This is a genomic window from Pontibacter flavimaris (assembly GCF_001907195.1).
Classification (GTDB): Bacteria; Bacteroidota; Bacteroidia; order Cytophagales; family Hymenobacteraceae; genus Pontibacter; species Pontibacter flavimaris.
On the sequence record NZ_LVWA01000009.1, the window covers coordinates 1 to 230,686 of the forward strand.

At 54.0% G+C, this 230,686-nt stretch carries 194 protein-coding genes, 2 tRNA genes and 4 pseudogenes; 122 read left to right on the forward strand and 78 right to left on the reverse strand.

What is annotated here, in order from left to right; translation table 11 throughout:
- Both A3841_RS14120 and A3841_RS14125 read left to right on the forward strand, forming a co-directional pair.
- Nucleotides 1–224, forward strand: a 224-nt coding sequence (locus A3841_RS14120) for a helix-turn-helix domain-containing protein (RefSeq protein ID WP_317042494.1), incomplete at its 5' end; no start/stop codon positions are given.
- Between the two features lie 73 nt (nucleotides 225–297).
- On the forward strand, nucleotides 298–1,104 hold the full coding sequence (locus A3841_RS14125; RefSeq protein WP_073852998.1) for a sulfotransferase domain-containing protein: 807 nt from the start codon (nucleotides 298–300) through the stop codon (nucleotides 1,102–1,104).
- Between the two features lie 43 nt (nucleotides 1,105–1,147).
- Here the strand turns inward: A3841_RS14125 and A3841_RS20850 are convergent.
- Nucleotides 1,148–1,351 (reverse strand): annotated as a pseudogene (locus tag A3841_RS20850) (IS1 family transposase); the annotation flags it as partial.
- Between A3841_RS20850 and A3841_RS14135 the strand changes: the two are divergent.
- A pseudogene (locus A3841_RS14135) lies at nucleotides 1,342–1,686 on the forward strand (helix-turn-helix domain-containing protein); the annotation flags it as partial. The pseudogenes A3841_RS20850 and A3841_RS14135 sit on opposite strands and share 10 nt — an antisense overlap.
- A gap of 93 nt (nucleotides 1,687–1,779) precedes the next feature.
- Here the strand turns inward: A3841_RS14135 and A3841_RS14140 are convergent.
- Together A3841_RS14140 and A3841_RS14145 are read right to left on the reverse strand one after the other, a co-directional pair.
- Nucleotides 1,780–2,289, reverse strand: coding sequence for a hypothetical protein (locus A3841_RS14140; RefSeq protein WP_073853002.1), 510 nt, complete (start codon nucleotides 2,287–2,289; stop codon nucleotides 1,780–1,782).
- A 60-nt stretch (nucleotides 2,290–2,349) separates the two neighbouring features.
- A complete protein-coding gene (locus A3841_RS14145; protein WP_073853004.1) occupies nucleotides 2,350–2,784 on the reverse strand; it encodes an OsmC family peroxiredoxin in 435 nt (144 codons plus the stop codon).
- Nucleotides 2,785–2,947: 163 nt separating this feature from the next.
- On the opposite strand from A3841_RS14145, the gene A3841_RS14150 reads away from it, so the two are divergent.
- The gene (locus A3841_RS14150) at nucleotides 2,948–4,450 is read left to right on the forward strand and encodes a GH3 auxin-responsive promoter family protein (protein WP_073853005.1); all 1,503 of its coding nucleotides are present in this window, start codon (nucleotides 2,948–2,950) and stop codon (nucleotides 4,448–4,450) included.
- A gap of 378 nt (nucleotides 4,451–4,828) precedes the next feature.
- Here the strand turns inward: A3841_RS14150 and A3841_RS20080 are convergent, their stop codons facing one another.
- On the reverse strand, nucleotides 4,829–5,008 hold the full coding sequence (locus A3841_RS20080; protein ID WP_139307972.1) for a hypothetical protein: 180 nt from the start codon (nucleotides 5,006–5,008) through the stop codon (nucleotides 4,829–4,831).
- A 44-nt stretch (nucleotides 5,009–5,052) separates the two neighbouring features.
- On the opposite strand from A3841_RS20080, the gene A3841_RS14155 reads away from it, so the two are divergent.
- Genes A3841_RS14155 through A3841_RS14165 form a run of 3 tightly spaced genes read left to right on the forward strand, consistent with a single transcriptional unit; the run spans nucleotide 5,053 to nucleotide 8,758 of the window.
- A complete protein-coding gene (locus A3841_RS14155) occupies nucleotides 5,053–6,204 on the forward strand; it encodes a 1-deoxy-D-xylulose-5-phosphate reductoisomerase (RefSeq protein ID WP_073853007.1) in 1,152 nt (383 codons plus the stop codon).
- A 51-nt stretch (nucleotides 6,205–6,255) separates the two neighbouring features.
- Complete coding sequence (gene rseP, locus A3841_RS14160) at nucleotides 6,256–7,569, forward strand: RIP metalloprotease RseP (RefSeq protein ID WP_073853010.1); 1,314 nt, start codon at nucleotides 6,256–6,258, stop codon at nucleotides 7,567–7,569.
- 13 nt (nucleotides 7,570–7,582) lie between these two features.
- Nucleotides 7,583–8,758 carry a LysM peptidoglycan-binding domain-containing protein gene (locus tag A3841_RS14165; protein WP_073853012.1) on the forward strand — a complete coding sequence of 392 codons (1,176 nt, stop codon included), beginning with the start codon at nucleotides 7,583–7,585 and terminating at the stop codon, nucleotides 8,756–8,758.
- Nucleotides 8,759–8,811: 53 nt separating this feature from the next.
- Here the strand turns inward: A3841_RS14165 and A3841_RS14170 are convergent, their stop codons facing one another.
- The 3 genes from A3841_RS14170 to A3841_RS14180 all read right to left on the reverse strand — a co-directional run bounded on the left by A3841_RS14170 (nucleotide 8,812) and on the right by A3841_RS14180 (nucleotide 11,908).
- A complete protein-coding gene (locus A3841_RS14170; protein ID WP_073853014.1) occupies nucleotides 8,812–9,573 on the reverse strand; it encodes a DUF4184 family protein in 762 nt (253 codons plus the stop codon).
- A gap of 63 nt (nucleotides 9,574–9,636) precedes the next feature.
- The gene (locus tag A3841_RS14175) at nucleotides 9,637–9,888 is read right to left on the reverse strand and encodes a hypothetical protein (protein WP_073853016.1); all 252 of its coding nucleotides are present in this window, start codon (nucleotides 9,886–9,888) and stop codon (nucleotides 9,637–9,639) included.
- Nucleotides 9,889–9,934: 46 nt separating this feature from the next.
- Nucleotides 9,935–11,908 (reverse strand): OmpA family protein, encoded by a 1,974-nt coding sequence (locus A3841_RS14180; protein WP_073853441.1) that lies wholly within the window; start codon nucleotides 11,906–11,908, stop codon nucleotides 9,935–9,937.
- A 225-nt stretch (nucleotides 11,909–12,133) separates the two neighbouring features.
- On the opposite strand from A3841_RS14180, the gene lon reads away from it, so the two are divergent.
- The 21 genes from lon to A3841_RS14280 all read left to right on the forward strand — a co-directional run bounded on the left by lon (nucleotide 12,134) and on the right by A3841_RS14280 (nucleotide 39,609).
- A complete protein-coding gene (gene lon / locus A3841_RS14185) occupies nucleotides 12,134–14,620 on the forward strand; it encodes an endopeptidase La (RefSeq protein ID WP_073853018.1) in 2,487 nt (828 codons plus the stop codon).
- Between the two features lie 177 nt (nucleotides 14,621–14,797).
- Nucleotides 14,798–15,841, forward strand: a complete 1,044-nt coding sequence (gene porQ, locus A3841_RS14190) for a type IX secretion system protein PorQ (RefSeq protein WP_073853020.1) — start codon at nucleotides 14,798–14,800, stop codon at nucleotides 15,839–15,841.
- Nucleotides 15,842–15,908: 67 nt separating this feature from the next.
- Entirely contained in the window at nucleotides 15,909–17,303 is a 1,395-nt protein-coding gene (gene hslU / locus A3841_RS14195; RefSeq protein WP_073853022.1) for an ATP-dependent protease ATPase subunit HslU, read from the forward strand.
- Between the two features lie 349 nt (nucleotides 17,304–17,652).
- A complete protein-coding gene (locus A3841_RS14200; RefSeq protein ID WP_073853024.1) occupies nucleotides 17,653–18,093 on the forward strand; it encodes a hypothetical protein in 441 nt (146 codons plus the stop codon).
- Between the two features lie 75 nt (nucleotides 18,094–18,168).
- Nucleotides 18,169–18,897, forward strand: coding sequence for an SDR family NAD(P)-dependent oxidoreductase (locus A3841_RS14205; RefSeq protein ID WP_073853026.1), 729 nt, complete (start codon nucleotides 18,169–18,171; stop codon nucleotides 18,895–18,897).
- Between the two features lie 300 nt (nucleotides 18,898–19,197).
- Nucleotides 19,198–19,461: a DUF4212 domain-containing protein gene (locus A3841_RS14210; protein WP_073853028.1), complete on the forward strand. Its 264-nt coding sequence runs from the start codon at nucleotides 19,198–19,200 to the stop codon at nucleotides 19,459–19,461.
- Nucleotides 19,462–19,488: 27 nt separating this feature from the next.
- Nucleotides 19,489–21,180, forward strand: a complete 1,692-nt coding sequence (locus A3841_RS14215; RefSeq protein WP_073853030.1) for a sodium:solute symporter family protein — start codon at nucleotides 19,489–19,491, stop codon at nucleotides 21,178–21,180.
- Between the two features lie 394 nt (nucleotides 21,181–21,574).
- Entirely contained in the window at nucleotides 21,575–23,473 is a 1,899-nt protein-coding gene (acs, locus tag A3841_RS14220; protein WP_073853032.1) for an acetate--CoA ligase, read from the forward strand.
- A gap of 546 nt (nucleotides 23,474–24,019) precedes the next feature.
- Nucleotides 24,020–24,157 carry a hypothetical protein gene (locus A3841_RS20355; RefSeq protein ID WP_170866207.1) on the forward strand — a complete coding sequence of 46 codons (138 nt, stop codon included), beginning with the start codon at nucleotides 24,020–24,022 and terminating at the stop codon, nucleotides 24,155–24,157.
- Nucleotides 24,158–24,363: 206 nt separating this feature from the next.
- Nucleotides 24,364–24,744, forward strand: coding sequence for a RidA family protein (locus A3841_RS14225; RefSeq protein WP_073853443.1), 381 nt, complete (start codon nucleotides 24,364–24,366; stop codon nucleotides 24,742–24,744).
- 139 nt (nucleotides 24,745–24,883) lie between these two features.
- Nucleotides 24,884–25,447: an NUDIX domain-containing protein gene (locus A3841_RS14230; protein WP_073853035.1), complete on the forward strand. Its 564-nt coding sequence runs from the start codon at nucleotides 24,884–24,886 to the stop codon at nucleotides 25,445–25,447.
- A gap of 85 nt (nucleotides 25,448–25,532) precedes the next feature.
- On the forward strand, nucleotides 25,533–26,417 hold the full coding sequence (locus A3841_RS14235; RefSeq protein WP_235861422.1) for a lysophospholipid acyltransferase family protein: 885 nt from the start codon (nucleotides 25,533–25,535) through the stop codon (nucleotides 26,415–26,417).
- On the forward strand, nucleotides 26,359–26,646 hold the full coding sequence (gene gatC / locus A3841_RS14240; protein WP_073853037.1) for an Asp-tRNA(Asn)/Glu-tRNA(Gln) amidotransferase subunit GatC: 288 nt from the start codon (nucleotides 26,359–26,361) through the stop codon (nucleotides 26,644–26,646). Before A3841_RS14235 ends, gatC begins: the two co-directional genes overlap by 59 nt.
- A 135-nt stretch (nucleotides 26,647–26,781) precedes the next feature.
- Entirely contained in the window at nucleotides 26,782–29,817 is a 3,036-nt protein-coding gene (locus A3841_RS14245) for a tetratricopeptide repeat protein (RefSeq protein ID WP_073853039.1), read from the forward strand.
- A 10-nt stretch (nucleotides 29,818–29,827) separates the two neighbouring features.
- Complete coding sequence (locus A3841_RS14250) at nucleotides 29,828–30,553, forward strand: ABC transporter ATP-binding protein (RefSeq protein WP_073853041.1); 726 nt, start codon at nucleotides 29,828–29,830, stop codon at nucleotides 30,551–30,553.
- Nucleotides 30,554–30,722: 169 nt separating this feature from the next.
- On the forward strand, nucleotides 30,723–31,274 hold the full coding sequence (locus A3841_RS14255) for a cob(I)yrinic acid a,c-diamide adenosyltransferase (RefSeq protein ID WP_073853043.1): 552 nt from the start codon (nucleotides 30,723–30,725) through the stop codon (nucleotides 31,272–31,274).
- A 46-nt stretch (nucleotides 31,275–31,320) separates the two neighbouring features.
- Nucleotides 31,321–32,394, forward strand: a complete 1,074-nt coding sequence (locus tag A3841_RS14260; RefSeq protein WP_073853045.1) for a branched-chain amino acid aminotransferase — start codon at nucleotides 31,321–31,323, stop codon at nucleotides 32,392–32,394.
- A gap of 95 nt (nucleotides 32,395–32,489) precedes the next feature.
- Nucleotides 32,490–33,567 (forward strand): peptide chain release factor 2 gene (gene prfB, locus A3841_RS14265; RefSeq protein WP_139307973.1). Its coding sequence is split into 2 segments (ribosomal slippage): nucleotides 32,490–32,549 and nucleotides 32,551–33,567, totalling 1,077 coding nucleotides; the frame shifts between segments, so codons are not numbered across the junction.
- 627 nt (nucleotides 33,568–34,194) lie between these two features.
- The gene (locus A3841_RS14270) at nucleotides 34,195–37,299 is read left to right on the forward strand and encodes a SusC/RagA family TonB-linked outer membrane protein (protein ID WP_235861423.1); all 3,105 of its coding nucleotides are present in this window, start codon (nucleotides 34,195–34,197) and stop codon (nucleotides 37,297–37,299) included.
- 94 nt (nucleotides 37,300–37,393) lie between these two features.
- On the forward strand, nucleotides 37,394–38,929 hold the full coding sequence (locus tag A3841_RS14275) for a RagB/SusD family nutrient uptake outer membrane protein (protein ID WP_083610385.1): 1,536 nt from the start codon (nucleotides 37,394–37,396) through the stop codon (nucleotides 38,927–38,929).
- 83 nt (nucleotides 38,930–39,012) lie between these two features.
- Entirely contained in the window at nucleotides 39,013–39,609 is a 597-nt protein-coding gene (locus A3841_RS14280) for a ribonuclease HII (RefSeq protein WP_073853051.1), read from the forward strand.
- Nucleotides 39,610–39,926: 317 nt separating this feature from the next.
- On the opposite strand, the gene A3841_RS14285 is transcribed toward A3841_RS14280, so the two are convergent.
- From A3841_RS14285 to A3841_RS20360, 3 genes are all read right to left on the reverse strand, one after another.
- On the reverse strand, nucleotides 39,927–40,364 hold the full coding sequence (locus A3841_RS14285; protein WP_073853053.1) for a response regulator: 438 nt from the start codon (nucleotides 40,362–40,364) through the stop codon (nucleotides 39,927–39,929).
- Between the two features lie 33 nt (nucleotides 40,365–40,397).
- Nucleotides 40,398–41,891 carry a sensor histidine kinase gene (locus A3841_RS14290; protein ID WP_073853055.1) on the reverse strand — a complete coding sequence of 498 codons (1,494 nt, stop codon included), beginning with the start codon at nucleotides 41,889–41,891 and terminating at the stop codon, nucleotides 40,398–40,400.
- Nucleotides 41,892–41,954: 63 nt separating this feature from the next.
- Nucleotides 41,955–42,095: a hypothetical protein gene (locus tag A3841_RS20360; protein WP_170866208.1), complete on the reverse strand. Its 141-nt coding sequence runs from the start codon at nucleotides 42,093–42,095 to the stop codon at nucleotides 41,955–41,957.
- Nucleotides 42,096–42,229: 134 nt separating this feature from the next.
- Here A3841_RS20360 and gcvT point away from each other — a divergent pair, with 134 nt between their 5' ends.
- Both gcvT and A3841_RS14305 read left to right on the forward strand, forming a co-directional pair.
- Complete coding sequence (gcvT, locus tag A3841_RS14300; RefSeq protein WP_073853059.1) at nucleotides 42,230–43,318, forward strand: glycine cleavage system aminomethyltransferase GcvT; 1,089 nt, start codon at nucleotides 42,230–42,232, stop codon at nucleotides 43,316–43,318.
- A 77-nt stretch (nucleotides 43,319–43,395) separates the two neighbouring features.
- On the forward strand, nucleotides 43,396–44,124 hold the full coding sequence (locus A3841_RS14305) for a 2-phosphosulfolactate phosphatase (RefSeq protein WP_073853061.1): 729 nt from the start codon (nucleotides 43,396–43,398) through the stop codon (nucleotides 44,122–44,124).
- Nucleotides 44,125–44,660: 536 nt separating this feature from the next.
- On the opposite strand, the gene A3841_RS14310 is transcribed toward A3841_RS14305, so the two are convergent.
- The 3 genes from A3841_RS14310 to A3841_RS14320 form a co-directional block, all read right to left on the reverse strand.
- Complete coding sequence (locus A3841_RS14310) at nucleotides 44,661–44,987, reverse strand: nucleotide pyrophosphohydrolase (RefSeq protein ID WP_073853063.1); 327 nt, start codon at nucleotides 44,985–44,987, stop codon at nucleotides 44,661–44,663.
- Nucleotides 44,988–44,989: 2 nt separating this feature from the next.
- Nucleotides 44,990–45,448 (reverse strand): D-aminoacyl-tRNA deacylase, encoded by a 459-nt coding sequence (gene dtd, locus A3841_RS14315; RefSeq protein ID WP_073853066.1) that lies wholly within the window; start codon nucleotides 45,446–45,448, stop codon nucleotides 44,990–44,992.
- A gap of 153 nt (nucleotides 45,449–45,601) precedes the next feature.
- On the reverse strand, nucleotides 45,602–46,240 hold the full coding sequence (locus A3841_RS14320) for a hypothetical protein (protein WP_073853068.1): 639 nt from the start codon (nucleotides 46,238–46,240) through the stop codon (nucleotides 45,602–45,604).
- Between the two features lie 146 nt (nucleotides 46,241–46,386).
- Here A3841_RS14320 and A3841_RS14325 point away from each other — a divergent pair, with 146 nt between their 5' ends.
- Nucleotides 46,387–47,283 (forward strand): ATP-grasp domain-containing protein, encoded by an 897-nt coding sequence (locus A3841_RS14325; RefSeq protein ID WP_073853070.1) that lies wholly within the window; start codon nucleotides 46,387–46,389, stop codon nucleotides 47,281–47,283.
- A 1-nt stretch (nucleotide 47,284) separates the two neighbouring features.
- Here A3841_RS14325 and A3841_RS14330 read toward each other — a convergent pair whose 3' ends face one another.
- Nucleotides 47,285–48,190: a universal stress protein gene (locus tag A3841_RS14330; protein WP_073853072.1), complete on the reverse strand. Its 906-nt coding sequence runs from the start codon at nucleotides 48,188–48,190 to the stop codon at nucleotides 47,285–47,287.
- Between the two features lie 149 nt (nucleotides 48,191–48,339).
- Here A3841_RS14330 and A3841_RS14335 point away from each other — a divergent pair, with 149 nt between their 5' ends.
- Entirely contained in the window at nucleotides 48,340–51,060 is a 2,721-nt protein-coding gene (locus A3841_RS14335; RefSeq protein ID WP_073853074.1) for a hypothetical protein, read from the forward strand.
- 190 nt (nucleotides 51,061–51,250) lie between these two features.
- Here A3841_RS14335 and corA read toward each other — a convergent pair whose 3' ends face one another.
- Both corA and A3841_RS14345 read right to left on the reverse strand, forming a co-directional pair.
- On the reverse strand, nucleotides 51,251–52,381 hold the full coding sequence (corA, locus tag A3841_RS14340; protein ID WP_073853076.1) for a magnesium/cobalt transporter CorA: 1,131 nt from the start codon (nucleotides 52,379–52,381) through the stop codon (nucleotides 51,251–51,253).
- 40 nt (nucleotides 52,382–52,421) lie between these two features.
- Nucleotides 52,422–53,036, reverse strand: coding sequence for an IMPACT family protein (locus tag A3841_RS14345; RefSeq protein ID WP_073853078.1), 615 nt, complete (start codon nucleotides 53,034–53,036; stop codon nucleotides 52,422–52,424).
- A gap of 112 nt (nucleotides 53,037–53,148) precedes the next feature.
- On the opposite strand from A3841_RS14345, the gene A3841_RS14350 reads away from it, so the two are divergent.
- The 6 genes from A3841_RS14350 to A3841_RS14375 all read left to right on the forward strand — a co-directional run bounded on the left by A3841_RS14350 (nucleotide 53,149) and on the right by A3841_RS14375 (nucleotide 60,848).
- Nucleotides 53,149–53,562 (forward strand): sugar 3,4-ketoisomerase, encoded by a 414-nt coding sequence (locus A3841_RS14350; RefSeq protein WP_073853080.1) that lies wholly within the window; start codon nucleotides 53,149–53,151, stop codon nucleotides 53,560–53,562.
- A 171-nt stretch (nucleotides 53,563–53,733) separates the two neighbouring features.
- Nucleotides 53,734–54,843 (forward strand): DegT/DnrJ/EryC1/StrS family aminotransferase, encoded by a 1,110-nt coding sequence (locus tag A3841_RS14355; RefSeq protein ID WP_073853082.1) that lies wholly within the window; start codon nucleotides 53,734–53,736, stop codon nucleotides 54,841–54,843.
- Nucleotides 54,844–55,636: 793 nt separating this feature from the next.
- A complete protein-coding gene (locus A3841_RS14360) occupies nucleotides 55,637–56,578 on the forward strand; it encodes a glycosyltransferase (RefSeq protein ID WP_073853084.1) in 942 nt (313 codons plus the stop codon).
- 191 nt (nucleotides 56,579–56,769) lie between these two features.
- Nucleotides 56,770–57,750, forward strand: a complete 981-nt coding sequence (locus tag A3841_RS14365) for an acyl-ACP desaturase (RefSeq protein WP_073853086.1) — start codon at nucleotides 56,770–56,772, stop codon at nucleotides 57,748–57,750.
- A 168-nt stretch (nucleotides 57,751–57,918) separates the two neighbouring features.
- Nucleotides 57,919–59,019 carry a vWA domain-containing protein gene (locus A3841_RS14370; protein ID WP_073853088.1) on the forward strand — a complete coding sequence of 367 codons (1,101 nt, stop codon included), beginning with the start codon at nucleotides 57,919–57,921 and terminating at the stop codon, nucleotides 59,017–59,019.
- A gap of 308 nt (nucleotides 59,020–59,327) precedes the next feature.
- Nucleotides 59,328–60,848: a sigma 54-interacting transcriptional regulator gene (locus A3841_RS14375; protein ID WP_073853090.1), complete on the forward strand. Its 1,521-nt coding sequence runs from the start codon at nucleotides 59,328–59,330 to the stop codon at nucleotides 60,846–60,848.
- Between the two features lie 101 nt (nucleotides 60,849–60,949).
- Here the strand turns inward: A3841_RS14375 and A3841_RS14380 are convergent, their stop codons facing one another.
- Nucleotides 60,950–61,243 (reverse strand): hypothetical protein, encoded by a 294-nt coding sequence (locus tag A3841_RS14380; protein WP_073853092.1) that lies wholly within the window; start codon nucleotides 61,241–61,243, stop codon nucleotides 60,950–60,952.
- An 81-nt stretch (nucleotides 61,244–61,324) separates the two neighbouring features.
- Nucleotides 61,325–61,936 carry a hypothetical protein gene (locus A3841_RS14385; RefSeq protein WP_139307974.1) on the reverse strand — a complete coding sequence of 204 codons (612 nt, stop codon included), beginning with the start codon at nucleotides 61,934–61,936 and terminating at the stop codon, nucleotides 61,325–61,327.
- A gap of 243 nt (nucleotides 61,937–62,179) precedes the next feature.
- Here A3841_RS14385 and A3841_RS14390 point away from each other — a divergent pair, with 243 nt between their 5' ends.
- Entirely contained in the window at nucleotides 62,180–62,914 is a 735-nt protein-coding gene (locus A3841_RS14390) for a hypothetical protein (RefSeq protein WP_073853447.1), read from the forward strand.
- Here A3841_RS14390 and A3841_RS14395 read toward each other — a convergent pair.
- Together A3841_RS14395 and A3841_RS14400 are read right to left on the reverse strand one after the other, a co-directional pair.
- Nucleotides 62,892–64,196 (reverse strand): dicarboxylate/amino acid:cation symporter, encoded by a 1,305-nt coding sequence (locus A3841_RS14395; protein ID WP_073853096.1) that lies wholly within the window; start codon nucleotides 64,194–64,196, stop codon nucleotides 62,892–62,894. The two genes, A3841_RS14390 and A3841_RS14395, sit on opposite strands and share 23 nt — an antisense overlap.
- A 316-nt stretch (nucleotides 64,197–64,512) precedes the next feature.
- Nucleotides 64,513–64,971 carry a peptidylprolyl isomerase gene (locus A3841_RS14400; protein ID WP_073853098.1) on the reverse strand — a complete coding sequence of 153 codons (459 nt, stop codon included), beginning with the start codon at nucleotides 64,969–64,971 and terminating at the stop codon, nucleotides 64,513–64,515.
- 139 nt (nucleotides 64,972–65,110) lie between these two features.
- On the opposite strand from A3841_RS14400, the gene A3841_RS14405 reads away from it, so the two are divergent.
- Nucleotides 65,111–65,770: a fasciclin domain-containing protein gene (locus A3841_RS14405; protein ID WP_073853100.1), complete on the forward strand. Its 660-nt coding sequence runs from the start codon at nucleotides 65,111–65,113 to the stop codon at nucleotides 65,768–65,770.
- A gap of 69 nt (nucleotides 65,771–65,839) precedes the next feature.
- On the opposite strand, the gene A3841_RS14410 is transcribed toward A3841_RS14405, so the two are convergent.
- From A3841_RS14410 to A3841_RS14420, 3 genes are all read right to left on the reverse strand, one after another.
- The gene (locus tag A3841_RS14410; protein ID WP_073853102.1) at nucleotides 65,840–66,541 is read right to left on the reverse strand and encodes an SDR family oxidoreductase; all 702 of its coding nucleotides are present in this window, start codon (nucleotides 66,539–66,541) and stop codon (nucleotides 65,840–65,842) included.
- A 221-nt stretch (nucleotides 66,542–66,762) separates the two neighbouring features.
- Nucleotides 66,763–67,686, reverse strand: a complete 924-nt coding sequence (rsgA, locus tag A3841_RS14415) for a ribosome small subunit-dependent GTPase A (RefSeq protein WP_073853104.1) — start codon at nucleotides 67,684–67,686, stop codon at nucleotides 66,763–66,765.
- A complete protein-coding gene (locus A3841_RS14420) occupies nucleotides 67,683–68,933 on the reverse strand; it encodes a 3-deoxy-D-manno-octulosonic acid transferase (RefSeq protein ID WP_073853106.1) in 1,251 nt (416 codons plus the stop codon). Before A3841_RS14420 ends, rsgA begins: the two co-directional genes overlap by 4 nt.
- A 205-nt stretch (nucleotides 68,934–69,138) precedes the next feature.
- Here A3841_RS14420 and A3841_RS14425 point away from each other — a divergent pair, with 205 nt between their 5' ends.
- The 6 genes from A3841_RS14425 to crcB all read left to right on the forward strand — a co-directional run bounded on the left by A3841_RS14425 (nucleotide 69,139) and on the right by crcB (nucleotide 72,753).
- Nucleotides 69,139–69,753, forward strand: a complete 615-nt coding sequence (locus A3841_RS14425) for a hypothetical protein (RefSeq protein WP_073853108.1) — start codon at nucleotides 69,139–69,141, stop codon at nucleotides 69,751–69,753.
- 92 nt (nucleotides 69,754–69,845) lie between these two features.
- On the forward strand, nucleotides 69,846–70,517 hold the full coding sequence (locus A3841_RS14430; RefSeq protein WP_073853110.1) for a hypothetical protein: 672 nt from the start codon (nucleotides 69,846–69,848) through the stop codon (nucleotides 70,515–70,517).
- An 88-nt stretch (nucleotides 70,518–70,605) separates the two neighbouring features.
- Nucleotides 70,606–70,938, forward strand: a complete 333-nt coding sequence (locus A3841_RS14435; protein ID WP_235861424.1) for a GNAT family N-acetyltransferase — start codon at nucleotides 70,606–70,608, stop codon at nucleotides 70,936–70,938.
- 146 nt (nucleotides 70,939–71,084) lie between these two features.
- A complete protein-coding gene (locus A3841_RS14440; RefSeq protein ID WP_073853112.1) occupies nucleotides 71,085–71,711 on the forward strand; it encodes a class I SAM-dependent methyltransferase in 627 nt (208 codons plus the stop codon).
- A 213-nt stretch (nucleotides 71,712–71,924) separates the two neighbouring features.
- Nucleotides 71,925–72,356, forward strand: coding sequence for a VOC family protein (locus A3841_RS14445; protein WP_073853114.1), 432 nt, complete (start codon nucleotides 71,925–71,927; stop codon nucleotides 72,354–72,356).
- Nucleotides 72,357–72,381: 25 nt separating this feature from the next.
- Complete coding sequence (crcB, locus tag A3841_RS14450; RefSeq protein WP_073853116.1) at nucleotides 72,382–72,753, forward strand: fluoride efflux transporter CrcB; 372 nt, start codon at nucleotides 72,382–72,384, stop codon at nucleotides 72,751–72,753.
- Nucleotides 72,754–72,756: 3 nt separating this feature from the next.
- On the opposite strand, the gene A3841_RS14455 is transcribed toward crcB, so the two are convergent.
- Nucleotides 72,757–73,071, reverse strand: coding sequence for a winged helix-turn-helix transcriptional regulator (locus A3841_RS14455; protein WP_073853118.1), 315 nt, complete (start codon nucleotides 73,069–73,071; stop codon nucleotides 72,757–72,759).
- Between the two features lie 123 nt (nucleotides 73,072–73,194).
- Between A3841_RS14455 and A3841_RS14460 the strand changes: the two genes are divergently transcribed.
- The gene (locus tag A3841_RS14460) at nucleotides 73,195–74,109 is read left to right on the forward strand and encodes a ClpXP adapter SpxH family protein (RefSeq protein ID WP_073853120.1); all 915 of its coding nucleotides are present in this window, start codon (nucleotides 73,195–73,197) and stop codon (nucleotides 74,107–74,109) included.
- Nucleotides 74,110–74,640: 531 nt separating this feature from the next.
- On the opposite strand, the gene A3841_RS14465 is transcribed toward A3841_RS14460, so the two are convergent.
- The 4 genes from A3841_RS14465 to A3841_RS14480 all read right to left on the reverse strand — a co-directional run bounded on the left by A3841_RS14465 (nucleotide 74,641) and on the right by A3841_RS14480 (nucleotide 78,549).
- Nucleotides 74,641–75,270, reverse strand: coding sequence for a peroxiredoxin (locus A3841_RS14465; RefSeq protein ID WP_073853123.1), 630 nt, complete (start codon nucleotides 75,268–75,270; stop codon nucleotides 74,641–74,643).
- Nucleotides 75,271–75,301: 31 nt separating this feature from the next.
- Nucleotides 75,302–75,769: a Fur family transcriptional regulator gene (locus tag A3841_RS14470; RefSeq protein ID WP_073853126.1), complete on the reverse strand. Its 468-nt coding sequence runs from the start codon at nucleotides 75,767–75,769 to the stop codon at nucleotides 75,302–75,304.
- A 663-nt stretch (nucleotides 75,770–76,432) separates the two neighbouring features.
- Nucleotides 76,433–77,206 carry an enoyl-CoA hydratase-related protein gene (locus A3841_RS14475; protein ID WP_073853128.1) on the reverse strand — a complete coding sequence of 258 codons (774 nt, stop codon included), beginning with the start codon at nucleotides 77,204–77,206 and terminating at the stop codon, nucleotides 76,433–76,435.
- A gap of 68 nt (nucleotides 77,207–77,274) precedes the next feature.
- The gene (locus A3841_RS14480; protein WP_235861425.1) at nucleotides 77,275–78,549 is read right to left on the reverse strand and encodes an aspartate kinase; all 1,275 of its coding nucleotides are present in this window, start codon (nucleotides 78,547–78,549) and stop codon (nucleotides 77,275–77,277) included.
- Nucleotides 78,550–78,636: 87 nt separating this feature from the next.
- On the opposite strand from A3841_RS14480, the gene fbp reads away from it, so the two are divergent.
- Complete coding sequence (fbp, locus tag A3841_RS14485) at nucleotides 78,637–79,644, forward strand: class 1 fructose-bisphosphatase (protein ID WP_073853131.1); 1,008 nt, start codon at nucleotides 78,637–78,639, stop codon at nucleotides 79,642–79,644.
- Between the two features lie 77 nt (nucleotides 79,645–79,721).
- On the opposite strand, the gene A3841_RS14490 is transcribed toward fbp, so the two are convergent.
- The 4 genes from A3841_RS14490 to yihA all read right to left on the reverse strand — a co-directional run bounded on the left by A3841_RS14490 (nucleotide 79,722) and on the right by yihA (nucleotide 82,324).
- Complete coding sequence (locus A3841_RS14490) at nucleotides 79,722–80,093, reverse strand: hypothetical protein (protein ID WP_073853133.1); 372 nt, start codon at nucleotides 80,091–80,093, stop codon at nucleotides 79,722–79,724.
- 621 nt (nucleotides 80,094–80,714) lie between these two features.
- Complete coding sequence (locus A3841_RS14495; RefSeq protein ID WP_083610374.1) at nucleotides 80,715–81,215, reverse strand: DUF5606 family protein; 501 nt, start codon at nucleotides 81,213–81,215, stop codon at nucleotides 80,715–80,717.
- 20 nt (nucleotides 81,216–81,235) lie between these two features.
- Nucleotides 81,236–81,643, reverse strand: coding sequence for an energy transducer TonB (locus A3841_RS14500; protein ID WP_073853453.1), 408 nt, complete (start codon nucleotides 81,641–81,643; stop codon nucleotides 81,236–81,238).
- A gap of 72 nt (nucleotides 81,644–81,715) precedes the next feature.
- Nucleotides 81,716–82,324, reverse strand: a complete 609-nt coding sequence (gene yihA, locus A3841_RS14505; RefSeq protein ID WP_073853135.1) for a ribosome biogenesis GTP-binding protein YihA/YsxC — start codon at nucleotides 82,322–82,324, stop codon at nucleotides 81,716–81,718.
- Between the two features lie 563 nt (nucleotides 82,325–82,887).
- On the opposite strand from yihA, the gene A3841_RS14515 reads away from it, so the two are divergent.
- The 4 genes from A3841_RS14515 to A3841_RS14530 all read left to right on the forward strand — a co-directional run bounded on the left by A3841_RS14515 (nucleotide 82,888) and on the right by A3841_RS14530 (nucleotide 87,224).
- Nucleotides 82,888–84,879 carry an OmpA family protein gene (locus A3841_RS14515; RefSeq protein ID WP_073853139.1) on the forward strand — a complete coding sequence of 664 codons (1,992 nt, stop codon included), beginning with the start codon at nucleotides 82,888–82,890 and terminating at the stop codon, nucleotides 84,877–84,879.
- Nucleotides 84,880–85,032: 153 nt separating this feature from the next.
- Nucleotides 85,033–85,755, forward strand: a complete 723-nt coding sequence (ubiE, locus tag A3841_RS14520) for a bifunctional demethylmenaquinone methyltransferase/2-methoxy-6-polyprenyl-1,4-benzoquinol methylase UbiE (protein ID WP_073853142.1) — start codon at nucleotides 85,033–85,035, stop codon at nucleotides 85,753–85,755.
- Complete coding sequence (gene porT, locus A3841_RS14525; RefSeq protein ID WP_073853144.1) at nucleotides 85,704–86,468, forward strand: type IX secretion/gliding motility protein PorT/SprT; 765 nt, start codon at nucleotides 85,704–85,706, stop codon at nucleotides 86,466–86,468. The genes ubiE and porT overlap by 52 nt, the downstream gene beginning before the upstream one ends.
- Nucleotides 86,469–86,471: 3 nt before the next feature.
- Nucleotides 86,472–87,224, forward strand: a complete 753-nt coding sequence (locus A3841_RS14530; protein ID WP_073853146.1) for an SDR family NAD(P)-dependent oxidoreductase — start codon at nucleotides 86,472–86,474, stop codon at nucleotides 87,222–87,224.
- 160 nt (nucleotides 87,225–87,384) lie between these two features.
- Here the strand turns inward: A3841_RS14530 and A3841_RS14535 are convergent, their stop codons facing one another.
- On the reverse strand, nucleotides 87,385–88,977 hold the full coding sequence (locus A3841_RS14535; RefSeq protein ID WP_073853148.1) for a HipA domain-containing protein: 1,593 nt from the start codon (nucleotides 88,975–88,977) through the stop codon (nucleotides 87,385–87,387).
- Between the two features lie 286 nt (nucleotides 88,978–89,263).
- Here A3841_RS14535 and A3841_RS14540 point away from each other — a divergent pair, with 286 nt between their 5' ends.
- The gene (locus tag A3841_RS14540; protein WP_170866210.1) at nucleotides 89,264–91,750 is read left to right on the forward strand and encodes a DUF5686 and carboxypeptidase-like regulatory domain-containing protein; all 2,487 of its coding nucleotides are present in this window, start codon (nucleotides 89,264–89,266) and stop codon (nucleotides 91,748–91,750) included.
- Between the two features lie 258 nt (nucleotides 91,751–92,008).
- Here the strand turns inward: A3841_RS14540 and A3841_RS14545 are convergent, their stop codons facing one another.
- The 6 genes from A3841_RS14545 to typA form a co-directional block, all read right to left on the reverse strand.
- Nucleotides 92,009–93,112, reverse strand: coding sequence for a PepSY-associated TM helix domain-containing protein (locus A3841_RS14545; protein ID WP_073853152.1), 1,104 nt, complete (start codon nucleotides 93,110–93,112; stop codon nucleotides 92,009–92,011).
- A 4-nt stretch (nucleotides 93,113–93,116) separates the two neighbouring features.
- Complete coding sequence (locus A3841_RS14550) at nucleotides 93,117–95,459, reverse strand: TonB-dependent receptor (protein ID WP_073853154.1); 2,343 nt, start codon at nucleotides 95,457–95,459, stop codon at nucleotides 93,117–93,119.
- 245 nt (nucleotides 95,460–95,704) lie between these two features.
- Complete coding sequence (locus A3841_RS20085) at nucleotides 95,705–95,929, reverse strand: hypothetical protein (protein ID WP_139307975.1); 225 nt, start codon at nucleotides 95,927–95,929, stop codon at nucleotides 95,705–95,707.
- A 184-nt stretch (nucleotides 95,930–96,113) separates the two neighbouring features.
- Complete coding sequence (locus A3841_RS14560; protein ID WP_073853455.1) at nucleotides 96,114–97,076, reverse strand: aldo/keto reductase; 963 nt, start codon at nucleotides 97,074–97,076, stop codon at nucleotides 96,114–96,116.
- A 533-nt stretch (nucleotides 97,077–97,609) separates the two neighbouring features.
- Complete coding sequence (locus tag A3841_RS20735) at nucleotides 97,610–97,738, reverse strand: hypothetical protein (RefSeq protein ID WP_262502602.1); 129 nt, start codon at nucleotides 97,736–97,738, stop codon at nucleotides 97,610–97,612.
- A gap of 283 nt (nucleotides 97,739–98,021) precedes the next feature.
- The gene (typA, locus tag A3841_RS14565; protein WP_073853158.1) at nucleotides 98,022–99,827 is read right to left on the reverse strand and encodes a translational GTPase TypA; all 1,806 of its coding nucleotides are present in this window, start codon (nucleotides 99,825–99,827) and stop codon (nucleotides 98,022–98,024) included.
- Nucleotides 99,828–100,049: 222 nt separating this feature from the next.
- Here typA and msrB point away from each other — a divergent pair, with 222 nt between their 5' ends.
- From msrB to A3841_RS14580, 3 genes are all read left to right on the forward strand, one after another.
- On the forward strand, nucleotides 100,050–100,592 hold the full coding sequence (gene msrB / locus A3841_RS14570; RefSeq protein WP_073853160.1) for a peptide-methionine (R)-S-oxide reductase MsrB: 543 nt from the start codon (nucleotides 100,050–100,052) through the stop codon (nucleotides 100,590–100,592).
- A gap of 198 nt (nucleotides 100,593–100,790) precedes the next feature.
- Nucleotides 100,791–101,060 carry a hypothetical protein gene (locus tag A3841_RS14575; RefSeq protein ID WP_235861426.1) on the forward strand — a complete coding sequence of 90 codons (270 nt, stop codon included), beginning with the start codon at nucleotides 100,791–100,793 and terminating at the stop codon, nucleotides 101,058–101,060.
- Nucleotides 101,061–101,256: 196 nt separating this feature from the next.
- Nucleotides 101,257–101,598 carry a hypothetical protein gene (locus tag A3841_RS14580; protein WP_139307976.1) on the forward strand — a complete coding sequence of 114 codons (342 nt, stop codon included), beginning with the start codon at nucleotides 101,257–101,259 and terminating at the stop codon, nucleotides 101,596–101,598.
- A gap of 56 nt (nucleotides 101,599–101,654) precedes the next feature.
- Here A3841_RS14580 and A3841_RS14585 read toward each other — a convergent pair whose 3' ends face one another.
- Nucleotides 101,655–101,882, reverse strand: coding sequence for a hypothetical protein (locus tag A3841_RS14585; RefSeq protein WP_073853167.1), 228 nt, complete (start codon nucleotides 101,880–101,882; stop codon nucleotides 101,655–101,657).
- A 141-nt stretch (nucleotides 101,883–102,023) separates the two neighbouring features.
- On the opposite strand from A3841_RS14585, the gene metG reads away from it, so the two are divergent.
- The gene (gene metG / locus A3841_RS14590; RefSeq protein WP_073853169.1) at nucleotides 102,024–104,066 is read left to right on the forward strand and encodes a methionine--tRNA ligase; all 2,043 of its coding nucleotides are present in this window, start codon (nucleotides 102,024–102,026) and stop codon (nucleotides 104,064–104,066) included.
- Between the two features lie 136 nt (nucleotides 104,067–104,202).
- On the opposite strand, the gene A3841_RS14595 is transcribed toward metG, so the two are convergent.
- A complete protein-coding gene (locus A3841_RS14595) occupies nucleotides 104,203–105,387 on the reverse strand; it encodes a Pycsar system effector family protein (protein ID WP_073853171.1) in 1,185 nt (394 codons plus the stop codon).
- 413 nt (nucleotides 105,388–105,800) lie between these two features.
- On the opposite strand from A3841_RS14595, the gene A3841_RS14600 reads away from it, so the two are divergent.
- Nucleotides 105,801–107,789 (forward strand): adenylate/guanylate cyclase domain-containing protein, encoded by a 1,989-nt coding sequence (locus A3841_RS14600; protein WP_083610376.1) that lies wholly within the window; start codon nucleotides 105,801–105,803, stop codon nucleotides 107,787–107,789.
- Nucleotides 107,790–107,836: 47 nt separating this feature from the next.
- On the opposite strand, the gene A3841_RS14605 is transcribed toward A3841_RS14600, so the two are convergent.
- From A3841_RS14605 to purL, 6 genes are all read right to left on the reverse strand, one after another.
- Nucleotides 107,837–109,102, reverse strand: a complete 1,266-nt coding sequence (locus tag A3841_RS14605) for an MFS transporter (RefSeq protein ID WP_073853175.1) — start codon at nucleotides 109,100–109,102, stop codon at nucleotides 107,837–107,839.
- A 143-nt stretch (nucleotides 109,103–109,245) separates the two neighbouring features.
- Nucleotides 109,246–109,809 carry an aminoacyl-tRNA hydrolase gene (gene pth, locus A3841_RS14610; protein ID WP_073853459.1) on the reverse strand — a complete coding sequence of 188 codons (564 nt, stop codon included), beginning with the start codon at nucleotides 109,807–109,809 and terminating at the stop codon, nucleotides 109,246–109,248.
- A gap of 301 nt (nucleotides 109,810–110,110) precedes the next feature.
- Nucleotides 110,111–110,695, reverse strand: a complete 585-nt coding sequence (locus A3841_RS14615; protein ID WP_073853177.1) for a 50S ribosomal protein L25/general stress protein Ctc — start codon at nucleotides 110,693–110,695, stop codon at nucleotides 110,111–110,113.
- 108 nt (nucleotides 110,696–110,803) lie between these two features.
- Nucleotides 110,804–111,733, reverse strand: coding sequence for a ribose-phosphate pyrophosphokinase (locus A3841_RS14620; protein WP_073853179.1), 930 nt, complete (start codon nucleotides 111,731–111,733; stop codon nucleotides 110,804–110,806).
- A 168-nt stretch (nucleotides 111,734–111,901) separates the two neighbouring features.
- Nucleotides 111,902–111,974: transfer RNA gene (locus A3841_RS14625), tRNA-Gln, on the reverse strand.
- A 108-nt stretch (nucleotides 111,975–112,082) separates the two neighbouring features.
- Nucleotides 112,083–114,299, reverse strand: a complete 2,217-nt coding sequence (purL, locus tag A3841_RS14630; RefSeq protein WP_073853181.1) for a phosphoribosylformylglycinamidine synthase subunit PurL — start codon at nucleotides 114,297–114,299, stop codon at nucleotides 112,083–112,085.
- Nucleotides 114,300–114,545: 246 nt separating this feature from the next.
- On the opposite strand from purL, the gene A3841_RS14635 reads away from it, so the two are divergent.
- From A3841_RS14635 to atpC, 4 genes are all read left to right on the forward strand, one after another.
- On the forward strand, nucleotides 114,546–114,782 hold the full coding sequence (locus A3841_RS14635) for a hypothetical protein (protein WP_073853183.1): 237 nt from the start codon (nucleotides 114,546–114,548) through the stop codon (nucleotides 114,780–114,782).
- Nucleotides 114,783–114,863: 81 nt separating this feature from the next.
- Nucleotides 114,864–115,364 (forward strand): hypothetical protein, encoded by a 501-nt coding sequence (locus A3841_RS14640; RefSeq protein WP_139307977.1) that lies wholly within the window; start codon nucleotides 114,864–114,866, stop codon nucleotides 115,362–115,364.
- A 222-nt stretch (nucleotides 115,365–115,586) separates the two neighbouring features.
- Nucleotides 115,587–117,098 (forward strand): F0F1 ATP synthase subunit beta, encoded by a 1,512-nt coding sequence (gene atpD, locus A3841_RS14645; RefSeq protein ID WP_073853188.1) that lies wholly within the window; start codon nucleotides 115,587–115,589, stop codon nucleotides 117,096–117,098.
- A gap of 92 nt (nucleotides 117,099–117,190) precedes the next feature.
- On the forward strand, nucleotides 117,191–117,436 hold the full coding sequence (atpC, locus tag A3841_RS14650) for an ATP synthase F1 subunit epsilon (RefSeq protein ID WP_073853191.1): 246 nt from the start codon (nucleotides 117,191–117,193) through the stop codon (nucleotides 117,434–117,436).
- Between the two features lie 225 nt (nucleotides 117,437–117,661).
- On the opposite strand, the gene A3841_RS14655 is transcribed toward atpC, so the two are convergent.
- On the reverse strand, nucleotides 117,662–119,185 hold the full coding sequence (locus A3841_RS14655; protein ID WP_073853193.1) for a potassium/proton antiporter: 1,524 nt from the start codon (nucleotides 119,183–119,185) through the stop codon (nucleotides 117,662–117,664).
- A 176-nt stretch (nucleotides 119,186–119,361) separates the two neighbouring features.
- Here A3841_RS14655 and A3841_RS14660 point away from each other — a divergent pair, with 176 nt between their 5' ends.
- Nucleotides 119,362–120,492: a trans-sulfuration enzyme family protein gene (locus A3841_RS14660; RefSeq protein ID WP_073853195.1), complete on the forward strand. Its 1,131-nt coding sequence runs from the start codon at nucleotides 119,362–119,364 to the stop codon at nucleotides 120,490–120,492.
- A gap of 908 nt (nucleotides 120,493–121,400) precedes the next feature.
- Here the strand turns inward: A3841_RS14660 and A3841_RS14665 are convergent.
- The gene (locus A3841_RS14665; RefSeq protein WP_073853198.1) at nucleotides 121,401–122,534 is read right to left on the reverse strand and encodes an aminotransferase class V-fold PLP-dependent enzyme; all 1,134 of its coding nucleotides are present in this window, start codon (nucleotides 122,532–122,534) and stop codon (nucleotides 121,401–121,403) included.
- Nucleotides 122,535–122,779: 245 nt separating this feature from the next.
- On the opposite strand from A3841_RS14665, the gene ispE reads away from it, so the two are divergent.
- Complete coding sequence (ispE, locus tag A3841_RS14670; RefSeq protein ID WP_073853200.1) at nucleotides 122,780–123,586, forward strand: 4-(cytidine 5'-diphospho)-2-C-methyl-D-erythritol kinase; 807 nt, start codon at nucleotides 122,780–122,782, stop codon at nucleotides 123,584–123,586.
- Here ispE and A3841_RS14675 read toward each other — a convergent pair.
- The 3 genes from A3841_RS14675 to tgt form a co-directional block, all read right to left on the reverse strand.
- A complete protein-coding gene (locus tag A3841_RS14675; RefSeq protein WP_073853202.1) occupies nucleotides 123,542–124,483 on the reverse strand; it encodes a DMT family transporter in 942 nt (313 codons plus the stop codon). The genes ispE and A3841_RS14675 overlap by 45 nt on opposite strands.
- Nucleotides 124,484–125,560, reverse strand: a complete 1,077-nt coding sequence (locus A3841_RS14680; RefSeq protein ID WP_073853204.1) for an LptF/LptG family permease — start codon at nucleotides 125,558–125,560, stop codon at nucleotides 124,484–124,486.
- Between the two features lie 90 nt (nucleotides 125,561–125,650).
- Nucleotides 125,651–126,781 carry a tRNA guanosine(34) transglycosylase Tgt gene (gene tgt / locus A3841_RS14685; RefSeq protein ID WP_073853207.1) on the reverse strand — a complete coding sequence of 377 codons (1,131 nt, stop codon included), beginning with the start codon at nucleotides 126,779–126,781 and terminating at the stop codon, nucleotides 125,651–125,653.
- 358 nt (nucleotides 126,782–127,139) lie between these two features.
- Between tgt and A3841_RS14690 the strand changes: the two genes are divergently transcribed.
- The 4 genes from A3841_RS14690 (at nucleotide 127,140) to rsmG (ending at nucleotide 130,035) form a co-directional block, all read left to right on the forward strand.
- Nucleotides 127,140–128,240, forward strand: a complete 1,101-nt coding sequence (locus tag A3841_RS14690; protein ID WP_073853461.1) for a glycosyltransferase — start codon at nucleotides 127,140–127,142, stop codon at nucleotides 128,238–128,240.
- Nucleotides 128,231–128,839: an RNA polymerase sigma factor gene (locus A3841_RS14695; protein WP_073853209.1), complete on the forward strand. Its 609-nt coding sequence runs from the start codon at nucleotides 128,231–128,233 to the stop codon at nucleotides 128,837–128,839. Before A3841_RS14690 ends, A3841_RS14695 begins: the two co-directional genes overlap by 10 nt.
- Nucleotides 128,840–129,058: 219 nt before the next feature.
- Nucleotides 129,059–129,283: a hypothetical protein gene (locus tag A3841_RS14700; protein ID WP_073853211.1), complete on the forward strand. Its 225-nt coding sequence runs from the start codon at nucleotides 129,059–129,061 to the stop codon at nucleotides 129,281–129,283.
- Nucleotides 129,284–129,393: 110 nt separating this feature from the next.
- Entirely contained in the window at nucleotides 129,394–130,035 is a 642-nt protein-coding gene (rsmG, locus tag A3841_RS14705) for a 16S rRNA (guanine(527)-N(7))-methyltransferase RsmG (RefSeq protein ID WP_073853214.1), read from the forward strand.
- Nucleotides 130,036–130,100: 65 nt separating this feature from the next.
- On the opposite strand, the gene A3841_RS14710 is transcribed toward rsmG, so the two are convergent.
- Nucleotides 130,101–131,054, reverse strand: coding sequence for a YheT family hydrolase (locus A3841_RS14710; RefSeq protein WP_073853217.1), 954 nt, complete (start codon nucleotides 131,052–131,054; stop codon nucleotides 130,101–130,103).
- A 133-nt stretch (nucleotides 131,055–131,187) separates the two neighbouring features.
- On the opposite strand from A3841_RS14710, the gene A3841_RS14715 reads away from it, so the two are divergent.
- Nucleotides 131,188–131,607 (forward strand): hypothetical protein, encoded by a 420-nt coding sequence (locus A3841_RS14715; protein ID WP_073853219.1) that lies wholly within the window; start codon nucleotides 131,188–131,190, stop codon nucleotides 131,605–131,607.
- A gap of 393 nt (nucleotides 131,608–132,000) precedes the next feature.
- On the forward strand, nucleotides 132,001–132,258 hold the full coding sequence (gene rpsT, locus A3841_RS14720; RefSeq protein ID WP_046310636.1) for a 30S ribosomal protein S20: 258 nt from the start codon (nucleotides 132,001–132,003) through the stop codon (nucleotides 132,256–132,258).
- Nucleotides 132,259–132,562: 304 nt separating this feature from the next.
- Here the strand turns inward: rpsT and pyk are convergent, their stop codons facing one another.
- Together pyk and A3841_RS14730 are read right to left on the reverse strand one after the other, a co-directional pair.
- Complete coding sequence (pyk, locus tag A3841_RS14725) at nucleotides 132,563–133,990, reverse strand: pyruvate kinase (protein ID WP_073853222.1); 1,428 nt, start codon at nucleotides 133,988–133,990, stop codon at nucleotides 132,563–132,565.
- 2 nt (nucleotides 133,991–133,992) lie between these two features.
- Nucleotides 133,993–134,421: an IPExxxVDY family protein gene (locus A3841_RS14730; protein WP_073853225.1), complete on the reverse strand. Its 429-nt coding sequence runs from the start codon at nucleotides 134,419–134,421 to the stop codon at nucleotides 133,993–133,995.
- 154 nt (nucleotides 134,422–134,575) lie between these two features.
- On the opposite strand from A3841_RS14730, the gene A3841_RS14735 reads away from it, so the two are divergent.
- The 5 genes from A3841_RS14735 to lgt all read left to right on the forward strand — a co-directional run bounded on the left by A3841_RS14735 (nucleotide 134,576) and on the right by lgt (nucleotide 139,914).
- Nucleotides 134,576–134,812: an acyl carrier protein gene (locus A3841_RS14735; protein WP_018477241.1), complete on the forward strand. Its 237-nt coding sequence runs from the start codon at nucleotides 134,576–134,578 to the stop codon at nucleotides 134,810–134,812.
- A gap of 57 nt (nucleotides 134,813–134,869) precedes the next feature.
- Nucleotides 134,870–136,123: a beta-ketoacyl-ACP synthase II gene (gene fabF / locus A3841_RS14740; RefSeq protein WP_073853228.1), complete on the forward strand. Its 1,254-nt coding sequence runs from the start codon at nucleotides 134,870–134,872 to the stop codon at nucleotides 136,121–136,123.
- Nucleotides 136,123–136,863 carry a ribonuclease III gene (gene rnc, locus A3841_RS14745; RefSeq protein ID WP_073853231.1) on the forward strand — a complete coding sequence of 247 codons (741 nt, stop codon included), beginning with the start codon at nucleotides 136,123–136,125 and terminating at the stop codon, nucleotides 136,861–136,863. Before fabF ends, rnc begins: the two co-directional genes overlap by 1 nt.
- Before the next feature lie 162 nt (nucleotides 136,864–137,025).
- Nucleotides 137,026–138,912 (forward strand): NAD(+) synthase, encoded by a 1,887-nt coding sequence (gene nadE / locus A3841_RS14750; protein ID WP_073853233.1) that lies wholly within the window; start codon nucleotides 137,026–137,028, stop codon nucleotides 138,910–138,912.
- A 162-nt stretch (nucleotides 138,913–139,074) separates the two neighbouring features.
- Complete coding sequence (gene lgt / locus A3841_RS14755; RefSeq protein WP_073853236.1) at nucleotides 139,075–139,914, forward strand: prolipoprotein diacylglyceryl transferase; 840 nt, start codon at nucleotides 139,075–139,077, stop codon at nucleotides 139,912–139,914.
- Nucleotides 139,915–139,988: 74 nt separating this feature from the next.
- Here the strand turns inward: lgt and A3841_RS14760 are convergent, their stop codons facing one another.
- On the reverse strand, nucleotides 139,989–140,831 hold the full coding sequence (locus tag A3841_RS14760; RefSeq protein WP_073853238.1) for a hypothetical protein: 843 nt from the start codon (nucleotides 140,829–140,831) through the stop codon (nucleotides 139,989–139,991).
- 121 nt (nucleotides 140,832–140,952) lie between these two features.
- Between A3841_RS14760 and A3841_RS14765 the strand changes: the two genes are divergently transcribed.
- Together A3841_RS14765 and A3841_RS14770 are read left to right on the forward strand one after the other, a co-directional pair.
- Complete coding sequence (locus A3841_RS14765; protein WP_073853240.1) at nucleotides 140,953–141,351, forward strand: VOC family protein; 399 nt, start codon at nucleotides 140,953–140,955, stop codon at nucleotides 141,349–141,351.
- Between the two features lie 113 nt (nucleotides 141,352–141,464).
- Entirely contained in the window at nucleotides 141,465–142,679 is a 1,215-nt protein-coding gene (locus tag A3841_RS14770) for a sensor histidine kinase (RefSeq protein WP_073853243.1), read from the forward strand.
- An 8-nt stretch (nucleotides 142,680–142,687) separates the two neighbouring features.
- Here the strand turns inward: A3841_RS14770 and A3841_RS14775 are convergent, their stop codons facing one another.
- Together A3841_RS14775 and cdd are read right to left on the reverse strand one after the other, a co-directional pair.
- Nucleotides 142,688–143,335, reverse strand: coding sequence for an alpha/beta hydrolase (locus A3841_RS14775; RefSeq protein WP_073853245.1), 648 nt, complete (start codon nucleotides 143,333–143,335; stop codon nucleotides 142,688–142,690).
- Between the two features lie 210 nt (nucleotides 143,336–143,545).
- Nucleotides 143,546–144,028, reverse strand: a complete 483-nt coding sequence (gene cdd, locus A3841_RS14780; RefSeq protein WP_073853248.1) for a cytidine deaminase — start codon at nucleotides 144,026–144,028, stop codon at nucleotides 143,546–143,548.
- 129 nt (nucleotides 144,029–144,157) lie between these two features.
- Between cdd and A3841_RS14785 the strand changes: the two genes are divergently transcribed.
- The gene (locus tag A3841_RS14785) at nucleotides 144,158–145,510 is read left to right on the forward strand and encodes a saccharopine dehydrogenase C-terminal domain-containing protein (RefSeq protein WP_073853463.1); all 1,353 of its coding nucleotides are present in this window, start codon (nucleotides 144,158–144,160) and stop codon (nucleotides 145,508–145,510) included.
- A gap of 66 nt (nucleotides 145,511–145,576) precedes the next feature.
- Nucleotides 145,577–145,957, forward strand: a complete 381-nt coding sequence (locus A3841_RS14790) for a nuclear transport factor 2 family protein (protein WP_083610386.1) — start codon at nucleotides 145,577–145,579, stop codon at nucleotides 145,955–145,957.
- Between the two features lie 17 nt (nucleotides 145,958–145,974).
- On the opposite strand, the gene A3841_RS14795 is transcribed toward A3841_RS14790, so the two are convergent.
- The 5 genes from A3841_RS14795 to aroQ all read right to left on the reverse strand — a co-directional run bounded on the left by A3841_RS14795 (nucleotide 145,975) and on the right by aroQ (nucleotide 149,671).
- Nucleotides 145,975–146,691: a tRNA1(Val) (adenine(37)-N6)-methyltransferase gene (locus tag A3841_RS14795; RefSeq protein ID WP_073853252.1), complete on the reverse strand. Its 717-nt coding sequence runs from the start codon at nucleotides 146,689–146,691 to the stop codon at nucleotides 145,975–145,977.
- A 165-nt stretch (nucleotides 146,692–146,856) separates the two neighbouring features.
- Entirely contained in the window at nucleotides 146,857–147,321 is a 465-nt protein-coding gene (gene rnhA / locus A3841_RS14800; RefSeq protein ID WP_073853255.1) for a ribonuclease HI, read from the reverse strand.
- A gap of 81 nt (nucleotides 147,322–147,402) precedes the next feature.
- Entirely contained in the window at nucleotides 147,403–147,963 is a 561-nt protein-coding gene (locus A3841_RS14805) for a MarC family protein (RefSeq protein ID WP_073853258.1), read from the reverse strand.
- A 119-nt stretch (nucleotides 147,964–148,082) separates the two neighbouring features.
- Nucleotides 148,083–149,144 (reverse strand): aminotransferase class V-fold PLP-dependent enzyme, encoded by a 1,062-nt coding sequence (locus A3841_RS14810; RefSeq protein WP_073853260.1) that lies wholly within the window; start codon nucleotides 149,142–149,144, stop codon nucleotides 148,083–148,085.
- Nucleotides 149,145–149,224: 80 nt separating this feature from the next.
- On the reverse strand, nucleotides 149,225–149,671 hold the full coding sequence (gene aroQ, locus A3841_RS14815; protein ID WP_073853262.1) for a type II 3-dehydroquinate dehydratase: 447 nt from the start codon (nucleotides 149,669–149,671) through the stop codon (nucleotides 149,225–149,227).
- A gap of 174 nt (nucleotides 149,672–149,845) precedes the next feature.
- Here aroQ and xerD point away from each other — a divergent pair, with 174 nt between their 5' ends.
- From xerD to A3841_RS14845, 6 genes are all read left to right on the forward strand, one after another.
- Complete coding sequence (gene xerD, locus A3841_RS14820; RefSeq protein ID WP_073853264.1) at nucleotides 149,846–150,745, forward strand: site-specific tyrosine recombinase XerD; 900 nt, start codon at nucleotides 149,846–149,848, stop codon at nucleotides 150,743–150,745.
- A 30-nt stretch (nucleotides 150,746–150,775) separates the two neighbouring features.
- Nucleotides 150,776–151,489, forward strand: a complete 714-nt coding sequence (locus A3841_RS14825) for a VIT1/CCC1 transporter family protein (protein ID WP_139307978.1) — start codon at nucleotides 150,776–150,778, stop codon at nucleotides 151,487–151,489.
- Between the two features lie 247 nt (nucleotides 151,490–151,736).
- Nucleotides 151,737–153,284, forward strand: coding sequence for a beta-N-acetylhexosaminidase (locus tag A3841_RS14830; RefSeq protein WP_235861428.1), 1,548 nt, complete (start codon nucleotides 151,737–151,739; stop codon nucleotides 153,282–153,284).
- Between the two features lie 210 nt (nucleotides 153,285–153,494).
- Nucleotides 153,495–154,526, forward strand: a complete 1,032-nt coding sequence (locus A3841_RS14835) for a quinone-dependent dihydroorotate dehydrogenase (protein WP_073853268.1) — start codon at nucleotides 153,495–153,497, stop codon at nucleotides 154,524–154,526.
- 75 nt (nucleotides 154,527–154,601) lie between these two features.
- Nucleotides 154,602–157,211, forward strand: a complete 2,610-nt coding sequence (locus A3841_RS14840; protein WP_073853270.1) for an FtsK/SpoIIIE family DNA translocase — start codon at nucleotides 154,602–154,604, stop codon at nucleotides 157,209–157,211.
- A 27-nt stretch (nucleotides 157,212–157,238) separates the two neighbouring features.
- Complete coding sequence (locus tag A3841_RS14845) at nucleotides 157,239–157,883, forward strand: LolA family protein (RefSeq protein ID WP_073853272.1); 645 nt, start codon at nucleotides 157,239–157,241, stop codon at nucleotides 157,881–157,883.
- Nucleotides 157,884–158,328: 445 nt separating this feature from the next.
- On the opposite strand, the gene A3841_RS14850 is transcribed toward A3841_RS14845, so the two are convergent.
- Nucleotides 158,329–158,847, reverse strand: coding sequence for a hypothetical protein (locus tag A3841_RS14850; RefSeq protein WP_073853274.1), 519 nt, complete (start codon nucleotides 158,845–158,847; stop codon nucleotides 158,329–158,331).
- A gap of 127 nt (nucleotides 158,848–158,974) precedes the next feature.
- Here A3841_RS14850 and pyrF point away from each other — a divergent pair, with 127 nt between their 5' ends.
- The 11 genes from pyrF (at nucleotide 158,975) to A3841_RS14905 (ending at nucleotide 168,254) form a co-directional block, all read left to right on the forward strand.
- Complete coding sequence (pyrF, locus tag A3841_RS14855) at nucleotides 158,975–159,802, forward strand: orotidine-5'-phosphate decarboxylase (protein WP_073853276.1); 828 nt, start codon at nucleotides 158,975–158,977, stop codon at nucleotides 159,800–159,802.
- A gap of 129 nt (nucleotides 159,803–159,931) precedes the next feature.
- Entirely contained in the window at nucleotides 159,932–160,381 is a 450-nt protein-coding gene (locus A3841_RS14860) for a hypothetical protein (RefSeq protein WP_073853278.1), read from the forward strand.
- A gap of 92 nt (nucleotides 160,382–160,473) precedes the next feature.
- Nucleotides 160,474–161,154 (forward strand): tetratricopeptide repeat protein, encoded by a 681-nt coding sequence (locus A3841_RS14865; RefSeq protein WP_073853280.1) that lies wholly within the window; start codon nucleotides 160,474–160,476, stop codon nucleotides 161,152–161,154.
- A gap of 114 nt (nucleotides 161,155–161,268) precedes the next feature.
- Nucleotides 161,269–161,610, forward strand: coding sequence for a zinc ribbon domain-containing protein YjdM (locus tag A3841_RS14870; RefSeq protein WP_073853282.1), 342 nt, complete (start codon nucleotides 161,269–161,271; stop codon nucleotides 161,608–161,610).
- Nucleotides 161,611–161,644: 34 nt separating this feature from the next.
- Complete coding sequence (locus tag A3841_RS14875; protein WP_073853284.1) at nucleotides 161,645–162,055, forward strand: VOC family protein; 411 nt, start codon at nucleotides 161,645–161,647, stop codon at nucleotides 162,053–162,055.
- 44 nt (nucleotides 162,056–162,099) lie between these two features.
- Nucleotides 162,100–162,567, forward strand: coding sequence for a YehS family protein (locus A3841_RS14880; RefSeq protein ID WP_073853286.1), 468 nt, complete (start codon nucleotides 162,100–162,102; stop codon nucleotides 162,565–162,567).
- Between the two features lie 108 nt (nucleotides 162,568–162,675).
- Entirely contained in the window at nucleotides 162,676–163,959 is a 1,284-nt protein-coding gene (locus A3841_RS14885; protein ID WP_073853288.1) for a DUF2851 family protein, read from the forward strand.
- Nucleotides 163,956–165,251: a hypothetical protein gene (locus A3841_RS14890; RefSeq protein WP_073853290.1), complete on the forward strand. Its 1,296-nt coding sequence runs from the start codon at nucleotides 163,956–163,958 to the stop codon at nucleotides 165,249–165,251. Before A3841_RS14885 ends, A3841_RS14890 begins: the two co-directional genes overlap by 4 nt.
- Nucleotides 165,252–165,312: 61 nt before the next feature.
- A complete protein-coding gene (locus A3841_RS14895; protein ID WP_073853292.1) occupies nucleotides 165,313–165,948 on the forward strand; it encodes a NeuD/PglB/VioB family sugar acetyltransferase in 636 nt (211 codons plus the stop codon).
- Nucleotides 165,949–166,203: 255 nt separating this feature from the next.
- Complete coding sequence (gene trhO, locus A3841_RS14900; protein WP_073853294.1) at nucleotides 166,204–167,172, forward strand: oxygen-dependent tRNA uridine(34) hydroxylase TrhO; 969 nt, start codon at nucleotides 166,204–166,206, stop codon at nucleotides 167,170–167,172.
- Nucleotides 167,173–167,396: 224 nt separating this feature from the next.
- Nucleotides 167,397–168,254, forward strand: coding sequence for a nucleoside phosphorylase (locus A3841_RS14905; protein ID WP_073853465.1), 858 nt, complete (start codon nucleotides 167,397–167,399; stop codon nucleotides 168,252–168,254).
- A gap of 108 nt (nucleotides 168,255–168,362) precedes the next feature.
- On the opposite strand, the gene A3841_RS14910 is transcribed toward A3841_RS14905, so the two are convergent.
- The 3 genes from A3841_RS14910 to A3841_RS14920 form a co-directional block, all read right to left on the reverse strand.
- Nucleotides 168,363–168,662 (reverse strand): hypothetical protein, encoded by a 300-nt coding sequence (locus A3841_RS14910; RefSeq protein WP_073853296.1) that lies wholly within the window; start codon nucleotides 168,660–168,662, stop codon nucleotides 168,363–168,365.
- A 132-nt stretch (nucleotides 168,663–168,794) separates the two neighbouring features.
- Nucleotides 168,795–169,094 (reverse strand): hypothetical protein, encoded by a 300-nt coding sequence (locus A3841_RS14915; protein ID WP_073853298.1) that lies wholly within the window; start codon nucleotides 169,092–169,094, stop codon nucleotides 168,795–168,797.
- An 82-nt stretch (nucleotides 169,095–169,176) separates the two neighbouring features.
- A complete protein-coding gene (locus A3841_RS14920) occupies nucleotides 169,177–170,187 on the reverse strand; it encodes an acyl-CoA reductase (protein ID WP_073853300.1) in 1,011 nt (336 codons plus the stop codon).
- A gap of 115 nt (nucleotides 170,188–170,302) precedes the next feature.
- Here A3841_RS14920 and A3841_RS14925 point away from each other — a divergent pair, with 115 nt between their 5' ends.
- The 3 genes from A3841_RS14925 to A3841_RS14935 all read left to right on the forward strand — a co-directional run bounded on the left by A3841_RS14925 (nucleotide 170,303) and on the right by A3841_RS14935 (nucleotide 174,074).
- Nucleotides 170,303–170,653 carry a 4Fe-4S dicluster domain-containing protein gene (locus A3841_RS14925; protein WP_073853302.1) on the forward strand — a complete coding sequence of 117 codons (351 nt, stop codon included), beginning with the start codon at nucleotides 170,303–170,305 and terminating at the stop codon, nucleotides 170,651–170,653.
- A gap of 80 nt (nucleotides 170,654–170,733) precedes the next feature.
- Nucleotides 170,734–171,306 carry a pentapeptide repeat-containing protein gene (locus A3841_RS14930; protein ID WP_073853304.1) on the forward strand — a complete coding sequence of 191 codons (573 nt, stop codon included), beginning with the start codon at nucleotides 170,734–170,736 and terminating at the stop codon, nucleotides 171,304–171,306.
- Nucleotides 171,307–171,443: 137 nt separating this feature from the next.
- Entirely contained in the window at nucleotides 171,444–174,074 is a 2,631-nt protein-coding gene (locus tag A3841_RS14935; RefSeq protein ID WP_073853306.1) for a valine--tRNA ligase, read from the forward strand.
- 77 nt (nucleotides 174,075–174,151) lie between these two features.
- Here the strand turns inward: A3841_RS14935 and A3841_RS14940 are convergent, their stop codons facing one another.
- Both A3841_RS14940 and A3841_RS14945 read right to left on the reverse strand, forming a co-directional pair.
- On the reverse strand, nucleotides 174,152–174,817 hold the full coding sequence (locus A3841_RS14940) for a hypothetical protein (protein WP_073853308.1): 666 nt from the start codon (nucleotides 174,815–174,817) through the stop codon (nucleotides 174,152–174,154).
- 240 nt (nucleotides 174,818–175,057) lie between these two features.
- Entirely contained in the window at nucleotides 175,058–177,790 is a 2,733-nt protein-coding gene (locus A3841_RS14945) for a S8 family serine peptidase (RefSeq protein WP_073853310.1), read from the reverse strand.
- A 442-nt stretch (nucleotides 177,791–178,232) separates the two neighbouring features.
- On the opposite strand from A3841_RS14945, the gene A3841_RS14950 reads away from it, so the two are divergent.
- From A3841_RS14950 to A3841_RS14990, 9 genes are all read left to right on the forward strand, one after another.
- Nucleotides 178,233–178,991 carry a ThuA domain-containing protein gene (locus A3841_RS14950; RefSeq protein WP_073853312.1) on the forward strand — a complete coding sequence of 253 codons (759 nt, stop codon included), beginning with the start codon at nucleotides 178,233–178,235 and terminating at the stop codon, nucleotides 178,989–178,991.
- Nucleotides 178,992–179,166: 175 nt separating this feature from the next.
- Entirely contained in the window at nucleotides 179,167–179,616 is a 450-nt protein-coding gene (locus tag A3841_RS14955; RefSeq protein WP_073853314.1) for a hypothetical protein, read from the forward strand.
- A gap of 575 nt (nucleotides 179,617–180,191) precedes the next feature.
- Nucleotides 180,192–181,016, forward strand: coding sequence for a carboxypeptidase-like regulatory domain-containing protein (locus A3841_RS14960; protein ID WP_139307979.1), 825 nt, complete (start codon nucleotides 180,192–180,194; stop codon nucleotides 181,014–181,016).
- Nucleotides 181,017–181,162: 146 nt separating this feature from the next.
- Nucleotides 181,163–181,244 (forward strand) — tRNA-Leu (locus tag A3841_RS14965).
- A 246-nt stretch (nucleotides 181,245–181,490) separates the two neighbouring features.
- Nucleotides 181,491–182,480, forward strand: coding sequence for an enolase C-terminal domain-like protein (locus A3841_RS14970; RefSeq protein WP_073853318.1), 990 nt, complete (start codon nucleotides 181,491–181,493; stop codon nucleotides 182,478–182,480).
- A 150-nt stretch (nucleotides 182,481–182,630) separates the two neighbouring features.
- Complete coding sequence (locus A3841_RS14975; protein WP_073853467.1) at nucleotides 182,631–183,080, forward strand: MarR family winged helix-turn-helix transcriptional regulator; 450 nt, start codon at nucleotides 182,631–182,633, stop codon at nucleotides 183,078–183,080.
- A gap of 28 nt (nucleotides 183,081–183,108) precedes the next feature.
- Entirely contained in the window at nucleotides 183,109–183,759 is a 651-nt protein-coding gene (locus tag A3841_RS14980) for a YceI family protein (protein ID WP_073853320.1), read from the forward strand.
- A gap of 51 nt (nucleotides 183,760–183,810) precedes the next feature.
- Complete coding sequence (locus A3841_RS14985) at nucleotides 183,811–184,479, forward strand: YceI family protein (protein ID WP_073853322.1); 669 nt, start codon at nucleotides 183,811–183,813, stop codon at nucleotides 184,477–184,479.
- Nucleotides 184,480–184,597: 118 nt separating this feature from the next.
- A complete protein-coding gene (locus tag A3841_RS14990) occupies nucleotides 184,598–185,359 on the forward strand; it encodes a DUF6503 family protein (protein ID WP_073853469.1) in 762 nt (253 codons plus the stop codon).
- A gap of 297 nt (nucleotides 185,360–185,656) precedes the next feature.
- On the opposite strand, the gene A3841_RS14995 is transcribed toward A3841_RS14990, so the two are convergent.
- Together A3841_RS14995 and A3841_RS15000 are read right to left on the reverse strand one after the other, a co-directional pair.
- Nucleotides 185,657–186,202: a hypothetical protein gene (locus tag A3841_RS14995; RefSeq protein ID WP_073853324.1), complete on the reverse strand. Its 546-nt coding sequence runs from the start codon at nucleotides 186,200–186,202 to the stop codon at nucleotides 185,657–185,659.
- A 329-nt stretch (nucleotides 186,203–186,531) separates the two neighbouring features.
- On the reverse strand, nucleotides 186,532–188,697 hold the full coding sequence (locus tag A3841_RS15000) for a S9 family peptidase (protein ID WP_206073107.1): 2,166 nt from the start codon (nucleotides 188,695–188,697) through the stop codon (nucleotides 186,532–186,534).
- 228 nt (nucleotides 188,698–188,925) lie between these two features.
- On the opposite strand from A3841_RS15000, the gene A3841_RS15005 reads away from it, so the two are divergent.
- From A3841_RS15005 to A3841_RS15040, 8 genes are all read left to right on the forward strand, one after another.
- Nucleotides 188,926–189,213 (forward strand): ATP-dependent Clp protease adaptor ClpS, encoded by a 288-nt coding sequence (locus A3841_RS15005; RefSeq protein WP_073853326.1) that lies wholly within the window; start codon nucleotides 188,926–188,928, stop codon nucleotides 189,211–189,213.
- Between the two features lie 18 nt (nucleotides 189,214–189,231).
- On the forward strand, nucleotides 189,232–189,840 hold the full coding sequence (gene recR, locus A3841_RS15010) for a recombination mediator RecR (RefSeq protein ID WP_073853328.1): 609 nt from the start codon (nucleotides 189,232–189,234) through the stop codon (nucleotides 189,838–189,840).
- A gap of 214 nt (nucleotides 189,841–190,054) precedes the next feature.
- Nucleotides 190,055–192,145: an Ig-like domain-containing protein gene (locus A3841_RS15015; RefSeq protein WP_083610379.1), complete on the forward strand. Its 2,091-nt coding sequence runs from the start codon at nucleotides 190,055–190,057 to the stop codon at nucleotides 192,143–192,145.
- A gap of 18 nt (nucleotides 192,146–192,163) precedes the next feature.
- Nucleotides 192,164–193,165, forward strand: coding sequence for a PorP/SprF family type IX secretion system membrane protein (locus tag A3841_RS15020; RefSeq protein ID WP_073853332.1), 1,002 nt, complete (start codon nucleotides 192,164–192,166; stop codon nucleotides 193,163–193,165).
- Nucleotides 193,166–193,315: 150 nt separating this feature from the next.
- A complete protein-coding gene (locus A3841_RS15025; protein WP_073853333.1) occupies nucleotides 193,316–194,530 on the forward strand; it encodes a pyridoxal phosphate-dependent aminotransferase in 1,215 nt (404 codons plus the stop codon).
- A complete protein-coding gene (locus A3841_RS15030) occupies nucleotides 194,530–195,549 on the forward strand; it encodes a bifunctional heptose 7-phosphate kinase/heptose 1-phosphate adenyltransferase (RefSeq protein ID WP_073853335.1) in 1,020 nt (339 codons plus the stop codon). Before A3841_RS15025 ends, A3841_RS15030 begins: the two co-directional genes overlap by 1 nt.
- Nucleotides 195,530–197,329 (forward strand): TrkH family potassium uptake protein, encoded by a 1,800-nt coding sequence (locus A3841_RS15035; protein ID WP_073853337.1) that lies wholly within the window; start codon nucleotides 195,530–195,532, stop codon nucleotides 197,327–197,329. The genes A3841_RS15030 and A3841_RS15035 overlap by 20 nt, the downstream gene beginning before the upstream one ends.
- Before the next feature lie 215 nt (nucleotides 197,330–197,544).
- A complete protein-coding gene (locus A3841_RS15040; protein WP_235861429.1) occupies nucleotides 197,545–199,284 on the forward strand; it encodes a TrkH family potassium uptake protein in 1,740 nt (579 codons plus the stop codon).
- A gap of 176 nt (nucleotides 199,285–199,460) precedes the next feature.
- Here A3841_RS15040 and hemE read toward each other — a convergent pair whose 3' ends face one another.
- The 3 genes from hemE to A3841_RS15055 form a co-directional block, all read right to left on the reverse strand.
- Nucleotides 199,461–200,501, reverse strand: a complete 1,041-nt coding sequence (gene hemE, locus A3841_RS15045; protein ID WP_073853341.1) for a uroporphyrinogen decarboxylase — start codon at nucleotides 200,499–200,501, stop codon at nucleotides 199,461–199,463.
- A 57-nt stretch (nucleotides 200,502–200,558) separates the two neighbouring features.
- Nucleotides 200,559–201,179, reverse strand: a complete 621-nt coding sequence (locus A3841_RS15050; protein ID WP_073853343.1) for a MarC family protein — start codon at nucleotides 201,177–201,179, stop codon at nucleotides 200,559–200,561.
- A 145-nt stretch (nucleotides 201,180–201,324) separates the two neighbouring features.
- On the reverse strand, nucleotides 201,325–202,128 hold the full coding sequence (locus A3841_RS15055; protein ID WP_073853345.1) for an NYN domain-containing protein: 804 nt from the start codon (nucleotides 202,126–202,128) through the stop codon (nucleotides 201,325–201,327).
- A 262-nt stretch (nucleotides 202,129–202,390) separates the two neighbouring features.
- Here A3841_RS15055 and A3841_RS15060 point away from each other — a divergent pair, with 262 nt between their 5' ends.
- The 3 genes from A3841_RS15060 to A3841_RS15070 all read left to right on the forward strand — a co-directional run bounded on the left by A3841_RS15060 (nucleotide 202,391) and on the right by A3841_RS15070 (nucleotide 205,931).
- Nucleotides 202,391–203,389 carry a DUF1028 domain-containing protein gene (locus A3841_RS15060; protein ID WP_073853347.1) on the forward strand — a complete coding sequence of 333 codons (999 nt, stop codon included), beginning with the start codon at nucleotides 202,391–202,393 and terminating at the stop codon, nucleotides 203,387–203,389.
- Nucleotides 203,390–203,417: 28 nt separating this feature from the next.
- Nucleotides 203,418–203,927: a hypothetical protein gene (locus A3841_RS15065; protein ID WP_139307980.1), complete on the forward strand. Its 510-nt coding sequence runs from the start codon at nucleotides 203,418–203,420 to the stop codon at nucleotides 203,925–203,927.
- Nucleotides 203,928–204,503: 576 nt separating this feature from the next.
- The gene (locus A3841_RS15070) at nucleotides 204,504–205,931 is read left to right on the forward strand and encodes a M20/M25/M40 family metallo-hydrolase (RefSeq protein WP_083610380.1); all 1,428 of its coding nucleotides are present in this window, start codon (nucleotides 204,504–204,506) and stop codon (nucleotides 205,929–205,931) included.
- Between the two features lie 914 nt (nucleotides 205,932–206,845).
- Here A3841_RS15070 and A3841_RS15075 read toward each other — a convergent pair.
- The 3 genes and pseudogenes from A3841_RS15075 to A3841_RS15085 form a co-directional block, all read right to left on the reverse strand.
- Nucleotides 206,846–208,057 carry an S-adenosylmethionine:tRNA ribosyltransferase-isomerase gene (locus A3841_RS15075; protein ID WP_073853351.1) on the reverse strand — a complete coding sequence of 404 codons (1,212 nt, stop codon included), beginning with the start codon at nucleotides 208,055–208,057 and terminating at the stop codon, nucleotides 206,846–206,848.
- Nucleotides 208,058–208,263: 206 nt separating this feature from the next.
- Nucleotides 208,264–208,663 (reverse strand): annotated as a pseudogene (locus A3841_RS20855) (DUF2721 domain-containing protein).
- 14 nt (nucleotides 208,664–208,677) lie between these two features.
- Nucleotides 208,678–209,220 carry a hypothetical protein gene (locus A3841_RS15085; protein WP_073853353.1) on the reverse strand — a complete coding sequence of 181 codons (543 nt, stop codon included), beginning with the start codon at nucleotides 209,218–209,220 and terminating at the stop codon, nucleotides 208,678–208,680.
- A gap of 819 nt (nucleotides 209,221–210,039) precedes the next feature.
- On the opposite strand from A3841_RS15085, the gene A3841_RS15090 reads away from it, so the two are divergent.
- Complete coding sequence (locus A3841_RS15090) at nucleotides 210,040–220,134, forward strand: gliding motility-associated C-terminal domain-containing protein (RefSeq protein ID WP_083610381.1); 10,095 nt, start codon at nucleotides 210,040–210,042, stop codon at nucleotides 220,132–220,134.
- Between the two features lie 27 nt (nucleotides 220,135–220,161).
- The gene (locus A3841_RS15095) at nucleotides 220,162–221,106 is read left to right on the forward strand and encodes a PorP/SprF family type IX secretion system membrane protein (protein WP_073853357.1); all 945 of its coding nucleotides are present in this window, start codon (nucleotides 220,162–220,164) and stop codon (nucleotides 221,104–221,106) included.
- Nucleotides 221,107–221,986: 880 nt separating this feature from the next.
- On the opposite strand, the gene A3841_RS15100 is transcribed toward A3841_RS15095, so the two are convergent.
- Complete coding sequence (locus A3841_RS15100) at nucleotides 221,987–224,575, reverse strand: M14 metallopeptidase family protein (RefSeq protein ID WP_073853359.1); 2,589 nt, start codon at nucleotides 224,573–224,575, stop codon at nucleotides 221,987–221,989.
- 999 nt (nucleotides 224,576–225,574) lie between these two features.
- On the opposite strand from A3841_RS15100, the pseudogene A3841_RS20860 reads away from it, so the two are divergent.
- A pseudogene (locus A3841_RS20860) lies at nucleotides 225,575–229,186 on the forward strand (immunoglobulin domain-containing protein); the annotation flags it as partial.
- Nucleotides 229,187–230,686: the final 1,500 nt, after the last annotated feature.

The following is a 230,686-nucleotide window of genomic DNA, read 5'->3' on the forward strand; positions in this document are numbered from 1 at the left end:
AAACGCGTAAGAAGGAGATCGTGACGGCGCGCCAGGTGGCCATGTACTTTGCCAAGGAGTTCACCAGCCACTCGCTCAAATCCATCGGCTACCACTTCGGCGGCCGCGACCACAGCACCGTGATCCACTCCGTGCAAACCGTGTCCGACCTGATCGACACCGATAAGAAATTCAAGGCCAGTATACAGGAACTTCAGAAGAAGTTTAAGTCCAAGGCTGGTTAAATTAAGTCTTTTATCTGTTAAACTGTGGAATGAAATAATCCTGCAAAAGGTTCTAAAATAGAAATTTTAATATATGATTAAAAATATAATCATTATTGGTGCTATGAAATGTGGAACTACATCACTGTATGACTATCTAATCAAGCATCCAGAGATATGTCCTTGTGTGATAAAAGAACCAGAGTATTTTTCAATTAGCATGGGGCACAAGAAATTTAAAAAAGGTCAATATTTAGAACTCTTTAATATTGATCAAGTGTCGCATAAATTTACTTTGGATGCATCCACAGGTTACACTAAATTTCCAACTGAAAACGGGGTGCCAAGGAGAATCAAAGAATATGGTTTGAGTCCCAAATTTATATATGTTATAAGAAATCCTTACGAGAGAATTCGATCACATTACAATTTTATGCGGAAAGACCTCTCATGGGAAGCTAAAATTGACTCCCCCCACCTAATAAACGTTTCAAAATACTATACACAATTACAAGAGTTCAGAAAATACTTTCCTTTAGAAAACTTTTTTATAGTAGATTTTGATGATTTAAAGAATAAACCTAATAAAGTGTGTAAAGATATTTTTAGATTTATTAGTGCTTCTAATTTCAATCCGGAAATAACTTATGAAGTAAAAAATAAAACAAAAGGTGTTAATAGAAACTTTTTAAAGTTAAAGCGTTATTTGAGTCCATTTGTAACGATGACGCCGAGTTATTTTAAAGACTATGTTAAAACTTTAGTAGCCGATTTATTTCCGCAGCCTGATCAAGTGCAGTTGACCGAAGAACAGAAAGAGAAAATATATGAATTATTGAAAGAGGACATGGTTAGCTTAAACCTTACTTATAATATAGATGTATCAAAGTGGGGGTTTTAAATAACTTTGGAAAACTAAAACCTTAAATATTTAGGATTGTGGTCTACAATGTATGATGGTTTCTGTAAAAGAATATTAGTTTCATTGCATAGTATTGGTTTTGATCTTTTTTAGAGAGGTAGGCTGTTTTTCGGTTAAGCCTTCTGTTCCTTGTTCTCAGGCACAGGTTCGCTCCTTCAATATGTTTGATGTAGGTTTTGCCAATGTTATTCCTTTCCGGAGGCAGCACTTTAGTGAAAGCTTGCCAAGCAGGCCCTGAAGCACATCATTGAGGACGTGGAGACGGAGGTGAACCTCGACTTCATCCAGAAAACCGTGGCGGAGTATTTCCAGGTAAGCCTGGACTCGCTGAAGGCCAAAACGCGTAAGAAGGAGATCGTGACGGCGCGCCAGGTGGCCATGTACTTTGCCAAGGAGTTCACCAGCCACTCGCTCAAATCCATCGGCTACCACTTCGGCGGCCGCGACCACAGCACCGTAATCCACTCCGTGCAAACCGTGTCCGACCTGATCGACACCGATAAGAAATTCAAGGCCAGCATACAGGAGCTTCAGAAGAAGTTCAAGTCCAAAGCCGGTTAAGAAGTATAAACCAGGCATAAAAATAGCGGCGGCCATACTTTGCAAAGTATGGCCGCCGCTATTTTTATACTTTAAAACTGCTAATGCGGTCGTTTACGCGTTGTTGCCCACGTTATCCGTCAGCTCAAACTGGTGCACTTCCGACAGGTCGCGGATGGTGTGCTTGATGCGGTTGAGGTCGCGCTTCTTGCGCACCTGCTTCAGGTCCAGGTATACTTGCTCGCCATCCTTCAGTGTCACGCGCAGCGCCAGGGGCGTAATGTGCACGGCGGCAATATCCGGGATCAGGATGATGTGCTTGGTGCGGAAAACCCCGAACTTCTGAACAATGTACTCCGGCGTAACCTCGATGTAAGACTGCACCCCGAAAATAGAGGTATTCTGCAGGATCACATAGAAAAAGAAAATGACCGCCAGCCCGAAGAAGGCGTAGTACAGGTAGCTCTGCTCATACGTGCGGTCGGCAGAGAAAAGGAGCATAACGGCCCAGGCCAACCAGAACAGTGTCAGTATAAGTTGCACTGTAAAAGAGAGTTTTGCGTTACGCGTGGGGCTTAGCTGCACAATCAACGTCGATCGGGCGCTACTACCAGATACTGCCATTCTTTAATTATTTCGTGAAACATCGTTGGCCAGGCACGGCCTCACCGCAATATAGCAAATTTATTCTTTAAGCGTGGCCTGCAGCGTTATTTCCGGCACCGCCTTTAGCGCCTTGGATACCGGGCAGCCTTCCTTGGCGTCCTGTGCTAGCCGCTGCAACTTCTCGTCGTCCAGGCCGTTGGCCTTGGCCTCGGTGGTCAGCTCTATTTTCAGGATGGTCGGCGCGCCGTCCTGTTCGCCCAGCGTTACCACGGCTTTTGTCTCGACATACTCCGGCGACAGGTTTTCTTTTTCCATCAGGGCACTCAGGAACATGGAGTAACAGCCGGCGTGGGCGGCCCCGATCAGCTCCTCCGGGGAGGTGCCGCTGTTGCTGTCGCCGAAGCGGGAGGCGAAGCTATACTTTGACTGAAAGGCCCCGGTAGCCGATTTTACTTCACCCTCGCCGTTTTTCAGGCCTTTGTTCCAGCGGGCTTCTGCTCTGTGTTTTCTCATAGTCGGTGTTTTTATAGTTTCAAAAGGTTATCTATAACTAATACTGTGTCCGTAGGTTTAGGTTGATGTTTGCTAAATTTAAACGGTTTTGCGCCTAACTTGCCTCCAGGTGTGGCATTGCGCCATTATCTGGTTATCTTTACTTGTTACTAGAACTGACTGTATGGGTGTAAGAGCGTTGTTGAGCAAGCCCTTTGCGGCCTATGTGCATCAGAAAAACCAGGGTTGGATAGAGCATCCGGCGGAGGCGCAGCAAGCTGTATTTAAAGAAATTATAGACAGGGCGGAGCACACCAGTTTTGGGCGCGACCACGGCTTTGGAAGTATAAAAACGCATGCAGATTACGTGCAGGCCGTGCCCGTGCGCGACTACGAGGCGCTGGCTCCATACTTTAACCGGGTAAAAGAGGGCGAGAAAGATGTGCTGTGGCCCGGAAAGCCGCTTTATTTGGCTAAAACCTCCGGCACCACCTCCGGCACGAAGTATATCCCCATCTCCTCCGATTCCATCTCCAACCACATCAACGGCGCCCGCGATGCGCTTTTGGCCTATGTGCACGAAACCGGCAAGTCCGCTTTCCTGGACGGCAAGATGATCTTCCTGTCGGGCAGCCCGGAGCTGGAGGAAGTGGGCGGGATCAAGACAGGAAGACTTTCCGGCATCGCCAACCACCACGTGCCGGGCTACCTGCGTACCAACCAGCTGCCCAGCTACCGCACCAACTGCATCGAGGACTGGGAAACCAAGCTCGACCAGATCATCGAGGAGACCATCGACCAGAACATGACGCTGATCTCGGGCATTCCACCCTGGGTGCAGATGTACTTCGACAAGCTGATACGGCAGACGGGCAAGCAGATACAGGACATCTTCCCGAATTTTGGCTTGTTTGTGTATGGTGGCGTGAATTTTGAGCCTTACCGCAAAAAACTGTTCGAGTCTGTTGGCCGGCAGGTGGATTCCATTGAGACGTTTCCGGCCTCGGAGGGATTTTTTGCCTACCAGAACAGCCAGAGCGACCCGGGGCTGCTCCTGCTCCTGAACTCGGGTATTTTCTACGAGTTTATACCTACGGAGGAGTACTTTAGCGAAAACCCGACCCGCCTCACCATCGGCCAGGTGGAGCCGGGGGTAAACTACGCCCTGGTGGTCAGCAGCAACGCCGGCCTCTGGAGTTATTCGATTGGCGATACCGTAAAGTTTGTGTCGGTGAAGCCTTACAAGCTGGTGGTGAGCGGGCGCATCAAGCACTTTATCTCAGCCTTTGGCGAGCACGTGATAGGCGAGGAGGTGGAGAAGGCCATGAAGCAGGCCATGCAGAAGTTTAAGGAAGTGGAACTGGTGGAGTTTACCGTGGCGCCTTTCGTGAGCCAGGACCAGGGATCTTCGTACCACGAGTGGCTGGTGGAGTTCTCAAAGAAGCCGCACAGCCCGGATGCCTTTGCCGAGGAACTGGACAAGCAGCTGCGCCAGCTAAACGCCTACTACGATGACCTGATCTCTGGTAACATTCTGCAGAAGCTGAAACTGACGCCACTGCCAAAAAGCGCTTTCCAAAAGTACATGAAGTCGCAGGGCAAGCTGGGCGGCCAGAATAAGGTGCCAAGGCTGAGCAATGACAGGAAGCTGGCGGATGGTTTGCTGGAGGTGAGCAAGCAGGGGTAAGGGCTTGGAATTAGGGGTACAGTACCGGGTATAGCCACCCCTGTCCCTCCTTATCTAAGGGAGCTCTTAGGAACGATTAACCCACCCCTAGCCCCTCCGAGGAGGGGAATTCTATACTTGTTCCATAGCAAAGGCCGAAGCTATCGAATCTGATCCCAGCCTTTGGGTTGAGCGCCTTGTGAGATCCGGTGCCACGATAGTGGCAGCGCCCTGGCGCAGGAGGGAACACAGCGCGATGCCCGAAGGCGAGCCCTCTCGGGCTTGAGAGCACCAAAGCCAGAGATGCAACGGTAGGTTTGTGGGAACTAGAGGATCAGCAGTAGCTAATAAGGATAGCTTGGTTCAAGCTGAAGGAAGCGGCGGCTAAGGAAGTATAAATCAAGTATAAAAAGTATGGCTGAAGTATAAAAAGGCACAAGCAGAGGCCCCGAAATGCTCCGGGACTTTCAGCTTGCGCCAGAGAAAGTATAAAGTATAACCATCGCGGACTAAGATATCCGCAGCAGAGGGGTTCCGGACAAGGATGTCTGGAACAGCAGGACATAATAAGCGAAGCAAAGTATAAAGCAGCTACTAGAGTTGCTCCATGCTAAAAACATAAAATGAAAAGAATAGCCATACTTGGCTCCACAGGCTCCATTGGCGTGCAGGCGTTGGACGTGATTCGGGCGAATCCGGAGAACTTTGAGCTGGAGGTAATCACCGCCCACAGCAATGCGGATCTGCTCATAGAGCAGGCGCTGGAGTTTAAACCCAACGTCGTCGTCATCGCCCGCGAAGACCTGTACGAGCAAGTGCAGCAGGCGCTGCAGCACGAGGATATGAAAGTATACGCCGGCAGCAAAGCGCTTTGCTCCGTGGTGGAGATGGGCACCGTGGACATGGTGCTCACAGCCATGGTCGGCTATGCCGGCCTGCTGCCCACCATACGTGCCATCGAAGCCGGCAAGCAGATCGCGCTGGCCAACAAGGAGACGCTGGTGGTGGCCGGGCAGCTTATTACCGATCTGGCCCGGGAGAAAGGAGTGAACATTTACCCGGTAGATTCGGAGCACAGCGCCATTTTCCAGTGCCTGGCCGGCGAATTCCACAACCCGATCGAGAAAATTATACTTACCGCTTCCGGTGGGCCGTTTAGAGGAAGAACCGCCGCAGACCTGGCCGGGGTGACGAAAGCGCAGGCCCTGAAGCACCCCAACTGGGACATGGGCGCCAAAATCACCATCGACTCGGCTTCGTTGATGAACAAGGGCCTGGAGGTGATCGAGGCCAAATGGCTTTTCGGGTTGAGGAATGAGCAGATAGAGGTGGTGGTGCATCCGCAGTCCATTATCCACTCGCTGGTGCAGTTCGAGGATGGCTCCATAAAAGCACAACTCGGCCTGCCCGATATGAAGCTGCCGATTCAGTACGCACTGGGCTACCCGCAGCGCCTCAAGTCCGATTTTCCGCGTTTCAGCTTCCTGGACTACCCGCAACTCACCTTTGAGCAGCCCGACCTGAAGACCTTCCGCAACCTGCAGCTGGCCTTTGAGGCCATGGAGCGCGGTGGCAACATGCCCTGCACCCTGAACGCGGCCAACGAGGTGGCTGTCAATGCCTTCCTGCGCGACGAGGTGGGTTTTCTGCAGATGTCTGATATCATAGAAAGCTGTATGGCAAAAGTTGCGTATATTGCGAATCCTTCTTATGAAGACTATGTTACCACAGATGAAGAGGCACGCAAATTGGCTGCAGAACTTATAAACAAATAAACTATACTTCCTGTTGCCTTCCGGCAGCGCCACAGAAACAGATTTTTTTAGATGGATATATTGATCATGGTGGGCCAGCTTATTCTAGGCCTCACAATTTTAGTTGGCTTGCACGAGTTGGGGCACATGCTGACGGCCAAATGGTTCGGGATGCGTGTAGAGAAGTATGCCATTGGCTTTCCTCCGAAGGTTTTCAGCAAGAAGTTCGGTGAAACAGAGTACATGCTGGGCCTGATCCCGTTGGGCGGTTTCGTGAAGATCTCCGGTATGGTGGACGAGTCGATGGACACGGAGGCCCTGAAGGAGGAGCCAAAGCCATGGGAGTTCCGCGCCAAGCCGGCCTGGCAGCGCCTGATCGTGATGATGGGCGGTATCATCGTGAACGTGATCACGGGCATCGTCATCTTCATCGCCCTTACCTATACTTATGGGGAGCAGTACATCCCGGCCAAGGAGGTAAAGTATGGCATTGTGGCCAATGAGTTAGGGCAGGAGATCGGTTTCCAGACAGGAGATAAGGTAGTGGCCGTGAACGGCAAGGAACTGGAGCGCTTTGAGGATATCCGCTCGATGGATGCGTTGCTGGGCAGCAACTCCTACTATACCGTGGAGCGCAACGGCCAGCTGGTGGACCTGAAGGTGCCGGTGGATCTAATGGATAAACTGGCCGACAACAAGAGCCAGGTGTTTTTTGTAGAGCCCCGCATGCCGTTTAAGGTAGGCCAGGTGGTAAAAGGCAGCGCCGCCTCCAAGGCAGGCCTGCAGGAAGGCGACTTCATCACAATGATAAACGGCGAGAGCGTGAAGTTCTTCCATGAGTTCCAGGAGGCCCTGAAAGCCAACGCGGGCAAAGCCATTACCATGACCGTGGAGCGCAACGACAAACTGGTGAAGCTAAAGGCAGAGGTAAGCGAGGACGGAACGATCGGTTTCCAGGCGGTGCCACTGCTGCAGACGGCTACCCGCGAGTATAGTTTGGCAGAGGCCATCCCGATGGGCACCGACCAGGCCTTCAGCGTGATCACAGCCAACCTGAAGGGTTTCGGAAAGATCTTCCGCGGCGAGGTATCGGCCTCCAAGTCACTGAGCGGTCCGATCGGCATTGCGCAGATCTTCGGCGACACGTTTAACTGGTACAAGTTCTGGAGCATCACCGGCATGCTCTCGATGGTGCTGGCCTTTATGAACTTCCTGCCGATCCCGGCGCTGGACGGCGGCCACGTAGTGTTCCTGACCTACGAGATGATCAGCGGTCGCAAGCCGTCCGACAACTTTTTGGAAAATGCCCAGAAAGTGGGCATGGTTTTATTGTTAGGCTTAATGGCATTTGCTATCTTTAACGATGTGTTTAAGATAATCTTCTAACAAAGATTTTCCCATGAATTCCATCGTAAGAGTAGCGTTTGCAAACTTAATCCTTCTTTTTGTTTTTGCATTTAACCAAGCTAAGGCTGCACCGGCACCCTGGCCTGAAAGTATAAACCTGGGCGCTGTCGCGGCACAAAGCGACAGCGTGTACCAGGTGCAGCAGGGCGATACCTATTACAGCCTGTCGCGCCGCTTTAACCTGCCCCTGGACTCGCTGCAGACCTGGAACGGGAACATTCTGCAGATCGGCCAGACGCTATACCTTACCAACCCTGCCCGTAGAAAGCAGGCCGCGGCCAGACCGGCAGCGGCGCCAGCGCCTTCCGCAAAACCGGCTGCTAAACCAACTCCAGTAGCACAGGCTGCACCTGTAGCAACCACTCCTCCGGCTCCAAAACCTGCCCCTGCCAAGGCCGCAGTTGCGAAAGCTGCCGAGAGTACATCGGCCTCTCCGGCGCCGGAGCCCAAGCCGGCAGCCTACAAAACCAAGAGCCGCATCCTGGTGGTGCCTTTCGACCCGCATCTATACTTCTCCGATGCTGATATGGAGATTGCGCGCCAGTCCAGGATACCGCTGCAGAACGTGCGCCACGTGTTCCGTGGCCGCCTGAACGCCATGATGGCGCCGGAAGGCTATGAGACAATCCACCTGCTGGGTGGCGTGTACCGCGATAGCGTGAGCGAGCTGAGCCGCCTGTACAAGTCGCTAAATTATGCCTACGCCGATAACAAGCAGAGCAGGTATAACCACCAACCTGCTGCCAGAGAGGAAAAAGGAGGAATGCTAAACTGGGTGAAGGACCAGAAAGGCAAACTGGGCATTAAGGGCCAGCCAGCCGTGCTGCCCGTGGCGCAGGACCCGGAGAAGCATTTCGGCGTAACGGTGAAGGACTCAAACTTCTTCAGCTACTTCAACAACCAATACGGCATCGACTACTACGTTTTCATCAACCAGTTTGAGGTGCAGACCATTTACGAAAACTGCCTCGACCGTGCCGCCCAGAACTACCAGCGCGATTTTACGGTGCACTACAGCATCTACGACAGCAAGGGTCAGCTGGTATCCGGCAACAAGGTGAAGGTGCCTTACGAGTCCAACATCAACGATGTGCAGCGCATTGTGAGCGACAGTATGCCGGGCATGGCCAGACGTGTGCTCTCCGATCTACCAACAGCCCGGAAATAAAGCATAGTTTTGAAGTATAAAGTATAAAAAGGCTGCGTTTCCGCTAAGGAGGCTCAGCCTTTTTTGATTGCCATCCTCTGCTGCAGCCAGGTCACGAAGCCAGACAGGAGAAGGGCAAGCAGCCACCCGCTGATCAGTGTCACGATCATGTGGCCCGGCTTTCGCTCCAGGTGCCTGCGCACCATCAGGTTAAACAGCAGGAACAGGTAGCCCGCCGTGGCGATAAGAAGCCAGAAACCAAGCCAGGGGTCGCTTTCCTGCCCTTTCGGCAGTGGCTTTGCCGGCAGCTGGTGCACATACCAAAGTATAAACGAGGCACCCACGGCGGTACTTACATGCTGCACAAGGCGGTGCAGCACGATCTCCTGGTCCAGCAAGGGTAGCGTGAGCGTATGGGACAAGGCCGGAAGCTGGTTTACAAAATACAGGCCTGAATGCGTAAAGCTATCCCAGAAAAGGTGTGAGAAGGCGCCCAGCACAACAGATACAGACACCACGAGCCAGCGCCGGCGCTGGTAGTGTAGCCAGTCTGCAGGGAAAGCAACTGCGAGCGCCCGCTGCCTGAAGTAGGGAGGCAGGTACTGCATGGCCTGGTCGCGCACCAGGGTATGGAAGAGCACGCACAGCAGCAGGGCCACCGGCAGGTTAAACAGGAAAAGGCCCGGCAGGGTATGGCTGATCTCGCTCTGAGTCTTTAGCCGCAGGAAATACTCAAAATCCGGAGCCATGCTGCCCATTATCAGGCCCGTGGCCGAAAGCCAGCGGCGGCGCAGCAAGGGAAGTATAATGGCAGGATGGGCAGCGGTGAAGGGCATAAGGCTTCCGTGAATCCTACTTACTAACGCAAATCTCCCTTAAGAGGCTCAGCCTTTTATACTTTAATAGAAATTTTCTGAGAGGAATAATGCGATGCGAAGTATAACAACCAAAGTAATCAAACCAATGATGTTGTTATAGATGGCATTATGGGTTTTCCTGGAAAACCGCCAGCCCTTTCTTCCATCGTAAAACTCGCTGTACTTTCGGCGCCTGCTGCCGGTCAGCCCGCTGTGTGCCAGGTAGTATAGCCAGCGCGTGGAGGCGCCCAGGTGCTCAAAAGCTAGCGAGCCTGTTAGTATACTTGCTATCACAGCTTGCTAAAAGTATAAATGCCGCCGCTTTTGCTGCAGCGGGCCATTAGTTTCTTGGCTTGATGATCTTGAACTCCACGCGGCGGTTAATGCGGCGGTCCTCCTCGGTCTGCTCCTCGCGGATGGGCACGCTGCTGCCGTAGCCAATGGCGTCGATGCGGTCGCCGCCGATGTTCACCTTGCGTTCGATGTACCGCTTGATGGCCTCGGCGCGGTCCTGCGAGAGGGTGAGGTTAAAGTCAGGGTCTCCGGCGCTGTCGGTATGGCCGGCAATCTCGAGGCGGTGCGTCGGGTGGTCGATCATGAAGTAAGCCACCTCATCCAGGATCGGCTCCATCTCCGGCGTAATATCCGACTGCATCGGGTCAAATTCAATGTTCTCGAACACGATCGGGATGCTGTAATCGATCACGGAGGTCATAAAGTCGATCGACGTGTCTCCCCTCAGCTCCAGCTCGCGCTCTATCGTGAAGAAGTCCGGGCTCTGGATCAGGATCATGTAACGGGTGTTGTCGATGAGGTTAAATTCAAAGGAGCCGTCCGGCCGCACATACTTGCTTGATATCTCGATGCCGTTGTCCATGTCGATGACGGAGACGACGGCGGAGAGCGGCTTCCGGGTCACGGAGTCGGTAAGGATGCCTTCTACTTTGGTGACGGCCAGTGGGTGCGCCTCCATGGGCAGCGGGAAGGAGTAGAGGTCCAGGTTCTGGATGTCGCTGGCCTCGGAGCGGGCATAGTACAGGTTCCTGGAGCCGGCATCGATGGTGAAGTAGTACTCGCTGCCGCGGCCGTTCACGAGCGGACCAATGTTGCGCGGCTCCTGCCAGTTCCCCTGCACCAGGTAGGTCTTGTAAATGTCAAAATCGCCGAAGTGGTTGAGCTGGCCGCGCGAGCTGAAGTATAACACCTGGAACTTCGGGTGCAGGAAAGGGCTCACCTCGCTCTCGCGGGTGTTCACCACGGGACCCAGGTTCTGTGCCGGCGCCCAGCCACCCGACTTGGTTTTGTGGGTGAAGTAGATGTCGGAGAGGCCAAATCCGCCCAGGCGGTCGGAGGCAAAATATAGCGTGTCCTCCTGCTTCGAGAGGGTTGGCTGTGAGTCCCAGCCACTGCTGTTCACGTTGGCGCCCAGGTTCTTGATCTCGCCCCAGCTGCCGTCCTCCTGGCGTGTGGCCATGTAAATATCGCAGTTGCCGTAACTGTCGGGCGCCTCGCAGCGGGCAAAGTATAGCGTGCTGCCGTCGCGGCTCAGGCAGGCCGAGCCCTCGTTAAAGATACTGTTGATCGGTTTGCCAAACGACTGCGCCTCCTCCCAAAAGCCATTATTCTGCTTGCTAAAGTATAAATCCTCATTGGTGCGGTTCCGCAGGCCGCCCACGTTGCGCTTGGACGTAAAGATGAGCAGCTCGTTCTCGTCGTTCAGCGTGGGGCCGTAGTCGGCGTAAGGCGAGTTGATAGGGTTGCCCATGTTCAGGTAAACGCCTTTGGGCGGCTTAAACGTAGCGATGGACTTGCGGTACTCCACCAACTCATAGTAATAGTCCAGCGGCACGTAATAGTCCTTGGTGTTCTGCTCCAGCGAGTCGTAGTAAGACATGATGTTGCGCACGTCGGAGCGGTGGTGCTTCAGTACCAGGCGGTACAGGGCCTTGGCTTTTTCCGGATTTCCCTGGCGCTCGTGCAGCTGGCCCAGACGCCAGAGAAGCTGTGTATCCTTATAAAAATTCTGGACCCCGAACCGGTGCACGTACTCCTCCAGCAGCGGAAGAACCTTGTTATATTGCTTACGTTTCTCCAGCCTGTGGATAAGAGATAGCTTCTTACGGTCGTGATAGTACGGGATTTTATTTAAATTGGGAAAATCGAGGTGCAGCTCCGGGGCTGGCTGCGATTTGCTGACCTGTAGGTTCGCCTCGGCCTTATCGTCGGGGTCAACGTGTTTTATTTGCTGTGCCTGCACCATGGCAGGTGCCAGGAACGCGAGCAGCAGGAATACCAACAGGAACAAGCGTTTCATCAGCGATACAATTTTGCCCAACGCCCAAAGATATTAATTTTGCGCTATATTATTGTAAACGTGCTTCCGGTTAGTGCTATTTTTTTGTGCGACTTTCGGGGCTCTCCCCGGAGCGGACAAATCTACAGGCTGCCAGCCTTGGCACAGGTCTTGAACACTAAAAGCAGTGCAGGAAAACCGGGGGAGAAACGGTGTTTTCCTGTCAAAATGGCACTAATCTAAAATATGAACCAAACATTCAAGCATTTTCTGCAAAACCTGCTGCTCAATAGCGCCTCCGACGACGACGGCATGGAACTGATACCCATTATAACAGCTGAAATAGAGGACGAAATGAAACCGGTGGACCTGCCTGACGAACTTCCGATTCTGGCGGTGCGCAACACGGTGCTGTTTCCGGGGGTGGTGTTGCCGATCACGGTAAGCCGCAAAAAGTCTGTTAAGCTGGTGCGCAAGTCGCACAGCGGCGGCGCCGTGATCGGCGTGGTGGCGCAGAAGAACACCCTTTCGGACGACCCGACGGCAGAAGACCTCTACAACGTGGGCACCATTGCCAAGATCCTGAAGATGCTGGTGCTGCCGGACGGTAATACCACCATCATTATACAGGGCCACAGCCGCTTTCAGATAGAGGAGGTAACGCAGGAGGACCCATACCTGGCTGCCAAGGTAAGCCTGTGCGAGGAAACCCCGATGGACAAGAAGAGCAAGGAAGTGAAGGCGCTGGTGCAGTCGCTCAAGGATGCGGCCGCCAAAATGCTGAAGCTGAACCCGGAGATCCCGCAGGAGGCCCAGGTGGCGCTCGACAACATCGACAGCCCCAGTTTCCTGACGCACTTCCTGTCTTCTAACCTGAACGTGGAAGTGGCCCAGAAGCAGGAGCTGCTGGAGGTGAACGACGGCAAGGAGCGCGGCACGCAACTGCTGGAACTGATGCTGCGCGAGATACAGCTGCTGGAGCTGAAGCAGGAGATCCATACCAAGGTACACACCGACCTGGACCAGCAGCAGCGCGACTACTTCCTGCGCCAGCAGATAAAGGTGCTGCAGGACGAGTTGGGCCAGGAGGGACCGGACCAGGAGATAGAGCGTTTCCGGGAGCGCGCCATGAAGAAGAAATGGCCGGAGCCGGTGGCGCTGCACTTCAAGAAGGAAATTGATAAGCTGGCCCGTCTCAACCCGCAGGCAGCCGAGTACCCGGTGGCGGTAAGCTACCTGGAGTTTTTGCTGGACCTGCCGTGGCGCGAGTACACCAAGGATAACTTTAACCTGAGGCGCACCAAGAAGATCCTGGACGCCGACCACTATGGCCTGGAGAAGGTGAAGGAGCGCATACTGGAGTACCTGGCCGTGCTCAAGCTCAAAAACGACATGAAGGCGCCTATCCTTTGCCTGTACGGGCCTCCGGGCGTGGGCAAAACCTCGCTGGGCCGCTCTGTTGCCAAGGCGCTGGGCCGTAACTACGTGCGCATGTCGCTGGGGGGGGTGCGTGATGAGGCGGAGATACGGGGCCACCGCCGTACCTACGTAGGCGCCATGCCGGGCAAGATCATCAGCCAGATCAAGAAAACGGGCTCCTCTAACCCGGTGATCATACTGGACGAGATCGATAAACTGGCCTCTGATTTCCGCGGCGACCCGTCTTCGGCCTTGCTGGAGGTGCTGGACCCGGAGCAGAACCATACCTTTATGGATAACTACCTGGATGTGGAGTATGATCTCTCGAGGGTGCTCTTCATTGCCACGGCCAACTCGCTGGAGACCATACAGCCCGCCCTGCGCGACCGTATGGAGATCATTGAGCTGACGGGTTATACTTTGGAGGAGAAAACCGAGATTGCCAAGCGCCATTTGGTGCCCAAGCAGGTGGCCGAGCACGGGCTGGAGCCGGAGGATGTGAAGATCCCGAAAGCCACTATTCATAAACTGATCGAAGATTATACCCGCGAGTCGGGCGTTCGGAACCTGGAGCGCAAGATTGGCCAGCTGGTGCGCAATACCGCCAAGCAAAAGGCCATGGAGGAGGAGTTTGCCAAGTCCATCAAACCGGAGGATGTGACCAGGATCATGGGCTCCGAGATCTTCGACAAGGAAATTTACCAGGACATCGATACGGCCGGCGTGGTAACAGGCCTGGCCTGGACCTCGGTGGGTGGTGATATTCTGTTCATCGAAAGTATATTGAGCCGCGGCAAAGGCAAACTCACGCTGTCAGGGCAGTTGGGGGATGTGATGAAGGAGTCGGCGATGACGGCCATCTCCTACTTAAAAGCCCATGCTGATTTGCTGGACATCGATTATCGTCTCTTCGACCAGTACGACCTGCACATCCACTTCCCGGAAGGCGCCGTGCCGAAAGACGGACCGTCGGCCGGTATCGCTATTTTTACGTCTATCGCCTCGGTGTTTACGCAGCGCAAAGTGAAGTCCAGGTTGGCCATGACTGGCGAGATCACGTTGCGTGGCAAGGTGCTTCCGGTAGGAGGTATCAAAGAGAAGATCCTGGCGGCCAAACGTGCTGGTATCACCGATATCATACTTAGCCAGAAGAACAAAAAGGACATCAACGAGATTCCGGGGCAGTACATCAAAGGCCTTACCATCCATTATGTAGACCGTGTGGATGACGTCGTGAAGATCGCTTTGCTCAAGGAGAAGGTGAAGCATCCGCTGAAGCTGGTGGTGCGGGAGGAAAAAGTTGAGAATGAATGAGTGAGTGAGCGAATGAGTGATTGAGTGAATTTTATACTTGGTACTCCCGTTTTGTCATCCTGAAAGGATTTTGGTGGCAGCCTGCAGCGGCCTCCGAATTTAGCCTAACGACAGGTTCCCGGCTTATTCAAATCTTCAAATTCATTCAATCACTCATTCGCTCACTCAAAACTAAGTATGAAAAAAGCCGCCTTTATACTTTGTACGCTGCTGGGCCTTTCGCTCACGGCGCAGGCGCAGGTGGGTGGCCAGCGGGGATTTCCGTTTCTGGAGCTTCCAGCCAGTGCCAAACAAGCGGCTTTGGGAGGGATAAACGTAACGGCAGGTGGCCACGACGTGAACATGGTAGCGGCCAATCCGGCACTTTTAAATACGGAAATGGACGGGCAACTGAACCTGAGCTATATGGGCTACCTGGCCGATATCAAACAGAGCCACGCCGCCTACGCCTTCAAATCAGAGAAGTATGGCCGTTGGGCGGCAAGTATAAATTACCTGAGTTACGGGGATTTTGTGCAGCGCGACGCCACCGGTATGGAAGTGGGCACCTTCAACGTGAATGATTATACTCTAAGTATAACCCATGCCCGCGAGATGGAGGCCTTCACCATTGGCGCTACCCTGAAAGCGGCCGTGTCAAGTATAGCCGGCGACCAGGCGGTTGGGGTTCTGGCTGATGCAGGCGCTACGTTTAACCATCCGGAGAAAGACTTTACTGTGGGGCTTGCGTTTAAGAATGTAGGCTATCAGGTAAAGCCGTTTGCTAACGCGGATCGGCAGCAGATGCCCTGGGATGCCCAGATGGGCGTAAGTTATAAACCGGAGCACATGCCCGTTCGGCTCTCGCTCACGGCGCACCGCCTGTATCAATTCGACATTGTGTACCTGGACCCAAACGCGCCGGGCAAGCTGGACGAGAACGGAAACGAGGTGAAGGAGGAGAAGAAGTTGGGGGACAAGATTGCCAGGCATTTTGTGGCGGGGGCCGAGTTTGTTTTTAGCAAGAACTTTCAGTTGCGGGCCGGCTACAACCACCTGCGCCGCAAAGAGCTGCGGCTGGACAGTGCATCTGGCGGGGCGGGTTTCTCGGTAGGGGCCATGCTGCGGGTGCGGAGCTTTGAACTGAACTATAGCAGCGCCTTTTTCCATCCGTCGGGTGCCACGCACTACGTCACCATCGCCACCAACACCGGCACGTTCCTCAAAAAGAAAAGTAGTTAAAAACCAAACGGCCCTGTGGCGTGTATTAGTTTAGGCCGGGTTTGATTTATAACCTTAAGAAGAAGACATGTTAGATAATATTGCATCGTTAACGCCAGCCCAGATTGTGGCGGAGCTGGATAAATACATCATCGGGCAGAAGGACGCCAAGCGCAACGTGGCCATTGCCCTGCGCAACCGCTGGCGCCGCATGAACGCCGACAAAAGTATACAGAGCGACATCGTTCCGAACAATATCCTGATGATCGGGGCAACAGGTGTGGGGAAGACGGAGATTGCGCGCCGCCTGGCCAAAATTGCTGATGCGCCTTTCACCAAAGTAGAAGCCTCCAAGTTTACCGAAGTGGGCTACGTGGGCCGCGACGTGGAAAGCATGGTGCGCGACCTGGTGGAGCAGTCGGTGAACATGGTGAAGCAGAAGAAAAAAGAGGAGGTGAAGCAGAAAGCCGCCGAGGTGGTGGAGGATATCATACTGGACGCCCTTATTCCGCCAATCCAGGGCCGCGCCACGCCGGGCTATTCCTCCACAAACGCTGACCCCAATGCCATGCCGGACAATGATTACGAGCTGAACGAGCGCACCCGCGAGAAATTCCGTGAGAAGATCCGCAACGGCGAGTTGGAAGACCGCAAGATTGAGATCAGGGTGCAGCAGAGCGCTATGCCGGGTATGGGCGTGATGGGCCCGGGCATGGACGAGGCCTCGATGATGAACATCCAGGAGATGATCAGCGGCATGATGCCCAAGAAAACCAAGAAGCGCAAGGTCACCATTGCCGAGGCACGCAAGATCCTGCTGGAGGAAGAGGCTTCTAAGCTCATCGACATGGACGAGGTGAAGGAGGAGGCCATCTTTAAGGCAGAAAACTCTGGCGTGATCTTTATCGATGAGATCGACAAGGTGGCCAGCTCCAGCAAAAAAGGCAGTGGCCCGGACGTGAGCCGCGAGGGCGTGCAGCGCGACCTGCTGCCGATTGTGGAGGGTTCCTCGGTGAATACCAAGTATGGCATTATCAACACGGATCATATTCTGTTCATTGCCGCTGGTGCCTTCCACGTAGCCAAGCCATCCGACCTGATCCCGGAATTGCAGGGCCGTTTCCCGATCCGCGTGGAGCTGGACAGCCTGACTAAAGACGACTTCTATCAGATCCTCAAGTTCCCGAAAAACGCACTGACCAAGCAGTATGAGGCGCTGCTTTCGGCAGAAAATGTGGAGCTGAGCTTTAACGACGAGTCGCTGGACGAGATCGCCTCCATTGCCTACGAGGTAAACTTAGAGGTGGAGAACATAGGCGCCCGCCGTCTGCACACCGTGATGAGCCGCCTGCTCAACGATATCCTCTTCGACGTGCCCGACAAGATCGGCGCCAACGCCCGCATCCTGGTTACCCGCGAAATGGTGCAGGAGAAGCTGTCGGGCATGGTGAAAAACCGCGACCTGAGCCAGTATATTCTCTAAGTTAGAGAGTTTGGGAGTTGAGGAGTTAGAGAGTTGTAGAGACGCAACATTTTGCGCCTCTGGAGTTAGAAAGTTAAAAAGTTAGAAGGTTAGAAAGTATAAGTAACTGGCGCGGAAGTCTCTTCCGTGCCCAGGTATAAAAGCGAATCTTAGATTCGCGTGCAAGTGTCACTGGCGCCGGTATCCAACCGGTGCCGCCCGATCGATGTGCCGCGAGTCTCCAGACTCACTTTGGAACAAGTTTATACTTTAGCTGTACTTTCAGAGCCAGCGTTTCTGCCAGGGCAGAGACGCTGGCTTTTTGTTTTGGCGGCTATTTTATACTTTGAGGAAGTATAAAGTTGAGCGCATGGACAAGAGAAGTATAGATGAAAGGCCTGCAATAGCAGCATTGGTGATACTGCTGCTATTTGCAACAGTATTGACTTACTGGATAGTAGATGAAAGATCTCATCCTTCTGATTGGAAGGAGGCAAGAAACTTTAATCTTGCTGTTAAAACCTGTGGTGAAGCTGAGAGGAGGGCTAAAGCAGACTTCGAAAGAGGAATAATCAGGATGTACTTTAGTAATGATGCTGTAGAGGAGCGTCCCAACGGATTCCCGTGCAACTTTTACAGGCGGCTTGAGGAGGACTTCGGTATAGATGTTATTTATACTGGAGATGTTTACTCATCATTTCATAAATGCTACAATCTTGAGATGGATGATCTGCTTGACGAAAAGCTTGGTGAGCGCACTATAGAGAACTTATTCAATGAACTTCGAGATGGAGATTACATACAACATTAGGGCATCCTCAGTCAAGCCTCCTCCGTACCTTAAAACTCCAACTTTCTAACTTTTTAACCTTCTAACTTTCTAATTTTGAATATTTACATCATCACCGGAGCCAGCAAGGGCATAGGCAAGGCGCTGGCCGAAGAGCTGCTGAAAGACGAGAACAACCGCGTGGTGGGCGTATCGCGCAGCTGCAGCATCAAGCACCCGAACTACCGCCACCAGCCCCTCGACTTCTCCGATATACCTGCCGTAGAGCATAACCTGCAGAAGATCTTTCTGCCTTACCCGGACGCCGGGAAACTGGTATTAATCAACAACGCCGGCGTGCTGGGCGATATCGGGTATGTAGGGGAGGGGATGCCCAACGAGCGCTTTCAGTTTGTGTTCGACGTGAACGTGATTGTGCCCGCCATGCTGATGAACACTTTTCTGGAAGTATACCAGGCGCAGCAGGCGCAGAAGGTCATTGTCAACATCAGCTCGGGCGCCGGCAGGTACCCCATCGATGGCTGGGCAAGCTACTGCGCCTCCAAGGCTGCCATCGACATGCTGTCACACACCGTGCAGCTGGAACAGGACAGGCGCGGCACCGGCGTGAAAGTATACGCGCTGTCGCCGGGCGTGGTGGATACGCAGATGCAAGGCCAGATACGCTCCAGCGACGCCGACCGCTTCAGCACCGTAGAGAAATTCCGTGAGTACAAAGCCAATAAGGAGCTGGCCTCTCCGGAAGAGGTTGCCGTGAAAATAGCAGACTTCCTTCGTAACTCAGGCAAGTATAACGACGTGCTGGTATCGGTGCGGGACATGTAATAAACCTACAGAAAAACCTTTTTTCAGGCTCTGCCACACGGCAGGGCTTTTTTTATGCTAATACCTGTCGTGGCTAAAGTGCAGAGGTTGAAGTATAAAAGCTTTTTCTTATATTTCAAATTCACTAAATTATTGCTGCTGTTAAAGTTGCCCATGCGCTGTTAACCCAAGCCCATCCTAAACAGGAGGCAGCTCGGTAGCGGCATTGATCAAGGGGAACCTGCAAAGTATAAATGAGCCTTAAAGCCGCCTCAACCTGAACACGCAAAACACCACCTATATACTTCTAACCGCTAAACAATGGAGAATAAAAGACAAAAGATGCAGGCCTACTGGAAACGCAACCTCCGCATATTGCTTTTCCTGCTCGGGGTCTGGTTTGCCGTATCGTTCGTGTTCGGGATCCTGTTGGTCGAGGAGCTGAACCAGTTTACGCTGGGCGGCTTTAAGCTGGGTTTCTGGTTTGCGCAGCAGGGGGCCATCTACTTTTTCGTCCTTATCATCTTTGCGTATGTCTGGCTGATGAACCGGCTCGACCGCGAGTTCGACGTGCACGAAGACTAACCACATCTCACCTTAACCTTATTTAGCATGAGCATTTTAGCCTGGACATACCTGATCGTGGGCCTCACCTTTGCCCTGTACATCGGCATTGCCATCTGGTCGCGTGCCGGATCTACCAAAGAGTTTTACGTGGCCGGAGGCGGGGTTAGCCCGCTGGCAAACGGCATGGCCACCGCCGCCGACTGGATGAGCGCGGCTTCCTTTATCTCTATGGCCGGCCTTATCTCGTTTATGGGCTACGACGGCTCGGTGTACCTGCTGGGCTGGACGGGCGGCTACGTGCTGCTGGCTCTGCTGCTGGCTCCCTACCTGCGCAAGTTTGGCAAGTTTACCGTGCCCGATTTTGTGGGCGAGCGGTACTATTCCAAAACCGCCCGCCTGGTGGCGGTGGTTTGTGCCATCTTTATTTCGTTTACCTATGTGGCAGGCCAGATGCGCGGCGTGGGCATCGTGTTCTCCCGCTTTCTGGAGGTACAGATCGAGACGGGCGTGATCATCGGGATGGTGATCGTGCTGTTTTACGCGGTGTTGGGCGGCATGAAAGGCATCACCTATACCCAGGTGGCGCAGTACTGCGTGCTGATTTTTGCCTACATGGTGCCGGCTATCTACATCTCCATCATGCTTACCGGGCACCCCATTCCGCAACTCGGCCTTGGGGGTACCCTGGAGGACGGTACGCCCTTGCTGCAGAAACTGGATGGCATGCTGGCCGAACTGGGCTTTGCTCCCTACACTGGCGGTACCAAATCTACGATTGATGTATTTTTTATCACGGCAGCGCTGATGGTGGGTACAGCCGGACTGCCCCACGTGATTGTCCGCTTTTTTACCGTGCCTAAGGTAAGGGATGCCAGGAAGTCTGCCGGGTATGCGCTGGTGTTTATCGCCATACTTTATACCACGGCTCCGGCAATTGGCGCTTTTGGCCTCTATAACATGCTCAACAACATCAGCAACCGCCCTGTGGCGGAAATGCCGCAGTGGGTGCAGAACTGGCAGAAAACCGGGCTCATCAGCATCGACGACAAGAACGGCGACGGCCATGTGCAGTATGTCAACCACCCGGATGCTAACGAGCTGATTATCGACAAAGACATCATGGTGCTGGCCAACCCTGAAATCGCAGGTCTGCCCAACTGGGTGATTGCCCTGGTGGCGGCTGGTGGCCTGGCGGCAGCGCTTTCCACGGCGGCCGGTCTGCTGCTGGTGATCTCCACTTCCATCTCCCACGACCTGCTCAAGAAATCCTTTATGCCGGGGATTTCGGAGAAGCGCGAGCTGGCGGCGGCACGGCTGGCTGCGATGATGGCAGTCGTGGTGGCCGGCTACTTCGGCATTAACCCACCGGGTTTTGTGGCCGAGGTGGTGGCCTTTGCCTTTGGCCTGGCGGCGGCCTCTTTTTTCCCGGTCATCATCATGGGCATCTTCTCTACGCGTATGAACAAGCAAGGGGCTATCTGGGGCATGGTAGTAGGGCTCATCTTTACCATCGCTTACATCTCCTACTTTAAGTTCATCAACCCCGAGGCAAACCTGCCGGAAAACTGGTGGCTTGGCATCTCGCCGGAAGGCATCGGTACACTGGGGATGCTGCTTAACTTCGCCGTGTCCTTTTTGATCTCGCGGATGACGCCGCCCCCACCGATGCATATTCAGGAGCTGATAGAAGACATCCGCGTGCCGAGAGGGGCAGGCGCTGCGGTGGCACACCATTGATTGCTGAGCGCTGCGCTGTTAATTTGTTGTATGGCTAAATGGCTGGTCCAGCTTTCGTAAAATCCATACTTCTAACACCCGGCAGCTAAGCCCCGGCCACAGGCCGCGAAAGTATAAACCAGCCTTAACCGGCAAATGAAGTATGATGTTTAGGCATTTATTGCTTATTTTTAGCTGAGGAGTACAGGCCGGGCCGGCGTAAACCAAGGAGGCAGGTAGGGGGAGGAGAGGACCGGCATCGGCTACAAATAATTTTATAAATACGTATATTGCATATAGCCCCATTGCTGAGCGGCTACACCGACCAGGTTACACGATCGCCTGAAGCGAAGGCGAATCGGGAATCCCTTTATAAACCTTAAAAACGCTATCTAACCAAGAATCAAACCTTACCATGACAAATTATCAACTTAAGTCCTACGAGGAGTACCAGGAGGCCTATCAGCGCAGCGTAGAAGATCCGGAAGGATTTTGGGGCGAAATAGCCGATACCTTTACCTGGCGCAAGAAGTGGGACAGGGTGCTGGAGTGGAACTTCGAGGAACCAAACGTGAAGTGGTTCCAGGGTGGTAAAATGAACATCACCGAGAACTGCCTGGACCGCCACCTGAAGACACGCGGCAACAAACTAGCCCTGATCTGGGAGCCAAACGACCCGAAAGAACGCTTTATCCGCTATACTTACCGCGAGCTGCACGAGAAAGTATGCCAGTTCGCCAACGTGCTCAAGAAGAACGGTGCCAAGAAAGGCGACCGCATTTGTATTTACATGCCGATGATTCCGGAGCTGGCTATTGCCGTGCTGGCCTGTGCCCGTATCGGTGCGGTTCACTCGGTGGTGTTCGCCGGTTTCTCGGCGTTAAGTATGGCCGACCGCATCAACGATGCCCAGTGCAACATGGTGCTTACCTCTGACGGCCTGAACCGCGGCGCCAAGCAGATTCCGGTGAAGCGCGTGGTGGACGAGGCCCTGGAGAACTGTCCGTCGGTGGAGCGCGTGATTGTGGTGGAGCGCCTGGGCTGGGCCGTGAATATGGTGGAAGGCCGCGATGTGTGGTTCCATGAGGAGGTAAAGGGCGTAAGCAAAGACTGCCCCGCCGAGGAGATGGATGCCGAGGACATGCTGTTCATACTTTATACTTCCGGCTCCACAGGCAAACCCAAGGGCGTGGTGCATACCTGCGGCGGCTACATGGTGTATGCCCAGTACAGTTTCCTGAACGTGTTCCAATACCAGGAAAGTGATATTTATTGGTGCACGGCCGACATTGGCTGGGTGACGGGTCATACCTACCTGCTCTACGGTCCGCTGCTGAGCGGCGCCACCACGCTGATGTTTGAGGGCGTGCCAACCTATCCGGACAACGGCCGCTTCTGGCAGGTGTGCGACAAGTTCGGCGTAACCATCTTCTACACGGCTCCAACGGCTATCCGCTCCCTGATGGCCGGCGATATTGACGACGTGCTCTCCTACAGCCTCGACTCCCTGAAGGTGCTCGGCTCGGTGGGCGAGCCGATAAACGAGGAGGCCTGGCACTGGTACCATACCCACGTTGGCAAGGAGCGCTGCCCGGTGGTGGACACCTGGTGGCAGACCGAAACCGGCGGCATCATGATTTCTACCATTGCCGGCGTAACCCCGATGAAACCGGGCCACGCCGCGCTGCCCTTGCCTGGCATTCAGCCCATACTGGTGGACAGCGAAGGCAACGAGATCACCGAGAATGGGGTGGAGGGCTACCTGTGCATGAAGTTTCCGTGGCCGGGCATGATCCGCACCACTTACGGCGACCACGAGCGCGCCCGCCTGAGTTACTTCTCTACCTATAAGGATTTATACTTTACCGGCGATGGCGCCAAGCGCGACGAGAACGGCCTGTACCGCATCATCGGCCGTGTAGACGACGTGATCAACGTGTCCGGCCACCGCTTTGGTACCGCCGAGATCGAGGAGGCCATCAACCACAACGAGCACGTGGTGGAGTCGGCGGTGGTAGGCTACCCGCATGATGTGAAAGGCCAGGGCATCTACGCCTTCGTGATCATCAAAGACAAGCCGGAGAAAGAAGAGTACCTGCGCGCCGAGATCATCGAGACGGTGGTGGAGAAGATCGGCAAGATCGCCAGACCGGACAAGATCCAGATCGTGAGCGGCCTGCCCAAGACACGTTCCGGCAAGATCATGCGCCGCATCCTGCGCAAAGTAGCCGAGGGCGACACGTCCAACCTGGGCGATACCTCTACCTTGCTCGACCCGGATGTGGTGGACGAGATCAAGGCCGGGGCTTTATAAGAGAAAGTATAACTACCCACTACCTCCTCCTGAAAACAGGAGGAGGTTTTTATTTTCTGGGAGTACTGATGGAGGAATTCGCTCTGTGGCAAAGTATGGAGGTTCTTCTCAGCAATGCTGTAGTCCAACCACCCCTGCCCCTCCTTAACTAAGGAGGGGAGCCTGCTTTTACTGTTTGTATAGTATAAATTGCATAGTCAAAGTATAAATACCCCTCTTGACCTATGGTCGCAAGTTTCGAGCTCCTGCTCTCACTTGTCCTCAAGGGGACAGTCTATACTTGCTCCGTAGAAAAGCCGCAGCTATCGAATCTGTTCCCAGTCCTTGGGTTGAGCGCCTTGTGAGATCCGGTGCCACGTTAGTGGCAGCGCCCTGGCGCAGGAGGGAACACAGCGCGATGCCCGAGGACGAGGCCTCCCGGCCTTGAGGGAGCCAAAGCAAGAGATGAAACGGTAGGTTTGTGGGAACTACAGGGTCAGCGGCGGCAAGAAAGGATAGCTTGTATCAATTGGAAGGAAGCAGCAGCCAGGAAAGTATAAGTCAAGTATGAGCAAGTATAGCCAAAGTATAAAGTATAAAAAGTATAAAAAGGCACAAGCGGACGCCCCGAAATGCTCCGGGACTTTCAGCTTGCGCCAGGAAAGTATAAAGTATAACAAAACTCAAAAAGAGATATCTCCTTAACTACCTTCCCAGACCCTCCTTACAAGTATCATACTTTACTAAAGCTGCAGGTGCCGCCAAAAAGCCGGGGGCAAAAATTGTGGGAAGTTGGTCATGTATAAATGAATGCCCAAACCTTTTGCGGTAATCAACGGAATTCAACAAAAAAGTGTATGTTTATTGCGTTTAGCCGCGCGTTAGCCATACTTAACACATACATAAGAAATATGCCCAGAAAAGCATTCACCGCCGAAGGCGCCGTAGCCGTAGGCCCCTACTCACATGCCGTGGAAGCCGGTGAACTGGTTTTCCTGTCCGGGCAAACGCCTATTGATGCCAGCACCGGAAAACTGGTGGAAGGCGATATTTCGGCCCAAACGGAGCAGTGTTTTAAAAACCTCTTCCAGGTGCTGACCGCAGCCGGGCTTACGCCGGAGCATGTGGTGAAAGTAAACGTGTTTTTAACCGACATGGCTAATTTCAGCGCCATGAACGAAGTATACAAGACCCGGTTCTCGGAGCCATACCCCGCCCGCACCACCATCGGTGTGGCCTCGCTTCCGTTAGGTGCGCAGGTAGAAATAGAGATGATCGCCCAAAAGGACTGATTTTATACTTATCCTGCTGCCCGCCTCCGCTGAATTCCCGGGTTTTCAGGTTTAGGCCCTGTAGGCGTTTTCACCAACAAGTATAACTCCCGTTCCATACTTCAAAACCCCTATCTTTGCAGCAGCAAAAGTATGAGCTATGATCGACGAGACACATAACCCCTGGACCACCCTTTCCACGAGAGAAGTTTACCACAACCCCTGGATCAAAGTGCGCGAAGACAAAGTGCTTAACCCGAACGGCGGCGAAGGCATCTATGGTGTGGTAAGTATGAAGAACAAAGCCATTGGCATTATCCCGATAGATAACGAAGGCTACACGTACCTGATCGGCCAGTACCGCTACCCGCTGCACGAGTACAGCTGGGAAATTCCGATGGGCGGCGGGCTGATAGAAAACGATATCCTGGAGTCGGCCAAACGCGAACTGCAGGAGGAGACCGGTTTTACGGCTGCCAAATGGACCAATATCTGCCGCCTGCATACCTCCAACTCGGTTACCGATGAGGAAGGCTTTGTTTTTCTGGCTGAGGAACTAACCGCCGGCGAAACTGCTTTTGAAGAAACGGAAGTGCTGCACATCAGGAAAGTGCCTTTTAAGGAGGCCGTGCGCATGGCCCTGAGCAACGAGATCACCGACGCCATCAGCGTGGCCGGCATCCTGAAGGCTGCTTTTCTGCTGCAGGAGCAGGGGAGGCTGTAGGAGAAAGTATAAAGTATAAACTCGGGGGCAGGAGCCGGGTTTTATCCGGAAACCGGCCATCCATACTTTCGCCAGAGTATAAAGTATGGCTGCGCGAAATTTCTGCGTTATACTGGCAGCCGGGGCAATGGCAAACCAAGGGATTATACTTACATTTGAAAGCATGAAGGCCATTAAATACATAGCACAGCGGATCTATACTACCTGGTGCGTCACCTGGTTCGTGCTGCCCTTTGCGGTCACGTATCCGCTGCAGGCGGTGCTGATGCGCCGTGAAAAGTGGTACAGGCACCTGCACGGTGTGAACAGGTTCTGGTCCAGCTCTGCCTTGCGCATGTTCCTGACGCCGCTGGAGGTGGAGTGGCGCATGAAGTATAAGCCAACGGACCGCTACGTTTTCGCCCCGAACCACAGCTCCTACCTCGATATCCCCGTGATGCTGCACGCCATCCCCGGATTTCTTAACTTTGTGGGCAAGGCCGACCTGTGCAAGGTGCCGCTCTGGGGCAAAGTATACGAGAAGTTATACATCTCCGTAGACCGCAGAAACCCCATTAGCAGTGCCAGGAGCTACATCAAGTCGGCCAGAACGCTGGAGGAGGGGCGCAGCCTGGTGATCTTCCCAGAGGGCACGATCCCCAAGACGGCCGGCGAGCAGCTGATGGCCTTCAAGGACGGGCCGTTTAAGCTGGCCATTGAGAAGCAGGTGCCGGTGGTGCCGGTCACCATGCCCTACAACCAACACTTTTTGCCCGACCTGGACGGTAAGCTGAGAGTGCGCTGGCACCCACTCAAGATCGTGATCCATGAGCCGATCGAGACGAAGGGGCTGACGCTGGAGGACCTGCCGCGGCTGAAGGAGCAGGTGTTCAACATCATACAAACAGAAATTACGAAACATACCAAAGTACATGTCAACAGATATTCAAACCATCCGCAAGATAGCGCACTTAGCAAGGCTGGAGTTTAACGAGGAGAAGGAGCAGGAGGTGTTGCAGGATTTGAACAAGATCCTGAACTGGGTGGACCAGTTGCGCCAGCTCGACACGGAGCACGTGGCCCCACTCATCCACATGTCGGAGGAGGTGAACGTGCTGCGCGAGGATGAGCCCCGCAACACCATCACCCACGAGCAGGCATTGCGGAACGCCCCCAAAAAAGACTCCGACTACTTCCGGGTGCCAAAGGTGCTGGAATAAGCCGCAGGCATAAGTAGAAAGACAAATCTTGCGTATTAGCCTTGGAATGTGCTTCTTACGTTCAGGCTAACTGGCAGCAAGTATAAATTAAATGTCTTGTGTCTTATGTCCTGATATGCGTGTCTCGAAAAATATATGAGTAAGATTAAGTTTTGGCAAGGATGGGATACGCACACCAGGTATCCCTATCTTTTTTTAATGCTGCTGGGTGTGCTGGCGCTGGCGCTGGGGGTATACTATTACTTCGCCGGCGAGGCGTCTGTTTTTGCCTGGGACAAGATAACCGACCTGCAGGTGGTGCCGGTGCCGGTGAGCGAGGTGCCGGGGCTGCTGGAGCGCTTCACCCTCTCGGCTGACGGCTACCTGCTGTTTGAGCAGTACGACGTGGCCCTGCCCGGCGTGAACACGGTGGCGGCAACCCTGCTGCTGCTCATCCTGGCCATTTGCCTGGCCTTTTACGCGGCGGCCATCAGCACCATGCGGCAGCTGCCATACTTTGCGGGCATGCTGCTGCTGATGCTGTTCCTGGCTACCTTCAACTTCGATCTGCTGGATATTTTCGGCGCGGCCGGACAAACCACGCTGCTGGTCAGCATCCTGCTTTTCGCGTTGTGCAGTTACGCGTTTCAGGCTTTCTTCCCCAACACGGTCTTCGGCCTGCGGGTTCTGGCGATGCTGGGTGTAGTGGCGGTGCTGGGCCTCCTGCTCTTTACCGAAGCCGATTTTACCGCCGAGCTGATAATACTGCACCTGGTAAGCTACAGTTCGCTGGGCCTGCTGGCAGCCACGGTGCTGTTCATGCTGTGGGTGAGCTACGAGAACGTGAACGCCCTGCTCTGGATCAACACGCAGGCCAAAATGCCGGAGCGACGCTTCAGCATGTGGCACTTCCTGCTCATCAGTGTGCTGTACGTGTCCAGCCTGCTGCTCATGTACCTGCGGCAGGTCGGCTACATTAGTGCGGAGGTGCTTCCGCTGAACGCTTACGTTATCCTGCTGCTGTCTACGGTGGCGGGCTTCTGGGGCATGCGCCAGCGTGAGGCCTACTACGGCAATCTGTTCCCGTTCCGACCCACCGGCGCAGTGCTGTACCTGGTGTTTGCCACCATGGCCTTCCTCAGCATTGGGTACGCCTTTGCCACCGCCAACGACTCGCTCACGCTGCTTTACCGCAACCTGATCATCTACACGCACCTGGCCTTTGGCTTTGGCTTTGTGGTGTACGTGATGATCAACTTCGGGCGCTTGCTGGAGCAGCGGCTGCCAGTGCACAAGGTGGTGTACGAGCCGAAGACGTTCTCGCTTTTCTCGTTCTTTATCATGAGCTTGGTGATCTGCGTGGTGCTGATCATGCGCACACATTACCGCTCCTACTTCCAGGCGCAGGCCGGCTACTACAGTTACATCGGCGACCTGTACCGCGCCTCCGACAACGACATCCTGGCCAAGCGCTTCTACGAGGAGAGTGATATTTATGACAACGGCAACGTAAAGGCCAACTATAGCCTGTCGGCCATGTACCGCCAGCAGGATGAACGCAACCGCGAGATCCTGCTGCTGAAAGACGCCCTGGAGCGCCGCCCGAACCCGAAACTGTACGTGCGCCTGGCCAACCTCTACGACGAGAAGCAGTATTTCTTCGAAAAGCTGTACGTGCTGCAGCAGGGGGCGGAGCAGTTCCCCGAGAGTGCCGAGATCTACAACAACCTGGCCTTGTTGTACACCCAGACCAGCGTGCAGGACAGCACCGAGTATTACTTTAACCTGGCGCAGCAATATGGCCCGGGCAACGAGGTGGTGCGCAGCAACCGCCTCGCCTACTATACCCGCCAGGCCATGTTGGAGCCTGCCAAAGCCGTGCTGGAGGAGTCCAGTAAAGGCAAGTATGAGGCGCTGCGCAGCAACCAGGCCGTGCTGCGCCAACTGCTGGGCATGGACCCGCGCGGGGACCGTTTCATGCCCGACTCACTGAAGCAGGTGGAGGACTTCACGCTGTTCTACAACCAGACCATTAGCAGCCTGAGCAAAGGCGACACCGCCTGCCTTAAGCCCATCGATAGTTACCTCAGCAGCCCGGGCAACCAGATATTTTATAGCGACCTGCTCTTCCTGAAGGGATTGGTGCACCATTACAACGGCTTGCCGCGCGAGGGCAGGCGCGTGGTAGAGAACCTGGCCCTGCAGATGGAGAGCCAGAGCGGCTACTACTATAATACCCTGGCGCTTTGGATGCTGGAGGAAAAGAACTACCGCGCCGCCGCGTCATACTTTAAACAGGCAAAAGATCGCGGCTACCCGCAGGCCTACCTCTCGCATGGCTACGCACTGGCCATTGCACACCAGCCAGTGGCAGCCGTAGAAGCCCTGCAGGAAGTAGCCTATACCGGGAATGAAGCGGCTATGGCCGTGGCGCAGGAGCTGGCCGCGTTGCTACAGCAAGACCTGGATACCGTGCTTGCGGAGGGAACGGACAAAGAAAAGCTACAGTACCTGCTCACCTACCTTCCCTCGCTAACGCAGGTGCAGGTGGACGCGCTGGTGAATGCTGTGCAGGAAAAGGACCTGAAACGCCATGCCGTGGTAACCCGCGTAGACTATCTGCTGGGCAAGCGGCGCTGGAAAGCCGCCTACGACGCCATCCAGAAGGCAAGTGCCTTGCAGCGCCCGGAGGGAGAACTGCGCTCTGCCCTCAACCTGCTGCAGCTAAAGCTCTGGCTCTACACTGAGAAGTATGATGTGTTGCTGAACCGGATGGACCGCCTCTACCTGACTGATCGCGACAGGCGCATGCAGCTGTACTTTAAAGCGCGTGTAGCTGAAGTAAGGGGCCGGAAGGAAGAGGCCGCCGCCCGCTATGAGCAAGCCGTGAAGATACTGGCATACGACGAGGAAACGCTGCTGGCAGCAGCCAATTTCTTCCGGAAGTATGACCCCGGCGGGGAAAAGGCCTACAACATACTTCTGAGCGGTATCACCTACAACCCTTTCGCCGCGGAGCTGCACAAAGCCTACGCGCTGGAGAGTATAGAGCAAGGCTTATATTCTTACGCGGATCAGGCCACAGAAACGCTGAAGGATTTGGTTCCTCCCTCCGAATATGCTACATTTATAAAGAAATTAGTACAAAAGCGCCAAGAAGTGGAGGCCCGTGCCGAAGACTGGCAACAATGACATAAGCCATATGAGCACCATCATCGAAACCCACGACATCTCCAAAGTATACCGCATGGGTACGGAGACCATCAATGCCCTTAAGTCGGTATCTATCAGCATCAATAGAGGCGAGTATGTGGCCTTTATGGGGCCGTCCGGCTCCGGGAAATCCACGTTCATGAACATCATCGGCTGCCTTGACACACCAACCGGCGGGACCTATATCCTGAACGGGCAGGACGTGAGCAACATGTCGGACAACGAGCTGGCGGAGGTGCGCAACAAGGAGATCGGCTTCGTGTTCCAGACCTTTAACCTGCTGCCGCGCCAGTCGTCGCTCGAGAACGTGGCCCTGCCGCTCATCTATGCGGGCTACAACAAAAGTCAGCGCGAGGAGCGGGCGCAGCGCGCGCTGGAGAGCGTGGGCCTGGGAACCCGAGGCAAGCACAAACCCAATGAGCTGTCGGGTGGCCAGCGGCAGCGTGTGGCCATTGCCCGCGCCCTGATCAACGACCCCAGCATCATACTTGCCGACGAACCAACGGGTAACCTCGACACCAAAACCTCTTACGAAATCATGGAGCTCTTCGAGAACCTGCACGCCAAAGGCAACACCATCATCATGGTAACCCACGAAGAGGACATCGCCCGGTACGCGCACCGCATTGTGCGCCTGCGTGACGGCCTGGTAGAGTCCGACACGCTAAACCCGGACATAACCACCGCTGCCCGCATGCAGTCAGAGCATCACTAAGTAGTTAGTTATTTGTTGTTGGTTATTAGTTATTAGAGTTTTAATGAGTGCATAGATGAGAAATCAACCTTCTAACTTTTTAACTTTCTAACTCCAGAGACGCAACGTATGGCGTCTCTACAACTCTCTAACTCCCAAACTCCTAAACTCTCTAACTCCTGAGTCTTACATGAAGATCTATACCAAAACAGGCGATAAGGGAACCACCGCGCTGATTGGTGGCACCCGGGTGCCGAAATCGGACCTGCGCATCGAAGTATACGGCACCGTGGATGAGCTCAACTCCTACATCGGGCTGGTGCGCGACCAGGAGGTGAACAAAGGCAGGTTGGAAGTACTCAAGGAGATCCAGGACCGGCTGTTCACGATCGGCTCTGTGCTGGCCACCGACCCGGAGAAAAACACCAGGATGGCCACGCCGGACCTGCACGAGGAGGACGTAGTGCTGCTGGAGCGGGAGATAGACAAGTATACTTCTGAAGTGCCGCCACTGCGCGCTTTTATACTTCCGGGCGGGCATCAGTCCGTCTCGTTCTGCCACGTGGCCCGCTGCGTGTGCCGCCGCGCCGAGCGTCTGGCCATTGGGTTGCAGGAGGTGTCGGAGGTGGATGACCTGGTGATTAAGTATTTAAACAGGCTCTCGGATTACCTCTTTGCGCTGTGCCGCGTAATGACACAGGAACTGGGCGCCGAGGAGATAACCTGGAAACCAAGAATGTAGCCTCCTGCACCCTACAGCCATAGCGGAAATAAAAACCAAACTTAAAATGTCCCCAGATATACGAACTATACCGGCGCAGCACGTGGCAGCCTCGCGCATCTCCGAGCTGGATTATAACAACATCGAGTTCGGCAAGATCTTCTCAGACCACATGCTGGTGGCTGACTACAAAGAAGGAGCCTGGCAGAACCCGCAGATACTGCCGTATGGGAACATGTCGCTGAGCCCGGCCACCTCGGCCCTGCACTACGGACAGTCTGTTTTCGAGGGGATGAAGGCGTACAGGGACGCTAACGGCGATATTCTGCTGTTCCGCCCACTGGATAACTTCCACCGCCTGAACATGTCTGCCGAGCGCATGTGCATGCCGGCTATCACGGCGGATATCTTCCTGCAGGGGCTGGAGCAACTGCTGCGTCTGGACGCCGCCTGGGTGCCGCCCACAAGCGGCTGCGCGCTGTACATTCGTCCGTTCATGTTCGCCACCGATGAGTTTATCGGCGTTCGCCCCTCCTCGAGCTACCGCTTCACAGTCTTCACCTGCCCGGTGGGGGCCTACTACGGGCAGCCGCTGAAAGTGGCCATTGAGCCGCACTATGTGCGCTCCGCAGAGGGAGGAGCCGGCTTTGCCAAGGCAGCCGGAAACTATGGCGCGGCCTTGCTGCCTGCACGCCAAATGCAGGAGCGCGGGTACCATCAACTCATCTGGACAGATGCCCGGGAACACAAGTATGTAGAGGAATCCGGCACGATGAACCTGGTGTTCGTGATCGACGGAAAGCTCATAACACCACCGGTCAGCACCACCATTCTGGCCGGCATTACCCGGGACAGCGTGCTGCAGGTGGCCAGGGACCTGGGTTATGAGGTGGAGGAGCGCAAGGTGGCGGTAGAGGAACTGGCAGAGGCTTATAAGGCAGGAAAGCTGCAGGAGGCGTTCGGAACAGGTACGGCAGCCACCATTGCGCAGATTGCCACCATCCATTTTAACGGCGAGGACATGGACCTACCGGCTATAGAAGGCCGTGAGATCTCGAACCGCGTAGCCACCGAGCTGGATAAGATCAAGACAGGCCAGGTACCGGATAGGCACAACTGGGTGCACCGCATCAGCCTGTAAAAGTATAACGTAAAGTATAAAATGCTGGAGTATAGGCGATGAGTTTATGCTTCAGCATTTTCCTGTTTAAATAGAAGTATAACCACAACACGCTAATGACAACTGAGCAAGTAAAAGAGTTGAGGGCCAGAGTAGAGGCCTTGAGGAGGTACCTTTGACTACGATGCCAAGAAGGAGCAGGTAAAGGAGACGGAGGTACAGACCACTGCCCCCAGCTTTTGGGATGACCCCAAAGAGGCCGAGAAAGTACTGAGAGATATAAAGTCCGTGAAAGTATGGACCGACCATTACGAGGAAGTGGCAAAGGCCGTGTCTGACTTCGAGGTGCTGTTCGACTTCTATAAGGAGGGCGATGTATCGGAAGAAGACATCGTGCAGGAGTATAAAAATGCGGAGGAGGCGGTAGAGGGGCTGGAGTTTAAACGCATGCTGAGCGGCGAGGAAGACCAGCTGAGCGCCATCCTGGAGATAAACCCCGGCGCGGGCGGCACCGAAAGCCAGGACTGGGCCGAGATGCTCATGCGTATGTACATCATGTGGGCCGAGTCGCACAACTTTGGCGTGAAGCAGATTAACTACCACGCAGGGGAAGGAGCCGGCATAAAGTCGGTCACGCTGGAGATAAGCGGAGACTTCGCCTACGGCTACCTGAAGGCGGAGATAGGGGTGCACCGCCTGGTGCGCATCTCTCCCTTCGACTCGGGTGGGCGGCGCCATACTTCCTTTGCCTCGGTGTTCGCCTATCCTGTGGTAGACGACACCATCCAGATAGAGGTAAACCCCAGCGACATTGAGTGGGATACTTTCCGCTCCGGCGGCGCCGGGGGCCAGAACGTGAACAAGGTGGAAACAGCCGTTCGCCTGAAGCATAAGCCAACGGGAATCGTGATCGAGTGCCAGATAGAGCGCTCGCAGCTCATGAACAAGGAGCACGCCATCCGCATGCTGAAGTCTAGGCTGTACCAGATAGAGCTGGACAAGCGCAATGCAGAACGGGACCGCATCGAGAGCACCAAAAAGCGCATAGATTTCGGCTCCCAAATCCGCAACTACGTGCTGCACCCCTACAAGCTTGTGAAGGATGTGCGTACGGGTGTTGAGCGCACCGACGTGCAAAATGTGCTGGACGGCGACCTGGATGAATACATCAAAGCCTTCCTGATGCAGGCATAAAAGTATAAAAACAAAAAAGGCACCTGCACAGGTGCCTTTTTTGTTTTTAGTAAAAATATTTTCTGTTCCATGCAGCCTTGTGCCCCGAAAGAGACCATAGTACAGGGCTTGTTGTTAAGACATTGATTGTAACATAATTAGCAAAAATGCCTTTATAGATGCTTTTGAGCCGTTTTTAGCCTGCTGCTACAGGTTTTTGCAGGAAAAGGTTGCGAGGAGAGGGGCAGTAATGAGTTAAATTCCAGTGTTTTAACATTGAATAAGATTGTGAACCTGCTATTGCATTTCAATTTATAAGTCCATATTATTGGGTCTGAATAGATGCCCATCCCAATATATAGCTGTTTAAAGGCCAGCAGCTAAGGGGGCGAGGGCGGCTACTTTCTAGTAGGCAGCAGGTGTATGTATAAAGCGCCGTGTCTAAAAAGTCAATACCTAACTTTTTCTTGGAACATCAAGGCGGCTTGCAAAAGGAAGCCCTGATACAGGTACATCCAAAATTCAAAATCATAGTGATATGAGCTTGGCGTAGCCTTGCCTATACCCTATAAGGTACGAGCAAATATAAGTACGAGTAAAAATTTAAAACCAACCAATTAATTCTATTCACCTTAATTCAAACTACAAATGAGAAAACTATTACTAATGAGTTTTGTAATGGTGCTGGCCCTGCTGCAGCAGGCGTACGCCCAGAGCAGAACTGTGACTGGTACGGTTATCGACCAGAGCACATCGCAAGCGCTGCCGGGGGTTGCAGTAATTGTGAAAGGGACCACAGTGGGTACCACCACTGGAGCTGACGGAACTTACTCCATCGCTGTGCCAGCAGAAGGGAACACGCTTGTGTTCCGTTTTATCGGTTACCAGACTTTAGAGAAGGCGATTGGTAATGCAAGCGTAATAAATGCAGGCCTTGCCACAGACCAGAAACTTCTGGATGAGGTTGTAGTGGTAGGCTACGGTACGCAGCTGAAGAAAGACGTTACCAGCTCTATTGCACAGGTAAAAGGAGAGGAGATTGCCAATTTAGCTACTCCAAGCTTTGACCAGCAGCTGGCAGGCCGTGCCTCAGGTGTGGTAGTACAGCAGCCTTCCGGTATCCTGGGTGCTCCTCCAGTTATCAGAATCCGCGGTACGAACTCCATCTCCGGTAGCAACTCACCGCTTGTTGTGATTGACGGTATCCCCGTGCTGACAGGCAACGTTGGTGCTTATGCATCTTCTAACGCTCTTGCCGACATCAACCCGAACGACATCGAGTCTTTTGAAATCCTGAAGGATGGTGCTGCTACAGCTATCTACGGCTCACGTGCCTCTAACGGTGTAATCTTGGTTACAACCAAAAAGGGCAAGCAAGGCCAGATGAAAGTAAACTATGATATGTATACAGGCTGGTCCAGCCCAATGGAGTTACATGACCTGCTGAATGCAGAGCAGTTTGTTGAGATCGCGAACGAGAAGTATACAAATGCTGGAAACGCGCCACAGGCATTTATGGACGCCGCTGGCACGAACACTGACTGGAACGACCATGTGTACAGAACCGCCTTCCAGCAGAGCCACACTATTTCAGCTTCGGCAGGAACGGAGAAGAGCAAGTACTACTTCTCCTTAGGTTATACAGATCAAGAAGGTATAGCAGTGGCCAACGATTTGAAACGCTATACCATGCGTGCTAACCTGGACCAGAAGATATCTAATCGTATCAACTTCGGTTTGAACACCGGCCTTTCGTATCAGCGAAACAATGGTGTGTCTACTGGCTCTAACAGCTTGAGCGGTAACACATTCGCTGTGATTCGTATGTTGCCAAACGTAGCGGTATATGATCCAAATGACCCTACAGGATATAACCTGGATGATGCTAACCCAGCTGCATTAGGCAGAGGAGCAAACCTTATCCACATAAACAACAACACGCCGAACATCATGTTCAGCTTGGATAACAACATCCGTAAATCCACAACCTACCGTGTAAACGGTAATACTTTCCTGGATTTCAAGCTTGTAACCGGTCTTAACTTCAGAACCTCCTTGGGTATTGACCTGTCGTTGCAGGATGACTATGGCTTTATGGATCCGCGCCACGGCGATGGCAGAGGCCTGAACGGTTACATAGACCAGATTTACTCTCCATACACGACCTGGAACTGGCAGAACATCCTGTCTTACAACAAGTCCTTCAACGAAGCACATAACCTGGATGTAACTGCTGTAGCGGAATACAATAAGACAAACACCTCCTGGTTCAACGCTTTTGGTTCCGGTATTTCGGATCTCCTCTTTAGAGAGAACCTTGTTTCTGGAACAATGGCAAACCAGGAAATTGCTGGTGGCATCGGTGGAAGCGGTCTTTCTTCCTACTTAGGACGCGTGAACTATAACTACAAAGGAAAATACTATGTAGGTGGCTCACTTAGAGCTGATGGTCTTTCTAAGCTTTCTCCTGATAACCGTTGGGGTTACTTCCCTGGCGTTTCTGCCGCATGGCGTGTTTCTGAAGAAGAATTCTTCAAGAACTCAAGTGCTTTGGGCTTCATCTCTGACTTCAGAATAAGAGGTAGCTATGCGGAAGTTGGTAACTCCAGCATCGTGGGCGGTGACTATCCTTACCTAGGTTCTTTTGCTCCACGTCCATACGGTGGCCTGAGTGGTATCGCGTTTAGCAACACTGGTAATGCAGACCTGAAGTGGGAAACACAGGAGATAATCGATTTTGGTGCTGATTTTGGCCTGTTCAATGGTCGTCTGAACGTAGAAGTTGCTTACTGGCAGAAAAATAACAAGGATATGGTGCTGGGTGCTCCAACACCTCCTTCAATTGGCTTACCAGGCAACCTGATCTACAGAAACATCGGTACGATGAAAAATGACGGTGTTGAGTTAGCGCTGAGCGGTGCAGTGATTGAGAAAAGCAACTTCTCCTGGAACGCTAACCTGAACTTCTCTACCCAGAACAACGAAATCACTGCACTTGTAGATGATCAGGATCAGATTTTTGACTATACTATCCACAGAGTAGGTGAGTCCTTTAACTCTCTCTATGGTTACATCTATGAAGGTGTGAACGTTGCAAACGGAAACCCAATCTACAGAAAAGCTGACGGAAGCTTGGTTCAGGCTAGCCTTCAGATAGGACAATCTGGCTATAAGGTTTACGACCCAGCTAACCCGGGCGACATCTCAAAGGCTTCGACGCTTGGTACTGCTGACAAAGTTGTGCTGGGAAGCGCCCTGCCTAAGTGGTTCGGTGGCTTTGACAACAACTTTAAGTATGGCAACTTCGACATGAACGTGTTCTTCCGCTTCTCTGGCGGCAACAAGATCATGAACCGTACACGCCAGGACCTGCTGAACCAGACATTTGAGAACAATGGCACTGAGATACTAGGAAGATGGCAGAGCCCGGAGAAGCCAGGTGATGGTGTAACTCCGAAGCTGTACCAGGGAAGAGGCGTTGCTGCAAACAACGACGGCCAGACATCCACCCGTTTTGTTGAGGATGGCGACTTCCTGAAACTGAGCAATATAGCCATCGGTTACACACTGCCTTCGTCTGTGAGTAGCAAAATCAATGTGCAGCGTGTAAGAATGTATGCTCAGCTTCAGAATGCATTCACCATTACCGGCTACGATGGCCTGGACCCAGAGGTGTTTACTTCTACTGGTGTTGACTTCAATGGTAACCCGCAGCAACGCGTTATCTCTGTTGGTCTGAACCTAGGATTTTAATTAATATTAAATTACGTATAAGATGGAAAATAGAAATTTTCTTAAAAATAGATTGAAGCTGGCACTGATGGCTCCTGCGCTTGCGCTGTCAGTTATGTTGACTTCTTGCGAGAAGGAAACAATAGAAACGCTTCCAAAAGACCGCATTACAGAAGAGAGTGCTTTCCAGGACCCGGAGAGAATTCACCTCGCTATGCTGGGTGTTTATGATGCTGCACAGACGGGCTTCTACTCTGGTGCTCAGCGTGGCTACCCTTTTGGTGCTGCATCTACAGCACAGGCAGACATGCGGGGAGAGGATATGCTTAACGTAGCGGCTTTCTACGCCTTTACGTATGAAGGCACCTTTAACGCCACCACTACGCTGAACAACGTGTACATGTGGGAGACTTTGTATGGCCTGATCAACAAAGCTAACATCATGATCGCCGGGGCACAGACTGCCGCAGAAGCAGGTGTTATCACACAGGAAGAGGCTAATTCTTACGAAGGAGAGGCAAGGTTCCTGCGGGCGCTGGCGCATCATGAACTGTTGGTAAACTTTGCAAGACCTTATAACGAGACAAGTGATGCTTCTCACATGGGGGTACCTTACCGCAGAACCGCTGTCAACGACCCTGCAAGTGTAGATGAAGCCAAAGCACAGGGAAGGCACACAGTGAAAGAAAGCTATGCTTTCCTGTTAGAAGACCTTGACTTCGCTGAGAATAACATAACCGCTACGGAACTCACCAGAGCCTCTAAAGGCGCGGCCATCGCCCTTAAAACAAGGGTGAAACTGCACATGAGAGACTGGGCTGGCGTTATACAGGAGGCTGATAAAATCGTTTCCGGTTCTGAGACATTCACTAGCCCGATTGGCAATTATGCCCTGACCGCTTCACCTGAAGGTCCATTTGTAGGTAACAAAGGAAATAGCGAATCCATCTTCTCTATCCTGAACTCCACAGATGATAACCCTGGAACAAACGCTGCTTTGCCAGTTATGTACGCAGGAGACGGCCGGGCGCTAGTTGCCATCAGCCCCATCATCTGGAACAAGTCTTTCTGGCCGGTAGATGACCTGAGAAGGACGAAGCTTACCGGAGACTTCTTTGATGGTGAGATATATACTACCAAGTATAGAGATACCGATAGCTGGTCTGATAACACACCTATCATTCGTTATGCGGAAGTGCTGCTGAACATGGCAGAGGCAATCGCAAGAACTGAAGGTGTTACGGATAAGGCACTGGCGCTGTTGAACAGTGTAAGAGGCAGAGCAACGTCTGAGGAGTACGTGACCTCAGGCGCATCCGCTGACTATCTGAACATCAGTGACGCAAATGATCTGCTTCAGGCTATCATGAATGAGCGCAGAATTGAATTCCTGGCCGAAGGTATGCGCTGGAAGGATATTCACAGAACCGCGAAGAACGGGGAGTTTGGTGTAAGTGGCGTGCCTGCTAAAGTAGCCTACGGCGCCGTTACTACCGAAGACTGGGAGGCAGGCAGCGATGAGCTAAGAGCTGATCTGTTTAAGAGCATTCCTGCTATTCCGTATGAGGATGACCGCTTCCTGTGGCCTATACCAACCTCTGAAACGACGACTAACCCAGTGCTGGCTGCTCAGCAAAACCCTGGTTACTAGTTTAAATTGAGATGAATATTAAAGCCCGCCGTCGTTTGACTGGCGGGCTTTTCTTTTTATACTTGCGGCTATACTTTACTCTTATGCTAGTACCAAACCACAGCGGTTATACCTTGGAGGCGGGCGTAGACGAGGTGGGCAGGGGCTGCCTGGCAGGTCCGGTGGTGGCTGCCGCTGTTATACTTCCCCCCGATTACCGGCACCCGCTCCTCAACGACTCCAAGAAGCTGACCAAAAGGCTGCGTGAACAGCTGCGGGAGCAGATTGCCCGGGATGCGCTGTGCTGGGCCATAGGGGAGGCCACGCCGGAGGAGATAGATGAGATCAACATACTTAATGCTACTTACCTGGCCATGCACCGGGCACTGGCGGCGCTGCCACAACAGCCGGAGTTCCTGCTGGTGGACGGCAATCGTTTTAAGCCCTACAGAGACGTGCCCTATACCTGTATGGTAAAGGGCGATGGGAGGTTCCTGTCTATAGCGGCGGCCTCTATACTTGCCAAGACCCACCGCGACGAACTGATGAGCCGGTTGGCTGAGGCGCACCCATACTATGGCTGGGAACAGAATGCAGGCTATCCCACTAAAGCGCACCGGGACGGCATCGCCCGCCATGGCGCCACTGTGCATCACAGGAGGTCGTTCGCGTTGCTGCCCCGCCAACCGGAGCTGCTGTAGCCATGCCTCAAAGTATGTTTCGCGATGTTCGTACGCCTGAAAGTATAAGTATAGCTTCAGGACGGAAAGCAAAGTATGCGCAAAGTATAAAACCCACGTTGCGATTTGCTCATGCAGTGCAGGTGTAATCCCACATCCAGCCCCTCCAAGGAGGGAAATTTGCAAAAAGAGTAGGTGGCTCCTCTTCTCGGGAGGGCAGGTTAATCGCAGCTTGAGGTAAAAGTATAAACCGGCCATGGGAAGGGCCTCAAAGTATAAAAGCCGCCGCACAGACTCTGTGCGGCGGCTTTTATACTTTATACGATTTGTCTGTTTTCTTACTTAAGCTTTATCAGGTCCAGGAAAAGGCTGAAACTGTCGAGGGAGGAATCGCTGCGCTCGAAGCTGTCGAAGGACAGGGGCTTTACGATGTAGCCTGATACATTGAGGCGCTGGGCAGCCAAACGGTCGGTCTCCTCGTTGGAGGTGGTCATGATGAACACCGGTATGTGGCTGAACTCCGGGTCACGGCGAAGCTCTGTCAGAAACTCCAGCCCGTTCATTTTAGGCATGTTGATGTCCAGAAGTATGACGCTTGGGGCGGGGGATATCTTGGGCGTGTCGTTACCACGCAGCATGTTCAGCGCTTCCTTCCCGTTACGTGCCTCAAAAATGGGGTGTGTAAGGCCAATTCTCTTCAACTCCCGCTCCACATTCATGGTATCCAGGTAATCATCCTCCACCAGCAGGATATTCACTACTTCTTTCTCGCTCATTATACTAAGTGCTTCTGATCGAATTAGACAAAGCTATAAAAATTTTTGATCTTTACCTTTCTGTTTTGGCCAGGTAAAGGTAAAAGTTGAGCCTGAACCAGGCTCTGAGTTCACCCAAATGGTGCCTCCCTGCAACTCCACTATCTTTTTCACGATGCTGAGACCCACGCCCGTGCTCTCCAGGGCGTCGCGCTCCTGCAAGGTCTGGAAAATTACGAAAATCCGTGAATGGTACTCCGCATCGATGCCCGGGCCATCGTCTTCCACCGAGAAAACGTGGAACTCATCGGTCTCGTGGTGGCGTATGCCAATATGCCCTTCCTTTTTATCGTGATACTTGATGGCGTTGCTTATCAGGTTGCTGAACACCTGCTGCAACTGTATACGAACGGTATGCAGGACGGGTAGGTTGTGCTGTACCTCCACGGTGAAGCCCGGAGGGGGCGAGAGCAGGTCCACTACCTCTGTCAGCAGCTCGTTCACGTCCACCTCCTCCTCGGCCTGGTTCGTGCGGCCAATGCGCGCCAGCGCAAGTATGCCGTTGATCAGGTTCTCCATCCGGTGCACCCGCACGCGCATCATCAGCAGGTACTCCTGCACGTTTGGCGGCAGCTGCGTGCCCATGTCCTCCTCTACCCAGCGCGAAGCCACCTCAATGCCACGCAGCGGCGCCTTCAGGTCGTGCGAGACCACGTAAGCGAACTGGTCCAGTTCCTTGTTCTTGAGATCCAGTTCGGTAAAGGTCTCATCAATGGTGGTAGACATGCGGTTTAGCGAGTGCGAGAGCCGGCTCAGTTCGTCATTGCTCGTGTCCACGATCTGCGTTTTGTACTCACCCCGGGAGATTTTCTCAGCCAGCGTCACCATTTTCATGATGCGGTTGGAGATGAGGCGTGTAATATAGTAGGCCCAGCCCAGGCCTATAATCACCGACAGGATGGTGAGAATGGTGGAGAGCTGGCGCGTGTTGTTTATACTTTTGTTGAGGCGCTCGCTGCGCTCCTCGCGCACTTTGTACTCAAAGGCATTAAAGGCACGGAAGGAGGTTCTGATCGAATCCATCACCTGCTGCTCCCCCAGCACCAGCGTCTCCAGCTTGGCATCCAGCTCACGGTCCGTCATGATGGTGTCCTGGTGGCCGCGCTTCATCTGGATGAGGGGCTCCGCGAACTCCTTCTCCAGGCGCCGCTGCAGGTTCACGATCTCATCCAGTTTCTTTTGCTGGTCCGGGGAGTTAGTCACGAAGTCACGGGTTTCCTGCATCAGCTCCGGCATCTGCTCCCGCGCCTGCCAGTAGGGCTTCAGGAAGGTTTCGTTGCCGTTGAGCAGGAAGCCGCGCAAACCGGTCTCCATGTCGATGATGTTTCGCTGCAGGGCCGCCGAGTTCCGTACAATGATCTGGGAGCGGCCCACCCACTGCGTGTTTTCGATCACCGCCTCCGACAGGCGGAAGTTTACGATGGCCACGGCAGTAAAGAGCACCGAGATCAGCAGGAACCCGATGAATAGTTTTACGGAAAGCTTCATGTATAAGGGTTGGGGCTATACGTTGGCCGCGGCTGTGGCACACAGGGCAGCCGCAGGCAGTGGCTACAGGTCCGGCGTATGGGTGCTTCGGGTTTGGGAAAGTATAAAGTCGTCCTGCGTTCGCGGGGCCGCCGCAGCGGTGCGAAGGTATAGAATGGGGGTAAGCATATATTTCCTTTGGCTATTGTTGTGGTGTTCGCTCATACGGAGTCCGGGTTTATTTGTTTCGCCTGCCTGCCGGAAAGGCCCAAGGGCGCTGGCGGCCGCAGCGGATAAATTTAGGATGAGCCCGAAATTTACTTAATTTTGCTTTAACTATTCATTACAGTTAACCTGATATGGAACTTAAGAAGATCGCTTTAAATGATGTGCACGAGGCGCTGGGCGCCAAGATGGTGCCTTTCGCCGGCTACAACATGCCTGTGCGCTACTCTTCGGATATAGAGGAACATAAAACCGTGCGCGAGGCTGTCGGTATTTTCGACGTGTCGCACATGGGCGAGTTTATGCTGCGCGGGCCCAAGGCCCTGGACTTGATCCAGCGCGTTACCACCAACGACGCCTCTAAACTGGAGAACAGCAAAATACAATACTCCTGCCTGCCAAACGAGGATGGCGGCATTGTGGATGACCTGCTGGTGTACCGCATAGCGGATGAGGAGTACCTGCTGGTGGTAAACGCCTCTAACATCGAGAAGGACTGGAACTGGATCAGCAAGTATAACACCGAGGGCGCGGAGATGGAGAACATCTCTGACAACATCTCGCTGTTTGCGGTGCAGGGCCCCAAAGCTGCCGAGGCGCTTGCTTCGCTCACGAAGGTGGACCTGGCCAGCATGGCCTACTATACTTTTGAGAAAGGGGAGTTTGCCGGTGCGCAGGACGTGATCGTGTCGGCTACGGGTTACACCGGTGCGGGCGGTTTCGAGATCTACGTGAAGAACGAGGACGCCAAAAAGGTGTTTGATGCCATTATGGAAGCCGGCGAGCCGTTCGGCATTAAGCCGATTGGACTGGGTGCCCGCGACACGCTGCGCCTGGAAATGGGCTTCTGCCTCTACGGCAACGACATCGACGACTCGACTTCCCCGCTGGAGGCCGGGCTGGGCTGGATCACAAAGTTTAACAAGGGCTTTGTGAACGCCGAGAACCTGAAGGCGCAGAAGGAGCAGGGCGTGAACCGCAAATTGATCGGTTTCGAGATGCTCGAGAAAGCCATTCCGCGCGCGCACTATGAGATCGTTAACGCGGAAGGAGAGAAGATTGGAGAGGTAACCTCCGGCACCATGTCGCCCTCGCTGGGCAAGGGCATCGGTCTGGGCTACGTAACCAACGACTACAACAAGGTCGGTACCGAAATCTTCATCCGCATCCGCAACAAAGACATGAAAGCGCAGGTCGTAAAGCCGCCTTTCGTTCAGAAATAGTTAATCGTTGATCGTTACTCGTTGTTCGGAAAACAGGAATCGAATAACGAGTAACGAACAACCAACAACAAAAAAGTATGCCAAGTATAGACGTGTGCTTCAGCCCGGAGCTGCTGCACCTGTATGATCTGGAGGGAAAGGCTGTGGTGGCGGTGGACATTCTGCGCGCTACCTCTACCATGGTAACGGCGTTTGCCGAGGGCGCTGTTCAGATATTTCCGGTGATGGAGCTGGAGGAGTGCCGTGGCTTTGCCGGCCAGGGGTGCCTGACCGCGGCGGAGCGGAACGGTATAAAAGCGGAGGGCTTCGATCTGGGCAACTCGCCCTTCGCATACATGGATGGCAGCGTGCAGGGCCGCGATATCGCCATCACCACCACCAACGGCACCCGCGCTATCCGCCTGTCGGAGGCGGCTGAGGAGATCGTGGTGGGCGCTTTTCTGAACCTACAGGCCGTGGCCGACCACCTGGTGGAGTTGGGTCTGGATGTGCTGGTGGTGTGCGCCGGCTGGAAAGGGCAGTTTAACCTGGAGGACACGCTGTTTGCCGGCGCCCTGGTGGAGCGGCTGCAGGAGAGTTTCTCGAAAGAAAACGACAGCGCCCTGGCTGCTTTATCCTTGTACCAGACTGCCAAAGCAGACTTGCCGGGTTTTCTGCGCCAATCCTCGCACGTGCGCCGGCTCGAGCACCTCGAGATCCATAAAGACATTGAGTTTTGCCTCCGCCACGACGTGTACAGCGTGCTGCCTGTGTGGCGCCACGACAGGCTGGTAGACCTGATGAGAGTTAAAGAGTTAGAGAGTTAGAGAATTTAGGAGTTAGAGAGTTAATTCTCTAAAGTATAAAATGAGAGCGGCTGGCAATTTAGTAGTGCCAGCCGCTCCCATTTTATACTTAATATTTTCCTGCCGCAAGTTTAGCGTAGCGCAACTTGTGGCTGTGCATGAGGCAAGTTTGTAACCTGCTTTCCACATCAGCAGGAAAGTATAGAGTAGCAGATACTTTATACTTTGATTGACCGTGGCTAAGGTATAGCCGGGCCTTTTTCCTCCATTTTGGTTATCACCAATTCATACTTTGGCGGACTTCCCGCCATTGTTGGTGTTATCACCAACGATTTATACTTCGAGAAGCTTTAAAGTATAGCTAAAGTATAAGCCTGTTCAAAAGCGAGTCCGGAGACTCGCAGCACACTGCGCGGCACCAGCTGGATACCGGCGCCAGTTGCGCCCCTCACGCAAATCTAAGATTCGTTTTTATACTTGGCACGGAAGAGACTTCCGCGCCAGTTACGTTTTATACTTTCTAACTCCCCAACTCTCTAACTCCTAAACTCCCAAACTCACTTTAGTTTCTCGTTCTGCTTGTGGCGGTCGCTGTCGCGGTTGGTTTTCTTCTCCAGGTTTTTCTCCAGGGCCTCGGTCAGGTTTACGCCGGTCTGGTTGGCCAGGCAGATCAGCACGAACAGTACATCCGCCAACTCATCGCCCAGTTGCTTGCCCTCGTCGCTCTTCTTAAACGACTGCTCGCCGTACTGGCGGGAGATGATGCGGGCCACTTCGCCCACCTCCTCGGTAAGTATGGCCATATTGGTGAGTTCGTTAAAGTAACGCACCCCATTCTCCTGGATCCACTTGTCTACCAGGGCTTGCGCTTCGGCTATAGTCATCGTTAAAAAAGGTCTTTTTGTTTCGTATCCATCACGATCGTAACGGGGCCGTCGTTCAGCAGCGACACTTGCATGTCCGCCCCGAACTCCCCCGTCTGCACCGGCTTGCCCAGCGCCTCTTCCATCAACTTTACAAAGCGCTCATACAAGGGTATGGAAACCACCGGTGGAGCAGCGTTGGTATAGGAGGGGCGGTTGCCTTTTTTGGTGCTGGCGTACAGGGTAAACTGGCTGATCACGAGGGCCTCGCCCTCCACATCCTTTATACTTAAATTCATCTTGCCCTCGGCATCGGAGAAAATACGCAAGGCGGCCACTTTGCCGGCCATCCACTTCAGATCCTCCTCGGTGTCGTCGTCGGTGAAGCCGGCCAGCAGCAGTAGCCCCGGACCGATCTTCCCTTTGGTGCTGCCCTCTATTTCCACAGCAGCCTGCGTCACCCGCTGAATCACAATTCGCATGGTATGCTATACTTTGGTTCGGGGCAAAGGTAGTGATTGGAGATTTTAGAATCTGGAAATTTAAGGATGTGAAAATAGAAGAAGGCTGTACCTAAGTATAAAACAGGTTCTCCGGCAGGATCAGCAACAATTTAACAATCCAGCCATTCAACTTTAATCCACATACCCCTCGTACAGGATACGGCTCACCTTGCCCTTCTCCAGGTAAAAGTGCAGGGTGGCAGGCGCGCCCTCCCGGGCCGAGGCAATGATCTCGGCAGGCGTTTGGGTGATCTTCAGGTCCTCCCCACCAGACTTAAGGCGGTTTAGCAGTTCGGCTTGGGTCATGCCCACGCGCAGGTTGTTGCGCAGCTTGATGTCGGTGCCTTGGATGTCGGCCATTTGCAGCAGCAGCTCGCCCGAGTGGGTAGGGGCGTAGAACTCCAGCGCAGAATTGCCGAAGCGGATCGTGTAAATGGTGTCGGTTATACTTGCCTTGTGGCGATTCTCAACGGCATCGGCATCCACGGTGAAATCGGTGCTGATGCGGTCGAAGTACGTGGTCAGGTTGTTGCTTTGCTGGCGGTTGGCCACAAAGGGGTTGCCCAGCAGGTCGAGGGTGCCGGGGGCGCGGACGCTGCTCACCGCCGTGGTGTCCGGCTCGGCGGTGCGGCGCTCCACGGGGGTGTCGGCCTCTTCCTCCGTGGGGTTATCGGTGCAGGCCGTGGCAAACGTGTGGATTAGCAGCAAGAGCAGGAGCAGCCGGGCTTTGAGGCTGCCATTGTAGCAGGTGCTGTAAGGGCGGAGAAGCATAGTGAACGATGTATAGGTATAAGCTGGTGCGGGTAAACTTTACTTGCATACGAGAATCTACCGCCCTAATGTTATAGCAAACACAGCCACCATTAGTTTGTTTAGGCCCGGGATAAAGTATAATTTGGCGGCAAAGATGATAAAAAATGAACACACCGCAAATAGCGCTCATCACATATAAAGATGCCGGAAAATATACAGGGGTTTCGGAGGAGGAGAATGGCCGTTTACATGAGTTCCTGACGCAGAAAGGGCTGCAGGTTACATCACAAATCTGGGACGACCCAACCGTGGACTGGAGCGGGTATGACCTGGTGCTGCTCAAGTCGCCGTGGGATTACTTCGATAAGATCGACGTGTTTTATGCCTGGCTAAACAAGCTGGAGGAGCTGCAGGTGCGGGTGCTGAACCCGATAGACATTGTGCGCTGGAACACTGACAAGCGCTACCTGGTGGAACTGCAGGAGAAAGGCGAGCAGGTGGTGCCGACGGTGTGGCTGGAGCAGGGCACGCAGCTGAACGTGGCCGATGCCTTTGCACAGCTGCGCTCGGAGAAGATCATCGTGAAGCCGGCCGTGAGCGGGGGCGCCAAGAACACCTTTGCCCTCACCCGGCAGGAGGCCGAGGCGCAGGCCGAAAGTATAAACGCGCTGCTGCAGGAGGAGAGTTTCCTGGCGCAGCCCTTCATTCCCGAGATCCAGACAAAGGGCGAGTGGTCGTTCTTGTTCTTTAACGGCATGTACAGCCACGCGGTGCTCAAAACCGCCAAGGCCGGCGACTTCAGGGTGCAGCATTTCTTCGGGGGAACGATACACACGCCGGAGCCGCCGGCAAAGCTGCTGGAGGACGCCCACAACCTGGTGGACAAGTATGCACCAGGCTGCCTCTACGCCCGCGTGGACGGGGTGGAGCTGGACGGTAAACTGGTGCTGATGGAGCTGGAGCTGATAGAGCCCTTCCTGTTCATGGCCACCAGCGAGGGCGCCGTAGAGCGGTACTATGAAGCGCTAATGGAGCAGCTGCAGCAGCCAGCTAAAGTATAAATTATACTTTCTCAGAACTGTGGAAGACCAGTAGCGGCACCTGCGCCTCCAGCACCAGCTTTTTGCTGAGGCTCGGCTTAAAGATGCTGCTGAACAGGGAGCGCTGGTGGTTGTTCACGGCCACCAGGCCTATCTGCTCCCGCGCCACGAGCTCCTGCAGCGCGTCGGCCACGTCATCCTCACTCGGAAGTATGGCAAACTGCAGGTTATGGTCGGGTAGGGCGGCGTAGAGCCGCGCCTGCAGCTGCTCCATCTTATGGCTGTCGTCGCGCTCGGAGTCTTCGGTGCCGATGTGGGCGCAGAGGATCTCGGAGTTGAATGGCTGGAGCAGGTGCATCAGGGCGGTTAAGGCCTCCGCGTCTGTCTTATCGAAATCGGTGGCGTAAAGCACACGACTCAGGCTGTGTTCCTTGTATTGCTCCGGCACCGTCAGCAGCGGCACTTTGGCGTCCTCCACCATCTTGGTGGTGATGGTGCCGAAAAGCGAGCGGGCGACATTGTCCTCCCCTTTGGTGCCCATCAGCAGCAGGTCTGGCTTAAAGCGGTTTATCTCGTCCGGAATGACATCCTCCGGCAGGCCGCTCAGGAAGGCGTGCTTCAGGTGGATGTGCTGCCCAAGCGCGCGGGCCTCAGCCTGCATTTCCTGGTAGAGGCTCTCCAGCTTCTCCTGCTCATCCAGCTGGTTGCGGTGCAGCACGCGGTCCGTTATAATCTCAGAGCCGGGGCTCAGCGAGCCAAGGCCTCCATCGTTCAGCGGGTCGTCCAGTTCGGGCTGCAGCAGGTAATCGCTGAAGCAGTGCAGCAGCAGGATCTCTGCCTGCGGCAGGGTGGCGCCCAGGTGCAGGGCGTAGCGGCAGGCGTTCGTGGCGCTTTCTGTGAAGTCAACGGGTATAAGTATTTTAAACATGTAGTCGGTTTTTATTTGTGTTCGGATGATGTATACGTGCAAGGCCCGGATTGTAGTTGTGCCGATGCTGCGCCGCGTGTATACTTAAAACCGGCCCGCCGGTGCAGTTCCGAAAATTCCCCTATTTTTGTAGTCCGTAAGCGCCCGACATGCCAAAACGCATTGTATTCCTCTTTATAGGCTTTGTTATACTTGCCTCCCTTGTTTTCTACGGCTTCAGCCGCTGGAAAGGCTCCCGGGAGAAGGTAGACCTTTGGGCGCTGGTACCAGATAATGCGGCGCTTGTGGTGGAGACCAACAACCACCAGGAGCTGGTGGAGCACCTGCGGGAGACGGAGCTGTGGCAAAGCCTTGCGGCACTGCCGGTGGCCAGCCACTTTCAGGAGAACATGGCCTACCTCGACAGCGTGTCGCCCGGCAACCAGCGCCTCGACCGTTTCCTCAACGAGAAAGACATACTTACCTCGGTGCACGTGGAGGGAAAATCGGATGTGACGTATGTGTTCTACGTGCCGGTAAGCTCCGTGGGCGAGCACCGCTTTCTGCGCACCCTTACCGAGAACATCAACAAGAGCGACGTGTTTGAGCAGAGCTCCCGCACCTACCAGGACCACCTGCTCACCGACATTTCCAACACCCGCAACGGCAGCAGCTTCACCTACTTCACCTTCCATAACAACATTATCCTGAGCGCCTCGCCTGTGCTGGTGGAGGAGATTGCGCGGCGCATCAACAGGGGGCAGCCCAGGTCTGTCGCAGCCGATTTCAGTAACGTGAACTTCCTGAGCCAGCCCGATGTGTCCGCCAACGTGTTTGTGAACTACCGCGTGCTGCCCGACCTGCTGGGGCTCTTCCTGAAGGAGGAGGTGATGCCGCAGGTACGCTACCTCTCCACCCTGTGCCAGAGCGCCATGCTGGAGCTCAAGCTGGAGCGCAACAGGCTCTTCCTGAACGGTTTCTCCCTGCCTGAGCGGCTCAACAACTCGCTGCACAACAACATGCAGCCGCAGAAGCCGCAGCCGCTGGGCGTGAGGGCATACCTGCCCAATCGCACGGCCATGATGCTGCACTTCGGCCTGCAGGGGGTTGCCCGCCTGCGCCAGCCCCAGAAACCTAACAAATCCAACTACGCCGCCACGGTGGATAGCCTGGCCGGCAGCTTTGGCCAGGAGGCCGCACTGGTCTACCTGGAGTCCCATAGTATAAACCAGAGTCCGGAGAAGGTGGTGTTTGTCCATACCGGCAGCCCTGCCCGCACAGGGCGCCTGCTCACCAAACTAAGTAACCAGCTGGCCGATGCCCGCCAGGAGGAACCATACGCCGAAAAGTATGGCAACCATACCATACAGCTGCTGAACGTGCCGCAGCTGCCGGAGCAGTTGCTGGGCCGCATGTTCAAGGGGTTCGAGCAGAGCTACATGGTGCAGGTGGATGACTACCTGCTGATGGCGGAAGAGATGGCTGCGCTCCGGCATCTCCTCGACGATATCGCCGAGGGGAGTGTGTGGGGTAAATCAGTGGCGCAGAAGGCGTTTATGGAGGAGACACTGCAGGAGGCGAACTTCAGCCTGTACCTGAACACGGTGAACGCGTGGTACATCCTGAACCGCTACACTTCTGAGGGGGAGCGGGAGGAACTGCTGCAGAATGCTTCCCTGATCAAGCGCTTTGCGCAGGTGGGGCTGCAGTTCTCCATGGTGGAGGGCCGTTACTACACCAGCCTCGTTGTCCGCCGGCCAGACCAGGGCAAGACAGGTACGCAGGACGGCTTTGAGGAGGAGGAAAGTATAACGCTGGATAACCGGCTGGATACCCAACCCTTCCCGGTACAGAACGCCGTGGACCGCAGCCGTGAACTGGTGGTGCAGGACTCCGCCAACGTGCTGCTCAATATTACGGCCATGGGCAGGCGCGGCTGGACCGACAGCCTTAATGCCTCGCTGCGCAGCGACATCAAGCAGGTAGAGTATGGGCCGGACAAAAAACTACGCTACCTCTTCATCACCGCCAACCGCATCCACGCCATCAACAACCAGGGCCAGCCGCTCGATAACTTTCCGTTTAACCTGCCCGACACGGTGGACCTGCAGCACCTGGCTGTATTCGATTACGAGAAGGATGGCAACTACCGCCTGCTGGTGGACGATGCACTGGGCAACCTGTACATGTATAACATGCGCGGCGCGGCCGTGCAGGGCTGGCAGCCGCGCCGCATGGATTACCGCCTGTCGGCAGAGCCGCAGCACCTGCGCGTGGGCGGCCGCGACGTGATTCTGGTGGCGCTCGAGAACGGCTACATCTACGCCCTTAACCGCAACGGCGACACCTATCCCGGCTTCCCGATCAACCTGAAGGTGCCGCTTACCTCGGGTGTAACGGCTAAAGTGGGGGCAGATCTGCGCCGCACGGAGGTGTCGGCCGTAACGAAGTATGGCAACGTGGTTACCTTCAGCCTGCAGGGGCGGGTGCTGCGGCAGGAGCAGCTGCTGCGCCCAAGCAAGCGCGCCATGTTCGAGCTGGTGCCCGAGAGCAGCAACGGCCGTTCCTACATCATCGTGCGGCAGGAGCAAGGCAGGGTCGCCATCCTGGACCAGGACCTGAAAGAGCTGTTTGAGAAGAACTACGTGACCTCGGCGCCCAAGATCGTGCAGTATTTCCGCTTCGGTGGCGATAACAAAGTATACGCCATCACCGAGACCGGCCCGGGCAAAACCTACCTCTACGACGCCAACGGCAGGCTCATCGGCGGACGCTCGCTGGAGAACAGCCATCCCGTCACTATCTTCCATAACGAAACCGCCAACGACTACACCTTATACTATACCTCCGGCAACCAGCTCAAAAAGCTGCGGTTCAGTGTGGGGGAGTAAAGCGTATCACGTATCACGACAAACGTAGCACGACTATTTTAAAGACAAGAGAATCAGGAGCAAGCGTTCTAAAATTCTTCGTCACACAATCTTTTGTCTTGATACTTGCTACTTGATACGAGATACAAACAGAGTCTTTTGTCTCATTATCAAAAAGTCGTGCTACTTGATACGTGCTACGGCGAGAAAATCAAAAGCTCCTGAACCAGCCTTTCCTGTAGAAAAAGTATAGCTGGAAAAGTATAAGTATGGCCATTAGCCCGAGCAGGATGGGGTAGGCGTATGGCTCATACAACTCGGGCATGCTGTAGCGGTAAACCTGCCCTGTTTCGGGGTTCTCGCGCGAGAAGTTCATCCCATACAAACCTACTATAAAGCTGAGCGGGATAAAGATGCTGGAGATGATGGTGAGCACTTTCATGATCTCGTTCATGCGGTTGCTCACCGTGGACATGTACAACTCAACCAGGCTGGAGGCCATCTCGCGGTGATTGTCTACCAGGTCTATCAGCTGCACGGCGTGGTCGTAGGCGTCGCGGAAGTATACTTTGAGGTTTGCGGGAATGGTGTTCTCGTCCATGCGTAGGAGCTCGTTCATCAGGTCGCGGGCAGGCCAGGTAATGCGGCGCAGCTTCACGAGCTCGTTCTTGAGGTCCAGCACAAGGGTGAGGGTGCCCTTGTTCGGCTCGCGCAGCACCTGTTGCTCCAGCTCCTCGATGTAGACGCTAATATCAGCCATCACGGGGAAGTAGTAATCCAGCACCACGTCGAGGATGGCGTAGGCGATGTATACGGCGGGCCGCTGCCGGATAATGCCCTTGCCGGCCCGGATGCGCTCGCGCAGCGGGTTCAGGCAGTCGCCGTAGTCGCTCTGCAGGCTGAGCACGTAGTTGGGGCCGGTAAAGAGCGAGAGCTGGATATCGTCCAGGGTCCTGAACTCGGGCGACCAGCGCAGCATCCGCGTGATCAGGAACAGGCGGTTGCCGCCGAACTCCTCCACCTTCGGCCGCTGGTAGTCGTTGAGCACGTCCTCCAGCTGCAGCGCGTGCAGCCCGAAATCCTGCAGCAGCATCTCCAGCACCGGCTGTTCGGCATAGCCCCGGATATCGATCCAGTGCCGCACGTCGGGCCGCGACCTTACCCTTTGCATCAGCTCCTGGTAGGTAGGCAACTCCTCCTCCTCAAACACGTCCTCACTAAACGACATCAGGAAAAAGCGCGGCGTAAAGGCCTCGGAGGGTATCAGCAGCGAGCCCGGCTTTATACCTGCCTTGCGCGCCAGAATCTTGTTATGGCGGTGTTGCCTGTTGCGTTTGGACATGGAGGAAGTTAGGAAGTTAAAAAGTTAGAAGGTAAGAAAGTTAAAAAGTTGCTTCAGGGAGAACCGATACTTCAACGCCTTCCATCTCCTGTAGTTTCATGGTGATCTCGTCTTGTAGCTTGCGGCGCACCTCCAGCGTGAGGCGGCAGTCGAGTTCGAACTGCTGGTCGCGCACGGGCAGGTCATACTCCTTTACCAGGCTCATCACGTCGTTCATCTGCGGGTAGGCGTAATGCGCCTGCAGCAGTACCGTTTCGTGCTTCTCTACGGTGGTGGCGCTGGCCAGGGCATCGGCCGTGGATGCTTTGTAGGCGTTTATCAGGCCGCTCACGCCCAGCTTGGTGCCGCCAAAGTAGCGCACCACCACCACCAGCACGTTGCTCAGGCCGGCGGAGCGTATCTGACCAAGTATAGGGTCGCCGGCCGAGTGGTTGGGCTCGCCGTCGTCGTTGGCGCGGTAGCGGCTCTGGTCGGCCCCCAGGATGTAGGCATAGCAGTGGTGGCGGGCGTCGTAGTACTTTTTCTTTAGCTCCGCGATGATCTCCTTCACTTCCTCCTCCGAGTATACCGGGTAGGCCAGCGCAATAAACTTGCTGCCCTTCTCCTTGTACAAGCCCTCGGCGGGCTGCGCTATGGTTCTGTAGGTGTCCTCCATGGTTGCGTCTGCTGCTGCAGTGTTGCAAGATAACCAAAGGCAGGCAACGGGAAAAATTATAGCGATCTCTCCTAAATCGTGTACCTTTAGGGCAGAACCAACGATTATACTTTTGCCAGCCACACCATACCTTATTCCGTTGCACCGCGTGGGCAGCCCCGACATTGGCTACATCACCAGCACGCAGTATGCCGAGAACATCCCGTTCCTGATAAAGCGGGTGTTCTGGACACAGGCGACGCCGCCCGGCGTGGAGCGCGGGCACCACGCCAACCTGGCTACCGAGGAGGTGCTGGTTGCCTTGAGCGGAAGTATAAACGTACTGACGGATACCGGCCGCGAAAAGCAGGCGTTTGAGCTGACAAATCCGCAGCAGGGGCTCTACATACCGGCCATGTGCTGGACCGAGCTGCACTTCTCGGAAGGCGCCACCGCCCTCTGCCTCACCTCCACTGACTTCAGCGAGGAAGACTACATCCGCGACTACAAGCGGTTCCGGCAGCTGGCGGCGCATATAGCGCTATAAAAGTATACTTGTTGATTGTCTGAATCAGGATTTGCAGGATGAAAGGATGCACAGGATTAAAAAATGCACAATCTGGACAGGTGTTGACCGGTCCCACAAAGCTGTAACTTCCAGACTCTCTAACTCCTAAACTCTCTAACTCCTAAACTCTCTAACTCCCAAACTTCCCTCATGCAGCCAGTACCATACTTTCAGTTCAGGGATTTTCCGGCGGGCCTGGAGGCGCAGGTGCAGCAGGCTTTGCTGGATACCGTGGCCGGCAGGCAGTACGTGCTGGGGCCGCAGGTGGAGGCTTTTGAGCGGGAGTTTGCCGCCTACTTAAGTGCAGGCGCTGCCGTGGGTGTGGGCAATGGTTACGATGCTTTGGTGATTGCGCTCAAAGCCTTGGGCGTGGGGGCCGGAGACGAAGTAGTGCTGCCGGTGCATACCTTTATCGCCACCGTTAATGCGGTGCTGCAGGTGGGTGCAACCCCCATACTCGCAGAGCCCGATAAGTATACCTACAACCTCACCGCCGAAACCGCCGCCCGCCATATAACCCCAAAGACCAAAGCCATACTTGCCGTGCACCTTTACGGGCAGGTGTGCCAGATGGAGGAGTTGCAGCGGCTGGCGCAGTCCCAACGTATAAAGCTGCTGGAGGATGCCGCCCAGGCCCATGGCGCAACGTATAAAAACAAGTACGCCGGAAGTATGGGCGATGCCGCCGCTTTTAGTTTCTACCCCACCAAAAACCTGGGTGCCTTAGGCGATGCCGGAGCCGTGGTAACCTTTGATGAAACACTAGAAGCCTTCGCCCGGAAGTATAGGAATTATGGTGAGAGCCAGAAGTATAACTCAGAGCAGGTAGGCATTAACTCGCGCCTGGACGAGCTACAGGCAGCGGCGCTGCGGGCTAAGCTGCAGCATCTGGAGGCGATGAACCGTGAGCGGCAGCGACTGGCGCAAGTATACTTGCAGGAGCTTCAAAATACCGGCGACCTGATCCTTCCCCAGACAGCGCCACACTGCGGACACGTTTACCATATCTTCAACATCCTGACAAAGTATAGAAACGAGCTGCAGGCTTACCTGCAGGAGCAGGGCGTAGGCACAGCCATCCATTATCCGGTGCCGGCGCACCTGCAGCCCGCTTATACTTTCCTGGGTCACAGAGCAGGTGATTTCCCGGTGGCCGAGGAACTGGCCCGCACCAGCCTCAGCCTGCCCCTCTTCCCTGGCTTAACGGAAGTCGAGCAGCAGCGGGTGGTGGAGAAGGTGAAGGCGTTTTTCGGGCGGTAGTGCTTCTGGGGCTACAGTACTGGGTCTAACCACTTCTAGCACCTCTGCTTCACCCCACCCCAACCCTCCCCTAAGAACAGGGGAGGGAGTTATACTTTCCACTTTCCCTGTCATCTCGAGCAGGGCGAGAGATCTATCTGGAATTCTAAACAGATCTCTCCCAAAGGTCGAGATGACAGTAAGGCCGTGGCTATCGAATCTGATCCCAGTTTTTCTGTGAGGCGCCTATGCGAGTTTTTCCGGTGCCGCAGGCAGCCCGAGGCACGAGGGCAGGAAAAGCTCCTAGCGCCGAGCGGGAAGGAGTTTACCCCGAAGCATTTCGGGGAGCCCTCTCGGGCTTGAGAGCACCAAAGTATGAAATGAAACGGTAGGCAAGTAAGACTGAGGATCAGCAGTAGCTAGCAAGTATAGCTTGTGTCAAGTCGTGAAAAGCGGCGACTAGGAAAGTATAATCTTAGTTCAAGTAACAGTAAGCAGGTGCTGAAGGCACAAGCGGACGCTTGCGCCAGACAAGTATAAAGTATAGCCAAAGTATAAGTATGGCTTTTCAAGCCAGCCGAGTCACAGACCCGACGCCATAATAGGTACAAGTTAAAAGACTTGCACCATGAAAAAAGCCAGGTATAAAAGTATAACCCAAGTATAAAATCCGGCTCATCCTCTCAATCTAAAAACCCCGTTGCAGATAAGTATAAAGTATGGCGTATGGCTCAGGTCTACAAGTATAACCAAAGTATAAACCAAGCTACAGCAACACGCAACAACCAGCAGCCAAAAATCCTTATCTTCGCCCATGCCCCAGCCGCTCGTCTCCATCATCTGCCTGTGCTATAACCACGAGCGCTTCCTGCGCGAGGCGCTGGACTCGGTGCTGGCGCAGACTTACCCCAGCCTGGAGATCCTCATCGTGGACGACTGCAGCACCGACAACAGCGTCCGCATTATCCGGGAGTACGTGCGGGCGCATCCGCAGATCAGGTTCATCAGCACGGGCAAAAACCTGGGCAACACCAAAGCCTTTAACATAGGCTGGCGCGCCAGCCAGGGCCAGTTTATACTTGACTTCGCCACCGACGACGTGCTGCTGCCCGGACGGGTGGCGCAGCAGGTGCAGCAGTTCCAAAAGCTTCCTCCGGACTTTGGCGTGGTGTATTCTGATGCTGCGTATATCTCAGACGAATCAGCTCATTTATACTTCCATAGCGAGAAGTATAAAGCTGCCCCCGATGGCGATGTGTTTGCCGAGGTGCTGGGCCGCTATTTCATCTGCCCGCCCACCATGCTCATCCGCCGCGAGGTGTTCGAGGAATTGCACGGTTACGACGAAGGATTGGCCTATGAGGACTTCGACTTCTGGGTACGCTCCGCGCGCAAGTATAAGTATGCCTACCTGCCAGAGATAACCACCCAGCGGCGGCTGCATCATAGCTCGCTTTCAAGTAGTTGGTACAGGAAAGGCAACCAATTGCTGGCTTCCACTGTTGTAGTGTGCAGGAGAGCCGCAGCATTGGTGCAGACGGAGCGGGAACGCGACGCGCTGGCCAGGCGGCTGAAGTATGAAGCGCGGCACGCCTACCTCACCGGAAACTTTACCGAGGCGGCTCAGTTGCTGCAGCTACTGGAACAAACCACAGGCACCCCTCTTTTATACCGGTTCATCCGGCAGCTAAACAGGCGCAGGATCGACCTCGGTTTCCTCCGCAGGCTCTATAACAGGCTGCGGTACCGGCAGTAAATAGCACTGTTTTGTTTACCTTCTCGCGCTTTATCCGTAAGCTAGAGTTAAACCGGCTTTTAGTGGAATAACTGGTAAGATGGGCCTTGAAATCTCCGGAATTAGGTGTTTCTGCAGCTAATTTGTCAGGATTACAAGCCACAATCAATATTTTAATAGCTATATTTGGCATTCAATTAAACAACAGCAACATGATTACATCAGCACTCGCCTCCCGTGCAGAAGTTATAAAATGGATGGAAGACTTCGTGGGAGAAAAGATCTCCGAGTTTCTTAAAACAGTAGAAGACAGCTGGCAACCAGCCGACCTTTTGCCGGACTCCACCGTGGATAGCTTCTTTGATGAAGTGAAGGAATTGCGCGAGCGTGCCCGCGACCTGAGCTACGACCTGCTGGCTGTGTTGGTGGGCGACACCATTACCGAGGAAGCATTGCCTACCTACGAAAGCTGGCTGATGACGATAGACGGCTTGCCGAAAGATCCGAATGGCCCGTGGATGAAGTGGAACCGCGCCTGGACGGCAGAGGAAAACCGCCATGGCGATGCCCTGAACCGCTACCTGTACCTGACCGGGCGTATCAACATGCGTGAGATGGAGGCCTCCACGCAGTACCTGATCGCTGACGGGTTCGACCTGCAAACCGATAATGACCCGTACCGCTCGTTTGTTTATACTTCGTTTCAGGAGACAGCCACTAACATTTCGCACCGCCGCGTGGCCCAGATTGCCAAAAAGCAGGGTGACAACCAGCTGGCAAAGCTCTGCGGCCACGTAGCCGCCGATGAAGCCCGCCACGCCAAGGCCTACAAGGCGTTTGTGAGCAAGATTTTCGAAGCCGACCCCAACGAGATGATGCTGGCCTTCGAAGACATGATGCGTAAGAAGATCGTGATGCCGGCCCACTATATGCGCGAGCTTGGTGTGGACTTGGGTAAAACCTTCGGTCACTTTACCGATGCCGCCCAGCGTATCAATGTTTATACTTCCGCCGACTACACCGACATCCTGGACGGCCTGATTGCTGAGTGGAAGATCGAAACGCTTTCTGGCCTGGATGAGGCCGGCGAGCGCGCACGCGATTACGTGATGGCCCTGCCAGCCCGCCTCAAGCGCGTGGCAGAACGCATGAAAATACCAGAGCTGGAGTATAAATTCCGCTGGATCGCGTAAGCAGCAGGAAAATAAAGTATAAGAAAGGGCAGGTTGCAGCAGCAGCCTGCCCTTTCTGTTTTCCTTCCTTATTTTACATGTCGGGATTACGCCGAGGGCACGTATAACAACAATTGTAGCCAGAACAATAGACAGGGCTGTGTTGTTGAAGTATAAACCGGATAATGTATGGCTTTAGGATATCGATTCTCAGATTATGTACCGCCGCAGGACGACAAGCCGGGCTTTGAGTCGCTGCTGAAGATTTTCATGCAGCTGGTGACCATTACCTCGGGTGATGTGGGGGAGGCGCTCAACTGGCTCAGTTCGCTGGACAAGCAGTATAACCTGACCGGCGACGAGTATGGCATCGGCGATTTTATCGAGGACCTGAAAAAGAAAGGCTACCTCGACGAGAACCCGCAGGAGAAGGGGGCTTTTCAGCTCACCGCCAAGAGTGAGCAAAGTATAAGAAGGAGCGCGCTGGAAGAGATTTTTGGCAAGCTGAAGAAAGGCACCAAAGGCAGCCACGCAACGCCGCACACCGGCATCGGCGACGAGGCCAGCACCGACCGCCGCGAGTACCGCTTCGGCGACGCGCTGGAGCAGATCTCCATGACCGAGTCACTGCGCAACGCCCAGATCAACCATGGCATCGGCGATCTGCGCCTGACCGAGCAGGACCTGGAAGTCACCGAAACCGAGCACAAAACGCAGGCTTCCACGGTGCTCATGATCGACATTTCGCACTCGATGATCCTGTACGGCGAAGATCGCATCACACCCGCCAAAAAAGTAGCTATGGCGCTGGCCGAACTTATCAAGCAGAAATACCCGAAGGACACGCTGGACATACTGGTGTTCGGAAACGATGCCTGGCAGATAGAGGTAAAGGATTTGCCATACCTGGAGGTGGGGCCCTATCATACCAACACCGTAGCAGGACTGGAACTGGCTATGGATATTCTGCGCAAGCGCAAAACGCCGAACAAGCAGATCTTCATGATCACCGACGGCAAACCTACCTGCCTGAAAGAGGGACTGCGCTACTATAAAAACAGCTTCGGGCTGGACCGGAAAGTGGTGAACAAAACGCTGAACCTGGCTGCCCAGTGCCGCCGCCTGAAGATCCCGATCACCACCTTCATGATCGCCTCAGACCCCTACCTGCAGCAATTTGTAGATGAGTTTACAAAGGTGAATAACGGGCAGGCCTACTATAGCTCCTTAAAAGGCTTAGGGCACCTGGTGTTCCGCGACTATGGAAGAAACAGGAAGAAGAGCTTTTAAAGATTATCCCCTTGAGGACAAACAAGAACGAGGGTTCGCCGTTTGCGAGCACCGCTCAATAGGGCTGTTTCATTTAATAAGGTGGAGAAAAAGAACCCTTGTCATGCTGTTAAGAAACTTGGTAGAAAGAGAGGGCCCCTTGCCCCGGGAGGTTAAGCTCAACCTACTAGCTACCAGGATCTTTCCAGGATGACAAAAAAGAAGTATGATTACACCCCTGTAGTCCCCTCAAGGGGACAGCTTTTAGAATAATACCGTCTCAACCAATAAACCGGTTGCTGCTAATTGTTAACTGATAATTGTGAAGAATGAACTACAAAGACATACCAGCCGATAAACTACAACAGATAAAAACACTGGGCCAGCTGAAGGCTGCTGGTTACGAGCCGGAGAGCGTAAGGCAGGAGTTGCGCCGCAACCTGATCAAAAGACTGCAAAATAAAGAGGAGGTTTTTCCCGGTATCTGGGGGTATGAGGAGACTGTCATTCCGGATATGCAGCGGGCCATACTTTCGATGCACCACATCAACCTGCTGGGCTTGCGCGGCCAGGCCAAAACCCGTATCGCGCGGCAAATGATCGACCTGCTGGATGAGTATATTCCCGTGGTGCAAGGATCTGAGCTGAACGACGACCCGTTGCACCCACTCTCACGCTACGCCAAAGACATGGTGCACGAGCACGGCGACGACACGCCCATCAGCTGGCTACACCGCTCTGACCGCTACACTGAAAAACTGGCCACACCCGATGTATCCGTAGCCGACCTGATCGGTGACGCCGACCCGATAAAAGCAGCTACCCTGAAACTGCCGTATTCCGATGAGCGCGTGATCCACTTCGGGCTGATACCGCGGTCGCACCGGGGCATTTTTGTGATCAACGAGCTGCCCGACCTGCAGGCGCGTATCCAGGTGGCATTATTCAATATCCTGCAGGAGGGCGATATTCAGATCCGCGGGTTCAAGGTGCGCATGCCGCTCGATATCCAGTTCGTGTTCACGGCCAACCCCGAGGATTATACCAACCGTGGCTCCATCGTAACACCGCTCAAAGACCGTATCGATTCCCAGATCATCACGCACTATCCTAAAACCATTGAAACCGGCAAGAAGATCACGCAGCAGGAGGCACGAGTGAAGGACGGGCAGGGCGAACTGGTGCAGACCAACGACATTATCGGCGATCTGATAGAGCAGGTGGCTTTTGAAGCCCGCGAAAGCGAGTATGTAGACCCGAAAAGCGGTGTATCGGCCCGACTGACGATCTCAGCTTTCGAGAACCTGCTGAGCGCTGCCGAACGTCGTGCGCTGCTGAACGGGGAGAGCGAAACCTACGTGCGCGTAGCCGATTTCCTGAATACCATACCATCGGTAACGGGCAAGGTGGAGTTGGTGTACGAGGGCGAGCAGGAGGGAGCCGGCCATGTGGCGCAGGTGCTCATGGGCAAGGCCATCCGCACGCAGTTTCTCAAATACTTTCCCGATCCCGACAAGGCCAAGAAAGCCAAAGCGGGCAACCCCTATAAGAAAATAACCGACTGGTTTGGCGACGGCCATACGATCGACATTCTGAACGATGCCCCTGCAGAGGAGTACAAAAAAGCGCTGCAAAGTATACCCGGCCTGGCCGAGCTGGTGGAAAAGCAGCAGCCCAAAGCCAAAGGCGAGGAGAAGCTGTTTATGATGGAGTTCGCCCTGCACGGTTTGGCCGAGCACAGCCAGCTCAGCAAAAACCGCCTCAGCACCGGCCTGCAGTTCAAGGACCTGCTCAGCGGCATGTTCACGATGCCCAGCTTCGGGGAAGAGGAGGATGAGGAAGACTTTTAGGAGTTAAAGCGTTAGAGAGTTTGGGAGTTAGAAAGTTATGCTCCATACTTGCAAAGAGCCGCAACCAGTTGCGGCTCTTCTCTTTTTTTTGGTAGTCTGGTTTATACTTCCTGCAGTAACGTGGCTGCTATACTTTCCCACTCCTCCTGAAGCGAAACGTTGGGTCTTTTGCGACCTGCACGGCTATACCAATAATCGGCGTTCCACGTGTCGCCCTCCTGGCGGTGCAGGTAAGCGTGTATCCAGGCGGCAGACTTATCGGGCAGGTCCTGTATCAATTCATGGGCCTTGTTCCAATCGCCTTTAGCCTCGTGCCACAGCGCCTGCAGGTATACATTGGCCTGTGGGGGAGGAGTGCTTGAGTTTATACTTTGCAGGAAGGTGGTGAGGTGCATGGGGAGGTTTTAACGGACTTGTATAAAAAGCGAACGAGGCGTAGCCGAAGCTTTGCCCATGTGCTTGGTTAGCATATGCTTTTATTCCTTATAGATCGCGAGCCTTATTTGTCTATATTCATTTTGGTTGTTCCCAAACATAAATAAGTATGCGTTGAGCCCGTTATTATTCAGCCATTTTATACCGTCTCTATAGTTCGGTTGTCCACTGTTTAAATTTATTTCAATTTGTGTTGGTTCACCTAATCTTTTGGTTAGCTCCTTTCTCAAGTACTCGAACTTTTTCTGAAATGCAGTATACATTTTATCCAGTTCCTTTTCAGACTTCTCTTCTAATAGATTCTGATTGCTATTAGTCTGTTGACTCCATTCATAAAGTATGACTTTCACCAAACTATCTTGAGGAACATAAAAATACTCCGCCTCCAAGTCAAAAACTTGTTTTTCTGTTCTTGTAAAGGTTACTGGAGTAGCTAACTCAAAGCCCTTTTTGTTAGGGTAAATGCTTTCTCTAACCTTGATTAAATGGTTAGGTGTTACATCTATTGAGCCTTTACCTTTTTCATATTCGATTGCCTCTGGCACCGTCAAATCTTCTAACTCATTAAATCTGTCAGACTTAAAAATCGTTCTACTCGGATTACAAGAAACAAGTAGACTGGCAAGGATTACAAAAGGTAGACTTTTTATCATCTAAATAAACGCTAACTAGCAGCTAAACGGCAGCCTATTCGGCTTAGCTACACTATGTACGGAGGTGCTCTGTATGTAGTGCAGCAATCTTGATTCTCTCCACGGAGCTAACTAACATGAATATAGTAAAAGTTAATGAGAGGAGTATACTTAGTGAGCGGTAGACTTGGATTACTCATTGATTGTGTTTTTAGCACTCCTCCTGCCATAACTTATCAGCAATAAACAAAGTAGCTAATGGGTATGGAACATCATGTCTCTATCTGGCCGGTGCTGGTGCTGGCTTTCATCCATTTCTTTGGTATACAGCTACGGTTTCTGGCGGGGGTGCCGCGCAGCGTGTGGCTTTCGGTGGCAGGGGGAGTATCGGTGGCGTACGTATTTCTGCACCTTTTTCCGGAACTCAGCGAGGGGCAGGAGCATGTGTCGCAGCTGAACTGGGCGGAGCAATTCCTGAGTCACCATGTGTACCTGATGTCGCTGGTCGGGCTGGCTGTTTTCTACGGGCTGGAGCGGGTTGTGGTAGAGGAAAAGTATAGGCAGAGGCAAGCGCCACGCAAAGAGCAACCCCACCAGCAGGGAATCTTCTGGCTGCACATCGGCTCATTTGCCATTTACAACGCGCTTATCGGGTACATCCTTTTTCAGCGGGAAGAGGGCACGCTGCAGAGTTTGCTACTGTTCTCCATTGCCATGGCCCTGCACTTTATCGTGAACGATTTCGGGCTGCAGGAGCATCATCATGATAGCTACCGCCGCATAGGCCGCTGGGTGTTGGTGGCTGCCCTGGTGGTGGGCTGGGGCGTAGGGTATGTGGTGGCGCTGCCCGAGGCGCTGGTTGTGCTGGTAATGGCCTTCGTGGGCGGAGGCGTGATCCTGAACGTGCTGAAGGAAGAGCTGCCCGAGGAGCGTGAAAGCCGCTATTGGGCCTTCATGCTCGGGGCAGGTTTATATGCTATCTTACTGTTATCTCTGTAGGCGGGTGCAGCTGGCCCTCGGTGCGGGCCACCATCATGGCCACCGTGGCATCGCCGGTAATATTTACCGTGGTGCGCAGCATGTCCAGCAGGCGGTCGGGGGCAAGTATAAGGGCAATGCCCTCGATTGGAATCCCGGCCTGCTGCAGCACGATCACCAGCATCACAATACCCGCACCCGGCACGGCGGCAGAGCCAATGGAAGCCAGCGTGGCGGTCATCACAATGCCCAGCTGCGCTGACAGGCTCAGGTCGATGCCGTAGGCCTGGGCTATAAAGACAGCCGCCACGGACTGGTACAGGCTGGTGCCGTCCATGTTCACGGTAGCGCCAAGCGGCAGCACAAAGCTGGTGATCTCCTTGTTAATGCCCAGGTTCTTCTCGGCGCACTCCATGGTGGCCGGCAGGGTGGCAGCACTGGAGGAGGTGGAAAAGGCCAGCATCTGGGCCGGAAATATGCCTTTCAGGAAATGGGTATACTTTGTTTTGCCTACCGTTACAACCAGAGCCGGGTACACCACAAAGATCATCAGGGCCAGCCCGATAATCACCACAATACAGTAGTAACCCAGCACCATCAGCAGTTCCCAGGCCGAGGCCGGGTCATCTCCGGCAAAGTCTACCACCAGCCCCGCCAGCAGGGCAAACACGCCATAGGGTGCGGTCATCATGATGATGTCCACAATCTTGAGGATGGCCATGTTCGCCCCCTCAAAGAAGTCGTTCACAGGCTGCGCCTTGTCAGGGGGGATCAGGATCAGGGCAATACCGAAGAGCAGGGCGAAGAAGATTACCTGCAGCATACTGCCGTTGCTGGTCATGGCCAGGAACAGGTTCTCGGGCACAATATCCACAAGTGGCTGCAAGGGCCCCTGTTGCTCCAGGGCGGCGGCATCGCTTGATTTATCTGAGGCGGTGCTGGCATACTGTTCTTTAAAATCCTCCCGTTTCTCGGGCGAGAAGGCCTTGCCAGGCTCAAAAATATTAACCAGGATCAGGCCCAGCACCACAGCCAGCACGGTGGTGGCCAGGTAAGTGCCGATGGTTTTGGTGCCGATGCGCGAGAGGCGGCTGATGTCGCTGAGGCTGGAAACACCCGTGATAAGCGACACGAGCACCAGCGGCACGGCGATCAGCTTAAGCATGTTGATGAAGATGGTGCCAAAGGGGCTGATCCAATCGGTGGTGAAGCTATTGAGGCCAAGGGAGCTGGACGACATGCCCCAGGCCACACCCAGTGCCATGCCAATCAGGATTTGCCAGTGTAGAGCGAGTTTCTTCATACGCAGTTGTGCAGGCGGAACTAGGGTTCTGAGGCCGCCGGTTTACTTAAGTATAATGGTTGCAAGAATGATGCTGCTGAAACGACACAACCCAAGCGGTGCAAGTATGATAAGTGCAGGTGCCGAACAGATGGTAGGTAAAACTAAGCATTTTCTGCAGGATTTCCGGTCTTTCCGCTAAAAAACAGCCTGAAATTAGGTGGGTTTATACTTTATGCTCATCTCCGAAACCACAGCAGAAGGCCCGGAAAAGCAAAAAAGCCAGCCCCGTGCATGCAGGGGCTGGCTTTATACTTTGGTGTTGATGATGAGGGTGTTACGCCTCGTTCACTACGATCTTCTCAATGCGGTCGTTGGCGCGGATCTGGTCGATCACGTCCAGGCCCTCCACCACTTTGCCGAAGCAGGTATGGTTGCGGTCGAGGTGGGCGGTGTTTTTGCGGCTGTGGCAAACAAAAAACTGAGAGCCGCCGGTGTTGCGGCCGGCATGGGCCATGCTCAGCACGCCGCGGTCGTGGTACTGGTTCTCGCCGGAGAGTTCGCAGTCGATTTTATAGCCCGGGCCACCGGTGCCAGGCACGCCTTTGGCGCCCTCGCGCGAGTTAGGGCAGCCGCCCTGTATCACGAAATCAGGAATAACGCGGTGGAACGTAAGGCCGTCGTAGAAGCCTTCTTTTGCCAGCTTCACAAAATTATCTACCGTTTTAGGAGCGTCTTTCTCATAAAACTCAACTTTCATTACACCCTTGCCTGTATGGATTTCTGCGGTCTTCATATATGGTTCTGTTTAGTTGAAACAATTGGTACAGATAACAAAAGTACGAAAATTATAGTTTAAGAGACCAATAAACCGGGCTTAACACACCGGGCACCAGCAACAAGTATAGGTTACGCGCAAGTATAAACCACACACTATGGAAACAATAACGAGAGCCGGGTATGCGCTGGCCCTGTGCTGCAGCATGCTTTTAGCAAGCTGCGGTGGCGGTACCAACGAGGAAAACGCCGGAAATGAGATGCAGCGCGTGGCTGGGACAAACCTGCGCGAGGAGCCGGAGTCCCCTGGCACTACCCCCGCCACCCCCGGCAAGCTGTCTGAAGAGGGTCAGCCGGACGCCGGTAAGACAGGCGCCAGGGTAGGAAGCAATGAGATGACACCCGGTCAGGAAATTTTAGAGAATATCACGGCAAACAAGGAACTGAGCGTGCTTACTGGTGCGCTGCGGCAGGCCGGGCTGGTGAACACGCTGAATGGTACTGGACCATATACGGTGTTCGCCCCGAAGAACAGTGCGTTTGAGGCCTTGCCAAATGACTCCCTGGAAGACCTGATGCAGTCCGGGAATAAGCAGCGCCTGACCGATTTGCTGCACAACCACGTGGTGGCCGGGAAACTGACCGCCGCCGACCTGACAGACGGGACCACGCTCAAAACCACCTCAGGCAGGCAACTCTCCGTTACGAAAAAGGGCAACGATGTGATGGTGAACGGAGCCAGGGTAGCACAGGCTGATGTGATGAGCAGCAACGGTGTGATCCATATTGTGGAGGGTGTGCTGGCAACGAAGGAATAAATCTCTGCAAACGAGCCGAAGGAGGCAGGCGCTTTAATGGTGCCTGCCTTTTTTATGCCCGCGCGATGGTTAGAATGGGTTGGTTGCCCACACGGTTAGCTCCGGAATAAAGCCGCGGTCGTCCATCTGCAGCGCGCTCTTGATGGCCCAGGCGATCTCTTCTGAGCGCAGTTTGTTAGTTTGGGGCCCGCGCTCCTGTCGGTCCGGCTGGCCAAAGGCGGTTGTTACCTCGCTAGGGTTTATCAGCATGACGCGCACGTTATACCTGCGCAGCTCGTTTTGCCAGGTCTGCGTCATACTTCTGAGCGCTGCTTTGGAGGAGGCATAAACCGAGCCGCCTTCATACCCCTTAAGTGCCGCCGTGGAGCCGATGTTGATGATGTTGCCGTGGTTCTGCTTCTTAAAGACCTCTGCCGCTTTTGACGCCATCATGGCCGCTCCGAACACGTTTACCCGGTATATGTTCTCAAAATCATCCAGCGTCAGCGCATCTATCGGTTTAGACAAGCCAATTCCGGCATTATTGATCAGCACATCCAGTCTGCCGTACTTTTCCATAAATGCCTGAAAGGTGCGCTTTACGTCATTTGGGTTGGCCACATCGGCAGTGATGGGCATGGCGCCGAGGTCACCGGCTGCCTGCATGGTTCGTTTCTCGTCGCGGCCGGTAATGGCTACGTTGGCTCCGCTCCCGATGAGTAGTTTGGCTGTAGCATACCCGATGCCCAGAGTACCGCCTGTTATCAGAATGTTCGCGTTTTCAAGTTCCATAGTAAGAGTTGTTGCGTTTCAGAAGTATAAGTTTCTGTAACGGGGCGGGTAGCGATTAGTTAGTGGTGCTGTGGTGGTTGGGCCCGGTATAGCACCACAGGCACAAGCGGACGCTTGCGCCATAGATCTGTAGCAAAAGAAAAGGCGCAACGAATTGCGCCTCTACAAGTATGACTTTCTAAATTTTAACCTTCTAACTTTCTAACTCCAAAACTCTCTACCTATTTCCGGTTGTCGCCGCCATGCAGCATGCTCAGGTAGCTTTCGTAGCGGGAGAGGGAAATATCGTTGTGGCGTACGGCCTCAATCACGGCGCAGCCGGGCTCGTTAAAGTGGGTGCAGTTGTTGAAGCGGCACTGGTTCAGGCGCTCCCGCATCTCCGGGAAAAAATGGCTCAGTTCCGCCGCCGGAATATCCACGATGCCTAGTTCCTTAATGCCGGGCGTATCGATGACATATGTTTCGGGGTCGATCTCGAACATCTCGGCAAAGGTGGTGGTGTGTACGCCCTTGTCGGAGAAGCCGGAGATCTCAGAGGTTTTCAGCTCCAGGTCGGGCACGATGAGGTTGATGAGCGAAGACTTGCCTACGCCGGAGTGCCCGGAGAGCAGCGTGGTTTTGCCGTGCAGCAGCGCCTTTACCTCGTCTATGCCTTCGTTGTTCATGGCCGATACCGCCAGGCTCGGATAACCGATTTTCTCATACATGTGGCTGATCTGGCGCTGGTACTCCATCACATCCTCGTCATACAGGTCGGTTTTGTTGAAGATGAGCATGGCCGGGATGTCATAGGCCTCGGCTGTAACCAGGAAACGGTCTATAAAGCCAAAGGAGGTACGCGGCGACACCAGCGTCACGATGAGCATGGCCAGATCGAGGTTGGCAGCGATGATGTGGGAGTAGGCTGTCTTGTGCGTGCTCTGGCGGATGATGTAGTTCTCGCGGTCCTCGATCTTGTGAATCACGGCGGTGTCTTCTCCTGTTGTCTCTACCTCAAACTCCACGCGGTCGCCTACGGCCAGTGGGTTGCTCACCTTCAGGCCCTTTATCTTAAACTTGCCGCGCAGGCGCGCCCGGTGCAAATTTCCTTCCGCGTCGCGCACCAGATACCACGATCCCGTCGATTTTACTACAATTCCTTTCATGTATTCTTTTTAAGCAGGGCGCTGATGTCGGCCATGATCCTAGCGGTGGCGCCGGCTTGCTCTTGTACGTATTCTTTTTCTTTGCCGGTTATACTTTGGCGGAGGCCCGGCGTGGTGTGCACTTGCTCAAATGCCTGCAGCAGTTCCCCGGCGTTTTGCACCGGAAAAGCGCAGCCCCGCGCCACCAAATCCTTCGCCTCCTGAAACTTGTCATACTTTGGGCCGAAGAACAGCGGCAGGCCAAACACAGCTGCCTCCAGCGTGTTGTGCAGGCCCTTGCCGAAGGCTCCGCCAATGTAGGCGTAGGTACCGTAGCTGTAAAGCGCCGAGAGCATCCCGATGTTATCGATCACCAGCACCTTATACTTTGGTGCATCTACTTCCGTAGCTTTGGAGAAGCGCACCGCATCCTCGCCCACGGCCTGCATCACGGCATTTATACTTGCCTCGTTCACCTCGTGCGGCGCGATGATGAATTTTATACTTGCTTTATAATTTTGAATCAGCGGCAGCAATGCCTCTATATCCGCGGGCCAGCTGCTGCCCACCATAAATACCTGCTGCCCGGCAGCGAAGGCCTCTACCAATGGAATCGGTTTTATACTTGCCGCCGTCTGCAGCACCCTATCAAAGCGCGTGTCGCCGGCTATACTTGCCTTGTTTATACTTATACTTTGCAGCAGCTCCAGCGAGCTTTGGTTCTGGGTATAGATATGCGTGAAGCGGCGCAGGATATTGCGGTAAAAATCGCCGTAAGGCTTAAAAAACACCTGCTCGGGCCGGAAAATAGCGGAGATGGAAAGTATAGGGATACTTCGCTCAGCCAGCTCCTGCAGGTAATAGTGCCAGAACTCATACTTCACGAACACGGCCAGCCTGGGCCGCGCAATGTCCAGAAAGCGTTTGGCGTTGGAGGCGCTATCCAGGGGCAGGTAGAAAATGTAGTCGGCACCCGGGTAGTTTTTGCGCACCTCGTAGCCCGAAGGGGAGAAGAAGGTGAGCAGCACTTTATACTTCGGAAACGCCTCCCGGAGCGCCTCCATGACCGGCCGCCCCTGCTCAAACTCGCCCAGCGAGGCACAGTGGAACCACACCAGCGGCGCCTGGTTCTGCCGTAGCGTCTCCTGCAGCCGCTCGAACTGCCGCTCGCGCCCCTGCCGCATCAGCTTCGCCTTCTCGTTAAAAGGGGCTGCCAGGGCAATGGCCGTACGGTAAGCCTTCAAGCCGATGTCGTAGAGTAGCTTCAAATTTTATACTTGCTTGCGAGTGTCTGGTTCTGTTGCAAATATAGCGCTTTGGGGAGGGATAGTTGGCAAGGGTGCCATACTTTGTGGGGAAGGGCTTTGATTCCCGGTAAAGTTACTGTTATCTGCTATATTTGGTGGGCTAAACGTAGGTGATTACTTTTAGCCACAAGTTGGCATACATTTAAATTGATAAGAAACCTTATATATGCAAAAAGGCTGTTTGATATCCATAGGAGTATTTTTGATTTTACTCTTTGGAATCATCTGGATATTACGAGACGCCTTTGAGCCTGAATATTACAATGTTGAGCTTGATCAACGAATTGGAGGAACATTGATTTGTGATGTAACTTATAATGCTGACCACCACTCTTGGTCCTATATGATAGCCTATAAATACAGAGATGTAAATGACTCCACACATAAAATTGGCTATGGCTCATATGATGGAAGAGAGTGGAAAAAGGATGAACAGTTAATCCAATATGGGAAATGGCTTATTCTAAAAACAGGTAACTATCACGGCTCTGATAAAATTTTTATAGGGGATTTAGAAGCCAATGAATGGAATGAGTTCGAATTTTCAGCGGCAAGTATCGAAAAAGACAGTATCTGGAATTTAGAAAATATTCATTCTTTGCCAGGATGGTTGCCTTCCGAAGCATTCGTAAATGAAATAAAGGACGGCAAGATTCATGTAATCTATGAATACAGGGTGGATAAAATAAACACGAAAGTCACCGAAAAAAGGGTAATTGAATATGAAATTCATGAAGAGACTGGTGCTCCTAAGATGAAAAGAATAAGTCTACTGCCTTGATAAAAAACGGTTGCCAACCCTATGTATACTTTATACTTCGGCTAAAGTCTTATACATAGTCTACACAAAACCGTTGTACTACATTTACAAGTATGAAAAACCTGATTATACTTATAGCCCTGCTTCTGACAACTGTCATAGCAACAGCACAGGTCGCTATTATTCAGGATAAGGACGGGTATACCAATGTTAGGGAGAAGCCGAACGGACAGTCACAGGTTATTCACAAACTATACAGCAACGAAGCCTTCTGGTATGACTATGAAGAGGGGCATGACACAAATGAATGGATTCCTGTCTTTATACCTAAAAATCTATTCTCTCTCAACTCCACAGAAGTTAGCTACATCGAAGGTTTCATACACAAGTCCAGATTACAAACACTCGACAAGTTACAGCCCTACAAGGGGACAGACTTTAAATTTGAGTATTTGATAGAGCCGTTTGCATTGAACAATAGAGTTGTTGACAAGTATAATGGCGCTGTAGCAGCTATAGCGGGCAGGCCTGTCTGGGGAACAGACGGAAACTTCCCAATTACACAAATAAACGGAGTTAACGCCATAGTTGAAGGAAAGAAAGTTGAAATAAACCCGCCTCTCTACAACGATATCTACGAATGCACAAATACTTTTAAGGTCTATAAAAACGGAGATTGTTACATCGTGTACCAATGGAATAGCGATGGGGCGGGTGCTTATCAGGTTGTTTGGGTATTTACCAAAGACGGACTGAAGCAAAGACTCGTAGGGTCAATGATATAAAGAAAAATAAGGGACCACCACGTGCATACTCAATGCTTCGGCAGCACCTCGCTCACCTCATATACGAATACCATTACCCCAAAACTCCATGCCCCTCACCATTCGCCCCATACAACCTGCCGACAACGAGCCATTGGCGTCGCTGATCCGTAGTGTTTTCCGGGAGTTTAAGATAGACAAGCCCGGCACGGTTTACACCGATCCTACCACCGATGCTTTAAACCAGCTGTTCGAGCATCCCGGCAGCGCGTACTTTGTTGCTGAGGAAGATGGCCTGATAGTAGGCGGCTGTGGCGTGTATCCTACCGAAGGCTTGCCCGAAGGCTGTGCGGAGCTGGTGAAGTTTTACCTTTCTGCCGAAGCCCGGGGCAAAGGCATTGGCAACAAACTGATGCAGCAAAGTATAAATGCGGCGCGGTAGCTTGGCTACAAGCAGTTATACTTAGAGTCGTTCCCCGAGCTGGCCAGAGCCGTATCAATGTATGAGAAAGCAGGTTTCAGGCCCTTGCCGCACGCACTGGGCAACTCCGGGCACAACGCCTGCACCATCTGGATGCTGAAAGAACTATGAGCATAGAAGAAGCCTACAACCGCTGGGCCACGCAATACGACACGAACAAGAACCGCACCCGCGACCTGGAGGCGGTGGCCCTGCGCGCCACGCTGGGAAGTATAAACTTTGAGCGATGCCTGGAGATCGGCTGCGGCACGGGCAAGAATACCGAGTGGCTGGTACGAAGGGCGCTGCACGTGACGGCTGTGGATTTGTCGGAGCAGATGTTGGAGCGGGCCAAGAAGAAAGTAAGCTCCAACAAAGCCGAGTTTATACTTGCCGACATCACCCAAAGCTGGAGCTTTGCAACGCAGCCATACGACCTGGTCAGCTTCAGCCTGGTGCTGGAGCACATTGCGGACCTGAATCATACTTTCAAGCAAACGGCTGCGGTGCTAAACCACGGCGGGCATGTATACATCGGCGAGCTGCACCCTTTTAAGCAATACAGCGGCACCAAAGCCCGCTTCGACACCGAGGAGGGAAGGCAGGAGGTGGAGTGCTACACCCACCATACTTCCGATTTTGTGCAGGCCGCCCGGCGGAACGGCCTCCGGCTGGTGGACGTCAACGAGTACTTCGACGATAACGACCGCGCCGGCCTACCGCGCATCCTGACCCTCCTGTTGCAGAAAGTATAGGGGAAAACGTCATACTATAAACTGATAGAAGGTTTTGGACCAGTTTATACTTTGGAGCTTCCATCTCAGGTCGCAAAGAACCGCGGGTAGTTGTGAATCTTTTAAAATAATCTATATTTGGCAAAGGCTATATCAGGCTCGCCTGAGTTTCCGGCTACAAAGTATACTTGGGTCCGTTATTCCTTTTAATTTATATTTACTAAAACGATAAATATGGCATCAATCAGCCCTTACCTAACGTTTGCGGGCAACTGCGAAGAAGCCTTCAGCTTTTACAAATCCGTATTCGGCGGCGATTTCCCGTACGTAGGCCGCTTTAAGGACATGCCCTCTGAGAACCCGGTCCCGGAGTCAGAAGGAAACAAGATCATGCACATTTCATTGCCGATCAGCAAAGAAACCACGTTGATGGGTTCTGATTCTTCAGAGGCCTTCGGACATGCCACCGTGATGGGCAATAACTTCTCCATCTCTATCAATGCGGAGAACGAAGAGGAAGCCAAGCGCTTGTTCGATGGATTATCGGAAGGTGGTAAGGTAACCATGCCGCTGGACAAGACTTTCTGGGGGGCGCTGTTCGGCATGTTCACCGATAAGTTCGGCATCCAGTGGATGGTGAACTACGATTACGAGCAGAAATACTAAGCGTCGGTTTATACTTTAAAGACAGGTGAAAATACTCTTAGCCGTTGGGGTAGGGAGCTTTATTGGGGGCGTGGCACGCTACCTCTTATCGGTGTTTATCCAGACGCGGGCTGCTGTTGGGTTTCCGTATGGCACATTGGGGGTAAATATACTGGGCTGCTTTCTGATCGGGCTCGTCGCGGCCCTTTTGTCCAGGGGAGGGCTGGCAGCGGAATGGCGCCCTTTCCTGATTACCGGCGTTCTGGGCGGGTTTACGACCTTCTCGGCCTTCTCGCTGGAGTCGGTGTACATGCTGCAGGCAGAGCAGTACGGGCAAGCGATGCTTTACATCCTGGCCAGCGTGGTGCTTGGCTTGCTGGCTACTTTTGCCGGTATGTGGCTGGTCAAGCTGGCCTAAGCCTTAGCTAAGAAAGCCTTCCATACTTCGGAACACCGTCACCATCGCCTGCCCTCTTTCCGACAACGTATACTCGATGTGCAGCGGTTTCTCCTGCACCACGGTCTTCACCAGGATGTCGGCTTCCTCCATCTCTTTCAGCGCCGTGGCCACCGACTGCTTGTTGGAACCCGGCAGCTGGCGCAGCAAAGCGTTAAAACGCACTGGCCCATCCAGCGCCAGCCGGAAAATCTGCGGCTTCCATTTCCCTGATAATTGCTTCAGAATGCCCTCTGCGGGGCAGCTTGGCTCGTCCGGTGAAAAATTGTTGGTAGTCATGTTTTTTTGACTAATTGACTCTCTTAAAGTATAGCCCGACCTTTGTAAAAGAAATCAAATACGGCCGGTTGGTTATTAGCTAACAGGCCCGCATTTACAAAGTTTAACGCAAAATAGAAGACCATGGAGACAAAACCAATAATGATGCACTGCGATATAGAGACCGGTGCTTGCGAAATACCGGTAGCACAGGCAACCACAGAAGACACCAACATTGCCGCAGCCAAGAAGCCGATCAAGCTGCTATACTTTACCGACCCGATCTGCTCCTCGTGCTGGGGCATCGATCCGCAACTGAAAAAACTGGCGTTGGAGTACGGGCCATACTTTGAAGTAGAGTACCGCATGGGCGGTCTGCTGTCGAGCTGGGATGCCTACGGCGGCCGTGACGTGAACGGACCAAAGAGCGTAGCCCAGCACTGGGAAGAGGCCGGCGCCTACTACGAGATGCCGATAGACGGCGACCTGTGGCTGGAAGACCCGCTGCCATCGTCTTACCCGCCTTCCATCGCCTTTAAGGCAGCCCAACTGCAGGGTGAAGAGAAAGCCGCAGCGTTCCTGAGAAGAATCAAGGAGATGATCTTCCTGGAGAAGAAAAACATTGCCCGCTGGGATAACCTGGCCCTGGCCGCCGAGCAAACCGGTCTGGATGTAGCACAACTGAAGTCCGACTTTGAAGGCAAAGCTGTGGAGTTATTCCAGAAAGATCTTGCGCTGGCACGTCAACTGGGTGTGCGTGGCTTCCCGACCATCTTTGTAACCGACGAAAACGATAAGCGCGTGCTGGTATACGGCTCCCGCCCGTACGAGCAGTATGAACAGGCGCTGCTGCAGTTGCACCCGGAGGCAAAAAAGCAGGAGTATGACACTACCTATACTTCACTTTTTGCCAAGTATAGCTCGCTTACCACCAAGGAGTTTGCGGTGCTTTCGGGGCTAGAAACCGGTGAGGCGGAAGCCTACTTGCAGGAGCTGCACGCAGAGGGCAAGATCGGGAAGTATGCTTCCAAGAACGGCGCCCTGTGGTTGAAGCAGTAAGCTGATCAGAACAAATTATAAAACAAAAAGCCCCGGCATTGCCGGGGCTTTTTGTTTTATAATTTGTTCTATTCTTATGGCGCGAGCGTCCACGCTCGTGACGGGCTATAGTTGGGCCTCCCCGGGACAGGTTGGCCTAGTAGATTACAAATCCTGACACGATAATAAGACACGGGTTGCGCTGTCCCGAAGCATTTCGGGGAGACCCGCGCCAGCCAATCAGGTGCCATTTAATTCCCCTCCTCGGAGGGGGTAGGGGTGGGTTTATACACTTTGCTCTTCGGGATTTGCAATCCCGAAGTTCCTGTTATGAGGATTTGCAATCCGACTCTTTTTGCTTTTAGCCCCTGTCCGACAGTTGGCAAAGTATAAAAACGGATTACAAATCCTGATCTTAACTTGCTTTCGGATTGCAAATCCGAAAGAGCGGAGTCCCTGTCTCTAGACTAGCTAATCGCAACCTGAAGTATAAAACAAAAAGCCCCGGCACACTTGCCGGGGCTTTTCTATCAATAAGTCACTTTATAATGCTTAGTGCTTTGCAAGGTAGTTAGAAACACCTTCTTTGGTAGCCTGCATCGCCTCTTTGCCTTCAGACCAGTTAGCCGGGCAAACTTCGCCTTTCTCCTCGAAATACTGCAGGGCGTCTACCATGCGCAGGGCCTCGTCGATAGAACGGCCAAGCGGCAGGTCGTTTACAACCTGGTGGCGTACCACGCCTTCTTTGTCGATCAGGAACAGACCGCGGTAAGCAACCGGCTCACCTACGAAAGTAACTTCACCTTCGTCGTTGTAGTCGTAGTGACCAGCCAGCACGTCGTAGTTCTGCGCGATTGTCTTAGACGCATCTGCTACAAGTGGGTAGTTTACACCCTCGATGCCACCCTGCTCGCGCGGAGTGCTCAGCCATGCGAAGTGAGAGAAGTGCGTGTCAGTAGAGCAGCCTACCACGGCTACGCCTTTGCGCTCAAACTCCTCCATTCTGTCCTGGAAGGCGATGATCTCTGTTGGGCACACAAACGTGAAGTCCATTGGATAGAAGTAGAAAACTACGTGCTTCTTGCCAATGTACTGCTCCAATGAAAAGTTCTCTACGAATTCGCCGTTTTCTACGGCTGTTGCTTTAAAGGAAGGTGCTTTTTTACCTACTAAAACTGCCATGTGTTATTTGTTTTTTTGGTTATTGAATAATCTATTTAGAAACTCGTGTAATGCGTATTTGTTTATCGGGCTCCACCTTATTTCCCGTCAGCTGCACCGAAAAACCCTTGATCTCGAAATTTTCCAGGTTGCGCTTGCTGAAGAAATCTGCTAAGAGTTGCTCCAGTTCTGCATCCTCAAAGTCTACGATTTCCCTGGTCTTGCTGCAGTAGATGTGGTTGTGCACGTGCGTGTTGGCGTCGTAGCGCTTGCCGCCTTCCTCCGAGAGCGCCCGTTTGATCAGGCCTGTCTCTACAAACGTGTCCAGGGTTTTGTAAACCGTGCCCAACGAGAGGGTAGGGTTGGCCGGCCGCAGGTGCTGGTATACCTCCTCGGGAGTGGGGTGGTGCCCATGCAGGTCCATCACCGCCTCGAACACCACAATGCGCTGGTGCGTGGCTTTGAGGCCACCTTCCAACAGGCGTTGTCGCAATTCGTCTCGGGTCAGGTTGTGCTGCATACTAGATAAGAATGTTTCTTACTTAGGAAAAGTTCCTGCAAAGATAAGGTGTATAGTTAAGAGTTAAAAGTTAGGAGTTAATAAAGTTAGAGAGTTTAGGAGTTAGAGAGTTGGAAGTTAGAAAGTTAGAAAGTGGGTAGTGCTTTCTGGGTTTATACTTTCTGCCGCAAGTTTAGCGAAGTATAAATGTGGCTGTGCATGGTGCAAGTTTGCAACTTGCTTTCTGCGGAGCAGAAAGGTATACATCAGCAGATACTTTATACTTCGACTGGCTTCAGGGACGAAGTATGAAAGCTGTTTAATCAAAGTATAAAGTATAGCAATAGCACTACTTGTGGTATGAAACCTATACCCTTGGAGCTCCGGATCCAACCACCCCTACCCCTCCTTGTCTAAGGCGGGGAGCCTGGTACTACTCCTGCAAACGTTTAAGCGCTGTAGCTTCTGTTTCACCTCCCTTAATTCAGGAACTTCCGGAAAAGTCCCGGATGTGACCCTTTCAGGATGACAAAAGTATAAACTGTGGCTATTAAGTTGACAGGAGAAGCAGTAAGTATAAGCTCCCCTCCTTGGATAAGGAGGGGTTGGGGTGGTTGGATAACTTTCTAACCTTCTAACTTTTTAACTCTCTAACTCCCCAACTCCCCAACTCTCTAACTCCAATTACCTTCCCTTAAACTCCGGCCTGCGTTTCTCCACAAAGGCGTTCATGCCCTCTTTCTGGTCCTCGGAGGCGAAGCAGAGGTAGAAGTTCTTGCGCTCAAAGTATAAACCTTCGTCCAGGTTGGTTTCGAAAGAGCGGTTCACGGCTTCCTTGGCCAGTTTGGCCGCCACCGGCGACATCTGGGCAATCTCTGCGGCCAGTTTAAAGGCTTCTTCCAGGTATAGCTCTACCGGTACCACGCGGTTAATCAGGCCATGCTTTTCAGCCTCAAGCGCGCTCATGAACTTACCGGTCAGTACCATTTCCATGGCTTTGGCTTTGCCGATGGCTTTGGTCAGGCGCTGCGTGCCACCGGCACCGGGCATCACCCCGATCTTGATCTCCGGCTGGCCGAACTGCGCCGCTTCTGAGGCCACGATCATGTCGCAGGTCATGGCCAGTTCGCAGCCGCCACCCAGGGCAAAGCCCGACACGGCGGCAATGATCGGCTTCTTGGTCTTGCGAATCTGATCCCAGGTGGAGAACTGGTCGATGTTGAGCATGTCGATGGCGGTTTTGCCGGCCATTTGCTTGATATCGGCGCCGGCGGCGAAGGCGCGCTCGTTGCCTGTGATGATGATCACGCGCACGGCATCATCCTCGTCCAGCGCTTTGAGAGCATCGCGCAGCTCGCCCATCAGCTGCAGGTTCAGAGCATTGAGTTCTTTGGGGCGATTGAGTTGTATGAGCGCCACGTGCGGCTGCGACTGGGGTGTAACAAGTATAAATTCCATAGTTATCGATAGGTTTCGAGTATGAAGTTAGCTTTTTGCGGCAAGTATAGAAACCGGCATAGTATAAGTTACCGGCACACGATCTGAAACGTGGTGCGCGTGCGCTGCTCCAGCAATACTTCCTTGCCTTCCTGTATGCGTTTTATACTTTCAGGGTTATAATTCTTAACCGTGTAGAGCTGCAGGTTGGTGTTGTAATGGATCAGGAACTGGTCCTGCAAAGTCTGCATCAGCCGCTCCAGGCGCTCGGGGTTGTAGTCGGTGCAGATGGAGAAGGAAATGGCCGAGTTCTGCATCAGGTTGATCTTTATCCGCAGCTCCGAGAGTGCGTTGAAGATCGTGCCCAGGTTCTTTTCGGAGATAAACGTAAAGTCCTTCACCCCGAACGACACCAGGCACTGGTTCTCCTTGATGATATAGGCCGGTGCTACGACCTCAAAACGGCAGTCGCAGATCTTGGTGCCCTCGCCCTCCGGGTCCAGAAACGACTTCACGTAGAGCGGTATCTTTTTGTTGGCCAGCGGCTTGATAGTTTTGGGGTGGATGACCGAGGCGCCGTAATAGGCCATCTCCACCGTTTCCTGGTAGGAGATCTCGGGGTAACGCACCGTATCGGGGAAGTGCTTAGGATCGGCGTTTAGCAGGCCGGCCACGTCTTTCCATATCACCATTTCCGAGGCATCGAGGCAGAAGGCGAAGATGGCGGCGCTGAAGTCGGAGCCCTCGCGGCCCAGGGTGGTGGTGAGGCCGTTGTTGGTGCCGCCCAGAAAACCCTGCGTTACCACCAACCCTTGTTGCAGCAGTTGCGGCACGTCGCGGCGGAGCAGGCGCTCGGTCCAGGCCCAGTCTACTTTCCCTTCACGCCAGTTGCTGTCGGTTTGGATATACTTGCGGCTGTCTATCAGCGTGTTGTGAATACCCTGCTCCGCCAGAAAATAATGCAGGATGGCAGACGAAAAAAGTTCGCCAAAACTTACGGTTTGATCGTATACCTTATCAAAATTATCGTTCGGAGTGATTTCCTTTAGCTGATTGTGCAGTAGCTCGAACAAATGCTCCAGCCGCCGAAAGGCGCGGTGCTCCTGATCTGCCAGCAGCTCGCGCAGCACCTGCAGGTGGTAATCCTTCAGGTTTGCAAACTCAGAAGAGAAATCTTGTTGCTGGTACGCCAGGTGCAGCAGCGCCTCCAGGGCATTGGTGGTTTTGCCCATCGCCGACACCACCACCAGCAGCTGACCCTCTTTGCCCTGCGTTTTAAGGATGCGGGTCAGGTTATGGAACGATCCGGCGCTTCTGACAGAGGCGCCGCCAAACTTATATACTGTAATCCTTTCTGTACTCATACACGGTAAAATTAGGCAACGTTCGGAATATAGCCTAAAAATGATATTTTTGTAATAAAATTAAAGCTATAGGATAAAATCATCTTTATGAATGACAAACTCGGACTGCCTGTAGGCACAACGCTAGACAGGTTTATCATGCGGAAGCAAGAGGACTTCCCGTTCGCCACCGGGGAGCTGTCTCAATTGCTTCGTGACATTGCCCTGGCGGCCAAGATCGTGAACCGCGAAATTAACCGGGCCGGCCTGCTGGATGTCACCGGCGCCTATGGCCAGCAGAACGTGCAGGGCGAGGACCAGCAGAAGCTGGACGTGATCGCAAACATCCGCTTTATACGCGCCCTGCGCAATGGCGGCGAGGTGTGCACCATCATTTCGGAGGAGGAAGACGACGCGATCCAGACGGGCAACACCCGCGGCAAGTACATCGTGGCCATCGACCCGCTGGACGGCTCCTCCAACATCGATGTGAACGTGTCCATCGGCACGATCTTCTCGATCTACCGGCGCACTTCCGAGCAGGGCTGCGACGGCACCATGGCCGACTGCCTGCAGCCGGGCGTGAACCAGGTAGGCGCGGGCTACATCATCTATGGCTCCTCCACCATGCTGGTGTACACCACGGGCAACGGCGTAAACGGCTTCACCTACGACCCCACGCTGGGCGAGTTTTTCCTGTCGCACCCAAACATCTGCACGCCGAAAACGGGCAAGATCTACTCCATCAACGAGGGTACCTACAACTTCTTCCCGGAAGGCGTGAAGCAGTACGTGCAGTATTGCAAGGACAACGAGTACTCGGCGCGCTATATTGGCTCGCTGGTGGGCGATTTTCACCGGAACCTGCTTAAGGGCGGCATTTACATCTACCCCTCCACCTCTAAAGTGCCCAAGGGCAAGCTGCGCCTGATGTATGAGTGCAACGCGCTGGCATTTATCGTGGAGCAGGCCGGCGGAAAGGCCACCAACGGCTCTGAGCGTATTATGGAGCTGGTGCCGACAGAGCTGCACCAACGCTGCCCGCTGTTTATCGGCTCTCCGGAGATGGTAGACAAGGCAGAGGAATTCCTGAAGGCCGAAGTGGCCGTAAATTAACCCAACCCATCTGGAATTAGTAATCAACAACAGCATCACAAAGGCAGGGGGCGAAAAGCTCTCTGCCTTTTTTGCTTTTAGCGGCCGCTATACCTCAAGCGAATCTCGGCTTTCTGTATTTCCCGTTTAAGTATAAGCCGGGCAATGCGGGTGGCGATGATCTCCTCGTCGGCGTCCACCATGGCCTGTTTTACCTTTTGCTCGTCCACGTCGATACGGTAGAGGATGTGCAGCAGGCGGCTGAAATCGTTGCGCAGGAGCTGCTGCACGAGGTGCGCCAGCTTAAACTCCAGCGCCTCCAGGTTAGTAGCCGGCAGATTATCCACCTCAAAGATGCGCTGCAGGTGGTTGGTGGTGCCCGTAAGTATGGCAGGTGAGTAAGACATCAGGCAAAGGTACGTATACTTTAGAAAATGCTGCTGGAAGTATAAATAGCCGAAAGCGGCCATGGTTATACTTTATACTTTGATCAGGGTATAAAGTATACTTTTCTACTTCCCCCATTTATACTTTATAGCCCAAGTTGCGATTACCCCGTCCGCATCCCGAAAGTATAAAACCACTTATACTTCATGTTTATACTTGTGACATCGCCAAAGCAGCGGCTATCGAACTTGATCCCAGTTCTTGGGTTGAGCGCCTTGTGAGATCCGGTGCCCGTTAAGGGCATGCCGAGCGCAAGCGAGGCAAGGAGGGAACACAGCGCGATGCCCGAGGACGAGCCCTCTCGGGCTGGAGAGCACCAAAGTATGAAATGGAACTGTAGCTTATGTAAGTCTGGAGGATGAACGGAAGCTCGCAAGGATAGCTTGTGTCAAGTAGAAGGAAATGGTAGCTATGAAAGTATAGCTTGTATCAAGTTGCGGGAAGCGGCAGCTAAAAGAGGCACAAGCGGACGCTTGCGCCAGAGAAGTATAAAAGATAGCCCAAGAATAAAGCATGGCTCTACTGTACGTCCATACTTTACGCCACGGGTATGCTTATACTTCGCCCAAAGTATAAAAGCAGAGCGAGTAAAGTATAAGACGGCTGAAACAAAAAGCCCTCCGCTGGGGGAGGGCTTTTTATACTTATGCTTCCTTTTCGGTTTTCTTCTTGGAAGGCTTTTTCTCGGCCGGTGCCTTTTCCTCGGCCTCTGGTTTCTCTTTCGCCTTTTTTGATTCAGGTTTAGCTGCCTCGGTAAAGCCGACGTGCTGTCTTACGATGGCGTACCAGGTCGCCAGCTTTTTCATGTCCGACACGTACACGCGGTCCTCGTCGAAGGTTGGCAGCACGCTGGCCATAAACTCCTTGTAGTCCTCGTTTCCGGGCTTGTCGCCCAGCGGCAGGCTCTCGCCATACTTCTCGTTTACGCGATCAAACACCTCGGCCAGCGGCACGGTGCCCTCCCCGTCAGTAGTGTAGATCGAGATCTCGTCGAGCAGCGACATGCGGTGGCGCGCCTGCGCTACCATGGTCTTCGGGTTCTCCTCCAGGCTCTCCAAAATCACGCCGGTGCGCGTAGGCTTCACGACACGGTAAAGGCCGCTCTGGCCAGATACTGCTGCAACTTGTCTTAAATCAATAGGCATAGGTAGTATGTGTGTTTTGTTTATAATTTAAATACGATCGGGATGCTGGCATCCACGCCAAAGCCGGGCGCCTTGAACTTCAGCAGCCTGGCCACGCGCAGCGCCTCCTCGCCGGTGCCCGCACCGGCATTGCGCAATACCTTAAAGTTAGACGTAGACCCATCCGGGTTCACGGTGAAGCTGATGATGCAGTCGCCCTGCACGCGGTTGCGCTTGGCCAGCATCGGGTACTGCAGCTCCTTATAGATGGCTTTATACATGGCTTCCTGGCCTCCCTCGTAGAAGTCTGCCACGGGGATGGGCTTGTCAGGCATCCAAACGTTTTCCTCTTTAGAGGCCTGGGCCGTTGCCTTGCTGCCGCTCTGGGCGCTTGCCGTAACGGCCATCATGGCAAATAAAATAAACAAAAATGAAATTCTGGTTCTCATAAGGGTAAACATTTAAAATTTTCTACATCACGGGTCCTGCCGCCTCTCCAGTTAAATGTCCCCTTGGCTCGCTCAGTGCTGATCCTGCACCTGCGCGTTCACCTCGTCTATAAAGGAGAGGATCTCGTCGCGGCCAAGCTGCTTTTCTGAGGAGGTGCGGAACATCTGGGGCAGTTCTTCCCATGTTTCACGCAGTTTACGCTTCCACGCGGCTATGGTTGAGTCTGTCTTGATGGACGACTGCTTGTCGAGCTTGGTGAACACGACCACGAAGGGCACGCCCTTGTTGCCGAGCTGGTGGATGAACTCCAGGTCCTGGGCCATGGGGTCGTGGCGGCTGTCTATCAGCACAAACACGCAGGTCAGGTTCTCCCGCTTCTGCAGGTAGTAGTTTATCATGCGGCGCCATTCCTCGCGCGAGCTCTTGCTCACCTTGGCGTAGCCATAGCCCGGCAAATCCACCAAGTACCACTCATCATTGATGAGAAAGTGGTTGATAAGTTGGGTCTTGCCCGGCTGCCCCGATGTTTTGGCCAGCTTCTTCTGTTCGGTAAGCATGTTGATGAGCGAGGATTTGCCTACGTTGGAGCGCCCGATAAAGGCATACTCCGGCTTGTCGGGGGTAGGGCAGGCCTCCACCTTCGTGTTACTCATCAAGAATTTAGCTTCCTTAATAACCATGCTATTGCGTTTTGTGGTTCTGGTAAGCGGGTTCCCCGGCTGTTTTCCAGGCAGGGGAGGCGCCCGTGTGGCCTCTGTTTCTAAGAAAGGCTAAGATATAAACCCCAAAGGTAGCAAATAAATTCTCCACGGCCGGCGGCGTTAAGGGCCGCCTGTACTTATAACGCAGAAACCGGCGGAACATTTTACCCGCCCCGCTCCAGCCTGGCTCATACTTCTATAGAAACTACCCTGCTTTAAGTTGTCTGATTTGTGGAAAAAATATCGCTTGTTAATATAATATATTGCATATATTTGCTGTTGATTCAATTTCGTGTGAGTAACTTTATACCTGCGCCTCCTTCACTGGCAGGCACTCCGGAAAGCCCGCTTACGCTTTTCGGATGACCAATGCGTACATGGGTCAAAAAGTTTTATAGGGATATATGTGTTTAACATATACTAAATTTTATATATCTCGTATAGATGCTGGATTAGCTGTGCCGACCCCAAGGCCGCATGGTGATCCGAAAGTTTTTACCATCACCCAAACATTTAGGAAAGTATAACAAACCCTTTATCACATGAATTATTTAGCCAAATCGTTCTCGCGGGTTTCTCTGCTGCTTGCCATGGTGTGCCTTTTGGCTGCCACCGCATCGGCACAAAGCACCAGGAAACAAATGCGAACTGCCAACAAGTTCTTTAAAAAGGAAAATTACCGTGCGGCCCTGCCTTACTATGACCAGGTGCTGGCCGCGGACCCCAACAACGCCAAGGCCCTGTACTTTGCAGGCATCAGCTACCTGACCTTCGACAAGGAGAAGTCTGCTGATTACCTGTACCGCGCGCAGGAGCTGAACCCGAAGGTGGACAAGGAGATGGAGTACTGGCTGGGCCGTACCGACCACATCAACTACCGTTTCGACAGCGCCATTGAGCACTTCCAGAACTACCAGAAAACCATTAAGCAGCGCAACGTGGAGCGCAAGGAGGAAGTGGCGCAGCTGATCCAGTACGCCAAGAACGCCAAGCGCGAGGTGGCAAACCCGAAGGACGTGTTTGTGAAGAACCTGGGTGGTGACGTGAACACTGCCTTCTCGGAGCACAGCCCGGTTATCTCATCCGACTACAACTACCTGCTGTTCACCTCCCGCGCAGAGGGAGCTACCGGCGGTAAGGCCGCTGAGGATGGTGAGTACTTCGAGGATATCTTCGAGACCAACCGCACCGGCGTGGACTCCTGGGAGAAGCCGCGCATAGTGCCGGGTTCCCTGAACAGCGCCGGCCACGATGCCTCTATCCAGCTGTTCGACAACGACACCAAGCTGCTGCTCTACCAATCCGTGAACAACGGCGACATTATGGTGGCTGAGCGCCAGGCAGACGGAAGCTGGGGCGCGCCGAAGAGTATCAGCGACAAGGTGAACACCCGCGATTTCGAATCGGATGCCTACATCACGCCGGACGGAACCACCATGTTCTTCTCTACGAGCCACTTCTCTGAGAACGGCGACCTGGACCTTTACATGGTACAGCGCACCAATGGCGGCGATTGGGGTAACCCGAAGAGCCTGGGCAGAACCATTAACTCCCGCTTCGACGAGGATAGCCCCTACCTGTCGGCCGACGGCACGCTTTTCTTCGCCTCCCGCGGACACAACAGCATGGGTGGTTACGACATCTTCGCCTCCAAGTATGACTCGGTGGCGCGCCGCTGGGCACGTCCGGAGAACCTGGGCTCCCCGATCAATACGCCGGATGATGACACATACTACCGCCTGGCTCCGGACGGAAGCTATGCTTACCTGTCGTCTTACCGCATCGGTGGCTACGGCGAGAAGGATATCTACACCATCAACTACATCAAGAACGCCGACGTGAAAGGCCGCGTGCTGGTGCAGGGCGACAGTACCCTGACACTGCCAGGCGTGGAGCTGATCTTCAACGGCCAGCAGGCGGATAACCGCCCGATCTCTTACCGCGACGTGAGCAAGCCGGACTCCGCTACCTATAACGTGAACGTGCTTTCAGGCCGTAAGTACCAGGTGCAGCTTTCTTTGGACGGCGAGGTGCTGGAGACGCAGGAGTTTGAGGTGCCGGTGGTGCTAGACGACACGACCACGATCAGAAAAGACTTCTTCGTGACCCTGGACGACACCACGGCTGCCCGTATCGCACGCCTTGCCCCGGACGCTGCTGTAGGAGAATACAAGTTCGAGAACATCTACTTTGCTACCGACAAGTATGACCTGCGCCCTGAGGCTGTTGAGGAACTGGACAGAATTGTGGAGATCATGAAGGCCAACCCGACGCTGAACATCAGCATCGAGGGCCACACCGACTCCCGCGCCAGCGACTCTTACAACATGACGCTTGGCCAGAACCGTGCTGACGCTGCCTACGATTACCTGGTAAGCAAGGGCATTTCTGACAAGCGCATGACAACGGTAAGCTACGGCGAGAGCAGACCAGCCGTGCCGAACTCATCAGTGGACAACATGCAGCTGAACCGCAGAACGATCTTCCGTGTGCTGAAGCGCGATGAGATTCAGCAGGGCCAGGAGATACAATAACAAGTTAGTATGGCCTGAGCGCCAACTGAACCATACCCCAGAAGCAGGCCGGCACATGCCCGGCCTGCTTTTTTTATATTTCGGAACATATTCTGCGGAATATAGTTTTAGGTACAGTATTTTTGCCCTGTTACAATCATTTTATCCCAACCCATGGCGGTAGTACCTTACAAAGACCAGAACGAGAACAAGAAGTCGCAGGTGGCCACGATGTTCAACAACATTGCCGGCAAGTATGATTTCCTGAACCACTTTTTGAGCGCTGGCATCGACATCATCTGGAGGAAGAAGGCTGTAAGCCTGCTGGCTCCCGAGAAACCAAAGCAAGTGCTGGACATTGCTACCGGTACCGCCGACTTTGCCATTGAGACCCTGCGCCTGAACCCGGACAAGATCACGGGCGTGGACATCTCGGAGGGCATGCTGGCCGTGGGGCGGGAGAAGCTGGCCAAACGCGGCCTCACCAATAAGATCGAGCTCAAGTATGGCGATTCGGAGAACCTGCCGTTTGCCGATAATACCTTCGATGCCATAACCGTGGCTTTTGGCGTGCGCAACTTCGAGAATCTGGAGAAGGGCCTGGCCGAGATGCACCGCGTGCTGAAGCCGGGCGGAATGGCCGTGGTGCTGGAGTTTTCGATGCCGCGTGCCTTCCCGATGAAGCAGCTCTATCAATTTTATTTCAAGAATATACTACCAGCGGTAGGTAAACTCGTTTCTAAGGATAATGCTGCCTATACGTACCTGCCCGAGTCGGTGCAGGCGTTCCCGGACGGGCAGAATTTCCTGAAAATATTTCAAAAAGTAGGCTTTAAGACCACGAAATGGCATTCACTCACATTTGGCATAAGCTCCATTTACACAGGCAAAAAATAACCCTTAGCAGCCTGATCATACTTGCGCTGCTGCTATGCGGCACGGCCCAGGCCCAGCAAAAGGTAAACGCCCTGAACAAGCCCGGCTACGACCAGCGGCCCGTGCATTACGGTTTTTACCTGTCTCTGCCGCTCACCAAGTATAATGTGCATCACTCGCAGGAGTATGTAGATCGGTTAAGGAATGGCAGCGACGAGGCCATCAATCCTAAGAATGACATCGGCTTTTATACCGGCCTGGTGCTCAACGTACGACTGGCCGAGTACCTGGATGCCCGCTTTGTGCCCGGAGTGGGCTTTTACAGCCGCACCATTGAGTTCAAGAACGTAGCTGTAAATAGAGAGACAGAAGACGTGATGTTTGAGACCATTAATAATACTATGATAGAGCTACCAGTGCTGCTAAAGTATAAAGCCAAGCGCCGTTCTAACTACAGACCTTATATAGTGGCAGGTGTAAAGCCAGGTATCGACTTAGGGAAGGCCAATAATGGAACGGGGGGGGATTTAGAGTTACAGGTAGAGAAGTTCGACCTGGCGCTGGAGTATGGCATCGGCGTTGATATATTTTACCCCTACTTTAAGTTTGCGCCGGAACTGCGTTTCTCACACGGCCTGATGAACCAGCACAAGCTTTTGTCGAATAGCACCTATAGCCGCTCTATCGATAAGCTAACCCACCACAACGTTTCACTTATTTTCTTCTTTGAATAAGAAATGACCAAAATTGCATTTGTTACCGGAGCCACCTCAGGCATCGGGCTGGCCACGGCTGTAGACTTGGCGAAACACGGTTTTAAGATAATTGCCACCGGCCGCCGCCGCGAGCGCCTGCAGGAGTTGCAGCAGAAACTGGGAGAGGCCAATGTATACCCCCTGGTGTTTGATGTGCGCGATAATGTGGCGGTGATAGAGGCGGTGGCCACGCTGCCTGATGCCTGGCGCAAGGTAGATGTGCTGGTGAACAATGCCGGCAATGCCCACGGGCTGTCGCCGATACAGGATGGATCGGTGGAGGATTGGGATGCCATGATCGATATAAACGTGAAGGGCCTGCTGTATGTGACCAAGGCGGTGCTGCCGCTGCTGCAGAAGCAGGGCGGAGGCCACATCGTGAACATCGGCTCCATAGCAGGCAAGGAAGTATACCCCAACGGTAACGTGTACTGCGCCTCCAAGCACGCCGTGGACGCCCTCTCCAAAGCCATGCGCATGGACCTGGTGCAGTTCGGGATTAAGGTATCGGAGGTGAACCCGGGCGCGGTGGAGACCGAGTTCTCCGAGGTGCGCTTTAAAGGCGACAAGGAGCGCGCTGCCTCGGTGTACAAAGGTTTTCAGCCGCTGCAGGCCCAGGACATTGCCGAGTTGATCAGTTTTATCGTAACGCGCCCCGCCCACGTAAACCTGGCCGAAGTGCTGGTGCTGCCAACGGCGCAGGCTTCGTCCACCATCATAGTAAAAGAACAGTAGAACGCTAAAGTATAAAGTATAAATCCCCGCCTCCGGAAGCATAGACCAGGGGCGGGGATATGTTTTTAGGGCAGCGTAGAAAGTATAAATCTTCTCCTAATCCAAGGCCATCTGCAGCAGCCGCATCAAAGTATAACCCTAAACAAAGTATAGCGCAGCATCAAAATCCTTCCCTATCGAAGGCGTGGACACGGACGTCGCTGGTGCGCTTGTCCTTTGTGTCAGGGCCAGCCTCCAGCTCCGTGCCTCGTTTCGTGTCGTATACTTTGGTCTTTTTCCCCCAGCCGCTCACTTTCGACTCATCTGTGATCTCATCCTCGCCGCGGCCACCCACAATCTTTATGGTAATTCCCTTCTTTACCTCGCCGGTCAGACTGAACTCATCATCCTCGGCCAACCCGTGCAGCGTGATCAGCCTGGTTTCGGAGCGCTTAAAGATGCGGTGGAACGTGACCAGTCCATCAGACTTGCGGCGCAGGGTTACCTCCGTTTCCGCATCGCTCAGGCGTTTTACCTCGAACTGATCCTCCTCGTCGGTGCCCACCACCAGCACCTCTTTCGCCATTATCTCATAAAACTCCGCGGCGGCCTCGCGCAGCTGGTTGCGCCGGCTGATGAGCTTCTGTCTGGTGCTTTCCCCCTCCAGCTCGTAGATCGCCTCCGGGTACTGCCGCACCGCCTGCGCTATCACCTCATCGGTTATACTTTGCTGCAGCCCCACGGCCAGCGAGTCGAACTGCGCGCGGGTGACCTGCGCCAGCGCCCGCTGGTCTATGAATTTCGAGTTGATGGTGAGGGCATAAACATCGTTGAAGTCTTCGTCAAACGACTCGAACTTGCGGATGGCCCAGTTGCGGCTGAAGATCCAGGGAATGAGGCCATCCTGAAAGCGGTAGAAGGCATTATCGCGGTCTTTGGGGATAGGGCGGTAGTGGTGGTTGCCGCTGCGCTCGAACGCTGCCCATTCCCATTGCCCCTCGTGGCGGTCCCAGTCACCGATGAGCAGGTCGAAGAGGCGTGCTTTGGCAAAGGCCACCTGGTCTATAAAATGATCGTCTTCTTCAAACCGTTTGTTCAGCATCTTCTCGCTGCCCACTATGTCGCTGGGGTTGCCCGTCACCTCATCCACCATGCGCTCGTCGGTGTACTTCTCTTCCAGCAGGTATACTTTGTTGCTGGCCACCTCCTCATGCTCGCCAAAGTCGGCATCGTTTGGCCGCACATACACCAGTTGCGGAGAGGCGTACGGGATTCCTGCCGCCTCGGCCATGGGCGGAAGTATGAGCGCGCCGTAGGGATTAATGGCTGAGATCTGGTCGCGGAGGATGTTTACCACAAAAGTCTTGCGCCATACTTTGGGCAGCACCTCAGAGGGCTCCTTGTCGAGGGAGCGGAGGGCATAGGTGTTGTCGTTGGGGCCAACCAGGGTAAAGCTGGTAGTCTGGAAGCCGCCGCCGATCTTCTCTATCTTCAGGCCGCCCCAGGTGGTGTCCATCTCGAACACCGGCACGGTTACCGGGGCATTCCAGAGCGGGCGATGGTGTTTCCCCCAGAACAGGCGGTGCAGGAAACCGCGCTTGTAGTGGGCGCCTGCTTTAATCGTCACGCTGTCTGCGGCCTTCGGGTTGGTTTTCAGGTGTTGGTATACTTCAGCATCTGCCACCGGAGTGGGGGCGTAGAAGTTTTTCCTGGCACAGCCAGCCGAAGTGATCAAGAATAGGGCAAGTATAACCTGCCTCCAATGTGGTTTCATACAGATGCAAATCCTGTTAACAAGCTTATTTAACGTAAAACGGCTGTAATGTTTTCAAGTGAACGGCAAGTATACTTTAGTCAAGCAGTAGTTCGGGGTAGTGAAAGAAGAGGTATGTGCAGAGCTATACGTTTATACTTTTCAAGTTGATGCAGCGGGATTCAGGCTGGGCTTAAGGCAGGAAACCGGGTACGGAATCAGCGCTTTGCTCTGATTGTTGTCTAAACAAATAATGTGAAATAGTGGAGAAATCCTCCTACCTTTGCACGCTTCTAAAAGTATAGCTTTGCAAAGATATTTTGTATTATCCCTGCTACTGCTCGCCTCGCTGGTGAGCCACGCGCAGACCCGCATCTCGGGGCAGGCAACGGATGCCGCCACGGGCGAGGCCCTTCCTTTCGTGGGCATCTTTATCAAGAACTCCTCCATTGGCACCTCCACCGATGTGGAAGGCAAGTATAACATCCGCCTCTCCGCCACCCCCGACTCGCTGACGGCCGCCTTTGTGGGCTACCTGCCGCTCACGCTGCCGGTGCAGCGGGGCGTGGCCGTGCAAACCCTGGACTTTAAGCTGCGCACCAACGCGCAGCAGCTGCAGGAGGTGGTGATACGCCCCGGCGAGAACCCGGCCTGGCCTATTATGCGGCGCGTAATAGCGCAAAAGAACGTTAATGACAAGCGCAGGCTTACCGCCTACCAGTACGAGGCCTACACCAAAATGCAGTTCGACGTGGACAACGTGGGGCGGCAGAAAGGCAAGGGCGTGGTCGGAAAAGCCATCACTTCGCTGGTAGACTCGCAGCTTTACCTGGCTGGCGAGGATGGTAAAAAGCTGCTGCCGTTCTTTATTTCCGAGTCGCTCTCTGACTTTTACTACACCCGCGATCCCAAGCGCAGCAAGGAAATTATAAAAGCTACCAAGGTAACTGGCATCGGCCTGCAGGACGGCACGCTGGTGTCGCAGGTGATCGGCAGCAACTACCAGGATTATAACTTTTACCAGAACTGGGTGAGCGTGCTGCAGAAGAACTTCATCAGCCCGATGGCCGACAGCTGGAAAGGCTACTATACCTATGAACTGGAGGACAGCACCTACATCGGCGACGACTGGTGCTACGAACTCTCCTTTAAGCAGAAGCGCCCGCAGGACCTGGCTTTTAACGGCCGTATGTGGATCACGGCGGATGGCTATGCGCTGCGCAAGCTGGACGCCACGGTAAGCAAATCAGCCAACATCAACTTTGTGGAGGGCATCGCCCTGAAGCAGGAGCTGCAGCAGGTAGGGGAGCAGGCCTGGATGCCGCTGGGCACGGAGGTGAAGATCAGAATCGTGGGCCTCACGCCGAAACGCCCGGGTGTTCTGGCGAAAGTTTATACTTCGTACCGGGATGTGGTGGTGAACCAGCCGGAAAAACCCGGTTTCTTCGATAAGCCGGTTGAACTGCTGACCGGGGCCGGCAGGCAGGCGGAGAGCTTTTGGGAGCAGCGCCGCCACGACACCCTCAGCGTAGCCGACCGGCAAGTATACGCCACCATCAATGCCATCCGCGAAACGCCCAAAGTGAAGCGCTTTACCGATATGGCCACCGTGCTGGGCACCGGTTACAAGAGCTTCGGCAAGGTAAGCTGGGGACCATGGCCGTATACGTACGCTTACAACGACGTGGAGGGGCACTGTTTTCAGCTGGGCGGCAAGACCAACATCAACTTCAGTGACAAGCTGGAGCTGCGCGGCTACGCGGCCTATGGCACCGACGACCAGAAGTATAAGTATAGCCTGAGCGGGCGCTACATCCTCAGCCGCAAGCGCTGGAGCGAGGTGGGATTTACCCATCAGGAGGACCTGCAGCAGGTGGGGCTGATGTCGGATAAACTGGCGTCTAGTCCGTTTTTCCTGGGCTTCTCCCGGTTTGGTGAGCTGCGCCGTCCGATGATGGTGCGCGAGACGAATTTATACTTGCAGCGCGACGTGCTGCGCGGCGTAACCGAGCGCATCAGCCTGCGCAAGCGCCACTTCGACCCGCACTACGATTTTGCCTACTACAGGAATGGAGCAGACCAACCGGATGAACTGGCGAGCAGCTTTACTTCCACCGAAGTGAGCTTCCTGACCCGCTATGCCAGGGATGAAGTATACGTGGAGAACGATAATGACCGCATCAGCCTGGGCAGCGGCAGTTACCCAGTGCTGAGCCTGAAGTATACCCTGGGCCTGAACAACGCCCTAGGCGCTACGGTGGATTACCAGCGCGTGGACCTGGGGGTGGAGCAGGAGTTTGTGATGGGCCGCCTGGGCAACGCGCTCTACAGGCTGGAGGCTGGCAGGATCTTCTCGCCGGTGCCGTACCCGCTGCTGGAGGTGCACACCGGCAACGAGACGCCCTTCTATTACGACGCCACCTACAACCTGATGGACTACTTCGAATTCGCCAGCGATACCTATGCCTCCCTGCACTACGAGCAGTATTTCGAGGGATTGCTGTTCAACCGCCTGCCGCTCATCAAGAAACTGAAGTGGCGCGTGCTGGGCTCAGCCAACATCCTCTACGGCAGCCTCAGCCAAAGTAACCTGAACCTGATGCCGGAGCTAACGCCCGCAGGTAATCGGCAGGAGTCGTTCAAGGAACTGGGGCACGCGCCCTATGTGGAGTTGGGCTATGGGATTGAAAACATCTTCAAGATCCTCCGCGTGGATGCTTTCCACCGCCTCACCCACCTGGACGAAGGCACCCGGAAGTTCGGGCTCAAGTTCTCGGTGCAGTTTAAGCTGTAAGCAAGTATAAAAGTATAAAAGAGCCGGAGCTGTAAGTTTATACTTATGGCTCCGGCTCTTTTTGTGTTCCGCTCCTTGGAGGAAATTACGCTTAGGAAATATCATCATACCTGCTTCAAGTTTTCAACTGGCTTGCTCCGCCCTGTCTAGATCGCCAGTTGAAAACTGGCCTCATGAAATCCACAAGATGCAATCTTGCGGCAGGCAATAAGTTAGGACCAAAGTATAGCATTGGGGGAGGTTAACTATTTGCTATCCCTACCGCACCACCTTCACTGCTTTTTTTTTCACCGGCTTTGCTTCCTGCTGCGGCTGCTGTCGGCAATACCAGATCGCGAAGCCGGAGATGGAAAGTATACCTGGCATCAAACCAAAGAAAGCATAAAGCAGCTGAACGAAAAGTCCGGCAAAATCACCGAAGTGGACGGGATGCAGTGAGGTAAGGAAGCGGTCGAGCAGCGGTTGGTCCCGCACAAAGTATGGTGCGCCCAGTTCGCCGGTGGTATAGTCTGCCTGCAGTTTGCTATAGAACTTGCCGTAGTAGGAGGGGTCTGAGGTAAGGCGGCCAAGCAGTTGGATCTTGCCTTCTTCGTTTAATGGAAAGCGCAGGTAGGTGATCTCAAAGTCGGGATAAGCCGCTCTCGCTTCGGCCATGGCGGCGTCTACGGGGGTGGTAATCTGTGGCACGGCAACTTCTTTTGGGCCACCCTTTAAAGCTGTATTTACTACGGTTATGGCCAGGGACAAGCCCGTAACACACATGAGCAGGTTAAACGCCAGCGCCCACACGCCTACCACCCGGTGCAGGCTGGAGAACATACTTCTGCGGCTGTTAAAACTGACCTTCTGCCGGAAAGTGAGGACCTTGATGATAGACCGGCGGTAAAGTATAAATCCGGTGATGGTGAGCAGGAGCAGCGACACGCCCACCAGCAGCACCACAATTTTACCGGGCGTACCCGAGAGCAGGTTGTAGTGAATGTTGAGCACTACGTACGAGAAGCGGTTGTGCGCCTGCCCCACAGTAGACAGTTTCTCGCCGGTTTCGGGGTGCACGAACAGCCACCGGCGCAGCTGCCCCTGCCGCAACTCATACAGCAGCGCCTCGTCTGGCGAGACCGGTAGGGCGGGTACCCGTATGTCCCAGCCCGGGTTCTCGGCCCGCACCCAGCCAATCGATTTGTCAATATGCAGCGCGTGGGCAGGCACCTCCAGGCGCGCGTGGCTGGCGAACAGGGCATCGTCGATGTCATCATCAAAAACAAGTATAACGCCAGAAAGGCTGATAACCAGGATGAACATCCCGGCTATCAGCCCGCACCAATGGTGAAGGGAAAAGGTTCGTTTTACGCGTTTCTTCAAGTTATTACCACTTATAGGCAGCCCCCAACTGGAACCTGGCGCCGTTGGCTCTTGTAAAGTTATCGTTGCGGCCATACCAGTAGGCCTGCGGCAGGTAGTAAGCCTTATCGAGCAGGTTCTCCACGCCCAGGTTGAGGCTCAGCTTCTCGGTTGCCTGGTAAGAGGCCGCCAGGTTAAACACATCAAATGCCTCTACAGGACCCTGGCCAGAAGTATAGCCTCCCTTGGCGTTCGGCTCAAAACGGTCGCGCGCGCCGGAGTACACCCACTGCAGGTTCAGGCTTAGATTGCTTACCGGGTTCAGGTTGAGGTAGGATGTGAACTTGAACGGCGCGATACGCAGGCTGGACAGGTATTTGTCCTCGGAGTCGTTATAATCGTCGTTGTTGTTGATATCAGCCTTGCCCTCGCTGTAAGAGGCATTGGCGCCCAGGGTGACCTTATCAGAGAGGAACAAATCTACCAAAGCTTCAAAGCCCTCCACGCGCTCCGGCGCACGCTCGATCTCGTAGGCGCCGGCCTCGTTGGCAATCAGGTTGGCGCCCAGCTTGGAGGTGCTGATGAAGTAGGCGCCGCTGAAGGAGGCGATCCCGACTTGGCTGTGAAAGCCCGCTTCGTAGTTGTTCACGATCACCGGCTCCAGGTCCATTTGCGAGATAAAATCCTCCTTGGCGCTGCGCACATAACGGCCCACGTCGATCATGGAGAAGCCTTGTGAGTAGCTCACAAAGGGCTTAAAGTACTCCAGCGCAGTGTAGCGCAGGCCGGCGTTAAAGGTGCTGGCGTTAAACTTCAGCTTGCCGCCCTGCACGTAATCGCCACCGGCGCCGCTTGCCAGCACCAACTGTTGAAAATCGTCCACGTTTACAGACACGTTATCGAAGCGGTAACCGGCCTTAAAGTTCAGGTGCTGCAGGATGTTGAGCTGCAACTGCGCGTAAGGCGCCAGGTTCTTCAGGTCCATTTCCGGTACCCAGGTGCGGCCATCCACCAGCGGCTGCGACGTCTCGTCGTTCAGGTAATCGGCACCATATACCACGCTGCCTGTTAGATCACTGCTGATGCTGAAAGGAGTATTCAAGTTCAAGCGCACGCCGTTCTTGGCGGATTTGATGGTGGACTGCCCGCCGCCCTCAAAGTATGGCGTGTAGCCATACACAGTGTAAAAGCTCTGCAGGTAGGTGCTCAGTTCCAGATCGGTGTTGAGGAACAGGTTTTTGCCGATGTAGCGCAGCTGGGCGTTGTGGTTATACTTGGTGCCCTCCGGCTCGCCCTGTACTTCACCCTTCACGCCGATGGAAGGCGATACGCCATAAACGCCCTCCTGTATCACATAATCAGAACTCTGGCGGCTGCCGAAGTAGTTATACATGGCCTCCACACGGTGATCGGAGCTGAAGTTATAGCCAGCCTTGGCAAAGCCGTTGTACATGTTGGTTTCGCCCAGGCCATATACCGGGGAGATCACCTCACCGTCGCCGTCGCGCATTACCCCCGTTTTTTCGTAGGTGCCGCTGGCCACGTAGTCGAAGTCTTTTATTTTGCCGGTGAACTGCTGCGACACACGGCCACCGAGGGTTTCATCAGCATGGAAAAGGTTGCCTGTGCCCGTGATGGAAGTATAAGCGCTGAAGGGTTTGCTGGTATTTGGCTGCTTTGTGATGTAGTTGATCAGGCCGCCGTCGGCACCGTTGCCATACACGGCAGTGGCTCCTTTAACCACCTCCACGCGTTCAATGGCAGCTGGGTCGATGGTGCGCACGTCGCGACTGCCGTTGCGCAGCGGGGTAGACTGTGGAATGCCGTCTACCATCACCAGCGCGTTACGGCCGCGCAGGGTCTGGCCCACATTGCTGGTGGTGTTACTGTTAATCGCCAGGCCAGGAACGGTGTTGGCCAGGATGTTTGACAGATCGGAGCTTATCTGCGATTGCACCTGGAGCGTACGGGAATCCAGCACGTGCACCGAAGCCGGGGTTTCATCCAGCGTTTCTACGGAGCGGCTCGCCGACACCACCACCTCATCCAGGGAACTGGTGCTAGGGTCCACCGTAAAGCGCAGGTTCAGGTTATCTCCGGCGTTTAATGTCACCGGCTGGCGGACAGCTTTATACCCTATTCCCCCCACACGCAAAGTATAGCTGCCTGGTTTTATGTTATTGATGGTGAACTCACCGGCTGCGTTGGTGTTGGTGCCGAGCACTGTGCCCTCCAGGGCCACTGTCAGCAGCTCCAGGGTTTGCCCGTTCGGCGAGGTTACTTTGCCACTGATGCTGGCGTTCTGGCTTTGCGCCTGCCCAGCAGACAGAGCAAAAAGCCAAAGAATCAGGAGTAGATACTTCTGCATGTATGATAATTTTATTTAGACTAATTATATATAAGGCAAAAGTATAAGCTAGGAGTATAACAGGCAAGATTTGTTTAAAATAAATCTAAATAAAATAGGCTGTTGTAACAACGTTCTCCTGAAACCGAAAAGCCTGTTACAGTAAGTAACAGGCTTGATAAAAGGATACTAAAAGAATATTGGGGTGGCAGAACCCGGGCGGGTGCTGCCATTGTGATTACAGTTTTACAAACTCCACCCGCCGGTTATTCGATTTGGCCTCGGAAGTGCTCGCCCTTCATCAGCGCTTTTATAGTCGTGCCGCTCTCCACCAGGTTGATCGCCTTATCATCGCCAAGCATCGCCACCTCCGCATTGCCGTGGTTCAGGTCCCAGCGCGACGGGAACTCACCGATCTCCTCGCCAGCCAGGTTATCGGAGCACATCACTTTGTCGCCCGGAACAAAGTCATACTTGGTCCAGGCTTTCATGCTGCCTTCCGAGCTTTTATTTGCAGCACTACTGTTAGCCCCGATGTCGAACTGGGCATGGGCAGGGAGAGCGAAAACAGTCAGCAGAAAGGCGCAGGAAGTTCGTACTACGCTATAAGCATGTAAAAAGGCGTCCACCAGCTAGTTTGCTGATGAACGCCTTTTGGTAAAGTATAAGAAGCCGCTATGCCTTTTCAGTATAGGTGGAGGCTTCCTGCAACTGCTGCATGTCTGCTTCGCTCAGTGCTACCTGGGTGGCTTCGGTAAAGGCCTGTACGTGCTTGCTTTTGGTGGCGCTGGCAATAGGGGCCGTAACCAAGGGATTGTGCAGAAGCCAGGCCAGGGCAATACCGGCCTGCGAGGCTTTGTGCTTCCCGGCCAGTGCATCCAGGGCAGCCAGAATGCGCCTACCCCGCTCATCCAGGTACTTCTTCACGCCTCCTCCGCGCACGCTTTTATCCAGGTCGTCTGCACTGCGGTACTTGCCGGACAGAAAGCCGCTCGCCAGCGAGGAATACGTGATCACCCCCAGGCCCTCTTCTTGGCAGATAGGGGCAACTCCTTGCTCATACTCCTGGCGGTCGTACAGGTTATAGCCCGGCTGAAACACCTCGTAGCGCGGCAGGCCCTGCGCCCTGCTGGCTTCAAGCGAGGCCCGCAGCCGCTCCGGCGAGAGGTTGGAGGCACCAATGTACCGTACTTTCCCGGCTTCTATCAGCTTCTGATACGCACGAAGGGTTTCCTCCACCGGAGTCTTGTCATCGTCCCAGTGGGTAAAGTATAAGTCAATGTGGTCTGTCTGCAGTCTTCTCAGCGAGTCTTCGGCTGCTTTCAGGATATGCTTCTCCGAGATATCCTTATGGCCCTGGCCCATATCCGAGCCGACCTTCGTGATCAGCACGACCTTGTCCCGGTTGCCGCGCTCCTTCATCCAATTGCCGATAATGGCCTCAGACTCGCCTCCCTTATTGCCTTCGGCCCAGCGCGAGTAGACATCGGCCGTGTCGATGGTGTTAAAACCAGCCTCCAGCACTTCGTCCAAAATGCCGTGAGACGCTCGTTCGTTCAGTGTCCAACCGAAAACGTTGGCTCCTACTACAATCGGCGATGTGTTTAGATCGGTGTTTCCTAGCTTTCTTTTATCCATGGTGCTTTTGTTTGATGTGTGATTTGGTGCTCTGGTATAAAAGCTGCTCAGGTGGTAAATGTTTACTACCGCCGGCGGATTCTTGTCTTTTGCGCGAGGGGAGCCTGCTTTTACTTCTTCCAAAGTATAATTCCATAGCTGCTGTTCTTGCGCGGACAGGTCGCGACCTGTCCCGACAAGTATAAACCCACTCCTGCCACCTGAGAGGAGAATCATACGCCCTTCTTCCCTGTCATCTCGAATTCTAAAGAGATCTCTCACTACGTTCGAGATGACAGCAAGGCTGTAGCTATCAAACTAATACCCAGTCCTTGGGTTCAGCGCCTTGTGAGATCCGGTGCCCTGCAAGGGCAGCGCCCTGGCGCAGGAGGGAACACAGCGCGATGCCTGAGAGAGTTTACCCCGAAGCATTTCGGGGAGCCCTCTCGGGCTTGAGAGTACCAATGTCAGAAATGAAACGGTAGGCTTATGTGAACTAGAGGATCAGCGGTGTTTTGAAAGTATAGCTTGGTTTAGGTTGAAGGAAGCGGAGGCTAAAAAAGTATAAAGTATAGCAAGTATAAAGTATAGCCAAAGTATAAAAAGGCACAAGCGGACGCCCCCAAATGCTCTGGGCCTTTCAGCTTGCGCCAGCAGAAGTATGGCAAAGTATAAATCGACAAGTATAAAAGTATAGCTGAAGTATAAAAGTAGGCTCAGCGGTCCAGCCGGGTTGCAACCCCGACGCCATCGCAGGATACAAGTTTGGTAGCTTGTTCTATAGAAAAATGCAGGTATAAGTTAACACTTCCACATACATCGCAACTTAGGTTCTATACTATGCAACCTTGCCGCTTGCCTCTCTCGTGGCTACGCTGCCGCAGCCGGAGGCTCAGGACAAAAAAATATCCCCCTGCAACCAGAGGCTGCAGGGGGATAAGTATAATTATTTATACTTGCTAAAGGCTACGAATCCACTCTGGCCATGCGGTTACGCTCGTTCTCGTCGAGGTAGATCTTGCGCATGCGCAGGCTCTTGGGCGTCACCTCCAGGTACTCATCCTTCTGAATGTACTCCATGGCCTCCTCCAGCGAGAAGTTCTTGGCCGGGGCGATCTTGGCGTTGTCATCTGAGCCGGAAGCCCGCATGTTGGTCAGCTTCTTGCCTTTCTGGATGTTCACCGTGATATCGTTCTGGCGGTTGTGCTCGCCAATTACCTGGCCCATGTATACATCCACGCCCGGATCAACGAAGAACACGCCTCTATCCTGCAGCTTGTCGATAGAATAAGCCGTACCAGGGCCGGTTTCCATAGAGATGATGGAGCCGTTGTTACGACCCGGGATAGGGCCTTTGAACGGCTCATAGCTCTGGAAGCGGTGGTTCATGATCGCCTCACCAGCCGTGGCTGTGAGCACGTTGTTACGAAGGCCGATCAGACCGCGCGCCGGAATGTTGAACTCCAGGTGCTGCAGGTCTCCCTTTGGCTCCATAATAGAAAGCTCACCCTTGCGCATCGACACCAGCTCGATAACTTTACCGGCCGTTTCCTCCGGAACGTCTACCACCAGGTGCTCGATTGGCTCGTGGCGTACGCCGTCTATTTCTTTAAAGATTACCTGCGGCTGACCAACCTGAAGCTCATAGCCCTCGCGGCGCATGGTTTCGATCAGTACAGACAAGTGCAGGATACCACGGCCGAATACCAGGAAGGAGTCCTCGCGGTCGGTTTCCTGTACGCGCAGGGCCAGGTTTTTCTCCGTTTCCTTGAACAGACGGTCGCGCAGGTGGCGCGAAGTCACGAACTTGCCCTCTTTGCCGAAGAAAGGAGAGTTGTTGATCGTGAACAGCATGTTCATCGTCGGCTCGTCGATAGCGATACGGGTAAGCGGCTCGGGGTTCTCCGCGTCAGCGATCGTGTCGCCAATGTCGAAGCCCTCGATACCTGTCACGGCGCAGATCTCGCCGGCAGACACTTCCTGAACGGATTTCTTGCCCAGGCCTTCGAATACCTGAAGCTCCTTGATACGGCCTTTCTTGATGGAGCCGTCTGCTTTGCAAAGGGAGATCGGCATGCCCTCCTTCAGTGTTCCGCGGTGCACGCGGCCCACCGCGATACGACCCACGAAAGAAGAGTAGTCCAGGGACGTGATCTGCATCTGCGGCGTACCTTCGCGGTAAGGCGCAGGCGGGATCACATCAATGATGGCGTCCAGCAGCGGCGTGATGTCGGTGGTTGGCTTTGTCCAGTCGGTGCTCATCCAGCCCTGCTTCGAGGAGCCGTACAGCGTGGTGAAGTCCAGCTGGTCTTCTGAGGCGTCCAGGTTGAACATCAGGTCGAACACCTGCTCGTGCACCTCGTCGGGGCGGCAGTTTTCCTTGTCCACTTTATTTACCACCACAATCGGCTTCAGGCCCAGCTGTATCGCCTTGCCCAGCACGAAGCGGGTCTGCGGCATGGCGCCCTCAAAGGCGTCCACCAGCAGCAGTACCCCGTCGGCCATTTTCAGCACGCGCTCCACCTCGCCACCGAAGTCGGCGTGACCAGGCGTGTCAATTACATTGATCTTAACACCCTTATAGCGAACCGACACGTTCTTAGAAACGATCGTGATACCACGCTCGCGCTCCAGGTCGTTGTTGTCCAGAATAAGGTCGTCAAACTGCTGGTGCTCAGAGAATAGCTTGGAAGCATGGATGATCTTGTCCACAAGCGTCGTCTTGCCGTGGTCTACGTGTGCGATGATCGCAATATTTCGAATATTTTGCATTGAATAGGTTTTTCGAGCCGCAAAAGTACTAAAAAGGCTTCAGACTTTCACTAGGTACCTCGAAATAAACAGGTTATAGTTGTATTAAATTTATTCTGCGGTGGCCGGAGCTGCTACAGGCTATGGGGCAAACATTTTCTTGTTATACTTTGTTTCCTAGAGAGTTAGGAAATTTTTAACGTATACAGGAGAGGGGCAAGCTTTTTGCCTGCCGAAACAAGTATGAAAATGATCCCGATATTTTTTTTGATCACCCTGCTGCACCTGTCGGCCTGCAACCAGCAGGAACCCGGTGCGGCGTTTATGCTGGCCGGCGATGAGCCGCTGGATAAAGCGCTAAAGGCCGAGCTGGCGGACCCGGCCCTGCAGGACACCGTGGTGAAAACGGAGGCGGAGTGGCGCAAGCAGCTCACGCCGGAGCAGTATTACGTGCTGCGGCAGGAGGGAACCGAGCGCGCCTTTGACAACAAGTATAACAGCAACAAGAAGAAGGGCGTTTACTACTGCGCCGCCTGCGGCAATCCCCTGTTCAGCTCCGGCACCAAGTTCGAGTCGGGCACCGGCTGGCCCAGCTTTTACGCGCCCATTGCCCGAAAGCAGGTGAAAGAGGTGGAGGACAGGTCGTTTCCGGGGGAGGTGCGCACCGAGGTGGAATGCGCCCGCTGCGGCTCCCACATCGGCCACGTGTTTGAGGACGGACCCAAACCCACCGGCCTGCGCTACTGCCTCAACTCGGCGGCGCTCAGTTTCAGGGAGAAGAAGTGAGGTTGATATATCGTTATTCGTTTTTTGTTGATCGTTGTTCGATATCGTCCGAAGTAAGGTTTGCACAGTAGGGTTTATTCGGGGATGCTATCATGCTAGCGAATTACAAACCATTATCCAGCCTCCCATTAACGAACAACGAATAACGATCAGCTATCCTCTGCCGTACTCTAACTCTGAACCAAACAAAACAGAACGATGGAAGAGCTACATTCAGAAGCTGAAAATATAGAGAACACCGCACAGTGCATCATCGACGCCTTTAAGCAGTTTGAGGTGCGCGAAGGCAGCGTACTGCCCTACCAGCAGCTGTATCCCTACCTGCAGGAACGCTACCCGCACTACAAGGATGTGCAGAAGGAGGCGGAGCATCACCTGGCAAAGGAAGGCTACATCAATCCCGCCCCGGAGGGCCTGATGCTGACGCAGGTGGGGCATGAGCACGTATGGGGCGAAAACAACCAGTAAGCACTTAAGCCATTTACCAGAAGTAAAGTATAAAAGCCGCGCCCAAAGTATAACGCATACTTTGAGCGCGGCTTCTCTTTTGCGGATACGGAATCCATACTTCAGCAGAAGGACAGGCCGTTCAATTTTAGGGAACTTGCGCTGCGTTTCCGGTTTGGCGCGTATACTTTAAGTATAAACCACAGCCGCTGAACAGATGCACAAGTATAAACTATATGGACTAAGTATGGCCCTGGCAAGTATGGCGGCCTGCACCTCGCTGAGCGAGGGACAGGAGAGCCTGCCGCCGGGCCCCTCAAACGAGCGGGTGACGCTCCGCCATAATCCGGCGCAAACGCTGCGCGACCGCATGGACAACCAGGCCAGCGAGATCAACCGGAAACGCAACATAGAGCAGTTCGACAGCAACAGCCCGGCCATGACGCCAAACACCCTGCGTCCGCAGCAGCTGCCCCACGCCCCCGTTGATTCCTCGCGGCACAACATCTATTGGCCATTGCCGCCGGCGCAGCCGCTGCCTCCCGTTATCGATCAGTAAAAAAGGCCCGGCTATACTTGTAGCGGGGCCTTTTTTGCAGTTGAGGGAGCAGGGCGTTACTTTTTCTTCTTGCCCCGGCTCACATCCTCCGGCTTCTGGTCATCGCCCAGGTGCAGGTCGTCCGGCTCCAGGTCCACGTACACTTCATTCTCCGGCGGCGTGTTCTCCGATTCCCGGTCTGTTCCCCTGGGCGAGGGGTTTTTGGTTACCTTGTTCTCATGGTCCCGCTTCCCCAGGTTCTCCCCGTCGTCTCTCCTCGATTTTTCGCTATCGTTATGCTTCATAAACAAGTATAGGTTAAGGTGATGCTTTATACTTACGGAAAAATGAAGCGTAAGTCATAGCAGGAAGCTGATTTTGCCAATTGCCGGGGAGGCGCGGCGCAATCGCGCCGGATTCGTATATTTGCACCTATAAGACGAAACATGACCACTACACCAAAACGCTATACTGTTACGGCAGCCTTGCCGTACGCCAACGGACCTGTTCACATCGGGCACCTGGCCGGGGTATACCTGCCAGCCGATATCTATGTGCGCTACCTGCGCCTGCAGGGCCGCGACGTGAAGTTTATCTGCGGCTCCGATGAACACGGCGTGCCGATCACGATACGCGCTAAAAAAGAAGGCATTACCCCGCAGCAGGCCGTGGATAAGTACCACGAGCTGATCAAGCAATCGTTTGCTGATTTCAATGTCTCCTTTGATATCTACGACCGCACCTCCTCTAAAATTCACGCTGAAACAGCAGGCGGCTTTTTCAAGAAGCTCTACAACGATGGAAAGTTCATTGAGCAGACCACGCAGCAGTACTACGACGAAAAGGCACAGCAATTCCTGGCCGACCGCTACATCGTGGGCACCTGCCCCAAGTGCGGCAACGAGAACGCCTACGGCGACCAGTGCGAGAACTGCGGCACCTCACTGAACGCCACTGACCTGATCAACCCGAAAAGCACGCTGAGCGGCGCGGTGCCGGTGATGCGCGAGACAAAGCACTGGTACCTGCCCCTGAACGAATATGAGGCCTGGCTACGCGAGTGGATTGTGGAAGGCCACAAAGGTGACTGGAAGCCAAATGTGTACGGGCAATGCAAATCGTGGATAGACCAGGGCCTGCAGCCGCGCGCCGTAACCCGCGACCTGGACTGGGGCGTGCCGGTGCCGGTGGAGGGGGCCGAAGGCAAAGTGCTGTACGTGTGGTTTGATGCGCCGATCGGCTATATTTCGGCCACCAAAGCGCTTACGGATGATTGGGAGAAGTACTGGAAAGATGCGGATACCAAGCTGGTGCACTTTATCGGCAAGGATAACATCGTGTTCCACTGCATCATCTTCCCGGCCATGCTCAAGGCGCACGGCGATTTTATACTTCCGGATAACGTGCCGGCCAATGAGTTTTTGAATCTGGAGGGCGATAAGATCTCCACCTCGCGCAACTGGGCCGTGTGGCTGCACGAGTACCTGCAGGACTTCCCGGGCAAGGGCGACGTGCTGCGGTATACCTTGTGCGCCAACGCGCCCGAGACCAAAGACAACGACTTCACCTGGAAGGACTACCAGGCCCGCAACAACAACGAGCTGCTGGCTATACTCGGTAACTTCATTAACCGCGCGGTGGTGCTTACCCAGAAATACTACGAGGGTGCCGTGCCTGCCCGTGGCGAACTGACGGACTACGATAAAACGGTGCTGGAGGACCTGGAGGGCATGCCGATGGTAATCGCTACCTACATTGAGCGCTACCGCTTCCGGGATGCGCTGGGTGAACTGATGAACCTGGCCCGCCTGGGCAACAAGTACCTGGCCGACACCGAGCCCTGGAAGCTGATCAAGACAGACCAGGAGCGTGTGAAAACCATCATGAACATCGCGCTGCAGATTTCCGCCAGCCTGGCTATCCTGATGGAGCCTTTCCTGCCTGAGTCTGCCGAAAAGCTGCGCACGATGCTGAACATGGCGGCGGGCAACAGCTGGTCTGCCGCCGGTGCCGCCGATCTGCTGAAAGAAGGCCACGTGATCGGTAAACCGGAGCTGCTGTTCGAGAAAGTGGAGGATGCCGCCGTGGAAGCGCAGGTGCAGAAGCTGCTGGACACGAAAAAAGCAAACGAGGCAGCCAATGCCGTGGTAGCTCCTGCCAAGGAGGACATTACGTTTGATGAGTTCTCCAGAATGGACATCCGCATCGGAACCATACTTACCGCCGAGAAAGTAGCCAAAACCAAAAAGCTCCTGAAACTCACCATCGACACGGGCCTGGACCAGCGCACGGTGGTAAGCGGTATCGCCGAGTTCTTTAGCCCGGAGCAGATTATCGGACAGCAGGTAAGCATTCTGGTGAACCTGGCTCCGCGCGAGATCAAGGGCATCACCAGCCAGGGCATGATCCTGATGGCTGAGAACGCTGATGGCTCCCTGGCCTTTGTGCAGCCAAGCAAAGAGATCCGGAACGGCGGAACGATTAGCTAGAAGTATAATCCCCCGAGTATAAACTGCCGCTAAAGTATAAATAGCCGTTAAAAGTAAAAACCTCACCTGCCTGTAAAGCGGGTGAGGTTTTTTTATTTTAATGCTGGAGGTGGAGAAGGGACTTCGGGAAGTCGTTTCAGCTATCGCTAAAGAACAGCCATGCCAGCACGTAGCTGATGAGTACGAGCGCTATGCCGAGCGCAAAAACGGTATAGGCGAGCTTGAGCAGGCGGTATTTCCTGGACAGCACTTTCCCCTGCAGGTAAATGTTGTCGGCCATGCTGTTGTAGAGTAGGTTGTGGTCGCGCATGATGTTGCGGATGCCATCCCGGTACGTGCCCGGGTCCAGCTGCACGAAATCTCCGAAGAAGAGAAAGTCGATCTTGTTGTCGGGCATCACGGTGTTCTTGATGTTGGGGCGGGTGGAGCGTATGGCCAGGATAACGGTGACCAGGCAAACTACCGTGAGCAGGATGGAGGGGAGCAGCAGGTGCGGCACGTCCTGGAACTTGCTGAAGAAGGACGATATCATGATGGAGGCGATGATGGCATTCACCGAAATGAGCATGTTGGCCTTGTTGTCGGCAATCACGCTCAGCTGCAGGTGGCTGGCCATGGTGGTCCGGAACATGGTCTCTATCCCTTTGCTCACTTTCTGCTCCTTCTCCTTGCGCAGGTCCTTCTTCAGGCTTTTGTTTTCCTCCCACAAAGTCTCCAGCTCGGCATTTTCTTTACTCAGTTCCTTTCGCTTCTTCTTCAGGAGCTTCAGGTTGCCCTCCTTGCCGCCCGAGAAAGCACGTTTCGCGTACCTGGTAAAGTAATAATGCTTTTTCAGGAGGGTGCTGTGCCTGTCTATCCAATCATACTGGTCAAGCTTCGAGCCCGGATCCGCCGCTTTCTTCTCGGCCTTGGGCACATAGTCTTCCGCCGCCAGGAAACTGGCAACGGCATCGCAGAGCGCCTCCTCCAGCAGGTCCCGTGGCTGCTGGGGATAGCGGGTGGCGGCTATACTTTGCGAGATCCGCAATATCTCGGCTTTGGACAAACCACAACTCACCAGGAACTCGGTAACGGGCAGGATCTTTTGCTCCTCCAGCAGCTCCCCCTCCTCGTCGCAGTACAGGTCGTGGAGCCATGCCGCCAGCATCAGCAGCCTGTTGTCGCGCTCATCGAAGTCACAGAACCTGCTGATGGACTCTGCCACGGCAACCAGGCTTTTGGTGTGCTGCAGGTCAAACCCCACCGATTCGTTGGTGCCCTCTATCGGAAGGTGGTGCCCCACAAAGACATTCGCCCTATCCAGAATATCATCCTCTATCATGGTCGCACGGCATTAGGTTAGTACTTGTTCAAAATTACTCCAGGGTCCACAACTGCAACTATAAGTATAGCGATAAGTAAAGTATAAATTATTGTTAACTAAGTTATGTATACGTTTCCTTTGATCATAGGTCTGTTCCTGTACACTTAGCCAGTGGCAAGGTATTTTTAGTGTACCGATGCTTTTCTTCGCACCCACCTCCAGGCCGGTAGGATGTAGGCTTCAAGTGGGCCTTCTATCGGACAGACAGGTTGTTTTTCGGCTATTTCACGGCAAGCCGGCGCAGCAGGAAGCCCCGTGCAGAATTATAGACAATGTATTATCCGGCAGCATTCATTTTATCGCTGTTGACGTAAATATGAAGTATAAAATATAAATCTGAATTATACCAGTAGCATGTAATTGCCTTACACATGAGCCGAAACAGACAACTTGCCGCTATTATGTTTACCGATATCGAAGGGTACACCGCTATCATGCAGCAGAATGAGCAGCAGGCATTGGCTCTTAAGAACCGGCACCGCGACGTGCTGCAGCGCTATCACCAGCAGTACCATGGCCGCATTGTCCAGTACTATGGCGATGGAGCGCTAAGTATGTTTCAGAGCGCGGTGAATGCGGTGGAGTGCGCCCTGGCCATGCAACTGGCATACCGGCAGGCGCCGCTGGTTCCGGTGCGGATAGGCCTGCACATGGGTGATGTGGTTTTAGATGAGGAGCAGCTCTTTGGGGATGGGGTGAACCTGGCTTCCCGCGTGGAGTCTTTGGGGGTGGCCGGCAGCGTGCTGATCTCGGACAAGATTCGGGACGAAGTCCTGAACCACCCGAATGTCAGGACCTACTCTGTCGGGGCCTATCAGTTTAAGAACGTGGAGCGTAAAGTGGAGGTGTTCGCCCTGGACCACGAGGGCCTGGTGAAGCCCGCGCCTAACTCCCTGAGCGGGAAAACGGAGGAAAAGAAGAAGCCAGACCTGAGAACCGCGAAACGACCGCCTCCCAAAAGTATAGCCGTGCTCCCCCTGGTAAATATGAGCAACGACCCGGAACAGCAGTATTTCAGCGATGGGATTGCCGAGGAGATCATCAATTCCCTGTCTAACCTGAAGGATCTGAAAGTGGCTGGCCGTGCCTCCTCCCTTAGGTTTGACAGAAGGAACGTGGACCTGCGGGAGGTGGGGGAGAAACTGGGCGTGAGCACGGTGCTGGAGGGAAGCGTGCGCAAGCAGGGCGAGCGCTTTCGCATCACCGTTCAGCTGACCAAGGTAGAGGACGGGTTTCATATCTGGTCGGAGCGGTACGACGGGGATATGCACGACATCTTTGCGGTGCAGGACCAGATCGCGACGGAAATAACAGAGAAAATGAAAGTGACCCTGCTGGGCAAAGGCCGCAGCAAGATACGCAAAACCTCTACCCATAACGCGGAGGCCTATGAGCTATACCTGAAAGGCAGGTTTTACCTCAACAGGCGGGGCACGTATATCATCACAGGGATCAAATTCCTGGAGCAGGCCATCAAACTGGACCCTGACTTTGCCCTGGCGCATGCCGAGTACGCTGACGCCAACCTGATGGCCGGCCTCTACGGGCTGGTACCACCCAACAAGGTGATGCTCAAAGCCAAGCAATCGGCCGAAAAGGCCCTTAAGCTGAACCCGATGCTCTGCGAGACCTACTGCGCGCTCGGGTCTTACTATTGCTATGTCTGGGACCTGCCCGAGGCGGAAAGGCATTTCCTCAAGTCGTTGGAGCTCAACCCAAGCTACGCGCCGGCGCACGTCCGCTACGGGCTGAATTACCTGGCCTGGATGAAAGGAAACTTCGCCAAGGCAGAGGAGCATGGCCGGAAGGCTATCAAGCTGGAGCCGCTGAGCGCTATTTGCTTCGGCATCTATGCCCAGATTCTGCACACGGCCGGCAAGTTCGGAGAGGCCCTCGAAGCCTGTAAAACGGGGCTGGAGCTGGATAGCAATTCCTTCCTGTGCCTGCTCTATGAAGGCTACTCCTACCTGTTCATGAAGCAGTATGAGAAGGCGCTGGCCTGTTTTGAGCGGTTGATGGTGCTCTCGGGCAGGCATAATTTCGTGCACGGTGCCCTGATTATGACCCTCAGCAAGATGGGGGACCTGGAACGGGCGCGCCTGGAGCTAAGCAACCTGAAAGAGCGGGCCGAAAGGGAGTACATCGTGTGCACGGTGATAGGCATCGCGGCCGGCTGGGTGAATGACAGCCTGGATGAGGCTTTCCATTACTTTGAAAGAGGCTACCGGGAGCACGACCCCCTGCTGGTTTCGCTCAAGCACGAGCACTGGGTCTCTGATGCCGTCCGGGCGGACCCGCGCTACCAGAAGCTGCTGGAGAAAATGAACTCCCCTAACCTGCTGCGGTCGCAGCGCAAGTAGTGAGTGGCGCTGCTTTCTGCATAAGTATGGCGGTACGAAGTGCAGGCTCAGCCCATCATCACGCCCGCCTCGCTCGTTGCTTCTTTGGCCTTCCCGTTTAGCCGCTCCCGCTCTATGTGCTGTACCACAAAGTATAAACCGGTGCTTACCACGATGGCAAATACACTCAGCACCCACCAAAGCGTGTCGAAACTATACCTGGAGGCAATGGTGGTACCCATAAACGGGGCCACCACGTGCGCGGCTGCATATGAGATAGTATAAAGACCCAGGTAAGCACCACGGTTCCGGTCGTTGGAGCGCTCCACGGAAATAGTGGCCATAAAAGGCATCACCAGTATCTCCGAGAAGCTGAGCAGCACCATGGCCAGGTAGAGCAGGCTGGTGTGGTGCCCCAGGTTCAGGACCACAAAAGACGAGCCCAGCACCAGCACCCCCGCCGGTATGAGCCACGACTTCTTTATCTTATCGCCGATCAGGTAGACCAGGATCATCTCGCACAGGAAAACAACGAACCCGTTCAGGGCCAGCAGCGTGCCGATACGCCCCTCCGGCAGCGCGTACACCTGGCGGTAGTAGAGCGGCAGCGTGGAAAGTAGCTGGAAAAACAGGATCGCGAAGCCACAGTTTAGAAGTATAAACACCAGGTACATGCCATCGGCGTAAGGGGAGCGCACCTTTTCCATACTTACCGCGGCAGTAGCCGTTCTCTTCTGCGGTTTGTGCCCCTGCCGCTTTCGGAAGTAGATGAAGAAGAAAAGCCCCGCCATGATGGAGGCAACCCCATCGCCGATAAACAGAAACTTGTAGGAGATGGCCGCCACCAGGCCCCCGATAACCGGTCCGATAGAGAAGCCCAGGTTCAGGGCCATCCGGTTCAGGGAGAAAGCCCGCGTTACGTTCTCGGGCCGGGCATAGTGCGCAATGGAGGCCGAGTTAGCAGGGCGGAGCATGTCGTTTACCAGGCTAAGTATAAAAACACCCGCCGCAATGAACTGGAACTGCTCCAGAAACAGGAACATAAAGTATAAACTGCCGCCGACGGTGAGGCTAAACAGCTGCACCTTAAAATGCCCGACCCTGTCGGTGAGCCAGCCGCCCAGAAACGAGCCGCACACGGCACCCAGGCCATAGATGCTAAGTATGATGCCGGCCTCTCTCAACGTATACCCAAGCGACTCCGTCAGGTAAACTCCCAGGAAAGGGATCACCATGGCGCCGCTCCGGTTGATGAACATGATCAGCGAGAGCATCCAGGCGGGGCGGGAGAGTCCTCCGAAAGCGTTGCGGTAGAGTAGGAGAATTCGTTTCATAGCAGTGGCCCCAACGGATGGAGCGAAGGCAAATGTATACTTTCGGGAGGAGATTTCTGCGGCTGCTCACTAAAAGTATAAGCCCCTCACAAGTATAAACTCAGAGGGGCTTCTGGCATTTTTATACTTACTTTATACTTAGCCTACTTCGTGTTAAACTGATTCATGGTGCGCTCCAGCCCAATGGTGCCGAAGGCGATGGCGGAGTCGGCGGCCTTCTCGATCAGCGACTGCAGCTCGATGTTCTCATCTTCGCTGAACTTGCTCAGCACATAATCTACCTGCTTGCCTTTATGGAACGAGTCGCCGACACCAAAGCGCAGGCGCGGGTAGTTGTTGTGCCCCAATGTCTGCTCAATGTGCTTGAGACCGTTGTGGCCGCCGGCGCTGCCCTTGGCGCGTATCCGCAGCTTGCCAAAAGGCAGGGCAATGTCATCGGTGATCACCAGCATCTGGTCGGGCGTTAGCTTCAGGGAGTTCAAATAATGGCCCACGGCTTTGCCGCTCAGGTTCATGTAGGTGGTGGGCTTTACCAGCACAAAGGTGCGGCCCTTGGTCTTGATCTCGGTCACGAAGGCGTGGCGGCTCACGTCAAAGCTGCCCTCATACTTGCTTGCCAGGTAATCCAGCACCATAAAACCGATGTTGTGGCGTGTCTCAGCATATTCGGGGCCAATGTTGCCCAGGCCCACAATCAGGTATTTCATATGTGTGTCTTCGGTAGCGGCGGCCGGGGCAGCGGAGAGGCCCAGCCACTTTTTTATACTTTGAATTGTTGAATTGCTCAAGGTCTTACTTGCTGGTTGTTTATTGTTTGGGAGTCAAATAAAAAGTGCGCTGCTGTACAGATTCGTTGCTTTAAGAGCAACTATAGTCATATTACAAGCAGCAACTAACAATTAAAACAGCAATTTAGCCATTCATCCATTTAATTGGTAAACAAAAAATCCTGCCCCGCTCAGCGCAGGACAGGACTTTTGAGAATATTCTGAGCTGTGGCTCAAAAGATTACTTTTTACCACGAGCCTCTTCCATCTGTGCACTCTTAAGGGCACGCGGAATAGTTACTGTAGCGATTGGAGCGCTTGGGTTTGTCAGGATTTCGTAGTTGTCCGGCTGGATTTTAGAAACCTTGATAGACTTGCCAAGTTCCAGGTCAGAGATGTTTACCTCTACGTAGTCTGGCAGGTTAGCAGGAAGCGCCTTGATCTTGATAGAACGTAGCTTGGTTACCAGCTTACCACCGGCCAATACACCAGGAGAAACACCAACAAACTTAACCGGAACGTCAATTTTCACTGGCTTATCGTCCTGCAGCTCCAGGAAGTCAACGTGCAGCAGCATCTCGTTTACCGGGTGGAACTGAGAGTCCTGAAGGATGGCGCGGTAATGCGTACCTTCAATGTTCAGGTCTACCTCGTGTACTTCCGGCGTGTAAATCAGGTCGCGGAAAAGGATAGCTGGAGCATAGAAGTGAACCTGCTCCTGGCCACCGTACAGTACGCCCGGTATTAAAGACTCATTGCGCAGCTCTTTCGACTGCTGCTTGCCGAGATTTGCTCTTTTAAACCCTATAATCTCTAACGTTTTCATAAAAATGTTTTGTTAAAATATATCGCTACAAAAGTATAGCCGTTTTCGTTAATAGTTGTTGGTTAATCGTTGATCGTATTCTGAAGTCGAATAACGGATAACGAACAACTAGATAAATAGCGAGCTGATCGACTCGTGCGTTACCACGTTGTTGATCGCCCGGGCGAACAGGTCTGCAAACGACAGCACCTTGATCTTAGAACTCTGCTGCCGCAGCGGAATCGTGTCCGACACCACCAGCTCCTCCAGCACCGAATTCTGGATACGCTCGTAGGCTGGGCCTGAGAGAATCGGGTGCGTGGCGATGGCGCGAACCGTTTTCGCCCCTTTTGCCTTCAGCAGCTCGGCGGCTTTGGTTATTGTACCGGCCGTATCCACCATGTCATCCACCAGCACCACGTCCATACCTTCCACATCGCCGATTACCTGCATCGAGGCGATCTCGTTGGCGCGTTTGCGGTGTTTGTCGCAAACAACCATTTCGGCGCCAAAGTTCTTGGCAAAGGATCTTGTTCTCACCACACCCCCCACGTCAGGCGATGCGAAGATCAGGTCCTCGCCCAGGTTCAGGCTGCGCAGGTAAGGCACAAAAATGGCTGAACCATCCAGGTGATCCACCGGGATGTCGAAGAAGCCCTGGATCTGGCCCGCGTGCAGGTCGCAGGTCATCAGGCGGTCAGCGCCTACCGATTGGATGGCGTTGGCCACCACCTTAGCGCCTATCGCTACCCGCGGCTGGTCTTTTCTGTCCTGGCGCGCGTAGCCATAGTATGGCATCACCACGATCACCTTGTGGGCCGAGGCACGCTTGGCGGCATCCACCAGCAGCATCAGCTCCATCAGGTTGTCGGCAGGCGGAAACGTGGAAAGTACGATAAACACCTCCGCGCCACGAACTGACTCATTGTAATGTACGCCTATCTCGCCGTCGCTGAAACGGGAGATGGTAAGGTCGCCGAGCTTAGTGCCATAAGCGGCAGCTATTTTCTCAGCCAGGTAACGGGATGCTGAACCAGAGAAGATCTTAACTTGGGGCATAATGGTGCTAAAACTAAATAACGGTTGATTTGTGTTTAGTTGATTATGCTCGCAAAGCTACCAAAAATACTGATGGCAGGCATGAAATATTTCTGATTTTTAACCAGTTACAGTTGCCGTAGCAGCAAAAAAAAGAACAACACCCGTTGGAGTGTTGTTCTTTTTAAGTTGTCCGACCAGGGCTCGAACCTGGACTCTTCTGAACCAAAATCAGACGTGTTGCCAGTTACACCATCGGACAATCTCCCTACTAAACTTCAGGACTTTCGCCCCTGTGTCGTTTGGTGATGCAAAGATAGAGAGACGATTTTAAACTGCAAACAATTGCGCTAATATTTTTCGAAAAATGTTAGTCTAAAATCTGCTCCAGGGCCGTGTCATAGTGTTTTTTGGCCACCGTGATGCCCCCGAAAAGCTCGCCGTCTATATGGCAGTCATGGGCTGTTACGGTGCCTAATTTCGTGAAATTCACGCCTTTATTTTGAAGGGCGCTTTCGAAAGCCGCCTGCTGCTCTGCGGAAACAGAAACCACTACGCGGCTCTGGCTCTCTCCGAACAGGTACGCATCTTTTCTGAAATTCTTGTCTGTCTGGATGTCGAAGCCCAGTTCTTTTGGCATGGCAGACTCCAGCAGCGCGATGTATAAACCTCCATCTGCCACATCGTGCGCCGACTTCACCAGCTTCTGCGCGATCACCTCTTTAAGGACGTCCTGCAGCTTCAGTTCCTCGTCCATGTTAAAGTATGGGGCAGGGGTGAGCTTCACGTTATGGTAGGAGTACAGGTACTCGGAAGAGGCAATGTCGTTCTGCGCATCACCGATCATGTAAACAAGGTCGCCGGCGTTCTGGAAGGCCAGCGTCATGGCGTTGTTCTTGTCCTCCAGGATGCCCAGCATGCCAATCGTCGGTGTTGGGAATACCGGGCCCTCGTCGGATGACTGGTTGTAGAAGCTCACGTTGCCTCCCGTTACCGGCGTGCCGAAGGCGGTGCAGGCTTTGCTCATCCCTTTGATGGCGCCCACAAAGTGCCAGTATACTTCCGGCACATACGGGTTACCGAAGTTGAGGCAGTTGGTGATGGCCACCGGCTCGGCACCCGAGCACACGATGTTGCGGGCGGCCTCGGCTACGGCGATGGCTGTTCCTTCCTCCGGGTCGGCGTACACGTAGCGGCTGTTGCAATCCACCACCACCGCAATGGATTTGTTCGTGCCTTTCACCTTCACCAGCGCGGCGTCAGAAGGGGCATTGGTCGTCATGGTGGCGGTGCCTACCATGGAGTCGTACTGGCGGTATACCCAGCGCTTGGAGGCGATGTTCGGGTGCGTGGTCAGGAACTCGGCCACGGCCTGGTAATCTTCCGGCTCGGCTACCTGGTCGATGTTGAATTTCTTGCTCTCGGCAAAGTAGGCCGGCTCACGGTACTCGCGGTGGTACACCGGAGCGCCTCCGCCCAGCACCAGGTCGTCGGCAGGTACCTCGGCAGCCAGCTCACCGTTCATGTAGTAGCGCAGCGTGCCGCCTTCCGTTACCACCCCGATCTGCTCACAGTAGAGGTCCCACTTATCGCAGATGTCCTTGATGGTCTGCTCGTAGCCTTTCTTCATCACGATGAGCATGCGCTCCTGGCTTTCAGAGAGCAGTATCTCGAACGGCACCATGTTGGCCTGGCGCATCGGCACCTTCTCCAGCCAGATGTCCATGCCATGCTCGCCTTTGGCGCTCATCTCGGAAGTAGAGCAGGTGATGCCGGCAGCGCCCATGTCCTGCATGCCGATCACGTGGCCCGACTGGATGATCTCCAGCGTCGCCTCCAGCAGCAATTTCTCCTGGAACGGGTCACCCACCTGAACCGATGGAAGGTCTTTGGCGGAGTCTTCGGTAATGTCTTTAGAGGCGAAAGCGGCGCCGTGTATACCATCCTTGCCGGTGGCAGAACCTACGATGAACACCGGGTTGCCCACGCCATAGGACGTAGCAGAGGCGGTTTCGCCCACTTTCACGATGCCAGCCGAGAAGGCGTTTACCAGTGGGTTGATGTTGTAGCACTCGTCGAAGAATAGCTCGCCGCCCACGGTAGGGATGCCAAAGGCGTTGCCGTAATCGCCAATGCCTTTCACCACGCCGCGCAGCAGGCGCTGTGTTTTCTCTGATTTCGGGTTGCCGAAGCGGAGCGAGTTCAGCTGCGCGATCGGGCGGGCACCCATCGTGAAAATATCTCTGTTGATACCGCCCACACCGGTGGCAGCGCCCTGGTAAGGCTCAATGGCGGAGGGGTGGTTATGCGATTCTATCTTAAAGCTGCAGGCGTAGCCGTCGCCGATGTCCACCAGCCCGGCGTTCTCCTCGCCGGCCTCGGCCAGCATGCGCGGCGATGTCTTTGGCAGCGTTTTAAGCCAGACAATGGAGTTCTTGTAAGAGCAGTGCTCCGACCACATTACGGAGAAGATACTGAGCTCGGTGAAGTTCGGGGTACGTCCCAGGATCTGTTTGATACGTTCAAACTCCTCCTCCAGAAGGCCAAGCTTCTGGGCGGTTTCTACGGTAGTGAGTTGTTGTTCCACTTTATATGCTGACTTATGTAACGGTTTAGCAAAAATAGCAACTTAAACCCTAAGAGCACAACTATAAAGCTAGCCTTTTTGCCGGCAACCGAATTCTAGGGCTGAATCATACCCTTGCCTGCATTAAAGTATGGGGCGATTGCATTGATCTCAGGTAAATAAAATATCTCCTTTTTTCTGTATATAAACCGATACCCTATGGAGGCTTATCCGTAAAGAATCCTGCAACTCCTTATTATTTAATCTATGACCCAGTTTATGACTATCGTGAATCCTGATGTGATTACAACCACCTGCGGACGCGTGTTAGACCTGAGCAACACCGAGTTGGTGATTGAGCGCTCTAACAGCCTCTTCAGCTACAACATCCATAAGCTGAAGTCGGGAGAGTACATCATCGCCGAGAAATTCTACGCCAACCCCTTCAACAACCGCTACATTCTGCTGAACGACGAGCAGATAGAGTTACTGAAGAATTTGTAGGTGAGTGTGCCGTGATTCTGAGGCTAGGGCTTTAGAGTCAGCTTGTTAAACCGTACCTTGTTGCGTTTTGACCAAGCAGCCATGGTACACTTATTCCTACTTCTGATTAGCATGTGTTGGGGTTCCGGCACGGTTGCCGCCACCTGCAACACAGCCCCGGTTTCTGAGCCGGCGGTGGCGCAGGGGCAAACCTCGGGCTCGCGCCAGCATGACGCTGCAAAAGAGCGGCGAAAGAAGATCAAGCCAAAGAACGAGCGTACGCCGGCCGCGGCCGCCGTTACCAGCTCGCGCAATATAACAAGGGCCTCCGTATCGAAGCGGAGCGACGAGGGATACTATGCCGAACTGGTGATCATGGACAGCGGCCTGCCCCTGCGCAACCCGCAGGACCTGCAGATGACAGGAAGCAGCGGTAGCCAGGTGAGCGATGGTTCCCATATACTGTTTGAGAACTTTGGGCTGCCTTTTGAGGGAACTGTGCGCTTCAAGTCTCCCAACAAGATGAATACCGTGATCTATGAGCGGGTGATCAGCTTTAAGATAAACGAGGCTGGCCGGTGGGTGGTGCGCGTTGATATCTGACAGGGGTTCTGCTTAATCCTACTTAGATTCTGCTTATACTATACTTGTTTCATGTAGCTTGCATGGCAGAGGTGCCGTGCCTGTTTTTCCGTTGCCTGCCGCGAAGGCCTATCCCTATGGCGCAAAACTTTTTAAACCCTTGCATGGATATGAGAGATTTATACCTTAGTTTTGCACCCTGAAATAACTCCGTTATACTAGTTAATCAATATAAAAAGTCAAATGGCAAATATTGGCAGAATTACCCAGGTTATCGGTCCGGTGGTGGACGTTAGCTTTGCGGGTGAAAACTCTAAGCTACCAAATATTCTGGATGCCCTTCAGGTGACGAAAGACAACGGCCAGGTAGTAGTGCTGGAGGTTCAGAATCACCTGGGCGAAGACCGTGTACGTACCATTGCGATGGACTCTACAGAAGGCCTTACCCGTGGCGCTGAAGTGGTTGACCTGGAAGGCCCAATCAAAATGCCGACAGGCGAAGGCATCAAGGGGCGTCTTTTCAACGTGATCGGCGAGGCCATTGACGGTATTCCGCAGCCAGTGAGCACAGGTGGTCTGCCAATTCACAGAGCTGTCCCTCGCTTCGAGGACCTTGCCACTTCTTCTGAGATACTTTACACAGGAATTAAGGTAATCGACCTGATCGAGCCCTACGCAAAAGGCGGTAAGATCGGTTTGTTCGGTGGTGCCGGTGTTGGTAAAACTGTATTGATCCAGGAGCTGATCAACAACATTGCGAAAGCACACGGTGGCCTTTCCGTATTTGCCGGTGTAGGTGAGCGTACCCGTGAGGGGAACGACCTGCTGCGCGAGATGATCGAGGCTGGCATCGTGCGTTACGGCAAGGAGTTCCTGGAGTCGCTGGAGCACGGCGGCTGGGATCTTTCCAAAGTAGATACCGAAGAACTGAAGGAGTCTAAGGCGACCTTCGTGTTCGGACAGATGAACGAGCCCCCTGGGGCGCGTGCCCGTGTGGCGCTTTCCGGTTTGACGATGGCGGAGTACTACCGCGATGGTGAGCCAGGATCAAGCGACGCCGGCCGTGACATCCTGTTCTTCGTAGACAATATCTTCCGCTTCACGCAGGCGGGTTCTGAGGTATCGGCCCTGCTGGGTCGTATGCCATCTGCGGTAGGTTACCAGCCAACGCTGGCCACCGAGATGGGTGCCATGCAGGAGCGCATTACCTCAACCAAGCGCGGTTCCATTACATCGGTACAGGCCGTTTACGTACCTGCCGATGACTTGACTGACCCGGCTCCGGCAACAACGTTTGCCCACCTGGACGCAACCACGGTACTTTCCCGTAAGATCTCCGAGCTTGGTATCTACCCTGCGGTAGACCCGCTGGACTCTACGTCACGTATCCTGACGCCGGACGTTGTGGGCGACGAGCACTACAACACCGCGCAGCGCGTGAAGGAGATCCTGCAGCGCTACAAGGAGCTTCAGGACATCATCGCCATCCTGGGTATGGACGAGCTTTCTGACGAGGATAAACTGGTGGTGCACAGAGCGCGCCGCGTGCAGCGCTTCCTGTCTCAGCCGTTCCACGTGGCCGAGCAGTTCACAGGCCTGAAAGGGGTGCTGGTAGACATCAAGGACACCATCCGTGGCTTTAACGAGATCATGGACGGCAAGCACGACCACCTGCCTGAGTCAGCCTTTAACCTGGTTGGTACCATTGAAGACGCAATGGCCAAAGGCGAGAAGATGCTGGCTGAAGCAAAATAGGTTTTATAGTTAAAAGTTAAGAGTTAGGAGTTAAAAGTTGGTTCTGCCACAATAACTCATAACTCTTAACTCTAAACTCTTAACTAATAAAGATGTATTTAGAGATAATCACACCTGACAAGAAGGTTTATGCCGGCGAGGTAGAGGCCGCTCAGTTTCCGGGAGCCAACGGCTCTTTCGAGGTGCTGGACATGCACGCCCCGCTCATCAGCACCCTTGAAAAAGGAAGCATCCGTATCACTACCAGCAAAGGGCAGGAGTTCTTTACCGTGGACGGTGGTGTGGTAGAAGTACTCAATAACAAGATCATCGTTCTGGCTGAGTCTGTATCAGCATAACAGCCGGTAACAAAGTATAAACAAGGCCTCCTGTTCTTCGTGAGCAGGAGGCCTTGTTGCTTTGGGGAAGTATGAATACCTGGGGAAGTATAAGTATGGATCAGGGCAGCCCCATGTTCGTGGCAGGCAACCTATAACCCAATATACGCACAGCCAGGAGCTGAGCCCCGCAGGAAAGTCAAGACGCAAGTATAAGTATAAACTCAGGTGTTCCCGGAGGGGGTGCTATGCCGTGGCGGTGGTGCTGGCGGCGGCAGCGCCCGAGAGGCCCAGGTTCTTCAGAGTGAGCATCAGGGCATCGCGGTCGTCTGTAATGATGAGGAGCTTGTCGTTGATGAACAGCTCGGTCTTGCCGGTGGGCACAAAGTATTTGCCGTCGCGCTTTACCAGCACGGCAAGCGTTTTTTCAGGCAAGGGTAGATCCATGAGCTTGTTGCCGCTCTTCAGCGCGGGCTCCGTTATGTTCAGCTCCGTCATCACAGACTTGATCTCATCTGAGAACTCCACATCAAAATCCTCGGGTTTCTTCAAGTCGTCGGGTTGCTCGGCCAGGCCCAGCCAGATGGCCATTTTGGAGAGGGAGGTGCCCTGTATAACCAGCGATACCAGGGTGCAGAAGAACACAATGTTGAAGATGAGCCGGGCATGGGGAACGTCGGCGGCCAGCGGAAGTATGGCAAAGATGATAGGGACAGCACCGCGCAAGCCAACCCAGGAAACAAAGACCTTACCCTTGAAGGACATTTTACGGAAGGGCAGTAGGCACAGGAAAACGCTTAATGGCCTGGTGATAAAGATCATCAGGAAGCTGATGATGAGGCCAGGTATAATGACCGGGACAAGCTCGCGCGGGTTAACGAGCAGGCCCAGGGTGAGGAACATGATCAACTGGCTCATCCAGGCCATGCCATCGAAAAAGTTCAGGGCGGAGCGTTTGTGCACAAACCGAGAGTTGCCGATAACCAGGCCTGCGATGTAGACGGCCAGGTAGCCGTTGCCCTTGATAAAGTAGGTGGCGGAGAAAATGAAAATACAGCAGGTAAACACCAGGATAGGGTACAGCGAGCTGTTATCGATCTTCACGCTGTTGATGATCCGGACCGACAGCCTCCCCAGCAGGTAACCTGCCACCGCCCCGATCAGGAGCTGCATCAAAAGCATGCCCGCCGCCGCCAGGTAGTTCGGGGACGCATCCATCATCACGATCTCTATCAGCGTGATTGTGAGAATGTAGGCCATCGGGTCGTTACTGCCGCTTTCCAACTCCAGCATGGGGCGCAGGTTATTCTTCAGGTGCAGCCCTCTGGAGCGGAGAATGGAGAAGACCGAAGCCGAATCCGTTGAGGACATGGTGGCCGCCAGCAGCAGGGCCGTGGTTAAGCCTATCGCGGCCGACTCCATGGTCATGCCGAGGATCCACCAGCAAAGCACTCCGGTGAGCACAGCCGTGAGCAGCACGCCGAAGGTAGCCAGGATGACGCCCTGGGCCAACACCGGCTTAATGTCTTTGAACTTGGTATCCATACCGCCCGAGAACAGGATGATGCACAGGGCCACCGTGCCGATGGTCTGGGCTACCTGGATGTTCTCGAACTCAATGCCCAGGCCATCGGTGCCGCATAGCATCCCTACCGAGAGGAAGAGCAGGAGGGCCGGCACCCCGAATTTATGCCCTGCTTTGCCGGCCAGAATGCTCAGGAAAAAAAGTATGGCCATGCCAAAAAGTGCCAGTTCGACGGTTATACCCATAATTGTTTAAGCTGATTTAGAAGTAATCTATATTTTATACTTCGGTTTGAAATTAGACTTTACCTGAAAACTGAATAACCCAAACAAGCAAATTGCTTTCAGGTTTATAAATTGGCGCAGCCTTTTACAATATAAGAAATCCTCCTTAAATTAAGCCAGAATTTTACTTACACATCATGCCCGATATCCACCCAAAAACCACTCCCATTTACCAAACCTCGGTGTTTGCCTTCGACGACCTGGATGCCCTGGAGCTATACTTTGAGCAGCCGGGGCAGAATTACATGTACACCCGCTACGGCAACCCGAACACCGATGAGCTGGCCCGCGAGGTAAACAAGCTGGAGGGCGGGGCAGGAGGGGTGGTCACCTCGTCGGGTATGTCGGCCATACTGGCGGCGGTGCTGGCCGTTTGCAAAGCCGGCGACCACGTGCTCTGCGCAGAGGAGATTTACGGCGGCTCTGCCGCGCTGCTAAGCCAGGAACTGACGCGCATCGGCATGGAGGTGACGTATGTGCCAACCGCTGATACCTATAATTTGCAGCAATACACCAGGCCCAACACGCGCCTGATGCTGGCAGAAACCATGAGCAACCCCCTGCTGCAGGTGCTGGACATTGCCAAACTGGCTAAGGAAACCAGGAAGCAAAGTATAAAACTGGTGATCGATAACACCTTCGCTACTCCCATACTTACCAAGCCGCTGGCGCTGGGCGCTGACATTGTCATCCACAGCGTTACCAAGTACCTGTCGGGCCACAGCGACGTGACAGCGGGCGTGGTGGTGTGCCGGGAACAGGAGGACCTGCAGCGCGTGCAAACGGTGATGAAGGTATATGGGCTGAACCTGAGCCCTTTTGAAGGCTGGCTGGCGGCGCGCGGCCTGAAGACGCTGCGCCTGCGTATGAAGCAACACAGCAGCAACGGCCTGCAACTAGCGCAATACCTGCAGCAGCACCCCAAGGTGGAGAAAGTATGGTACCCGGGTCTGGCGGAGCATCCGCAGCACGAATTGGCAAAGGAGCAGGGACAAGGGCTGTTCGGTGGCATGCTTAGCTTCAGGGTGAAAGATGACACGGCGGCCGTAAACCGCTTTATGCGTGCCTTGCCAAGCATTCCGTTTGCGCCGTCTTTGGCGGGGGTGAATACTTCTATCTCTCACCCGCTCGGCACCTCGCACCGCTCCCTCTCGGCAGAGCAGCAGCAGAAACTGGGTATAACGGTGGGGGTGATTCGTTTCTCGGTAGGGATCGAGGAGCCGGAGGAACTGATCGCAGAGTTGGAGACGGCGCTGGCGGCGGTGTAGCAGGGCGCTTATACTTTGTTCACTCTCTGGCGCGAGTCTCCGACTTGTGTCTACTGTGGTGTCGGTCCTGTGGCTTTGGTGGCTTGAAGAGCCATACTTTATACTTGTCTGAATCAGAATTTTCAGGATGAAGGGATGAGCAGGGCTTTATACTTTGGCTATACTTCAGATTATCTCTGGCGCAAGCGTCCGCTTGTGCCTTCTTATACTTTGGCTGATTTGCTGTTCCGGACATCCTTGTCTGGAACCAAAGCTGCTGCGGATTTCCTAATCCGCTTAGTGCGCACTACTATACTTCTCTTTATACTTGCTCATACTTGCTGATTTATACTTTCCTGGCCGCTGCTTCCTGCAACTGGAACTAAGCTATACTTTGTAGCTGCCGTTCATCCTATAGACTTACATACCTACCGTTTCATTTCATACTTTGGTGCTCTCAAGCCCGAGAGGGCTCGTTTTCCCGCTCGGCGCTGGGAGCTTTTCCTTTGCTCCTGACGTCGCAATGCCCTCCGGGCACCAGAAAAACTCGCATAGGCGCCTCACAGAAAAACTGGGTTCTAATTCGATAGCTTCTGCCCTAACTGTCATCTCGACCTTTAGGAGAGATCTCTTTAGAATTCCCGATAGATCTCTCGCCCTGCTCGAGATGACAGGAAAGGGAGCAAGTATAACTCCCCTCCTCGGAGGGGTTGGGGTGGGTTTATACTTTGTAGGGACAGGTCGAGACCTGTACGCGCGAGAACAGCAACTATGAAACTTATACTTCAGCCAAAGCTATTACAAATTCCCCTCCTTGGATAAGTCTCGGATCCCGGACTTGTTCCGGGGGAGGGGCAGGGGTGGTTGGATACGGCACTGCGAAAGACCGTGCTCTTATGGGGTGGGGTGACCCTTAGAAAGAGTAACGGCTACACCACCTCCAGCAGGCGCCTCAGGTGCTTCACCACCTTTGCCAGATCTTCCTCCGTCATACTGCTGCTGCTGGGCAGGCAGAGGCCACGGGCAAAAAGCCTGCCGCTGAGGTTGTTGCCCACGTAAGGGTGCTGCGCAAAGAGTGGTTGCAGGTGCATGGGCTTCCAGAGGGCGCGGGTCTCGATGTTCTCCTCCTCCAGGGCCAGGCGTATACTTTCCGGCGTATGCGGCTCCGGTAAAAGCACGGTGGTGAGCCAGCGGTTAGAGAAGCAGGTCTTCGGTTCCGTGACAAACTCCAGTCCCTCTATATGGCCGAGTTGCTGCCTGTAAAACTGGAAGATCTCCTTACGTTGCTTAATGCGCTTCTCCAGCATCTCCATCTGCCCTCGTCCAATACCGGCGCTGATGTTGCTCATCCGGTAATTATAGCCCATCTGCGAGTGCTCGTAGTACGGGGCCGGGTCTTTGGCCTGTGTGGAGAGGAAGCGGGCCTGCTCCACCAACTGCCCATCCTCCGAGATAAGCGCGCCGCCCCCCGACGTGGTAATGATCTTGTTGCCGTTGAAGGAGAAGACACCCACGCGCCCGAACGTGCCCACCTGGTGGCCGCTGTAGCGCGAGCCCAGCGCCTCCGCTGCATCCTCTACCACCGGGATTCCAAACTCATCCGCAATGCTCATGATCTCCTTTAGCTTGGCGGGCATGCCATATAGGTGCACCAGCATGATGGCGGCCGGGCGTTTGCCCAGGCGCAGACGGTCGGCAATGGCTTCGTGCAGGGCCTCCGGGCTCATGTTCCACGTTTCAGGCTCACTCTCCACGAATACGGGCCGGGCGCCTAAGTATAAAATAGGGTTAGCCGAGGCCACAAAGGTAAAAGTAGAGCAAAGCACCTCATCGCCGGGCCTTACGCCTACCACCTGCAGGGCCAGATGCAGGGCAGCGGTGCCAGAGCTAAGGGCCACGGCATGGCGGGCGTTGGTGTGCTGGCAGATGTCGTGCTCAAAGCCCGTCAGGTTTGGCCCGGCAGTGGTCACCCAATTGTCCTCTATTGCTTTTAAAGCATAGTTCTTCTCATGCCCGCCCATGTGCGGCACCGAAAGGAAAATACGTCCTGGCCTGTAAATCATAGTAGTGTAATGTGAGGTAGGGCTTCTGCGGCTGCGACGCCTCGGATTCAGATGCTATCATACGGCGTCGTCGTCAGTTTGGCTGCCCGGTTCAGGTAAAGATGCGGTGCAAATGCTCTTTAATATACCATTTTCCCGCAAAGTATAATAGTTTAGTCCTATACTTTTTTAGGAAGAGCTGGGCCATGGCCGCGTTTTCAGCGTAAATTCATAGCTTGCGATCTCTAAACCCAACTACGCAGACGATGCTCGATTTCCCGAACGCCAAGATAAACCTGGGCTTGTACATCACCGAGAAGCGCCCCGACGGTTTCCACAACCTGCAGTCGTGCTTTTACCCGGTGCGCTGGTGCGATGCGTTGGAGCTACTGCCTGCGGAGGAGTTGCGGTTTGATATGACGGGCCTGCCGGTGCCCGGAAACCCGGAGACGAACCTGTGCCTGAAAGCCTACAAGCTGCTGCAGCAGGATTACAACTTGCCGCCGGTGCACCTGCACCTGCACAAGGTGATACCCATGGGAGCGGGCCTGGGAGGCGGCTCTGCGGACGCGGCTTTTACCCTGCGCCTGCTTAACCAGCAGTTTGCGTTAAATCTAAGCGATGAGGTACTGGAGAACTACGCCCGCCAACTGGGCTCCGACTGCGCTTTCTTCGTGCAGAACAAGCCCGTTATCGCCACGGAACGCGGGGATGTGTTTACGCCGGTCGCCCTGGACCTGAGCGGCTATACATGTGTGGTGGTTTACCCGGGCATCCACATCACCACGGCAGAGGCTTACGGAAGTATAAAACCGCAGCAACCTTCCTGCTCTATGGAGATGCTCCTGAAGCAGGACGTGAAAGTATGGAAAGAGGTGCTGAAGAACGACTTTGAGGAAGCCCTATTCCCGAAGTACCCGGAGCTGCCACAGCTAAAGGAGCAGCTCTATGAGGCTGGCGCCACCTATGCCGCCATGACGGGCTCGGGCTCCGCCGTGTACGGCCTGTTTAAGGAGACGCCCCCTAACTTAGTCTTTCCCGCTCACTACGCTGTCTGGCAGGGGCTGCTGTAGTTTCCTTTTACGGCGCTTTTCCAGCGTGTCCAGCACAGGGTAAATAAACACACTCAGCAGGATAACCCCGGCGCCTATGTAAAAGCCCTGCGATAGCTGGTCGCCCTCGTTAAAGATAAACCAGGCAAGTATAATCCCATACACCGGCTCCAGGTTCACGGTCAGGTTCACAGTATAGGCTGAGATGCGCTGCATCAGGCGAACGGAAGCGGTGTAGGCATACACCGTGCAGGCCAGCGCCAGCACCAGCAGGTATATCCAATCCATTCCGGTAAGGCCGAAGTTCAGGCTGCCCTCTGCAAAGTATAACGTATAAACCGGGAAGAAGAGCACCGTGCCCACAAACGCCCCGGCCATCTCATACATGGTAATGGTGGTGGAGGGTATCGTCTTGACCAGGTTGGCGTTGATGATGGTGAAGATAGAGCCAAGCAGTGCCGCGCCTATGGCCATGCTGATGCCCAGCACACTATCGAAACTGGTTTCGTGCTGGAAGATGATGTAGAGACCCATGATCACGAGCAGGGCCAGGAAAATCTCGTGTGGCTTTACCTTGCCCTTGTTGAAGAGCGGCTCCAGAAAGGCTGTCCAGAGGCTGCTGGTGGAGAGGCCCACCAAACTGATGGACACCGAAGACACCCGCGCCGCCGCAAAGAACAGAATCCAGTGGGCAGCAATGACTACACCTACCAGCATGATCCGGATAACCATGGCGCGCCCTATCCCAAAAGGCGTGCCGTTCCTATACATGATGGCTCCCAGCGCCAGCGCCGTGATGAGGGTGCGCATGGCCACCAGCTCCACGGCAGGTATGGTGATCAGCTTACCAAGTATGGCCGTGAAGCCCCACAGGAAGATAACAAAGTGGAGCTCGATAAAATCTTTGAGACGTGGCATTTAGCGCGGAACGTAACGGTATAATAAAAAGCCGATGCCTGTAAACACGATGGTCGGGATCCAGGCGGCGATCTGCGGCGCAATATCGCCCACCTGCGCCAGGCTTCGGCTCGTGATCACGAAAATGATGAAGATGAAGGCCAGCAAAAAGCCCAGCGCAATCTGGAAGCCCACGCCACCCCGCGCCTTGCGCGCACTCACGATCACCCCGATCACGGTAAGTATGATGATGGCGAAGGGGTAGCTGAAGCGCTCATACTTTTCGATGAGGTACGTCTCGATGTCGTCGGCGCCACGTGCTATCTTCTCGTTGATGTAGTCGTTCAGCTGCGTCAGCGTCAGGGTCTGCTCCAGCTTGTAGGTGCTCTCAAAGTCCTTGGGCCACATATTTAGGGTGGTATCCAGGTTGCTGCCTTTGTAAATGGTTTCGTTCTCGCCATCAAAGGTGCGCAGCGTGTACTGGTTGATGTGCCACTTCTCTTTCTCGGCGTTCCAGGAGATGCTGCTGGCGCTGAGCTTCTGGTGCAGGTCAGTGCCCTTTATGGTTTCCATGGCAAAGTTGTAGCCAATGTGGGCCGCGTTGTTGTAACTCTCCATGTACACGTAAGCATCCGGCCCGATTTTGATGTGGATGTTGCGGCTGTCGTAGGTAAAGGGGCTCTTGATGTACTTCACCTCAAAAGCTACCCGCTCTTTGTTCGCGATGGGGATCACCCAGCCGATCAGCACGAAGATAGTGGCCCCGATGATCGAGGCACCTATCAGGTAAGGCACCAGCAGGCGCCTGAAACTCACGCCGCTGCTCAGGATGGCCACAATCTCGGTATGCGAGGCCAGCTTGGCCGTAACGAAAACCGTGGCGATGAACACCGTGATCGGACTGAGCATGTTGGCGTAAAACGGCACCAGGTTCAGAAAATAATCGAACAGGATCTCGTGCGCACTTGGGTTCGTCTTGATGAAGTCGTCATTCTTCTCGGTGAATTCAATCACCAGAATAACGGCCACTAAAATCAGCACCGTAAACACGTAGGCGCTCAGGAACTTCTTTAGTATGTACTTGTCGAGGAGCTTCAACTTAAGTTAGAAAGTTTAAAGTTAGAAAGTTAGAAAGTGGGAGAATTAGCAAGTATAACTTTTTAACTTTCTAACTCTCTAACTTTCTAACTACAAACGTGTCATCAATTTCTTTACCATCACATCTTTCCAGTCGCGGAAAGTTCCGTTCAGGATGTGCTGGCGGGCCTGCTTTACCAACCACAGGAAAAACGTGAGGTTGTGCACGCTGGCAATCTGGCCTGCCAGGTACTCAGTGCTGTGGATGAGGTGGCGCAGGTAGGCCTTGGTGTAAAACGTGCTTACGTAGCCACCCAGCTCCGCGTCTATCGGGCTGAAGTCATCGGCCCACTTCTTGTTCCGGATGTTGATGATGCCCTGCGTGGTGAACAGCATGCCGTTGCGGGCGTTGCGTGTGGGCAGCACGCAATCGAACATGTCCACGCCCAGGGCAATGTTCTCCAGGATGTTGGCTGGCGTGCCCACACCCATCAGGTAACGCGGCTTGTCTTTTGGCAGTATGTCACACACCACCTCGGTCATTTCATACATCATCTCGGCCGGCTCGCCTACCGATAAACCGCCAATGGCATTTCCCTCACGGCCGAAGCTAGCGATGGTCTCGGCCGACTGCACACGCAGGTCTTTGTAGGTGCTGCCCTGCACGATCGGGAAGAGCGTTTGGTTGTAGCCATACTTGGGCTCGGTGCTGTCGAAGCGGTCTACGCAGCGCTGCAGCCAGCGGTGCGTGCGCTCCATCGAGTGCTTGGCGTACGTATAATCGCAAGGGTAGGGGGTGCACTCGTCGAAGGCCATGATGATGTCGGCGCCGATGGTGCGCTGTGTATCCATCACGTTCTCCGGCGTAAAGTTGAGCGTGGAGCCGTCGATGTGCGACTTGAACTTTACGCCTTCCTCCTTGATCTTGCGCGTACCGGCCAGCGAGAACACCTGGTAGCCGCCGCTGTCAGTCAGCATGGGGCGGTCCCAGCCGTTGAATTTGTGCAGGCCGCCTGCCTTCTCCAGAATTTCCAGGCCCGGGCGCAAGTATAAATGGTAGGTGTTGCCAAGTATGATCTCGGCCTTGATATCTTCCTTTAGCTCGCGCTGGTGCACCGCCTTTACCGTGCCGGCTGTGCCCACCGGCATAAAGATAGGCGTTTCGATGGCGCCATGGTCGGTTTGCACCACCCCGGCGCGGGCTTTGGACTGTGGGTCTGTTGCTACTAAATTAAACTGCATGGTTGTATGGTTGCCGGCGCATCATCTTACAAAAACAACACCAAAAGCCGGATTTGCCGCAAGGGCTTCTATTCCTTTAAGTTCCGTCAAAAATTAATCAACCGGCAAAGATACGAACTGCGCCAGCACAAACCATGCATTAGTGCCTGCGTAAGGCTAAAAATCATACTTGGCAGTGCAATTTATACCTTGATAAAATCAGCAGGCCCTATTTATTGAAAAAACCGGATATTATCGCGCCTTAATAGCCGCACTTGCTTCGTAAATGGTTATACTTTGCCTATTTTTGAAAAGGGAAACCCCAGGCAGCCCGGCTGCACAACTATTTTGCATTCCAAAAAATCAGTAATCTAATTTGGTGACACTTATACTTCTGGGTGTGCTGGCTGTTTGCGTGCTGGTGCAGTTATACTTTGCCTTTTTCAGGTTTATGCCCCTTACCCGGCACCAGGACCCGGAGCCCGATGCGCGGCGGCCGGTATCGGTGGTGGTGGCCGCGCACAACGAGCTGGAGAACCTGATGGTGCTGCTGCCCGCGCTGCTGGACCAGAACTACCCCGAGTTTGAGGTGCTGCTGGTAAACGACCGCTCCGACGACGACACCGAGTTTTATACGTATGAGCTGGAGCGCCTCTACCCGAACTTCCGGGTGGTGACCGTTAAAAAGACGCCGGAGTACCTGAACTCGAAGAAGTATGCGCTGGCGCTGGGCATACGCGCCGCCAGGTATGAGCACCTGCTCTTCACCGACGCCGACTGCCGCCCCTGCAGCCCAAACTGGATAAGAAAAATGCAGGCAGGCTACGATAAGGGGGCAGATGTGGTACTTGGCTATTCTCCGTATGTACAATTAAAAGGATTTTTGAATCAGCTCATCCGCTATGAAACCTTACTGACCGGAATCCAGTATTTGTCTCAAGCAAACGCTGGTCGCGCATATATGGGCGTTGGCCGAAACTTATCTTATACGAAGTCTTGTTTCTTTAAAAACAAGGGGTTTGCATCTCATATCAAGTTAACGGGCGGCGACGATGATCTTTTTGTCCGCGATGCCGCCAACAATAGTAAGGTTAGTATTGTTATCGACAAGGAGGCGCAGACTGCCAGCATTCCCAAAAAGACGTTTCGGGAGTGGGTCGTTCAGAAAAGAAGGCATTTGTCGGTCGGGGGGCGCTATAAAGCAACAGACAGGAGAAGGATAGGGGCTTTTGTAGGATCGAATATACTTTTTTACATACTTTTCTTGGTTCTTCTTGTTCTAAATAGCCATTTAGCTATCTTGGGAGCGCTGGTAGGCGTTCGTTACCTCGCGGTATTTCCCGTTTACTTGGCGGCGTCCCGAAGACTCGACGATAGAATATCCTTGTTGCTGATGCCTGTGCTGGACCTGGTTTACTTTGTAAACTACCTGTTCCTTGGGATATCTGTTGTACTGTATAAACAATTCAGATGGAAGTAAACAAACAATTCTCTGCGAAAGCAAAGCACGATTTTAAGCTAATACAGGCGGCAGTAGAAGAGAAGGATGAGAAGGCTTACGCCGAGCTCATGAGCATCTACAAGAAGCCGGTATACCACGTGGTGCTGAAGATGGTGCGCAACGCCGACGATGCGGAGGACCTGACGATAGAGGCTTTTGCCAAGGCCTTCAAGAACCTGCATAAGTTCAACCCGGAGTATGCCTTCAGTACCTGGCTGTTCCGCATTGCCACCAACAACTGCATCGACTTCATCCGCAAGAACAGGATCAAGACCATGTCGATCGACTCGGCCATTAAGATCGACAACGGCGACGAGATCACGATCGACTTTAAGGACAAGAACCTGAACCCGCAGGAGGAGGCTATCAAGAACCAGAAGATCGAGATCATGCAGTACGTGGTGGCCAAGCTGCCCGAGAAGTACCAGCGCCTGGTTACGCTGCGCTACTTTAACGAGCTGAGCTACGAGGAGATCGCCACCGAGCTGAACGCCCCGCTGGGCACCGTAAAGGCACAGCTGCACCGCGCCCGCGAGCTACTCTACGACATGGTGAAGAACAAGAAGCACCTGATTTAATTGCTGAATTGCTGCTCGTTAAAGTGTTGTTTGCGGCATTGCTGATTTGCAAGCCTGCAACCCAACGATCAGCAACTGACAACAAACATTCTTTAGATTAAGGTTAATACATTGATTGATTACGTTAGAAGCCCCCGTTGCCCGTAAGCAGCAGGGGTTTCATACTTATATGGATATCCCGGACTTATTTTATACTTTTGCAACTGATACGATACACACATGATGAATGCAACTTTAGGAAACAGACTATTGGCAAAGGCAGGCAAACTATACCTGTACCTGCGCTTGCGTGCACCCGGGAAGATTAGGCGTGAGCTGAGCGTAAAGTATGAGGGGCAGTACCGTAACGCCGGACTCATGCTGCTGTTCGACTTCCTGATGGGGCTGGGCGTGGCGGCCTTTGCCTTTGTGGGCACGGCTATTTTATACTTTACCATCGCCTAATAAATTTAACGCCCAACCCTCTGGTTCTATAACAGAGCAGCTCTACCTACGCGAAGTATACTAGAGATAACTCCCAAACTCTCTAACTCTTAAACTCCCTAACGCAACATATGCCCCATTCTACCGCCATCCGTACCCTGCTTTCCGGTTACTTCCCGGAGCTTACCGAAGACCAGTTGCAGAAGTATGAACACATGGGCGAATTGTACCAGGAGTGGAACCAGAAGATAAACGTGATTTCCCGCAAGGACATGGACATGCTGGGGGTGCACCACATTCTGCACTCGCTGGGCATTGCCAGGGTGGTTCAGTTTCCCGGCCATACTTCCGTGATGGACGTAGGCACCGGGGGCGGCCTGCCGGGCCTGCCGCTGGCGGTGATGTTCCCGGAGGTCAGGTTCCACCTGGTGGACTCCATCGGCAAGAAGATACACGTGGTGAACGAGATAGCCCGCGAGCTGCACCTGCACAACGTGACGGCCAGCCACACCCGCGCCGAACAGGTGCGCGACAAGTATGATTTCATTGTGAGCCGCGCCGTTACCCGCCTCGCCAACTTCTGGCCCTGGGTGATGAACAGCTTCAAGAAAACCGGTCTGGAGAGTGAAGGCCTGTACTACCTGAAAGGCGGCGATTTGCAGGAGGAGCTGACCGAGTCCGGCCTTATTACCCGCACCTTCGAGCTGAAGGATTACTTCCAGGAGGAGTTCTTCGAGACAAAGAAGGTGGTGTACGTGCCGCTGAAGAAGTAAACCTCCCCTTGCTTTTCCTGCAGACGGCCGGGCTAAAGCAGCAGTCGCCCATCAGCAATTATCAATTACTTTCCCTCAAGTATAAACCTTAAAGCCCGCTCCTCCGAGTAATAGCGGTTTTTCCGGAAGTCCTCGGCAAAGCCCACGTGGCCGCCCTCCTCGGGCACCTCCAGGTAAAAGTATGGGTTTTGCTCCGCTTCCTGCATCGGGAAGCACTCCACCGACAGGAAAGGGTCGTTTTTGGCGTTTACCAGCAGCGTCGGCACCTGTATGTCCCTCAGGAACTGCCTGGCGCTGACGCGGGCGTAGTACTCCTCCGCATTCTTAAACCCGTGGATGGGAGCGGTGTAGCGGTCGTCGAACTCCGGGAAGCTCCAGAGCAGGCTGTAGTCTGTCAGGTCCAGGTCGTTGGGGTACATCTGCCGCTTTTGCTCCAGTTTCTCACCCAGCGTCTTCAGGAAGCGCTGGGTGTATACTTTGGATATCCGCTGCGCCGATCCCTTCAGGTCTACGGGTGTGGAGAACACGGTGGCGCGCTTTACCTGTTCCGGCACTTGCTCCGGGGCCTCGCCCAGGTACTTGAGCGTGATGTTGCCACCAGCGCTGAACCCCACTAAGTAAACATTTTTATACTTGCCCGATGCCAGGGCGTGCCGCAGCACGAAGTCCAGGTCGTCGGAGGCGCCCAGGTGGTAGGAGCGGAGCAGCTTGTTGGGCTCGCCGCTGCAGCTGCGGTAGTTCCAGGCCAGGGCATCCACGCCCTCGGCGTTAAACGCCTTGACCATGCCCGTGATGTAGGGCCTGTGGGAGTCGCCCTCCAGCCCGTGCGAGAGCACCAGCAGCGCGTCAGATCCCACCCTCGACCAGTCCACATCGATAAAATCATCGTCAGGCGTTGGCAGGCGCTCGCGCTCGTACTGCACGCCCTCCACCTGCCTGAATAAACTCGGGATGATGGTTTGCAGATGCCCGTTAAAAAGGTAAAAGGGCGCCCGGTGCTTCGATAAGAGTAATGGCATAGTGGTAAAGAACTTATACTTGACTACTTGTAAATACGAAAAATCAGGGAAAAATGTCTACACCTAGCGTGTTATATATCAATATTCTGTTCTTCTCCGTATAAACCCCAAAACTATCATTAACAATACAACTATGGAAATTACATCGAAGATTAAAACAATAGGATTTGCGTTTGCCCTGGGTTCGTTTATGTTTGCCTGTAGCCAGGAGACGCAGAACGAAACCAACGCGGAGGTAAACGAGGCACAGGCCGAAATGAGCGAAGAGAACATGGAGGCAAGATCCTCTTATGATGACTTTGAGGCCTGGGTGGACACCAACACCGACCGTGCCGAGACGGTAACCGAGGATGAGTACCGCGAGATGCGCACCGAGTACAAGCGCCGCGAAGCCGAGGTGGAGGCGGAGGCCTCTACCTGGGACGAGGAAACCCGCCAGGCCTGGGAGAAAACCAAAACCGAGTGGAACGAGTTCGAAAACAAGGTGCAGCAGCGTTTAGGTGATATTGACGACATAGACGTGGATGTGGACGTAAACCGTGACAATAACTAAGCGCAACCTGATTAAAGTATAAAAGAAGTATAGAATCCGCTGCGGGAACTTCCCGTAGCGGATTTTTTTATAACCCCAGCCCCATTTTATACTTCAGGGCAGCACTTTCATCAGCCCTGTCAGGATAGCCGGGAGCGCAGAAAGTATAAAGTATAGGAATCCGGCCCGGCTGCCACCGTTCTTTTGGCGGGAGCCGGGAAGCCTTAAAAATGCATCAGCAGCGAGGTAGTTTTGGTGCGGATGATAGGTTAAGCCCGCTGTTTGTGTTATATTTGTAACCGAGTACCGCACTGAAATTTTTTGAGTGGGGTGTTTTGGAAATTAATACCAAAGGGTTTACCTTTGCAGACTCATTCAGAAAAGCATCAGACAGAAATAATATATTAGAATAACATGGCTAACCATAAGTCGGCACTAAAGAGAATCAGAGCGAACAACGCTAAACGTCTTCGTAACAGATACCAGGCGAAAACTACTCGTACTTTCATCAAGAAGCTGAGAAACACAACTGACAAGGCCGAGGCGCAGGAGCTGTACAAGACAGTTTCTTCCATGCTTGACCGTCTGGCTAAGAAAAACATCATCCACAAAAACAAGGCAGCGAACAACAAGTCTAAACTGGCTAAGTTCGTGAACAGCATCGCTGCGTAGTTTCTGACGGAACCATACTTTGCAAAAGCCCTGCACTCCCCGTGCAGGGCTTTTGTGTTTGTGCCTGCCCCAACTGAATAAGCCTTTGCCAGTTGGTAGGTGAAAGTATGATAGGATGACGTTGATCAGAGCTTACCGCCTCAGGCAAGCGTGCAGGAAAGCCGCCCTGCGCAAGTATACACCTGCGGAAATTTCCCGCCCTGTACTTTATACTTTAGAGCCTGCCGCACACGTATAGCCAGCCACAAAAAAAGCGCCCGGGACCGAAGTCACGGGCGCTTTTTATACTTGCCAAGTATAACTGTTAGGCGATGCTCAGCTTGATCATGTTGGTGCGCTTCTGCTCATTTATCGGCATGCTGGCCGTGTTGATGAACACGTCGCCCTTCTGGATGTGCCCCTCTTTAAGCAGCGTTTCCTTGATGTCGGCAATCGTGTTGTCGGTAGAATCGAACTTGTCGTAGTAGAAGCCGCGCACGCCCCACACCAGGTTCAGGGTGTTCAGCAGGCGGTGGTTCTCCGTAAAGACGAAGATGTGCGCCTGCGGACGGTACTTGGCCAACTGGAAAGCCGTGTAGCCGGACTTGGTCATGCCGATAATGGCTTTGGCATTCGTGTCGCGGGCCAGGTTGCAGGCGTTGGCTACCAGGATGTCGCTCAGGAATGTTTCAGAGTTCGGATTTGGCGAGTATACTTTATGAAATCCCTCCTGGTGCTCCTCCACCGTGCGGATGGTGAGCACCATGCTCTCGATGGTCTCGATCGGGTAGGCTCCCACGGCAGTCTCTGCGCTCAGCATCAGGCAGTGGGCGCCGTCAATCACAGCGTTGGCTACGTCGTTTGTCTCGGCACGGGTAGGGCGCGGGTTCACGATCATACTTTCCATCATCTGCGTGGCCACAATCACGGGCTTGGCTGCCATGTTACACTTGTCGATCAGCATTTTCTGGATCATCGGCACTCTTTCCATACCTACTTCCACGCCCAGGTCACCGCGCGCCACCATAATAGCGTCTGTTGCCGCAATGATCTCGTCGATGTTCTCGATGGCCTCCGGCTTCTCAATCTTCGCGATCACGCGGGTATCCTTGCCGCGCTCTCTGATAATACGCTTGATCTCGTGGATGTCCTCCACCTTGCGCACAAACGAAAGGGCCACCCACTCCACGTCATTGTCCAGTCCGAAGTGTAGGTCCTCTACGTCTTTCTCTGTTAGAGATGGGGCTGAAACCCTGGAGTTGGGCAGGTTGATGCCTTTGCGGGGCTTCACGATGCCGCCGTAAATCACCTCCGTCTCTACCTCCAGCTCCTCGTCTGTGGAAATTACCTTTAGTTCAAGTTTGCCGTCATCCAGCAGGATTGCATCACCTTCTTTCACGTCTTTTGCTAGGCCGGTATAAATAGTTGAGAGCCTGTTTGCGGTGCTCACAGAGCCATCGCAAACCAGCTTTACGCGCTGCCCCTCTACGATCTCCACGCTGCCGTTCTCCACTTCTCCCAGTCGGATCTTAGGGCCCTGCAGGTCCTGCACCAGGCAAATGTTAGTATTGTGCTGGCGGTTGATCTCACGCACGTGCTTAATCACCTGCTGGTGCGCCTCATAGGCGCCGTGGGAGAAATTGAGGCGAAACGCGTTCACGCCCGTATGCACGAGCGAGAGCAGGCGCTCATACGAATCACTGGCTGGCCCTACGGTGGCCAGAACTTTAGTCTTATTAAATGTAACTTCCATACTTAGAAAATCAGGTTCTCTTTAAATTTTAAAGTGAGCGGGTCAAACTGTTTCACATACTGCACCAGCGGAGCCTGCAGCAGTTTCCTGACAAGCTCTTGCGGGTGCAGCTGCTGCATGGCCCCGGTTATTTGCAGCACATAATCATACTCTTTAATGTCTGGCAGTAAAAATGGTTTCCTCAGGGCGGAGCTGCCAAGCGCCCTGTTGCGGAAAAGCCGCACCTGGTTATGCGCTGTGATACACTGGTAGTTAGCAATCAGCAGGCGCTCCTTCTCCGGCAGGTCGTAACACAGGTCCTTTTGCTTTTTCAGGCGCAGGTCCAGCAGCCTGTTGAGCGCCCAGGCTAACTTATAGTCTTTTACTGACGTAACCAAGCCGTATAAGTCAAAGCTATAGTCATACTCTATCTGCAGGCGGTGCGTTTTCATGCTTTCTGATCGAAACGCTAAAATAAGAACCTCTGCCTGGAAAAGGGAGCGTAAGGTATAAAACTTTTGTTACGCTGCGAATAGAGTAATTTTTTTTGACATTGTCTGTTAAAAGCTATTTCTTTGCACAGTGTTTTAATTAACTATAAGAAAAATGTCAGAAATCGCAGAAAAAGTAAAAGCTATCATCATCGATAAGCTTGGTGTTGAAGAGTCAGAGGTTACTCCGGAGGCTAGCTTCACTAACGACCTTGGCGCCGACTCACTGGATACCGTTGAGCTTATCATGGAATTCGAGAAAGAGTTCAACGTATCCATCCCGGATGATCAGGCTGAGAACATCGCTACTGTAGGGCAGGCTGTAAGCTACCTGGAAGAGCACGCGAAGTAATATACCTCCCCTTAGTTTATCAAGAATTTCTACTATCTATCCCTCTACTAACAGCTTATGGAGCTTAAGAGAGTCGTAGTTACTGGGCTAGGCGCACTCACGCCACTTGGCAGCACCGTTCCGGAGTACTGGAACGGGCTGATCAATGGCGTGAGTGGCGCTGCACCTATCACACGCTTTGATGCGAGTAAGTTTAAGACCCAGTTTGCCTGTGAGGTAAAAGGATACGACCCGGAAAATTACTTTGACCGGAAAGAGGCCCGCAAAATGGACCTGTTTTCCCAGTTTGCCGTTGTGGCGGCCGACCAGGCCGTGGCTGACGCAAACCTGGTTGAGGGAACCTATGATCCTGACCGTGTGGGAGTGATCTGGGGCTCCGGCATCGGGGGCTTGCGCACCTTCCAGGAGGAGTGCGTGAACTTTGCCAACGGTGACGGCACGCCGCGCTTCAACCCATTCTTCATCCCGAAGATGATCGCCGACATCAGTGCCGGCCACATCTCCATCAAGCATGGCTTCCGCGGGCCTAACTTCGTTACCGTTTCTGCCTGCGCCTCCGCCACAAACGCCATCATCGACTCGTTCAACTATATCCGCCTGGGTATGGCCGACGCGATCGTGACGGGTGGTTCTGAGGCCGCCGTAACAGAGGCTGGTATCGGTGGTTTTAACGCCCTGAAAGCGCTTTCTGAGCGCAACGACTCCCCGGAGACCGCTTCGCGCCCCTTTGACAAAGACCGCGATGGCTTTGTGCTGGGCGAGGGTGCCGGTGCCCTGATTCTGGAGGAGTACGAGCACGCCAAAGCGCGTGGCGCCAAAATCTACGCCGAGGTAATCGGTGGCGGCATGTCTGCCGACGCCTACCACATCACGGCTCCTCACCCGGAGGGCCTGGGCGCACTCAACGTGATGAAAAACGTGTTGCGCGACGCCAACATCAAGCCGGAGGAAGTGGATTACATTAACGTGCACGGTACCTCCACGCCACTTGGCGACATCAGCGAGGTGAAGGCGATCCAGACGGTATTCGGCGACCACGCCTATAACCTGAACATCAGCTCCACCAAGTCCATGACGGGCCACCTGTTGGGCGCTGCCGGTGCCATTGAGGCCATCGCCTCGATCATGGCTGTTCGTCACAACATCGTGCCACCGACCATCAACCACTTCACCGATGACGACAGCTTCGATGCCCGCCTGAACTTTACGTTCAACAAGGCGCAGGAGCGTGAGGTGAAGGTGGCCATGAGCAATACCTTTGGTTTCGGTGGACATAATACCTCTGTTATATTCCGTCAATACAACGATTAGTGTTTGGGCCTTTTAAACCAGTTCGGCGCGCTTACCACAGGTTTTTTAATAGTGATAAGGGATTAGTACGCTCGCTCGCTGGTATTATTGGCAGTACACCCGATAACCTGCGGCTCTATAAGCTTGCCCTGACCCACACGTCCTTTGCCCGCCAGACCTCGGCCGGCAAGCACGAAACCAACGAGCGCCTGGAGTTCCTGGGCGATGCGGTGCTGGGTGCCGTGGTGGCCGAGCTGCTGTTCAAGAAGTTTCCGTACGAGGACGAGGGTTTTCTGACGGAGATACGCTCGCGCATCGTAAACCGGGAGTCGCTGAACCACATTGCCCTCAAGATCGGCTTGAACCTGCTGGTAAAGGTGGATAACTCCGGCCACAGCATGCGCCACAAGTCGGTGAACGGAAATGCGCTGGAGGCGCTGGTAGGCGCTATCTACCTGGACAAGGGCTATAACACCACCCGCCAGTTTATACTTGCCAAGCTGGTGAAGCCGCACGTAGACCTGCACCAGCTGGTGAACACCACGGCCAACTTCAAGAGCAAGCTGATCGAGTGGGCGCAGAGCCAGAACCTGGAGATCCGTTTCGACATCATCAAGCGCAAGCAGCAGGGCAACACCACCGAGTTCACCTCCGAAGTATACATCGACGAAAAGCCGATCGCCATTGGCGTAGGCCTCTCCAAGAAAAAAGCTGACCAGGCCGCTGCCGAGAAAGGCCTGGATTTCCTCAACATCACGTAATCATACTTGTAGGATTGTAACCAGTGGGCCGGGAAGTATACTTCGCGGCCTTTTTGCTTTGTGCCTCTACTTGTTTTTCACGCAGGTTTCCCGGCGAGCAGCCATTTAACAATACAGCAATTAAACTTAACTTGCCTCCATATACATGCGTTATAATCACCTATGGAAGAAACAAGACTAAGGCTGGCAGCGGCCGCCCTGAACCAGACCCCTATGGATTGGGAAGGCAACCTGCAGCACATAAGAACCGCCATTGCGGAGGCAAAACAAAACAACACCCACATCCTGCTGTTGCCTGAGCTGTGCATTACCGGCTACGGCTGCGAAGACCTGTTCCTGAGTCCCTGGGTAGCAGAAGAGGCCTTCGGAAAGCTACTGGAGGTAAAGGAGTGGTGCGATGGGATAACCGTGGCAGTTGGCTTGCCGATCTTTCTGAACAAGCAAGTATATAACACGGCCTGCGTCATCAAAAACAGGGAGATCGTTGGGTTTACGGCCAAGCAGTTTCTGGCCAACGATGGCGTGCACTACGAGCCGCGCTGGTTCACCCCCTGGCCCGCCAACGAGGTGCAGGAGTTCGAGATGCAGGGGCAGAAGTATAAAATAGGCGATATCATCTATGAGGAGCAGGGCGTAAAGTATGCCTTCGAGATCTGTGAGGATGCCTGGCGGCCGAACCGTCCGGCGGAACGCCACATGCCCAAGGGGGTGCAGCTTATACTTAACCCGAGCGCCAGCCACTTTGCCCTGAGCAAGACCGATGTGCGCCACAGGCTGGTGGTGGATGCCTCCAAGAAGTACCGGTGCGCCTATGTGTACGCCAACCTGCTGGGCAACGAGTCGGGGAAGATGATCTATGATGGCGAGGTGCTGATCGCGCAGAACGGCAAGCTGATCCGCCGCAATGATTTGCTCTGCTTCAAGGATGTGGACCTGGAGATTGCCGAAGTATGCTTCTCTGATAAACCGGCTATCACGGAGGTGATCGAGTACCTGCCGCCCATCGATGAGAACAAGGAACTGATCGCTGCGCTGAGCCTGGCCCTGTTCGACTACATGCGCAAGAGCCGCAGCCGTGGCTTTGTGCTGTCGCTGAGCGGCGGGGCGGATTCCTCTTTATGTGCCGTGGCGGTGGCCGAGATGGTGCGCCGCGGGGTGGAAAGCATCGGCCTGGAGGCGTTTGTGGAGAAGGCGCTGCTTTTCTCGGGAGAGGACAAGGCCCGGTTCCGGCAGCTGCCGCAGGAGGAGGCCCGCAAGGCCATTGTGGGCAAACTGCTGACCTGCGCCTACCAGGGCACCATCAACTCCTCCGACGACACTTATACTTCCGCCAAAGAGCTGGCCGACTCCATTGGGGCTACGTTCTATAACTGGACGATCGATGAGGAGGTGCAGGGTTATACTTCCAAGGTGGAGCAGGCGCTGGGCCGCCCGCTTACCTGGCAGCAGGACGACGTGACGCTGCAGAACATACAGGCCCGGGTGCGCGCCCCCGCCATCTGGATGCTGGCCAACATAAAGTATGCGCTGCTGATGGCCACCTCCAACCGCAGCGAGGCCTCGGTGGGTTACGCCACCATGGATGGCGACACGGCCGGCAGCATCTCCCCGATCGCGGGCATCGACAAGTCCTTCATCCGGCAGTTTCTGGTGTGGGCGCAGCTGGAACTGGGCTATATCGGTTTGCAGTACGTGAACAACCTGCAGCCAAGCGCGGAGCTGCGGCCACAGGAGCAGGTGCAGACCGACGAGAAGGACCTGATGCCCTACGAGGTGCTGAACATGATCGAGCGCCTGGCCTTCTACGACCGCTGCTCGCCGGAGCAGGTATACGACATCCTGCTGGAGCGGCAGGTGGGCGCACCGGAGCAGCTGAAGGCCTGGATCACGAAGTTCTACAGCCTCTGGAGCCGCAACCAGTGGAAGCGCGAACGCTACGCCCCGGCCTTCCACCTCGACGATTACAACGTGGACCCCCGCAGCTGGCTGCGCTTCCCGATCCTGAGCGGCGGCTTTAAAGAGGAGCTGCAGCGGGTGCAGGGGAAATGAAGTATAAAATGCATGGATAAAGACAGAAGGCGTTGCCACACCAGGCAGCGCCTTTTTTATACTTCACCTGTAGCTCGTCTGCCTGGCGCAGGCAAGATGCGTGGCGCGTTCCGTTTTGTCGGTGGCTGATTTATTCTAACTTTGTAGGATAACACCACCCTTATGAGCTTACTGAACTACATAACCTGGAACGTTGACCCGGAGATCTTCCACATAGGCCCCCTGAGCATCCGTTGGTACGGCCTGCTGTTCGCGCTGGGCTTTATCATCGGGCAACGCATCCTGACCAAAATATACGTGGCTGAGGGCCGCACCGAGGGCGATGTGGACGTGATCACCATTTACATGATCATCGGAACCGTAGTGGGCGCGCGCCTGGGCCATACTTTGTTTTACTCCCCGGAGTATTACCTGAGCAACCCCATTGAGATCCTGAAGATCTGGGAAGGTGGGCTGGCCAGCCACGGTGCCACCATTGGTATCCTGTTGGCCCTTTGGCTGTTCAGCCGCAAGTATAAATTCGACTACATGTGGGTGCTGGACCGCATCGTGATCGTGGTGGCGCTGGGCGGTGCCCTCATCCGACTGGGCAACCTGATGAACTCGGAGATCTTCGGCCACCCGACCAACCTGCCGTGGGGCTTCATTTTCCTGCGGCAAAACGAGTACTCGCATGTGCCGCGCCACCCCACGCAGCTGTATGAGTCGCTGAGCGTGTTCCTGCTGTTTGTGCTGCTTTACTGGCTCTGGAAGAAGTATAAAGAAGCGCTGCCAAAGGGCCTGCTGTTCGGCATTTTCGTGACGGCACTGTTCACTTTCCGCTTCCTGGTAGAGTTCCTGAAGGAGAACCAGGTGGAGAAAGAGGCAAGCATGGCTCTGAACATCGGCCAGCTGCTGAGCATCCCGCTGATCATCATTGGCTTGTTTATACTTTTTAAAGTATGGCAGAACCCCAAACCAGCCCTGCCCGGTGGCAGGCTGAAGGAAGGCCACAAAGTATAGTTAAGTATAAAACGCATCAAGAGAAAACCTCCCCGCAGGCTAAGCACAAGCGGGGAGGTTTTTTTGTGGCCAGGTTACAAAGTATAACGGTACAAATCGCCGCCCTCGCTGGTGATGATCAGCACTCCCTCGTCCTCAAAGGCCACGGCTTCCGTCTGCCCCGTGCCTTTCAGCGGCCGTTTTTCATACTTCCCTTCATAGAATTTCTCTACGCTGCCAAAGTCGCTGAAAAGGTGCAGTTCCCCCTCGCTTAGCAGTGCCACAGTTTCCTGGTCTGGGCTGATGGCGGCTCCTGTAACCTGTGCTTTTAACGGATGGCTGCCGATGAGCCGGGCCTGGTAGGTGCCTTCTTCGTCGGGGAGTTGGTATACTTTGGCGGTCTGCCCGCGGCCGCGGTCCTTGGAGATGATGTAGAGGTTGCCGTCGCTCCAGAAAAGGGCCTCGGAGTCGAAGTTGCGGTCTTTTTTCGGGGGCGGAAACTCCTTCTGGTCCTCATACTTGAAGCGGATGGCCTGCACCTGCCCCGGCTGCTCCGGATTTACCCGGTACACGGCCAGCTCGCGGCGCTTGTTGCTGTTGTTGCCCGTGTCGGCTATGTAGATGTTGCCCTCCGGGTCCTGCGCCAGGTCCTCCCAGTCCACGTTCGGGAGCTCTAGCCGGATGGTTTCCTGCAGCTTGCCCTGCGCGTCGATCCGGTACAGGTTGGGGCTGTTGCCGGCGTCATTGTGGGTCAGGTACTCCCCTTTAGCCAGCACCGCCAGACCCGAGCTCTCGCTTACCTCTGCGGGCAGCGAGGCCAGGTGCTGCAGGCCGGTGGGCGCTGCGGGCGCCTCCCCCGAAAAAGTATCCCGGAAAAAATATGCCCCCAGCCCAATGATCGCCAGGAAAATCGCCGTAATCAGAATCAGTAGCTTCATGTAGTGTAGTATAGTGCTAGTATAAACGAGAAGCGCCGGAACGCGTTAAGCCTAAAAAGTATAAAAGCGACGGTATTTTGCTGCCGCTGTTTATACTTGCCCTTTACGTTAGCAGAAAAAGATGGACATCAAGAAGATAAAGGAGACCTGCCTGTACGTGCGGGACCTGGCGGCGAGCAAAGACTTTTACCACCACCGGCTCGGCTTCCCGGTGATAGGCGAGGTGGCGGGGCGGCACGTGTTTTTCCGGGTGGGGGAGTCGGTGCTGCTGTGCTTTAACCCGGAGGCCTCTAAGGTAAGCAAGAAACTGCCGCCGCACTTTGGCTCCGGCCAGCTGCACCTGGCCTTTGAGGTGGAGAAGGAGCAGTATGACGCATGGAAACAGCAGGTGCAGGACCTCGGCATCGCCATCGAGCAGGAGTATGACTGGGGCGGCGGCTTCCTGTCGTTCTACTTCCGCGACCCGGACGAGCACCTGCTGGAGGTGGTGATGACGGGGATGTGGGAGCGGGGCGGGTGAGGCCCTGGTCGTTCCGTGTTGGAACGGAGAGTGTATATTGGGTGTTTTTCCTTTAGATTTTTTTAGCTAATTTAGTGATGTCCAATCTCCCCCAACAAACAGTTTCATCCTTAATGATTGATAGCCACGATGCATTACATAAAGACCTGGAAGCGGTAAGGCAAATCCTGGTTGTACCCACCATACTCAACGTGATTTGCGAGACCACAGGCATGGGTTTCGCGGCCGTGGCGCGCGTAACCCACGACAGGTGGCTGGCCTGCAGCGTGCGGGACGACGTGCAGTTTGGTCTGGAGGCCGGCGGAGAGCTGCAGGTCGAGACCACGCTCTGCAACGAGATACGAGACCACCGCAACCCGATCGTGATTGATTGTGTGGCAGAAGACCCGCTGTACAAAGATCACCACACACCCCGGATATACGGCCTGCAAAGCTACATCTCTATTCCCATCATCCTTAAAAACGGGGCTTTCTTCGGGACACTGTGCGCGATAGATACCAAGCCGGCTAAACTGAACAATGACAAGGTGATCGGCATGTTTACCATGTTCGCGGAGCTGCTGGCCTTTCACCTGCAGAGCCTCGAACTACTGGAGCGCAGCCAGGTGGCCGCCTTTGAGCTACAGCATGAGAACAAGGCCCTGACACAGGAGAACTTCGACCTGGAGAGTTTTGTCTACACCGCCTCCCACGACCTGAAGTCCCCTGTCTCCAACATCGAGGGCCTGCTCAACGAGTTATCCGAGGTCATTGCCAGAGAGCACCTGGACAAAGCGGATGTACGGCAGCTTATACATATGATGCGGCACTCGCTTAAGCGCTTCGCCGTGACGATAAAGGACCTGACAACCATTGTGGAGGTGGATAAGAACAGTGACAGCGCGGACACAGAGGAAATAAACCTGCAAGAGGTAGTGGAGCACGTAAAGTATGACCTGGTAAGTATGATCGCCTCGTCCGGTGCTAAAATAGAAGTGGACTGCGAGGAGGGGCTTGTACTTTACTTCTCTAAAAAGAACTTCCGCAGCATTATCTACAACCTCCTGAGCAACGCCATAAAGTATAGATCGCCGGACAGGACTCCGGAGGTGCTGCTAAAAATGGGCATGGTGGATGGAAAGGTCCAATTGTCGGTTACGGACAACGGCATGGGCATTCCGGTTGAAAAGCAGGACAAGGTCTTCACCATGTTCAGGCGCTTCCATGACCACGTGGAAGGAAGCGGCCTCGGCTTATACATCGTAAAAAGGATTCTGGATAACAGCAGGAAGCAAATCCGGTTTCGTAGCAGCGCAGCGGAAGGCACCACCTTTACGATCACCTTCTAAAGCCAGCTTCATAGCTCCCTATTCACCAGCGCCAGCGTTTCGGGGTGCAAAGTATGGCCGCCCCCGAAAGTATAAACCTGCGGTCTGATGCCTAATTCCTGCATCAGCTGTTGCTTACGCTGCAGGGTTTCCGGAGTGATAAATTCATCCTGGGTACCATAAACCAGGGCCACGGGTAGGTTAGAGAAAGCGGCTTTTCCGTTGGCAAAGTCGATATCCTCGGGGAATGAGGCGGCCCAAAGTATGAGCCGGTGCACGGGTACGTTTCGCGTGGCCAGCCAACGGCTAACGGTAGCCCCGCCCTGGGAGAAGCCCAGCACTGTTACGCGCACATTCTGCGGCAACTGGCGCAGCTGCTCCTGCAAGAGCAGGTTCAGGTAGCTGGCCTGGTCCTCAATCTCAGAAAGCCGGTCTTCCTTGGTCATCCAGGTGGCGCCTACACGGCCCGAGAACCGCTCCAGGTAAAACCGTGATAGTGCCTCCGGGGCTACCACCAGCGTCTGCCCGTCGTCCAGCACGCTGAAGTGCCGCAGGAAGAAGCGCGCCAGCTGCCCATAGCCGTGGCACACGATCCAGAGGTCCGTTATACTTTCAGAAGGCGTGCCCAAAGTATAGTAGCGGGCCGTGCGGGGCACGGTAAGGCTGTATTCATTCATGATCTAAAGATAGGCGCATTTGGGATTTATACTTCCATTACCCTTATCCAGGTGGATTACCAAGTATAACGTATACCTGGACACAGGGCCAATCAAGCTCAACTTTCTAACTTCCCAACCTTCTAACTTCCCAACCTTCTAACCTTCTAACTTCCCAACCTTCTAACCTTCTAACTCCCAAACTCCCAAACTCCCAAACTCTCTAACTCTCTACAGGTGGTCTGGTGTGAACTGGAAGGGCAGCAGGTCGGCTACGCACTCAAAGCGGTAGAAACGGCCGTTGGGAGCCTGCAACAGGACGGGTATGGGCTCCTGCTGGCGGAACTCGTACTCCGCCATTACCTGGCGACAAGCCCCGCAGGGCATAGCTGGCACAAACTGCTGCTCGTGGCGGCGGCGTGCGGTTACGGCCAGCAGCTTTATCCTGGCTTTGGGGTGATGCGCGCTCAGGGCAAACAGGGCGGTGCGCTCTGCGCAGAGGCCCGACGGGTATGCCGCATTCTCCTGGTTGCTGCCTTTAAACAGCGTGCCGTCCTCCAGCAGCAGGGCCGCCCCCACCAGAAAATTGGAATAGGGAGCGTAAGCGTCGTTGGCGGCCTCCCGGGCAAGCTGCATGGCCTGCTCCTCCTCCGGCGACAGCTCCTGCGGCTCCAGCACATCCACACTTATTTCAATATTCAGTTTACTTGCCATTTCGTATCAGGTCGGTTCAAAAATCAGAAAAGGGCTATAAATTTAAGCTTATATTCTGATAAAACCATACTTAACCTTTGCCTTGCACCATGTAATTTCTAACTTATGGGCAAACACCACAACCTCACTATGAAGAAGATCCTGCTTCTGGGAGCCGGCCGCTCGGCTTCGTCGCTAATAAAATATTTATTTGATAACGCCACCGCCGAGAACTGGCACATCACCATTGGCGATATAAGTATAACGCACCTGCAACCGCTCGTGGAACCCATTTCTTTTGCTCAGGCAATTACCTTTAACGTGCACGATGCCAAGCAACGGGCTGCGGAGGTAGGCAAGGCCGACCTGGTGATCTCGCTGCTGCCGGCCATTTTTCATATCGAGGTGGCGCGGGAGTGCCTCAAGCAAGAGAAGCACCTGATCACGGCCAGCTACGTGTCGCCGGACTTTCTGGCGCTGCACGCCGAGGCCCAGCAGAAGAACCTGACGATCCTGATGGAATCCGGCCTGGACCCGGGCATCGACCACATGTCGGCCATGCGCGTGATCAAAAGTATAAAAGATGCGGGTGGCAAGCTCACCTCGTTTAAGTCGTATACTGGCGGCCTGGTCGCACCGGAGTCGGATAACAACCCGTGGAACTATAAGTTTACCTGGAACCCGCGCAACGTGGTGCTGGCGGGGCAGGGCACGGCCAAGTATATCAAAGAAGGGCAGTACAAGTATATTCCGTACCATAAGCTGTTTCAGCGTACCGATGAATTCTACGTGGAGGGCTACGGCCATTTCGAGGGCTACGCCAACCGCGACTCCCTGAGCTACCGCGAACCCTACGGCCTGCTCGACATCCCCACCATGCTGCGGGGCACCCTGCGCCGCAAAGGCTATTGCAAGGCCTGGGACGCATTCGTGCAGCTCGGCCTTACCGACGACAGCTATACCCTGGATGGCTCAGAACGCATGACCTACCGCACCTTTGTGGAGTCTTTCCTGCCGCCTGCCGCCTCGCCCGAGCAAAGTATGGCAGAGCGCTTGAGTCTATACTTAGGTATCCCTGCGGAAGGTGAGGTGATGCAGAAACTGGAGTGGTTGGGGCTGTTTGAAGATACACCTGTAAGTATGGAAGCTGCTACGCCGGCACAAATCCTCGAAAAGATCCTGAAAGAAAAGCTAAGCCTTACGCCGGGCGACAAGGACATGATCGTGATGCAGCACCAGTTCGGGTATGAGCTGAACGGTGAGCTGCGCGAGGTAACCTCCACGTTGGTGGCATTGGGCGAGGACGAGGTACAGACCGCCATGGCGAAAACCGTCGGTTTGCCGGTAGGCATACTGGCCAGGCTGCTGTTGCAGGGCAAAATCACGCACCGTGGCGTGGTGATTCCGATCTACCCGGAGCTGTACGAGCCGGTGCTGGCGGAGCTGGAGGAGTATGGAATTACCTTTGTGGAAACCGAGAGGGTGGTGGAGCGAAGTATATAAAGTATGCTAGGTAAGACAAGTGAGTCTCAGAGCCTCTCCTATACTTTTTAAAATTGATTTATGGATATGGAAGAACAACAGCGGCAGGTAATAGAGCATTACATTAGTGCTTACAACTCGTTTGACGTGGCCGGAATGGTACAGGACCTGCATCCGGACATCGTTTTTGAGAATATTTCTGATGGTGCCACCAACCTTAAGATTCAGGGTATTTCCGGTTTCCGGCAGCATGCGGAGAATGCGGCGCAGTACTTCCGGGAGCGGGAACAGCGGGTGAAAAGCATCAGCTTTCAGGATGGCATAGCCGAGGTGGCCATTGATTACGAAGGCACGGTGGCCGTGGACCTGCCCAACGGCATGCAGGCGGGAGAAAAAGTAAGTATGGAAGGAAAGTCTATCTTCTACTTCTCCGGCCATAAGATCATCCGGCTGCAGGATATCAGTTGAAGCCGCAGGTTATACTTTCAAAGGTATAGATAGTATGGCTGCAACAGCTGCCTGAACTCGGAAGTATAGGTTACCTTATCCTCCTCCCGGATAAAGAAGTCTTTCAAAACAGGCGCTGTTTCCGGAGCAAAAGTATACGTCTGGATGTGGCGGATGCACTTGCCGCCATGATAGGTAAACACCTGCAGCGCCTCCTGCAAGTATAAATCAGAGGCTTTGGCCAGCCCGGCAAAGTATAAAGCTTCGGCGGGAGGCAGCAGCAAGTATAACCTCCCCTGCTCGGTCAGGTGCTGCTGGGCGAAGAATAAGATGTCCTCAAAAAGCAGTTCTCCGGTGTGCTTGGCGGTGTTCCTGGCTGCGTCCGGTGATTTGAGCGAGCTCAGGAAGAAAGGCGGGTTGGAAAGTATAAGGTCATACTTCGGGCGCTCCTGCCTGGCAAACTCCTGCAGGCTTTGTTGGTGCAAGTGCAGCCGCTCAGACCAGGGGCTGGCGGCAAAGTTCTCCTGCGCCTGTTGCTGTGCCTCCGGGTTGATCTCCACGGCATCTATACTTGCCCCGCTGCGCTGCGCCACCATCAGCGAGAGCAGCCCCGTGCCCGTGCCAATATCCAGTATCCGCTGCGCCTCCCCAACCTCCACATAGGCCCCGAACACGCAGGAATCGGTGCATACCTTCATGGCGCACCTGTCCTGCTCCACCCGGAACTGCTTGAACTGAAAGTATGAATTGGGCACGGGGAGGTCGTTATTGGTTAATCGTTGTTCGTTATTAGTTATGAGTGTGGGGCTGAAGCGAGGAAAAATGTTGTGCCTCTCGTGTGCAGCTTTGGCTGTTCGTAAAAGAATTTGACGCTTATACATGCTCGAATAACGAACAACTAATAACGAATAACCAAGCTATCAACTCGGCTGGCACGCCCCGGACTCGAAGCCCTGGTCGATGAGAAGGTTAGGGGAGAGGGCGCTGTTTACCGCCAGCACGTCGCAGCGCTCATTTTCGGGATGGCCGGCGTGGCCGCGTATCCATACAAATTTTACCTTATGCTTAGGGTACACGCGCAGGAAACGGGACCACAGGTCGGCGTTGGCTTTGCCTTTAAAGCCTTTCTTCTGCCAGCCAAACACCCAGCCCTTTTCCACGGCATCCACCACATACTTGGAGTCGGAGTAAACGGTAACCGGCATGCCGGGCTTTGTAATCGCCTCCAGCCCCTTGATCACGGCCAGCAGCTCCATGCGGTTGTTGGTTGTTTTACGGAATCCCTCTGTCAGTTCTTTCTCGTGCTGCTTCCAGCGCAGAATGGTGCCGTAGCCCCCCGGTCCCGGGTTGCCGCGCGAGGCTCCGTCAGTGAATAATTCGATCATGTACTTAAATGAGTGAATGAGTGAATGGGTGCATGAGCGAATGCTTAAAATTCACTCAGTCGCTCATTCACTCATTCAAAATTACAAATTCGTTTTAAACAGTTTGATAGCGATGGCGAGCAGGATGACACCGAAGACCTTGCGCAGCACGTCGGCCCCGCCCTTGCCCAGTTTAGCCTCAATCCAGCTGCTCGATTTGAGCACGATGTACACGAACACCAGGTTGATCACAATGCCTACCAACACGTTGGGCAGCGAGTAAGCAGCCCGTAGCGAGAGCAGCGTGGTCATGGTGCCGGCCCCCACGATAAGCGGAAAGGCCAGCGGCACAATGGAGCCGCTTTTGGTATCCGGATCGGTATGGAAGAAGTCCTTGCCCAGGATCATCTCCAGGCCGATCAGGAAGATGATAATGGCACCGGCCATGGCGAACGACTCAAAGTCGATGCCGAAGAGCTTCAGGATGGACTGCCCCAGAAACAGAAATGCGATCATCAGGATACCCGAGATAATGGTGGCCTTCTCCGACTCGATCCTGCCTTCGCGCTTGCGCAGGTTGATGATGATCGGGATGGAGCCGATGATATCGATCACGGCGAACAGCGTGAGCGTAACAGAGGCTATCTCTTTGATGCTAAACATAGACAGTTAGAGAGTTAAAGATTTAGAGAGTTAGAGAGTCAGGCAAAATTGGAAAATCAGCAGTTCTAGGATGCAAAAGAACTCCTAATCGCTCTAACTCCCAAACTCTTTAACTCTGCTTAGGCGTAATAATGCAGGAAAAAGCGCTTCAGCTCCTCGTATTCCTCATCCTCTATGGCCGGGAAGTTGGCGATGCGGAACGTGGTGCGTGCCCAGGGGCCGTAGCCGTTGCCCAGGCGGATGTTGTGGTGCAGGGCGCGCTTCTTGGCATCTTCTATTAATTTGTCGTTACCTGCCAGCGTAATCACCGTTTTGGAACGTACTTCCTCGTTTTCCACCAGCGGCTTAAAGTCGTCGAACTGCTCAAAGAAAGTATACAGGTCCTGGGCGCGGTCGGTCAGGTGCTGGTCTATGCCTTTGATAAAGGGCCGGTCCTCGAGCATGCGCTTGAGCAGGTAAATGTTGAGCTCGTTGGGCGTATGCGTGGTCTGGTAGTTCAGCATTTTCTCATAGATGGGCACCAGGCTGTTGTAATGGTTGCGCTCGGCCATCTTCTTCGCCCTGAAAATAGAGCGCGGCGAGCAGGCTATCACCGCCAGGCCCGGCGGCAGGCCAAAGCACTTCTGCACCGAGGCAAACCAGATGTCGGCCTTGATCAGTTTCAGGTTCAGTCCGGCCATGGAGGAGGTCGCGTCCACGGCAATCAGGGTGTCGCGGAAGCGGTTGTGCAGGTTCAGGATAGTGGTGGGGCTTACCTGCGTGCCGTTGGAGGTTTCGTTCTGCGTAAAGCAGATCAGCTCGGTGTCGGCGCTTATTTGCAGCTCGCTCACCGGCATCGGCTCATTAAAATCGAACTGGAGCCCCTCTGCGGCGGGGCGCAGCTTTTTGGCGTATTCAAACCACTTCTGCCCAAACGAGCCATTGTAAATGTGGTAGCTCTTGTGCTTGGTAAGGCTCTGAATCAGGATCTCCCAGCACTCAGTGGCCGATGAGGTGAAGAAAATATAGTAATCCTGCGGGATGTTGAGCTTGCGCTTGATGGAGCCAACCACTGCCCGCGACACCTGCACAAACTGCTCGCCCCGGTGTGGGGTGCTCAGAATACCCTCATCGTAGGCATCTACAAGGTAGGTGCGCACTTCAGGGTATACTTTGGAGGGGCCGGGATAGAAGTTGAGCATGAGGCGGTAATTTATATAGTTTTCACACTATATTATAGAAATTGTATTTAATGAACCTATAACGATGCAGGTTGCCAAAATCATACATTAAAGCCGATCTGTTTTGGCTTCAGGCGCTCAAAATACTGCAGCGCAAGCCGGTAGCTCTCCAGCCCGAAGCCGCTGATGCTGCCTTTGCAGTAAGGCGCGATCATACTTTTCTGCCGCCAGGCCTCCCGGGCATGAACATTGGAAATATGCACTTCCACCACCGGCGTGTCGATGGCCCTGATGGCATCCGAAAGCGCCACCGACGTATGGGTGTAGGCACCGGCGTTAAACACGATGCCCTTGTGGCTAAAGCCCACCTCGTGCAGCTTGTCGATCAATACGCCTTCCGTGTTCGACTGGAAATACGAGAGCTCCAGCACCGGAAACGCCGCTTTCAGCTCCTCAAAATAATCTTCGAAGGAGCGGCTGCCGTATACTGATTTCTCGCGCACCCCCAGCAGGTTCAGGTTCGGGCCGTTCAGGATGAGTATCTTCATAGTTAAAGTATGCAAACTTCCAAAGCTACAAAGGTAAGGATTAACTATCTTTGCGTGATAAAAATTGTTTAATTGTTGGCCGGTTAAATTGGTAAATGTTTGGGCAGAGGGTACGAAAAGTATACTTCCCCGACTTTCTAACTTTTTAACTTTCTAACTTTCTAACTCCCAACCGTGAACTGGCGCATCTGCATCAAGCAATTCGAGGAATACCTGAAACTGGAGAAGTCGCTCTCGCGCCACTCGGTAGAGGCTTACGGGCGCGATGTGCGCAAACTGGTCGAGTTCCTGGATGCGCGCGGGCTGCAGGTAGCGCCCGAGGAGATGGCGCCGGCCATACTTCGTGATTTCCTGGAGTGGATAAACGAACTGGGCATGACGCCGCACTCGCAGGCCCGCACCCTCTCCGGCATCCGCGCCTTCTACAAGTTTCTCATCATGGAGGACATGATGCAGACCGACCCCACCGATACCATCGAGGCGCCGAAACTGAGTCGCAAACTGCCCGATACCCTCGCCTTCCATGAGATAGAGGAGCTGCTGGCCGCCATCGACCTCTCCACGCCCGAGGGCACCCGCAACCGCGCCATGCTGGAGACGCTCTACAGCTCCGGCCTCCGCGTGTCTGAGCTGCTGGAACTGCGCATCAGCAACTTGTATGAAGATGCCGGGTTCCTGAAGATCTCCGGTAAGGGCGAGAAAGAGCGCCTGGTGCCGATCGGGCGCGACGCGCTGAAGCACATTAAGCTCTACCGCGAAGGCATCCGCTGCCACCTCAACATCAAGAAAGGGCACGAGGATATCCTCTTCCTGAACCGCCGCGGCGCTAAACTGACGCGCGTGATGGTGTTCACGATCATCAAAGACCTGGCCGCCAAAGCCGGTATCCAGAAAACGGTGAGCCCCCACACGTTCCGCCACTCCTTTGCCACGCACCTGATTGAGGGCGGCGCCGACCTGCGTGCCGTGCAGGAGATGCTGGGCCATGAGTCCATCACTACCACCGAGATCTACACACACCTGGACCGCGACTACCTGAAGCAGGTGATCAAGGATTTTCACCCGCGAAGCTGATAAAAGTATAAGCCTCTAAACCCAACCACTATGTCAGAGCCACACGCAACAAACGGATCCGGTTTTAGGGAGTTTCTGCCCGAGTTTGTGTACGGCGGCATAGACGGTGCCATTACTACTTTTGCCGTGGTGGCCGGCGCCACGGGCGCCGGTTTTGAGATTCCGGTAATTATCATACTTGGTTTTGCCAACCTTATCGCGGACGGCTTCTCTATGTCGGTGGGTAATTTCTTTTCCTCCAAGGCAAACGTGGATGCCTACGACAAGCATAAAGCCACCGAGTACTGGGAGATCGAAAACCTGCGGGAGACGGAGGTGGAGGAGATCCGCGACATCTACCGGAAAAAAGGCTTTGAGGGGGAACTGCTGGAGCAGGTAGTGGGGGTGATCACCTCTAACAAGGATGTATGGGTGGACACCATGATGAAGGAGGAACTGGAGCTATCCAAAGACCGCAAATCCCCCTACCAGACAGCCGGCATGACCTTCTTCTCCTTTCTGCTGATCGGGTTTATACCTTTGGCAGCCTATGTATTTGCCCTGCTCTTTAACACCAGCCAGGATAACCTATTTCTCTACGCCTGCCTGCTTACGGGGGTGGCGCTAAGTATAATCGGGGTGCTGAAGAGCACGTTGAATGATAAAAACGTGCTGCAAGGCTTGGCCGAAACGCTGTTTCTGGGTGGCATTGCCGCTATACTGGCCTACTTCGCCGGCGATTTCCTGGAGAACCTATTCAGGTGATATGACTGCAGCTGTACTTTTATACTTGCTTTAAGTTTTCTGAACCAGCTGACCAACTAATCAGGTTGCAATATCTTTGCCTTAAAGCAGTTATTCACGTTAGTGCCGGACACATGGCAATCTTTATACTTACCACACCCTGATATTCCAAATGAAGCAATCTCTTTGCAGCCTTACGCTTATTTTATTTCTCTTTATTCCCTTTCTCGCACTACCCCAATCTGTAAGCGACATTACGCCTACGCCTGTGCAGGTTAACCAGAAGCGGCGAGGGCATGTTGCCATTAACCGGGAAGCACAGATTGTGTATGATGCGCAGTTTGCGGACCAGGCCGCTTATCTGGAAGAGATGCTGGCTGCCCAGACCGGGCTGCGCCTGGCGCTACAGCCGAACAACCGGCAGAAAAACACTGCCGGCAACCGCATACGCCTGCTGTTTGGTGGGCGGGCTATCACAAAGGCGGAAATGTATACTTTAACGGTTTCGGGTAAAGATGTCATCATCAGGGCCAAAGACACAGGCGGTATGGTATATGGCATCCAGACGCTGCTGCAGCTTTTCCCGCTGGAGCAGGTAGCAGAAGTGGAAATTCCAAACGTGGAAATAAAGGACTATCCGCGCTTTTCCTACCGGGGCATGCACCTGGACGTGGTGCGGCATATGTTCCCGCTTGAGTTCATCAAAAAGTATATCGACTACCTGGCTTTCCATAAATTCAACACCTTCCACTGGCACCTGACCGACGACCAGGGCTGGCGCATTGAAATAGAGTCTTACCCCAAACTTAACACCATCGGCTCCTGGCGTGAGGCAACCCTGATCGGCCACTTTAAAGACCAGCCCGCCCGCTACGACTCGACCCGCTACGGCGGCTATTATACCAAGGATGAGGTGCGCGAGGTGATTCGCTATGCCGCGGTCCGGGGGATCAGCATCATTCCTGAAATAGACATACCCGGCCATAGCCGCGCCACCATAGCGGCCTATCCGGAATTTAGCACCCGCCCCGACACTACCTGGAATGTGGCGACCACCTGGGGCATGTATAACCGCCAGAACAACGTACTGCAGCCAAATCCCGCTACCTTTAAGTTCCTGGAGAAGGTTTTTCAGGAGGTGGCAGAGCTGTTTCCGGCCCCGTACTTCCACCTGGGTGGGGATGAGTGCAGCAAAATGTGGTGGAAAGCCGACCCGGTGTCGCAGCAGTTTATCCAGGACCACAACCTGAAGGATGAGAAGGGGCTGCAGACCTACTTTGTGGAGCAGGTGGCTGGCTACCTGGCTGCGAAGGGAAAGAAAGTGATCGGCTGGCACGAGATTCTGGAAGGGGACCTGGACACCTCTACCCTGATCATGAACTGGGGCGGGGAGAAGGAAGGCATTGCCGCTGCCATGCGCGGGCACCAGGTCATAATGGCACCGGGCAAGCCGTTATACTTTGACCATTACCAGTCGAAAGACCCGCTGGACAGCCTCGCCATCCATGGTTATAACCCTCTAGATGCTGTCTATGCCTTCGAGCCCGTGCCTGACACCTTACGTAAGCTAAACCTGGATCGCTTTATTGTGGGGGCGCAGGCCAACGTGTGGACAGAGTACATCGGCAGTCCGGCTAAGGTAGAGTACATGGTCTTCCCGAGGATGACGGCACTGAGCGAGGTGCTTTGGTCCCCACGCCACAAGAGAGATTACCAGGACTTCAAAAGGAGGCTTGAGCAAGCCATCATCCCACGGTATGAATATTGGGGAGCTGCCTATTTCCGTAATTTTGAGCAATGGACGGCGGAGAAGTAAAGAGGGGCGACACAAACTGTTTCTGAATCAGGGCAGCTTTGCTAGCGCAGGCAAGGGGGGTATTCTGATGCTGGCTCAGGGTGTGACAGGAGACAAAATGGCCTTCTCAGGGCTTGTTGTAGCTCGCTTTTCTAAAAGATCCACTTCCTTCAGCAATCATTAAAACCTAATCCTATCTTTGCAGGCAAGTATAACCTAACCCGATACGCCGTGTATAAGAGCCTCCTGCGCCCGCTGCTTTTCCAGCTTGATCCCGAGAAAGTGCATTACCTCACTACCGATGCCCTGCGTGCCTCGCTGAGACTGCCTTTCGCCAAAAGCATTACCGAAAGTATGTTTAAGTTGGAGGATGCGAGGCTGGAGCGCGAGCTGTTCGGACTGAGGTTCCCAAACCCGGTGGGGCTGGCCGCAGGCTTTGATAAGGACGCGATGCTGGTGGACGAACTGGCCGAGCTGGGCTTTGGCTTTGTGGAGATCGGCACCCTGACGCCCAAGCCGCAGCCGGGCAATGACAAGCCGCGCCTGTTCCGTTTGCCGCAGGACCAGGCCATCATCAACCGCATGGGCTTTAACAACCTGGGGGTGGATGCGGCTGTGCGGAGGCTGGAGCAGCGCAAAAGCAACATCCTTGTGGGCGGCAACATCGGCAAGAACAAGGTAACACCGAACGAGGAGGCGCTCCGCGATTACTTATACTGCTTCAGGGCGTTGTTCCACGTGGTGGATTACTTTGTGGTGAACGTGAGCTCGCCCAACACGCCGGATTTGCGCGCGCTGCAGGACAAGGAGCCGCTGCAGAAGCTGCTGGTTTCGCTGCAGGAGGAGAACCAGAAAATGGGCACGCCCAAGCCGCTGCTGCTCAAAATAGCCCCGGACCTGAACCTGGACCAGCTCAACGACATCATCGAAATTGCTCAGGAGGCCAAACTCAGCGGCATCATCGCCACGAACACCACCGTCAGCCGCCAGGGCCTGCAAACGACAGGGGCGCGGGTACAGGAAATCGGAATGGGCGGCCTGAGCGGAAAACCGCTGACCATCCCTTCTACCCAAATTATACAGCACCTGCGCACGTTTCTGCCCCCTGCTATCCGTTTGATCGGGGTGGGCGGCATCATGACGGCCCAGGACGCGGTAGACAAAATGAACGCCGGTGCCGACCTGGTGCAACTCTACACCGGCTTCATCTATGAAGGGCCATCCCTGATAAGCCAGATCAATAAAAAATTACTTTCCAGATAAGCCACATTCGGACAGGCGGGCTGAGGCATTGCCACGAAAAAGTGTAAATTTGGGATTCTAACGATAGCTGAGGGTATGGCCAAGAACACTTACAGAGACGACACGCTGCAAGCAGGGCGGAAGAACGAGGTGCGCGGTAAGAATGAGCCGCGTGGAGCAAATGTGCCGAAGGGGCAGAAACCGAAGAAAGAAAAGAAAAAATGGGCCTTCCGGATTCCAAGACCCCGGATTAATCTAAGAATCGGGTTTCTGCACGACCGCCGCTTTAAGCTGTCGGCCGGCTTCACGTTCCTGCTTATCTCCTTCTTCCTCACCATTGCGTTTGTGTCCTACCTCTTCACCGGCAACGCCGACCAAAGCGTGGTAGAAACCGTGAGCGGCTCCGGCCTGAAAGAGTCGGGGAAGGAGGCGGAGAACTGGTTAGGCCTGGTGGGTGCCTGGATCTCGCACTTCTTCATCAACGATTTAGTGGGCATCGGTGCCTTCTTCCTGATACCGGTGCTGTTCTTCACCGGCTCAAAGATTGTTTTTAAGCGCGTAAACGTGTCGCTGAGCTATGTGCTGGGCCTCTGCAGCTTCGGCATGCTGTGGCTGAGTCTGATGATGGGCTACATTGTGTTCACGTTGGATGCCATTGGGCCGTACGGCTTTCTGGGTGGTGCCGTGGGTATTGAGGCGGCCCTCTGGCTCAACAGCCTGATTGGCTGGGGCTCGTGGCTGCTGCTGGGCTTCCTGCTGCTGGTATTTGTGGTGAGTTTCTTCAACGTTACAAGTATAAACTGGGGCAGCGCCAAGCCTGCCCTGGCTACGGAAGGCGCCGGCGCCGAGAAAAACTATGCCGAGAGCCTGGGCGATGTGCTGGGCGCCAAAACAAGCCACATCAACCACAACGCCGACCCTACGGCCTCGCTGGAGTATGAAGAAGAGGAGGATGAGGTACCGTTCGACGAGGACGATGAGGAAATAAACCGTGCGCTGGAGATGGAGCTGCACGCGCTGCAGCAACAGAAAAAGCCGGAGCCGCCCGCCGCCCCGGCAAAGTATGACTCCCCATCGCTGGAACTGGACATAGACCTGCCGGAAGACCTGGAACTGGAGGAGGAACCGGAAGAGGAGTCGGAAATGGCGCTGCAAATAGAGGAGACGCCGGAGGAGGAAAGGGCCATCGGGGATATGGAGAACTACGACCCGACGCTGGACCTGGCCCGCTACCAGTACCCGAACATCGAGCTGCTGAACGACTATGGTGCCAACAAGATACAGGTAACCAAGGAAGAGCTGGAGGAAAACAAGGACAAGATCGTGGCCACGCTAGGCCATTATAACATCGGCATCGCCAGCATTAAAGCCACCATCGGCCCTACGGTGACGCTATACGAGATCGTGCCGGACGCCGGGGTGCGTATCTCCAAGATCAAGAACCTGGAGGACGACATTGCCCTGAGCTTAGCGGCTCTGGGAATCCGTATCATCGCGCCGATCCCGGGCAAGGGTACCATCGGTATCGAGGTGCCTAACACGAAAAAGGAGATGGTTTCCATCCGCTCCATACTTTCCACGGAGAAGTTCATGAAGAGCGACATGGACCTGCCGATCGCCTTCGGTAAGACCATCACCAACGAGGTGTTCATCACCGATTTGGCCAAGATGCCACACTTGCTCATGGCGGGTGCCACAGGACAGGGTAAGTCCGTAGGCCTGAACACCATCCTGACCTCGCTGCTCTACAAGCGCCACCCTTCGCAGCTCAAGTTCGTACTCGTGGACCCGAAGAAGGTGGAACTCTCGCTGTTTAACAAGATCGAGCGCCACTTCCTGGCCAAACTGCCTGACACCGACGAGGCCATCATCACCGACACGAAAAAGGTAGTGAACACGCTCAACTCGCTGTGTATGGAGATGGATATGCGCTACGATCTGCTCAAGGATGCCGGCTGCCGTAACCTGAAAGAGTATAACCGCAAGTTTGTGGAGCGCAAGCTGAACCCGCAGAAAGGCCACCGCTTTATGCCCTACATCGTGCTGGTGATTGACGAACTCGCCGACCTGATGATGACAGCCGGCAAGGAGGTGGAAACGCCGATTGCCCGCCTCGCGCAGTTGGCCCGAGCCATCGGCATTCACCTGGTGGTAGCCACGCAGCGCCCGTCGGTGAACGTAATCACGGGTATCATCAAGGCTAACTTCCCGGCACGTATTTCCTTCAAAGTAACTTCCAAGATCGACTCCCGCACTATTCTGGATGCCGGTGGTGCCGATCAGCTGATCGGGCAGGGAGATATGCTTTTCTCCATCGGCTCGGATATGATCCGTATCCAGTGTGCTTTTGTGGACACGCCGGAGGTGGACCGCATCTGCGACCACATTGGCGGGCAGCAGGGCTACAGCGATGCCTACCTTCTGCCGGAGTTTGTGGGCGATGAGGGCGGAAATGACAAGGCCGACTTCGACCCGAGCAACCGCGACCCTTTGTTTGAAGAAGCTGCCCGCGTAATTGTGCAGCACCAGCAGGGAAGCACCTCGCTGCTGCAGCGCCGCCTGAAACTGGGCTACAACCGTGCAGGCCGTTTGATTGACCAACTGGAGAGCGCCGGGGTGGTGGGTCCGTTTGAGGGGAGCAAGGCCCGCGAAGTTTTAATTACCGATGAGTACAGTTTGGAACAGTTATTGAATACACTCGGGTAGAAACCTGAAAAGTACTTTATACACGACATGAAAAAAATACTCTCTTTACTGCTGCTTGTGCTGATGTTTGTATCGGTGGCCCAGGCCCAGCAAGATCCTGAAGCGACCAAGATCCTGAATGCCATGAGCCAGAAGTACCGCTCCATGAAGGCCTTTAAGGCTGATTTTGCCCAGACGTTGGAAAACCCGTCGTCCAAGGTGAAGGAAACCATGAACGGCAGCATTACTGTGAGCGGCGAAAAGTATAGGCTGGGGGTGAGCGGCCAGGAGATCATCAGCGATGGCAAGACCTTGTATACTTTTCTGAAGGACGCCAACGAGGTAACTATTACCGAGACAGACGAAGAAGCGGAGGCCATGGCGCCAGGCAAGATTTTCGACATGTATAAGAAGGGCTACAAGTATGCCTACGCCGGCACCGAGACGGTGGGAGGCGTGAAGCACGATGTGGTGGAGCTCGCACCGGAAGACCGCAAGAACCCGATCTACAAAGTGCGCCTGTACATCAGCCAGAAAGACAAGACGCTGAAGAGCTGGGAAATGTTCCGTAACAACGGCAACCGCTATACTTATACTATCAGCAATTTCCAGGCAAACCCAACGCTGGCCACCGACGCCTTTACGTTTAACAAGGCCAAGTATAAGGGCGTGAACGTGGTAGACTTAAGATAATCCAACCAATTTATGATACTGAAAAAGGCTGCTCCTGTTTGGGGCAGCCTTTTTGCTTTTTATACTTTGGGGCCGTTTTTTGGAGCTGTGCAAACAATCCTGCCGCGAGTTTTCACCCTTATCTTGTTCCACATTTTTTCTGGCAATGCGTCTTTTCAAGAACAATTGTCCCCTTGAGGGGACAACAGGGGTGTAGAGCTACGGAGCGTATACTTTTGCTGGTGAATCTGCAGGTGTAAACACCCCTATGGTCCCCTCAAGGGGACAATGTTACACTACTGTTGTTGCTGTTGATTCTATAGGGCCGAATCTAAAAAGATAAGGAGGCACGTGTTACAAATCCGCGCCAGCAAAGAAGAAAATTTTTGTAAGAACTACCGGTTATACTTTTAAACGCGGACTTTCTCATACTTTTCCACCAACTGCATACCCTGCGTATTACCAGTTAATAAACTGCGTAATCGAGGCGCAGGTTGAAACTAACTACCATATCCTCCTCCACACGCACCGGGTTTATACCGCCCTGCCCGTCAAGACCATTGGCATAGAGCTTCCCGTTTTCCTGGATGAAGACAGAGTAGGTGCCGGGAGTCAGTTTGGCCTGGTAAAAGCCCTCAGCGTCGCTCTCCACCGTTACAACAGGTTTAGCATCAAGCGTATAGTATAGAAAGTCGTGCCGGTTGGCCTCCTGCAGGGTGGTGTAGGGGTAGATAACGATCTTCCGCTTAATAGGGTACTCTTTGCAGGTGCTGTTCGGCCCGATGATGGGCATGCAGTTGCCTTCTATCAGGGTGAGCGTGCCGGTAATGCCCTGGGTAATAGAGACCTTCTTCTTATTCTGTTGCGTGAGTTCTTCCGTGTTATTCACCCATTGGTTCGGGGCTGCTTCATCCTCTTCTTTGTTGCACCCGGTTAAAAGGAGCACATGGAAAAGAAGAGCAAGTATGGAGGAGGCTGCTTTCATGGCTTTCAATTTAATTTTAAGACCCTTTTACAGGATGATAGGTTGCAATTACAGGAAAGGAACCGGAAAGTTTCGACCTCTGAAGCAAATTCATACTTTTGTAGAAATCAACTATCCCCCGCAAGCCATGACTAGAGAGCAGCTTTTCGAGCAGATCCTGACCAAGAAATCATACTTGTGTATCGGCCTCGATACCGACCCGCTGAAACTCCCGCAGCACCTGCTGGAGCTGGAGGACCCAGTTTTCGAGTTTAACCGCCAGATCATAGAGGCCACCGCCGACCTTTGTGTGGCTTACAAACCCAACATTGCCTTTTATGAGGCGCAGGGGCCGCAGGGTTGGATAAGCTTGCAAAAGACGCTGGAGGTAATTCCGCAGAATATTTTTACCATTGCCGATGCCAAGCGCGGCGATATTGGCAACACCTCGGAGCTTTACGCCCGTGCCTTTTTCGACAACATGGATTTTGACTCCATTACGGTGGCGCCCTACATGGGAGCGGACTCGGTGAAGCCGTTCCTGACGCAGGCCGGCAAGTGGGTTATACTTTTAGCCCTGACTTCTAACGCCGGCAGCCAGGATTTTCAGATGCTGCGCCTGGAGGACGGCAACGAAGAATACCTGTTTGAGCAGGTGCTGAGAACCAGCCAGGAGTGGGGCAATCCGGACCAGTTGATGTACGTGGTAGGGGCCACGCAGGCCGAGTATGTGCAGCGCGTGCGCCAGGTAGCACCGGATAACTTCCTGCTGGTGCCGGGCGTGGGTGCGCAGGGCGGTAGCCTGGAAGAAATCTCCCGCCTCGGCATGAACCGCCAGTGCGGCTTGCTGGTAAACTCGTCGCGCGCCATCATCTACGCCTCCTCGGGCTACGATTTTGCCGAAAGAGCGAGAGAAGCCGCCTTTGCCGTGCAGCGCGAAATGGAGGTACTGTTGGAGGAGTTGTTGGTGGGGTAAAATTGGGGGTTGCTGATACTTTCTAATGGCTTTTGTGTATAGTATAAACGACAACATACGGTTATCTGTCAAAAACGACAATAAACAGTATGTTGTCGTTTATACTAACCGTTGTGAAATATAAAAATCATGAAAAAAGGTCTTCTTGCGATTCTTCTGGTTTCAATGATAGTAGGAACCTCTTACAGCCAGTCGAAGAGAAAGAAGAACCAGTTCTCTCTAATTATTGGTAGCTGCTTTAAATCCGATACTGTAGATATAAGTATAAATGGGCGGGGGCTTGTAAGAAATGAAGTTGTTGAATCCAATTTTTCAACTGGCATAACACAGTTATCTATCTACCAAGATGATAATGGGCTTTGGGTTTTAAATAAAAATGAAAGAACTAACTATGGCATATTGGACGTGAATAAGACTCTTACTGTTGACATCAGAATAAATGGGGTGAATACGTCTAAAAGTGTAAATTTAAGAAAAGGGTGGGTCCTTATTCTCGATAACTGCTATACTGAATCTAAGCAAGGTAAGCCAGAGAGAACGGTAACCGTGCAGCATAATAGAACAGTAGTGCTTGAATAAAATTACATTTCACAACACTGCACATAAGTCAAGCTTTGGCTTCGCCTCGCTCGCATTATGTACTTAACGTTGAATTGAATAAGATTTAAAACATGAAGAAACTATTACTCCTGCTTTTAGCTGTACTTGTCACTTTTACTAAACTTGCAGCTCAAGACTCCGAACAGGCTGATAGAATTTATTCACAAGCATTAGAGCTTTACAAACAGCAACAGCTCACAGCTGCAGCCGCTGAATTTGAAAAGGTGCTTACTCTAAATCCTCGGCATAAAGATGCTTTGTACAATCTAGCTGTACTTAATTATCAATTCGGAAGTAAAGACAAGGCGATAGAACTATTGCAGGCCTGTGTCAGGCTAGGTGACAAAGAGGCTGCTCAGATGCTGAAGGAGCAGTTACATCAAAAGATTGCCTATGCGGATACTATGCACTATGACGTTGTGGATGTAGCGCCCAAGGTTCTGGTAAACGCTGTAGAAGAAGAGGCTTTAGTAGAGGGAGGTCTAAATAAAGTTATCGAAAAGTCACTGGTTGCGGAGCTGAAAAAGTCAAAGCTACTTCGAAAGCAGGTTGGTCAAGGAAGATTACTTGCCCTTTCTCTGTATTTCAGCAAAGATGGGAGCTTGAATGCAATTATCGTGACACCTAATAAGACTGACGCTGCTCAACAAGAACTAACATCTGTATTGCAGAGAGTAGTGCGAACGATTCCTGGAAAGCATAACGGAAAAGAAGTTGTTGTAGGTGGATTGACCCTACCGGTCATGATGTAGAATATTACTCCATTCAACACCGCACAGGCTCTATACTTCAGCTACGCCTCGCCCATCAGCTGCACTAGCACGTTGCAAACGATCAAAAAGAAAACATCAAAATTAAATAGTACCATGTCAGAAGAAATGAAAAAATGCCCGAAATGCAATTCGCCTTATGGCTATGCAATGGGGGAGGAGACCTACGCTTGCCCGGAGTGCGGCAATGAGTGGAACCCGAGTGAAGTGGAAGAAGAGGCAGGACTGAAAGTAGTGGATGCCAACGGCAACGTCCTGCAGGACGGCGATACGGTTGTCGTAATTAAAGACTTACCGGTAAAAGGCGCTCCAAAGCCAGTAAAAGCTGGCACAAAGGTAAAAAACATCCGCCTGACGGACGGAGACCATAACATCGACTGCAAAATTGACGGCTTCGGCTCGATGGGGCTTAAATCTGAATTCGTGAGGAAGGCGTAATCCATCCTTTTTCTTAAAAGCGCGCTATACTTCTATGCAAAAAACAACCACCTACCTGCTGTTCGTAGGCGAGCAAAGCGGAAAAGCCGAGGAAGCCATAAACCTTTATACTTCGCTTTTCAGGGAGTCCGAAATAAAGCATCTGGAGTACTTCAAGGCAGGAGAGCCCGGTGGCGAAGAAGGCACCGTGAAGCAGGCCATCTTTACACTGGCAGGGCAGGAGTACAGGGCCATGGATGGGGGAGTTGGGCACCAGTTCAGCTTTACACCGGCCATCTCCATCTTTGTCAACTGCGAGAGCGAAGAGGAAATAGACATGCTTTATGGCAAACTTTCTGAGGCAGGAAGCGCCCTGATGCCTTTGGGCAACTATGGCTTCAGTAAGAAGTTTGGCTGGCTAAACGACAAGTATGGCGTGTCGTGGCAGCTTAACCTGGACGTATAAACACAAATCTGCCAGAACAAAAGACCTCATCACATACAATTAGAATGACCAAGAACGACATATTACGCCGCATCCGCTATACATTTGACTACAGCGACGCGAAAATGATCGAGCTGTTTGGCTCAGGAGGGAAGCAGGTGACGCGCGCCGAGGTAAGCGATTGGCTGAAGAAAGAAGAAGACCCGGAGCACAAGGAGCTGGACGACGAGCAGCTGGCGGCTTTCCTCAACGGCTTTATCAACGAGAAGCGCGGCAAAAAGGAGGGGCCGCAGCCCGAGCCGGAGCAGCGCCTGAACAACAACACCATCCTGCGCAAGCTCAAGATCGCCCTGAACCTGAGGGACGAGGACATGCTGGACATTCTGGCCCTGGCGGATTTCAAGCTGGGCAAGCATGAACTGAGCGCCTTCTTCCGCAACCCCAACCAGAGCCAGTACCGCCCGCTGAAGGACCAGATCCTGCGCAACTTCCTGCACGGCATGCAGCTAAAGTACAGGGGCAGGGAAGATTAAGTACAGCCCACTCAACGTATAAACGCCTGTTCCCAAACCGGGGCAGGCGTTACTTTTTCACTTGGTTTTATACTATACTTTCCGCATCTTGAGGTATAAACCCATCCCATGAAAGAGGATTTCCTGCACTACATCTGGCAGCATCAGTACTTTGGCAAAACCGCGCTGGCCACCACCGATGGTGCGCCACTTGAGGTGCTGCGGACGGGCTTCTACAACACCGATGCCGGCCCGGATTTCAGGGAAGCCATACTTCGGGTGGGGGAGGTGGAGTGGTCGGGGAGCGTGGAGGTGCACCTCAGGGCCTCCGACTGGCACCGCCACAACCATCAGCACGACCCCAAGTATGACCAGGTGGTGCTGCACGTGGTATGGCAGGCCGATGTGCCGGTAGCACGAACCGATGGCACGTTGGTGCCGGTGCTGGAGCTGCAAAACCGCGTGGACCTGCGTCTGCTGCAGACCTATGAGCAGCTGCAAAGGGCGAGGCATCCCATTCCCTGCGCCCCCTTTTGGCGGGATGTGCCGGAGATCACTAAAATGCTGATGCTGGAGCGGGCGCTGGTAGAGCGGTTGGAGGAGAAAGGGCAGGAAGTGCTGCAGGTATACTGTGGTTATGGGAACGATTGGGAGCAGACTACCTATTATTCTTTGCTGCGCGGCTTCGGCTTCAAGGTAAACCAGCAGCCGTTCGAGCAGCTGGCCAAATCACTTCCGTTCCACGTGGTTCGGCGCCATCAGCATAACCTGTTGCAGCTGGAGGCGCTGCTGCTGGGGCAGGCAGGTTTTTTAGCCGATGCCGAGGAAGCGTACGCACAGCTGCTGCAGCGGGAGTATACTTTCCTGCAGCACAAGTATAATCTACAGCCTTTGCCGCGCCACCACTGGAATTTCCTGCGCATGCGCCCCGCCAACTTTCCCACAGTGCGACTCGCGCAACTAGCGGCATTACTGCACCAGCACCCTTCACTTTTTACCAGAATACTGGAGGCCGATGCCGTTAAAAAGTATGAACAACTGTTTCAGGCGCCGGTTTCTGGTTACTGGCAAAAGCACTACCTGTTTGGCCGCGCGAGCAAGGCTGCCTCGAAAGGGATGGGCAAAAGCAGCGCACAGAATTTGGTGATTAACGTGGCCGTGCCTATACTTGCCGCCTACGCCACCAACACCGGCGACCGTGCCTACCTGGAGAAAGCCATTACCCTGCTGGAGCAGCTGAAGGAGGAGAGCAACAAGTATACGCGGCTCTACGGGGAACTGGGTTGGCAGGCAAAATCTGCGGCGGATAACCAGGCGGCGCTGGGGCTTTACAAACGCTACTGCCACCTCATAAACTGCATGCGCTGCGCCGTAGGCAACAAGATCATGAAAAAGAACAGCCCAGCTAAGTGAGTATAGTCTTCGTTTACCTCCTCAACCTGCTTTTACTGGGTGGCCTTGTCTGGTGGCTGTGCCGGCAGGCGTGGGCGCAGGAAATAAAGCCATACTTCTGGCCGGCGCTGGGATTGAAGGTGCTCTTTGCCCTGGCTTTTGCCGTATTTCGCTACAGTTATGCCGCCTCCAGCGATACCCATGTCTACCAAGCCGCCAGTGTGCAACTGCTGGAGTATGCGCAACAGAATCCGGTAGGCTACCTAAAGTTTCTGCTCACAAACCAGTTCGAAAGTGAAGCTTTGCAGGCCTCGCTGCCCTTTACCGAATATCCGGACTTTACTAATTCCTTTTTCTTTATAAAGCTGCTGAGTGTGCTCAACCTGGCCACTGCCGGCCAATACTACCTCAACAACCTGTACCTGGCGCTCTTTAGTTTCTGGGGGAGTGTATACCTGGTGTCGGGGCTGGCGCGGGTGCTGCCGAAGTATAAGCTGGCGGCAGTAATGGCTTTCTTGTTCTTTCCCTCGGTGGTTTTCTGGAGCGTGGGCGTGATGAAGGAGCCGGTGATGTTTGGCAGTATGTGCTGGCTCATTGGAGTGGCCTTGGCATTTGCGCACGGGCACAGGCTAAGTGTCTGGGGTTGGCTGTTGCTGCCCCTGCAGCTGTACCTGTTCATCAAAATAAAGCTGTTTTATGCCGCCCTGCTGCTGCCGCTGCTCCTGGCCTACGTGCTGGTGCAAAGGCTGAAGGTATACTTTAAACCGCTACAGTTGCTGAGGACACAGCTGCTGCTGTTGCTGGTGCTGGCAGGTATGGCCGTGTTGGTGGTGATGTGGCAGCGGAGCGTTTTCAATCCTGATTTTATACTTTGGAACCTGGAGAACAATTACTCATCGCTGCTACACCGATCGCAGCACGCCCCGCATATTGACCTGGGCAACCTGGAGCCAACTTTGTCCAGTATGCTTCTGAGCTACCCCGAAGCCGCCCTCAGCTCCATCTACCGCCCCTTCATCGGCGAATCGTGGAAGCCTTTATACTTGCTTAGTGCCTTAGAGAACCTGCTGCTTCTGCTGCTCACAGGTATGGCCATGGCATCAGCTTTTCGGAAAGAGGCAGGTATCAAAATAGAGTTGCTGCATGTGGTGCTGCTGGTGTTTATACTTGTGATGGCCGGCGTTACCGGGCTCTCTACCCCTAACTTCGGCACCCTGAGCCGTTACCGCCTGGTGTACCTGCCCTTCCTGGTGTACCTGCTGCTGCAGAATGTGTATGCACAGCGCCTGCTGCAGCGCTTGCGACTGCCTTAGCGCCATACTTTCAAACTCGCCCGTTTTTTCGTACCTTTGCGCCCTATTTAAGACTGAGTTTATGCAAAATCCGGTAATCATATTGGGTGCCCAGCGATTGGGAACCACGGCATTGGATATCTTTAACAGCAACAACGTGATCGTGTACTGCTTCCTGGATGATGACCAGAAACTGCAGCAGGAGGAGGTGAACAACGTGGCGGTGATGAGCAATACAGAGGACAACGAGTTTCTGAAGCTGGCGGGTAAAACCTGCGACGTGTTTGTGGCCGTAGAGGACTCCGCCGCGCGCAAAGGCCTGATCAAAATGCTGAAGGAAGAACACAAGGTAGTGCCGGTAAACGCGATCCACCGTTTCAGCGCGGTTTCGGAGAATGCCTGGCTGGGCCACGGTAACCTGGTAGGCGCTGGCGCCATCATCAGCAACAACGCCAAAGTAGGCGATAACAACATCATTCACGCCCGCGCCCTGGTGGATACAAAGGCAGAGGTAGGGGATTTTGTGGAGATCGGGGCAGGAGCCATTATTAACGCAGAGGCGGTGGTAGAGGATGGGGCCTTTATCGGCACTGGCGCGGTGATCATATCGGGCGTAAAGATCGGCAAGAAAGCCCGCGTTGGCGCCGGTTCTGTGGTGGTGGCCAATGTGCCTGCCAAAGCCACGGTGTTCGGCAACCCGGCCGCCCCGGTTAAGTAAACTTTTATACTTGCCCAAGCTGTTACAGAACTGACAAATGTCATTTTACGGCATAACGGCAGTTTATACTTTTGTGGCGGAATTTTGAATGCGTGATGGAGTGAATGAATGATTGTGAATGGATTGAAATCTGATTATTATCCTGTCATCCACTAATCCTGAAAATCCTGATTCAGACAAAAAAGTATAACCATAGCTCCGAAGGAGCAAACATTTAAACAATCAACTTTAACACTAAGCCGAAACTTAGCAGTTATGAATAAACCCTACAGCATACTCCTATACTATTGCTACACGCCGATCGAGGATCCGGAGGCGTTTCGGGAGCAACACCACCTTCTCTGTCTGGAGCTGAACCTGCTCGGGCGTATCATCATTTCTAAAGAAGGCCTGAACGGCACCGTTTCCGGCCTGAAGGAAGATTGCGACAAGTACATGGCCGCGATGCACGCCGATCCGCGCTTCGCCAAGATCGACTTTAAGGTGGATGAATCGGATAAGCATGCGTTTGCCAAACTGCATGTGCGCACCAAAGCCGAGATCGTCCATTCCGGCCTGCTGCACATCGACCCGAACGTGCGCACCGGCAAGCACCTGGCGCCGAAGGAGTTTAAGGAGATGAAGGACCGCGAGGACGTGGTAATAGTGGATATGCGCTCCGACTACGAGTATACCGTGGGCCGCTTCAAAAATGCCGTGACGCTGGATATCGAGAACTTCCGCGAGTTTCCGGAAAAGGTAGAGGAGCTGAAGGAGAAGTTCAGGGACAAGAAAATCCTGACTTACTGCACCGGCGGCATCAAGTGCGAGAAGGCCAGTGCCTTTTTGCTGGAGCAGGGTTTTGAGGACGTGTACCAGCTGCACGGCGGTATCATCAAGTATGGCAAAGAGGCTGGCGGCGAAGACTTCGAGGGCAAGTGCTATGTGTTTGATAACCGCGTGGCTGTAGACGTAAATAGCGTTAACCCGAAAGTTATCTCTACCTGCCACGTGTGCGGCACCCCGGACGACCGCATGGTGAATTGCGCCAACCCGGTTTGTAACCTCCACGTGGCTATCTGCGAGAAGTGCGGTTGGGAACTGGACGGCGCCTGCTCTACAGCGTGCAAGGAGCACCCGGAAAAGCGTCCTTACGACGGCACCGGCTACTACCAGAAAGAACTCAATGGCTATAATCCACTCAAAGGATTCAACCGAAAGAAGAAATCCGACGTAAAAGTATAAGTATTCTCTAAAGCTCAGAAAAGCGTGCGCCCAAACGGCCACGCTTTTCGTGTTTAACTAACCCCGTATCACGTACCACGACACAAGTAGCACGACTTTTTACAAAAGACTTTCAGACCTTCTTTAAAGCTTCCTGAATCCTTTGTTAAAAGGCCTTTTGTCACATTGTAAAAGAATCCAGTCGTGCTACGTGATACATGCTACATGATACGAAAAGTAAGAAAATGGCCTACATTCCTGAATCAGAACTAATCATCAACCCCAACGGCACGGTATATCACCTCAACCTGCTGCCCGAGCATATTTCAGATACCATCATTACCCTAGGCGACCCGGAGCGGGTGGCCAAAGTGAGCAGGTATTTTGATGAAATAGAGGTAGAGGTAGCCAAGCGCGAGTTTATCACCCACACCGGTTACTACAAGGGCAAGCGCCTGACGGTAATCTCCACGGGTATTGGCACCGATAACATCGACATCCTGATGAACGAGTTGGACGCGCTGGTGAACATCGACTTCCGTAGCCGCGAGGTAAATGAGGAGAAGATCAAGCTAAGCATCGTGCGCATCGGCACCTCCGGCTCGCTGCAGGAAACAGTGCCGCTGGGCAGCCACCTGGCCTCGCACACAAGTATAGGCCTGGACACACTGATGGCGTTTTACCCGCTGGAGCAGACGGGGGAGGAACAAAGTATAACTGCCAAGCTGCAGCAGGAACTGGCGCTGGGTTTCCGGCCATACTGCGTTTCCGGTTCGCAAAGCCTTATCCAAAAAATTGCTTTTGACATGGTGCCGGGGAACACGCTGACCTGCCCGGGCTTTTACGCGCCGCAAGGCCGCGTGCTGCGCGGCGGCTTGCGGAACGAGCAGTTGCTGCAGACCTACCACAACTTCCGCCACAACGGTTACATGCTCACCAACTTTGAAATGGAAACAGCGGGATACTACAGCATGGGGCGCATTCTGGGCCACGAGATGCTGTCGCTGAACGCCATTGTGGCCAACCGCATCACGCAGCAATTTGCCGATAACGCCGAGCAGGTAATTGATGACCTGATCGTGAAGGTGCTGGATCGTATCTAAATCCAGCATCCGCCTAAAGCAAAAACAGCTTGCTCAGGTTCGCTGGGCAAGCTGTTATACTTTATACTTACAGGAAAGTATAAAGGGCGACGGTTTGGGTCTCATGGCTTAGCAGTAATTAATCTCCAGAATAGAACGCAGCGGCAGAAACATTCCTGACTTCAGCAGGACAAAGTCCTTGTCCAGGCCCCATAGCGCGGCCTCCACGCGCTTTACCTCACCGGAGGCAGTCTTGAACGTGATCATGGACTTGTTGCGGAACGTGTTGCTCAGGATGGTGGCACGGTTGGCGGCGTAATAGCGGCGGCTTTTCGCATCCGGGTCCTGCAGCACATCGCGCTTGCCGAAGGTAAGGTTGGGAATTCTCTCTTTGCTGATAAGTTGTGTGTCTTTCTTTTGATCTTGCATAGTATACTTAGTTGGTTCGGCATATATAGTGCAGATACCGTGCCGGAATATTGTTTAAACACTATTATGGGCCGGCTATAAAAAAAGCAAGTATGAATCATACTTGCCTGGTGTAATAGGGGAGCGGGTAGTCTAGAAGAACTCTATGCCAACAATAGAGGTAACCGGGATAGCGCATCCGGCCTTTAGGGTCATAAACCTGTCGTCCACGGCCCAAACGGTGGTGTCCACGCGGTGCAGCTCTCCATCGTCTGTCTGGAAGGTGATCTCGACCTTGCCCCGGTACACATTACCAAGGGAGGTGGCGCGGTTCAGGTCCCACATGCGCTTCTTGCGGTTCTCGGGGTCTGTAAGTACGTCATTGCGCCCGAAACGGAGGGAGGGAATCTGCTCCTTCTCTAGCATCGGGATGGTGTTTACATAAGTTTCCATGGTGCGGTTAGGTTACGTTAGGATAACCAATATAGGAAACCGCTATGTAAAAAGCAATGTCTTAACGCTGGTTTTAAGGGAGCTACAGGTGCTGCAGAAAAGCCAGCGTGTCCACGCCATCGGCATAATCCCAGACCATGGGACGCTGCGCCTCACCAAACGGGATGCTGCCCTCCATCCAGCCGTGCGCCGTTACCACCACCTGTGTTTTACCCTTCACCTCGTGCAGCTGGTGGCGCAGGTCCGAAAGGGAGCTGAACGTGTCGTAAAACAGCACCGAGATGGGGGATACTAGGTTCTTGCTCTGCTGCACCAGCATAAAGCCATTGTCGAAGTGGTGCACGCGGTTCACCAAAAGTATGGATTTGTTGTAGTCGTAGTTGTTCTGGTACTTGTGGTGGTCCAGGATGTTGGCGCGGTGCTGGTTGGCCTCAAAAAACTTATCAAAAGTATAGCCCTCCGGCACAAACACCTTGGATACGTTACGGCAGCCCAGGCCGTAGTAGCGGAAAATATCCTCGCCCAACGCTTTCAGGTCGTCAGGCTCCTCGTGGCCGGTCAGCACGCCGATGCTCGTGCGGTTCTTGCGGATGATGTGCGGGCGTTTGGCGAAGTAGTACTCGAAGTAGCGGGCCGTGTTGTCGGAACCGGTGGCGATGATGGCGTCCGCCTCCTTTAGCAAATCCACGAACTCGATGCGGTTGCCGAAGGCTGGCTCGATGGCGATGAGCATGGCGGCGATGCGCTTCATCAGCATGTCGTCGCTGGAGCTGAGCTTGCCCAGCAGGAAGTGCCCGCTGATGAGTACCGACAGGAAATCGTGGAAACCGACCATGGGGATATTGCCCGCCATCACCACGCCAACCTTTTTGGGTGTAACCTGTTTGAGGTGGTAAGGGTAAAGCCACTCACGCAGGTATTGCTCCTGCAGCATGGTGATAACGCCATTCAGAGCGCTGGATACGTTCTCTTCCGTAAACCAGGTGTTACGCGAGGCCGCCGCGAAGGCCCAGGCCTGGCGCTCTTCCGGGGTTAGGTTCTGCAGCTGCTTCCCCAGTTCTACAAAGGCTTCTATCCTGTGCTCTAATGTCATGGCAAATTGCGTGGCTTGTAAAAAATAACTTGATAGGGATACTGTTTGTTCCTAATTTTGTTCGTTAAAAGAAACAGAAGTACAAAAGTATAAAAAATATACAGGAGATACGACTATGGCTATAATGATAACCGATGAGTGTATAAACTGCGGAGCCTGCGAACCGGAGTGCCCGAACACCGCCATTTACGAAGGCGGTGCGGAGTGGACCTGGGGTGGCGGCACGGCGCTGAAGGAAGTGGAGATAGACGGAGGCGAGGTTGTGCCTGGCGATGCCCCGCAAACACCGATTTCAGATGAGTTTTACTACATCGTTTCTGATAAGTGCACCGAGTGCATGGGCTTCCACGAAGAGCCGCAGTGCGCCGCCGTTTGCCCCGTGGATTGCTGCGTAGACGACCCGGACTACCGCGAAACAGACGAAGAACTGCTGGCCAAAAAGAGCTGGCTGCACCAGGAGGCGTAAGTATACAGCATCAGCAAAGTATAAAACCTGTCTGTAAAGGGCAGGTTTTTTTGTTTAAGCCGGCAACAAAGTATAAACCTATGGAAGGAGCGACACACGAAGGCAAGACCTTTGACAAGGTCATTTACCCCAACAAGCCCATCAGGAACCGGGAGTTTGAGCGGTGCACGTTCCGCAACTGTGACTTCTCGGGCAGCGATTTCTCGCAGAACCGCTTTACCGACTGCACCTTTATCGGCTGCAACCTGGCCCTGCTCAAACTAAACAGCTGCACGCTCAACAACGTGGTTTTCAGGGAGTGCAAGCTGACAGGCGTGAACTTCAGCGCGTGCGAGGAAGTGCTGTTCACGGTGCAGTTTGAGCGTTGCCTGCTCGATTACGCCTCCTTTGTGAACCGCAAAATGCCCAGGACGCAGTTCATCCATACTTCCCTGAAAGGGGCGGACCTTTCCAACGCCAACTTATCCAGCGCTGTTTTCAGTGATGCCGACCTGGAGAGAGCCGTCTTCAGCTACACCAATCTCACCGGAGCCGACTTCTCCACGGCCTTTAACTTTGAGATAGACCCGGAGCTGAACACGATCAAAAAGGCGAAGTTCTCCAGCTATGGACTGCAAGGGCTGCTCACCAAGTATAAACTGCAGATCGTGTGACGCCAGGTTATACTTGCCTCAGGTTTTTCCGGCCTGGCCTGTTCCCATGGTAACAATCAGCCACCAACCCTCAACAATTAAAGGGAAATTCCCTAATTTTGCCTATTAGCCTAAACAGCAGCCAAACAAAGTATACGATGTCGATTTCAACGAAATATAACCCCAGGGAAGTAGAGAAGAAGTGGTACGACAGCTGGATGGAGCGCGGCTTCTTCCACTCCGAGCCAAACCCCCACAAGGAGCCTTACACCATCGTGATCCCACCGCCAAACGTAACCGGCGTGCTGCACATGGGCCACATGCTCAATAACACGATTCAGGATGTGCTCATTCGCCGGGCGCGCATGCAGGGCAAAGAGGCTTGCTGGGTGCCGGGCACTGACCATGCTTCCATTGCCACGGAGGCAAAAGTAGTGGCCATGCTCAAGGAAAAAGGCATCAACAAGAGCGACCTGACGCGTGAGGAGTTTCTGACCTATGCCTGGGAGTGGAAAGAGAAGTATGGCGGCATCATCCTGGAGCAGCTCAAGAAACTGGGCGCCTCCTGCGACTGGGACCGTACCCGCTTCACGATGGAAGAAGACCTTTCTGCTGCCGTGATCGAAGTGTTTGTGGACCTGTACCGCAAAGGCCAGATTTACCGCGGCGTGCGCATGGTCAACTGGGACCCGCAGGGCCAGACCGCCCTCTCCGACGAAGAGGTGATCCCGAAAGATACGATGGCCAAAATGTACCACCTCAAGTATGAGGTAGTATCAGACAAGGCCGAAAAAACATACCTGACCGTGGCGACCTCAAGGCCGGAGACCATCATGGCCGACGTGGCCGTGGCCGTGAACCCGAACGACGAGCGCTACACCCACCTACACGGCAAGAGCGTGCGCATTCCGTTGCTGGGCAAGGTGATTCCGGTGATCCTGGATGAATACGTAAGTATAGAATTCGGTACGGGCGCGCTGAAAGTAACGCCCGCCCACGACCTGAACGACTACGAACTGGGCCAGAAGCACCGCCTGCCCACCATCGACATCCTCCACAACGACGGCACTCTGAACGAGCAGGCGCAGCTGTACGTAGGTCAGGATCGTTTTGCTGCCCGCCGCAACATCGTAAAAGATCTGCAGGAAGCCGGCTTGCTGGTGAAAATCGAAGAGTATGCCTCTGTACTGCAGACATCCGAGCGTACGGGTGCCGTGATTGAGCCGCGCCTGTCGATGCAGTGGTGGTGCAAGATGGACAAGATGGCCCAGCCCGCACTGGAGGCCGTGATGAACGATGAGATCCGCCTGCACCCGCCCAAGTTCAAGAACATGTACCGCTCCTGGATGGAGAACGTGCACGACTGGTGCATTTCGCGCCAGCTGTGGTGGGGGCAGCAGATCCCGGCCTACTACCTGCCAGACGGTTCTTTTGTAGTGGCTACCACCGCCGAAGAAGCACTGAAACTGGCCCGCAAAGAGAGCGGCAACGATAACCTGCAGCTAGCAGACCTGCGCCAGGACGAAGACGTGCTGGATACCTGGTTCTCTTCCTGGCTGTGGCCGATCTCGGTGTTCGATGGCTTCAAAGACCCGGACAACAAAGACATCCTGTACTATTACCCGACCAACGATTTGGTAACGGCCCCGGAGATTTTGTTCTTCTGGGTGGCCCGCATGATCATGGCAGGCTACGAATTCCGCAACGAGCTGCCGTTCCGCAACGTGTACCTGACCGGCATCGTGCGTGATGCACAGGGCCGCAAGATGTCCAAATCGCTGGGTAACTCCCCGGATCCGCTCGACCTGATCGACCAGTACGGTGCCGACGGTGTGCGCGCCGGTATGCTGTTCAGCTCGCCGGCTGGCAACGATTTGCTCTTCGACGAGAAACTGGTGGAGCAGGGCCGTAACTTCTCGAACAAGATCTGGAACGCCTTCCGCCTGATAAAAGGATGGGAAGTGGACGAGAGCCTGCCGTTCCCGAATGAGGTGGCCGTGAAGTGGTTTGAGTCGCGCTTTAACGAGGCCTTTGTGCAGATCGAGGACCACTTCAGCAAGTTCCGTATCTCGGATGCGTTGCTGGCGGTGTACAAACTGGTATGGGATGATTTCTGCTCCAACTACCTGGAGATGATCAAGCCGGCCTACCAGCAGCCGATCGATAAGCAGACGCTGGAGGCGACAACGGCCATCCTGGAGAAAGTACTGAAGGTGCTGCATCCGTTTATGCCATTCATCACCGAGGAGATCTGGCACGAGCTGCGGGAGCGCAAGCCGAAGGAATACCTGATCGTGGCACCCTGGCCGAAAAAGGAGAAGTTCGATAAGGGCATCATCGAGAAAATGGAGAACGTGCTGAACGTGATCGGGTCTGTCCGCAACATCCGCAACTCCAAAAACATCGCCAATACCAAGCAGCTCGACCTGTACATCAAGGTGATGAACAGTGATAACTATGAGCCGTTCTACAGCATCTTAAGCAAATTGGCCAACCTCGGCGAGATCAAGTTTGTGCAGGAAAATGTAGAAGGGGCCATCAGCTTTATCGTGGCTGGCGATGAGTTCTTCATCCCGATGGAAGGCAACATTGATGTGGAGGCCGAGCGCGAGCGCCTGACCAAGGAGCTGGAGTATACCAAAGGCTTCCTGACATCGGTGGATAAAAAGCTGAGCAACGAGCGTTTCGTGAGCGGGGCTCCGGAGGCAGTCATTGCCAACGAGCGCAAGAAAAAGGCCGACGCGGAGGCCAAGATCCATGCTATTGAGCAGAGCCTGGCGGCGCTGTAACCAGCTCAAAGTATAAAAGCGGCTGCTCCTCAGAAGGGGCAGCCGCTTTTTGCTTAAGCCAAAGTATAAGTGTGCTGTTACTGAACTGGCCCGGCAGAGATCACCCCTTGTGCTGCTCTTGGTGCTGGCTTGCGTGCTGTTTTCTTGTAGCTTTCCTCCAGTTCTGAGAAAATGGCCGTCAGGTGCTTTTCAAACCTCTTGGCGTGGCGCAGGCGCTGCCGCTCATCGGAGCCGAACATGCCGCCGCTGGTGTATACCCTGTTTACTGCCCCCAGGGAAGGGTGCCCGATGTCGTTGCTCAGGGCCAGGGTAGCCTGTGTTTGGTTGGTTGGGAAATACCAGAAAGCGAGATAAAAAGGCAGCCCGGCCGAGACCATGGCCACCGGCACCCCGATCAACCCGGCAGCGCTCACGGCCGCACCTGCAGCACGCTGGCCGGCGTCGGTGTACTGCACATGTTCGATTCGAAGCAGCATGGCATTCTCGTCCTGGCACTCGGTGAGCTTAAAAGCGTGTGGCTGGCTGTTATACCTGCTCATGTACTCCTCCAGTGTGGTTTCGAACTGCTCCTGAAACTGGGGTGGCACATCCTCTGCAAATACAAGGCAAACGCCCAACGCGTCAATTTTTTTACCGTCCTGCAAAGAGAGCCGGGTAGAAGTGCACTGCGCAAAAAGCAGCAGGCAAAGTGGTAGAAGTACGTGCCAGCGCGGCCCGCCTGTTTTTCTGTAAAGTTGTTTCATAAAAAGGTAGATTTATCGGCGCAAGATAATGATGTAAACCAATAAAATTATATTAGTTGCGTGATACTTTTTGCGTTCCGTGCCTGGTGCAAAGAGGCATGGAGTGGTGGGGTATATTGCTGGAGGCGGTAAACTGTGCAGGCCCAATACAAAAGTATGGTGGCGTGGCTGCTGGCAGGCTATAAAAAAACATGCAGCCACCCGGGACGGATGGCTGCATGTTTTGTAGTGATAGCTCTTTTATTGTACCAGTATCATCCTATTAGAAGAGACTTTACCGGCAGCATTAACACGGTAGATGTACGTGCCGGATGGCAGACCACTTCCGTCGAACTTCAGACTGTGGTTGCCCGCAGATTTATCCTCAGTTAGTAGAGTCTGTACTTTGTTGCCGAGGACGTCGAACACCTCCACTGTCACATAACCATCTTTCTCCACTGCATAATTAATGGTGGTGGCATGCGTGAAGGGGTTCGGGTAGGAAAAGCTCTTTTCCCAGAGTGCCTGCTCTGCCTGCAGTGCCGATGTAGCCGAAGTAGAAGCTATGGGCTGTGTGACAGCCTCCCAATTAGTGTGCGTTCTGGTGACAATCACGGCAAATTCTGCGCGGGTAACGGGCTGTTGCGGCTTAAAGGTGGCGTGCAGTTGCGGCAGCAGATCAAACGGCCCTTGCGTTACCGAATAAAAGGCATTGATCAGGCCCATGTCCAGGGCTACACTCACGTAGCCTTCCAGGCCGGCAGGAATATCTTTGGCATCCTCAACCGGAATGGTCTTCCCGTCTACCGTTACACTAACCTTTTTACCGTTGCGCTTTAAGGCTTCCTCCTGCAGGCCCAGGCTTTGCACCAGCGAGTAGGCTAGCTCCGCACGGTTTACGTTCCCTTTGGGGTTGAACTTGCCGGAGACAGCTGGCCGCATAACGCCATTATAGCTTTGCATGCGGTCACGCAGGGCGGCTCCTTTGGCGGTGACAGATTCGGCCAGGAGCAGGTCGTTGCTGCTTACATCCTGAAAGGAGACAGCGCCGTTGGTCGGGAAGTACTGGCGCACTGCCTGCCCCATCAGCAGGTAATCAGCCAGCTGAATTCTCTTAAGGGTTTCATCCGGCTTATAGCCATTTCCTAAACCATCTGCCAGGCGTGCACTCACTGCCATTTTGATGGAGGCCTCTGCCGGGTGGCCCACAATATCATTAAGGCCGGTGGTGCCGGTTAGCTGCATACTGGTGATGGAACCCGTGATCGTTTCAGGTAAGGCGATGCCCTGCAGGCCCTCGATCTTCAGGGTCCAGGTGCCCGGCATGGGGGAAGCTACCGCCATCCCTCTGTCGAAGGTTTGGGCAAAGAGCACCGGAATGCCGGAGCGGTATTCCTGCCCGTCAGGAGAGAGGAGGATCAGGTTGACCGGGTTGCCCGTTAAACCGGCCACCCCACCCGAGGTTATCTTGGCTTCGAAGCCCGTAGTACCTTCTGCCACTGAAAACTGCAGCTGGTTGTTTGCCGTCAGCAAGGGGTTGTAGGCGATGGTGAAGTTCTGTACCTCTTTAGAAGTGTTGATGCTGCTGTTGAACTTCCGGTTCAGGTTCAGGGCGGTGCCGAAAGGAGTGTTTCTGAAAATATGGTCTACGGCGGCATACGCGTTCACATACCCGGCGCCCACTTCCCAGGACTCGCGGTTTGGCATGTTGGTGGCCGTTTTTCGGAGGATATCCTTTACCTGCGCAGGCGAAAGCGAAGGGTTGGCTTCCAGCATCAGGGCCACAATGCCTGCCACGTGCGGGGTAGCCATCGAGGTGCCGCTCATGTGGGTGTAGAAGGGCACGTGCGCCGGCTCCAGGTTCTCAATATCCTGCTGTGCAGCCAGAGAGGCCACGGGGCCCAGTACGCGGGTCGAAACGATGTCTACGCCAGGGGCTACAATAGTGGGTCGGTTCTCGAAGGTCCAGGTTTCGCCGTCTATACTAAAAACGCCCCCTTCTCCCTTCACGCCTCTGGAGGAGAACTCCGCCAGGCGGCCATACTTGTCGCCGGCGCCCACAGAGATCACCCAGGGGGCAATAGCGTATGGGTTGTGCGTGTCAGAACCGGGGCCTTCGTTGCCGGCGGCAAACACGGAGACGATGCCGCGGTCATAGGCTTTCTTGGAGGCAATGTTTACCGGGTTGCTTGGATCAAAGTCGCCGGAGGTGCCCCAGGAGTTGCTGATCACCCGGATGCCGTATTCGTACTGGTGCGTCAGGGCATAGTCGTACCCACCAATCGCATCCAATATAAACAAAGCGGCGCCCGAGCCATAGCCAATCAGGTGGGCACCCGGCGCAGCACCCTCGTACATGCCGCCGGACTTTGAACCGTTGCCGCCCACGCTACCGGCGCAGTGTGTACCGTGGCCGGAGTTGGTGTCGGTGTTGGGCACGTTTTCCAGCCATGTTACCGGAAGCATGCTATCCAGGCCATTCAGGTTGGTGGAGCCCATCACGTTCTGTACCAGGTGTGTCCCAAGTTTGATGTCGTCGTGTGTGCCATCCACGCCGCTGTCGTTGATCATCACACCCACACCCTTGCCCGATACAGGCATGCCGTTGTTACGGGATGTCATGAGTTTATCGCCTCTTAACCTCTGCACCCCTGTCAGGTTGGTGCCATTGTAGTTGAAGTAGGTGAGCTTTTTATTGAGGTAAACTGATTTCACAGCCGGGTTGCTGGCCAGAACTTCTATCTGTGACGCGGTAGCAAGTACACCGGCTATCGGTAATGATTTAAAAGTAACTCCTTTGGTGATACCTAAAGAGGTTAACAGGGAGATGTTGGCAGGAGTAGGGGCTGCATTGCCCTGAAAGGTGACCACCACCCCCAGCGAGCCAGTAGTTGTTTGCAGCAGCTGTTGAAGCTCCTTGTCTAGTGTTGCCTGTGCCGATGCAGAACCCGCCAATAGGACGAGGGCTACAACGAAGGTAATCAGTTGTTTCATGGTGAGATGTTTAGATGTGTTACATATAATAATTGTGCTTAATAGGGTATTCTAAAAATCAGGAATTGCACCGGCTAATGGCAGCGGGCGCTGAAATAACTGTAAGTATAGTCTGGGTGTAAAATTGTGGTAGCAGGAATAATTGGATTATACTTGAGGGCGTGTGGTTTGGTTGTTCAAAATCAGTGTTTTTGGCGCTGTTATTTAGGATGTTATAACATTTGTACGAGTGAGGGAGTCTCCTCAGAGGAGGAAGATAATTGCAGACATTATGTAATTATATTTTTTATAATCATGTATTAAATTGCATTATAAAAGTATTATCCATCCGGACGGTATACGCAGGTAGTACTCAGGTTTATACCAGCTATTATTTATAAAAGCCTCTTTCATATGTAGCGGCTATATAGTATACTTATAAAGTATAACCAGCTGATCAGCCATGAAAAACAGACCCCTACTTTACACTTTGCTGTTGCTGCTGACTTGCGGCGCCTTCTCCTGTTCCTCGGAAGCGTCTGAGCAGGCAGCTGCGGAAGTAGACGCTCAGCAGAAAAAGATTCTCGTGTTCTCCAAAACCGCGGGCTTCCGGCATAAATCTATCCCGGCGGGTAAGGCCGCGCTCCAGCAACTGGGCAAGGCGCATAGCGTGGCGGTGGACACCACCGAGAACGCTGCCGTTTTCACGGCCGACTCGCTGCAGCAATATGCCGCCGTGGTCTTCCTGAACACGACCGGGGATGTATTGAACGCAGCGCAGCAGGCCGCTTTTGAGAAGTATATCCAGTCGGGCGGAGGCTTTGCGGGCGTGCATGCGGCGACCGATACGGAGTTCGACTGGCCCTGGTACAACAAACTGGCAGGCGCCTATTTTGCCAGCCACCCTGAGATTCAGGAAGCAGCGATTGACGTGCTAAACAAAGAGCATCCCTCCACCAACCACCTGCCCGACCGCTGGGAGCGCACCGATGAGTGGTACAATTTTAAAAGTATGAATCCGGATGTGCGCGTGCTGGCCAACTTGGACGAGAGCACCTACAAAGGCGGCGAAAACGGCGCCAGGCACCCTATTGCCTGGTACCACGCGTATGATGGCGGCCGCGCGTTTTACACGGCCATGGGCCACACCGAGGCAAGCTACAGCGACGAACTTTTCCTGGAGCACGTGTGGGGCGGAATCACGTATGCGATGGGGGAGTAAGCTTTATCAAAGTATGAAAGTATAGATACCCTGCAGCAGCAGGGGCAGCGCGCCTGGAGCCATACTTCCGGGCGCGCTTTTTTATAGCAGGACCGGGAAGTATAAATCGCTGTACCGATGCAACCCTTGGCCGGGTTTTAGGCTCTTGCAAGTATACACCTGACCCTGCTAAACGATGGCTAACTACCTGCTTTCCCTGCTCATGATACTGCTGCTGATGACCCAATGCCAGCGCGATGAGGTGCTGCCACAGGAGGCAGAACCAGGCAAGGCCTTTTTGCTGAAGCAAGGCGAACGGCTGCAGCTAACCGGCCACGAAAACACGCGGCTGGGGCTGCAGGTAGAGGAGGTGAGCGACTCGCGCTGCCCCGAGGACGTGGTGTGCGTGTGGTACGGCAATGCGGTGGTGAAGCTGAAAGTATACAGCAGCAGCGGGAAAAGCCAGGTACTCACCTTCTGCATCGGCGACTGCAGGCCCGAGCCAACGCGGGGCAAGCATACGGTAACTGCCGAAGTTGGCGGGCAGGCGTACGAGATCACGCTGCTGGAAGTGCTGCCATACCCGAACGCTACGGACCAACAACCTGCCAAGCAGGTGAAACTGCTGGTGAACAGGGCCGGCTAAACCGTAGCGCATGAGCTACCGGCTGCTTATGCTTTAATTTATACTTTACAACTCAAGTTGCGATTACCCACTCCTATCCCGAAGGGAGCTATTAGGGATTCCGTACGAAAGGATATCTGCCAAAGCACAATGTATAAACTACTTATATTTTTCATGCTTATACTGGTGGCATCGCTAAAGCTGAAGCTATCGAACTGATACCCAGTCCTTGGGTGGGGGTAGGGGCCCTCGACAAAGAGCGCCTTGTGAGATTCCGGTGCCGCCTTAGCGGCATTGCGACGAAGGAGCAAAGGAAGGGAACACAGCGCGATGCGGGAAGAAGAGCCCTCTCGGGCTTGAGAGCACCAAAGTAGGAAGTGCAACTGTAGGTATGTAAGTCTGGAGGATGAACAGCAGCTAGAAAGGATAGCTTGGTTCAAGTGGAAGGAAGCAGCGGCTATGAAAGTATAAATCAAGTATGAGCCGGTTGGTTGGGTGCAAAGTATAAATTCGTGCTGCAGACGCTGCCAGACCTCCAGGATAAAGGCTCTTGCCAGTGCCAACTGCAGTTGAAAGTATACCCTAACCTGTCACCTATGAAACATGCATTTACCTTGCTTTTGCTCCTGATAGCCATTGGTTCGGAAGCGCAAAGTATCCGGCTGTGGGGCGCGGTGCTGTCCGCTAATACCGGCCAGCCGCTGCCTTATGTCAACATCGGCATCCGGAACAAAAACATTGGCACCGCTTCCGACGGGCAGGGGCAGTTTATACTTTCGCTGCCGCCCGCGCACGCGCAGGATACGGTTACGTTTTCGGCTGTGGGGTACCAGGAACAGGCGGTGCCGGTGCGGGAGCTGGCAAGTATAAAACCACTGGAGGTGAGGCTACAGGAGAAAGCGACATCCTTGCAGGAGGTGGTGGTGCAGCCCCGCCAACTGAAAATCAGAAAACTGGGCGTTACGGGCCGGCTGCCGGTGGTGTGGGGAAACCCGGACCAGAGGGAAGGCCGCGACATTTACGAGTTTGCCAACTTCATCCAAGTCAAAGATAAACCTGCCAAGCTACTGTCAGCACATTTCTATCTTTCCAGCGCTAAATTAGACTCCGCCATGTTCCGCATCAACCTCTACAAAAGCCACAACGGACTGCCCGGAAAGCGGCTGGTGGAGCAAAGCATCGTGCAGCGCTTACCAGCTACGGAGGGGTGGGTACATGTAGATTTAAAGGCTCTGGCTATTTATGTGGAGGAGGATTTTTACCTGGGCATCGAGTACCTGCCCGCTGCGGGCGCAGACCGTATGGCGATCATACTGGGAGGCAAACTGGGGGGCTCCAGCTACTCCCGCAAGGCAAGCCTGGGCAGTTGGGAGAAATTTGTCGGGGCCAGCCTGAGCGGCTATGTAACCGTGCTGCAGTAAGAGAGATTGGTTTACAGGTAGTTGCCGCCGCTGTGCGGGATTTTTATACTTGGCGGTAAAAATATCCGTCCCCGCATGTATTGCATATTTAAATCCACTTAGTATATTTGCAATACAAATCCTTAACCGCGGTTAGGGAACAGAATGCGCAAGTGGCGAAATTGGTAGACGCGCTGTCTTCAGGCGGCAGTTCCGCAAGGTGTGAAGGTTCGAGTCCTTTCTTGCGCACACAAACAGGCTAATCGGAAACGGTTAGCCTGTTTTGTTTTATCCCCTCCCCAACCTGTAACCGGTGCGTGGCAGAAGCAAAGCCTTGGAAAGCCGGTGCTGCCTGCCAAAACATTTTTCAATCTCCGGGAGTATGGCAAGCAAAGGGCCGTGTATATATTTTTGACTATATCTGCGGCAAAAAGTGGCTAAAACGGGATAAAAGGTGCAATTTGAGCAAGCACATCACTTCATACCCTGTACTTTATGTTAAAATGGCACATAGAGGTGCTGCACCTCAAGCTAAAGCATACATCCTCTTTTGTCCCCGGCACGCAAGCCACCCGGGTCAATTTCCTGGTGCAGGTGTCGGATGGGGAGTTCAGCGGCTTTGGCGAGGCGGCCCCCGATGCGCGCTACGGAGAGACTCCGGAGCTGCTGCTGCAGCAGTACAAGGTGCTGCTGATGGGCGGCATGCCGCAGATGCAAAGTATGGAGGAGCTGCTGCAACTGCTGGAGCAGCTCGCGCCCATTAACGCGCTGCGCTTTGCCATAGAGGGCGCCTACCTGCACTACTTTTGCCAGCACAAGGGGGTTCCGGTGCACCAGCTGCTGGGCCAGCCGGTACCGCAGCCGCAGATAACCTGCTTCACGCTGCCCGCCCTGCAGCCCGGAGAGGTAGCGCATTACCTGCACAAGTATAACCTGGGCCGGTTCCGCTACCTCAAGCTGCGGGTAGACCCGGAGCAGGGGCCGGAGCTGGTGCAGGAGGTGCTGCGCGCTACGGAGCAGCCGCTGGTGCTGGATGGCCACGAGAGCTGGCTGGACGCCGGGGAGCTGCTGGACTTCCTGAACGCGCTGGAGCGTGGCCGCATCCTTTTTATGGAGCAACCCATGCCGGCCTCCAAAGCGGCGGCCTACGCCCAGATCAAAAACATTAGCCCCGTTCCGCTTGTTGCCGATGAATCGGTGACGGACTTGGCGGACCTGGAGCTGCTGCGCACGCAGTTCCACGGCATAAGCATTACCCCGATGCGTGCCGGCGGCTACCTGAATACGGTGCGGCTGCTGCAGGAGGCGAAAAAGTATGGCCTGATGACCGTGCTGGGCTCGGGGATAGAGACCACGCTGGGCGCCTGGAGCTCCATGCAGCTGAGCAGTGCCTTTAACTTCGTGGACCTGGACGGCTTCCTGATGCTGGAGGAGGAGCCCTTCGGGCTGGTGCACGAGCAGGAGGGAGTACTGTACCTGAAATAATCCTAGAAGACCAGCGTAAGGCCTAGCTGTAGCGAATTTTCATAAAAACGCCGCATCCCGGAAACTTTTTTAAATTTTTTCTGTTGATATGTTTGTACATTAAATGTATGTACATATATTTGCATGGAAATCCGGGAGTTGAAGCTGCACATGAAGATAGAAGATGAGATTAAGCAAAGCGCGTTCAGGAGCGAGTACCATAAGGCCTACATCAACCTTGTGTATACATCGGGCTACCTGGAGCAGGCGCAGGCGGCGCTGTTCAAGCCTTTTGGCATTACGCTGCCGCAGTATAACATCCTTCGCATCCTGCGCGGCCAGCACCCGAAGCCGGCCACCATTAGCCTGCTGATAGAGCGCATGCTTGACAAAACATCCAATGCCTCGCGCATTGTGGATAAGCTGGAGGCAAAGGAGCTGGTCACGCGCAAGCAGTGCCCCTCCGACCGCCGCACGGTGGATGTACTGATAACCGAGAAAGGACTGGAACTGCTCCGGCAGATGGACGGACTGGAGGGAGGCAAAGGCACCGGCATCACCAACCTGACAGATCAGGAGGCGGTGCAGCTGAATGCTTTGCTGGACAAGATACGAGACTAAATAAACAACTATACTCCAACCAAAACCGATGAAAAAGTACGTAATTCTTGCCTCCCTTGCTGGCGCGCTGTGCTTCACCGCCCATGCCGGCAACACAAACAAAGTGGCCGAGGCCACAGAGGTAGCCGCTCCTGCCAAGGCTCGTGCTTACAAAGTGGACGTGGCCAGCAGTAACCTGAAATGGCACGCCAAGAAAGTAACCGGCGAGCATCTGGGTAGCATTGGCCTGCAAAGCGGCGAAATGACGGTGAACGGCAGCAAGATAGTAGGGGGCACCTTCGTGATCGACATGGGTTCCATCACCTGCTCCGACATCAAGGACGACCAGTACAACGCCAAGCTGGTAGGACACCTGAAGTCCGACGACTTTTTCAGCGTAGAGAAGCACCCTACCGCCACCTTCAAGATCAGCAGCGTGAAGCCTGTGGCCAAGGCGGAGGCCGGCAAGCCAAACGCCACCATCACCGGCGACCTCACGATCAAAGGCATCACCAACCAGGTGACCTTCCCGGCCACGGTGTCGGTGAAGAACGGCGTGGCCTCTGCCAAAGCCGATGTAACCATAGACCGCACCAAGTACGATGTGCGCTACCGCTCCAACAGCTTCTTCGATAACCTGGGCGACAAGGCGATCTACGACGACTTTGTGGTAAGCCTGGACGTAACCGCCAAGCAGTAAAACCATACTTTACAGAGAAAAATCAACCCAACCATACTTAATTAAACCGTAATGAAGAGAGTATCCATTTATGCATCGTTTGCAGCTGCCCTGCTTTTTACTGCCTGCAGCTCAGAGGCTGAGAACACAACAGCAGAAACAACGGCCGTAGCCGCTGAGGCGCCTGCCGCAGCCGCCGAGGGCGAAACATACCAGATTGCCCAGGACCAGAGCTCCGTGAAGTGGCATGGCACCAAAGTAGGTGGCGAGCACACGGGCGAAATTAAAGTGCAGAGCGGCGAGCTGGCTGTTGCCGGTGACCAGCTGACTGGCGGTACCATCGTGATCGACATGAACACCATCACCAACACTGACCTGGAGGATGCTGAGTACAATGGCAAACTGGTAGGCCACCTGAAGTCTGACGACTTCTTCGGCGTAGAGAAACACCCAACAGCCACGTTCGAGATCACAAGCGCTTCCCCGATTGCTGATGCCGCTGCCGGCCAGCCAAACTACAACGTAGAGGGCAACCTGACGATAAAGGAAACGACTGAGAAAGTAAGCTTCCCGGCCACTGTTTCGGTAGAAAACGGCGCTGTGAAGGCCAAGGCTGACGTGAAGGTAGACCGCTCGAAGTATGACGTGCGCTACGGCTCTGAGACCCTGCTGGGCGAGCTTGGCGACAAGGCCATCTCTGATGAGTTCACCATCACATTCGACGTGACCGCAGCGAAATAATAAAAGTCCTGCATAATTCCCAAACCGCCCCGGCCGCTGTGGCCGGGGCGGTTTTCTTTTTATACTTGCCGTTGATCTTTACCTTTGCCAAAGTACAAACCTATAGTTGATTACCCTGATGACAAAGTATACTTTTAGCTGGCTGCTGCTGGGCATGCTGCTGCTTTTTACGGCCTGCTCCGGAAACCAGACCCAGCGCTCCGAGGCGCAGGCTGTTGTGGATGCCGCCCTGGAAGCTCACGGCTCCCCAAAGCTTAACAAGAGCGTGGTTACCTTTAAGCTGCGCGATATCCAGTACCGGGCCCTGCGCGACAACGGCGCCTACGTGTACAGCCGCACCTTTACCGACTCCACCGGCCAGCGCATACACGATGTGCTGAGCAACAGCGGCTTCAAGCGCACCGTGGACGATGTGGAGGCCAAACTGCCGGAGGAGAAAGCGCAGGCGTACAGCAACTCGGTAAACGCGGTAATATACTTTGCGCTGCTGCCCTACTTCCTCAACGATGCTGCCGTGCAGAAGTCATACTTAGGAGAGGTACAGGTAAAAGGGGAGCCCTACCACAAAGTTAAAGTAACCTTTGCCCAGGAGGGCGGCGGAGAGGGTTTCCAGGACCAATACATCTACTGGTTCCACAAGGACCGCCACACCATGGACTACCTGGCCTACGACTTTCAGGAGAATGGCGGCGGCTCCCGCTTCCGCGAGGTGTCGAACGTGCAGGAGGTAGGAGGCATCCGTTTCCAGGATTACCATAACTACAAGGCCGCAGACAAGGATTTCCCGATCGAGAACTACGACAGGGCCTTCGAGGCGGGCAAGCTGGAGAAAGTATCGGAGATAAACCTGGACGAGGTGCAGGTAAGGGAGCTGGAGTAATATACTTTAACTGACTTCCCGGAATTCATACTTGTAGAGGCTGCTCAGAATTTGCGCCTCTTTTTGTTCGTGATCAGTGCCAGTACCTTTCCCCCTCGCTCGCCTCCGGCGAGTATGAGCTATCCCACAGCCTCTGGCCGCTTGAGTTTATACTTTATACTTCAGCCTTAACTTTGTACTTGGTGTGTAACACGGTGTGGAGCCACCAGAAACCGCTTATCCCGAAAGCATTCGGGACGAAGGCAGGTTGAATTATCCATTCACTCAATCACTCCTTAACTCATTCAAAATTAAAACCTACTCCATCTCAAACTCCTTCGGCAGGGGCACGGTCAGGTGCTTGGGGCGGCTGTGGAGCTGCTGCAGAAACTCGTCGATCTCGGCTTTGTATTCCAGGTGGTAGTCCTCATGCAGGTTTTTGCGGATGAGCTGGATGGTGCGCAGCAGCAGGCGCGCCGTGGCCGTGTAGAAGCCCTTGTAGTAGCTGTCGAACTGACCGGTGAAGTTATCAAAGATGAGGCGCAACGTATAAAGATGCAGGTCTGCCTCCGCCTTCGGATCCTTGGTGATGCGCTTGAGGCGGGCAATTTCTTTTATAGCCTTGCGGAGGGCCTTGGTTAAGGCTTTGGCGAGGCTGCGGCCGCTGGCATTGATGAGCAGCTCGTTGATCTTGTCGGCTGCCTCCTCATACACTTCCTCCAGCGTTACCTCCTCCAGCAACTCATACTTCAGAATATCATACAACTCGGCATCGCGGCGGGCGGCACGAAGTATAATGGCTTCCTTTTCTTTATCGCTCAGTTGCTTGACGGCCTGGCGAAAGGCGGGTGATACGGCTGGCATAGGGTAAAGGTAAAGTATAAATCTGCTGCAAAGGTACGCAATTCAGGGGTTTAGGGGAAAGTATACTTCCTGCCACGCATTAGCACTAAACGCCCTCGTCCCGATTGCTTTCGGGATGTGCGGTATAGCGCGGCCTCTGGCCGTTTTAAGTATAAGTATAAGTGGCGGGACGCCATCAGATAGCGCACACTCGCTGGAGGCGAGCGAGGGCACCGGTACTTTTAAAGTCTTTTGTCCTTTGTCTAAAGGTCTATTATCTGGAAATCCTTTGTCCTAAGTATAAAATGAGAACGGCGCCGATATGCTCAGAGCCGTTCTCATTTTATACTTTAGAGGTTATCGTCAAAGTACTGCGTCACCTTGCGCATCAGGTGCACACGGTCCTTGCCCCGCACGTTGTGCGGGTGGCCCGGGTACACGAAGTAGTCGAGCAGGATGCCCTCGTCTACAGCCTTTTTAAGGAAGGACAGGCTGTGCTGCCACACCACCACGTCGTCCACCGTGCCGTGGATCATGAGCAGCTTGCCCTGCAGGTTTTTTACGTGGTTGAGCAGGTTGGCATCTTCGTAGCCTTTCGGGTTCTGCTCCGGCGAGTCCATGTAGCGCTCAGTGTACATCACCTCGTAATATTTCCAGTCGATGACCGGGCCGCCGGCCACACCCACCTTGAACACGCCCGGGTGGCGTGTCATGAGCGAGGTGGTCATAAAGCCGCCGTAGCTCCAGCCATGCACGCCCAGGCGCGCGCCATCCACATAAGGCAGCGATTTGAGGTACTCCACGCCACGCAGCTGGTCCTGCATCTCCACAATGCCCAACTGGCGGAAGGTGGCCTGTTCAAAGGCCAGGCCCCTGTCGCCGGAGCCGCGCGAGTCGAGGGTGAAGACGATGTAGCCTTTCTGCGCCATCAGGTGCATCCAAAGGTTGGCGCCACCCAGCCAGCTGTTGGTCACCAGCTGCACGTGCGGACCGCCGTACACATACACCACCACCGGGTATTTCTTGCTCTTGTCCATGTTCGGGGGCGTGATCATGCGGGCGTACAGTTCGGTGCCGTCCTCGGCCTTAATCGGGAAAATAGTAGTCTCGCCCAGCTTGTAAGCGGTAAGCGGGTTGGTGGCCGTCAGCAGCGTTTGCTCTACTTTGCCATGCGTATTCAGGATCTGAATCTTGCGCGGTACTTCCTGGCTGCTGTAGTTGTCGATGATATACCTGGCGTCGGGGCTGAGCTGGGCGCTGTGCACGCCGCTGCCCTGCGACAGGCGGCGGCTTTTGCCGTTGCGCAGGCTCACCGCGTAGATATGGCGCTCCAGTGGGCTTTCGGCCGTTGAAGTATAGTATAGCTCATCGCCCTTCTTGCTGAAACCGTGGATGTTGGTTACCATCCAATCGCCCTTGGTAAGTTGGCGCAGCTGCTTTCCGCTGGTGTTGTACAAGTATAAATGGTCGAAACCGGTGCGCTCGCTCACCCGCACAAACTGGTCGGGTTTGCCTGGTACAAAGTATAAGCCGTGCTCCGGCTCCACATACTTCTCGTGTTTCTCCTCCAGCAGCGTTTTCTCAAATGCGCCGGTCTGGGCGTTGTAGCGGTTGAGCTTCAGGTGGTTTTGGTTGCGGTTGAGCACAGCGATGTAAATGTGCTTCTCGTCGGGGCTCCAGGTGATGTTGGTCAGGTACTGCTCGGCCGGCTCGCCGGTCTGTAGGTAAATGGTTTTGCCGGACGCCACATCGTACACCCCCACCGTCACGTGGTGGCTCTTGCCGCCCGCCATGGGATATTTGATATTGTTGAGCTGCGCCGGCAGCGGGGCCACATCCACCAGCGGGTAATCGGTTACCATACTTTGGTCCATGCGGTAAAAGGCCAGCTTGCTACCCGCCGGCGACCAGAAGGTGCCTTTGCTGATACCAAACTCAGAGCGGTGCGCCGCCTGTCCGTTCACAATGCCTGCGTTCTCCTCTTTGGTTATCGCCATATCCTCCTTGCCCGGTGCCGACAAGTATAAATTATTGCCTTTGGTGTAAGCCAGGCGCTGCATGGTCGGGTCCAGCTCTTTGTTCTCGGCCTCTTTGGCATAAGTAATGGTGACGCGCGCCTTGCCGGATTTGAGGTCATAGCCGATGATTCGGTTCTGCACGTCCATCAAAAAGTTGCTGCCATCGCGCCAGTACAGTGTCGGGAAGCTGTTGAGCTTGTCTACGCCTACGGCCATTACGGCGGCGTTCAGCTGCTCCAGCGTCAGGATGTCCTGCTGTTTGGTGGAGGTGGCGTTGCCGCGCACGAGCGCCTGGTTGCCGTTGCCTGCCTTGATGTAGGTGAAGTCGCTGGTGTTGGCCACCCAGCCAAGCTGGCGCAGGTTCTGGGGCTGCAGGGCCGGGTTGATCACGGCGTCCTCCATGGTCAGCACCTTGTCCTGGGCCTGTAGCGGCACGGTGGCTACCACAAGCAGCAGGAGCAGGCACAGCCGCTTTTGCAAGTATGAAATAAGCATCATCTATAAGTATAAACTATGTAAAAATGAGGATGCAAGAAACACTTAATCTGCCTTTTTTACAAAAAACGAACGCCCGTAGCTGCCAAAGTATAACCGCAAAACGGGAATCATACCAGGCTCCCGTTTGTTAAAAACCATAGCCCCGGCAAGTATAAAACATCCTTTAACATGGTGTTATACTTAGGCGCCGAACTTCTTTTAATGGGTAGAATTTAGTAATTTTGCAGTATGAATTGGGATACAGATATTTTTCATAAAGAGGAATTTGACGTCGCGGTGCTCGAGGAGACCACCGACCTGCGCAACCTGGTGGTCTACAACGACGACGTGAACACGTTCGATCATGTCATCGACACGCTCATCAAAGTATGCGGCCACACAGCAGAGCAGGCGGAGCAGTGCACCATGCTGATCCACTACAAGGGCAAGTGCACCGTAAAAGTAGGTTCGTTTGAAGAGCTGAAGGGCATGTGCACCGCCCTGCACGACAAGGACCTTTCGGCGGACATAGAGTAGAGGAGGAGCTACGTTTAGATGAATTTTCCTTCTAAGTTAATTGAGAACGCCGTAGAGGAGCTGGCCAAGCTGCCCGGTGTAGGCCGCAAAACGGCACTCCGCCTGGCCCTGCACCTGCTCAAGCATGAGTCGGAGGACACGCTCTCGCTGGCCGAGGCGCTCGTGAAAATGCGCACCGAGGTGAAGCACTGCAAGGAGTGCCACAACATCTCCGATACCGAGGTTTGCTCGATCTGCGCCAACCCGCTCCGCGACCGCAGCCTGCTGTGCGTGGTCAGCGACATCCGCGATGTGATTGCCATTGAGAACACCTCCCAATATAAAGGACTGTACCACGTGCTGGGCGGCGTCATCTCCCCCATCGAGGGCATTGGTCCCTCAGACCTGTACATCGACTCGCTGCTGGAGCGCCTGCCTGCCTCCGAAGTGAGGGAGATTCTGCTGGCCATCAGCCCCACCATGGAAGGCGACACCACGGCCTTTTACCTCACCCGCAAGCTCCGCGACTTCGACCTGCGCATTACCACCATTGCCCGTGGGGTGCCGGTGGGCGGTGAACTGGAGTATACCGACGAGATTACGCTTGGCAGAAGTATAGTGGAGCGTACGGCTTACGGCAAAGTATAAAAAGTATCCAACTTACAGGAAAGGCTGCAGAAACCCTCTGCAGCCTTTTTTGTGTTCTTTCATGTGTTTCTCCGCATCCTTAAATTAACATATACATATTTTATAATTAGTTTTTTAGCCGGATATTTTATTTATAAATAATGTTTGATTGGAACCTAATGTAAGGTAAATAAGTATGTATAGGACGTAATCTATAGTATAGCCATTGGTGCCTATGAAAGCATCACCTTTACCTGTTTTAAGAGCCGGATTCAGGTATCCGCTGCTTTTGCCTGTTGTTTTGTTTCTGATCCTTGGTTTCTGCACATTCTCTGCCCGTGCTGGCGTAGCAGGAGTGATGCCGCGTGCCCTGGAGGTTACCCCCTGCTCGACAGCTGTAAAGCCAAAGATCACACTGAACGGCCCTCCCACAATTTGCGCCGGGGGTAGCGTGCTGCTCACGGCAAGCGCAGGCAAGAGCTACAAGTGGAGCAACGGCGCCACCTCCAGGTCCATCACCGTTACCCAAACGGGGGCTTATTTTGTGGAAGTGGTAGATGAGAATGACTGCCTCGGAAAATCAGACACGCTGGAGGTAGTGGTGTCTGCCAGGCTGAAAGCACCCAAAATTGAGTACACCGAACCGCTGGTGGTCTGCGCGAAAGGAAGTATAGCCATGCGGGTGGAGGAGCAGGAAGGGGCGGCCTACATCTGGAAAAAGGACGGGGTGCTAGTGTATGATAAATCGAATGAGTTTACGGCGACAGAGGCTGGCGTGTATACCGTGGAGCTTTCCAACTTCTGCGGCTACGTGCGCAGCTCCAATAAGGTAGAGTTCGTGATCCAGCAGCCCCTGCCTGCCTTTGGAGTGCAGGCTGCCGGCAAGCTCGTGTTCTGCAGGGGAGGCAGTGTAAAGCTGTCGGTGCCGGAGGTAAAAAACGTGACCTACGCCTGGTTCCGGGATGGCAAAGCCATTAGCGGCGGCGACAGCCATACGCTGCAGGCGACCGAGGCCGGCACTTATACCGCCGAGATCACCAGCCAGTGCGGCACTTTCCGGAGCAGCAACAGCCTGCAGGTGGAGTTGCTTGGCTTGCCCGAGGCTCCCGCTGCCGAGAAGGTGGTGGGCTGCACCAAATCCTCCCTTACCTTGAGTGCCTCCGGCGGCAAGAACGGCATGTACCGGTGGTATACTTCCGCGAAGGGCGGCGTGGCCATCGCAGGCGCTAACGGACCTTCCTTCACCACACCTCTGCTCTCCAGTTCCACGACCTACTATGTCGCCGTTACCAACGGGCAGTGCGAAAGCGAGCGCGTGCCGGTGGAGGCCATCATCAACACAAAGCCTGAGGTGGCCGCCATAGAGGCCAAAGGGCCGCTGGAGTTTTGCCAGGGAGGTGCCGTGGAAATATCCGGTGTGACTGCCTATAAAGGCGTAACCTACGTGTGGCTGCGCGATGGGAAGGAAGTAGAAAGCGGCTCCTCTACTCTGCAGGCAACTACAAAAGGTGTGTATACATTGAAACTTGAGAATGAGTGCGGCTCCACCGTGTCCTCCAATAGTATAAAAGTAACGGTATGGCCTGCACCTGAAACCCCGGTGGCGCACGATGGCGTGTCCTGCGGGCCTGGCAAGGTGCTGCTCTCGGCCATAGGCGGCGCCAACGGGGAGTTTCGCTGGTATGAAGACACCCATTCTGCCACAGCCATAGCGGGAGCCACCGCAGCCGAGTTCGAAACGCCTTCGCTGCAAAAGTCACGGACTTACTACGTGTCGGTGGTGCGGAACGGCTGCGAAACAGAGCGGGTGCCGGTACAAGCGTTCGTGTACCCACGGCCGGTGGCCTCGGCCAGTGTGCAGGATTTGGAGATTGAAGCCGGCGATAGCACCCGCCTGCTGGGCAGCGGCGGCGCGAGCTTTACCTGGAGCCCCGCCGCGGGATTGGATGATCCCGCCAGTGCCACCCCAGTCGCCAAGCCCGACAAGACCACCCGCTATACCTTAACCGTACGCAACGAGGAAGGCTGCGAAGATACCACAAGCGTGGTGGTGAACGTGCGGCAGCTGCTCGAGATTCCCAATGCGTTCTCGCCCAACGGGGATGGAGTGAACGATACCTGGGAGATCCGCAATATTGAGTTTTACCCGCAGGCCAAAATAGAGGTCTACAACCGCTGGGGGAGCCTGGTCTACGAGCGCTCCGACTACCGAAACGAGTGGACGGGCACCTACAGGGGCGCCGCCCTGCCCGTCAGCACCTACTTCTACGTGGTGACCGTTCCGGGCAAGGCCAAATTTACCGGCTACCTCAACATCGTGAACTAAGAGTTTATTCTCCTGCCTATGAAACGACTTCTACCGCTTCTCCTTTTTTGCCTCTTGCCTTTTCTGCTGCTGGCGCAGCAGAAGCCGCAGTACAGCCAGTACACGATCAATAACTACCTGCTGAACCCTGCCATTGCGGGCATAGAGGAGTATGCCGATGTGAAGGTGGGCAGCCGTTCGGCCATGTCCGGGGTGGAGGGGGAGCCTACCACCTATTACCTCAGTGCCCACGCGCCGATCGGCTATACTTCCAGGGGAGGACGGAAAGGCTCGGGCCGCCGGGCCCCCTCGTTTGGAGGCAAGAACAACGGCGGGCGCATCAGCGAACAGTTCAGGGCACACCATGGCATTGGCATACTGGCCGTGCACGACAAGTTGGGCGCTTTCCATCGCACGGAGGCAAGTATGGCGTATGCCTATCATCTGGCTCTTTCCCGGGATGTGCGGCTCTCCGGAGGCATAGGCGCCGGCCTGATACAGCAGCGGCAGCGCGCCGATGAGCTTCACTTCGCCAACCCAGGAGATGCGGCAAAAGCAGACTGGAACATGGTAAAGCCGAACCTCTCGGCGGGGCTGTGGCTCTACGGCAGCAACTTCTACATCGGCACCTCAGGGGCGCAGCTGCTGGGCAACTCGGTTAACTTTGATAACGCTGTAGACGACCGCAACCTGCTGTACGAGCACTATTTCCTGACCGGGGCTTACCGCTTTAGCGTGACGGAGGAGATCAGCCTGGTGCCATCCATTATGCTGATGTGGCTGCAACCCTTGCCCGGAGCCGTAGACTTTAACCTGCGCGCCGTGTACCAGGACCGGCTGTGGGTGGGTGGCTCCTACCGGCAGAACGGGAACTACGCGGTGCTGGCGGGGGTTACCATCAACCACATTTTTGACCTGGGTTATGCTTACGACAGGGGCGTGCCTGCCAACTTCGGTATGGGCAATGGTAACCATGAGGTCGTGCTAGGTATGCGCATTTTCAACAAGGCCAGGGTGCTTTGTCCGCAGAATTTGTGGTGATGTCCTAACACCGCTCATACTACGCAAACGCTTGTTTTTTATACTTTATACATCCCTTTCATCATCTGAGAATCATTCAGGTTGATATTCCCTTCTGTTACTGGAAAGTCTGTTGCTTTATGAGTAAATTGCCTGCTTAACTCGAAGCATATGCAAGAAACAGCAGAAGCGAAAGCCGTCCTTTCTGATAGAATAATGTCCCTGGCTGAGTCTCAGACCATCGCCATGGCCAAAAAAGCCCGCGAGCTGGCCTCCAAGGGTTACGATGTGATCAACCTGAGCTTTGGAGAGCCCGATTTCCAGACGCCCCAGTACATAAAAGACGCCGCCAAGCAGGCCATTGATGATGGGTTTACCTTCTACACCCCGGTGCCCGGCTACCTGGAGCTGCGCGAGGAAATCTCCAAAAAGTTTAAGCGCGACAACAACCTGGACTATGCCCCGGACCAGATCGTGGTATCCACGGGAGCCAAGCAAAGTATAGCCAACGCGGTGCTGTGCCTGGTAAATCCGGGCGATGAGGTGGTGATCTTCTCGCCGTACTGGGTGTCTTACGAGGAGATCGTGAAACTGGCGGAGGGAGTGCCGGTGCCGGTAATGGGCCGCCTCGAGAACGACTACAAGGTTACTGCCGAGCAACTGGAGAAGGCCATCACGAGCAACACCAAGCTGGTGATGTACTCCTCGCCGTGCAACCCTACCGGCGCCGTGTTCGAAGAGGAGGAGCTTCGGGCCATTGCCCGCGTGCTGGAGAAGTATCCGCAGGTGCACGTCATTGCCGATGAGATCTACGAGTACATCAACTTTGGCGGCAAACACTTCAGTATGGCCCGCATCGAGTCTATCCGCGACCGCGTGGTGACGGTGAACGGCTTCTCAAAAGGCTACGCCATGACAGGCTGGCGCGTTGGCTACCTGGCCGCCACCCGCGAGATTGCCTCTGCCTGCGATAAGATGCAGAGCCAGATCACCTCCGGCACCTGCTCCATCGCCCAGAAAGCCGCCGCTGCTGCCCTGAAAGGCGGCAACGCCAGCGCCCTGGAGATGGCTGAGGCCTACCGCCGCCGCCGCGACCTGGTGCTGGACCTGATGAACGGCATCCCCGGGTTTAAGACCTATTTGCCAAACGGCGCCTTTTACATCTTCCCGGACGTCAGCGCATACTTTGGCAAGCGGTTCGAGGATAAGGTGATGGAAAATGCCGAAGACCTGAGCATGTTTATACTTAGCGATGCGCATGTGGCCGTGGTAAGCGGCGAGGCATTCGGGGCGCCGCAGTGCATCCGCTTCTCTTTCGCCGCCTCCGACGAGAAACTGACGGAGGCGATGCGCCGCATCAAGGACAGCCTCGCAAAACTGCAGTAATGAACCAATTTAATAGCTTAGAAGATATTTTTGAGGCCTTTGACCGCCTGAAGGTGCTGGTGGTGGGCGATGTGATGATCGACTCCTACCTGTGGGGCAAAACCTCGCGCATCTCGCCGGAGGCACCGGTGCCGATCGTGAACGTGGTGAAGCGGGAGAAGCGACTGGGCGGTGCCGCCAACGTGGCACTGAACGTACAGGCCATGGGCGCCCTGCCGCTGCTCTGCTCCGTTATAGGCGATGACAAGGACGGGGCCGATTACCTGCGCCTGATGGAGGAGAAAGGCTTGCCCACAGAGGGCATTGTGCAGAGCCCGGAGCGGGTAACCACCATTAAGCACCGCATTATTGCCGGCGGACAGCAACTGCTGCGCGTAGATGCCGAGATCGAGCACAACCTGATCGATTACGAGGAGCGCCACCTGGAGGAGCGTTTTCTGCAGCTGCTCGGGCAGGCCGATGTGGTGATCTTCGAGGACTACGACAAGGGCGTTTTCTCGGAGCAGAACATCAGGCGCTTCCTGGAGCTGGCAAACCAGCACGGGGTGCCGAGCGTGATCGACCCGAAGAAGAAGAACTTCCTGAGCTATGTGGGCTGCACGCTTTTCAAACCGAACCTGAAGGAGCTGAAGGAAGGCCTGAAAGCCGAGTTTGCCGATGAGAACCTGCCCGCCTTTGAGGATGCGGTAGAAGAGCTGCAGCAGCGCCTGCAGGTAAAGCAGGTACTGGTAACCTTATCGGAGCGGGGCGTGTTCGTGGCTGATGGGGCCGAGAAAACCTACATCGGGGCGCACCGCCGCTCCATATCCGACGTGTCCGGTGCCGGAGACACCGTGATAAGTATAGCCGCGCTGTGTATGGCGCTTAAAACCTCCCTGCCCTTTATGGCTGGCCTTAGCAACCTGGGCGGTGGCCTTGTATGCGAACAAGTTGGCGTGGTGCCTGTAGACAGGCAGCGACTGTTTGAGGAGGCACTGCGTATAGGGCTGTTTAAGACGCATGAACACCGAGTCGCTTAACAGGTTTCTTTACGGCAGCAAGCTAAAGGTGTATGCCCTGATGCGGTATACCACCTATATACTCACCATACTTGCGGTGGGTATTCTACTGTATGCCCATGGCGTAGTAAAGGATCCTGCCATACTCCAGAAGTTGTTCTATGCCATCGACGGCATTCTGGCGGTGTTCGTGGCGATCTATCTGCTGCGTATCCTGTATGCCTTTGAGCGGGAGAAATTCCTGCGGCGCACCTGGTTCGAGGGGCTGTTGATGCTGGTAGTCTTTATCAACGAGTTCAGCACCTATGTGCTCGGCATTCCCGTCATTTACAACATCTTCGACAGCATAGGTATTCCCTTGTCGGTGGAGCTGTACCGGGCAAGCGTGTCGCTGTACATGCTGTTGCTGCTGCTCATAGAGCTGCTGGAAACCAGGGTGCACCTGAAAACGCTGCAGCTAAAGCCCGGCATTACCTTCCTGCTCAGCTTTATCACCCTTATCAGTATAGGCACCGGGCTGTTTATGCTGCCCAAGATGACTACCACACCGGACGGCATGCGTTTTATCGATGCCCTGTTTATGGCCACCAGCGCCTCCTGCATTACCGGGCTGGTGGTGGTCGACCCGGGTACTTATTTCACGCTGTCGGGCCAGGTGCTGCTGCTGGTGCTGGTGCAGTTGGGCGGGTTGGGCGTGATGACCTTCGCCACGTTCTTCGCCTCGCTCATGCGGCAAGGGATGGGGATAAAGCAGCACGTAGCCTTGCACCAGATCATGGATAGCGAGTCGCTGCTGTCGGCCAAAGGTCTACTGAGCAAGCTTATCACCCTCACGCTTACCATTGAGGCGATCGGGGCTGTCATTATCTTTGCCACCTGGAGCCCGGAGGTACAGTTCTCGAACCTGGGCAGTAAGATCTTCTACTCTGTTTTCCATTCCGTAAACGGGTTCTGCAACGCCGGCTTCTCGCTTTTCCCGGAGGGGCTTTACACCCAGCCGCTGCGCATCGGCTACGTGATGCACCTGACCATCGCCGCTCTGATCATACTTGGGGGGCTCGGTTTCCCGACCATGCTCGATATATTCTCGCCCTCGTCGATGCGCAGGCGAATGGCGGCCCCGTGGCGTAACTGGAAGCTGCTCACGCGTGTTACCCTTTATACTTCTGCGGCGCTACTCACGCTGGGTACGGTCGCTTTCTTCCTGCTGGAGTATTACAACACGCTGGCCAGCCTCAGCTTTCCGGAGGCGCTCGTTACGTCTTTCTTCCAGTCCGTTACCACGCGTTCCGGCGGCTATCATACGGTGGATATCTCGCTGCTCAACACGCCCACTATCCTGCTGTTCCTGTTCCTGATGTTTATCGGCGCGTCGCCGGGCTCCATGGGCGGAGGCATTAAAACCACCACGTTTGCCGTCATCATACTGTCAGTGGCCACTACCATCAGGGGCCGTGAGAACCTGGAGATCGGCCACCGCACCATTCCCCACTCCATCTCTTATAAGGCCTTCTCGGTCTTTACCTTTGCCGCGGTAATCAACCTGCTCTGCATATTTCTTCTCTCCATCACCGATGCGCAGTTCGAAATCCTCCAGTTGGTTTTTGAGCAGGTATCGGCGTTTGGCACGGTGGGCCTGAGCACAGGTATAACAGCCGGCCTTTCTGACGCAGGGAAGCTTATCATACTGCTGTCGATGTACGTAGGCAGGGTAGGTACGCTCACGCTGGCGCTGGCGCTGAGCACGCGGGCCAGCATTAAGGGCTATAAGTATCCGGAGGCGCACCTGGCGGTTGGATAAGGCTGCTGAAACTACCGCTGGCAAGCCAGGCCGCTGCATTTTTTCGGAAGATTTATTGCTGAAATTTAAGGGCTTTGTAAATCATGTTATAGATTTGTCGGTTCCTTCCGCAGCCAGGCAAGTATAAACCAGCTGCAGAGAGGTAATTACGAGGTATGAATACAGAGTCGCTAAACAGGGCATTGTATGGGAGTAAGCTCACGGCGTATAAAATTATGCGCCGGATAACGTACACCCTGACCATACTGGCCATCGGACTGCTTGTTCTGGCGCACGGCGTGGTGGAGGACCAGGCACAGCTCAGCCTGCTTTACCGCGCCATCGATGGTATCCTGGTCACTTTTGTCATCCTCTACCTGCTGCGGATACTTTATACTTTTGAGCGTAGAAAGTTTCTCAGGCGCACCTGGTTTGAGGGAATATTGATGGGAATCGTGTTCCTGAACGAGCTCCTGACCTACGGCTTTGGGATTCCGCTGATCTACAGCGTGTTTGGAAGTATGGGCATTCCGCTTTCGGTGGAGTGGTACCGCGTGAGCATCTCCATGTACATGCTGGTGTTCCTGCTCGTGGAACTGCTGGAGACCAGGGTACACCTGAAAACAATGCAGCTCAAGCCATCGCTCACCTTCCTGCTCAGCTTTATCCTCCTGATCCTGCTGGGAACCGGGCTGCTGATGTTGCCCAAGATGACCACCACCCCGGAAGGGATAGGTTTTATGGATGCCCTGTTCATGGCCACCAGCGCCTCCTGCGTTACCGGGCTTGCGGTGGTCGACCCCGGCTCCTACTTTACCTTTGCCGGGCAGGTGGTGCTGCTGTTGCTCATACAGATGGGCGGCCTGGGTATACTCACCTTCGCCACATTCTTCGCCTCGCTTATGCGCCAGGGCGTGGGTGTGAAGCAGCACGTGGCCATGCATGAATTACTGGAGAGCGAATCCCTTTTCTCTACCAAGAATCTTTTACGAAAGCTTATTTACCTGACGCTCACCATAGAGGGTTTGGGTGCCGTAATGATCTTTATGACGTGGGGGAGTGAGGTGCAGTTCACCGACCTGGGCAGTAAGATCTTTTTCTCTGTTTTCCACGCGGTGTCCGCCTTCTGTAACGCTGGCTTCTCGTTGTTTCCGCAGGGGCTCTACACGGAGCCGGTGCGCTTCTCCTATATCATGCACCTGGTGGTGGCGCTGCTGATCATCTTTGGGGGGCTGGGCTTCCCGGCCATCATCGATATCTTCTCGCCCCAGGCTATGCGTGAGCGGATGGCCTCCCCCTGGCGGAACTGGAAGCTGCTGACCCGCATGATCGTCTATACCACATCGGCTTTGCTGGCGCTGGGCACCATTGGCTTCTTTCTGCTGGAATACTACAATACGCTCGCAGACATGACGTTTGCGGAGGCGCTGATCGCCTCTTTCTTTCAATCGGCCACCACGCGCACGGCTGGGTTTAATACGGTAGACATGTCTGCCCTCTCGGTGCCCACGCTGATGATGTTCCTGGTGTTGATGTTTATCGGGGCCTCGCCGGGCTCTACCGGCGGTGGTATCAAAACCACCACTTTTGCGGTGATCCTGTTTGCGGTGGTGGCTACGGTGCGCAACAAGCGCAACCTGGAGATCGGGCGCCGCACCATTCCGCACTCGGTGGCTTACAAAGCCTTTACGGTATTTACGTTCGCGGCCATTTTTAACATCTTCTTCATCTTCGTGCTCACTATCTCCGATCCGCAGTACGACCTTATTGCCCTGGCCATAGAACAGGTGTCGGCCTTTGCCACGGTGGGGCTGAGCACGGGCATTACGGCGGGCCTATCGGATGTGGGCAAGAGCATCATGATCTTCTCCATGTACGTGGGGCGGGTGGGCACCCTGACGCTGGCCCTGGCGCTGAGCACCAGGGCTACTGCCACCGACTATAAGTACCCTTCAGCGCACCTGCCGGTAGGATAGAGTTTGGGAGTTTAGGAGTTAAAGAGTTTAGGAGGTAAGAGGTAGGGAAAGGGAAACAGATTTAGGATTACTCCAAAAAAGAGGTCCAGTTGTTATTCACAACCGGACCTCTCTGTTATATGTGAAAGTATAAGATTTAGAAGTTACACTCTCTAACTCCCAAACTCCTAAACTCTTTAACTCTCAATAATTGGGCTGAACTCCTTTACGGTCTGCACGAAGCACTTCACTTTCTCGGGGTCTGTGTCGGGGTACACGCCGTGGCCCAGGTTGGCGATGTGGCGCTGCGGCCCGAACTCCTTCAGCATCTTGATAGTCTCTTCCTGTATCGTGTCGAAAGAGCTGTAGAGCAGGCAGGGGTCAATATTGCCCTGTAGTGTTTTGTTGGGTCCCACCTGCTGGCGGGCCTTGCCGATCTCCATGTTCCAGTCCAGGCCGATGGTTTCGCAGTTCAGCTTGCTAAAATCCTCCATGGCAAAGAAGGCACCCTTGGCAAATACCGTTACCGGCACGTTGCGGATGGCGTTGCAGATCTCGGTGATGTAGGGCAGGGCGAAATGGCGATAGTGCGCCGGCGAAAGGATGCCTGCCCATGAGTCGAAAACCTGGATGAGGTTGGCACCCGCCTCCACCTGCGCCTTCAGGTAGGCGATGGTCGTGTCGGTGATCATGCGGAGCAGCTCGTGCGCCAGCTTAGGGTTGGTGTAGAGCATGCCGCGCGCGTGGGAGAACGTCTTGGAGCCGCTGCCTTCCACCATGTAGGCCAGGATCGTCCAGGGGGCGCCGGCAAAACCAATGAGCGGCACGCGGCCGTTCAATGCTCTTTTGGTTACCTTAATGGCGTCCAGCACATAGTGCAGGTGCTCGTGCGGGTCGGCCACGCGCAGTTTCCGCACGTCCTGCTCGGTGCGCACCGTGTTCGGGAAGATCGGCCCGCGCTTTTCAATCATCTCGTAAGTACAGCCCATCGCCTCTGGCACCACCAGTATATCCGAGAAAATGATGGCAGCGTCTACGTCCAGGATGTCCACGGGCTGTATGGTTACCTCGGCGGCCAGCTCGGGCGTTTCCACCAGCTCTTTAAAGCCGCTCAGGCTCTCGCGCACAGCACGGTACTCAGGTAAAATACGGCCAGCCTGGCGCATCAGCCAAACTGGGGTGCGCTCCACGGCCTCACCACGGGCAGCTCTCAAAAGCAGATCATTCTTCAGTTGCATGGCACAAAGATACGGATTTTAGCATGCGAATGTTAGTTGGTGGCTAAAGCATTGCGGCTATCGGCTTAGTAAGGCAAGCAGGCCGGTGCTGACAAAGTTTACCCCAATGGACAGCACGATAAAGCCCATGATGCGGGACAGCGCCGACAGGCCGGCCTTGCCCAGGTAACCAACCAACTGATGCGAAAAGACAAGGATGACAAAGGTAACCGCGGCAACCAGCGTAATGGCGGTAAGTATGAGGCTGATGTCGGCGTAGGAGAGGGCTGAGGTGAACATGCCGATGCTCACGGTAATGGCACCCGGCCCGGAGAGCATCGGCATGGCCAGCGGCGGAAAGGAAATGTCGTCCTTCTCCAGCCCCTCCTGCAGCACGCCCTTCGATACTTTTTTGCCCCGGTGCGCCTTGCTGATTAGCAGCCCGAAGCCCGCCCGCATGATCATCAGTCCGCCTGCTATGCGGATATCTGTCATCTCGATTCCGAAGAAGTTGAGCACATACTGCCCTGCCAGGAAGAACACCGAAAGTATAAGCGCCATGTAGAGGCAGGCGCGCAGGGCCTGCTGGTTGCGGTTGCCGGCAGTGTCGTCCTGGGTGAGGGTGATAAAGACGGGCATCGCCCCAAACGGGTTCACGACGGTGAAAAGGGCGGTAAAGGTGGCCAACACTAATTCCATGGTTTGCTGTAGTATGGCCACAAAAGTATAGGACAAAGATTACCGCAGCATTACAGGTGTGTTGTGAGATGGTTAAGGCAAAAAAAGTATAGCCCGAAGTATGAATGCATACCTCGGGCTATACTTTTATACTTTGCTTTGGGGCTTATTTCTTCTCGGCTGCTGACTCGGCGGCTTTTTTGCGGGCAGGGCGACGGGGGCTTTCCTTGCGCTTCACATACACAGCGGAGCGGCCCTTGTCATCCTCCTTGCGGATGGTGAAGATGTCCTTGTAGGCGTCTATGAGTTGCAGCAGCTGGCCGTAGCCGAAGGTGCGCGGATCAAAGCTGGGGTCGAGCTGGCGCAGGTTGGTGCCCATCATGCCCAGGTGCGCCCAGCCATCCTCGTCCGACGACATCTCAAAGGCCTCCTTCAGGAGCGGCACCGGGTTGGGGCGCTGCTGATTTCCCGCGCTGTCGCTTGCCTTTTCCGCCTGTTCCACTTTCTCCTCAATGTTATCGACCAGGTTCTCGGTGAAGATGAACACGTTGCAGGCGTTCACAAAAGGCTTCGGAGTTTTGCGCTGGCCAATGCCCATCACAAAAATGCCCTCCTCCCGGATGCGGGTGGCCAGGCGGGTATAGTCGCTGTCGGAGGAGACGATGCAGAAGCCGTCCACCAGGCCGGAGTGCAGCAGGTCCATGGCATCGATGATGAGGGCGCTGTCGGTGGCGTTCTTACCCACGGTGTAGCGGAACTGCTGGATGGGCTGGATGGCGTGGTTGTTCAGGCAATCTTTCCACCCGTTCATCTGCGGGGTGGTCCAGTCGCCGTAAATACGCCGGATGGTGGGGGCGCCATACTTGCCGGCTTCGGCCAGCAGCTTGGCTACCAGGCTGGGTTGGGCGTTGTCGCCGTCAATCAGCATCGCCATCTTGTCACTCTTATTGTTTTTTGATATGTTTTTCATCTACTAAGGGTTATGGGGCGGAGCAAAGTGCATCCGGCCCTGGCTGGAAATCGCCATACATAGTTATACTGCTATTCTTGATGGAGGTTGTAGCAGCAGAAAAGCGGGCGGGGCTAAGTATAAAAGTCTATATTTGTTATAGGCTGCTATACAGCTGGCTATAAATGTAAGTATAATTTAGCTGCCGGAAGTAAGTTTTTAATTTGCGCCCCCCACGCGTAGCCGCAGCACCACTTTGCTATAACACGTATACATCATCCATATGAAAAAGTATAAAACCACACTTTTAGCGATGGGAGTATCCTTATTGGCCTCGCTGGGCACGGCGAAGGCGCAGGTTTTCAAGGCCGAGGAGCCACTGGCGCATACCTATTCCATAGTGGCCCGCGACCCGAAGACCGGCGAGATGGCCGTGGGCGTGCAGAGCCACTGGTTCTCGGTGGGAACGGTCGTTCCGTGGGCGGAGGCCGGCGTGGGTGCGGTGGCTACGCAGTCGTTCACGAATAAGTCGTTCGGCCCCCGGGGCCTGGCGCTCCTGAGAGAAGGAAAAACACCGGAGGAGGCGCTTGCCATACTTCTGGCCGATGATGAGGCCCGCGAGGTGCGGCAGGTGGCTATAATGGATGCGAAGGGAAACGTGGCCACGCATACCGGTAAGCAGTGCATCCGCTACGCCGGGCATATCTCGGGCAAGAATTTCTCGGTGCAGGCCAACATGATGCTCACCGACAAAGTATGGCCGGCCATGGCCAAGGCCTTCGAGCGGAGCGAGGGGCAGCCGCTGGCTGAGCGGGTGCTGCTGGCCATGCAGGCGGCCGAGCGCGAGGGAGGCGACATACGCGGCAGGCAGTCGGCGGCGCTGGTGGTGGTAAAAGGCCAGAAAAGCAACCAACCCTGGGACGACAAAACAATAGACCTGCGCGTAGACGACCATGCACAGCCGCTGGAGGAGTTGGGACGGCTGCTGAAAGTATACCGCGCCTACGAGTACATGAACGCCGGCGACCTGGCCATCGAGAAAGGGCAGACGCAGAAAGCCATGGAGGCGTATGGCAAGGCGCAAGCCATGTTCCCCAACAACCTGGAGATGAAGTACTGGCACGCGATAGGCCTGGCCAACAACGGCCAGGTAGAGGAGGCTGCCAGGATTCTCCGTGAAGTATACAAAAAGGACGACAACTGGCGTGAACTGACCACCCGCCTGCCGGAAGTTGGCCTGCTGGATGTAAGCCGGGCGCAGATGGAGAAGCTGCTGAAGTAGAGTCTCTTCACCACTCAAATTAAGTTTGATGTCTGAAATTTTGCGGCTAAAGCACTGGCAGGTTTTTCTTATTCTGTTGTTCATCCAGCTTCTGAATAACTTTTCGTACACGGATAACCATGCCGTGACGCAGGTATGTGTGACAGCAGGATATCTGCTGTTTTTATCGATGCTGCTTATCTATGGCCACCGTCTTTATGATTACCTCCCTCGGAAAGTAGAATTAAGTTATACTCTGTTTGTGCTTAACTGCTTCTTGTTGGCCGCGGTTGCTTTGGTTGCCCTGTTGTTAACAGGTAAGCCGGATGTTCAATTTACAGGGATTTACGCGTTGCCAGCCTTATACTTATTGTATGCGATGATACACGTTGTCGCTTTCCCTGCTAAGGTGCTGTGCTCCGCTGAGCTAAAAAGAGAGGCAAAAGCTGGAGAATACGCCGGCACCTTCTTTATGATTATTTTTTGGCCGTTCTGTATCTGGTTTGTTCAGCCAAGAGTTAATAATTTAATTAGGTACTACAAACCGGGGCTTGAGTAAGTTTAGGCGACATAAAGACGTTGAAGAAGTAAAGTTTTTAAAGTATAAAGTAGAAGGAGTAACGGCAGAAAAGCTGTTGCTCCTTTTTATGGTAAATTCTCTGTCGCGAGTTTTCAATTCGTGGTCATAAATGCCTGCAAGCTTTTAGCCTGCGTGAACAAGCGGTATACCTTTGCCAGTTAAAAATCGGCCTCATAAAGGGCCACGAGCTAAAAGCCGTATGTTGTCACAAGTCTTTTTTCAGAATAGACTCTTGTGTGAACAAGTATGACCAAGTAAGACAAACTATCCCCTTGAGGGGCTTTTAGGGAATAGTTTGCACTTACATTTTCACCGGTTCTTGCGCATACAAGCAGCCTGCTTTGTAGCGGAACACCCCTGTAGTCCCCTCAAGGGGGCAATTCTTCAGGATCAGGCTAAAAATCCGCGGCAGCAGGTTTACTGTGTCGTGATCAACCCCTCTCTAACTCCCAAACTCTTTAACTCTCTAACTCTCTAACTCCCTGAGAGCATCTGTAAAATAAAATTCCTAACTTAAAGCCCTCTAACCAAACACTACTTCACCTTATTACGCAAATGCTGAACAAAACCAACCTACGCTGCCTGCTGGCGGCGGCTGCCGTCACGGTGTTTACCCTGCCGGCTATGGCGCAAAACTATGCCCAGGACTCCGCTACGATCAAGAAAATCTATGATAACGCCCTTACCAGCTACGAGAGTCATGATAACCTGCGCTTCCTGACCAAAAACATCGGTGCCCGCCTGAGTGGCTCGCCACAGGCTGCCGCCGCCGTGGAGTGGAGCCGCCAGGTGATGGAGAAGATGGACCTCGACACGGTGTACCTGCAGGAGGTGATGGTGCCGCATTGGGTGCGGGGCGAGAAGGAGATCGGCCGTGTGATCAACTCGAAACTGGTAGGCACCGTGGACATGAACATTCTGGCGCTGGGTGCATCAGTGGGTACAGGCAAGCAAGGGCTGAGCGCCGAGGTGGTGGAAGTGAAGAATTTTGAGGAGCTGGAAAAGCTCGGGAAGAAGAAGGTGAAGGGCAAGATCGTGTTTTTCAACCGTCCTTTCGACAATACCCACATCCATACGGGTTCAGCTTACGGAGCTGCGGTAGACCAGCGCGGCGGCGGACCTGTGGCAGCGGCAAAGCTCGGTGCGGTGGGTGTGCTGGTTCGCTCCATGACGAATGATATAAACGATGTGCCCCACACCGGCAGCACCCGCTACGAGGAGGGCGTGGAGAAGATTCCGGCGGCGGCCATCAGCACCAAACATGCCGAGCAGCTGAGCAGCTTGCTGAAGGACGACCCGAACCTGAGGTTTTACATGCGCATGACTTCTGAAACGCTGCCGGATGTGTTGTCTTATAACGTTATCGGGGAGATAAAAGGCACGGAGAAACCGGATGAGATCGTTCTGGTTGGCGGTCACCTGGACTCCTGGGATGTGGGCGAGGGCGCGCACGACGATGGTACGGGCTGTATGCAGTCGATAGAGGTGCTGCGCCTGTTCAATGAGCTGGGCATCAAGCCGAAGCGCACCATTCGGGCGGTGCTGTTCATGAACGAGGAGAACGGCCTGCGCGGCGGCGTGAAGTATGCCGAGGTAGCCAAGGCGAAAGGCGAGAAGCATGTGGCGGCCATTGAGTCGGATGCCGGCGGCTTTACGCCGCGCGGTTTCGGGCTGGATGGCTCAAAAGAGCAGCTGCAGGCAGTGCTGGCCTGGAAGCCGCTGCTGGCGCCTTACGGCCTGCACGACATTGCCCCGGGATACGGCGGCGCTGACATCGGCCCGCTAAAAGGGCAGGGCGCTGTAGCCTTGATCGGCTTTAAGCCGGATTCGCAACGTTACTTTGATTACCACCACACCGAGATTGACACCTTTGAGCAAGTGAACCGCCGCGAGATGCAACTGGGTGCCGCTTCCATGGCCTCGCTGGCATACCTGCTTTCGGAGTATGGCCTGAACACTGGCACGGCGAAGGTGCAGAAGTAGGTTTGAGGCGTGGAAGTATAAATTAGCTAGGGCCGCTCATTCGAGCGGCCCTTTGCGTTTTCGGTTCTGGCAGCTAGCTTTCCTGGCGCAAGTCTTCAGACTTATTTCCAGGTGGTGATGCCGAGTCTCTGACTTGACTGGCTTGGAAAGGCATACTTATCTTGGGCCATACTTTCCTTGGCGCAAGCCTTACTTTATACTTCTCTGGCGCAAGCGTCCGCTTGTGCCTCTCTTTAGCCCCTGCTTCCTTCCGCTTGAACTAAGCTATACTTACTAGCCGCTGCTGACCCTCTAGTTTCCACAAGCCTACTGTTGCATCTCATACTTTGGTTCCCTCAAGCCCGAGAGGGCTCGTCCTTTGGCATCGCGCTGTGTTCCCTCCTGCCTCCGCTGCGCTACGGCTGCCCTTGACGGGCACCGGATCTCACAAGGCGCTCAACCCAAGGACTGGGCTCAGTTCGATAGCCACCTTTTTGTCATCTCGACCTTTGGGAGAGATCTCTGTAGAATTCCCAATAGATCTCTCGCTGCTCGAGATGACAGGGAAAGGAGTAAGTATGGCTCCCCTCCTTAGACTATCGAGAACGCGAGTTCGAAGGTAGCGAGCATAGCTCTGAGGGGTAGGGGTGGTTGGATTTCGTAGCCAGTAGCCTCAGCTTCCCCTCCCTTCCCACAGGATCCTTTCAGGATGACAGAAAAGTGATGACAGAAAAAGTAGCAAGTATGATTCCTTTCCTCAGACTCCCCAGAACGAGAGTTCGAAGCTAGTAAGCGTAGGCGCTGAGGGGCAGGGGTGGTTGGACGCGGCACTAAGGTCCTATACATTCAGGAACCATGCAAATCCTGATGCAGACAAGCATCAAAGAAGAGCCAGCGGACAAAGTATAACCCCGCATCAACCTGAAATCCAGTTCCTACGGCAGCAGCAAGGAGCTATCTCCGTAGCTCAGGAAGCGGTAATCATGTGCCAGGGCGTGCCGGTATACGTTGCGCCAGTTCTCCCCGATCAGGGCCGACACGAGTAAAAGCAGCGTGCTCTCCGGCTGGTGGAAGTTCGTTACCAATCCCTGGCACATCCTGAACGTGTAACCCGGTGCAATGATGATCTGGGTGCTGGCGTGCAAATGGTCAACACGCTGGCGATCCATGTAATCAAGCAGGGCCTGCAGGGCTTCTGTGGCAGACGGCGGATTTATACTTTCGTAGGCCTGCCACTGGCTTACGTGCAGCTCCTGCGGCGGCAGTTCAGGTTGCTGCAGCACCTTGGCGCCCAGCCAAAATATACTTTCCAGGCTACGCATGCTGGTGGTGCCCACCGGAATAACAGGCTTGCCCTGCTGCTGCAGAAGCCGTTCAAGTATACGTTTGCTGATGTATAACTGCTCGGCGTGCATCTCGTGCGTTTCCATCGTGTCAGACTTAACCGGCTTAAAGGTTCCCGCGCCCACGTGCAGCGTCAGGTAGGCGGTGGCTATACTTTGGGATGCCAGCGCGGCCAGCACGCGGTCCGTAAAGTGCAGGCCGGCGGTTGGGGCGGCCACGGCGCCTTTCTGGTTGGCGTAGATGGTCTGGTAACGGGTATGGTCGTCGGGGGTGAGGTCGCGGTTGAGGTAAGGGGGCAGGGGCAGCCGGCCGCAGCGCTCCAGCACCTCGGCAAAGGTAAGTTCAGCGGGCTCCCACGTGAAACGAATCAGAAAATGGCCTTCCTGCTGCGCCTCGCGCTCCGCCTGCAGCATGCCGCCTTCAAAGTATAAACGCACGGGGCCGCTCTTCCAGCGCTTGTTGTTGCCCACCAGGCACTTCCAGGTGCTGTGGCCGGTTTGCTGCATGGCCAGTTGCACCTCGCGGTGCGGCGCCACGGGCTCCAGGCAGAAAATCTCCACCAAGCCGCCGGTTTCTTTCTGCAGCAGCAGCCTGGCCTGCACCACCCGGGTATCGTTAAACACCAGCAGCGTGTGCGGCGGCAGCAGGGCAGGCAGGTCGGTAAAAGTATGATCTGTGATTTGGCCCTTCTGGTAGAGCAGCAGCCTGGACTGGTCGCGCTCCGGCAGCGGAAATTTGGCGATGCGCTCCTCTGGCAGCTCGTACACAAAATCCTTTATCGCCAGTTTCTTCGGGTCGGCCATGTAGTCAGTTAAGAGTTAAGAGTTAAGAGTTAAGAGTGATGAGTGAAGAGTGATGAGTTAGAGGCAAATTTGGTTTAAAGTATAGATATAGATAAAGAATTGGCGCCTGTAAATCGTTTGATTGTAATTGATTTACGGTTCAGTACAGGAACATTTATTGTCCCGGCACTTGCAACTCTTAACTCATCACTCTTAACTCAAATAGTTTATTCCTGAACTGTTTCCTGCAGGTCGTTCAACTCCAGCTCCAGCGCCTTCACCGAGATCTGTATTTCGCGGATGGCCAGCGCCAGGGAGATCAGCATCATCAGCAGGCTGAAAGCAAAAACATACTTACCCGCCACTACATAATCAGCAAAAAGCAGAAACATGCAGAGCACGCAGCCAAACATGCTCAGGCTGCCAAAGGTGCATGTTCCGGATCAGGAGCAGGCGCTCGCGCAGGTTCTCTATCTGGCCGTATACCTGCTGGTTGCGGGAGGTGGCGTAGCGGTCCTTCAGGCTGCGGATAAGCGCGGCCAGCCCCAGAAAGCGGTTGGTAAAGGCCAGCAGCAGCAACGAGAGCGCCGGGAACAGCAGGGCGGGTGTGGTCAGGCTTATTTCCATGGGTTATACTTTTGTCATAGGCTTTTAAGGAAGTCCTCGTCCAGCGGCTCTGCGTCGTCGTCATCCTCGGTGTTGTGCGGGGCGTCCCAGTCCACTTCATTTAAAAGCTCCAGCCCTTCCATAATCAGCTCGTCCAGTTCCTCCTTGGTGCCCGCGTCCAGGGTGAGCTCGAACAAGTGCAGGATCTCTTCACGCTGCGGGTTCACAAAGATCTCATGGTACAGGTTATCGAACGAGGCGATACGTTTCTGCACGATCTTGTCAATCTCGCGGGTGTTTTTGGCCTTTACCGCCTCCTGCAGCACCTCCAGCACTTCTTTGCTCTTTTCGTTCTCGGCCAGGCGCAGAAACGCCTTCACAAACGCGATGGCCACGCCCAGGCGCAGGCGCTCGAATCGGTAGCTCAACTGCTCCCTGCTGCTGCCCGCGGAGAACTTGGCCTCCCGCAGGGTGCGTTCCAGCTCGGTGTACACGGTGGCGGCTCCTTCCTCAAACACAGGAGGGTTGGGGCTGTCGAAGGCGGTTTCTAGTAGCAGTTCAAAGCTTCTGGCGCTCATGGCAGGTATGGGTTAGCATCTGAAAATAAGACTGCAAAGGTAACAGTTTATACTTTCTTTCACCATGCCTTGTTCGCTACCGGCAACAAACCCGACATCTCCGCTTTTTAGTACTCAATTTTCCAGGGTAAGGCCCGTGCAACACTTACTGTGTATTGTATTTTGTTTAGTATGATTTGACCAAGTTTGAACGTGAGGCCGGATTTTTATCTTAACGATAGCACTGGGACGTGCCACCTGTATTAGGAAGATGTTGATAAGTGGGCTTTGGTCGTGCTATGTTATACTTTAAATTATTTGAAAGTATAGTTATAGTTACGTTTCACAAGGTTTATTGATTTTTATATATATTGATATTGTATTGCTTGCGATACGTGTAATAGCTTTATTTGTTCTGTAGTTTGCTGAAAATGTTTTAGACTGCGTGATCTGCAGGTTTGTGCGCCGGAGTCGTTGCGCATGGTTTGCACAGAATTGATGGACGCTTCCGGAATAGGAGCCGGGCGCAGGTAGCGCCGACGGACGCAGAGAGGATTCAGAAAGTGCAACAGTGGCTGTAGTGGGACAGGGAATGTTGCGCAAGGCCAGGATTGGACATTGACGGCAGGAGGGAAGTGGATGAGTGGCAACGCATACTTCTATTCGGGAGGATTATAGCTGGAATATAATATAATTATGCCAGTACTGTATCGAAACGAAGGTGCAGAATAAATAGCACAGGTTTACAGCTACAGCGTGTCAGATCCGGCAGTAAGCTGAGTACACCTTAAATCAACAAAGTATCCAAAGTATAAAAATGCTATAGTTTAAACAGAGCTTATGATAACAACCTCTACTCAAAGACGTTCCTTCTTGTTTGCCATTTGCCTGCTAGGGGTGTTGCAGCTTGCAACGTCCCTTGGTGCGTTTGCGCAAGGAAAGAATGATGTGCCGACCTTTACAGTAGACCTGCGGGGGAAGCCAAATGGTGTCTGGAATTCGGGTGAAGTAGCCAGGAACGGGCAGCTCTGTGGCGTTCCCAATAATGAGAACTGTATTCAGTTTGAGATCATCCTGGATAAGAACGCCGAACAAATGGAGTTCGACATTGTGGGAGGTCCGGTGCCTTCCGGATCCATGTATTACCAGATTGGTTGTGGAACAAGTTATGCCGTTGGCGAACCGATCTGCGTGAATGTTTCCGAAACGATCGTCCTGACGCTGTGTATGCCCGGAAATGCCAAGGGTATTTTTGAGATCAGGTCTCTTGCCTCTTTTGTGCCGCAGGCCGATGTCTCGGTTACGGCGGGTTGCTCGGCTACCCTGATAGCGCCATTGTCTTTCGAGCCGGGAACCATTAAATGGAGAGACATCACCTATAACGGCACCTATGACAAGTACCTGAGTTTCCCGAACGGCGACACCAAGCCGCTTGTAACACCGGACGCGAGCGCCCCGGCCTATGTAGACTATGAGGTGACCGGCACAACGGTAGCGACAAAATGCCCGGGCAGGTTTGCTTCCGACGTGGTGCGTGTATACTTCTACCCGCCACCAACCATCACCGTTGGCCCAACCCCTGCCATCATCTGTCCCGGTAGCAGTGGCGTTGCGCTGACGGGCGCGGTAACCGGCGGCGACGGCAACTGGGAGTATATCTGGACAGACCCTGCCGGAAACGTAGTAGGCAACCAGATGAACTACACGGCCACTACCGTAGGAACCTACAAGTTCGAAGTAAGAAATATAAACTACCCGAACTGCCGCGAGTTCTCGGCCACGGTGGATGTGGTATCCGACCTGGCGGCAAACGCCGGGCCGGACCAGTTGGTGTGTTCGCAGAGTCCGGTGCAACTGGCCGGAACGATTACAGCGGCCACCGGCGGCATCTGGAGTGGGGGCGGCGGCACCTTTAGCCCGAGCAACACCGCCCTGAACGCGGTCTATACTCCAACGGCAGCTGAAATTGCGGCTGGGTCTGTTAAACTGACGCTTACCTCCACGGGCAACGGCTCCTGTACGGCCGTGAAAGATGACGTGCTGATCACGTTCTACCCGATCGACGTGGCGCTGACGGGCACGCCGGTTATCTGTAACGGCACCCTCGGCACGATCACGGCTAAGGTAACGGGCGGCAGCGGCACTATTGCGTACAAGTGGAGCTCCGGGCAAACCACCGCCACCATTACGGGCGTGGCTGCCGGCACTTACACCGTTACCGTTACGGACGGGAAGAGCTGCGCCATCACTAAGTCATTTACTGTAACCCAGGTAAATGGCCCGACCGGCTTCACCATAAATGCCACCCAGGAAACCTGCGGAAGCAGCAACGGCAGCGTAACGGTAAGCGGCGTGACAGGCGGAACATCCCCTTACAAGTATAGCGCAGACGGCAAAACCTACCAGACAGGCACAACGCTTGCTGGCCTGGCTGCCGGCAACTATACCATTTATGTGATGGATGCCAATGGCTGTACAACTACCAAAAGCGTTACGATCTCCAACGTAGCCGGACCAACGGCGGTAACTGCTGCCACTGCTCCGGCCTCCTGCGCCAACAACGACGGCAGCATTACAGTGGGTAATGCAACTGGCGGCACGGCTCCTTATAAGTATAGTATAAACGGAAGTACCTTCCAGACATCTACCAGCTTTACAGGCTTGGCGGCTGGTACTTATACTGTCACGGCACAGGATGCAAACCTGTGTACAGTCACAACAACCGTCACTGTAGCGAAAGTAACCCTGACAGCCTTTACGGCTACTCCTGCTTCTTCTACCTGCGGCGAGAGCAATGCAAGTATAACTGTGAGCAATGTTAAGGGCGGCATCGCCCCCTTATACTATAGCATTGACGGAAAGAACTTCCAGACAAACGCCACGCTTTCAGGGCTGGCAGCGGGTAACTACACCGTTACTGTGCGGGACTCGAGAGGCTGTATCCTGACCAAAGCGGTAACGGTTGGCAACATTGCCGGACCGACAGACCTGACGGCGACTGCCAAGGCCTCTACCTGCGGCAACAGCAACGCCGAGATCACGGTAACAGGCGTAACGGGCGGCACCGGCACGTATACCTATAGTATAGACGGTGCCACCTTTAAGACCGCATCGAGCTTCACAGGCTTGGCGGCCGGCAACTATATCGTTTATGTAAAAGACGGAAACGGCTGTATCTACTCAGAGGCAGTGGCCCTGACCGACATTGCCGGTCCGGCGTTTACAGCAACTGCCACCTCTTCTACCTGCGGCGCCAGCAACGGCCGTATCAGCATCAGTGGCGTAACGGGCGGAACCGCTCCTTATACCTATAGCAAGGATGGATCAACCTTTCAGGATGCAGCTTCCTTCACGGGCTTAGCGGCCGGTACCTACAACATCACTGTTAAGGATGCCAATGGTTGCTCCCTGGTGAAGGCTGTAACGGTAACCGACGTTGCCGGACCAAGCGATTTCGCGTTGGCAGCTAAGTCCTCTACCTGCGGCGCCAGCAACGGCAGCATTACCGTAGGTACCGTAACCGGCGGAACATCGACTTATACTTATAGCATAGATGGCAAGACTTTTCAGACCTCGGCTACCTTCGGGAGCCTGCGCGCCGGCGAGTATACCATCACGGTGAGGGATCGTAACCTGTGCGTGATCGCTAAGAAAATAACGGTGACGGATGTGGCTGGCCCAACCAACCTGGCGGCTTCTTCCAAGTCGTCTACCTGCGGCAGTAGCAACGGCGAACTGACCGTAACCGGCGTAACCGGCGGCACGGCGCCTTATACTTACAGTAAGGATGGCGTGAACTTCCAGGCCTCTGCTACACTCACTGGATTTTTAGCGGGTACGCACACGATCTACGCCAGGGATGCCAACGGATGCGTGGTGTCAGGTTCCTTTACTGTTGCCAACATCGCCGGTCCTACGGCGGTGGCGGCCACCTCGCTGCCTGCCGGTTGCGCCAACAACGACGGTAGCATTACCGTGGGCACCGTAACCGGGGGCACGGCAACGTATACGTACTCTATCAACGGCACCAGTTTCCAGAGCGCAAAGACCTTCACGGGGCTGGCTTCCGGAACCTACACCGTTACGGCGAAAGATGCCAACGGCTGTATCGTGACCAGATCTGTTTCGGTAGGAAAGACGGCCCCAACCAACTTTGCGGCTACAACGCAGCCATCCACCTGCGGAAGCAACAACGGCTCCATCACCATGGGCGCAGTTACGGGTGGCGTGTCTCCTTATACGTATAGCAAGGATGGCGCAAACTTCCAGGCATCTGCTACGCTCACTGGCTTTGTGGCTGGCTCACACACCATCACGGTGAAAGATGCCAAAGGCTGTACCTTCTCCAAGGCGATCACGGTTACGGATGTAGCGGGTCCTTCGGATCTGGCTACTGCCGCCACGGCTTCTACCTGCGGCAACAGCAACGGGCAGTTTACCGTGAGTGGCGTAACGGGCGGTATCGCTCCGTACAAGTATAGTATAGATGGCGCCAACTTTCAGGACTCCAATACATTTACAGCGCTGGCTGAAGGCACTTACACGGTAACCGTAAAAGACGCTAACGGCTGTACGTACGCTGAAACAGTGGCGGTAAGCAACATCGAAGGCCCCTCGTTCACACTTTCTGCCAAAGCCTCCACCTGCGGGGCCAGCAACGGAACGGTAACCGTAAACAGCCCGACCGGCGGCACGGCACCTTATACCTACAGCAAGAACGGCACGACTTTCCAGACTTCAGCCACCTTCTCGGGGCTGGCAGCCGGCAAGTATACCATCACGGTGAAAGATGCCAACGGTTGCCTACTGCCTCAAACGATAGAAGTGACAGACATACCGGGCCCAAGCGACCTGGCCATGATGAGCAAGGCTTCCACCTGCGGCGACCCGAATGGTGTGATCAGCATCAGCGGCGTAACCGGTGGCACGGCGCCTTATACGTATAGCATCGATGGCACGAACTTCCAGGCTTCCCAGACCTTTGCCTCCGTTTTGGCGGGTGAGCATACGGTAACGGTGAAAGATGCCAACGGCTGTATCATCAGCAAAGCGATCGTGGTAGGCAACGTGGCCGGCCCGACCGGTATCACAGCAAGCACCTCCTCCTCCACCTGCGGCAGCAACAACGGCGAAATAACCGTAACGGGCGTAACGGGCGGTGCAGGTGCTTATACGTACAGCAAGGATGGCGTGAACTTCCAGGCCTCCGCCACGCTCACTGGCTTTGTGGCCGGCACGCACACGATCTACGCCAAAGATGCGAACGGCTGTACAGTGGCCAAGGCCTTCACGGTCTCAGACATTGCAGGACCTTCTGCGGTGGCGGCTACCTCGCAGCCGGCCAGCTGTAACGACAACGACGGAAGCATCACAGTCGGCAACGTGACTGGCGGAACATCCGACTATACGTACTCCATCAACGGCACTACGTTCCAGAGCTCCACCAGCTTCACAGGTTTGGCCTCCGGCACCTACACCGTAACGGCCAAAGACAAAAACGGCTGTATCATCACCACAAGTATAAAAGTTAACCTGAACGTACCCACCGCTTTTGCCAGCACTTCGGTAGCCGCCACCTGCGGTCGTCCGGATGGGCAGCTGACGATAGGGGCGGTAACCGGCGGCACGGCTCCTTATACCTATAGTATAAACGGGGGCAGCTTCCAGGCATCCGCTACCTTCACCAACTTGGTGGCCGGGGCTTACAAGATCACAGTTCGGGATGCCAAGGGTTGTACGTTTACCAATGAGGTAGGCGTGCGCAACCTGGAGGGACCAACCTTCAGCACGGCTGCCACGGCTACCACCTGCGGCGCAGCAAACGGAAGTATAAAAGTAAGCAACACAACCGGAGGGGTAGGGCCTTATACTTATAGTATAGATGGTGCGAACTTCCAGACAGCTACAACTTTCGCAAACCTGCTGGCCGGAACATACACCATCACAGTGAAAGACTCGAAAGGTTGTGTGGGCACGAGCCAGGTAATAGTGAAAGACATTGCCGGCCCGAGCGATTTCGTGCTGGCCGGTGCATCCTCCACCTGCGGTGGCAGCAATGCTGCGATCACGGTAAGCGGTGTAGAGGGCGGCACGGCTCCTTATACATACAGCCAGGATGGATCTACCTTCCAGGAATCAGCGACCTTTGCCAACCTGGCCGCCGGCAAGTATACCATCACCGTGAAAGATGCCAACGGCTGTATCATCAGCAAAGCGATTGAACTGAGTGACATCCCTGGCCCAAGCGAGCTAACACTAGCCTCTACTGCCTCTACCTGCGGCGACGCCAATGGTAAGATAGAGGTAGGTGGTGTAACGGGCGGCACGGCTCCTTATACTTTCTCCATCGATGGCAAAGCTTTCCAGCCGGGCGCTACTTTTGGCTCTGTGCTGGCAGGCACCTATACCGTAACGGTGAAGGATGCCAACGGCTGTACGTTGTCTGAGGAGATTGTGGTAGATAACGTTGGCGGCCCGGCAGGGCTTACAGCCAGCGCCACTTCTTCTACCTGCGGCGCTGCTAACGGCAAACTCACCGTTACGGCAGCAACCGGTGGTGTGGCTCCTTATACTTACTCACTGGATGGCGTGAATTTCCAGGCAGGCCTGGAGTTCGGCAACCTGCTGGCCGGCTCGCACACCATCACCGTAAAAGACGCCAACGGCTGTACGTTCGCCAAAGCCTTCACGGTTGCTGACATTGCCGGCCCATCGGCGGTAGCGGCCACCTCTCAGTCAGCCAGCTGCCAGAACAACGACGGTAGCATTGCGGTAGGCAAAGTAACGGGCGGAACATCAGCTTATACGTACTCCATCGATGGTAAAAACTTCCAGAGCGCAACCAGCTTTACAGGCCTGGCTTCCGGAGACTATACCATCACGGTGAGAGACAAAAATGGCTGCACGGTTACCACAAGTATAAAAGTTAACCAGAACGTACCCACTGACTTTGCCAGCACCACGGTAGCCTCTACCTGCGGCGCGAGCAATGCAAGTATAACGATAGGTTCGGTAACGGGCGGCACAGCGCCTTATACGTATAGCACCGACGGCAAAAGCTTCCAGGCAGCAGCCACACTTGATAACCTGGTGGCCGGAAACTATACCATCACGGTAAAAGATGCCAAAGGCTGTACGTTCAGTAAAGAGGTAACAGTAGAAGATATCGCCGGACCATCGGCACTTGCTTTAGCTGGCAAAGCCTCTACCTGCGGCAGCACCAACGCCACCATCACGGTAAGCGGTGTAACCGGCGGAACCGCTCCTTATACCTTCAGCATTGACGGCACCACCTTCCAGAGCGGTACCAGCTTCGGTTCGTTGTTGGCCGGAAAGTATGAGATAACAGTGAAGGATGCCAATGGCTGTACCTTCGCACAGGAGATTACACTGCAAGACATCCCTGGTCCATCTGCCTTCACTGCCACAGCCACAGCCTCCAGCTGCGGTCGCGCAAACGGAAGTATAACCGTGGCTGCCGTAACGGGCGGAACCGCACCGTATGCCTATAGCGCAGACGGTACGAATTTCCATGAAGCAACTAAGCTGACTGGCCTGCTGGCTGGCGCGCACACCATCACGGTGAAGGATGCCAACGGCTGTATCGTGACAATGAACGTGACGATTGAAGACGTGGCAGGTCCAGCAGGGCTGGAGCTGGCAAGCACAGCCTCTACCTGCGGCGCCAGCAACGGCAGCATCACGGTGAGCAAGGTAACGGGTGGCACGGCTCCTTATTCGTATAGTATAGATGGATCAGCTTTCCAGAGCGGACCTACCTTTAGCGAGGTGCTGGCCGGAGCGTACACGGTAACGGTGAAGGATGCCAACGGCTGTACTTTCTCTGCCAAGATCACGGTAGAAGACATTGCCGGACCAGCAAACCTGACTGCTGCTACTACTGCTACTACCTGTGGAGCCAGCAACGGCGCGATACGTATAACCGGTGTAACCGGCGGAACAGCGCCTTATGCTTATAGTATAGACGGCACGAACTTCCAGGCTACTGCTGCCTTTGCAGAGCTAGCTGCCGGTACGCACACCATCACGGTAAAAGACGCCAACGGCTGTACTTTTGCCAAAGCCATCGAGGTAACGAACCTGGAAGGACCGAGTGCTATAGCAGCTACCACCAAAGCGGCCAGCTGCGCCGACAACGACGGCAGCATTTCGGTAGGCAACATCACCGGTGGCACGGCTCCTTATACGTACGCCATCAACAGGAAAGATTTCCAGAGCAGCACCAGCTTTACAGGTCTGGCCTCCGGAGCGTATACCATCACAGTAAAAGATGCCAATGGTTGCGAAACCACGGAATCCGTGAAGGTGAGCAAGGATGGTCCGGCAAGCTTTGCCAGCACCACCAGTGCCTCTACCTGCGGTGCCGAGAACGGACGCATTTCGGTTGTGTCGGTGGAGGGTGGCGCGCTGCCTTATACTTATAGTATAAACGGTGGCAGCTTCCAGGGTTCCGCTAGCTTCACATCACTACTGGCCGGTACTTACAGCGTTACCGTGAAAGATGCCAACGGCTGTACGTATACCCAGGAAGTCGAACTGACAAATATCGAAGGTCCATCTGACCTGACAGCCGCTGCTACTACCGCTACCTGTGGCAACAGCAACGGCCAGATCAATGTGTCGGCGGTAACAGGCGGCACGGCTCCTTATACTTATAGCGTGGATGGCGTGAAGTTCCAGGCCTCTGCCACACTTTCTGGTCTTGCCGCTGGCGAGTACCAGGTAACGGTGAAGGATGCCAATGGCTGTACGGTAGTGAAAGCGGTAACAGTGGCCAACGCCTCCGGTCCGGAAGGATTTACGGTGGCCGGCAAAGCCGCTACCTGCGGCGCTGCCAACGGCCAGGCTACGGTGAGTGCCGTGGTGGGGGGTAAGGCGCCTTATACCTACAGCAAGGACGGTACGAACTTCCAGCCGGAAACCACGATGACAGGATTAGCCGCCGGCACGCATATCATCACCATAAAAGACGCCAACGGCTGTACCTTCACCAAGCAAATAATCATTGAGAACATCGCCGGACCAGCCAACTACGAACTGGCTACTGTTTCCACTACCTGCGGCGCTGCCAACGGTTCTATCACGGTAAGCAACATAGCGGGCGGCACGGTACCTTATACTTACGCCCTGAACGAAGGCGCTTTCCAGGCTTCAGCCACTTTTGCAGAAGTAGCCGCCGGCTCTCACACCATCACGGTGAAAGATGGCAACGGCTGTACGTTGGTGAAGCAGGTAAGGGTAACGGATGTCGCTGGTCCTGCTGAGATTGCGGCGGCTACCACGCCAACTGCCTGCACGGCCAACAACGGTACCATTACCGTGAGCGGCGTGATGGGTGGCCAGGCTCCTTATACTTATTCGCTGGATGGTACCAAGTACCAGGCGGCGGCCAACTTCGGCGCGCTGGCGGCAGGGGAGTATGAAGTATACGTGAAGGATGCCAACGGCTGCAGCACCTCCGCTAAAGTAACAGTAGGCGTGAAAGGTCCGAAGGAGGCTGAGGTTACGGCTGCCAACGCCACCTGCGGCGAAGAGAACGGCTCCATCACCATCGCAACGGTAACGGATGGCACCAAGCCACTTGCCTATAGTATAAACGGCGGCAGCTTCCAGGCCTCGGCTACGTTTGCCAACCTGGCGGCAGGTGTGTATACCATCCTTATTAAAGATGCCGAAGGATGTACGCTGGAAGTAACCCAGAGTGTGAGCAACAACAACGCGCCAACCTTTACCGCAACCGGCACCGATGCCAGCTGCGGCGCCGGGAACGGCCGCATCGTGATCAGCGATGTGAGTGGCGTGAGCCCTTATACTTACAGCGTGGACGGAACTACTTTCCAGGACGCGCCGGAGTTTACCGGTCTGGCCGAAGGAGAGTACCAGGTAACGGTGAAGGATGCCAACGGCTGTGTAAACTTCCAGACGGTAACCATCGGCAACACGCCACCCATCACCGACCTGAGAGCCACCGTTGCAGCCCCAAGCTGCGACCAGCCGAGCGGCCAGATTAAGGTTGATGAAGTAGTGGGCGGTACGGCTCCTTATACTTATAGTATAGATGGCACTACCTTCACGGCTTCTGCCACGCTTGCGGATGTGGCGCCGGGCAGCTATACCTTAACAGTGAAAGACGCAACCGGCTGTACTTACAGTATAGACGTGCAGGTGGAAGAGGGCGTAAGCAGCAGCCTGGAGTATGTGCACGACCTGGCCTGCTCCGGCGGGAACACGGGCGAGATTGCCTTTGCCTCCACCGGCGCTACCGACCAGACGCAGTACAGCATCGATGGTGGCAAGACTTTCCAGAAATCCCCTGTATTCAAAAACCTGGCAAAAGGAGCCTATCAGCTGATCGCCAAATTCTCCGAGTCCTGCTCCATTAGCGTGGGCACGGTAGAGGTGAAGGAGGCCGGGGAGATAGAGGTGGAGGTAACGCCACTGACCAAAGCCGTTGGTTTCGAGAAATCAGGCAGCGCAGCCGTGACGAGGATCAGCGGTGGCGTAGGGCCTTATACGTACTCGCTGGATGGCGGAAGCTTCACTTCTGATTCGGTGTTTACGAACCTGAGCGGGCGTGAGTATACCCTGACCGTGAAAGACAGCAGAGGCTGTATCGCCACCACAACCTTTGTGATCGAGGGCCTGGGCGACATCGACATCCCGAACGGCTTCACGCCAAACGGCGACGGCACGAACGATACGTGGGTACTGAAGAACCTGCCGAATCTGTACCCGAACAACCAGGTGACGGTGTACAACCGCTGGGGCAGCGAGGTGTTCTCGTCCAAAGGGTATCAGCGCCCATGGGATGGCACCTTCAAAGGCAAGCGCCTGCCCGACGGTACTTACTACTGCATCATCGAGTTCGGCGACGGCACGGCTCCAATCAAAACATCCGTGACCATTATGCGCTAATTGCCCATTTACCAAACAAGACGTGTTATGAAAAATTACATTCTCCTATTTTGCTTTCTGCTCGTTGGTTCGGTAGCTGTGGCGCAGCAGAAGGCGCTGTATAGCCAGTACATGACCAATTACTTTCTCCTGAACCCGGCCGTGGCCGGGGTGGAGAAAGACTGGAACATAAAAGCCGGCTACCGCAACCAGTGGACCGGCTTTGACGGGGCGCCCCAGACCTACTACCTGAGCGCCGAGACAGCCTTGTTTAAGCGCAGCATCGGCCGCAGGGCCAAGCCTTACCACGGGGCCGGCGGCTATGTGTATACTGATAAGACAGGGCCCATCTCGCAGACCGGCTTGCTGCTATCGTATGCCTACCATGTGCCGCTTAACAGGACGTTATTCTTGTCTTCGGGTGTGTTTGCCGGCGTGCAGCAGTATAAATTCGATGAGAACAAGATTCACCTGGCGGATGGCTCCAACGAGCGCGACCCGGTAACGCAGCAGGGAAGTATAAATGCCTTTATGCCGGACCTGAGTGTGGGCACGTACCTGCACTCGGAGGAGTTCTTTGTGGGCGCTTCGCTGTTCCAGGTGCTGGGCAACAAGATCAACAAGAACAAGGAGATCGAGGACCCGGCCCGCCTCTCGCGCCACCTGTTTGTGTCGGGTGGGTATAACTTTGATGTGAACCGCAACATCACGGTGACACCCTCGGTGCTGCTCAAGTACGTTTCCCCCGCCCCCATACAGGCGGATATTAATGTAAGAGGCGAGTACCACTTCACCAAGCGCCGCAAAACCGTTTACGACGACATGGTGTGGGCTGGCATTTCCTACAGAACCCAGGACGCTGTGGTAGGATTGATTGGCGTGCAGTTTAAAGAGCAGTACCGCCTGAGCTATACCTATGACATCACCGTATCGCCCATGCGCCACCACAGTGCCGGCTCGCACGAGATTGTGCTAGGGTTCAGGATGCCGTAGCAGTAGCTTTAAAGTGTAAACAAGTATGGCCGGGGCGTTTGCTCCGGCCATACTTGTTTTGGTGGTGTTATACTTGCGCTGGCTATACTTTTACACTTCCCCTGGCGCAAGCGTCCGCTTGTGCCTCCACCTGCTCCATAGTCCTGTCTATACTTCGCTATACTTGCCAGAGCTATACTTTGGCTATACTTGTATACTTGCCGGTTATACTTTCATAGCCGCTGCTTCCTTCCGCTTGATACAAGCTATTCTTACTAGCTTCTGCTGATCCTGTAGTTCCCATAAACCTACAGTTTCATTTCATAGTTTGGTGCTCTCAAGCCCGAGGGGGCTCGTCCTTTGGCATCGCGCTGTGTTCCCTTCCTTTGCTACCCTTCGGTCGCAATGCCCTTGCAGGGCACCGGAATCTCACAAGGCGCTCAACCTAAGGACTGGGATCAGTTCGATAGCTACGGCCTTACTGTCATCTCGATCTTTGGGAGGGATCTCTCTAGAACTCCCGATAGATCTCTCATTACATTCGAGATGACAATAAAGTTTAGCAAGTACTAAATTCCCCTCCTTGGAGGGGTAGGGGTGGGTTTATACTTTGTGGGGAAAGATTGCAACCTGTCCGTGTATGAACAGCAGCTACAAAACTTATACTTTGGTTTTAGCAGTTACAGAGTTCCCCTCCTTGGATAAGGAGGGGTAGGGGTGGTTGGACCAGGCACTGCAGAAACGCGGACACGGATGTCCGCAGCAGAAGAGGTTCCTGACAAAGATGTCCGGAGCAGCAGAAGTTTACAGAAACAGCAGGGCATCTGAATGGAAACCCCAAAACAAAACTCCCCCTCTCCTAAAAAAGAAGAGGGGGAGTTTTTAGCTTGCTATACTTTTCTTAATGTGCTGCTTCCTCAGCGCGGGCGGAGTTGCCGCTGATAATCTGACCGAAGAAGATGCTGTTGAGGAACAGTTTATTGGTGCCATACCAGAAGGCGCGGAAATTCGGGTTGTCCGGCATCGCGATGACCTTACCAGCACCTACCGCCGATACATCCACCGCCGCGGTATTTTTTACCCTTTGCAGGTTCGGCTTGGAGATGTAACCTGCCAGCAGCGGCTCCGAAGTATACATCACGGGGTTGGCGTACGGGCTCTTGGAGCGTTCCATAAACAGCGTGTTGCTGCGGAAGATCGGCAGCTTTTCATCGGTGTAGCCATAGGCCAGCGGGTGCGTCAGGTCCAGCTTCGTTTCAAAAATAGCCCCGCCAATCACCTGTGCTCCCTCTGAGTCGGCCATCTCGGCGTAGGCTTTCTGTGCCATTGTGTCTGGCTCAACTTTCTTGAAGGTGATGTTGCCGATGCCGTTATCCGCCAGCCACTTGGCCGCGCCGCCCATGCCTATCACGGTGCCGCCCCGTTGTACCCAGCTGCGCAGCTTGTCTTTGGAAATGTTGCTGTACGAGCCCTCTGCCATCACCAGCACGTTATACTTGTCTATGGATGCACGGTTAAAATCGTCGGTTTTAATGAGCACCGGTCGCATGCCGAAGCGCTCGTCCATCAGGTGCCACGCTTCGCCGGCATCGTAGCTGTTCACCCCATCACCCATCAGCATCATGATGTTGGGTTGCTCCAGGCTGCGCATCATCGGGCTGCCCAGTTTTATACCTTGCGGCGTGAAGCCGGTGTTCATGGCGTATACCTGCAGAGCGTTTTGCTGCGCTACTTCCTGCAGCACCTGGTGCAGCTCATCGGCATTGATATGCTGGCCAGCCACAGGTATCAGGATGGTGCCGTAGTCATACTGCTTGCCGTCGGCGGTGCTGAACTTGTCGGTAGCCACTCTGGTGTTAATGCCACGGTCCATGAGTTGGTTCAGGGCGCGCGGGGCGTAGTAGCCGTGCCACTCAAAAGTATAGGCGTAGTCGCTTTTGCCGCCCACTACCTCACCGGCCGGAAAAGCCAGGCTATCCACCTTTTGCCCCAGTTGGTTGCTCTTAAAGTTTCGGGAGGACAATGCCGCGTGCTCTAAATCGAAGGCCAGTGGGAAAGTCCAGGCGGAGATATCGTAGAAAAGGCTGTCCTGGAAAGTGGTGCGCTTCTCGAACATCGCCTCAATCAGCCTGTGCTGCGGCTGCCCTGTCGGGATGATGTAGGCATTCTCCGGCGTATAGGTAACATTGTCTATTTTAAAACTCTCCTTCGGACGGTATACTTCTATCTGGTGCTGTTTGATGATCTCGGCCAGGTGGTAAGCCCGCGCCTTGTCCATCTCAGAGCCAAACACATAGGCCTTCGTCTTCGCCTTCTTCGCCTCATCCAGGGCGTTTTTGTAGAAATCACGCTGATGCGCCAGCAACTCCTCGCGCATGGCCTGCGCCGCCTCCAGCGTGGATAGGGTAGTGGTAAACTGGTTGCGGATGGTGAACGGGAACGTCAGCACCCCGTTCACGCTTTCCTGCGCATGCCCGCGCGAGCTGGCTTGCTCGAAAAGTATACCCACGGCGCCGTTCACGTCCGGGTATGTGGAGCCTTTGCCGTAGTAAAAGTCGTCGTAGCTCTCCTCTGTATAGTAAAACGAGCCGATCTTATCCAGTGCCTTGGCGTGGTAGGTGCCGATCTTCTGCGTCAGTTTAAAGTTGCTCTCCGGCGTGAGCGGGTTGTTGCGGCTCGGGATGCCCGGCTGGAAGAAGAACGTGGCGTTGGTGCCCATCTCGTGGTGGTCCGTCAGCACGTTCGGCTTCCACTCGTGGAACTTGGCCAGCCTGCCCTGCGACTCCGGGTGCTGCAGCGGAAGCCAGTCGCGGTTCAGGTCGAACCAGTAGTGGTTGGTGCGGCCGCGCGGCCATACTTCATCAAACTCGGCGCTGTTAGGGTCGGTAACCAGGTTTTTGCTGCGGTGCGAGTTCACCCAGCTGGCAAAGCGGTTCATGCCGTCGGGGTTGATGGAGGGGTCTATAAGTATGATCGTCTCATCCAGTAGCTTCTCTATCTCCGGCCCCTGCGCGGCGGCCAGGTGGTACACGGCCAGCAGGGAAGCGTTGCTGCCGCTGGGTTCGTTACCGTGCACGCTGTAGCCCATCCACACCACGGCCGGCATATCATTTATGCGTAGGCTACCCGACTTTTCCGGGTCTGTGAGCTGGCGGTGCTGCTCCTTTATCTGCTCAATGTTCTGGTGGTTTTCAGGCGAGGTGATGGTGAGCAAATACAGCGGGCGGTTCTCGTGGGTGCGGCCATACTCTACCATGCTGATCCGGTCTGATACAACGGCCATCTGGCGCATGAACATCACCAACTGGTCGTGGCTGGCGTGCCACTCGCCCACATTATAGCCCAGGATATCTTTAGGCGTGGGGATGTTGTTGTTATAGCTGATCTCGGCAGGCAGGTAGTAGGAGAGCGGCGTCTCGGGTTGCTGCGCCACCACGGCAGGGCTAAGGCCCAGCATAGCCGCCACAGCAAGTACGCGTAGGTTTTTCATGAGTAAGGGTGAAGTATAAGGTTAGATATTTGGTTGCTCCTGCAATTTCCTGTTTTGCCGAGGCTTTTGCAAGTATAAATTACCATGATGTGGTACAGCAAATTTAGCTTTGTGGCTCCACAAACAGTACAAGTCTTTGTGGCGCTGCAGATGCTGGCCTAGTTATACTTTGTTCGCTTATGCGGCTGGTTATCAGGGATCAGCAGAACCTGAGCTTTTCCTGTTTGCCCTTTCTATACTTTCCTTCACCCTTCTGTGCAGTGGCTATACTCCCGATAGTTGTTGCTGCCAAAGTATAAAACTACTGCTTGCCCAGGCTACAGGAACTATAAAACCATGCTTTAAAGTGCTGGGATTAAAAAAATAAATATTTATAAGGATCAATAATTCAGTGCAATTACAGGATAGGCACGTGGTGAGAAACTAGGCTGGAATGTATGTAATTCCTTATGCGACTAAACTACAGGAGTTTATAGCAGAATAAAGGTGTGCAATTCTGATACTTTATATATAATTTTTGTAATAAATAGTAGGCGGAAGACGAAACAAAATATAGCCGCAAGGGTATAAGTTCTTTAAATAGTAAAATAAACTATAGAAATAGGACATGTATGACTGTTTACGCAGCCTTTCACTGCAAGCGCGGCGCTCCATAAGGCCCAGCTGACGTGAAGTAGCCCTTAGAAACTCTCTTTTTACGCGCTCCTTCAGCCTTACAATACTGGTTAATATAATTTAGCCAATCTGCAATAGGGTTTAAGCTGTTAAAAAAGGCTGGTAAACCTATTGCCCAGCCATGTTTTGCCCTACTGTAAAGTATTTAAGCTTTCAATCCACCTGACCTTTTTATCAACCAAGGCCAAAGCGACACAGCCTTAAACCCACGCATTATCCCCTAAATTTATGAAACAACGTTTTACTCAGTTGATTGCCAAAGCCATCAGCGCCCGCCTTGGCAAAGTTTACTTAACCAGTTGGCTGCTCCTGCTTTTCCTGATGATGGGGAATGTGGCGTGGGGGCAGAATATTACATCTGTTACTCCTCCGTGCTTCACAGCTGGTACTGCTACTCAAATCACGATAGTTGGGAGCCTAAATAATAGACCAGGTACTGTATTCCTTCAACTCTCATATGATAATACGTTTCCTGCTGGATTTACTGAGTTGACTCCTATAAGTAACACTAACTCAACCGCTACTTTCAACGTCCCAGCAAACGCACTTACACAGCAAAGTACTTTATATGTAAGAGCAAGAGTTAGCTCAGGTAATAGCGGTAATTTTAGTACAGGTAACATTCTCAGTATAAATCCAACTCCTACTCTGAGCAGTACGCTGACACCGGCTGCTATCTGCAGTGGAGCAACCTTTACTTATAACCCTACCAGTGCTGTAACAGGAACAACTTTTAATTGGACGCGTAATTCCCCGGCGGGTATATCGGGCGGGGCAACAAACGGCTCGGGTGATATTAGTCAAGCATTAATAAACACAACCGCTAACCCTATAGACGTTACTTTTACTTATACATTAGCAGCAAATGATTGTAATAATACCCAAAATGTGGTAGTTAGAGTCAATCCTACTCCGTCTGCACCAACAAATGCCACAGCAAGTCCATCAACTCATTGTGGGGCCGGGTCATCCACATTGATTGCTACACCGGGAGCAAACAGTAACACTATCCGCTGGTACAATGCACTTACTGGTGGCACCCTGTTAGCAACCGGTAATAGTTACTCAACCGGCAACCTTACAACCACTACAACTTTCTATGCAACAAGCTTCAATACCGCTACCGGCTGTGAAAGTACCACAAGAACGGCTGTAACGGTTACAGTAAACCCTTTACCAGCTACTCCTACCAATGTAGCTGCCAACCCAACAACACTTTGTGGTCCTGGAACCGTGACTCTGAGCGCCGCCACTGGCACTAACGGCACGAACGTGCGATGGTACACTGTATCAAGTGGGGGCACGGCGTTTGCCACTGGCACAAGCATAAGTCGTTCTGTTAGCGCCACCACAGCCTTCTACGCAGCCAGCTACAATACAACAACACAGTGCGAAAGCACAAGAGTGCCGGTAACGGTAACAGTTAGCCCTGTACCTGGAACGCCTACAGTGCAGGCCCCAGCTCCAATTTGCGGCCCTGGCAGCGTAACGCTTTCTGCCACATTGGGAGCAAACAGTACAACAGCTCGATGGTACGATGCCCCATCAGGCGGAACTCTTTTGGCTACTGCAACCTCCTTTTCACCTTCCGTTACAGGAACTACTACATTTTATGTTTCCAGTTACAATGCCTCTACTACATGTGAGAGTGGCAGAGTGCCTGTACAAGTCAGGGTTAACCCGGTTCCAGCAGCGCCTACTGTTACCGGAGATGCAATTTGCGATGGAGGAGAAGTAACCCTAAGTGCTACAGTTGGCTCTAACGGCAACCAGGTAAGGTGGTATACTGCTTCTAGCGGCGGCGCAGCATTTACAACGGGTAGTTCTTATACAACAACTGTTTCTGAAACAACTACTTTTTATGTAAGCAGCTACAACACTGCTACTGGTTGCGAGAGTGCCAGAGTGCAAGTTATAGCTACTGTAATTGAAACACCAGTCGCTACGGTTATACCTGAAGGTCCGTTGGCTATTTGTAGTGGCACTACTACTGTGCTTGCTGCAGATGTAGCGCCAGCCGGTGTTGTTTATACTTACCAATGGAGTGATGAAAATGGTGTATTGATAGGAGAAACTGACCAAACTTTAACTGTTTCGGAGGCAGGTACTTACTCTGTCGTGATTACGAGCGAAGGCTTGTGTGTGAGTGAGCCATCGAATGCTGTGGTGGTAACCATACTTCCATTACCGGATGCACCAATTGCTGAACCTGTTTCACGATGCGGACCTGGACCTGTTACTCTTACAGCTTCAGGTGCGCCAGAAGGTGGTACTTACAGGTGGTACACCGTTGCCGCAGGAGGTTCTCCTATAGCAACAGGGGCTACTTACAACACACCTGATCTTGAATTATCAAGACTGTATTATGTTGCAGCAGTAGGAGCTGGTGACGGATGTGAAAGTCTTCGTACTCAGGTAGAGGTAACTATTAAACCTTTGCCTGTGGCAAGCATTGCTGCCGAAACGCCAAGATGCCAGGATCCTAGTGGTACTACAACTTTCCTTCTAAACGGATTTGCAGAAAACGGGACTTTCTTGAGCTGGGAAATTGTTGGAGGTACTGCCACGGCAGTTATAATCGAAAATGCAGACAACGATTTCACACCGCAGGTTAATGTGACGGGTTCAGGAACAGTGCGAGTGCAGCTAACTGTAAATAGTGACAATGATTGTGGAGCTGACACTGATGTAATAGTATTAGAAGCCTATCCTCTACCACCTACTGTTGCTGTTAATGTGGCGCCAGTTGACCGTTGCGGGCCAGGCGAAGTAACACTAAATATTTCTAATGCCTCTACTACTTTTACTTATAATTGGTACAACGCAGCCAATGAACTTGTATTTACAGGCACAAGTTACACAACAAGTATAAATCAGACTACCCCATTCTTTATAGCTGTTACAGGAACAGGGAACTGCGAGAACCCTCAGCGCACTGAAGTTGTAGCTACAGTAAATCCGATTCCAGATACTCCCACTAATGTGATGGCAAGTGCTACTTCGGTTTGCGGCTCAGAGACAGTTACATTGAGTGCTACCGCCGGCACAAATGGCACTACAATTAGGTGGTGGAGCGCGGCAGCTGGAGGTACCCCGCTGGCGACAGGTACTAGCTATTCTCCAACAGTAAGCGCCACCACCACGTTCTATGCTTCCAGCTACAACACAGTAACACAGTGCGAGAGCGGTAGGGTACCAGTGACCGTTACGGTTAATGCTGTGCCTGCAGCACCAACAGTCTCTGCGCCTGCGCCTTTATGTGGGGGCGGTAGCGTGAGTCTGACAGCTGTGCTAGGCGCTAATAGCACAACCGCTCGTTGGTACAGTGCAGCCACAGACGGTGTGCTTCTCGCCACAGGCACAAGTTATAACCCAATAGTTAGTTCTACTACCACCTACTTTGTCTCTGGTTACAACGCCACCACGGGCTGCGAGAGCGGCTCCAGGGTCGCAGTGACCGTGACGGTGAATCCAGTTCCGGCTGCAGCCACCAACGTTACGGCTAGCCCTTCTGCTCTTTGTGGCTCCGGAACCTCAACCCTGAGCGCCACGCCAGGCGCCAACGGCACTACAATTAGGTGGTACAGCGCGGCAACTGGAGGCACCTTGCTGGAAACGGGTCTGAGCGTGAGCCGCTCAGTGAGCGCGAACACGACTTTCTACGCGGCCAGCTACAACGCCACCACGGGCTGCGAGAGCGGCTCCAGGGTCGCAGTGACCGTGACGGTGAATCCAGTTCCGGCTGCAGCCACCAACGTTACGGCTAGCCCTTCTGCTCTTTGTGGCTCCGGAACCTCAACCCTGAGCGCCACGCCAGGCGCCAACGGCACTACAATTAGGTGGTACAGCGCGGCAACTGGAGGCACCTTGCTGGAAACGGGTCTGAGCGTGAGCCGCTCAGTGAGCGCGAACACGACTTTCTACGCGGCCAGCTACAACGCCACCACGGGCTGCGAGAGCGGCTCCAGGGTCGCAGTGACCGTAACTGTTAACCCGCTGACAACAGTTAGCTTCACAGGACTCACAGCTGGTCAGATATTATATACCGGGGAAAATAGCGTGACGCTGAGGGGTTCACCTGCTGGAGGAACCTTCACGTCATCAACCGGACGTGGTATTACTTTAACTAATGGGGTTTATTCCTTCTCTCCTTGCGCGGCAGGGGCTGGACAGCATACTATCACCTACAGCTTCACTAATAGTAGTGGTTGCACAAGTTCTGTATCTAGAACAGTTACCGTACGTGAGTCTCAGTATAGGGTGCTGGTAATGTCTACCCCGAAACCATTCTGCCAAGGCGATAATGTGTCGCATGAAGCTTATGTAGTTAGAGATGCAGAGTCTATTATTTACCCATACTTAACTGATGCGAATGGTAATCCAGTAGACGAGAATAATAACCCTATTGGTCCGCAGCAGTTACCTGTTGCTAACCTTAATTACCCTTTCCCTCCAAATACACCTGAAATTATTAAGCAGAATGCATATAGGTATTTTAACCCTATAATTAATAGTGGGGTAAGGGTAAACGATGCTAACTCACCAATTGCATTCACCTATCAGTGGACTAAGAATCAGGATAATATAATAGGTCCTGGTCGGGTTATCTTCGATAACGCAGGTTTATCTTCCCTAGATTACTATGCTGTATATGTTACTTCTTCAGGTACGTGTCCAAGTATGAGCTCTGTTCTATCTAGCAGAACCTATACTTCTCAACTGAATGGTTATGAGATAACACTGAACGCCAGTAAAAATCCGATTTGCCCTGGCGAGGAGGTAACCTTTACAGCAACGTTAGGAGCATTTCCTTCCTGGAGTACCATCAACCTTGTGCTGGAGTGGCAAGTGAATGGGTTTACACAAGCCACCACTAGCTATTCTGGTAACGCAGATGCATTGTCTTGGACAACAGCTGGTCCAAATGGAGGATTTGTACAGGGCGATGTGGTGACTATTGTTTTTAAGTCTGACGTTGATAGTCAGGACCGAGCAAATAGTAAATGTGCGGGAGGGACAAACTCCTCTGCTGTCACAATGAACGTGAACGTTGTGCCATCTATAAGTAGTGTCTCCGTAAGTCCAACTTGCGTAGGCAGTACAGCTACGCTATCCGTAAACGCAGCGGGTACAGGTCTTACTTACCAGTGGTACAAGCGCGCCAGCGATAGTTCAAACAGTTCGGGAAGCCCATTAACTAATGGCGATAGGATTTCTGGTGCCAACGCTGCTACGCTTAACATTGCTAATGCTACCGCTTCTGATGCAGGCTTATACTATGTGGTTGTAACAGGTACCTGTCCACCTGTGCTTACATCTGATGATCTACAGCTAAATGTTACTCCTGCTCCTTTAACACAGACTGTAACGGGAGGCGGAGAGCGATGTGCTAATAGCCCAGGTGTAGCAATTGGCTTATCAGGCTCACAGACTGGA

Excerpts from the sequence above, each read along its gene's own strand:
- A3841_RS14125 (WP_073852998.1), top strand. The coding sequence starts at position 298 with ATGATTAAAAATATAATCATTATTGGTGCTATGAAATGTGGAACTACA.
- A3841_RS14140 (WP_073853002.1), bottom strand. The coding sequence starts at position 2,289 with ATGGCAGTATCTGGTAGTAGCGCCCGATCGACGTTGATTGTGCAGCTA.
- A3841_RS14145 (WP_073853004.1), bottom strand. The coding sequence starts at position 2,784 with ATGAGAAAACACAGAGCAGAAGCCCGCTGGAACAAAGGCCTGAAAAAC.
- A3841_RS14150 (WP_073853005.1), top strand. The coding sequence starts at position 2,948 with ATGGGTGTAAGAGCGTTGTTGAGCAAGCCCTTTGCGGCCTATGTGCAT.
- A3841_RS14155 (WP_073853007.1), top strand. The coding sequence starts at position 5,053 with ATGAAAAGAATAGCCATACTTGGCTCCACAGGCTCCATTGGCGTGCAG.
- rseP (WP_073853010.1), top strand. The coding sequence starts at position 6,256 with ATGGATATATTGATCATGGTGGGCCAGCTTATTCTAGGCCTCACAATT.
- A3841_RS14165 (WP_073853012.1), top strand. The coding sequence starts at position 7,583 with ATGAATTCCATCGTAAGAGTAGCGTTTGCAAACTTAATCCTTCTTTTT.
- A3841_RS14170 (WP_073853014.1), bottom strand. The coding sequence starts at position 9,573 with ATGCCCTTCACCGCTGCCCATCCTGCCATTATACTTCCCTTGCTGCGC.
- A3841_RS14180 (WP_073853441.1), bottom strand. The coding sequence starts at position 11,908 with ATGAAACGCTTGTTCCTGTTGGTATTCCTGCTGCTCGCGTTCCTGGCA.
- lon (WP_073853018.1), top strand. The coding sequence starts at position 12,134 with ATGAACCAAACATTCAAGCATTTTCTGCAAAACCTGCTGCTCAATAGC.
- porQ (WP_073853020.1), top strand. The coding sequence starts at position 14,798 with ATGAAAAAAGCCGCCTTTATACTTTGTACGCTGCTGGGCCTTTCGCTC.
- hslU (WP_073853022.1), top strand. The coding sequence starts at position 15,909 with ATGTTAGATAATATTGCATCGTTAACGCCAGCCCAGATTGTGGCGGAG.
- A3841_RS14200 (WP_073853024.1), top strand. The coding sequence starts at position 17,653 with ATGGACAAGAGAAGTATAGATGAAAGGCCTGCAATAGCAGCATTGGTG.
- A3841_RS14210 (WP_073853028.1), top strand. The coding sequence starts at position 19,198 with ATGGAGAATAAAAGACAAAAGATGCAGGCCTACTGGAAACGCAACCTC.
- A3841_RS14215 (WP_073853030.1), top strand. The coding sequence starts at position 19,489 with ATGAGCATTTTAGCCTGGACATACCTGATCGTGGGCCTCACCTTTGCC.
- acs (WP_073853032.1), top strand. The coding sequence starts at position 21,575 with ATGACAAATTATCAACTTAAGTCCTACGAGGAGTACCAGGAGGCCTAT.
- A3841_RS20355 (WP_170866207.1), top strand. The coding sequence starts at position 24,020 with ATGAGCAAGTATAGCCAAAGTATAAAGTATAAAAAGTATAAAAAGGCA.
- A3841_RS14225 (WP_073853443.1), top strand. The coding sequence starts at position 24,364 with ATGCCCAGAAAAGCATTCACCGCCGAAGGCGCCGTAGCCGTAGGCCCC.
- A3841_RS14230 (WP_073853035.1), top strand. The coding sequence starts at position 24,884 with ATGATCGACGAGACACATAACCCCTGGACCACCCTTTCCACGAGAGAA.
- A3841_RS14235 (WP_235861422.1), top strand. The coding sequence starts at position 25,533 with ATGGCTGCGCGAAATTTCTGCGTTATACTGGCAGCCGGGGCAATGGCA.
- gatC (WP_073853037.1), top strand. The coding sequence starts at position 26,359 with ATGTCAACAGATATTCAAACCATCCGCAAGATAGCGCACTTAGCAAGG.
- A3841_RS14245 (WP_073853039.1), top strand. The coding sequence starts at position 26,782 with ATGAGTAAGATTAAGTTTTGGCAAGGATGGGATACGCACACCAGGTAT.
- A3841_RS14250 (WP_073853041.1), top strand. The coding sequence starts at position 29,828 with ATGAGCACCATCATCGAAACCCACGACATCTCCAAAGTATACCGCATG.
- A3841_RS14255 (WP_073853043.1), top strand. The coding sequence starts at position 30,723 with ATGAAGATCTATACCAAAACAGGCGATAAGGGAACCACCGCGCTGATT.
- A3841_RS14260 (WP_073853045.1), top strand. The coding sequence starts at position 31,321 with ATGTCCCCAGATATACGAACTATACCGGCGCAGCACGTGGCAGCCTCG.
- A3841_RS14270 (WP_235861423.1), top strand. The coding sequence starts at position 34,195 with ATGAGAAAACTATTACTAATGAGTTTTGTAATGGTGCTGGCCCTGCTG.
- A3841_RS14275 (WP_083610385.1), top strand. The coding sequence starts at position 37,394 with ATGTTGACTTCTTGCGAGAAGGAAACAATAGAAACGCTTCCAAAAGAC.
- A3841_RS14280 (WP_073853051.1), top strand. The coding sequence starts at position 39,013 with ATGCTAGTACCAAACCACAGCGGTTATACCTTGGAGGCGGGCGTAGAC.
- A3841_RS14285 (WP_073853053.1), bottom strand. The coding sequence starts at position 40,364 with ATGAGCGAGAAAGAAGTAGTGAATATCCTGCTGGTGGAGGATGATTAC.
- A3841_RS14290 (WP_073853055.1), bottom strand. The coding sequence starts at position 41,891 with ATGAAGCTTTCCGTAAAACTATTCATCGGGTTCCTGCTGATCTCGGTG.
- A3841_RS20360 (WP_170866208.1), bottom strand. The coding sequence starts at position 42,095 with ATGAGCGAACACCACAACAATAGCCAAAGGAAATATATGCTTACCCCC.
- gcvT (WP_073853059.1), top strand. The coding sequence starts at position 42,230 with ATGGAACTTAAGAAGATCGCTTTAAATGATGTGCACGAGGCGCTGGGC.
- A3841_RS14305 (WP_073853061.1), top strand. The coding sequence starts at position 43,396 with ATGCCAAGTATAGACGTGTGCTTCAGCCCGGAGCTGCTGCACCTGTAT.
- A3841_RS14310 (WP_073853063.1), bottom strand. The coding sequence starts at position 44,987 with ATGACTATAGCCGAAGCGCAAGCCCTGGTAGACAAGTGGATCCAGGAG.
- dtd (WP_073853066.1), bottom strand. The coding sequence starts at position 45,448 with ATGCGAATTGTGATTCAGCGGGTGACGCAGGCTGCTGTGGAAATAGAG.
- A3841_RS14320 (WP_073853068.1), bottom strand. The coding sequence starts at position 46,240 with ATGCTTCTCCGCCCTTACAGCACCTGCTACAATGGCAGCCTCAAAGCC.
- A3841_RS14325 (WP_073853070.1), top strand. The coding sequence starts at position 46,387 with ATGAACACACCGCAAATAGCGCTCATCACATATAAAGATGCCGGAAAA.
- A3841_RS14330 (WP_073853072.1), bottom strand. The coding sequence starts at position 48,190 with ATGTTTAAAATACTTATACCCGTTGACTTCACAGAAAGCGCCACGAAC.
- A3841_RS14335 (WP_073853074.1), top strand. The coding sequence starts at position 48,340 with ATGCCAAAACGCATTGTATTCCTCTTTATAGGCTTTGTTATACTTGCC.
- corA (WP_073853076.1), bottom strand. The coding sequence starts at position 52,381 with ATGTCCAAACGCAACAGGCAACACCGCCATAACAAGATTCTGGCGCGC.
- A3841_RS14345 (WP_073853078.1), bottom strand. The coding sequence starts at position 53,036 with ATGGAGGACACCTACAGAACCATAGCGCAGCCCGCCGAGGGCTTGTAC.
- A3841_RS14355 (WP_073853082.1), top strand. The coding sequence starts at position 53,734 with ATGCAGCCAGTACCATACTTTCAGTTCAGGGATTTTCCGGCGGGCCTG.
- A3841_RS14360 (WP_073853084.1), top strand. The coding sequence starts at position 55,637 with ATGCCCCAGCCGCTCGTCTCCATCATCTGCCTGTGCTATAACCACGAG.
- A3841_RS14365 (WP_073853086.1), top strand. The coding sequence starts at position 56,770 with ATGATTACATCAGCACTCGCCTCCCGTGCAGAAGTTATAAAATGGATG.
- A3841_RS14370 (WP_073853088.1), top strand. The coding sequence starts at position 57,919 with ATGGCTTTAGGATATCGATTCTCAGATTATGTACCGCCGCAGGACGAC.
- A3841_RS14375 (WP_073853090.1), top strand. The coding sequence starts at position 59,328 with ATGAACTACAAAGACATACCAGCCGATAAACTACAACAGATAAAAACA.
- A3841_RS14380 (WP_073853092.1), bottom strand. The coding sequence starts at position 61,243 with ATGCACCTCACCACCTTCCTGCAAAGTATAAACTCAAGCACTCCTCCC.
- A3841_RS14385 (WP_139307974.1), bottom strand. The coding sequence starts at position 61,936 with ATGATAAAAAGTCTACCTTTTGTAATCCTTGCCAGTCTACTTGTTTCT.
- A3841_RS14390 (WP_073853447.1), top strand. The coding sequence starts at position 62,180 with ATGGAACATCATGTCTCTATCTGGCCGGTGCTGGTGCTGGCTTTCATC.
- A3841_RS14395 (WP_073853096.1), bottom strand. The coding sequence starts at position 64,196 with ATGAAGAAACTCGCTCTACACTGGCAAATCCTGATTGGCATGGCACTG.
- A3841_RS14400 (WP_073853098.1), bottom strand. The coding sequence starts at position 64,971 with ATGAAGACCGCAGAAATCCATACAGGCAAGGGTGTAATGAAAGTTGAG.
- A3841_RS14405 (WP_073853100.1), top strand. The coding sequence starts at position 65,111 with ATGGAAACAATAACGAGAGCCGGGTATGCGCTGGCCCTGTGCTGCAGC.
- A3841_RS14410 (WP_073853102.1), bottom strand. The coding sequence starts at position 66,541 with ATGGAACTTGAAAACGCGAACATTCTGATAACAGGCGGTACTCTGGGC.
- rsgA (WP_073853104.1), bottom strand. The coding sequence starts at position 67,686 with ATGAAAGGAATTGTAGTAAAATCGACGGGATCGTGGTATCTGGTGCGC.
- A3841_RS14425 (WP_073853108.1), top strand. The coding sequence starts at position 69,139 with ATGCAAAAAGGCTGTTTGATATCCATAGGAGTATTTTTGATTTTACTC.
- A3841_RS14430 (WP_073853110.1), top strand. The coding sequence starts at position 69,846 with ATGAAAAACCTGATTATACTTATAGCCCTGCTTCTGACAACTGTCATA.
- A3841_RS14435 (WP_235861424.1), top strand. The coding sequence starts at position 70,606 with ATGCCCCTCACCATTCGCCCCATACAACCTGCCGACAACGAGCCATTG.
- A3841_RS14440 (WP_073853112.1), top strand. The coding sequence starts at position 71,085 with ATGAGCATAGAAGAAGCCTACAACCGCTGGGCCACGCAATACGACACG.
- A3841_RS14445 (WP_073853114.1), top strand. The coding sequence starts at position 71,925 with ATGGCATCAATCAGCCCTTACCTAACGTTTGCGGGCAACTGCGAAGAA.
- A3841_RS14455 (WP_073853118.1), bottom strand. The coding sequence starts at position 73,071 with ATGACTACCAACAATTTTTCACCGGACGAGCCAAGCTGCCCCGCAGAG.
- A3841_RS14460 (WP_073853120.1), top strand. The coding sequence starts at position 73,195 with ATGGAGACAAAACCAATAATGATGCACTGCGATATAGAGACCGGTGCT.
- A3841_RS14465 (WP_073853123.1), bottom strand. The coding sequence starts at position 75,270 with ATGGCAGTTTTAGTAGGTAAAAAAGCACCTTCCTTTAAAGCAACAGCC.
- A3841_RS14470 (WP_073853126.1), bottom strand. The coding sequence starts at position 75,769 with ATGCAGCACAACCTGACCCGAGACGAATTGCGACAACGCCTGTTGGAA.
- A3841_RS14475 (WP_073853128.1), bottom strand. The coding sequence starts at position 77,206 with ATGGAATTTATACTTGTTACACCCCAGTCGCAGCCGCACGTGGCGCTC.
- A3841_RS14480 (WP_235861425.1), bottom strand. The coding sequence starts at position 78,549 with ATGAGTACAGAAAGGATTACAGTATATAAGTTTGGCGGCGCCTCTGTC.
- fbp (WP_073853131.1), top strand. The coding sequence starts at position 78,637 with ATGAATGACAAACTCGGACTGCCTGTAGGCACAACGCTAGACAGGTTT.
- A3841_RS14490 (WP_073853133.1), bottom strand. The coding sequence starts at position 80,093 with ATGGCCGCTTTCGGCTATTTATACTTCCAGCAGCATTTTCTAAAGTAT.
- A3841_RS14495 (WP_083610374.1), bottom strand. The coding sequence starts at position 81,215 with ATGCCTATTGATTTAAGACAAGTTGCAGCAGTATCTGGCCAGAGCGGC.
- A3841_RS14500 (WP_073853453.1), bottom strand. The coding sequence starts at position 81,643 with ATGAGAACCAGAATTTCATTTTTGTTTATTTTATTTGCCATGATGGCC.
- yihA (WP_073853135.1), bottom strand. The coding sequence starts at position 82,324 with ATGGTTATTAAGGAAGCTAAATTCTTGATGAGTAACACGAAGGTGGAG.
- A3841_RS14515 (WP_073853139.1), top strand. The coding sequence starts at position 82,888 with ATGAATTATTTAGCCAAATCGTTCTCGCGGGTTTCTCTGCTGCTTGCC.
- ubiE (WP_073853142.1), top strand. The coding sequence starts at position 85,033 with ATGGCGGTAGTACCTTACAAAGACCAGAACGAGAACAAGAAGTCGCAG.
- porT (WP_073853144.1), top strand. The coding sequence starts at position 85,704 with ATGGCATTCACTCACATTTGGCATAAGCTCCATTTACACAGGCAAAAA.
- A3841_RS14530 (WP_073853146.1), top strand. The coding sequence starts at position 86,472 with ATGACCAAAATTGCATTTGTTACCGGAGCCACCTCAGGCATCGGGCTG.
- A3841_RS14535 (WP_073853148.1), bottom strand. The coding sequence starts at position 88,977 with ATGAAACCACATTGGAGGCAGGTTATACTTGCCCTATTCTTGATCACT.
- A3841_RS14550 (WP_073853154.1), bottom strand. The coding sequence starts at position 95,459 with ATGCAGAAGTATCTACTCCTGATTCTTTGGCTTTTTGCTCTGTCTGCT.
- A3841_RS20085 (WP_139307975.1), bottom strand. The coding sequence starts at position 95,929 with ATGAAAGCCTGGACCAAGTATGACTTTGTTCCGGGCGACAAAGTGATG.
- A3841_RS14560 (WP_073853455.1), bottom strand. The coding sequence starts at position 97,076 with ATGGATAAAAGAAAGCTAGGAAACACCGATCTAAACACATCGCCGATT.
- typA (WP_073853158.1), bottom strand. The coding sequence starts at position 99,827 with ATGCAAAATATTCGAAATATTGCGATCATCGCACACGTAGACCACGGC.
- msrB (WP_073853160.1), top strand. The coding sequence starts at position 100,050 with ATGAAAATGATCCCGATATTTTTTTTGATCACCCTGCTGCACCTGTCG.
- A3841_RS14575 (WP_235861426.1), top strand. The coding sequence starts at position 100,791 with ATGGAAGAGCTACATTCAGAAGCTGAAAATATAGAGAACACCGCACAG.
- A3841_RS14580 (WP_139307976.1), top strand. The coding sequence starts at position 101,257 with ATGCACAAGTATAAACTATATGGACTAAGTATGGCCCTGGCAAGTATG.
- A3841_RS14585 (WP_073853167.1), bottom strand. The coding sequence starts at position 101,882 with ATGAAGCATAACGATAGCGAAAAATCGAGGAGAGACGACGGGGAGAAC.
- metG (WP_073853169.1), top strand. The coding sequence starts at position 102,024 with ATGACCACTACACCAAAACGCTATACTGTTACGGCAGCCTTGCCGTAC.
- A3841_RS14595 (WP_073853171.1), bottom strand. The coding sequence starts at position 105,387 with ATGATAGAGGATGATATTCTGGATAGGGCGAATGTCTTTGTGGGGCAC.
- A3841_RS14600 (WP_083610376.1), top strand. The coding sequence starts at position 105,801 with ATGAGCCGAAACAGACAACTTGCCGCTATTATGTTTACCGATATCGAA.
- A3841_RS14605 (WP_073853175.1), bottom strand. The coding sequence starts at position 109,102 with ATGAAACGAATTCTCCTACTCTACCGCAACGCTTTCGGAGGACTCTCC.
- pth (WP_073853459.1), bottom strand. The coding sequence starts at position 109,809 with ATGAAATACCTGATTGTGGGCCTGGGCAACATTGGCCCCGAATATGCT.
- A3841_RS14615 (WP_073853177.1), bottom strand. The coding sequence starts at position 110,695 with ATGAAAACGTTAGAGATTATAGGGTTTAAAAGAGCAAATCTCGGCAAG.
- A3841_RS14620 (WP_073853179.1), bottom strand. The coding sequence starts at position 111,733 with ATGCCCCAAGTTAAGATCTTCTCTGGTTCAGCATCCCGTTACCTGGCT.
- A3841_RS14635 (WP_073853183.1), top strand. The coding sequence starts at position 114,546 with ATGACCCAGTTTATGACTATCGTGAATCCTGATGTGATTACAACCACC.
- A3841_RS14640 (WP_139307977.1), top strand. The coding sequence starts at position 114,864 with ATGGTACACTTATTCCTACTTCTGATTAGCATGTGTTGGGGTTCCGGC.
- atpD (WP_073853188.1), top strand. The coding sequence starts at position 115,587 with ATGGCAAATATTGGCAGAATTACCCAGGTTATCGGTCCGGTGGTGGAC.
- atpC (WP_073853191.1), top strand. The coding sequence starts at position 117,191 with ATGTATTTAGAGATAATCACACCTGACAAGAAGGTTTATGCCGGCGAG.
- A3841_RS14655 (WP_073853193.1), bottom strand. The coding sequence starts at position 119,185 with ATGGGTATAACCGTCGAACTGGCACTTTTTGGCATGGCCATACTTTTT.
- A3841_RS14660 (WP_073853195.1), top strand. The coding sequence starts at position 119,362 with ATGCCCGATATCCACCCAAAAACCACTCCCATTTACCAAACCTCGGTG.
- A3841_RS14665 (WP_073853198.1), bottom strand. The coding sequence starts at position 122,534 with ATGATTTACAGGCCAGGACGTATTTTCCTTTCGGTGCCGCACATGGGC.
- ispE (WP_073853200.1), top strand. The coding sequence starts at position 122,780 with ATGCTCGATTTCCCGAACGCCAAGATAAACCTGGGCTTGTACATCACC.
- A3841_RS14675 (WP_073853202.1), bottom strand. The coding sequence starts at position 124,483 with ATGCCACGTCTCAAAGATTTTATCGAGCTCCACTTTGTTATCTTCCTG.
- tgt (WP_073853207.1), bottom strand. The coding sequence starts at position 126,781 with ATGCAGTTTAATTTAGTAGCAACAGACCCACAGTCCAAAGCCCGCGCC.
- A3841_RS14695 (WP_073853209.1), top strand. The coding sequence starts at position 128,231 with ATGGAAGTAAACAAACAATTCTCTGCGAAAGCAAAGCACGATTTTAAG.
- A3841_RS14700 (WP_073853211.1), top strand. The coding sequence starts at position 129,059 with ATGATGAATGCAACTTTAGGAAACAGACTATTGGCAAAGGCAGGCAAA.
- rsmG (WP_073853214.1), top strand. The coding sequence starts at position 129,394 with ATGCCCCATTCTACCGCCATCCGTACCCTGCTTTCCGGTTACTTCCCG.
- A3841_RS14710 (WP_073853217.1), bottom strand. The coding sequence starts at position 131,054 with ATGCCATTACTCTTATCGAAGCACCGGGCGCCCTTTTACCTTTTTAAC.
- A3841_RS14715 (WP_073853219.1), top strand. The coding sequence starts at position 131,188 with ATGGAAATTACATCGAAGATTAAAACAATAGGATTTGCGTTTGCCCTG.
- rpsT (WP_046310636.1), top strand. The coding sequence starts at position 132,001 with ATGGCTAACCATAAGTCGGCACTAAAGAGAATCAGAGCGAACAACGCT.
- pyk (WP_073853222.1), bottom strand. The coding sequence starts at position 133,990 with ATGGAAGTTACATTTAATAAGACTAAAGTTCTGGCCACCGTAGGGCCA.
- A3841_RS14730 (WP_073853225.1), bottom strand. The coding sequence starts at position 134,421 with ATGAAAACGCACCGCCTGCAGATAGAGTATGACTATAGCTTTGACTTA.
- A3841_RS14735 (WP_018477241.1), top strand. The coding sequence starts at position 134,576 with ATGTCAGAAATCGCAGAAAAAGTAAAAGCTATCATCATCGATAAGCTT.
- fabF (WP_073853228.1), top strand. The coding sequence starts at position 134,870 with ATGGAGCTTAAGAGAGTCGTAGTTACTGGGCTAGGCGCACTCACGCCA.
- nadE (WP_073853233.1), top strand. The coding sequence starts at position 137,026 with ATGGAAGAAACAAGACTAAGGCTGGCAGCGGCCGCCCTGAACCAGACC.
- lgt (WP_073853236.1), top strand. The coding sequence starts at position 139,075 with ATGAGCTTACTGAACTACATAACCTGGAACGTTGACCCGGAGATCTTC.
- A3841_RS14760 (WP_073853238.1), bottom strand. The coding sequence starts at position 140,831 with ATGAAGCTACTGATTCTGATTACGGCGATTTTCCTGGCGATCATTGGG.
- A3841_RS14765 (WP_073853240.1), top strand. The coding sequence starts at position 140,953 with ATGGACATCAAGAAGATAAAGGAGACCTGCCTGTACGTGCGGGACCTG.
- A3841_RS14770 (WP_073853243.1), top strand. The coding sequence starts at position 141,465 with ATGATTGATAGCCACGATGCATTACATAAAGACCTGGAAGCGGTAAGG.
- A3841_RS14775 (WP_073853245.1), bottom strand. The coding sequence starts at position 143,335 with ATGAATGAATACAGCCTTACCGTGCCCCGCACGGCCCGCTACTATACT.
- cdd (WP_073853248.1), bottom strand. The coding sequence starts at position 144,028 with ATGGCAAGTAAACTGAATATTGAAATAAGTGTGGATGTGCTGGAGCCG.
- A3841_RS14785 (WP_073853463.1), top strand. The coding sequence starts at position 144,158 with ATGAAGAAGATCCTGCTTCTGGGAGCCGGCCGCTCGGCTTCGTCGCTA.
- A3841_RS14790 (WP_083610386.1), top strand. The coding sequence starts at position 145,577 with ATGGAAGAACAACAGCGGCAGGTAATAGAGCATTACATTAGTGCTTAC.
- rnhA (WP_073853255.1), bottom strand. The coding sequence starts at position 147,321 with ATGATCGAATTATTCACTGACGGAGCCTCGCGCGGCAACCCGGGACCG.
- A3841_RS14805 (WP_073853258.1), bottom strand. The coding sequence starts at position 147,963 with ATGTTTAGCATCAAAGAGATAGCCTCTGTTACGCTCACGCTGTTCGCC.
- A3841_RS14810 (WP_073853260.1), bottom strand. The coding sequence starts at position 149,144 with ATGCTCAACTTCTATCCCGGCCCCTCCAAAGTATACCCTGAAGTGCGC.
- aroQ (WP_073853262.1), bottom strand. The coding sequence starts at position 149,671 with ATGAAGATACTCATCCTGAACGGCCCGAACCTGAACCTGCTGGGGGTG.
- A3841_RS14825 (WP_139307978.1), top strand. The coding sequence starts at position 150,776 with ATGTCAGAGCCACACGCAACAAACGGATCCGGTTTTAGGGAGTTTCTG.
- A3841_RS14840 (WP_073853270.1), top strand. The coding sequence starts at position 154,602 with ATGGCCAAGAACACTTACAGAGACGACACGCTGCAAGCAGGGCGGAAG.
- A3841_RS14845 (WP_073853272.1), top strand. The coding sequence starts at position 157,239 with ATGAAAAAAATACTCTCTTTACTGCTGCTTGTGCTGATGTTTGTATCG.
- A3841_RS14850 (WP_073853274.1), bottom strand. The coding sequence starts at position 158,847 with ATGAAAGCAGCCTCCTCCATACTTGCTCTTCTTTTCCATGTGCTCCTT.
- pyrF (WP_073853276.1), top strand. The coding sequence starts at position 158,975 with ATGACTAGAGAGCAGCTTTTCGAGCAGATCCTGACCAAGAAATCATAC.
- A3841_RS14860 (WP_073853278.1), top strand. The coding sequence starts at position 159,932 with ATGAAAAAAGGTCTTCTTGCGATTCTTCTGGTTTCAATGATAGTAGGA.
- A3841_RS14865 (WP_073853280.1), top strand. The coding sequence starts at position 160,474 with ATGAAGAAACTATTACTCCTGCTTTTAGCTGTACTTGTCACTTTTACT.
- A3841_RS14870 (WP_073853282.1), top strand. The coding sequence starts at position 161,269 with ATGTCAGAAGAAATGAAAAAATGCCCGAAATGCAATTCGCCTTATGGC.
- A3841_RS14875 (WP_073853284.1), top strand. The coding sequence starts at position 161,645 with ATGCAAAAAACAACCACCTACCTGCTGTTCGTAGGCGAGCAAAGCGGA.
- A3841_RS14880 (WP_073853286.1), top strand. The coding sequence starts at position 162,100 with ATGACCAAGAACGACATATTACGCCGCATCCGCTATACATTTGACTAC.
- A3841_RS14885 (WP_073853288.1), top strand. The coding sequence starts at position 162,676 with ATGAAAGAGGATTTCCTGCACTACATCTGGCAGCATCAGTACTTTGGC.
- A3841_RS14895 (WP_073853292.1), top strand. The coding sequence starts at position 165,313 with ATGCAAAATCCGGTAATCATATTGGGTGCCCAGCGATTGGGAACCACG.
- trhO (WP_073853294.1), top strand. The coding sequence starts at position 166,204 with ATGAATAAACCCTACAGCATACTCCTATACTATTGCTACACGCCGATC.
- A3841_RS14905 (WP_073853465.1), top strand. The coding sequence starts at position 167,397 with ATGGCCTACATTCCTGAATCAGAACTAATCATCAACCCCAACGGCACG.
- A3841_RS14910 (WP_073853296.1), bottom strand. The coding sequence starts at position 168,662 with ATGCAAGATCAAAAGAAAGACACACAACTTATCAGCAAAGAGAGAATT.
- A3841_RS14915 (WP_073853298.1), bottom strand. The coding sequence starts at position 169,094 with ATGGAAACTTATGTAAACACCATCCCGATGCTAGAGAAGGAGCAGATT.
- A3841_RS14920 (WP_073853300.1), bottom strand. The coding sequence starts at position 170,187 with ATGACATTAGAGCACAGGATAGAAGCCTTTGTAGAACTGGGGAAGCAG.
- A3841_RS14925 (WP_073853302.1), top strand. The coding sequence starts at position 170,303 with ATGGCTATAATGATAACCGATGAGTGTATAAACTGCGGAGCCTGCGAA.
- A3841_RS14930 (WP_073853304.1), top strand. The coding sequence starts at position 170,734 with ATGGAAGGAGCGACACACGAAGGCAAGACCTTTGACAAGGTCATTTAC.
- A3841_RS14935 (WP_073853306.1), top strand. The coding sequence starts at position 171,444 with ATGTCGATTTCAACGAAATATAACCCCAGGGAAGTAGAGAAGAAGTGG.
- A3841_RS14940 (WP_073853308.1), bottom strand. The coding sequence starts at position 174,817 with ATGAAACAACTTTACAGAAAAACAGGCGGGCCGCGCTGGCACGTACTT.
- A3841_RS14945 (WP_073853310.1), bottom strand. The coding sequence starts at position 177,790 with ATGAAACAACTGATTACCTTCGTTGTAGCCCTCGTCCTATTGGCGGGT.
- A3841_RS14950 (WP_073853312.1), top strand. The coding sequence starts at position 178,233 with ATGAAAAACAGACCCCTACTTTACACTTTGCTGTTGCTGCTGACTTGC.
- A3841_RS14955 (WP_073853314.1), top strand. The coding sequence starts at position 179,167 with ATGGCTAACTACCTGCTTTCCCTGCTCATGATACTGCTGCTGATGACC.
- A3841_RS14960 (WP_139307979.1), top strand. The coding sequence starts at position 180,192 with ATGAAACATGCATTTACCTTGCTTTTGCTCCTGATAGCCATTGGTTCG.
- A3841_RS14970 (WP_073853318.1), top strand. The coding sequence starts at position 181,491 with ATGTTAAAATGGCACATAGAGGTGCTGCACCTCAAGCTAAAGCATACA.
- A3841_RS14975 (WP_073853467.1), top strand. The coding sequence starts at position 182,631 with ATGAAGATAGAAGATGAGATTAAGCAAAGCGCGTTCAGGAGCGAGTAC.
- A3841_RS14980 (WP_073853320.1), top strand. The coding sequence starts at position 183,109 with ATGAAAAAGTACGTAATTCTTGCCTCCCTTGCTGGCGCGCTGTGCTTC.
- A3841_RS14985 (WP_073853322.1), top strand. The coding sequence starts at position 183,811 with ATGAAGAGAGTATCCATTTATGCATCGTTTGCAGCTGCCCTGCTTTTT.
- A3841_RS14990 (WP_073853469.1), top strand. The coding sequence starts at position 184,598 with ATGACAAAGTATACTTTTAGCTGGCTGCTGCTGGGCATGCTGCTGCTT.
- A3841_RS14995 (WP_073853324.1), bottom strand. The coding sequence starts at position 186,202 with ATGCCAGCCGTATCACCCGCCTTTCGCCAGGCCGTCAAGCAACTGAGC.
- A3841_RS15000 (WP_206073107.1), bottom strand. The coding sequence starts at position 188,697 with ATGATGCTTATTTCATACTTGCAAAAGCGGCTGTGCCTGCTCCTGCTG.
- A3841_RS15005 (WP_073853326.1), top strand. The coding sequence starts at position 188,926 with ATGAATTGGGATACAGATATTTTTCATAAAGAGGAATTTGACGTCGCG.
- recR (WP_073853328.1), top strand. The coding sequence starts at position 189,232 with ATGAATTTTCCTTCTAAGTTAATTGAGAACGCCGTAGAGGAGCTGGCC.
- A3841_RS15015 (WP_083610379.1), top strand. The coding sequence starts at position 190,055 with ATGAAAGCATCACCTTTACCTGTTTTAAGAGCCGGATTCAGGTATCCG.
- A3841_RS15020 (WP_073853332.1), top strand. The coding sequence starts at position 192,164 with ATGAAACGACTTCTACCGCTTCTCCTTTTTTGCCTCTTGCCTTTTCTG.
- A3841_RS15025 (WP_073853333.1), top strand. The coding sequence starts at position 193,316 with ATGCAAGAAACAGCAGAAGCGAAAGCCGTCCTTTCTGATAGAATAATG.
- A3841_RS15030 (WP_073853335.1), top strand. The coding sequence starts at position 194,530 with ATGAACCAATTTAATAGCTTAGAAGATATTTTTGAGGCCTTTGACCGC.
- A3841_RS15035 (WP_073853337.1), top strand. The coding sequence starts at position 195,530 with ATGAACACCGAGTCGCTTAACAGGTTTCTTTACGGCAGCAAGCTAAAG.
- A3841_RS15040 (WP_235861429.1), top strand. The coding sequence starts at position 197,545 with ATGCGCCGGATAACGTACACCCTGACCATACTGGCCATCGGACTGCTT.
- hemE (WP_073853341.1), bottom strand. The coding sequence starts at position 200,501 with ATGCAACTGAAGAATGATCTGCTTTTGAGAGCTGCCCGTGGTGAGGCC.
- A3841_RS15050 (WP_073853343.1), bottom strand. The coding sequence starts at position 201,179 with ATGGAATTAGTGTTGGCCACCTTTACCGCCCTTTTCACCGTCGTGAAC.
- A3841_RS15055 (WP_073853345.1), bottom strand. The coding sequence starts at position 202,128 with ATGAAAAACATATCAAAAAACAATAAGAGTGACAAGATGGCGATGCTG.
- A3841_RS15060 (WP_073853347.1), top strand. The coding sequence starts at position 202,391 with ATGAAAAAGTATAAAACCACACTTTTAGCGATGGGAGTATCCTTATTG.
- A3841_RS15065 (WP_139307980.1), top strand. The coding sequence starts at position 203,418 with ATGTCTGAAATTTTGCGGCTAAAGCACTGGCAGGTTTTTCTTATTCTG.
- A3841_RS15070 (WP_083610380.1), top strand. The coding sequence starts at position 204,504 with ATGCTGAACAAAACCAACCTACGCTGCCTGCTGGCGGCGGCTGCCGTC.
- A3841_RS15075 (WP_073853351.1), bottom strand. The coding sequence starts at position 208,057 with ATGGCCGACCCGAAGAAACTGGCGATAAAGGATTTTGTGTACGAGCTG.
- A3841_RS15085 (WP_073853353.1), bottom strand. The coding sequence starts at position 209,220 with ATGAGCGCCAGAAGCTTTGAACTGCTACTAGAAACCGCCTTCGACAGC.
- A3841_RS15090 (WP_083610381.1), top strand. The coding sequence starts at position 210,040 with ATGATAACAACCTCTACTCAAAGACGTTCCTTCTTGTTTGCCATTTGC.
- A3841_RS15095 (WP_073853357.1), top strand. The coding sequence starts at position 220,162 with ATGAAAAATTACATTCTCCTATTTTGCTTTCTGCTCGTTGGTTCGGTA.
- A3841_RS15100 (WP_073853359.1), bottom strand. The coding sequence starts at position 224,575 with ATGAAAAACCTACGCGTACTTGCTGTGGCGGCTATGCTGGGCCTTAGC.